This is a genomic window from Flavobacterium sp. B330r, from assembly GCF_056824325.1.
Genome location: NZ_CP124860.1, coordinates 1 through 230,686, shown reverse-complemented (window position 1 = coordinate 230,686; position 230,686 = coordinate 1). Strand labels below are relative to the sequence as shown.

Sequence of the window (230,686 nt, the reverse complement as noted above, 5' to 3'; positions counted from 1 at the left end):
TGCTGTTCAAACCAATTAGTTTAGATAATTCTGTAATAGTAGGTGGTTTTGAATAGTTTGTGCTAACGATATCTTTTGCCTGAAAAAGTTTTTCTTTGTCTTTTTCGCTTAAATCTGTTTTCTTTTCTGTAGAAAGCAGTGCAAAATAATGCGCCAGTAATTCATTCACCTGACTTTTTAAAAATAATAATCTTGTATTGCCAGAATACGTGGTATTGAATATTTTTTGAACGGCCAATTGCATTTCGAGTGTCATAAAAAGCGTTGGGCCTTTTACAAAATGTGCCGATGGATTTACTAATTCAGGCAGTTGTTTTTCAAAGATTTCTCTTTCTTCTTTTGGTAATGTCTGCAGGGTTTTCAGCTTCGCAAAAATGCTGATAGATTGTAAAGGTTTTTCGGGAGCAATTTTATGCGAAAAAGAAACTTTTTGATTTCCAAAGAAAGAAATTGCTAAGCCAGTTGTGTTTGTTAGATATTTTGTTTGATCGTTGTGTTTAATTTCCAATTCTACATTTCCAGAACCATAAAAAGCAAAACCTACTGCATCACCATCAATCTCGCATTGTTGCACAAATTCTTTGTCAGAATTGGATTGTTCGATGAGGACAATGAAATTATTTACTTCTATGATATCGGTGGTCATTTTTAATTAGTCAATTAGAAAATTAGTCAATTAGAAAATTTTTAAATGCTTAAATCTAATCAAATATACAAAACTGACTTTGCTTTAAGTGTTTTTATCTTATAGAGCGTATTAAACAAAAAAATCCGATCTGTTTTCACAAATCGGATTTATTAAATTGAGAATTATATATAACCGTAAAACGGTATATTTTTACAAGTGAATTACTTCGCCGTAAGCATCAGCTACAGCTTCCATAACAGCCTCGCTCATTGTTGGGTGAGGGTGGATAGATTTAAGGATTTCGTGACCTGTAGTTTCTAGTTTACGAGCTACAACTGCTTCAGCAATCATATCTGTAACACCAGCACCAATCATGTGGCATCCTAACCATTCTCCGTATTTAGCATCGAAGATTACTTTTACGAATCCGTCAGCATTTCCAGCAGCTTTTGCTTTTCCAGAAGCGGAGAATGGGAATTTACCAATTTTTAATTCGTAACCTTTTTCTTTTGCTTGTTTTTCTGTTAAACCTACAGAAGCGATTTCTGGAGTTGCGTAAGTACAACCAGGAACGTTTCCGTAATCGATTGGGTCTACGTGTAAACCTTTAATTTTTTCTACACAGTTAATTCCTTCAGCAGAAGCTACGTGAGCTAAAGCTTGACCTGGAGTAACGTCTCCAATTGCGTAGTATCCTGGAATGTTAGTTTCGTTGTAAGCGTTTACTAAGATTTTATCTCTATCAACAGCAATTCCAACTTCTTCTAATCCGATGTTTTCAATGTTTGTTTTGATTCCAACTGCAGAAAGTACGATGTCAGCTTCTAAAACTTCTTCTCCTTTTGCCGTTTTAACAAAAGCTTTAACTCCTGCACCTGTTGTGTCAATGCGCTCAACAGAAGAGTTAGTCATTACTTTAATTCCTGATTTTTTCAAAGAACGCTCAAATTGTTTTGAGATATCTTCGTCTTCTACAGGAACTACGTTTGGCATAAATTCTACGATAGTAACATCTGTTCCCATTGAGTTGTAGAAGTGAGCGAACTCAACTCCAATTGCTCCAGAACCAACAATGATCATAGATTTTGGTTGGGTTGGCAGTGTCATTGCCTGACGGTATCCAATTACTTTTACACCATCTTGAGGTAAGTTTGGCAACTCACGAGAACGAGCACCAGTTGCGATGATAATGTGATCAGCGCTGTATTCTGTAACTTTATTGTCTTTATCAGTAACGTCAAGTTTTTTTCCTGGTTTTAATTTTCCAAAACCTTCGATAACGTCAATTTTGTTCTTTTTCATTAAGAATTGAACACCTTTGCTCATTCCTTCAGCTACACCACGGCTACGTTGAATAACTGCAGGGAAATCTTTATCAAATTCAGAAACTTTCAATCCGTAGTCAGAAGCGTGTTTAAGGTAATCAAAAACTTGAGCAGATTTTAAAAGCGCTTTTGTTGGGATACATCCCCAGTTAAGGCAAACTCCACCTAGATTTTCTTTTTCTACTACAGCAGTTTTAAAGCCTAATTGTGAAGCTCTAATCGCTGTTACATATCCTCCAGGACCACTTCCTAAAACAATAACGTCGTATTTCATTTTTTTTGCTTTTAGTATTAACTATCGAAAATGAAGTTTGTATTTCCGAAACTCATCTTTCGATTTTTTCTTTGTTATTTGTGATTGCGAATTTAAGGATTTATTTTATATGAACACTTGAAATTTTGTTTTTAAAGACATACATTTTGGTCTTTTCACAGAAAGCGAACTAATTGTGAATTGTAAATTGTGAATTATGAAGTGATTTTTAAGATTTAATGATTAGTTCTTAGTAATTAGAGAGAAGTGCCTTAAAAAAAATAAAAAATAAGCCACAGATTATTAGGATTAAAATGATTTTAAAAAATCTGTGTTAATCTGTATAATCTGTGGCTTATAATTATGAGTTATGAATTAATAATTTACCATTCACAATTAAAAACTAAATCTTAACGTGTCCCCAGTTTTCTCCACTGGCGATTCTTCTAATTTGCATTTCGCTTACACCAAATTGTTTGGCAATCATTTTAAGACGTGTTTTTTGTTCAGGTCTTGCAAGGATTTTTTTAATTAACATCACTTTTGTGGTCGTTAATTTTCGTCCGTCAGCTTTTAGATTATGTTCAATTAAGTTCTTTTTTGCCTGAATAACGCGTGGACTTTTACGACTGTGCGCCATCATTTCTTGTTTGGTTGCCCAGCGAAGATTACTCACATCATCGTTTGCTCTGTTGTAATCTAAGTGCAGAACATAAGTTTGATCTTCAGAATCTTTTGGAATAAAATATTGAGCAACTAGTTTGTATAAGAAGAGATATTTATTTACGATTTTATCGTCTTTTTTAACCTTAAAACGGAAAGTTGGATATCCGTCACTTAAACCTCCTTTTAAGATGCGTCCGTTTTCAATATCGTCGGTAAAACTGATTAATCTTCCTCTGTTCGAAATGGCGTATCTTAATTGTAATGAGGCGTTTATTTCTATTTCTTTGAATTTTTCATCAGGATAAAATCTATTTTGTGGCATTGTCTTTTACATTTGATTTCTATACTCTCAAAGATAAAGAATAAACCAAAAATTTTTGCTATCTAACTGATTGTGAAAGGGCAATTTTATGATTTCTATAACGCTAATTTAACGTTTTAAAGCGTTTTTGACAGTTTTTAGTCGGATTTTAATTCACAATTTATGAATATTGCAGTTTTTTAATTTAGGAAAGCAACATCAATTTATAGCTAAATAATTATTAATTTATTGATTGAGCCAATTTTTGAAAGTATGAACTTCCTTTTTACTCATGAAAATTATGTTGGATTGGGTTTGAAGTACATCAGAATCAATCTAAACTCTATAATGTGAAAAAAGGGTTTGACTTTCAATTAAAGTCAAACCCAATTATTTTTAAACTCACATATTTTTTAGAAGGTCTTTTGATTTCCTAATATTGGATTTGAAATAATAAGCTTATCAAAAATCCAGTTTTAAGCAATTTGTTATCTTCTTTAAAAACAAATTAATTACAAGGAGGAGTTCTAAGAACCATATGTACTGTGGTTTCTTTTGGGATGTTGTAATCAGATAGTGTTCTACCGTCTTCAAGTTGTTTTCCTGCAAATATGATTCTTTGGCATTCAACTGGAATTCCTTCTTTATCGAATATTTTAGCCTTAAGATTATCAATAGTGTCTGAACTTTCAATCTCAATTGTTATAATTTTTCCAGTCAAAGTTTTTACAAAAATTTGCATTGAAAACGCATTAAGCGAAAATGCCAAAAATAGAACGATAAAAAGTAATTTTTTTTTCATAGGATTTTTTAAAAATGATTATTTATACCTCAAACGTACTTATTTATTTGTAAGAATACAAGTGGAATTGTTTAGTTATGATAAATTATTTTTTCCCTAATTATAAGAATGAAATGCTTTTTGGTGCTTTAAGTTTTGTAAGATTTTGAAAATTAAGTGCGTAAGTAATTTCTTAAAGCTAATTAGATGCTGAAAATTGCACCATATTTAACTTGAGGAAGATTAAAAATCAATTCTTAATACTAATGATAAAAGGGTTTGACTTTCAATTAAAGTCAAACCCTTTTATTTTTTAATCTTAGACACTTTTTAGAAGTGTCTTTTTTCTATAGGAGAAAAAATATTAATTATTACCTTTCCTTACGAACAACCAGATGTATCGAGCTTTCTTTTTGAATGTTATAATCAGATAATGTTCTTCCATCTTCTAGTTGTCTTCCTGCAAATATAAGCCTTTGGTTATCAGGGAGAATTCCTGTTTTGTCCATTATCTTAAATTTAATGTAATCAATGGTATCAGAGCTTTCTACTTCAAGGGTTATAGTTTCCGTAGAACCAACAACTCTAATGAAAATTTGCATTGAGAATGCACTAACCGAAAAGGTTAAAAAGAAAACGATAAAAAGTAATTTTTTTTTCATAGGATTTTTTAAAAATGATTATTTATTCCTCAAACTTACTTATTTATTTGTAAGAATACAATTAAAATTATGGAGTTATGATAAATTCATTTTTTCCTAAATACAAGAAATATCCGTGTTTTTGGTGTTTAATTTTTTGTAAGATTTTGAAAATTAAGTATGTAAGTAATTTCTTAAAACCTAATTAGCTACTGAAAATTGCGAATCGTACAGGTTTTTATAATAGCCATCTGTTTTATTTAGTAATTCGTGATGTGTGCCTTGTTCGACAATCAGACCTTTATCCATCACCACAATTTTATCGGCATTTACAATTGTTGCGAGTCTGTGTGCAATAATAATCGAAGTTCTTCCTTTTGTAATTGTTTCTGTCGCACGCTGAATCATTTCTTCAGAATACGTATCGATAGAAGAAGTCGCTTCGTCCAAAATCAAAATACTTGGGTTGCTCACATAAGAACGTAAAAAAGCAATAAGCTGACGCTGTCCAGACGAAAGCATAACACCTCGTTCTTTTACATCAAAATCGTAATTATCAGGCAGACTCATAATAAAATCATGAACTCCAATTTTTTTTGCCGCATCAATTACTTTGTCTCTTGTAATTTCTGGATTGTGCAAAGTAATATTATTATAAATCGTATCGGCAAACAAAAACACATCTTGCAAAACAACAGCAATTTGTTTTCTTAAAGAAGCCAAAGTGTAGTTTTCGATATTTTCTCCATCAATGCAGATTGTTCCGCTATTGATTTCGTAAAAACGATTCAATAAATTAATAATAGTAGATTTTCCTGCTCCTGTAGAACCTACAATCGCCACGGTCTGTCCAGCAGAAACTGAAAGATCAATACCTTTTATGACTTCTTCTTCTGTAATATAGCTGAAACGAACGTCTTTGAAATCAATTCTTCCATCAAAAACAGGCGCTTCAATGGTTCCTGTATCTTGAATGTGATCTTGCGTATCAATAATGTCAAAAACACGATTGGCAGCAATCATTCCTAATTGCATCTCGTTAAATTTATCCGCAATTTGTCTCAACGGATTAAACAGCATTCCGATAAACATCGTATACGAAAACAAATCACCAAAAGTCGTAAAATGATCTCCATTCAAAATTCTGAATCCGCCATATACTACGACCAGACCTAAAGTAATAGACGAAATAATATCGGCAATCGGGAAGAAGATGGAGTTGTATAAAATCGTTTTAATCCAAGCAACTCTATGTTTGTTGTTGATTTCTTTAAAGTTTTCAGCTTCAATTTTTTCGCGGTTAAAAAGCTGTACGATTTTCATTCCCGTCACGCGCTCTTGTACAAAAGAGTTCATATTGGCAATCTGCGTTCGAACTTCTTCAAAAGCCACTTGCATTTTACGTTGGAAAATTCTGGTAATGTAAACCAAAATAGGCATTGCAACTACAACTATCCAGGTTAGTTTCCAGTTCATATAAAACATGAAAATAAGTACCACAACCATTTTCATCAAATCGCTTATAATCATAAACAAACCTTGACTGAAAATACGGGCAATCGATTCAATATCCGAAACAGCGCGAGTAACCAGCTGGCCAACTGGAACCAAATCGAAATACTTCATTCTGAAACTCAAAATGTGTTTAAAAAGTTTAGTTCGAATATCTTTTACAATATCTTGTCCGAGCCAGTTGGCCCAATAAACAAAGTAAAATTGAGAGAAGACCTCCATCAGTAAAACTACTCCCATTAAAACGATATACATTAGCAATCCCATTTTATCATGAGTTTTGATGTAGCCATCGACCGTTTCTTTTAGTAAATAGGGGCGAAGTGCAGCGAAGATAGACAGCGAAATGGCAAATATGATTACGCCATAATAACGCCATTTATAAGGTCGTGTGTATTTTAAAATTCGTTTGAATAATCCTGTATCGAATGCTTTTGCTTTCATTTGTTTTTAGGAGCTTTAAGCTATAGGCTTTAGGCCATAAGCTTTTAGCTTTTAGCTGTAAGAAATAAGCCTAAAGCCTATTGCCTAAAGCTTAAAGCTTATAAATAATCGTAATAAATATTGGTCAAATATAAACCATGTGGCGGAACCGAAAATCCCGCTTTTTCCCTGCTTTTGCTGGCAATGATATTTTCAAAATCAGCTAAAGTTATTTTCTTTAAACCAATATTGATCAAAGTGCCCACAATAGCGCGAACCATATTTCTTAAAAAACGATTTGCTGAAATGGTAAAAATCAGTTTTTCGTTTTCTTGTTTCCAGTATGCCTCAAAAATCGTGCAATCAAATGTGTTTACATCAGTGTTAACTTTTGAAAAACATTGAAAATCGGTATGCTTCAGTAGTAACTGTGCCGCTTCATTCATCAAAGCAATATCCAATTTTTGTGTAACATACCAGCTCAATTCCTGTAAAAACGGATTTTTTGCTGTATTGATATGATATTCGTAAGTTCGCTTTGTGGCATCAAATCTACAATGCGCATCATCGTGAACCAGAATAATATTAAAAATCGCAATATCTTTTGGTAAATAAGAATTCAGTTTATGAATTAAAACTGGAATGTCTAAGTTTTTTTCTGTATCAAAATGACCGTACATTTCGCTTGCATGAACACCAGTATCTGTTCTTCCAGCCCCCATAATGCTGATACTTTCGTTTAATAAAACCGAAAAAGCCTTATTTAAAGTTTCTTGAACTGAAGAAGCGTTTGGCTGTATTTGCCAGCCATGATAATGTGTTCCGTTATAAGCGAATTGAATAAAATATCTCATTTTAAGGACAGAGGTTCTGAGGTGCAAAGGTATGAAAAAAGGTTCTAAGATTCTGAGATGCTAAGGTTCTAAGTTTTTTCTATAGGGATGTTATGATGTTTTTGATATTTGTTATTTGCTAATCAAGTTTTAGACGCACCGCAGTGCGTCTCTACAATTTAAATGCTAGGAAAAACTTAGTATCTTAGCACCTCAGAATCTTAGCCTCTTAATAAAAATGACCAAAATTCTTCTCCTTTCCGATACTCACAGTCACATCGATGATACTATTTTAAAATATGTTGCTCAGGCAGACGAAGTTTGGCACGCTGGAGATATTGGAGATTTGGTAGTGACGGATACGATTAAAAAACTAAAACCTTTACGAGCGGTTTACGGAAATATTGACGATGCAAAAGCAAGATTAGAATTTCCGTTAAATAATCGTTTTTCATGTGAAAATGTTTCGGTTTGGATTACTCATATTGGCGGTTATCCCGGAAAATATAATCAGAATGTTAGAGAAGAATTAGCTTTGAATCCGCCTAAATTATTTATCTGTGGACATTCGCATATTTTGAAGGTCATGTTTGATAAAAAGAATAATTTATTGCACATGAATCCAGGCGCGGCAGGAAAAAGTGGTTTTCATAAAGTGAGAACCATGTTGCGTTTTGTAATTGATGATGATAAAATCAAAGATTTGGAAATTATCGAAATAGGAGAGAAGTAATTAATGCGGCAGCGGAATCTGAATCTTTATTTTGGTTCCCTGATTTTCTTTTGAAGTAATTGATAAAGTTCCTTTATATTTTTTGATTCTAGCTCTAATTCTACTTAAACCGAAGCCTTCAGCATCTTTTAATTTTTGTGTTTTAAAACCAATTCCGTCATCGTGAATATAGAGGATAAGTTGGTTATCTTTTTCTGCTAAAGAAAGTTTTGCTTTTTGAGCATTGCTATGCTTGGTAATATTGCTGAACAGTTCACTGACTATGAAATAGATTTTCATCTCAAATTTTTCAACATATCTTCTACTGGTCGGAATAGTGCTTGAAAATTCAAATTTAATTGCAGAGTTTGAGTTTTTCTCGCATAGGTCTTCCAAAGCATAAATTAATCCAAAACGAACCAAAAGCGACGGAACAAGATCGTGAGACATATCGCGTAAAAGTTCATGGACTTCTGATAGAATTGCTTTTGCTTTACGTATTTCTTCCGACTTTACATCGTTTTGAGCTGTAAATGTATTTAAATGTAATCCTGCTGAAGACAATAGCGAATTGATATTGTCATGTAGAAAAGAAGCAATTTTTTTACGCTCTACTTCTTGAGAGTCAATTCCAGAATTGATAATATTGAGAAGGATTTTCTGTTTGGTGTCTTTTCGTTTTATTTTCTGTTTTAGTTTGTTGTTTTGGTATAAAAAGTAAAACAAAAGAAAAATGATGACAGTAAGTATAATGCTTAAACTGACGATTTTTTTATTTCTAAGCTGTTCTGATTTACTAAGATGATTAACGGTTGTTTGGTTGTTTGCCGTTTGTGAAACTTTTGCTGTATCCTTTGATTGTGCGATACTATTTTCTTCAAAAGAAAAAAGTAAAAGAAGAAATAGGAAGAATTTGAAACGAAACATAAAAGCAATCTTTAAGGATTAATCAAATTGTTTTTAAGAGCATATTTTACCAGACCTATTGTGCTTTTTATATTAAGCTTTTTCATGATGTTTTTTCGATGCGTCTCGACAGTATGTGAACTGATAAAAAGTTTTTTGCTAATTTCTGTACCGCTGTATTCTAAGGCAATTAAAATAATGATTTCAATCTCACGCGGACTTAAAATTGGGTTTTCTATAACTGCGTTTTGATTTAATTTGGGATTGTCTCTAAAAGTATTGAAAATTTTCTCTCTAACGCTGTCGCTAAAATATTCCTGCCCTTGATAAACGGCTTCGACGGCTTCAATAATATTTTCTCCTGCGCAATTTTTTAGCAGATAACCCTTTGAGCCTAATTTCATAACTTCTTTAATGATTTTTAGATCATCGTAACTGGATAAAATAATGGCTTTGCAAGGTATTTCTTTTTCATTAAACTCTTTCAGTACCTCTATGCCGTCTTTCTTTGGCATACTGATATCTAGAATTAAAACGTCGGCTTTGTCCTTCATGACATCATCATAAACAGTAGTGCCGTCTAAAGAAGTTCCGACTAATTCAAAATTTGAAACAGTTTGGAGCAGGTTTGAAAGACCATCAATTAATACCTGATGATCGTCTGCAAGATGGATCCTTATTTTTGGTGTCATGATTGTATTTGAATTCGAAAATGCAAATTTATCATGTAAATCACATATCTATAATGCCCTTTAGGTCTGATTTATGATAAAATAAGGCATAAAAAAAACCCGAATAAAAATTCGGGTTCTTCTTCGCACAAATAAACTAAGTTTATAGGTTTACCTCAAACGATCAACAGATTTTACAAGATCTTCATCCTTTTTGATGGCCTTATTAGCTAAAACTAATAACACGATAGCAACAATCGGCATGAACATCCCAATACCTTTCTCAGAGACCTCAGTCCCTCCAGATAAATTTAGTGATCGATATACAAATAATCCTAATAAAATTAAATTTAATATTATATTCAATCTGTTTAGCACAAACTGATTTTGTCTCTTTTTGAATGAAATGATACTGATAATACTAAGCATAGTCGTTAAGCCTAATAAAACAGTATAAAGCTGATCCTGCATAAAAAAGAATGGCTTTCCTGCACTAGTTGTCCAAAGCGGAACAAAAAGCATTAAAATGCCAGTTGCAGCAAAAGCTAGAAATAAATATACAGTCTGAATTCTTTGTATCATGGTCTAAAAATGTTTTACAAAAATATATTTTCTTTTTTTAAAATACTATTGTATGATAAAATTTTATTCGTATTATTGCATCATAATACCGTAAGCACTTCATACTGCGGTCAATTCAAATTAATTATCTACCTATTCTTTTTACAGTATTCCTTAAAATAATTAAATTCATAGAACATTCATGTTTGATATTTCTGCATTAAAAGAAATGAAGCTTTCTGAGCTTCAAGAAATAGCTAAGTTAGCTAAAACAATAAAGATTACTGGTGTCAAAAAAGAGACTTTAATTAGTCAGATTTTAGCACACCAAGAGAGCTCTAATGCGCCAGCTCAAGCTTCTCAAACAGAAGTAGTTTCTGATGCTAAAGAAGATAAACCAAAGCGTGCCAGAATTGCTCCAGCCAAAACAAAAGCAGCAAATACCAAAAATACTCCCGTTTTAGAATTTGATAAAGTAGAGGAAACTGTTCAAAAAAACGATAGTGTAGATACAATTGAGCCAATTGCAGAAACGGCGGCTGTAGAAGCACAGGAAAACAAAGAGCCAGCAGCAAAAAAAGAGCCTAAAGTTGTAAAATTCAGCAAATCGGCATACGAGAAAAAAGTAGCTCTTAAAAAAGAAAAAGAGGCTGTAAATGAAGTTCCTGCAGAGGAAAATGTAGAAGCAGCCCCATCAGAGCCAACTACTTCTGAGCCAACAGCCGAAACAGCTGAAAAAACTCCTCAAACTGCTCCTGTTAAAAAGATCAATCCGAATCAGAATAAAAACCAGAACCAAAATCAAAACCAGAACCAAAATCAAAACCCGAATCAGAATCAAAATCAGAGTGGGAATGGCAATGGAAACGGAAATCACAATAATCAAAATCCTAATCATAAAAATAAAAAGAACAACAATAATTTCAGGGATTCAGATTTTGAATTTGACGGAATTATTGAAAGTGAAGGTGTTCTAGAAATGATGCCTGACGGTTACGGATTTTTACGTTCATCAGATTATAATTATTTAGCTTCTCCAGATGATATTTATTTATCAACTTCACAAATCAGATTATTTGGTTTAAAAACTGGAGATACTGTAAAAGGTGTGGTTCGCCCGCCAAAAGAAGGAGAGAAGTTTTTCCCTTTGGTTCGTGTATTAAAAATTAACGGACACGATCCGCAAGTTGTTCGCGATAGAGTTTCTTTTGAACACTTGACGCCTGTTTTCCCTTCAGAAAAATTCAAACTAGCCGAAAAAGGCAGTTCTATTTCAACCAGAATTATAGATTTGTTTTCACCAATAGGTAAAGGTCAGCGTGGTATGATCGTTGCCCAGCCTAAAACAGGTAAAACAATGCTTCTTAAAGATATTGCAAATGCAATTGCAGCAAACCATCCTGAAGTTTACTTAATTGTTCTTCTGATTGACGAACGTCCTGAGGAGGTTACAGATATGCAGAGAAGTGTTCGTGGAGAAGTTATTGCTTCAACTTTTGATAGAGAGCCACAAGAACACGTAAAAATTGCTAACATTGTATTGGAAAAAGCAAAACGTTTAGTAGAATGCGGTCACGATGTTGTGATTTTATTAGATTCTATTACACGTTTAGCAAGAGCTTACAACACGGTTCAACCAGCATCTGGAAAAGTATTAAGTGGAGGTGTTGATGCCAATGCATTGCAAAAACCAAAACGTTTCTTTGGAGCTGCTAGAAATGTAGAAAACGGTGGTTCTTTAAGTATTATCGCAACTGCATTAACAGAAACGGGTTCTAAAATGGACGAAGTTATCTTCGAAGAATTTAAAGGAACAGGTAACATGGAGCTTCAATTAGATCGTAAAATTGCGAATAAACGTATTTTCCCTGCAATCGATCTTACATCGTCAAGTACACGTCGCGATGACTTATTATTGGACGAAAAAACATTACAAAGAATGTGGATTATGCGTAAATATCTTTCAGATATGAACCCAGTAGAATCTATGGACTTCGTAAACGATCGTTTCAAGAAAACAAAAAACAACGAAGAGTTTTTGATTTCGATGAATGACTAGTTAAAGTTGCTAAGGTTCTGAGATGCTAAGATTCTAAGGTTTTTAACTTTGAGAAAAAAAAGCAAGCCAAAAAATATATAAAACAAAAAAAGGATGAGTAAACTCATCCTTTTTTTTATGACCGTTCCTAAAAGAAACCTTAGAATCTTAGCATCTCAGCACCTTAGTATCTTAAAAAGAACTATTTCTTATCAACTACCGGTCTATTTTCTCTATTAGCTAAATCCCAAGCTACGACAAAAGCCAGTTTTGTTCTTTTAGTTAAAGCGTCGTATTCAATTTTTTGAGGTTCGTCGCCTTTTCCGTGGTAATCTTCGTGAACTCCGTTGAAGAAGAAAACAGCTGGAATACCATGTTTTGCAAAGTTATAGTGGTCAGAGCGCTCATAGAAATGGTTTGGATCTTTTGGATCATTAAATTTAAAATCTAAGTCCATTTTGATATATTTTTCGTTTTGAGCTACAACTGCATTGTGTAAATCAGAAGATAATCTGTCAGCACCAATTACATAAACGTAGTTGTTTGTATTTGAATGCTCAACATCACGACGTCCGATCATGTCGATGTTGATGTCTGCGATTGTATTGGCAATAGGAAATAATGGATTTTCAGAATAATAACGAGATCCGTGTAAACCATGCTCTTCGCCAGTTACATGAAGAAACAAAATAGAGCGTTTTGGACCGTGACCTTGTTTTTTAGCTTTAGCAAAAGCTTTAGCCATTTCGATCACCGCTACAGTTCCAGAACCATCATCATCTGCACCGTTGTAAACTTCGCCGTCTTTGATGCCCACGTGATCGTAATGTGCAGAAATTACCAAAACTTCATTTGGTTTTTCTGTACCTTCAATGTAAGCCCAGATGTTTTCTGAATCTGGAAGGTTTTGATTGCGTTTTGCATTCATAAATGCTGCAGGAACTGGCTGATAGAAGTCCGACGCTCCTTTTGGAAAAGAAATTCCGCTTTTTTTGTATTGCTCGATCATGTAAAGACCTGCTTTTTTCTGTCCTTTAGAACCCGTTTCGCGGCCTTCCATTTCGTCAGAAGCAATAGTGTAAAGCATTTTTTTGAGATCTTTTTCACTGATAGCTTTAACATATTTTGACGGATCCGAATTGTCTTTGGCTGTTGTTGACTGCGCAGTTTTACAAGAATACGCAGTAACAACTAAAAATAAAATGAGTATTTTTTTCATTCTAGTTAGTGTAAATTAATAAATGTGTAAAGAACGTATAAAGTCAGTAAAAATAGGATAAAAAGAGAATTTATTATAAACAATAAAAAGCTTTTTATAAAAGAGACTATTCTTGATTCGCCATAAAAACGGTGGTGTGCAGGATAAAAATAATAGCACATCCAGATGGTTCCTGCAAATGTTGTAATTGATGATATAAAAGACAGCGGACTATCTTCTCCAAAAAGACCAATAACCCTTTCTATGATAAACATGATGAGGAAAATCAGTAAAAGAAAAGAGAAATAATGGAGTGTAAAAATTCCGTGATCGAAATAATACCACCTTTTTTTATTATGAAAAAGCCATAAGAAAAAAGCAAAAAACGGCATGATTATAAATAGAATTTTAGGAAGATTGTGAAAGAACGATTCAACAAATTTTACATAAATTTCTTTTTTGGTGTATTTTTCTGTGACGTGTATTGCTTTTTCAGAAAACCAATAAGAAGAAGCATTTAGCTTCTCACTTTCTTTTCCATATTTTTGAATCGAATCAAGTTCTTTCATCGTTTTAAAATGAAAATACCTTTTGTCTTCCTTTCTGCTTATTCTTAAACTATCAGTAGCTTTAGAAATTTCTTTGTTCAGCGCTTCTTCGCTTTTATCAATTTTTTCACCTACATTATTTGGAAACATTGCAATAAGCAAAAATGTAATAAAACTTATAAAAATGTAAAGTCGAACCGGCGCAAGATAAGACAAACGTTTTCCCGAAAGGTATTCTTTAGTAAGCGTTGAAGGTTTAAAAAGAAGATTTTTTATTGTTTTCCAAAAAGCATTTTCATAGTGTGTTAAATCTTCAAAAAAGTGAATAAATAAATGATGAAAAGTTTTTCGGCTATCGCTATTTTCTTGTCCACAGTTGGGGCAGTATTTCTGCTCCACAACATGCCTGCAATTTAGACAAGTTTTGTCTTCTCTAATTTTGTTATGTGACATTGGTTTATTTTAATTGATTTGTTCTGGTAGTTTTTAGGTATTTGTTTTTTGAAATTATTTTTTCAGGACTTCGTTTAAGAAAAGCTGTAAATGGTCAAAAGATCTTTTTGCAGCCACAGCATTATACGCCGCACCTTTAGAATTATCACTTCCTGCTTCAGGATTAGTAAAAGAGTGGACGGCATTTGCATAATAAATCATTTCCCAGTCTGCTTTGCCATCACGCATTTCCTGTTGGAAAGCAGCGATTTCGTCTTTTGAAACAAACGGATCATCGGCTCCATGACAAATAAGAACTTTCGTAGCAATAGGTTCATTTTTTCTGCTGGCATCTTTTCCTAAACCACCGTGAAAGGAAGCAATACCTTTGACATTCAAATGTCCGCGGGCCGCTTCAAGAACACCGCTTCCTCCAAAGCAATATCCAATAGCTACAATATTATCGGCATTTGCGCCAGATTTTACTAATTCTTTCAAAGCAGCATCAATACGTTTTTGATACGCTTCGAAATTTGTTTTGTAAAAACCAGCCTGTTTTCCTGCCTCGCCAGTATTTTTAGGATAATTTCCTTCGCCATAAATATCAGCGATAAAGACATGATAGCCCAGTTTAGATAATTCTTCTGCGATTCCTTTAGAAGCATTATCAATCCCAAGCCATGCCGGTAAGAGTAAGATTCCTGGATTGTTGCTGCTTTTTTTAGCAGATTTTATAAATAAGCCATTAAGTTGCTGGCTTCCTTCTGTATATTTTACTGGTTTTAATTGCGCATTCATAAGATTTGAGAATAAGATTGCACTGAATAAAATGATTATGGAGTTTTTCATAATTTCTTCAATTTTTAACAAATATCAGAAATATTATGTTACAAAAAAACCTCACAAGTAAATTCTTGTGAGGTTTGTAACCAATACTTTAAAAGAATGGTTTTCTTTTTATAAAGATATGTTTCGTTTAAAAGCACAACCCAATTCCACAATAGAATCGGTCTTGTCAATGCCTGGAATTCCGTCGATTTTTTCGTAAAGAATACGGCGCATATGTTCGTGATTTGTTGCTATTATTTTTATGTAAAGCGTAAAAGAACCTGTTACGTAATAACATTCGGTAATCTCCGGAATTTCTTTAAGAGCCTCAATAATTCTTTCAGAATCAGAATCTTTGTTTAATGTAAGCCCAGTAAAAGAAGCCCAGTCGTAGCCAATTTTCTTTTCCTGAATAATAGGTTTTATCCCAGAAATTACACCTTGTTCAATCATTCTGTTAATACGCTGATGCACCATTGTATTTGATATTTTAAGATTAGTGGCGATAGAAGAAAAGGCCATTCTTCCATCTTTTTCTAATTCTTTGATAATGCTAATATCAAATTCGTCTAATAATTCCATTCAATAAAAATCGTTTAAAAATTGAGTCTTTTGTTATTTATAAAAGTAATTCTTTTTTTTAATAAACAGACACATAATCGCATTTCGAAAAAAATAAATATCTCTTTTTTGAAGTGTCTAAATTGTATTTTTGACTTTTATTTTGTTATATTTAAGTCAAAACATTGTTTTTTTAATGGTTATTAGTTTAATTTTGATATTTTTGTAGAAATAAAAAGCATATTATGATAAGTACAGAAAAAACACTTTCATCAAAATCAGAAGTTTTGATTGAAAAAGAAAACAAATATGGTGCTCATAATTACCACCCGCTTCCTGTAGTTTTAGAGCGCGGAGAAGGCGTATATGTATGGGATGTTGACGGAAAGAAATATTATGATTTTTTATCTGCTTATTCTGCGGTAAATCAAGGTCATTGCCATCCTAAAATTGTAAATGCAATGGTAGAGCAGGCGCAAAAACTAACTTTGACTTCTCGTGCTTTTTACAATGATAAATTAGGAAACTATGAAGAATATGTAACGAAATATTTTGGTTTCGATAAAGTTCTTCCAATGAATACTGGTGCAGAAGCAGTTGAAACTGCTTTGAAAATCTCAAGAAAATGGGCATACGAAGTAAAAGGAATTCCTGAAAATCAGGCACAGATTATTGTGTGTGAGAATAACTTTCACGGAAGAACAACTACAATTATCTCTTTTTCTAATGATGAAACAGCTCGTAAAAACTTCGGACCTTTTACAGATGGTTTTATCAAAATTGAATATGATAATTTGGAAGCGCTTGAAAATGTTTTAAATTCATCTAAAAATATTGCTGGATTCTTGGTTGAGCCAATTCAGGGTGAAGCAGGAGTTTATGTTCCTTCTGAAGGATATTTAGCGAAAGCGAAAGCACTTTGCGAAAAACACAATGTACTTTTTATTGCAGATGAGGTTCAGACAGGAATTGCACGTACAGGAAAATTATTAGCCGTTCACCACGAAAATGTACAGCCTGATGTTTTAATTTTAGGAAAAGCAATTTCTGGCGGTGTTTATCCAGTTTCGGCTGTTTTATGTAATGACGAAATCATGAATGTGATTAAACCAGGACAGCACGGATCTACTTTTGGAGGAAATCCAGTTGCAGCGGCCGTAGCGATTGCAGCTTTGGAAGTGATTAAAGACGAAAAACTAGCTGAAAATGCAGAACGTTTAGGAGTTATTTTAAGAGACGGATTGAATAAAATCGCTGAAAAAAATAACTTGATTACGCTGGTACGCGGAAAAGGACTTTTGAATGCCATCGTAATCAATACAGATGAAGATTCTGATTTGGCTTGGGAAATCTGTCTGAAATTTAGAGATAATGGATTATTGGCAAAACCAACTCACGGAAACAAAATCAGATTGGCACCGCCGTTGGTAATGACCGAAGAGCAAATTAATGAATGTCTTGAGATTATTGAGAAATCTTTGGAGGAGTTTAAAAATTAATTAATTCTCCGTAACTTTAATGATATAAAAAGGCGACTGTAATGAAACAATCGCCTTCTGTTTATAATTACTTAAAATATCAAAAAAAGTAACTATTTCTTATGAGTCAATGTTTTTATAGCATTGACTCATTTTTATTTTAGAATCTCACTTTTTTCAATTCCCATAAGGTTTTAATAAAAGTATCTACATCCTGAGTTGTGTTGTAAAAGGCTAATGAAGGACGAACTGTAGTTTCAACTCCCATTCTGCGTAAAATAGGCTGTGCGCAATGATGTCCGGTTCTTACTGCAACTCCTTCTTTATTCAAAGCCTGTCCAACCTGATCGTTTGAATAGCCTTGCAAGTTAAAAGACAAAACGCTGGCTTTATCTTTGGCAGTTCCTATTAATCTAACACCTGGAATTTCTTTTAAAAGTCGGGTAGCATATTCGAGTAAATAATGCTCGTATTGTCCAATCGCTTCAATCCCTAGTTTTGTTACATAATCAATAGCAGCGCCTAGACCAATTGCATCGGCAATGTTTCCTGTTCCAGCCTCAAAACGATTCGGAGCTTTGTGGTATTTTATTTCCTCAAAAGTGACATCCTGAATCATGTTTCCGCCAGATTGATACGGCTGCATTTCGTTCAATAAATCTTCTTTTCCATACAAAGCGCCAATTCCCGTTGGACCAAATAATTTATGTCCAGAGAAAACCAGCCAATCCGGATTTAAATGCTGAACATCTACTTTCATGTGCGAAACGGATTGTGCACCATCAATTAAAACTTTTGCTCCGGCAGCGTGTGCCATTTCAACTATTTTTTTGGCTGGAGTTACCGTTCCCAATGCATTAGAAACTTGTGTAAAAGCTACTAAACGAGTTCTCGAATTCAGCAGTTTTGCATATTCATCAAACAAAATCTGACCGTCATCATCAACAGGAATCACTCTTAATTTCAAGCCTTTTTTATCAGCAAGACGTTTCCACGGAACGATATTAGCGTGATGCTCCAAATTACTGACAATAATTTCATCACCAGAATTTAAATTCTGATCGCCCCAAGTTGAAGCAACTAGATTTATTCCTTCGGTCGCACCTCGTACAAAAACAATTTCGTTTACCGAACGGGCATTAAAAAAGCTTTTTACTTTTTCGCGCGCAGCTTCGTAAGCATCAGAGGCACGAGCTGCTAATTCGTGTGCCGCGCGGTGAATATTTGAATTTTCATGTTCGTAGAAATAGGCAATTCTGTCAATAACCGATTGCGGTTTCTGTGTCGTTGCGGCGTTGTCAAACCAAACTAGAGGTTTTCCGTTTACGGTTTCTCTCAGAATCGGAAAATCCTTTTTGACCAATTCGGCATTAAAATGATGTCCTTTGAAAAGATTAATTTCTTTACCATCAAAAGAATTTCCGACGGCAATATTGGTACTTTTTCTGTCAAACGCAAAAGGATTCTGGTCTAAAAAATAGTAGGATGTTGCCGTTTCATTTCCGTTTAACGGAAAATCTTCTCGTTTTTTAAATTGTGTATCAACAAAAGTCAAGGCTGCCTGCAATTCAATTTCAAACGAAGAGTTTTCTGTTTGAAACGGAAGATATTGATTGTTGAGCAACAATGGCGAAAAAGCAGATTCTTCATTCAGCTGCGGATTTCCATTATTTAAATTAATATCATGAAAACCAGTATGCGGATCATCCATGTTTAAATCATGATTTTCCTGTACCCCAGAAGAAGTGTTTTTACCCTTTGGATCAAATCCCGCTCCAGCATTTGGCGGTAAAGCAAAAGCTCCCGTGTTTTCGTAATTGGATACGGTAGGAGAAGCGCCAAATCCGCTAAAGGAATGTTGAACTGGCTGCACATTCGACGGAACTGCTAAAGGAATTTGATCTAATGAGCCAATGTTTCCTGTTTGCAAGAACGTTTCTGCAATCTTTGTCGCACGCGGATGCTCGGCTTTATCCGGACTTAACGATATTTCTTTTGGAAATTCATTCGGTAAAGCTTTGAACAACTCGTTTGCCAAATGCTGCAAATCATCGATTTTGGGTAAACCGTTGTTGTTAATATTTGTACTCATGATACTTTCCTATTTCTACATCTTCTAATACAGCTATGGCATCGTCAACCAAAATAGCCAAAGAGCAGTAAAGTGAAACCAGATAAGAAGCAATTGCTTTTTCGTTGATTCCCATAAAACGAACAGATAATCCTGGAGATTGTTCGCCTTGCAATCCCGGCTGAATTAATCCGATAACGCCTTGACGGCTTTCGCCTGTACGCAATAATATGATTTTAGATTTTCCTTTTACAATTGGCAGTTTATCCGAAGGAATAAGCGGAATTCCTCTCCAAGTTAAAAACTGAGATCCAAATAGAGATGTAGTAGGAGGAGGAACGCCACGACGAGTACATTCACGTCCGAAAGCTGCAATTGCAAGTGGATGCAGTAAAAAGAATCCAGGTTCTTTCCAAACCTTAGTAAGCAATTCATCCAAATCATCTGGAGTTGGAGCTCCCGTACGTGTTTTAATGATTTGTGAAGGCACAACATTGCTCAATAAACCATAATCTTTATTATTGATTAATTCGCTTTCCTGACGTTCTTTAATCGTTTCAATTGCCAAGCGAAGTTGTTCTGAAATTTGGTTGTAAGGTTTGCTGTATAAGTCGGAAACACGGGTGTGAACATCAACAATGGTTTGTACAGCTGCGAGATTGTATTCTCTTGGATTATCGATATAATCAACAAAAGTGTTGGGTAAAACTCTTTCGTCACGAGCAGAACAATCTACTTCGATGTGATTGGCATTTTTAACTTTGTTTAAACGAAATACACCCGATTCTACTGGAGTCCAATGTAATAAATGTGTTAGCCATCTTGGTGTTACGGTTCCGATTTGCGGAACGGTACGAGTTGCAATTGCGAGCTGTCTTGCTGCAACATCGCCTAATGCGGTCTGTTGTGGTTTTGTTTCGGCCATTTTTTTTGAGTTTTAATAGGTTTATAATTTATTTTTTGATTCCTTAAAGTTATTTATAAATTTTATTCAAACAGCTCATCTACAGATAAATATCTTTCTCCTGCGTTGTAATTGAATGTTAGGATTGCAGTGTCTTTTGGTGTTTCCTTTTTGTTTTCTGAAATTGTTTTAATTTTTATTTCGTTCTTATGATACACAATAGAATTTGGAAGAATACTGTTAGTAAGCCAGACATTGCCACCAATAATTGAATTTTTACCAACAGTTGTCTGACCGCCAAGGATGGAGCTGTTGGCATAGATTACTACATTATCTTCAATTGTTGGATGTCTTTTTATAAAAGCATCTTCTTTTTTTACACTCAAAGCCCCAAGCGTAACGCCTTGATAAATTTGTACATCATTGCCAATAATTGTGGTTTCGCCAATTACAATTCCCGTTCCGTGATCAATGGCAAAATTATCTCCGACTTGAGCGCCGGGATGAATTTCTATACTAGTTTTTATGTGTGCATATTCAGATATAGTTCTAGCAAGAAGTTTTAGATCCTGTTCCCATAATTGATGTGAAAATCGATAAATCGCAATAGCAAAAAAGCCAGGATAAGAATACAAGACTTCTTCAAAGGATTTTGCGGCTGGATCTTTTGTAAAAATAGTAAGCGCATCATTTATGGCTTTTTTGTGTAAATGCGGAATGGCTTCAAAAAAGATTTCAGTCTGTTGTCTTGAATCACTTTTGGGAGAAAAATCGGTGACTAGTTCATCAAACTGTTTTTCAAGAAGATTGAATTTATATCTTACAGATGCCTCAGTTTCATAGGTCTTTGTTGTATTTGAATACAGCAGAAGGAAGAAATCATCAATAAACTGATGGATAACTTTTTTTTCGGGAAGAATTAATAATTCCTGATGTTGTCGCGCTATTTCGTGATAAAAAGATTTCATAACAATTGGTTTTTGGTTTGTAATTGAAATTCTTACCATAACTGATATCTGAATCAAAACCTTTTAAATAGTATTTGATGACATAATAATCCTCGATGCAAAGCAGCAAAGTGATTATAGGATTACAGTAGGAAAGTGTTTGGGAAATAAAGAGAATCGCTTTTTGGCTCCCATTTTTTTAAAATGGAAATCGCTAAAAAGAAAATAGTGAAGGGATTAACAACAGAAACACATACAACAAAATGTATTGTATGTATAATTTTTAGGAAAAATGTGAGATGATATTTTTTCTGATGTTTTCAAAATGTAGTGCTTTAATTATTTAAATTCTACTAATTCTATAGACAAAGTTATATTTATTATGGTAAAATCCAAATCTTTTTTGAAATTTATTTGATACGTTATGAAATTATTCTGTGATAAATAAAATATTTTGGTTTTAATGTGCTGTTTATTAGTTGTTTGTGTTTTGTTTAAAACAATGAAAAAGGGTCGAAAAACAAGTTTTTAAAACTCATTTTTCGACCCTTGAATACTTTTTAAAATTCAAAAAAGATTTTTTTTTTAAGATTTGAATTATTTCTTAGCAGCAGCGCCAGGAATCAATTCTCCTTTTTGTTTGAATTTGCTGTATTCTACAACTCCTGTTTTATCTGCCCAATCGAAATATTTGGCCGAAAGATCGTTTACAATTCCAGGATTTTGTGCGGCAACGTTTGTTGTTTCGCCACGGTCTGCTTCAAGATCATAAAGTTCCCATTGGTAAGACGGATAAATAGAAACCAATTTCCATTTTCCTTCTCTAACCGCTCTGTTTCCAGCTCTTTCCCAGAATAAAGGAGCGCCACGGTTTACTTCGGATGCATTATCAAATAAAACAGGCAGCAAACTTTTACCAGGAAGCGGATTAGAAGTTACGCCATTTAAGTTTTTAGGATAGTCAATTCCAGCCAATTCGTAGAAAGTAGGAGCAAGGTCAATAATATGTCCAGTTCCTTTATCAATTCTTCCTGCTTTAATTTTTGAAGGATACCAAGCAATAAACGGAGAACTGAATCCGCCTTCGTGCATATTGTTTTTATAATCTTGTAAAGGTGTATTAGAAAGATATGCCCAGTTTTGTTCTTGATAATCAAAAGAACCAGAAGTTCCGATTGGTCCGTCGTTACGAACTAAACCTCTTTTTAATGGATTGTACGTATTAAATCCGCCTTGAGCGCCATTATCTGCAATGAAAATGATTAGAGTGTTTTTATCTTTCTTTAACGCTTTCAGTTTATCCAGAACCTTTCCGACATTTTGATCCATGTTGTCTACCATTGCGGCGTACACTTCCATTTTAGCTTTCCAGAATTGTTTTTCGTCATACGTTAGTTTATCCCATTCTGGAACTTCTGGATCTCTTGGAGCAATAGTCTGGTTAGGAAGCAGAATGCCGTTTTCTCTCAATTTCTGAATTCTTTTTTCTCTTAAAGCATCCCAGCCCTCATCAAATTTGCCTCTGTATTTGGCAATATCAACAGGTTTTGCCTGTAATGGCCAGTGAGGCGCTGTAAATGCTAAGTATAAAAAGAAAGGTTTGTTTTCTTTGTTTTGTTCGTCTAAGAAAGTAACCGCGTTGTTTCCAATTTCATCTGTGAAGTAGTACGAATCGTCTTTTGGATGCAGTTCTTCATTATTGCGGATCATTTTTACTGGATAAGCCGTTTTCCCGAAAGGAAGCGGTTTTGTGTCGAAATAATTTGCTGCACCTTTTAAGATTCCGTAAAACTTATCAAAACCTCTTTGATTTGGCCATTGCGCTTGATCTTCAGAACCTACGTGCCATTTTCCTGACATTAAAGTGCTGTAGCCTCCAGAACGGAAAACTTCACCCAAAGTCAAAGATTCCTTGTTTAAATACCCTTGATAAGCTGGCAAACCTAGATTCACATCAAAATAACCAACTCCAGCTTTGTGCTGATATTGTCCCGTTAATAAAGAAGCTCTCGTAGGCGCACAAATTGAGTTATTGTAAAATTCGCGCAGACGAGTTCCTTCTTTCGCTAAACGATCTAAGTTTGGCGTTTTTATCTCAGAGCCATAATTCCCTAAATCTGAATATCCCATATCATCGACCATAATTAAAATTACGTTGGGTTTAGATGATGCGGTTTGGGCTTCGGTCTTATAAGAACCAATTATTCCTGTCAATAAAACAGAAAATAAAATGTTTATTCTTTTATTCATCTTATTTATAATTTACTGTTAGTGTATTTTTAATTTTATTTCTAACACATAGAGGCATAGATTTTATAGATGTAGTAAGGCGTTTTACTTGTAATAAAGATCATAGCTATGTGTCGAGAAATATATTTCTCTTTTATTTTCTTTTCGAAAGCAAAAAAACTATGTCTCTATGTGTTAAATTAATTTATGTGTTTAAAAAAAGTTATCTCCAAGCCGGAACTTGTTTCAAATTCGGATTCAAATCCAATTCTCTCTGTGGAATAGGAAAATGAACGTGTTTTGGCTGTGCGTTGGTTTTTCCTGCGGCTTTTAATTTTGCTACAAAATAATCTGGGCCTCTTCTTGCCAAATCAAACCAACGCTGATATTCGTAAACCAATTCTTTTCTTCTTTCTTCAAAAACCGCTTCTCTAAACGCGTCTTGACTTAGTGCTGGAGAAGTTGTCGCTAATAATTCAACGCCTGCTCTTGTTCTCACTAGGTCAACTGCTGCATACGCTTCTGGAGTTGGACCTCCGTTTTGTTCGTTTAAAGCTTCTGCATAAATCAGCAATACTTCTGCAAATCGTATAATTGGCGTATTTTTAGAAGATTGCCCTGGCGAAGTCGGCGTCGCGGGATCAAAATATTTGTTGAAATGTGGCGTAACTTTATACGTTTTTCCATCGGTCGGACTTACAAATTCGACTGCAAAAGTGATGTACTTTCTTTTGTCTGTTTCAGCGAAAGCTTCAAAAAGTTTACCTTCCTTGTGCAATGCATCTGCTTGATCTCCTGCAATTCCAGGAACAGAAGTTGGAGCAGCTGTAGAAGCCAGCATGTTTCCGTTCCAGTTGGTTAATCCTTTAAATTGAGCAGAGAAAATATGTTCTTTTCCGTTTTTGGTTGCCACATTAAATACATCAGCATAATTTTCGAACAAATCATAAACTTTGCTGTCAATGATTTCTTTACTTTTTTCGGCTGCTTTCTGCCATTTCTTTTCAGTTAAATATACTTTTGCCAAAATACTTTTTGCAGCGCCAGCAGTTACCCGGCCTTTGTTTTGTTGCACTACAGGAAGCGCTTCGGCATCAATTAGATCGTTTTCAATCTGCGTATAAACATCTGCTTCTGGAGTATTGCTAACATTGATTGCTTCCGGCGTTAAAACTGTTGTTTCGTGTAAAACCAACGGAACATCTCCAAACCATCGTACTAAGTTAAAATATAAAAGCGCTCTTAAGAACTTTGCTTCGTTAATTAAATCTTTGTCTTTCTGTGAATTAAGATTTGGATTCTTCGCGATATTGTCAATTGCCACATTTGCTCTATTGATTCCATCATAACTTTGTCGCCATAATTCAATCATACGGTCGTTTGAAGCATCGTGCGTTAAGTTGGACAAAGCTCTAACATGTGCATTTCTTGCTCTTGGTCCTGCTTCATAATCATCTGTTGCCATTTCGGTCGCAATCTGAATTAAACGATTGTATAGCGTATGTGTCGAACTGTTTATAGCATTATGAATAGCAATAACTGCTGCATCGGCATCTTCGGTGGTTTTATAAAAATTGGTAGACGAAATAAATGCTTTTGGATCTTCGTCTAAAGAATTGCACGCACTCACTAAAAAGAGTACCGCTAAACTGAATATTATATTTTTTTTCATGATAAGTCTTTTAGAATGTTACGATTAATCCGCCTGAGATTGTTTTAGAAGCAGGATAAATTCCAGTATCTGTTCCCGGAGAAATTGTCGTTCCGTTTGTTACTTCAGGATCGTAACCTGTGTATTTTGTCCACGTTAATAAGTTCTCTCCGATAACACGGAATTTTACTGAGGTCAAACTTAATTTCTCTGATATTTTTTTTGGAAGATTATAGCTTAAAGCAATGTTTTTTAATCTCACAAAAGAACCATCTTCAACAAATCGATTAGAAAAAACTGGTGCAGGATCTAATTTTGCTCTTGGCGTTGTATTACTCGGATTTGTTGGTGTCCAAGCATCTAAAGCTGAGGTTGACGCATTTTGCTGTCCGTTGTATAATTCCAGAGCCTGTAGGTTTCCGTTCAGGATTTTATTTCCAACAGAACCATTCACTAAAATGGCCAATTCAAAACCTCGGTAAGTGAAATTATTAGAGAATCCGAAAACAAAATCGGGCTGTGCATCACCAATGCTAGTTCTATCTGCTGCGGTTGTAAACGCTCCGTCTCCGTTAATGTCTTTATACAAGCGATCTCCCGCTTTTGGCGTTGCATTTCCTGTATAAACTCCTTTTGTCGCGACTTCATCTGTCTGTAAAATTCCGTCAGTAACCGCGCCATAGAAAGTTCCTAAAGACTGGCCCACTTTTAAAATATAGTTTCCAAAAGTGTAAAATTCAGCACCATTTCCTAAAGCAATAATTTTGTTTTGGTTAAAGGCAATATTAAAGTTCGATGTCCATGAAAAAGCAGTATTTCCAAGAGAGGCATTAAGCCCAAATTCAATTCCCTGATTACGAACAGATCCAAAATTCTGAAGAGAAGAAGTAAATCCCGTTGTGTACGGAAGCTGAACGTCTAACAATAAATCTTTAGTGGTTTTGCGATAGACATCAATTGTCAAATTCAATTTATCATTAAAGAAGCCAACATCAACTCCAGCATCAAACTGATTGGTTAATTCCCATCCTAAATTGTCGTTTGCAATTCGCGTAGGCGTAAAACCGGTATAAATCTGATCTCCAAAAAGATATTTTACACTTGTCAAAGTAGATAAAGACTGGTATTCTCCAATTTCCTGATTTCCTGTAGCACCCCAGCTTGTTCTGATTTTTAAACTATTGATAACGTCTTTTACAGGATTAAAAAACGATTCGTTACTAATCTGCCAAGCTGCGGCAACAGAAGGGAAATAACCCCATTTATTGTCTTTTCCAAAACGAGAAGAACCATCGGCTCTAATACTTCCTGTTAAGAAATATTTGGAATCATAATTATAATTTACCCTCGATAAAAACGAATTCAGCGCCCAAGTGCTTTCGCCAGAAGTTGGCATTAAAGCCACATTTCCGCTTTGTAAACTGTAGTAAGAAGTAATATCATTTACATATTGCTGCGATCCAGAAGTATTAAATTCTCTGGATGAACTTTGCTGTGTATAACCCGCCAAAGCATTCAAATGGTGTTTTTCGCCAATTATTGTTGTATACGTTAAGGTGTTTTCGTTTAACCAGCTTCTAGAATCGGCAGTTCCAATTTTTCCTTCTCCGTTGGTAATAGAACCTTCATAAATGCTAGATGGGAGATAACTTTTTTCTTTGTTGAAAATCATATCGGTTCCAAAAGAAACTTTCAAAACCAAATTTTTCAAAATATCATATTCGCCGTAAATAGTTCCTAAAATACGATCGGTAATAGATTGATTTTTACGTTCGTTTAACGTTGCGATTGGATTGGCAAAAATATTTTCAAACGGATTTCTTAAAGTATAACTTCCGTCTGGTTCGTAAATCGTTGCCGTTGGAGGCATACTCAATAACGCTGTAACCAAACCGCTCGGAGCCACTTTAGATTTGGTTTCGGCAATTGTTAAGTTCAAACCAAATCTCGCTTTACTGCTTATTTTTGAATTTAAATTAACACGTCCGCTGAAACGTTCAAAACCTGTATTTTTTATAATTCCTTCCTGATTGTAATAGTTTCCAGAAACCGCATATTTGGTCTGATTGTTTCCGCCAGAAACACTTAATTGATGATTTTGTGTCAGTCCTTTTTGGAAAGCCGCATCTTGCCAGTCGGTTCCTTTTCCTAATTGCGCAATTTGTGCATCACTCAGATATTGGTTTGTTCCGCCCGCTGGATTAGAATCGTATAAAGCGGCATTTCTTAATCTCGAAAAACCTTGGGCGTCTAACACATCAACTTTTTTACGAACTGACTGTTGGCCAATTGTAAAATCATAATTTACAGTGGTAGCAGTATTTGAACCTTTTTTGGTTGTGATAATAACAACTCCGTTTGCTCCTCTAGAACCGTAAATGGCTGTTGAAGAAGCGTCTTTTAAAACCGTAATCGATTCGATGTCTGACGGATTTATAGTAGAAAGCGGATTGGTTGGCGTACCGCTCAAAACACCAGAAGTGACTTCTGAATTGTATAATGGAAAGCCGTCGATTACATATAAAGGCTCATTTCCGCCCTGAATCGAACTTCCTCCACGAATACGAATGCTCATACCAGCGCCCGGCTGACCCGAAGTTTGTGTTACGTTAACACCCGCAACAGAACCTTGAAGTGAACTTTCAAGCGTTTTTTGAGTTGCTTTTAAGGACATTTGGGCTACGGTTTCGGCAGCTCCAGTATAATCTTTTTTAGAAGTGCTTCCGTATCCAATAATTACAATTTCATTCAATTCCTTCACATCTTCTTTTAATGAAATCTGAATAAAATCTTTGGTTGCGATATGTTCTGCGGTAACGTAGCCTAAATAGCTTACGATTAAAGTATAAGGAAATTTTTGTCCTGTCTGAAAATAGAATTTTCCGTCTAAATCGGTTACAGAACTATGAGTTGTTCCTTTGATCTGAATAGTTACGCCAGGAATGGGCTGATTGGTAACTTGATCTACAACGGTACCATTTAAGGTTGAATTAATTAAGGGCTGTGTATTTTGTGCTTTAATTCCGATCGAAATTAAGAATACAAAAAGCCACAAAAAGGCATGTAATTGCTTGTTCATTACTTTTTTGGATTTAAATAATAAAGCAGTACGGAAACTTGGTTTTCCAATTTCCGAAGGCTTTCTTTAGTGATAAATGTTCTTTGAGTCTTGCCATTTCTGTTGCCGCAGAAATGGTTTTTACTATGAAAGGATAGGGCAGTGCATTATTTTCATTTTGTAATCTTGTTTAGTTATTATTTTTTTTAGTTAATATGGTTTTGACATAGTTAATCGTTCAATACTTTAGGTATTAATCGTTTGTTGCCAAGATGTAATTTAGTTTGTGATTTTATTTTCGATAAGAAACGAAAACGGAGATTGGATTTTTAACAGCACATGCACATATAACAAAAAGTGTTATGTGTGAATTTTTCAGGAAGAATGTAATGCGATGTGTAAGCTGTTGTTTTCAAAATGTAGTTCTTTATTGTTTAAACTCTACTAATCCTATAGACAAAGTTAATTTTATTATAATGAAAACCAAAAGATTATTTAATTTTTTTGAGGAAAAGTATATTTAAAGAATGCGAAATATATTTTAAATATTTTTAAGTGATTGTAAATTAGTTGTTTAGTGTTTTTGTTTTAAAAAATAAAAATAGATTTAAACTATTTTGTTTATACAGTTTTTACTTGCTTTTTTAAGCTTGATGTTTGAATTATAAAACTAAACCCGACAGGTTTTAAAAACCTGTCGGGTTTGATATAGAATAGTAATGCTATTTTTAAGGTTTAAAAAGCAAAAAAGCGATAATCAATGTTATAAGGATATTAAAAAATTGCGCAGCGAGAAATGCAATTAAAGGTTTTCGGCTATTGTTTTGAAGCAAATCTTTAAAATTGGTTTCCAATCCAATACTTGTAAAAGCCAATGCAAACCAAAGTCCTTGGAGATTTTTTAAACTTTCTTTTAGTTCATCGCGAGTTTCTGGTGCAACAAAAAACGAAAAAACAATAGAAGCTGCAATAAAACCAATGACAAACTTTGGAAAACGCTCCCAAATTACGCCGAGAGTTGGTTTCGTTTTTTGAATTTCAGAAGACTGATTATGAGTGTAGGTCCAATAAATAGAAATGGCAAATGCGGCTATACCCAATAATACATTTTGAGAGAATTTGACAATTGTACTTATTTTTAAAGCTGTTTCGCCAACCAAAGTCCCAGATGCAACGACAGCTCCAGAAGTATCAATACTTCCGCCAAGCCAAGCGCCCGTAACTTCTTCGGGAAAATTAAAATGACGGGCAATGATGGGCATAAAAATCATCATGGGAATTGCAGTTACTAAAACCATCGAAATGACATAAGACAGTTTTTTAGAATCTCCTTTTATAGCGCCCGAAGTTGCAATCGCAGCCGAAACACCGCAGATAGAAACGGCGCTTGAGATCATCATGGTCAATTCGTCGTCGACTTTTAGTTTTTTACATAACCAGAAGGCAAAATACCAAACGGATAAAACTACGATCAAAGCTTGAATTAAACCTAATGATCCCGCTTTTAAAATATCAGAAAAAATAACACTCGTTCCCAATAAAACCAATCCGATTTTGACAAAAAGTTCGGTTGATAAAGTAGAACGAAACCATTCTGGAAGTTGGAAGAAATTTCCAATAATCAATCCGATGACTAAACTGAAAATAACTGCTTCTAGATTTAGCGCTTTTACTTCAGAATTTCCTGCAATGATTATGGCGATTATGGTCAGGATATAGATGATTGGAAATCCGTAAATGAAATTTTTAATTGATTTTCCAACTAAAAAAGTGCCGATTGTTCCGATAGAAATAAAATAAAGGAATTGAAGACTAATTGTTTGAATGTTTTTAATTTCGAAAACATTGTTTATTAAGTCTGTTCCATTTGTCCATTTAAAAACAGGAACTTCTGGCAGAAAAATAAAGAGAGAGATTCCGATAATTAGAAAACCGAGAATAACGACGGTCCAATCTTCGTGGATAGTTAATTTTGTTGAGGTTGACATTGTATGTTTGCTTTCCTGCAAGGTTTCCAAAGCCTTGTAGGTATTAAGTAATTATTCGAGTAGTTCAAACAAACCTACAAGGCTCTGGAAACCTTGCAGGAGTTGAGTATTTGTATTTAAATATTACAAATCGACAAAGTATTTTTGTTTGCCAAAGTCAAATTCGTAATAGGTTAAATTAGGCCAAAGCGGCTTAATTAATCCTTTTTCCCAGTTTTGTAAAGCGGCTTGTAATTCCTTTACTTTTTCAGGATTTTTTTGTGAGAGGTCTGTTTTTTCAAATTTGTCAGAAGCAAGGTTGTAGAGCCATTTTTCATGGGTTCTTCCGCTGATGACTAATTTCCAGTCGCCGCTTCTAATAGCTTTTGCATCGCCCGAACGCCAATATAAATCTTTGTGCGCTACTTTATTTTCATTTACCGTTTTTACTAAATCAACTCCGTCATAAACTCGATCTTTTGGTAAATCAGAACCAATCGCTGATGCAATGGTTGTGAAAATATCTAGAGTGCTTATAGGATTTTTGTAAACAGTATGAGGTTTGACTTTTCCTTTCCACGAAAGTGCAAAAGGAACATTGATTCCGCCTTCAAAATGAGAAAATTTACCGCCTTTTAAAGGTGCATTTGTTGTCGCAAAAGTATAGTCGGCACCACCGTTATCGCTGGCAAAAACAATTAAGGTATTTTCTTCAAGACCTTCCTTTTTGACTTTTTCGCGGATTCTTCCAATTGCATCGTCTAAAGCGCTGATCATGGCAAAATAAACGCGTTTGTTTTCGTCTTTTACATTCGGAAAACGATCGTAATATTTTTTACGAACCTGAAATGGTGTATGTGGCGCATTAAACGGAATATAAAGTAAGAAAGGTTTAGATTTATTTTTATCAATAAAAGCTTCAGCTTCTTCTGCAAATTTTTCTGTTAAATAGGCTTTTTCATCAATGATTGTGCTATCTCGGCGAATCTGTCCAATTCCGACACGACCTTTGCCCCAAATCATTTTATCGGTAAAATCTTTATGATGATGATTGATGATGTCTGGATTATTATCTTCTGGAGCAAATAAGGAGAACGCCTGATAAAAGCCGTAATGATAATCGAAACCACGGTCCAGAGGAAAAAATCCTTTATTATGTCCCAAATGCCATTTTCCAATAATTCCTGTAGCGTAACCTTGTCTTTTGGCTAAGTCGGCAAAAGTGATTTCAGATTTCGGAAGTCCTTGTGTTTCAATTGAAGCATCGTTTGGATATTCGATTTTATCATTTAATCTCCAATTATTAGTATTCACCAAATATTTGAAGGCATAATATTCGAGATTGTTCTTCGGATAGCGATCTCCTGGCTGATATTCATGTCCAAAACGTTCCTGATATCTTCCTGTAATCAAACCCGCACGAGAGGGCGAACAAATTGCGGCCGATGCATATCCGTCGGTAAAAGTTACTCCCGAAGCAGCCAAAGAATCAATCTGTGGAGTAGGAGTCGATTTTCCGCCGTAGAGCGAAATATCATATTTGCCTAAATCATCGGCAAGGAGAATAATGATATTCGTCTTTTTTACTGTTGAATCAGATGGAGCTTTTGAAGCTAAAAAAGCTTTTTTCCCTTCGGCAAGTTTTTGATCTTCTTTGACTAATGTTCCGTCAGTGTTAATAGGCCAGAATAAAAATGCTGCTAGAATGAGAAGCACTAGTAAAATGGGAATTACAATTTTGGTTATTTTTTTATAGGTTGCCATGTATGGTTTTTGGTTGGGTTTGAGTGGAATTGATTTTTTTTGTCATTTCGACGAAGGAGAAATCTTCACGAGTAACTCCTCAACGAATATCCAATCTTTGTAGAGCTTCTTGCGAAGATTTCTCCTTCGTCGAAATGACAATATTATGGTTACGTAATTGTAAAAAGTTTCGAGACTACTTAGAAGCCAATGCAACATCAACTTCACTCTTCAAATCATTGATGCCTTCTTTCTTAAAAACAATTTTTCCATTTTCATACAAGATCAAAGTCGGAAAAACTTTTACTGTTTTTAAATCGGCAATAACTTGCGGACTGTCTTCCAATTCAATTTCTACGATTTTTAAATTGGTTCCGTATTCAGATCTGATGGTTTCTAAAACTGGTTTTACTTTTTTACAAGGCGCGCAGTATTTGGAACCAATATCAACCAAAACCGTTTTGTTGTCGGCAATGATTTTATTGAATTCTGCCAATGACAATTTGCTTTTTAGATTGGAATAAAAAGGTTTTCCGTTTCCGATCCAGTTGGCAATTCCGCCCTCTAAACTATAGGCTTCAGAAAAGCCATTTTTTAATAATTCTTTTTCTAAAGCAACACTTCGACCAGCTCCGATAGAATAAATAAAAACGGGTTTAGTTTTATCTAATTTAGCAACAGATTGCGCGTAGTTTTCTGATTGAAGATTAAAGTTTACAGCGCCTTCAATATGATTCAAGGCAAATTCTTCAGAAGTTCTGGCATCAACAATCTGCGGATTTTTTTGACTTTTTATTTTCGAATAAAATGAATCTAACGACAATGAGCTGTGACTTTCATTTTGCGAAAAAGCAGCAACTGCCCATAAAAAGGCAATTGCTGTTATACTGTTTTTTAAGATTTGATTTTTCATATCTAGAAGTATTAAACTTGTTCTAATACAGGTGATGGAGTTTCTTCGGTAACCGTTTTTGGTTTTAGCGGAAGCGATAATACTCCCTCGGCAAGAGAACTGCCTTCTTTTTTAGATTTAAAAATTGGCCAAAGAAACTGTGCGTACCATTCTTCTTGTTTGTATGATTTTGTTCCGAATGATTTAGGGTATTGACGTGTAATTAACCCTGTTCCGAAAATAACATCCCAGATAAAAAACATGTTCCCGAAGTTTCCTTTAAAATGACCAACGCCATCTCCGCTTGTATCAGCATGGTGCGCGTGATGCGTTGCAGGAGTAGAAATCAGTCTTTCTAAAACCCATGCAATCGGGTGTAATACTTTGTATTTGTAAAAAGGTTTGTCCCATGGAATGCTTGAATGCGCTCCCAAAGTGATGAAACTTTTGATTACTAAAACAAATAAAGCAGGAAGACCTAAACCTAAATAGGTTAAAGTTGCTGTCAAATAAATTTGAGAAAAGAAAAGTGTATAAATAAAGTTTTGTCTAGAAGCCATCGCCATTCCCATATACGGAGCTGAATGGTGTGTTCTATGAAAACGCCATAAAAACGGAACTTGATGATGCAATCTATGATACCAATATTGCGTTAAATCGTCTGCAATGGCAATTAAGAAAAAGCCTCCCCAAAACGGAACCCATGATAATGAGTTTGCTAAGTTTGGCAGTAAATAAGGTAAAGCAGTTAAACTAAAAAAAGCAATTACAGGAGGCAAAAGAAGTTTTGGCGCTAAGAAACAAACGATATCTATTTTGCGTTCTTCGCCAGTCCATTCATCATCGTATAAACCTGCTGCAAATTCGATAACTCCCAAAACAAGCATAAATACTGTTAATCCCCAAGTTCTGATATTGGCAAAAACGGGTTGTGCAAATTCTAAAAACGAAGGCAGTGTAATATGCGATTCACTTACAGCGCCACCCGTTAATTTAAAATAAAGGTAAATTGCCACTACAGGCAATGAATAAATGAAGAAACTTATCGTTAAGTCTCTCGTTAATTTTTCTTTTTGAACTATAGCCATGATTTCTTATTTTAAAAATTGATTTACTACTGCTAATCCGCCAGCCAGAATCGCCAGTGGAACTAAAAACAAGATTATCCCAACGACAATCTTTTTTCCTATAATTTCATAATCTACTCGTTTCATAATTCTTCGTTTTATATCCTGCGAGGTTTTTCAAACCTTGTAAGGATGTTTTTTTTAAGCTTTTAATTTAAACCTACAAGGTTTTTGAAACCTTGCAGGTTCGATAATTAGTTATTGGTTCCTCCAGGTTTAGTTGCTTGTTTGATTAAGTCAGAAACTGTTTTTCCTTTGTCGGCACCAGTATTGTGAATTCTTCTGTTGTAAACATCCTGCCAGTCAATCAACGGATACACATTGTTTTCTTTTGCCTGTTCGTCAAATAATTTTTTAAGTTCAGCTAGTTTTTCAGGATATTTTTTTGCCAGATTATTACGTTCGTTGAAATCTTCGTTTAGGTTATACAGTTCCCAAACATCGGTATCGAAGTTGCTCGGAGCAGGTTTTTCGTTGCTTCCTAAAGATTTTTTCACAGCAAAAGAATCTGGTAAATGTGCTGCAGAAGCTTTCCATCCATCTTTGTAGATTGCTCTGTTTCCAAAAATGTAGTAATACTGTACTTTGTGCAATGATTCGGCTTTCGGATTATCTAAAGAAGCTTGGAAAGAAGATCCTTGAATAATATCTTGTTTGATTCCTTTGATATATTCTGGAGCTTTAATTCCTGCAATAGCCAATGTAGTTGGAAGCAAATCGGTTACGTGGCTGTATTGATTTCTGATTCCGCCTTTATCTTTAATTCCGTTTGGATAAAAAACAATCAACGGATTACGAGTTCCACCTTCTGAATGCGCATCTTGTTTCCAGTTTTTGAAAGGAGCATTGGTTGCTAGCGCCCATCCTAAAGGATAATTGGTATTTAGACCTTTTGCTGTTCCGATTTCTCCAATATTATTTAAATTGCTTTGGAAATTCTCTTCATCTGTTTTTCCTTGAGCAAACAAACTCTGATTGATTGTTCCTTGTAAAGTTCCTTCTTTACTTGCTCCATTATCACCAATTGCTACAAAAATCAAGGTATTATCCAGCTGTCCGCTTTCTTTTAGATAATTTACAACTCGTCCAATTTCATAATCGGTATAGGTTAAGAATCCTGCGTAAACTTCCATGAATCTTGCGTATACTTTCTTTTGGTCTGGAGTTAATTTTTTCCATTCCGTAATTAAAGCGTTACGATCTGGCAGTCCAGCATTTTGAGGAAAGATTCCCAATTTCTTTTGGTTTGCCAATACCTTTTCGCGGTAAACATCCCATCCTTCGTCAAATTTTCCTTTATATGGTTCAACCCATTTTTCAGCAACCTGATGAGGTGCGTGAACAGCTCCTGGCGCATAGTACAAGAAGAACGGTTTTCCTGGTGCTGCTTTTTGTTGTTTTTGGATGTAACTGATGGCTTTGTCTGTAATCAATTCATTCAAATGACGTCCGTCAGGTTTAATATGAACTTGATCTTCTACCAAATCAGGATTGTATTGATCGGTTTGAGAACCTAAGAATCCGTAGAAATGATCGAAACCTTTTCCAGTTGGCCAACGGTCAAACGGACCAGCATCTGAGGCTTCCTCGTCTGGCGTAACGCCATATTTTCCAACAGCAAAAGTGTTGTATCCATTATCGCGAAGAATCTCTGCAATTGTTCCTTTATCAGAAGGAATTCTTCCGTCCCAGCCTGGGAAACCTGCGGATAAAATAGTATGAGAAAATCCACTAACGTGAACTCTTCCTGAGTTTCTACCAGTCAATAAAGCCGCACGGGTAGGGGCGCAAATTGCTGTTGTATGGAAGTTGGTATAACGCAAACCATTATTTGCCAGATTATCAAAAGTAGGAGTGTTGATTAAACCTCCAAAAGTGCTTGAAGCTCCAAATCCAACATCGTCTAAAAGAATCCAAACAATATTCGGAGCGCCTTTTGGAGCCGTTACAGGATCTGGCCAATATTCTTTAGAATCAGCTAAAGTTTTACCAATTGTACCCTTAAATTCTTGTTTGTCCTGTGCAAATCCTAATTGTGCAATTAGGACAGCAGTAATCAAAAGCCCTTTCTTAGAGCCTTTGATTGAAATGCTATTTTTTAAATTTTTCATTTTTTATAGTTTTTTAGTTATATGGTTTTAATTAATATCCAGGATTCTGAGGTAATCCGTCAGGGTTGATATTTCTTTCGCTTTGCGGAATTGGATACAGATTATTTCGTTCTGAAACTGAGTTTTTGGCTGTAACTTTTTTCACTTCAGTAACCAATGTTCCCCATCTTACCAAATCGTACCAGCGTTGTCCTTCTTGAACAAATTCTTTTTTACGCTCTTCTTGAATTGCTGCTCTAAAAGAGGTCTGATTTAATCCAACTAAATCGACAGAAGCATCTGGAGTTGTAATTGGTTTTCCAAAAGCTCTTCTGCGAACTTGATTGATTAATTCGTAAGCTTCTGCAGTTGGTCCGCCTTGTTCATTTATCGCTTCCGCTAAAGACAAAAGGATGTCGGCATAGCGAATAACAGGAAAGTTGATTGCTACGTTTGAAGGTGTCGCCAGATTAGACAAATCCAAGTATTTTTTGAAGATTGGTTTCGGAAAAGTATAAAGTGTTCCCGTTGACGGATTAAGCAATTGTTTGGCATAACTCACATCTCTTCTTTTGTCACCAGGCGCATAAATATCATAAAATAAAGCAACATCTGAGATAATATCTGCTGGTTCTGTTGCGGTAAATCCAGTAAAAGAAGTTGCCTGAAAAGTACTTCCGCTAGAACCATTTCCTGCTTGATTTGGCTCAAATTGAACCGAGAAAATATGCTCTTTTCCGTTCTTTTTTGTTTTAGTGAAAATATCTTGGAAATCTTCAAACAACGCGTATCCATAACCTCCATCAATTACTTCTCTAGATTTTGCAATGGCATTTGGCCAGTCTTTTCTAGTCAGATATACTTTTGCTAAAATCGCTTTTGCAGCTCCCGATGTAGCGCGCCCAGCATCTGCTGTAGTATACGTTTTTGGAAGAGCTTCAGCATCTGTCAAGTCTTTAATAATTTGATTGTACACTTCGTCAACCGTAGAGCGATTGGTTTTTAGATCTCCCAAATTGATAGAAGTCGCTTCGTGCAAAACAATTGGAACACCGCCCCAAAGACGAACTGCTTGAAAGTACAAAAGGGCTCTAATAAATTTGGCTTCATTGATCAATCTGGTTTTGATAATGTCTGAACCTGATACTTTCGGAATATTATCAATAGAAACATTGGCTCTGTTGATTCCGTTATAAATTTGTCTCCAAGCCACTTGAACACGATCTGAAGTAGCATCATGCGTTAAACTGCTCAAAGCTCTAACTTGCGGATTGGTTGCCGAAACTCCTGCAGCAGCATAATCAGAACCCATATCTGTTAAGAAATAAAGGTTTCTACCAAACAAACTCTGCTCGCCTGGATCAAGGCTTAAAGAAGCGTAAACTGCAGTTACACTTGCAGTAGCATCATCTTGCGTGACAAAATAATTGTCTTCGGTTACAAAAGAGGTTGGTGTTACCTCAAGATCAGCGCACGATACTAATAGACCGGCACTTAAAAGGAATGTTATAATTATCTTTTTCATTATATATTTTTTTACTTAGAAAGTTACGTTCAAGCCCGAAATGAATGTTTTGGAGTTTGGATAAGAACCAAAATCAATTCCTGGATATAAGTTGTTTTGTTCGTATGAACTTACCTCTGGATCATAGCCAGTATATTTCGTCCACGTGATGAGGTTTTCTGCTGAGATGTAGATTTTTACACTCTTGGTTCCCAGTTTTTTAGAAACGCTTTTTGGCAACGTGTATCCTAATGTTATTAGTTTTAATCGTAAGAAAGAAGCATCTTCTACGTAGCGCTCAGAAACAATTCCAAGAGGAGAACTAGAGGCTCTCGGGATTTCGTTGCTCGGATTGGTTGGTGTCCAACGGTCATTCAATGTAGACGCGGCATTGGTTCCAAGAGTCGAAATTTCTAACTGCTGATTTAAAGCATTGAAGATTTTTCCGCCGTACGCTCCTTGAAAAGAGAAATTCAAATCAAAATCATTGTATGAAATGGTGTTACTGAAACTTCCAACAAATTTTGGCTGAGAAGTGCCTAGATTTCCTTTGTCAAGAGCTGTAATAACGCCATCTCCGTTGGTATCCACATATTTTCTGTCACCCACTTTTGTGTTCGCTAAACTATTGATTTTTGGCTGTGTATTAACTTCTTCCTGAGTCTGAAAAATTCCATTGGTTTTATATCCCCAGAAACTTCCCAAAGGCAAACCTACTTTAACAATAACAGGCTGTTGCTGTAGCAAAGAACCATTTGGAACTACTGGGAAAAATTCGTTTACACCATTTCCGATCTCAGTAACTTTGTTTCGGTTTAAAGAAAATACGATATTGGAGTTCCAAGCGAAGTTTTCTGTTTTTATATTTTCTGTTGTTAAACCAACCTCAAAACCTTTATTTTCAACTCCTCCAATGTTCTGAAGCACTGTCGCATAACCTGAACTCAACGGCACAGGAACGTTGATTAACAGGTCTTTTGTTTTTTTGTAATATACATCAAAAACAAAATTGATTTTTCGGTCTAATAAGGATAAATCCAAACCAACGTTATACTGATTTGTTTTTTCCCATTTCAAATCTGGATTGGCCAATCGGGTAGGAGCTAAACCGGTGTATAAAGTTCCTCCAAAAGAGTAATTTACAGATCCCATAGAAGCTAACGGAAGATAATTTCCAATTTCTTGGTTTCCTGTTGTTCCCGCTGTAATTCTCAGTTTAGCTTCTGTTACGCCTTTAATGTTATTAGCAAATTCTTCATCTGTAATATTCCATGAAAATCCGGCAGAAGGAAAATAACCCCAAAGTGATTCTGAACCAAATCTAGAAGAACCATCTGCACGCCCAGAAAGCGTAAAGTTGTATTTTCCTTTATAAGAATAATTCACTCTCGCTAACCAAGATTTTAGTACGCTTTCGTAAGCATCACTATAAGGTTTTACAGGTACACCATCTTGAATAGCATTATAAGTATTGGCATCATTAACAAAAGTTTGAGCTCCAGCATTTACAACTTCGCCTTTGGTATATTGAAGCGTATAACCTCCCAAAGCAGAAAATTTATGATTTTCGCCAAAATGAGTGTTGTAATTAAGCGTGTTTTCATTTAAAACAGAACCAACTGACCTTTCACCAATAGAAGCCAAACCTTTTGTTCCTGCTCCTGTAGTAGTGTTTGATGGCGCGTAATAGTTTTGTTTTGTATTTAAAACATCACCGCTAACCGCAACTTTTGCAGTTAATTCTTTATTGAATTTATACTCGCCAAATAAACTGGTTAGGATTCTGTTTAATTTGGTTTCGTTAGTTGTATTATCCAAATCGTTAATTGCGTTCGGAATATAACCATTTACAGAAGTTGCGTAAGGATTGTTAGTTACATTGTAGCTTCCGTCTGCATTTTTAATAGGAACAACAGGAGCTGTTAAGAGCACGCTAACAAGTGGGTTCGGATTTCGTCCTGCTGCCGCACCGCCATTTGTACCAACTCCATTTGCAATTGAGTTAGTATAATTTGCATTTACGCCAAATTTGAATTTCTGAGAATAATTTCTTTCGTAGTTAACTCGAAGTGAAATACGTTTAAAATCAGAACCTAAAACAATACCATCTTGATGAAAATAACCTGCAGAAACCGCATATCTAGATTTTTCATCACCACCAGAAAAAGATAGATTATGACTTTGAACGGGTGCCGCAGTGATAAATGCTGCAGACTGCCAATCGTAATTTCCAGAAGTTTTTAAAGCTTCGATTTGAGATGGAGAAAAGGAAGGTGCTTGACCAATACTTGCCTGAACGTCGTTTCTTAAACTTGCCCATTCGCTGGCATTCATTAGTTTTAGTTTTTTTGAAATATTCTGGAATCCGAAATAGCCTTGGTACGAAATATTATCTTGTCCTTTTGTTCCTTTTTTAGTAGTAATAATTACAACTCCATTTGCACCACGCGAACCATAAATTGCTGTTGCCGATGCATCTTTAAGAACTTCTATCGATTCAATATCAGCAGGGTTAATAGTTGACAGAACATTTACACTTGCTCCGGCATAAGTTACTCCAGCGCCACTATTGCTGTTATCATTATAAATTAAAATTCCATCAACAACATATAGCGGTTCGTTACCAGCAGTAATAGAGTTTCCTCCGCGAATGCGGACACTTGAAGAAGCGCCTGGACGACCAGAACTTTGTGTAACTACAACTCCAGCTACAGCGCCTCTTAAAAGATTATCTGCCGAAGAAGTGACCTGAGATAAATTGGCTTTTGGAACCGATGATACAGAACCTGTAATGTCTTTTCTTTTTTGAGTTCCGTAACCCACAACAACCAATTCGTCTAGCTCTTGGCGTTCTTCTTTAAGGTTAATGATTACTGGATTTTTCTCAACAATTACTTCTATTTTTTTATATCCGATGTAAGTTACAATCAAAGTGTAAGGAAATTTCTGTCCCGTCTGAAAATAAAATTTTCCTTCTGCATCTGTAACAACGCCGTGAGTTGTTCCTTTAATGGTTACAGAAGCGCCGATAATGGGCTGATTTGTAATGTCATCTACAACAGTTCCGTCTAATTTTGATTGTATAAGCGGGGTGGTATTCTGGGCTTGTATTCCTGCCGTTAGGAAGAGTAGAAACAGCAGTATGTGTATGTTTAACTTTTTTTTCATTTCTTTGTGTTGGTTTTAAGTAATTAACAAGACGCCCTGAGCACTGTTTATACAGCACTCTAAAAGTGTTCTTGATTTAGTGATAAATGTTCTTTAAGCCTTGCCATTTCTGTTGCCGCAGAAATGGCTTTTTTTATTTACAGCAACAGGTTTGCAATGTTTTCATTTTAGTTTCTTTTAGTTGTTGGTTATTTAATTTGTTGAATAATAGGTATGATTTCAAGAATCTAATCCAACACAATTGAATGCATCGGAGAGATTTTTGGTTAAAATTCAGTAAATATTTTTGGTGGTGTTTTTTTTGATTTGCTTTGATATGTATTCTAAAGGCAAACAAAATAAAAGTAGATTATTAACAACAGAAACACATATAACAAATAGTGCTATAAGTGTATTTTTTAGGAAGAATGTAACGCGATATGCTTTCTGTTGTTTTCACAATAATAATTTTTATAGTTTGAAATATTATCTTAAACTCTACTAATCCTATAGACAAAGTTAAATTTTATATAATAAAAACCAAAAGTTTGTAAAGTTTTTTTCAAAAAAATATTTGTTTAGTTTATAATCTAAAGAATTGATTCTCTTGAAATGCCTTATTTCAATTGATTTCGTGCTAAATTATTGATTCACAGAAATGTTAAATTTAAAATTAGAAATAAAGTAAAAAATGTAGTATTTATACCCTTTTTTTATAAATATAAGAGTACCTAAGACGTAAAATGGAGCTCTTAAAACGTCTGAAAACCATCTTTATAATATTAATTTATAAAAAAATAATAGAGCACATATTCTTTCTTTGTGTTGCAATTGGTTGTTTTATAAATATTTATTTTTCAATAATTAACGTTTTATTTTAGTAAAATACCTTTTTATCCTTAATATGATATTTGTCATTTTTAGTAAGAATTTAACCCTGTAGTTTTGCTTTGTAATTGAGGAATAGTATTCTCAATCTAAATCAAAGTAATTTTCTATTTATGGGTAATCTATCTCAGTCTCACAGAATTTTATTCCTTAACACACTTGCTTTTACAATTTGTTTTGCTTGTTGGACTTTAAACGGCGTTTTGATTACTTTTTTGGCTGATAAGGGAATATTTAATTTCACTGTTGTAGAAATTGGTTGGCTTTTAGGAATTCCAATTCTTTCAGGCTCTATATTCAGACTTCCAATCGGGATTTTAACGGATAAATATGGAGGGAAAGTTATTTTTTCTGCTTTATTATTACTTTGTTCAATTCCGCTTTTTTTAATGCCATTTGCAGATTCTTTCTGGACTTTTGCCATCCTTAGTTTTTTCTTTGGCTTAGTAGGTACCAGCTTTGCTGTCGGAATAGGTTATACCTCAATTTGGTATCCTAAAGAATGGCAAGGCAGGGCTTTAGGGATTTTCGGAATGGGAAATGCAGGTGCAGCAGTGACTACTTTTATAGCGCCCACTTTATTAAATATTTTATCAGAGGATGATCCTACTAACGGCTGGAAAATGCTTCCTGTTATTTATGGAGTAACATTAGTACTTATAGGAATCCTGTTTATTGTTTTTGCTAAAAACAAAACCAATCAGGTAGTATCAAAAACTATTGGCGAACTAATGTCGCCCCTTAAAAAAGCCAGAGTCTGGAGATTCGGTGCCTATTACTTCTTAGTTTTCGGGTTTTTTGTTGCCTATTCGCAATGGCTTCTTCCAAACTTTGTGAATGTGTACGGTACAAGTTTAGTCTTGGGAGGAATGTTTGCCACAATGTTCAGTTTGCCGTCTGGCGTAATTAGAGCTCTAGGAGGCTATCTGTCAGATAAATTCGGAGCCCGAAAAGTGATGTATTGGGTTTTAGGATCTTCAATTATAATTAGCTTTTTGTTGATGTTTCCAAAGATGGAAATCATTACCGCTGGTCCTGGCGTTATGTCTCTTACCAACGGAACAGTTACAGAAATTACTGCAAATGAAATAATTGTAAACGGGAAAAAACATCAAATCAACAGTAAAAAAGATTTAGAAACTAACAGCGAATCTTCTGTTTTTCCTGTAAAGAAATCATGGCAAGAAATTGTTGTAGAGCAAAATCAGGAGGTTAAAAAGAAAGAATTATTAGCTCATGGCATTACGCAAATTAATTTCAGTGCCAATCTTTGGGTTTATCTCGTTCTGGTAATCCTGATAGGCATTTCTTGGGGAATTGGTAAAGCAGCAGTCTACAAACACATTCCAGAGTATTTTCCAAATGAAGTTGGTGTAGTAGGCGGAATGGTTGGTTTAATAGGCGGTTTAGGAGGGTTTTTAGGTCCCATAATCTTTGGATATCTCCTTACCTATACTGGACTCTGGACCAGTTCATGGATTTTTATATTTCTAGTTTCTGTGCTTTGTCTGGTATGGATGCACCGCACAATCATAAAAGCTATGAGAACAAAATCACCAAATTTTGTAAGACAAATAGAAGATAATCAATAATTTAAATAAAATAAAGATGAAAACTTGGTTAGAAAAATGGAACCCAGAAGATGAAGCATATTGGAATTCTGACGGAAGTAAAATAGCATGGAGAACTTTAATTATAACAACAATTACTTTAACATTATCATTTGCTTCCTGGTTTATGATGAGTGTTATTGCAGTAAAATTGCCTGGTTTAGGATTTAGTTTTTCTAAAGATCAGCTTTTTTGGTTAACTGCAATTCCAGGGTTGGCGGCAGGGTTATTAAGAATTATTCACACCTTTCTGCTTCCAATATTTGGAACTCGTCATATTGTATCTTTTGCGACAGCAATTAAATTAATTCCCGTAATCGGAATTGGTTTTGCAATTATGGATGTAAATACGCCATTTTGGGTTTTTGCAGTTTTAGCATTTACTACAGGTTTTGGTGGAGGAGATTTTTCTTCTTATATGCCAAGTACAAGTTTGTTTTTTCCGCAAAGATTAAAAGGAACTGCTCTTGGGATTCAGGCAGGAATTGGAAACTTTGGAGTTTCTCTCGCACAATTTGTTACGCCTTTAGTAATTAGTGTCGGAATTTTTGGAGCTTCGACAGTATTTACGAGTATTGACCCAAAAGAAACCATAACGGTATTTGAAAATTCATCAGGGCAGAAACAAAAAGAAGTTTTTGCTTCTTTAGACACAGAAGTTCAGGCTCGAATCTTATCTAATGTGAAAAAGAATATTGTAGATTCTGTTAGCACGGCAGTTAATTCTCAAGATAATGCAGTTATTTTTTCGTCACTTCCGCTTAAGGCTAAGGCAAAAGCAATTGCAAACGCTAACCCTAAATTAGCCGAAAAAGTACTGAACAATTTGAGCCCCGAAAATTCGGCTGTTAAAAACAAACCAATTTATCTACAGTCTGCTGCATTTTGGTTTGCGCCATTTTTAATACTTATGGCATTTGTAAGCTGGTTTTATTTGAAAAGTATTCCGATGAAAGCTTCTGTAAAAGAGCAATTAGATATTTTTTCGAATAAACATACTTGGTACTGTACAATTACTTATGTAATGACTTTTGGGACATTTGCCGGTTTGTCTGCAGCATTTCCTCTTATGATTAAATTTTTATATGGCGATTTTCCCAATGCACCAGATCCTTTGGTATATGCATTTTATGGTCCACTAATTGGTTCTGCCAGCAGAATAGCTTTCGGATTTGTGGCCGATAAAGTTGGAGGTGCTATATTAACGACTATAACAGGCTTAGGAATTTTAGCAGGATCAATACTTTTAGTAACACAAGGTCTGGTAGCGCCGACAAGTATGGATCAGTTTCCGCTTTTTGTAACTGTAATTTTAGGAATGTTCTTTTTTACAGGTATTGGAAATGCAGGAACATTTAGACAATATCCAATTATTTTTAAAGAAAATCCGCGTCAGGCAGCGGGAGTTATTGGTTGGACTGCTGCCATTGCTGCTTTTGGACCTTTTATATTCTCTAAGTTAATAGGGAATAATATTTCAGCAAATGGCACTGTAAATCAGTTTTTTATAGGTGTCTGTCTTTTTACCCTTTTAGCTACAGGTATCAACTGGTGGTTCTACAATCGTAAAAATTGCGAAAAACCAAGTTAAATAAGTAATCAATAAATTTTTAGTTAATGATGAATAACAAAACATATAATACCAAAGCTTTACTGGTTGCTTCGGCTGTTTCTATACTTACAGTTGTGTTTGTATTTTATGGTTCGAGAGAATTACAAAATTTTGATGCAGCACTTGTAACATACCTTTTTGGAACGATATTCGCCTTCTTCGGAATCGTTTATAGATATACCGTTTGGCTGCAGCGTCCTCCAACATGGATGTACTTTAAACGAAGTATAAAATTTCTATTTACTGGAAAAGTATTTTCTCATTTATGGTTTTTAGGAAAAGAATCGGTGCAGAATATTGTCGTTCAGAAATTTATTTATCCGAGAAGTAAATATCGCTGGTTTGCGCATTTTTGTATTGCATTAGGTTGTCTGTCAGCTTTTGCCATTACAATACCGCTTACATTTGGATGGATCCATTTTACATTGGCTCCTAATTCTATTTCGATTTACGAAGCACATTTTTTTGGATTTAATATGATGGATTTTGAAATAGGATCGTTTCTTGCATTCTTAATATTTCATGCCTTAAACTGGTCTTCATGGCTTGTAATTATTGGCTCGGTTTATTACTTAAGAAGAAGATTAACCAATCCGGGATTAATTGCAACACAAACTTTTGAAGGCGATTTGCTGCCTCTAATTTTATTGATTGCAATTTCAGTAACGGGTTTATGTCTGACGTATTCCTATCAGTTTATGAAAGGTTTTGCTTATGACTTCTTAGCTGTAATTCATGCCGTAACAGTTATCATGTTTTTGATTTGGATTCCCTTTGGAAAATTCTTCCACATTATTCAGCGTCCGGCACAAATTGGTGCACACATTTACAAACAGGAAGGCATTAAAAAAGGAATGGCCGTTTGTCCGCATACAGGAGAAGAGTTCGCAACAAAACTTCATATTGATGATTTAAAAATCGTGACTAATCAGTTGGGATTTGATTTTACACATGAAGACGGAACTTCTCATCTCGATTTAAGTCCAGAAGGTAAAAGATCACGATTGGCTCAGGCACATTTAAAAGCCAGATCGCAGGGCGGTAAGTTATTTGGGTAATTTTAAAAGTTTCAGGTTTAACGCTTCAAGTTTGTGCGAAACTTCAAACTTCAAATAAAAATATAGTTTCCTGTTTTAGGTTTCCAAGTTGCACAATCTGTGGATAGCTTGAAACCTGAAACTTTAAACAAAAAAACAAAATAAGCATGGCAAAATTACCAGTATCAGCAGAAAAAATCATAGAAGTTTTCGGACCGCATAAAAATTACGCGCCTCTTGACGGTTATGAAGGAAGAGATGAACCAGATGAGGTTGTAAAAACACATTGTTGTTTTTGCGGAATGCAGTGTGGTATTCAATTATTAGTTAAAGAAAATAAGGTGGTTGGTTTTGAACCTTGGATGGAATTTCCTTTTAACGAAGGTCGTTTGTGTCCAAAAGGTGTACAACGTTATCTTCAGAACAATCACCCTGACCGACTTTTACATCCTATACAAAGAGTTGAAGGAAAAGGTTTTGAAAAAATATCATGGGATGATGCAATGGATAAAACTGTTGCGGAAATAAAACGAATTCAGGAAAAATATGGAAAAGATGCTTTTTCAATGCTTTCAGGAGTATCACTGAGTAACGAAAAAAGTTATTTGGTCGGAAAATTTGCGCGCGTAGCCCTTAAAACAAAGAATCTAGATTATAACGGAAGACTTTGTATGGTGAGCGCTGGTGCGGGCAATAAAAAAGCTTTTGGTTTAGATCGTGCTTCAAATAATTATTCAGATCTCGAATATGCCGAAGTAATTATTGTTACAGGAGCAAATATTAGCGAAACTTTTCCAACATTAACACACTGGATTTGGAAAGCAAGAGACCGTGGTGCCAAACTAATTGTAATCGATCCAAGGATGATTCCGTTGGCCAGAACAGCAGACATTCATTTGGATATAAGACCTGGAACAGATTCTGCTTTGTACGGTGCCATGTTGAAATATTTGGTAGACCACGACATGTTAGATCATGATTTTATAGATAATTACACATCAGGTTTTCAGGAAACGATAGACGCTGTGAAAGATTATACATTAGAATGGGCAGAGGAAATAACAGGAATTGATAAAAATAAAATTAGGGAAGCAGCAGAATTATGGGGTAAAGCTAAGACAAGTTTTTTACTTCATGCGCGAGGCATCGAACAGCATTCTAAAGGAGTAGATAATGTGGTGGGGTGTATCAATTTAGTTTTGGCTACAGGAAGAATTGGAAGACCATATTGTGGATATGGAACAATAACCGGACAAGGAAATGGACAGGGTGGAAGGGAACACGGTCATAAATGCGACCAGTTGCCAGGAAATAGAGATATAGAAAATCCAGAACATCGTAAATACATATCTGAAGTTTGGGGTATTGATGAAAAAGATATGCCCGGAAAAGGACTTTCGGCTTATGAAATAATTGATGCTATTCATAGAGGAGAAATCAAAGGTTTACTTTCGATTTGTTTTAATCCATTAGTTTCTCTTCCAAATAATAGTTATGTGCGAGAAGCGCTGGAAAAGTTAGAGTTTTATGTTTGCATCGATTTCTTTTTAAATGAGACTGCCCGCCACGCCGATATTGTTTTGGCAGGCTCTTTACAGGAAGAAGAAGAAGGAACCACAACTTCTGCAGAAGGACGTGTTATAAGAGTTAGACAAGCTGTAACGCCTCCAGGAGAAGCACGAACAGATACTTCGATACTATTAGAAATTGCTAAAAGATTGGGAGAAGAAGATAAATTTACCTATGACAATAGCGAAGCCATTTTTAATGAACTTCGATTGGCCTCGAAAGGAGGTACAGCAGATTATTTCGGAATTTCTTATAAAAAAGTCGAAGATAATATGGGAGTTTTTTGGCCTTGCCCGACAGAAGAGCATCCAGGAACTCCAAGATTATGGGAAGATAAAAAGTTTAAAACTCCAGATGGAAAAGCGCATTTTAACCCAGCGCCCTATAGATTGCCAAGTGAAGTGACAGATAATGCATATCCGATTACTTTGACTACTGGGCGAGTGGTTTCTCAATATTTGAGCGGAACGCAAACCCGTAGAATTGGAAAATTAGTAGATCAATTTCCTGAACCATTCGTAGAAATTCATCCAGAACTGGCAACAAAATACGGAATAAAACAAAGAGAATTAGTGAAGGTATCAACAAGAAGAGGAGAAGGAATTTTTCCAGCAAATATTGTAGAAACAATTAGACAGGATACTGTTTTTGTACCCTATCACTGGCCAGGATTAAAATCAGCAAATCAATTAACTATTGCTACGCTGGATCCTGTTTCTAAAATGCCCGAATTTAAAGTTTGTGCGTGCCAATTAGAACCGCTGGGAACAATGGCCCCGCCTTCTAACGAATCTGATGCGTATGCAAGCGTTTAATCTGTAAAAAAGAACTTATGAATTTAACCAATTTTAATACCAACGAGGAATTTTTTGTAGATATGCAACGCTGCATTGGCTGTAAAGCCTGTGAAATGGCCTGTGCTGAATGTGAAACAAATGGTCAGCAAACTTTGATCAGTGTAAATTATGTTGATCGTGCTGCCACAATTCAAACCACAGTGCAGGTTTGTATGCATTGTGAAGATCCTGTTTGTGCCAATGTTTGTCCTGCAGATGCCATTTCTCAGGACGAATTTGGAGTCGTGCACACTGCCAATACAGAAAGATGTATTGGCTGCTCAAATTGTGTAATGGCCTGTCCTTTTGGTGTTCCAAAAAAAGTCGAAGAATACGATTTGATGATGAAATGTACAATGTGTTACGACAGAACAAGTGTTGGCAAAAAACCAATGTGTGCAACCGTATGTCCAAGTGGGGCTTTGTTTTACGGAACAAGAAATGAAATAGAAGAAATGAGACCCAATAGCACACCAATTAATAATTTCATTTTTGGCAAAGAGAAAGTTAAGACTAAAGTCAACATTATGATGCCAAAAGGAAGTACAGAATTAAGAATTTATTAAATTTCGAGTCATGTCTAAAGAAGATAACTTAAATCAAAACTGGAAAAAAGATTTTCCGATAAAAAAACAAGAATCCACTCAGGTCAGCCGACGCGATTTTGCTAAATTCTTAACGTTTGTTTCTGGCGGATTAATGGTTGGAAGCGGTTTTGTAACTGCAAAAGCATTTTTATTGCCAAAAGAAGAAGTTCAGGGCGAGCATTTTATTTGCAATAAAGAAGATGTTCCTGTAGGTGGTACAAGAGGTTTTGTTTTGGAAGGAAGTACGATTCCGTATATTTTGATTCACTTAGAAAATGGTGAGTTTAAAGCATACGAACAAAAGTGTACACATCTTTCTTGTTCAGTATTCTACAAACCTGGAACTGGAATTATACATTGTCCTTGTCACGAAGGTTCATTTGATGCCATGACGGGAGATGTAATCGCAGGACCACCGCCAAGAGCTTTGCCACAATTAGAAGTAGTTTTTAAAGAAAATGCTGTTTTTGTGAAAGCATTTATTGAGAAAAAGGATAGCTAAAAAAATAAAGATATGAGTAATTTTAGAACAGGTCAGAACAATTCAAACCCAAATAAGTTAAATAACATACTTTCAACACTTATATTTATTTTAATTTTAAACGTCAGTATACAAATATGGCTTTTGTATGCTTCTCTAAATAATGCATTAGATAACAATAAAGAAATTTTAGTACCTGCATTTATCGCTTCGGCAATCCTGTTTCTTATTGGTTTTTCATGGTTGTATTATCTTCCTAAGGGAAATTTCAAAAAAGAAAGAAAATAAAATCCTTAATTTCTTAAAGATATTTTGGTTTTTTCTAAATCAATTAACGGTAAATGCATTAAATTTATATTTTTTAAAAGAATTAAGATTATTAATAATTCAAACTAAGTAAAAGTACTTATATTTGTAATAAGTATTTTTTGCTTTTTAATACATACCGATAATGATTAAAGTTGAAGAAGCCATAGCAATTATTGAAGCGAATAGTACTAAAATGCCTTTGAAAAGTATTCCTGTCAGCAAAGCACTGGGATATGTTTTAGCAGAAAAAGTAATTTCGCCAATCAATATGCCTCCATTCCGCCAATCGGCCATGGATGGATACGCATTTAAGCACGGCATTCGACATCAATATGATATTGTTGGTATTTCGCAAGCTGGAGATCATTCCAATTTCAAATTGAAACCGACAGAAGCTGTTCGTATTTTTACTGGTGCGTATGTTCCTAATGATGCAGATACCGTGGTTATGCAGGAACATGTAATGGCAAGCGAAGATTCAATTTTGATTGCAAAAATGCCAGAACCATTTGCCAATGTAAGAAACAAAGGCGAACAGATAAAAGCAAATGATGTTGTTTTTGAAGCTAATACATTGATTACGCCGGCGGCAATTGGTTTTTTAGCGTGTTTAGGAATTACAGAAATAACAGTTTATAAAAAACCAAAAGTGGCTATTTTAGTCACAGGAAATGAATTAGTAAAACCAGGAAAAAAACTTTCAAAAGGTAAAATTTACGAAAGTAACTCTTTAATGCTTCAAGCTGCACTGCAGACTATTGGAATTAATAAAATTAAAGTTCATACTGTTAAAGACAATTTAAAAGCAACAAAAAAAGCCTTGCAGTCTATTCTGAAAAAGAATGATATTGTGCTTATATCTGGCGGAATTTCTGTTGGGGATTATGATTTTGTAAAAGAAGCTTTGTTGAAAAATGGAGTAGAAGAGCTTTTTTACAAGATCAATCAAAAACCTGGAAAACCAATGTTTTTTGGTTCTAAAAAAGATACTTTGGTTTTTGCGCTTCCTGGAAACCCCGCTTCGTCTCTGACAAATTTTTATATTTATGTCTATCTAGCAGTCAAAAACCGAATGGGATTTTCTAATGCACATTTGTCAAAGATTGTTCGAAAATTAGACAACGACATCGTAAATAACACAGGTAAAACACTTTTTTTAAAAGCATTATATAATGAAACAAGTGTTGAAATTTTAGATGGACAAAGTTCTGCAATGCTAAATTCTTTTGCTGTAGCGAACGGATTAGTAATAGTACCAGAAGATGTTGAAAATATCAAAAAAGGCGAGTCGGTAACGATTCTACCAATTGATTAGAGTTTTTTAGATAGAATAAAGAATAAAGAATAAAGAATAAAGAATAAAGAATAAAGATTTTTGGATAATAAACGAAAAGCGCTATATAAATAAAAACACATAGCAATAAACTTGAAACTTTAAACTTGAAACAAATAAAACAAAATACATGAATCTCCTAACTTCCGAAAATATACTATTATTCAGTTTTGCCTTAATTATAATAGCATTTTTATATTCAAGCGTAGGGCACGGCGGAGCATCGGGATATTTGGCATTGATGAGCATTTTTGCTTTTCCGGTTTCTGTAATGAAACCATCGGCTTTGCTGTTGAATTTGTTTGTTTCGAGTATTTCATTTTTGTTTTATTATAAAAACAATTATTTCAAACCAAAGCTCTTTTACCCGTTTGCGATAGCATCGATTCCAGCGGCGTTTATTGGCGGTTTTATAACCTTAGATAATGCGATTTATAAAATTGTTTTAGGAATTGTATTGGTTTTTGCAGCTTTGAGATTGTTTGGAGTTTTTAATTTTAAAGAAAAAGAAGAAGTAAAAATAAATCTTCCATTTGCTTTGGCAATTGGTTTTGCCATCGGGTTATTATCTGGAATGCTGGGAATTGGCGGTGGAATTATTCTAAGTCCGATTCTATTGTTTTTAGGATGGGCATCAGTAAAAGAATCGGCAGCAATATCGAGTTTATTCATTTTTGTGAATTCATTTGCTGGAATGTTGGGGTTCTTTTTAGGAGGAAAAACGATTCCGTTGGAAAGTTTTTATCTCGTTCCAATTGCTGTAGTAGGAGGAATGTTAGGAGGTTTTTACGGAAGTGGGTCTTTCTCCAACAGAACATTAAAAATGGTATTAGGAACAGTGATTTTAATGGCAAGTGTTAAATTGATTTTTCCTTGAAAATAAAATTGAATTTAACCGCAAAGCATGCAAGGTTTTGTAAAAGCGGTTTTTAAAATAGCAAAGTTCGCAAGCTTTGCGACCTTAATTTAAAAGTTAAATGAATAAAAAACTTAGCGCACTTTGCGGTAAAAAAAACTCATTGCAACTTAAAAACCTGAAACAAAAAAGACCATGGAAACACTAACAGTATTTATTCTTTGCGGAGGAAAAAGCACCAGAATGCAGTCAGAAAAAGGATTGGTTTTGTTTCAGGATAAGCCATTTATAGAGCATATCATTCAGGCGATTTTACCTATTACAGATCAAATTAAGCTCATTACAGGATCAAAAGAATACGATTATTTACCGTATCAAAAAATACAGGATTTAGTAATAGACAAAGGGCCGCTGGGAGGAATTTACACCGCATTATCACATTCTGAAACCGAATTCAATTTGATTTTAAGCTGTGATATTCCGTTAATTTCAACCGAATTATTACAGGAATTAATATCAAAACATACACAAGAAGCTGGAATTACAGTTTTTGCATCCGAAAGTAAAACCCATCCGTTAATCGGGATTTATTCAAAAAATATTGTTCCGGTCATCAAAGAAGCAATTGATTCTAATGAATTAAAAATGATGGATCTGCTAGCCAAACTGCCGCATCAGATTATCAATATAGAAGAAAGTGAAAATTATCATTTGACCAATATCAATTCGGCCGACGAATTAAACGATCTGAATATCAATTTAACTTAAAGACTATGCGAAATTTTAAAACACCAAAATTGACGATTGTAGGCGCAGGTCCAGGCGACGTTGAATTGATTACTATAAAAGCAATCAAAGCTTTAAAAAGTGCCGATGTGGTTTTGTACGATGCTTTGGTAAACGAGGAATTACTGGAATATGCATCAAATGCAGAAATTGTTTTTGTTGGAAAACGTTTAGGCTGTCACGCTTACACACAAGATCAGATTAACGAATTGATTGTTTCTATGGCAAATCGTTATGGACATGTTGTACGTTTAAAAGGCGGCGATCCGTTTGTTTTTGGAAGAGGAAGTGAAGAAATCGAATTTGCAGAAGATTTCGGAATCGAAACGGCTATTGTTCCCGGAATTTCATCTGCTTTAGGAGTTCCAGCTTCTGTCGGAATCAGTTTGACACAGCGTAAAGTTGCCGAAAGTTTCTGGGTTATCACAGGAACGACTTCAGATCATAAATTGTCAAAAGATATTTTGTTAGCATCAAAATCGGCTGCAACCGTGGTTATTTTAATGGGAATGCATAAATTAGACGAAATCATTTCGATTTATCAAGAAAATAGAAATGACGATCTGCCCATTGCGATTATTCAGAATGGAACAAAAAACTCAGAGCAAAAAGTAATTGGAACTATCAATACAATTACTAAATTGGTGGCTGAAAAAAATATATCATCGCCTGCAATTATTGTGATTGGCGAAGTAGTGAGAAATACATCAAGTTGGATTTCGTATTTTCAAGAACACTTTGAAGACGAATTTATTTTTCAGAATTTAAATTTATAAAAATGATCGAGGTTAAATATTTTGGAGCTGTTGCTGAAAAAACAAAATGTGAATTCGAAAAATTATCTTTTTCGGAAGAATTATCATTGCAGCAATTATTACAGGATTTAAACGAAAAATACGAGTTTGAATCGCTGGCTTTCAGTGTTGCTGTAAATCAAAAAATAGTTTCTAAAACTTCAGATTATACTTTACAGGCGAGTGATATTGTAGCATTATTGCCACCATTTGCCGGAGGATAAAACAAGCCATATGAGCGAAACTTCACGATATAACAGACAAATTATTCTTCCTGAAATAGGAGAGGATGGCCAGTACAAATTGCTGAAAGCTCAAGTTCTGGTTATTGGTGCCGGAGGTTTGGGAGCGTCAATTTTACCTTATTTGGCTGGAGCTGGAGTTGGTGAAATCGGAATTGTAGATGACGACGTTATCGAGATTTCGAATCTTCATAGACAGGTAATTTACAAAAGTTCGGCAGTTGGAAAGGGAAAAGCGGCTGAAGCGAAAGCGATGATTTTAGAACTGAATCCGCTTATAAAAGTGAATGTTTTGGCAGAGAAATTATCAGGAAAAAATGCGATTTCTTTATTTGAAAAATACGATATCATTGTTGACGCAACGGACAATATTTCGATTAAATATTTGATTAATGATGCTTGCCTCGTGACCAATAAACCAATGGTCTACGGATCAATTTTTAGATTTCAAGGACAGGTTTCGGTTTTCAATTATCAAAACGGACCAACCTATCGCTGTTTATATCCAGATGAAAATAATAGTGCATTAAATTGTGAAGATGCTGGCGTGATCGGAGTTTCAGTTGGAATCATCGGAATGTTTCAGGCCAATGAAGTCCTAAAAATGATTCTTGGAGTTGGAGAAGTTTTGAGCGGAAAGATTCTGGTTTATAATGTTTTGAAAAATGAGCAGCAGAAATATGATTTCGAAAAAAGCTCAGAACTAGAAATGACTAAAGAAGATTTCGAACAGAAATACAATTCATCTGAAAATCAGGTTGAAGAAATAAAATTTGAGCTTATTTTAGATGAATTAGAAAACAATAAGGTTCTTTTTTTAGATGTTCGAAATGAAGACGAACTGCCCAAAATAAATTTGAAAAACGGCCTTCAGATTCCGTTGGTAAATCTAGAAAACGAAATTAAAAAACTGAATTCAAATCAAACTATTTACGTTTTTTGCCAATCTGGAATCAGAAGTAAAATGGCAGCTGAATTGCTTCAAAAACATCAATTTAAAAATATAAAAAGCATTGCTGGTGGTGCTCTAGCGATGAAACAATCGTTGCACGAAAAAATCAATTCCAATTAATAAATAACGACTACTATGAAAAAAGTCATTTTCGGATTGTTTTTGTTTCTTTGTTTTTCTCAATTTGGTTTTTCACAAACTCACGTTGATGCTACTGGCGAAACAGAGCTTTATGAGGCATATGATAAAGCTGATAAAGAATTGAATAAAGTTTATAATCAGCTGAAAAAGAAATTAGGAACAAAAGATCAGACAGCTTTAGTCGTTTCTCAAAAAGACTGGATAAAGTTTAGAGATTCAAATTGTAAATTTAAATGCTATCCAGAAGGTTACGGTGGTGTTATAGCAAATAAAATGTACGCAGATTGTAGAATGCAGCTTACCATTAGCAGAACAAAGGAATTGAAAAGTTTGATGAATGGCTTTTAAAGTCCTTATTAAAAAACATAAAAATGAGTAAAAATGTATTTGTAGAAGGGCCAATTGCTCCTGAATTTATAGCGGAATCAATCGCTAAACATCAATCAAAACATACGATTGGGGCGCATAATATTTTTCTAGGCCAAGTCCGTGCCGATGTTATTCACGACAATACTGTCGTAGCAATCGATTATTCGGCGTATACAGACATGGCGAATGAAGCTTTGTATGCAATTCGAGAAAAAGCTTTTGCTAAATTCGATTTAACCTGTATGCACATTTACCACAGTTTAGGTGTTGTAAAAGCAGGCGAAATCTGTTTATTTGTTTTTGTTTCGGCAACACGTCGCAAACAAGTTTATGAAGCAACAGAAGCCATTGTAAATTGGATTAAAACCGATGTTCCGATTTTTGGCAAAGAAATGTTTGAAAACGATACATTCACTTGGAAACAAAATACCTAAGAAATTATAATGGTAGATATTACGCATAAAATAAGCACTTTAAGAGTCGCAACAGCAACCGCAATTGTAAAAGTCAGCAAGCAAGAAACAATTGATGCTGTTGTCAACAATTTAGTGCCAAAAGGGAACGTGTTTGAAATGGCAAAAACGGCTGGACTGTTTGCAGTCAAAAACACCCATTTATCCATTCCAGATTGTCATCCGCTTCCAATTGAATTTACTTCTGTAGAATACAATATCGAAGGTCTAGACATTCATATTATTTTCAAAGTAAAAACCGTTTACAAAACGGGAGTTGAGGTTGAAGCCATGCACGGCGCATCAATTGTAGCGCTTACAATGTATGATATGCTAAAACCAATTGACAAGGAAATCGAAATTTCGACTATCAAATTAATTAATAAAGAAGGCGGAAAATCGTCTTTCAAAAATAAATTCCCGAATGTAATTAAAGCGGCAGTTTTCGTTTGTTCCGATTCGATTTTTGCGGGCGAAAAAGAAGATCGTTCTGGAAAAACAATTGTAGAAAAACTGGATTCATACGGAGTTGAAACTTCTCATTACGAAATCATTCCAGATGAATTGGATATTATTCAGGAAAAAACAAAAGCTTTCGCTAAAGATAATCAGCTGGTCATTTTTACAGGCGGAACTGGATTATCTCCAAGAGATGTTACGCCAGAAGCTTTAGAACCATTATTAGAAAGTAGAATTCCAGGAATAGAAGAAGCCATTCGCAGTTACGGTCAGCAGAGAATGCCGTATGCAATGCTTTCTAGAAGTGTTGCGGGAACTTTGGGTAAAAGTCTAGTTTTGGCTTTGCCGGGTTCAACAAATGGCGTAAGAGAATCTATGGATGCTATTTTTCCGCACGTAATGCACGTTTTTCATATTTTAAAAGGAAAAAACCATGACAGCCTCTAACACTATTTTGACGGATGGTTTTGGGCGCAAGCATAATTATTTGCGCATTTCGCTGCTGGAAAAATGCAACCTGCGTTGTACATATTGCATGCCAGCGGATGGAATCGCATTATCTCCAAAAGCCAGTTTAATGACGGCCGATGAGATTTTTGCAATTGCGGAAACTTTCGTGAAAAATGGTGTTGATAAAATAAGATTAACAGGCGGTGAACCTTTGCTGAGAAAGGATTTTCCTGAAATTGTTTCTAAGTTATCAGAACTTGGCATTTCGCTTTCTATGACAACAAACGGAATTTTAGTTGATCGCCATATTGAAGTTTTAAGACAGTTTAAAGTCAAAAAAATCAATTTGAGTTTAGATACTTTGGTTGCTTTTAAATTTGCTTCTATAACGCTTAGAAATCAGTTTGAGAAAGTAATAGATAATCTGCATTTGCTTTTAAATCATGATTTTCAGGTAAAAGTAAATGTCGTTTTGATGAAAGGTTTTAATGATAACGAAATTGTAGATTTTGTAAAACTGACTCAGTTTCTGCCTATTTCGGTTCGGTTTATTGAATTTATGCCTTTTGCTGGAAACGAGTGGGACAGAAGCAAAATGGTTTCACAACAAGAAATTCTATCTTTAGTTGGAACTCAATTTTCTTCAGAAGAAATTCTGAAATTGGAAGACGAAAAAAACTTTACTTCCAGAAATTATAAAATTAAAGGTTTCCAAGGCGATTTCGGAATTATTAGTTCCATAACAAATCCGTTTTGTGACAGCTGCAACCGCATCCGCTTGACGGCAGACGGAAAAATAAAAAACTGCCTTTTCTCTAATTCAGAAACCGATTTGTTAACGGCTTTTAGAAATGGAGAATCTATCGAAAATTTGATTTCAGAATCGATTCAGAATAAAAAGAAAGTCCGGGCGGGAATGGCTACGATGGATGAAATGGACGATCCTGCAAAACATTTTGACAATCGCAGTATGATTGCGATTGGGGGGTAATTAATTGTGAATTGTGAATTGTCTCGCTGAGCGAAGTAGAAGTTTTGACCGCATAGTTTTGTCATTCTGAGGAACGAAGAATCACACTCGTAAATCCACAAAGATTGACAAATTACTGTGAGAAGTTTTTAGTATGATTGCTTCGTCAGTTCGCTATCGCTCGTGTCTTCGTTCCTCAGAATGACAAACTGTATTTACATTGCTAATGAAAATAAAAAAAAGGTTTAACTTTTTTTAAGTTAAACCTTTCTAAATACTATTTTTTCTTTTTAGCTTTTGTCTTTTTCTGAGCTTTCGTTTTCTTTTCGAGTTTCTTAGTTTTCGCTTTTTCTTTTGCTTTTTTAGCCTTTTCTTTTTTCTTTTCGGCTGCTTTTAGTTTTGCTTTTTTCGCTTTTTCTAATTTTTTGATAACAGCTTTAATCGCTTTTTCTCTTTTCTTTTCTTTCTCTTTTTTTGCTTTAAGTTTAGCTTTTAGCTTAGATTTTATGTCGTTTTTCTCCTTACCAATTTTTTCAACAGTGACAATAGGTTTGTTTTCGGCAACGTCATTGGTTTTAATTTCTACAATTTCAGAAACGATAGGTTCTGTTTTTGCAGATGTTGTTGCAGGTTTTTTCACAGTAGCTTTCGGTGCTGTTTTAGAAGCTGCTCTTACAGGAGTTTTTGCTGCAGTTTTGACAGTTGCAGCAGGTGCTTTGGCAGCAGCTGTTCTTGTTGTAGCTGTTTTGGCAGTTGTCGGTTTTACTGCAGTTCTAGTAGTCCTTTTAATTGTTGTTTTAGTTTCTGGCTGTATTTCTGTAGTGCTTTCTACAGCTGTTTCTGCCGGAACATCGGTAGCTTTATCAGCAGAAGATTGTGTTGTTCTTTTTATCATAACTGTATTTTTTATTGAGTAAATAGATTGTAACCAAGTGGTTTTAAAGCTTCTGAAGTGTGACGCTTTAGTGTAAATTCTTAGTTAAGCTAAATATACGCAATTTTTGAATACAGAAATAATAGAACTTATTAATTTTCAACTGTTTCCAAAATTCTAAAATTGCTTTTTGGCGCTTCACAAAGAGAACAGCAATACGTTTCAGGAAGATTTTCAAACAAAAGACCTTTTGGAATTCCCTGAGTTTCGTCTCCGTATTCTGAATTATAAAGCGTTAAGCATTCCTGACATTGGTAAATATCCTGTTGTGGTTTTTCTTTTTTCTGTTGTTTTTTGGTGGTTTCAGATGTTGTATTTCCTAGTTCTTCAAAATATTTTCGGCTTAACTCAATTAAAATAGTTGGTAGTTCGAGCTTATCTATATCTTGTGAATGCACGATATATTCGCGAGTATTTGGATCGAAATTCTTTGCGAACAATACATTATAAGTATCTCTGATTTTTATGGATTCTAAAGCTGTTGGGAGTTCATTTTTTTCGATGACAATGGAAGTAAAATAATGCCCGTCGCGATTGTATTCTGAAATTCCGAAATTCAATCCGTACGTACTAATATCAAATTGATCTAATGTTCTAACTAGAAAAGTTTTTAGATTTAAAGCCCATTCCATGGCAACGGGTAAATGCCAATTTAATTCTAATAGTGAATGGCGGACATTGATGCCGCGTTTTCCTAGGAATTTTTCCCATTCTAGTTTTCGGTCTTTCGGGATTCCTTTTATAATGAAAGATTTCCAAGGCGTGATACAGATTTTTCCAATTTTGCATTCAAAACACAAATCGCACATTTCTTTTAGAAAATCCAAATCGTATAAATTGTTTCTCCAGTACAATCCCAGCCAATATTGATCAATTCCCATTCTGTTCATTCCTTCGTAATACGGAAATGGGTAGAACGGAATATTCAATGGTTTGTCAATTGTTCTATTGTTGGTATCTAAAGCTTCGCTGACCAAACTGAAAAGTAGTTCGATATCAATTGCATCTTCTTCCGAAATTTTTTCGATTTCGTAATAAATCTTAGCCAAATCCCAGCTGTAAATTAAAACAGGATAAACTTCTATTTTTTCCCATTTTGGAAGACGAATGTATAAATACCAATAATCTTCGTGTTCTGAAGCAATGAAATTCAAATGTCCTGTAAACAAAGGAACCAATTGCTGCTTCGGATCGGTTATATTAACTTTTAGTTTTGGCTGTTCTTTAAATTCTTCTAAAACATATAAAAAACGGTTTCCTGTAAGCCAATTTGTATTTCTAAAAATATCAGTCGAAACATAAGAAGAAACAATATTGTTGCCGCTTTTTTGATCGGGATAAACAAAATGATGTTTTCCTAAAGTGGTTTTATCCAAAGATTTAAATCCTTTAGGAAAAATAATATCTTGTCTAGAACCAAACGAAATCGAATCTAGACCTTCTTCCAAAGCGATATTCACAACTTCCCTAAGTTCTCCTGGCGAAATAACGCCTCCTTTTACTATTAATCTTGTTAGTTCCATTTTTGTTTCTTTGTTTCAGGTTTTCTTTGTTTCAGGTTTCAAGTTGCCCTCTCGCGTGTCAGGCTGAGCTGAGTCGAAGCCCACGTTCTAATTGGAGTGCCCCTTCGACTTCGCTCAGGGTGACATTCTGTAATTTCATGTTTAATGTTTTGCGATGTTGATTTAAACGCAAAGGTCACAAAGTTTTTTCGCAAAGTTTTTGAAGGTTTATATTCTGTGCGTAAAATTGTTTTCTATCGAAAAAAGTTCGCTAAGCAATACTTTAAAAATTTTTCCCAAAGCTTTGTGAACTTTGTCTACTTATTAAAAATAAATAAAGTAAACTTTGCGAAACTTTGCGAAAAAACTTTGTGTTCTTTGCGGTAAAATTTATGTTCAAAGTAAAGTAACATTCAACATAAAATGTTAAACCTTGCACTTAGCCAATATTTCCTTTACTTCCGTTTTGCAGCTTCCGCATCCTAAACCTGCTCCTGTATTTTTGCATAAATCCGTAAAATCACTTACACCGCTTTTAATCGTTTCTTCGATGTTTCCAGCTCCAACTTGACTGCACGAACAGACTAGTTTTCCTAAAACTGGTTTTGCGTTTGAACTTCCTCTCAAAAGCGTATTTCGTTTGTCTGATAATTCGATTTTGCTTTCTATCATGGTTTTAAATTCAGCAAACTCGTTTTTATCGCCCATTAAAATCGCTCCAACTAAAAGATCATCTTTTACAATGCATTTTTTGTAATAGCGTTTTTTCAAATCGGCAAAAACAATTTCTTCGTAGGAATCATCATTTTCTGGAATGTTAAGATCACCAATACTGCAAAGATTAATGTCTTCTAATTTTAAAATATTCATTAAAATCGAGCCTTTGTAATAACTGCTAATATCGCCCGCAAGGAAGTTAGCCAGAATATCAGCTTGTTCTTCGGCGGCAGAAGTGATTCCGAATAACTTATTATCAAATTCTGCTATTTCTCCAATCGCAAAAATATCAGGATTTGAAGTTTGTAAATACTGATTTACCTTTACACCGCGTCCGCAGGCTAAACCGCTTTCGCGAGCAATTTCGATATTCGGAATAGTTCCAATCGTGTACACAATTGCATTTGCCGTAATGATTTTTCCGCTCTTTAAAGCAATTTCAATTTCATTCGGATTATCGGTTTCAAAAACAGTACTGACTTCATTATCAAAATAAATCTGAATGTCACGCAATTGTACTTCTTCTGCCAATAATTTGCTTGAAATTAGATCCAATTGACGCTCCATTAAACGTGAAGCACGCTGAACAATTGTAGTTTTTACTTTTTTATGCTTTAAAGCCGCAGCCAATTCTAAACCTAGCAACCCACCGCCAATAATGACAACATGCTGTTCTTCTGGCGGAAGATTGGTATTGTCTAAGTGTTTTTTCAAACGGTCGGCATCTTCTTTTCTTCTAACGGTAAAACGTCCAGGAAGATGAAGCTGTGCATTTTCTGGAATAAACGGGCGGCTTCCTGTTGCTAAAATCAAAGAATCGAAAGTGTGAATTTCGCCCTGACTGTCAACAATTGTTTTTTGTTTTGAGTCTAATTTTTCAATTGCAACGCCGGCTTTCATGGTAATTTTCAGTTTATTGAAAGCTTCGCCATCTTTAACTTTTAAAAGCTGATCCCAACTGAATTCCCCAGTCATATATTCGGGAAGCAAAACACGATTGTAAAACGGATTTACTTCATTGGAAAAAACAATAATTTCATCAGTTGAATTGAATTCGCGATAGTTTTGAATGAATCGGAAAGAAGCCGCTCCAGCACCAACAATGGCAATTTTCTGAAATGGTTTTACGTATTTTTTAATCGAAACGGTTGTGAACTTAAAATCAGGTTCTTTTGAAATTGGATCGACAACGTTGTTCGTTAAATTATTCGTTCTATTCAAATCATTTTCAAGCTGTTTTCCCCAATGCATCGGCAGAAAAACGACCTTTTCTTTGATCGAATCGGTTACTTTTGCTTTTACACGAACTTCTCCGTTTTTGCTTGAAACCACCACAATATCTCCATTTTTAATATCGTTTTTAAAAGCATCAATCGGATTTATTTCTAAAACAGGACTTGGAATATGCGTTAACAAACGAGAGACTTTTCCCGTCTTTGTCATCGTATGCCATTGGTCGCGAATTCTTCCTGTGGTTAAAATAAAGGGGAATTCGTCGTTAGGCTGTACCGAAGTATTTTCGATTGAAACGGGAAGATTAAAAATCGCTTTTCCAGAAGGCGTATAGAATTTTTTATCGGTAAACAATCGTGGAGTTCCCGGATGATTGTAATCTGGAACAGGCCACTGAAAAGTTCCTTCGGTTTTTAAACGATTATAATTTAAAAATGAAATATCAATATTCGTGTTTTTGGTAAGTGCACAATGTTCTTTGTAAACTTCTTCGGCGCTGTTGAAATTGAATCCATTAAAATTCATTTTTTTAGCAAAGCGAATTAAGATTTCAATGTCTGGAAGTGCCTCTCCAGGCGCATTGATTCCTTTTGGTAGATATGAAATACGACGTTCCGAATTGGTCATTGTTCCTTCTTTTTCTAACCAACCCGCAGCAGGCAATAATAAATCGGCAAATTTGGCTGTATCAGCATTATGCGAAATATCTTGAACAACTACGAATTTTGCGTTTTGCAGCGCTTTTTCGGCTCTTCTAGAATCGGGTAAACTCACTAAAGGATTCGTACAAATAATCCAAACGGCTTTCATTTTTCCAGATTCTAAGGCTTCAAACATTTCTGTTGCCGTTAAACCCGGTTTGTCCGAAATCTCGTCAACGCCCCAAAAATCAGCTACTTCTTTACGATGCGTTGGGTTTGCAATGTCTTTGTGTGCAGCCAAAAGTGTTGCCATTCCGCCAACCTCTCTTCCGCCCATTGCGTTGGGCTGACCTGTTAATGAAAATGGCCCAGAACCTGGTTTCCCAACTTGTCCAGTTAACAAAGATAAATTCAGCAATGCCGTATTTTTATCAACGCCAACAGCACTTTGGTTTAATCCCATTGCCCAAAGCGAAATAAAACCTTTTGCTTTTCCTATAATATCGGCGGCAAGTTTAATGTCGTTTACAGAAATTCCGCAAAGTTTAGATGCTTTTTCAAGAGAAGTTCCTAAAACAAGGTCTTTATATTGTTTAAAATTTTCGGCGTGATTTTTTACGAAATCATGATCGACGTGACCTTTTTCGATAATGCGTTTGGCAATGGCATGATATAAAATAATATCTGAACCTGGAATAATCTGCAAATGTAAATTGGCAAAAGCAGCTGTATCGGTTCTTCTAGGATCGATACAAATTATTTTGGTTTTCGGATTTTTCTCTTTGTGTTTTTCTAATCTTCTAAAAAGAATAGGGTGGCACCAAGCAGGATTTGCTCCTGTAATTAAAAAAGTGTCCGCTAACTCAATATCATCATAAGCAATTGGAACAGAGTCTTCTCCAAAAGTTTTTTTATAACCCACAACCGCAGAGCTCATACAAAGTCTGGAGTTGGTGTCTATATTGTTGGTTTTTAGAAACCCTTTTACAAGTTTATTGACTAAATAATATTCCTCAGTTAGACATTGTCCAGAAATATAAAATCCAACACTATCTGGTCCATGTTTTTTTATGATAGAAGAAAAAACTGCAGCAGCTCGGTCAAGAGCCGTATCCCAACTTACGCGTTCCAGCGGATAGGATTTACTTCCTCGCATTTCTGGATACAAAATTCTGTCAGAGGTATCATTAACTACGTAATGCAAGTTCATCCCTTTAGAACACAGCATTCCTTTGTTTACAGGATGATCTTTGTCGCCTTCTACCATTACTCCATTTTTTGCATCGTTGGTCACAATTATACCACAGCCAACGCCACAGTAGGAACAGGTAGTTTTGATCTTCGTAGTTTGCATTAGAGTTCTATTTAGATATACTATTTTTATTGATTGATCTGACTTTAGAAAAGTACTTACGCAAAAATAAGTATTTTTACGTATTAATACGTATTTTTTGGATTTATTTTTTTAATTTTGATGAAAATAAATGAGGAACAACAAATTAGTTTTTAATCGGTTAAAATTTAGGACTCATGAAAGAAGAGCAAACCGTTTGTTATTCCTGCGTCAATGAAAATTGTTTTATCAAGAAACATCTGCATTTAGAACAGATGGCAGGTTATGTTTCTAAAAAACAAAGTATTACTTGTAAAAAAACAGATCAGTTTATTACAGAAGGTGCGCCGTTGCAAGGTCTTTATTTTATTTGTAAAGGAAAAGCTAAAACAGTAAAAACCGGAATTAACGGTCGTGAACAAATCGTTCGTTTAACCGCAAATGGTGACATTATTGGTTTCCGCGGATTTGGAACGAGTAAACGTTATTTAATTGGTGCTTATGCGCTGGAAGATACGGTTCTGTGTAACTTCAGCAACGAAACTATGCAGGAAATTTTACAGCAAGTTCCTGAATTTACCTATGCTTTAATGTTGTTTTATGCCGAAGAATTGAACAAAAGTGAAAACAATATCCGCAAGATTGCACACATGAATGTTCGCGAACGTGTAATTGATTTGTTGCTTTATATTCATCGCAAATTCGGACAAACGAATGGTTTGATTGATATCGAGCTTACGCGAAAAGAAATTGCAGATTTTGCAGGAACTACAGAAGAACAAGCAATACGTATTTTATCAAGCCTTAAAAAAGAAGCATTGATTAAAACGGAAGGAAAACGTGTTGGGATTTTAGAAGTTTCAGAGTTGAGATCTGAAATTAAGGAGCATAAGTATTTTTAAGGTTCTAAGTTGCTAAGATTCTAAGATGCTAAGATTCTAAGATGCTAAGGTTTGTTGCTGTAAAAATTTTGATTTTTTTTGTAGAGACGCACTGCTGTGCGTCTTTACCGCATGCGTCTCTACGTCGAGTGTAATTTATTTTTTTCTTCCCACAAATCGAATTACAGAACCAGTTCCGTTATGGAATAAGCCTTCGTTTAGTTCAATTTCTTTTTCTTCTAATTCAATGATTTCATAATTAGGGAAATCAGCTTTGATTTCTTCGATTGAAAAGAGAGATTCAATGTCTTTTGGTCCGCCAACTTTTTCGTTTTTGGTAACGTATTCTAGGTGCTTTTTACTGAAAGCTTCAAAAATAATAATACCATCTTTTCGTAAAAGTTTGTCAAGTTGTTTATGAATTTCAGATTTTATGGTAGCTGGAAAATGTGCATAGATTAAAGCAATCGCATCAAATTGTCCCTCTTGAAAATCTAAAGTTTCCAATTCGCCAACTTGATAATCAAGTGAGACATTATTGTTTTCTGCCAAACGAAGCGCTTTGTTTCTGCCTTCTTCGCTAATATCAAAAGCGGAAACTTGCCAACCTAATTTTGCAGCAAAAATGGCATTTCTTCCTTCGCCTTCAGCAGGAAAAAGAATAGTGCCTATTTCTAGTTTTTTAATTTGTTCTTTAAGGTAATTGTTGGGTTCTTCGCCATATGCAAATTCTTCGCTTTTATAACGGTCGTCCCAACGCTGAGTCCAAGTGTTGTTCATAGTTTATATATTGAATTTAACGATTAAAGGTTTGTGGTCGCTGTACAAAGTCCAATCTTTATAGGAGCCAACTTCCACGCTTTCTAAAACTTCCATAAAATCATTTGAAGCAAAGCAGTAATCAAGATGATAGGGTTTATTTTCATGACGATACAAATACCAAGTTGGATGTTTTTCTTTGCCTTGAATCTGATTGAAGTATTTGTGATAGGTGCTAAAAATATTCTTTTCGGCCAATTTATTTACAACTGTTGTATGATTTCCTTCTCGACGCGGTTTGTCCCAAATAGAATTGCTGTTGAAATCGCCAATTAGTATGGTATTACTTTCTTTGATTAAATCTTCATAAAAATGAATTGCTTTCCAAATCTGAGTTATATAAGCGCCCTCTTTATCTGCAGGGTTATTAGCCCAAATTGCAAATAAAGTAAAGTCAATTTTTCCGCCTGTTACGGCAATTGGAAGGATGTTTTTGAAAGTTGGATTATGGCATTCTAACAATTGAAATCTATAATCTCCAAACGAAAAAATGCCAATTCCTTTATTAGGATTTGCGCCATACCAAAGAATATCCGAAGGTAATTTTATGCCATCTTGAAATTTGAGTTTTTCAGGACTTTCGCACTCAGAAATTACAGCAATATCAGGATTCAAAGCTTGAATATATTGAGCTTTTTTTCTGAATGCCATGTTGCAATTCCAAGCGATTAGTTTCATTATTTTAATGGATTTAAATTGATTTTACAATCCTGTTTTCTGCTTTTTTTCAATTTCATTTTTCCATTGTTCTCTGTTCGTTACAACAAATTGTTCTTTTAAACCATTTTCGGTTCTTATTAATAATCCGTTGTTGACCATTCCTAAAGTTTTTTCAAATTCTATTAAAGTAACATCCTTTAAATTAATTATACATTCGTGTTTTTGTATAAAATTAAGGATGTTGGTTTGAAAGATTAGTTGATTATCTGTTAAGTATAGATTACCACCAACTGCGATTCCATTTAAGTAATGATTTGCTCTTCCAGAATAGATTATATTTTTTAATTCTTGAAAATTAATTTCTTTATTGTTTATGTGGGCAAACATCTTAAAATAAGATATTATTGTAATAAAAATAAACATAAAGACAGCAGTGAAAAGTATAACATTAAAATTATATTCTCCTTTGTGACTAATATAAAGGGTTAAAAAGATACTTGTGCTTAATCCTAATATTAACGAATATTTTAGTCTTTTCACAGTTTTTTGCTTTCAGATTGATTAATAAAGAAAAGTTTTTGTTGCTAACGAAAGTACAAATTATAGCATAATGTTGCTTTCATAATTTCGTCAAAAAAAATACCCTTTTCCAAAACTGAAAAAGGGTAAGATATACTATGTTTTAAGTAATACTTTTATGAGATTAGCCAACAAATTTTGTTTCGCCACTGTTTACATCAATTTCAGCAAAATTATGTTTTCCGATCACGATAAGCAGTTTGTCTGAATTATAACCAACATATCTAATTTCAGGTTCTCCTTTTTTTGGTTTTCCGCAAACAGAAATTACATTGGTTTGCCATTTCAATTTGCTTCTTTTGTAGGCAGAAATGGTTTGTAAATCGTTCTCAACATAATAAACAATGTTGTTTTTCTTGATTCCTCTTTTTTGCGTTTTGGCAAAATTTATTTCAGAGTTTTTAGAAATTAATGCATCATTGTACTTTTGAGCAATGCCTGTTTGTGTGACAATAAAAGTCACCAATGACAATTTTAGAAATGGTTTCATTAGGATAGAATTGGGGGTTCATAATCGCTTCAAATATAAATAATTAAAACAAATAATGAAGTTTTTGGGGAGGAAAAAAAATCCCTTTTTCCGAAATGGGAAAAAGGGATTTTTTATGAGTTAATTTTAAAGAAAAATTATTTTTTCCAGCTAAAAATTCTTGGATTCACAGAAACCATTAACCATGCCCAATTGTTGGTATGACCGGCATCTCCCGTTTTAATAAATTCCATCGTTTTAGATCCGAACATTTGAGAATAACCTCCTGTAACTGTAATGTCTTTTTTGAAATTATATCCAAAAGTTGCATCAACTTCAGTTCCTAAATAAGAATCCATTTTTTCGTTAAGAGGAACATTCACTACATCCGCTGCAGATAAAAACACGTGCGGAATCAAAGCAAATTGCCACTTGTTTACATTGTAATTCAATTTGATAAAAATATCTTGTAAACCAACATTTTTCAAATGATTTCCAACATAAAAGTAATCCATGTAACCATTAAATCCGTGGTTGGTTCCAAAAATTGGGTTAAAAGATTTAATTACTGTGCTTCCATCATTTGAATCTTTACCTGATAAAAATTCGTAACCTAAACCAGCTTTAAACGAATTAGTGATGCTGTAATTAATGTTTGCGGCAGCATTCCAAGCGCTAACTTGCTGATCGGTACTTTTTCCAGTTTGCCCATACAGCCAAAAACTGGTATCAATTTTATCTTTTTTATAAGTTAAGTAAGGACCAAAAGTTTGCATGTAATCTACCAGAATTTTGCTCTCTGGAGTATTTGGATTACGAGTAAATTCGTAACCTGTATTGAGTACTAAAAAGCTTGCGCCTAATTTTTCGCTAAATTGGTTATGATACCAAGCATATTGCATTGCTTTATAATTGGCCACAGTATAAGGAGTTTGTACAACATTCTCTGCTGTTGAATTGTAAGCACCTCCAAAATCTAATTTTTGAGTTTCGTCATGAAAAGAAACCGTTAACGCATCGTGGCTTTGGCCTTGCTGTGCCCAATCCATTTCACCAAGAATACGCTGATTATCATAAGAAAGAACCTGACGTCCCATTCTGGCACTCCATTTTTCAGTGAAATTATATTGCGCCCAAGCTTCAAAAACAGCGACTCCATTTTTATCAGCAACTGTAGCAGGAGCAACATCTCCCCATGTTCTTGTGTTTTGGAAAGTTAATTTTAAAATTAAATCGTCTTGTTTGAAATTAATGTTTAGACGAGAACGCTGTGAAATTTGAGAAGTTCCTTTTTGTCCTTCTTGTAAAAGTTGCTTGTAACCGTTACGATATTCAAAACGCGGTCTAATTTGAAGATTTACATCTAATTCTTGGGCTTGTATTTCAAAACTTAATCCTACGATAAGTATTAAAATTAGTTTAAGTTTTTTCATAAAATTCTTGTATTTATATCGGAGGTAAATTTATAAGAAAATGCCGTCATAAACTATGATTAAGATCATATTTCTAATTTTTTTTTAATCTAAGTCTAATATGCAGGCTCTAATTTTGCGTTACTTACTTTAACTTCTTTTTTCTTAGATAGTTGTGTAATAGTGTAATGCATCCACACTAAGCAGACCGTTGAAAAGATTAAAATAAAAATCCATGAACTTGACCAGATTCCGGTTGCAGTTAATAAATATCCAAAGATAATTGGTCCAAAGAATCCGCCTAAACCGCCAATCATTCCAACCATTCCGCCTACAACTCCAACTTCATTTGGGAAGTATTCTGGAATATGTTTGTAAACCGCCGCTTTTCCAATTCCCCAAGAAATTCCAATTAGAATTACTAAAATTAAAAACACCCACATATTGGCGTCAAATTTAATAACGGTTACTCCTTTAGCTATCAGTTCTTTTTTAGCTACACTTTGATTATTTGTGACTACAACATCTTGCCAGCTTGTAGAAGTTGGAAAAATAGCATTTTCATTACCATTGGCTGTTTTTTGCGCAATTGGATATTCTTTATCTCCAATTTTTACGGTTTTGTCGCTGATTACGTTTACAACGCCTTTTTTTGCCGCTAAGATTCCAGGGCCAGAAGTTGTAATTTCCATTTTAGGAATCGACAATAAAGCACTCAAAATTACCGAAGAGCCCAAAACCCAATACATTACTTTTCTAGCTCCGAATTTATCAGATAAATAGCCTCCCAAAGCTCTGATTACTCCAGATGGTAAACTAAACATTGTTGCAAACATTCCTCCCATAACCAAACTCGTTTGGTAAACATTCATGAAATTTGGCAATAACCATTGAGAATAAGCTACAAAACAACCGAAAACTAAGAAGTAGTAGGCTCCAAAACGCCAAACTCTTTGTGATTTTAGGGGGGTAAGCATTTGTGAAATAGTTTTACCGTTGCTTTCTATTTTTTTGTTTTGAGCAAAAATTAAAAAAGCAACACCAATTACGACCAATGAAATAGCGTAAATAATCGGAAGAACTTTCCAGCCATTTTGCGGATCATCAATAGAGAAATGGTTTAATAGAGAGGGAGCTAAAAAAGTGGTAATTGCTGCGCCTGCATTTCCCATTCCGAATATTCCCAAAGCGCGTCCTTGCCATTCTTTTGGATACCAGATAGACGTGTAGCCAATTCCGACTGCAAAACTGGTTCCGACCATTCCGAAGAAGAAACTAAGTACGGCAAACATGAAAAAACTGTCGGCGTAGGGAAGGAGGAATAACGGAATTGAGCTTAGAAGGAGTAAAAGCGAAAAAACATACTTTCCGCCAAATTTATCGGTTAAAATTCCAATTGGAAGACGCATGATTGAACCTGTTAAAATTGGAATGCCCAAAAGCCATCCAACTTGTATAACATCCCAATGGAAAATTCCGTTATCGACTAAGAAGGTTACCAGAACCCCGTTTAATGTCCAGCAGGCAAAACACACTGTAAATGCCAGTGTGTTCAAAAATAAAATTTTGTGTGATTGCGATAGTGAGTTTGTATTTTTCATAGCACTTATATTTTTATGTAAAAATAAGTACTATAACTTAGTTAAAACCTGCTAAAACGCAGTTTTTGAAAAATAATTACGTATTTATACGTATTTTTTAAATTAAAGAATACTCAGTCGCTTTGTTTGAAAGCTCCATTAGGTTTTTTACTTTCAGTTTTTTCATTAAGTTGAAACGGTGCACTTCGGCAGTTCTTTTACTGATGTCAAGCGCTTCAGCGATTTCTTTATTTCCTTTTCCCGATAAAAGAAGCGTCAAGATTTCTTTTTCTCTTTTTGTAATCATCATTTCTTCACCCAAGCTTTGCTTAGGTTCTAAAGATGGTGATGAATTAGTAAGTTGACTGATTAAAATGGAAGAAATATCACCGCTGAAATATTTGCCTCCAACAGCAACACTGTGTAATGCTTTTAGGAATTCTTCTTTGCTCGAACCTTTCAGTAAATAACCATCGGCGCCAGCTTTTATCGATTTCAACACATATTCTTCTGATTCATGCATAGAAAGCATGATGATTTTTACGTTGTTATTCTCACTTCTAAGTTTTTCTACTACCTCGATACCAGTTAAGTTAGGCATGCGAATATCTACTATAAGTAAATCTGGTTGCGTTACGGCAACTACTTCCAGAGCATCTGCACCATCGATTGCTTCGCCTACAACCTCAATGTTTGCTTCATTTTCCAGTAAGGATTTGATTCCGTCTCTAACAAAAACATGGTCATCTGCCAGTACTACTCGAATGATATTGCTCATAGTTTACTTAATTTTGATTCTCGATTTTTACGTATATTCATCTAAAAAGAAGATGCTAATATACGTACTTTTTTTAAAAGTAAATTCCAATATTAAAATTTCTAATGTTGGAAATTCTAAATTTCATTGGATGGTCAACTTTCTCAAAGTTTTCTAAACATAAAGTTTGTCATTCTGAGGAACGAAGAATCACACGCGGGATTCTACAAAGATTGACGATTCAGATTGTTATTTTTTTGCACGCAGATTCCGCAGATTTAAGCAGATTTTTTTGTTCTAAAACGGTTAAATGATTTTCAAATATTGTGGATTTAGATTGCGGAGTTTCTAGTGTGATCCTTCGTTCCTCAGGAGAACAAAAAATGCTGGAAAGATCTTGTGTTAAACTTAGATCATCTTTTGAAAAACAACTGCCCGCGATAGGGATAGAAGCAAGCTACCGAAGTAGCGCGGATAGCCCGACAGCATCCCGATAAGAGGGCGAATAAACACAAAGTAATTTTGGCCCTCTTGTCGGGATGGTGGCTCGCCCATAATAATTAGATAATGTGGTAATTTGATAATTAGATAATGTTTTGAAATACTTTATATATTGTGGAATTATCTAATTATCAAATTTTCGAATTGACACATTACCAAATTATTTAAGAATAGGAATATTGAACGTAATTCTCGTTCCTTCGCCTAGAATAGAGTTCATGAAAACACGTCCGTTAATGTATTGGATTCTTTCTTTCATGAATAAAAGTCCCATTCCAGATTCGCTGTTACGTTTTTTGTCAACTGAATTCACGTCGAAACCTTTTCCGTTATCGTCTACGATGATGCTTAAAAGTGTTTCGCTGTGCGAAAGCTGCACAATAATATGTGACGATTCCGCATATTTAATCGCGTTATTGATCGCTTCTTGCGTGAGACGATAAATGTTGATTTCGATTAAGGAATCTAAACGCTGGTCAAAATCGGTTTTGTTGTAAAACAGGATTTCTTTTCCGGTTAGTTTTGAAAGTTCTTGAGTGAGTTTTGCTAAAGAAGAAACGATTCCGTGATCGCTTAATTCTGGTGGCATTAGGTTGAAAGTTGCCGTGCGGACACCTTTTATAATGTCAAGCGAAAGTTTCTTTAAATACTCAATTTTTTGTTCTGATTTTTCTCTATCGTCCAGATTAATGCTTTCTAAACTGAACTTTAAACCGGTAAGCATTTGTCCGATTCCGTCGTGAATTTCTTTGGCGATTCGGTTTTGTTCGTTTTCCTGATTTTCAACGATTTTGCTCGAAATGATCTTTTGCTGATTGATTTTTTCGGTTGTATTTTCAAGGTTTAAGCGTTCTACTTCGCGCTGTGCTTTTTTGCGTTCTGTGATGTTGAAACAAACAATCAAAAGTTCCAGTTCGTCTTTTTTGATCATTACGGGAACCATCGACAAATCAAGCCAGATTTCTTTTTCGTCTTTATTTATAATTTTGATTTCGCCTTGCCAGCCGCTACGCTGTTTTTCGAAAATTAAACGGTCAAAATTAACCTGTTCTTTTTCGTCTTCAGTCAGTACTTCGGAGAATTTTTTGTTAGATGAAAATTTGGTATAATTTAAAAGTTTTGCGAATTTTTCTCCAATATGAATAATCGAGCCATCAGGTGAAATTCGGCAATACAATAAAGTATTTTCCATCGCATAATTGAGCGATTTTAGCTCTTTTACCGAGTTTTCTTTGATTTCGGAGATAATTTCCGTGTCGTATGCGAGTTTTAAAGCTTTCTTTTCAGAAGATAAAAGTTGGGCAATTAACCTTTCGATTTTCTTATTTGTCGGTTTGAAAATGAAGAAGAATTCCAGAAGCAGAACAAGTAATGTAAAACCAAAAATCCAATATTCGATTCGGCGCTGTTCGGTTACTTTTTCATGCGCTTCAAGATCATATTGGGTTACAATCTGATTCATTTTTGAAAGGAAAATGCCTTCGTTTTCCAAAATAATCTGAACCAATTTTTGATTTTCAGAAGCCGATTTTTTCTGTTGTAAATGCAATAGAAAAGAATCTGTAGTTTCTGCAATTTTATTGAAAATCGGATTGATTTCTAGATACAATTTGTTTAGCGTTTCGCTTTTTTCTTTTGGAAAACCTAAACTGTCATTTCCATTTTCAAGTGCATTTTGATTTTTCTTCCAAAGCTCTAGAACTTCTTTTAAATGCGAAGTTTTTTTGGCTGTAGCCGAATCAGAAACGTAATGTAAAATGAGAACTTCTTTTACAATTTTCTGGCTTAGCATTCTTTGTTTACCAGAAAAATTGATAATCTTAGAATCGCTTAACTGCTGATTCAGATTGTATTGTACTAAAAACTGACTTATAATTATAGTTAAGGCAATAGTAAGAAGCGCAAAAAAATACAGACGGCGTAAATTTTTGAAAGTGATTTTTTCTGCAGCTTCCTGATTGCTTTTTTTCATTCGAAGATAATATTTGTCTTTCTATAGGAAAATGGAATTCGCTTTAGCTCATTTCATATCTTTTTTACAATCCTAAAGAAGCTTTTATTAGGTTTAAATTTTCTTCAGAATAATTTATTTTTAAAGCTTCCTGATGTCCTTTGTCCGACATTTTATCCCAGGTTTTCTTGATGATATTTTTTAGCTTTTCTTCATCATGTTTGTGAACAAAAGGTTCTAAGTAAAATTCTAAAAACACCAAACAAATTACATCTTCCAGTAATTGTGTTTCAGCATCTTTTTTAAGTAGTTTTTTTTCAATTAAGAAAGAAACACGATCTATGAAAGTCTGATCGTAACCTGCTTTTTGAAGAATTTCAGCAGTAGTTTTTGCATGGAATTTTTTCAATTCTTCTCTCCATTTCAAATAACCCACGCGATCCATTGGGTAAGATTCTCGGGCAACTTTCCATCGACAGATGTGTTGCGCTTTTGATGCAATCTGAATTTCTTCTGACGCATTCGGTTCAAATTGCATCAGTTTTTTATACATCCTGTTTGAATACAATAATTCTTTTGGATATTCGGTGTTTTGGTCTAATTCGATGTTTGGATCTTGAGCGTTTTCAGCGTCAATCCATTGGCTTGCTTTTTGAAAAGGTGTAGTCATTTTTTGGTTTGATAATAGAATTTCAAAGATACGGAATTAGTAAATAGGTGAAATGTGAAATGTGACTAGTAAAAAGTGAAAAATGAGAATAGACTTTTCAGTACTAAAATTCATATAACATCTTACTTTTAACATACCACAATTTTTCTAATCTACAAATCCAACAAAAACTTCATCTTCAACAATCTTAATCGGATAAGTGGCAATGCTGTATTCTTCGCCGTTTAAATTTGAACCGTCAACAAGAGAAAAAGTCTTTTTATGCATTGGACAAGCGATTTTAGGAATATCATCTGCAGATCCTGTCATTCCTCTTGAAAGCACCATTTCCATTTTGTGCGGACAAGCATTTTGACAAGCGTACCATTCGTTGCGACGCGTAAAATTAAAAATAGCAATTTGTTTGTTTTTGTATTTGATACAGCCTCCTCGGTTACTTGGAAAATCTTCTACTTTACCAGCTTTGAACCAAATTGTTGCATCGTTTGCGTGAACTGTTTCGTATTGATTTAAGATTTCTTCCATTTTGATTGAGTTTTGTGTTCCTGTTTCTTAGCCCTCTTTTTACAATCAAGAGAGATTTGATGGCGCAGTAAAAAAGAGGGTAAGAAGGACAGCAAACGTTAAATGATTTTTTTTTCTTTTTTTTTGGAGCTTTATTGTGTTTTGCCACAAAGACGCTAAGTTTTTTCTTTAAGCTTTTGTAATTTGACTTTGCGTCTTTGCGTCTTTGCGAGATTAAAAAATTTTTTACGACCAAGCTTTTGGCATTTTTTGATCTCTTAACGGAACAAAAGCGATGTTATCGTCTTTCTCGTCTGAGTTCACAAAATGATTGAAGCGTTTTAATAATCTTGGTTTTTCCAGCACTTGTTTCCATTCGCATTCGAAAGTGTTTACTAAAGTCTGCATTTCGGCTTCAAGCGTTTCACAAATTCCTAAACTGTCTTCGATGATTACTTGTTTTAGATAGTCTAAACCTCCGTCCAGTTTTTCTAACCAAGTTGAAGTTCTAATAAGCGGACCAGCAGTGCGTATGTAATACATTAAGAAACGATCCATGTATTTGATTACGGTTTCTTTGTCGATTTTTTCAGCCAATAAAACGGCATGTTTTGGATTCGCGCCACCATTTCCTGCGATGTATAAATTCCATCCGCCTTCAACAGCGATTAATCCGAAATCTTTTCCGCGGGCTTCGGCGCATTCGCGAATGCAGGCAGAAACACCACCTTTTAATTTATGCGGAGAACGAATTCCTTTATATCTGTTTTCTAGCTCGATGGCAAATCCAGCGCTGTCGTCCATTCCGTAACGGCACCAAGCATTTCCAACACAGCTTTTTACAGCACGAAGCGATTTTCCGTAAGCGTGACCGCTTTCAAAACCATTTTCAATTAAGATTTTCCAAATTTTTGGCAAATCACTTAAATGTGCGCCAAATAAGTCGACTCTTTGCGCTCCCGTAATTTTAGTGTACAAATCGAATTGTTTTGCCACTTCTCCAATTACGATTAATTTTTCGGCTGTAATTTCACCTCCCGCAACTCTTGGAACAACAGAATACGTTCCGTTTCTTTGAATATTGGCTAAAAATCTATCGTTTGTATCTTGAGTAGTAACGTGTTTATTTGCCGTATCATTATAAATACTAGAAAAGATAGAAGCGACAACAGGTTTGCAAATTTCACAACCATCACCTTTTCCATGATGATCCAGAACATCATAAAAATTCTCATATTTATTGATTTTTACCAAATCGAATAATTCCTGACGTGTATAACTGAAATGCTCGCAGATAACTTCTTTTACTTCTTTTCCTAAAGACTTTTGAGTGGCTTTTACCAAATCTGAAACCATTGGTTTACAGCCTCCACAACCAGAAGTTGCTTTTGTTGCCTTCACTACATCGGAAAGTGTAGCACAAGATTCGTCTAGAATTTTACAGCAAATAGCACCTTTTGTTACGTTTTCGCAAGAACAGATTACAGCTGTATCTGGCAAATCCATTACACTTCCCAAAGAAGAACCTTCAGAGCCATCGCGAGAACCTAAAATCAAATCTTCTGGATTTTTAGGTAATGCCATTTCGTTAATATAAATCTGAAAAAGTGAATTGTAATCGCTAGAATCTCCAACTAAAATTCCACCTAAAAGCTTTTTAGAATCCTTTGTAACGTTGATTCTTTTATAAACGCCGCTTAATTTATTTTCATAAATAATAGCTGTAACGTCATTATTTTCAACAAAAGGATCACCAAAACTCGCAACTTCAACACCAATTAATTTCAATTGTGTTGACATATCGATGGTTTCTCTCATGGTTTTATCACCATTTAAGATTTGCTCTGCAGCTACATCTGCCATTTCGTAACCTGGAGCAACAAGTCCGTAAATGTTTTGATTGTACAATGCCGCTTCGCCAATTGCAAAAATAGAAGGATCTGATGTTCGCATTTGATTGTCTACCACAATTCCACCTCTTACGCCAACTTCAAGTCCTGAAACTCTGGCCAGCTCGTCGCGAGGCTTAATTCCAGCCGATATAACCAACATGTCTACTTTTAACAATTCGTCGTTTGTAAACATCATTCCTGTTATACTTTCCTTTCCGTCAATATATTGCGTTGCTTTGTTGAGATGAATTCCGATGTTTAATTCTTCTATTTTTGATTGAAGCATATCACTTGCGCCTTGATCCAATTGTCTCGGCATCAAACGCGGAGCAAATTCCACCACATGCGGATTCAATCCTAAATCTCGAACGGCTTTTGCTGCCTCTAATCCTAATAAACCGCCACCTAAAACAGCTGCTTCGGTTGCGCCTTTTTGTTTTATTTTTTTCGCGTAAGCCATAATAGCATCAAGATCTTCGATGGTTCTGTAGACAAAAACACCTTCTTTTTCTACACCTTCAATTGGTGGTACAAAAGCCGAAGAACCTGTTGCTAAAACTAAGTAGTCGTACGTATGTGTTTTGTTTAAGTGTGTATGAATAGTTTTTGCATCACGATTAATATCTGTAATTAGTTCAGATGTATTTAGAATAATGTTGTTTTCAGCATACCATTGGCTTGTTGAAAGGGAGAGATCGTCTGCCGTTTTTCCTCCAAAGTATTCACTTAAGTGAACGCGATCGTAGGCGCGTCTTGGCTCTTCCCCAAATACTGTGATTTGATACTTTTCTTGTCCTGATTTTGCAACAAACTTTTCGCAAAATTTATAACCAACCATGCCGTTTCCAACTACTATTACTCTAATCATGATTTCTTTAATTAAGTATTACTACGCAAATATAAGTATTTATACTTATAAAAATACGTAAACAAAATATTTTTTAAGTGGTAAATAGGTTCGGTTTACTACGTATTTTGTCTTAATCTTTTACGTGGTGCGGGTTTTGAAGAATTTGTTCCTTACTTAGTTTTTTTAAATTTGAAAGGATTCTAAATAAGCGTTTCGAAAAAATATCGTAAATTCATAAGAATTTTACAGATGTTTTATAAAAAGAATATTTTTTAAACTAAGATCTTATGAAAAAATTACTTTCAATATTGTTATTAGCAGCTTTAATAATCGGCTGTAAAACGACTGCAAACAAAGAATCTGGCACAACATCTTCTGTAAGTTCAACAGAAGAAGATTTAAAATATTATTTTAAAGGAACTGGAAATGAGCCATTTTGGGGAATCAAAATGGGGAATGAAGAAATCGTTTTTACATCATTAATTCCTGGCAAGGAAAAAATCACTTTTCCCGCAGTTGATGCAATTAGGACTATGGATGCCAATGTGAAAATGTATAAGATAAGTAATGAAAATACTTCGGCAACAATTACGATTCAGCAATTGGATTGTCAGGATTCTATGTCTGGAGCAATTTCACCTTATAGTGTAAAAGTTGAAATCAAAAATAATTCGGAATTAGAAATAAAGAAGCTCAGCGGTTGCGGAAAATATCTTACCGATTATAGACTTCACGATATTTGGGTTTTGGAAGAATTGAATGGATATAAAGTTTTTGCAACCGATTTTCAAAAGGAATTTCCAAGACTTGAAATTAATTCTGCAGAAAATAGATTCTCTGGCTTTGGAGGCTGTAATTCGATAACGGGACAAATCTTTTTTGAAAAAGATGTTTTGCGTTTTACTAAAGTGATTTCAACTTTAATGGCTTGTCCGCAAGGAAATAAAGAAGGTGAGTTTTTAAAAGCTTTGCAAAGCACAACAACATATTCTATTGGAAATAATCAATTGACTTTGTCGAATCCTTCTGCGAAATTGGCTGTTTTTAAGAAGGTAGATTAGAGTTTTAAAATGTCGTATTGTATCTAAAAAAAAACCTATTCGGCTCTTGTTTATATTAGCAGTAAAATATTTTTGCAGAATAAAACTTACAATATTTATTTTACATGAAAAGGATTTTAATGTTATTAATTGCAATGGTGTTAGTTTGCAGTTGTAAATCGACTAAAGAAACGAAAACAACCAATTCTAGTAGTGAAGGCTTAGTTGAAAAGAAATTACAGCAAACTTGGATTTTGGAAAACTTAAACGGGAAAGTTATTACTGATAAAGATTTTTTAAGTTCTCCAAAAATTGTAATTACGCCATCTGCATTTTCTGGATCGACAGGATGTAATGCTGTAAAGGGTAATTTAGTTTCAAAAGGTGATGGGAAAATTCAATTTTTAAATTTCACAACAGAAACTAAAAAATGTGATGCAAAAAAAGAAGGTGAATTCACGCAGTTGTTAAAAACGACATCTGGTTATTCTATTAAGGATAATAAACTTTTCCTTTCAAACCAATTTGGACTTACAATGTCTTTTAAAAAGGGTTAATTAAAAAAGAAAGGCTTCGATTTATTTCGAAGCCTTTTTTTTTGATAAAATATTGTTACTCAAACAATTCTTTAGGATCTTCTTCATTTTCTGATTCTTCTTCAATAAAATCCAATTCCAAAGCTTTTACGCTTTGAACCGCATTTCCAGCAATACCACGAATTGAACCGTACATTCCTAAAGTATTGTGAACTACTTTTTCGATTTGTTTTTCGCGTTGTTTCCAAATTCTCTGCATTGCTCTTTTTTCAGAATCGAGATCGCTTTGCATTTGCGTAAAACCTTCTACAATTCCTTCAATCTGCAAACGGAATTCGTTGCTTGTAAGGAAATCATATAACATAGACATTTTATCGCCTTTATTTTCCTGCGCCTGAACCGCTTGATTGATCTGAATTAAAGATTGACGCAAGACAGCGCTTAAACCTTTAAATTCTTCATAAGTACAAATCCAGATTCCATCACGCATTCCCATTCGGTCCATTCCTGAAGGCATAACTTCAGTAACCAAAACACCAATATTGGCTCTTTTAGTTCTAATATCATTTTTGAATTTTTCAATCCATGAAGGTTGAAACGCTTTTGTTCTTTTACTTTCGTAATAAATAGAACCGCAATTTTGATGTTCTCTTGTGTTTACAACTTGAAGACAATCGGCGCCGTTTGCACCTTTCTTAATTTCATCAATGCTATCAAGAGGGAAGTTGTTGGCAAGCCATTCTTCAATCGCCAATTCCATTACTTCGCCCTGCAATTGCATTGAGCCTTGTTCCTGCTTGCGTTTCATTTCTTCGGTCAGCTTTTTTTGTTCTTCAAGCTGTTTCTGAAGTTCTTTGAATTTTAATTCGTTTTTATCGTCTTCCTGTTTTCTGATTTTTTCGCGTTCCAGAGTCAATTGAACATTCAATTGTTTTTCGGCTTCGGCCTGAATAGCATCTTTCATTTCCAGTTTTTCGCGCTGTAATTTGGCTATTTCACCTTCCATTTTATTTAATTCCCTGATTTTTTCCGATTTTTCAGAGAGTTCTTTTTCCATCAATAACAAACGATCTTTGTTTTCTTCCTCAAGTTTCGCTTTTAGTTTTTCTGAAATTTCTTTTTCAGCCGTTTTTTTCTCGCGCTCCAAACGTTCAGCAAAAAGTTCGTTTTCCTGTTTTTTCTTCGCTTCAAATTCGGACTTGGCTTTTTCCAATTGTTCGTTTTTAAGCTCTAATTCGCGGTTTTGAACATTTGCTTTTTGCTGGAATTCTTTACGGATGCTGTCTTCCAACTGATGTTTTAAAACATCATTGACATCGATAGGTGTTCCGCAGTTTGGACACTGAATTGAAGATTGCTCGGCCATTTTATATTGAAATTTTATTGTAGAATTTGAATTTGCTAAGATATTTAAAAGTTCTCTTTTTGTGATACGGATTACTGTACTAAATTGTAACGATTTTTTTTATATGGCACGAAGGCGATAAGACGCGAAGTTTTTTTCTACAGATTAAAAAGATTGAATAGGATTTTCTCTCATTTTTTGTCATCCTGACGAAGGAAGGATCACACACGTAACTCGACAAAGATTGGCGATTCTGTTTGCGGAATTTCTTGTGTGATCCTTCCTTCGTCAGGATGACAAACTATACGCTTCTTTCTGCTTAAAAAAACTTAGCTTCTTAGCGCCTTTGCGGCAATAAAAACTCAACCGCAGATCGAGTAATCTCAGATTCATCTTCCTTTGCAGTGATAATTGAAACATTCGTATATAAATTCACTTTTTTCAATTCGATAAAACCAATTTCAGTATCTTGATTGTTTTTGGCAATGTTTGATGGAACAATTGAAATTCCCAATCCGTTTTTGACTAATTGTACAATGGAGTTGATGTTATTGGCTTCGTGAATAATCTTCGGCGTAAAGCCATAAAAAGCGCAAAGTTCTAATAAAACTTCATGATAATGTGGCGCATAATCTTTATTGAAGAAAACAAACGTTTCGTCTTTTAGGTTTGCAATTTCATTTTCTGATTTTATCTGAAAAGAACTTTTATTATAAACCAATGAAAATCCATCTTTAAACCATAAATGTGATTTTATTTTTGCAGAATGAATTGGCGATCTAATTATTCCCATTTCAATTTTTCCTTGCTCTAAAGCATCAATCTGTTTGGTGGTGGAAATCTCGAAAAGTTTGAAATTGACATACGGAAACTGCGCTTTCAGATGTTTGATCAAATCTGAAATGACAGAAGAATAAATCGAACTGATGTAAGCAATTCTAAATTCGCCCGAAATATTCTCTGCAATCTTTTTTGTTTTTGCTGAAATGCGTTCCAGATTCTGAAAAAGCGCTGTTACTTCTTCTTTAAAATATTTTCCAGCTTCGGTAAGTTCTACTTTTTTATTGTTCCTGATGAAAAGTTTTGCCTGAAGTTCGTCTTCCAGTTCTGCTATTTGTCGGCTCAATGGTGGCTGCGAAATAAAGAGTTTTTCTGAGGCTTTGGTGAAATTCAGTTCTTCGGCGACCGCTAAGAAATATTTTAAGTGACGTAATTCCATGATACCTTTAAAGTATTATTAATTGATAAAAATAGTATTTTTAAAGTATTTATGAAAGAGGTAGTTTTGAATAAAATAATTCTCTCGCAGATTTTGCAGATTGGGCAGATTATTAATTTTAGATGAATCATCTTAATCATAATAATATCCCAATCATATAATAGCAAAAAGATTCGCTCAATCTGCTTGATCTGCGAGAGATTAAAAAAACAAAAGGCCATGAAAAAATCAACTATTGAAGAAATCAAAGAACGATTTGACAATGATGTCGAACGATTTTCGAATTTAGAAACTGGACAAGTGGCCACAATTGATGCTACTATTTCTTTAGAATTAATAACAGAAGCCTCAAAGCGAATTGTTCCAAATGCTACATCCATTTTAGATGTTGGCTGTGGAGCCGGAAATTACACGTTAATGATGTTATCTAAAGTGCCAAATTTAAACTGTACTTTGGTCGATTTGAGTTTGCCAATGTTGGATCGCGCTTTTGAAAGAGTTTCGGCAGTAACAAATGGAAAAGTAGAAATCAAACAAGGCGATATTCGTGAAGTAGCTTTAGAAGAAAACAGTTTTGACATTATTTTGGCTGGTGCTGTTTTGCATCATTTGAGAGACGATCAGGATTGGGAAACTACTTTCGTTAAACTATTTAAATTATTAAAACAGGGCGGTTGTTTGATGATTTCTGATTTGATCACGCAAGACACAGAATTATTGAATGAATATACTTGGCAACGTTATGGCGAATATTTAGAAGGAATAGGAGGGGCAGAGTATCGTCAGAAAGTTTTGGATTATATCGAAAAGGAAGATTCGCCAAGATCTATGAATTATCAATTGGATTTAATGAAAAAAGTAGGTTTTTCAAAAGTCGAAATATTGCATAAAAACATGTGTTTCGGAGCTTTTGGAGGAATTAAATAATTGTTTTTTTTTTTGCCACGAATTACACGAATTTTTATTCACAGAGAAAAAATAATTCGTGGCTAACAAAAAAACTATACGTTGACAGGCATTGGATATTTGTTTCTAAGATCGAAAACTAGTTCTGATGGCCCGTTTTGCTGAAGGTAATCTAATTTTTCGATAGCTTCTTTAAGAGTAGGAATATGTCCTTTTGGAACCCACCACATTGCGGTATGAGCTTTTCCGAATTTTTGAAACCACTCTTTTCGGCGTCTTAAAAAGTCGCTGTGAAAAGTTTTGTACATATAATGTTCCAAGGTTTCAATATTTTTCCAAACCGAAACATTGATAATTATCTGTTCATCATGATACGGATTCAGGTTTGTAGCATTATCGCTATCGTCTTTTAATCTCCATACAAAACCTTCACTTTCTTCGGCTAAAGTATTTACAGTGTCTAAATTATCTACAAATTCTTTCATGATCGGGTCGTTAATATCAACTCCTTTCATTTTGGCAATATTAATTTCTGCAAGGTGATAATTGCTCATAAAATAGATGTTTCTGAATTTTAGGCAATTTAACTTTTTTCTGAATAATTATTTTAAGGAAATAAGTTATGTATGTAACAGTTCTTGAACCTGCAAGGTTTTGGAAACCTTGCAGGAAGTGATTTATAGAATCTGTTCTGTTTTGTAAACCTGAATTGGACTTGAAACCAGATTTTCGGTTTTTTTGATGAATTCTTGTAAATAAGATTGATTGTTGTGTAGGTCTAATCCTGGTTGATCTTTCCATTCTTCCCAAAGAATAAAAACATTTTCGGAAGTGTGTAAATCGTAACGAATACACGTAGCTTCTTTTCTAGTTTCAGAAACTAGATTTGTTAGCAGGTTTTGAACTTCATTTAAGTGCTCTGGTTTACTTTTTAAAATTGCTGTAATCGAAATCATAATTATAAGTTTTTAAAAGTTTGCTCTAAATGTTGGGTGTATTGTTTTTTAAAGATAATAATATTTTCTGGTGTTGCGCCTTTTTCTACATCATGAAAATGGAAGCCGTTTATTTTTTCCATTCCGGTGAATTTGTTCATTTTATGGAAACCAAACATTACGCCATCATCAACAGAAGTCTGATCGAAGAATTCTCCTGGAAGTGTAAAAGCGGTTGCAGGTGCATTCCAGCTTGTGGTAAGCATGTATTTGCGTCCGTGTAGAAGTCCGCCCGTTCCGTAATTGATGTCTGGATTTACACGACTTCTTCCGTCACTTTTATAGATTCCGTTGTTGTGTCCTTGTGTAAAAACGTCATCGATATATTTTTTGAAAAGATTCGGAATTTGAAACCACCAAACTGGTGTATGATAGATAATTAAATCTGCCCAAACGAATTTTTCTACTTCTTTTTGAAGATCTATTTCGTCTTCAATGTGAGTTGTTTTTATTTCGTAATCGTTGTTTTTAGAAAGAAATTCAACTGTCCAGTCTTGTACTGTTTTATTGAATTGTCCTCCTGAATGCGCAAATTTTTGCCCGCCGTTAATTATAAATATCTTTTTCATTTTACTTTATGTTGTTATGGATACGTGATGCGTGAGGGATAGGAGCGATATCTCCCGATTTAGAAAAACAAGGCTTTTTAGCCGTAGTTTTTGTTTATCGGGAATTTAGCGTATAGCCCGGCCCTTGGGACACGCCCAAATTCTAAATTATTTAAGTTTTGAGATTTTTTTAAACACATAGAAATATAGGTTTTTCTTTCTTGGAAAAGAGAATGGAAAGAAACTAGTTTCTAACACATAGGTATGTGTGTGTATGTAAGTGAAACGCCTTTGTAGACAAAGTAAAACTATGTTTCTATGTGTTTAAAAAGAGAATTATTTTATTTTAGCAATTGCCTGATTGATAAATTCCAATTCTGAAGCTGATAGATCGAAATTCATTGTTTTGGCGTTTGAAATGGCTTGTTCTGCGTTTCTTGCTCCCGCTAAAACAATTGCAATTCCTTTTTGTAAAGATGTCCAACGTAAAACTAATTGCGATAAGCTTGCTTCTTTTGCATGTGCTAAAGAAGTTAATTCTTCAACTAAAGTTTTTACTTTTTGAAGATCAAACTGATTGAAATAACCGTTTCTATGGTCGTTTTCTTTTAATTTGCTGTCTATGAAATATTTTCCAGTCAATAAACCTCTTTCCATTGGGCTGTAAGCAATGATTCCGATGTTTTCTGCAACTGTAAAAGGAATTAATTCTTCTTCAATTTTACGGTTCAGCATGCTGTAAGCGACTTGGTTTGAAGACACTTGAATTGTTTTTTGTGCTTCCTTAATTTGTGCAACATTGTAATTGCTTACTCCAAAAGCTCTGATTTTTCCTTGCTGAATTAAGCTTTCTGCGGCTTCCATTGTTTCAGAAATTGGTGTTGTTGAATCTGGCCAGTGAATTTGCAATAAGTCAATATAATCGGTTTGAAGGCGTTTTAAGCTTTCTTCAACTTCTTTAATTACGTTTGCTTTTGATGAATATTTGTAAATCGGAACTTTTTTTCCATTATCGTCTGCGTCAAAAAAGAAATCGCCTTTTCCGTTGTTGCTTCCGTCCCAAACCAAACCGAATTTTGTAAGTAACTGAACTTTAGAACGATCTTGACTCTTAATAGCTTCTCCGATCATTTCTTCGCTTAAACCAAATCCGTAAAAAGGAGCGGTGTCAATTGTGGTTACGCCATGATCGATTGAAGCGTGGATAGAATCGATTGAATCTTTCTTTTCTGTTCCGCCCCACATGGTTCCGCCAATCGCAAATGCACCATAAGTAATAGCTGATAATTCAAGTTCTGAGTTGCCTAGTTTTCTATATTCCATGATTGTGATTTTTTGTATTTAAAATTGATGAGGCAAAATTATACTGTTTTTATGATTCTTATTTGGTATATATTTGTCTTTTTTAGGTATATTTGCATCTTCAAATAAAATAGAATTATGAAAAAAGAAAACTTATATGAACCTTTTACGGTTTCTTTTGAAACGCTGAATGAATATCCAGATGTAGGAGATCGTCATAATTTTTTCGAACTGGTTTACATTTTGGAAGGAACAGGAAGACAGTGTATTAATAAGAATATTTTTGAATATGATCCAGGGCATTTGTTTTTGTTAACGCCCGAGGATTGTCATAATTTTACAATTGAAACCGAAACGAAATTTTTCTTTTTAAGGTTTAATGATATTTATTTGAAAAATTCGAGCCTGCAGAATGAAAATATTCAGCGATTAGAATATATTCTTCAAAATGCCAATCATCAGCCAGGCTGTATTTTGAAAAACGATCCTGATAAATGTCTGGTAAAGGTAATGATTGAAGCTATTTGTCGTGAGCATCAGGATAAAGACGTTTACAATCAGGAACTAATTCAGCAATTGGTGAATACGCTGATTATTATTGTGGCAAGAAATATTGCGAAGTATCTTCCGGAACAAATAACTATAAATACTGAGGCTAAAGCGATGGATATTCTGCAATATATTCAGAATAATATTTACTATCCTGAAAAAATTAAAGCGGAATCAATCAGCGATTATTTCGGGATTTCGAATACTTATTTAGGGCGTTATTTTAAAAAACATGCCAGCGAAACGATGCAGCAATACATTATTAATTACAAAACAAAACTGATTGAGCACCGTTTGCAATTCAGTGATAAGCGCATTAACGAAATTGCATATGAGTTTGGTTTTACGGATGAAAGTCACTTCAATAAGTTTTTCAGAAAACAAAAAGGCTATAGTCCGTCTGAGTTTAGAAAGACGATTCGATTGAGTGCTTAATTTTTGTTCGCCGATGACGCGGATTTTGTCGGATTCTATAAAGTTGAATTAATGAATAGAGAAGAAGCGAAAAAAGTTATTGCAGTTTATGAAATGCAGAACTTGTCAAGTGATGAAAAATTTCAAATTTTAAAGGATAATTATTGGTTTTTTGACGATAAAGATGATATTATTGAAGCTATAGCAGATAAAGCGTATCCTAAAATTTCAAATGATCTTATTGATTTAATTAGCGTGACTTCAAAACCAGTACTTAATGAAGAATCTGCAAGGCTAGTAGTCGATTTTATAAAAAGTGGATTTTACTTTGTTAGTAATTCTTATTTGGAGTCTAAATTAATTGAAATGGATCAAAATTTTTCCGATAAGGTAATTGGAGAAGTTGAAAAAGCAGGTTTATGTTCATGTTGTGAATACTATTCTATTGGATATGGTGAAGATGGTTTTTATGATATTTGTCCTGTTTGTTTTTGGGAAAATGGAGGAGAAGGACCAAATCATATGACTTTGGAACAGGCTAAATTGAATTTCGAAAAATTTGGTGCGATCAACAAAGACTCTTTAGGATTTGTAGATAAAAATGGTGCAAAAAAATATTGTAGAAAAGAATAAATCTCCAAAATCTGCGAGAGAAAAAGAAAAAAATCCGTGTAAATCCGCGTTTTCGCAAAGCGAATCAGTTTTATCCACGTACTTTAATCTTCTTTTTCAATAATAAAATCAAAATGCTCGGTTTTACCTGCTCTTAGATTGTGGATTTCCTTTTGGATTAATTCTTCTAAAGAATCAGCTACGATGTTTCTGTCCCAAGATTCATTTTGGAGCTCTATAATCTGTCCAAATTTTCCTTTTGAAGCGGGATCTGTATCGTAAAGCAAATAATCGCCATTTCTTCCTGTAGCAAACGGAATCCATTTTGGGTTAGCGTAATTATTGGTTTGTATTTTTTCGAAATCTATTTCTTGTTCTGGTAAGTCTTCTTCGTCAAATTGCAAATCTTGAATTGAATTCCATTCTTCTGCAATATCTTCAAACGGAATTAAATCATAGCTCCAATTGTTTACTCCAAACTGAAAAACAGCCGTTACTGGGTCATAATCTACATTTTTAACTTTATAAAAATTTACAAGAGCTGGCGGTATAGTAATATCATCTTCAAGCTCCATATGTTTTTGAATGTCTTCTTTAGAAATTCCTTCTGTAAGATTGTAATAATCGTTGTTTGTTGAAACAATTTTATTGATTTCCGAAATCCATTCCTGCCATAAGGGCTCAAATAATTTGAATTCAGGATCAATAGCTGCAGTGATTTTCTTTTCTTTTTCTTCGGAAGCGGAAATGCTCAGAGACGTAATTTTGCCATCTTCTTTATCAAACCAAACACTTATTCCGTTAAGGATAAAGGCACCGCTTCGGTCTCCTTTAAAAAGCTTTACAAGCTGATTTTTGTTGTCTTCGTAGTATTGAAATAATTCTTGTCCGTCAAAAACAAATTCTCCTGCAAAGATGCTTTTTGCGCAATAATCATATTCTCTAACCTCAAATTCAATGGCTAAACTTTCGACTTTGTTTCCTTCTTTAGAAAACGCCATAATACCAAGCTCATCCCAAGTATAGATGTGATTATATTGTTTTTTTAGGTATCTGCAATCTCCTAAAGCTTGTTTTAAAACTGAGATATCAATTGGGAATTCGATGTTTAGGTTATTAATCTGAAAGCCTGTTTTGGATAATTCAAGTTTTGTCATTTTGCTTTTTTGAGGGTTAGATAATCTTTTTGATTACGCGTAATTTATGGGTGTGTTTGTTTAATTCTGGATTGTAGATTCCAGTATGGTCCAAACGGTCAATACGAACTTTTCCACTTGCGTGAATGATGTAATTGTTGTCCATGATGATTCCGACATGGGTAATGTTTCCTTCGTCATTATCAAAGAAAGCTAAATCGCCTGGTTCGCATTCTTCAATAAAGCTTAAAGGATCTCCTTCAAGCGCTTGTTGAGAAGCGTCACGATGAATTTTATAGCCGTTCAATTTATAAACCATTTGAGTAAAACCAGAACAATCAATACCAAAAGGGGTTTTTCCTCCCCATAAATAGGGAGCATTCAAATACATAAAAGCCGTTTTTATTAAAGCGCTTTTAGGTTTGATGCCACTGGTTTTGGTTCCTTCGAAATCGAAGTTTGAAATATTGATTTCGCTGTTGTTTAAAAAAGATAATGAAGCTCCAAGCGGAATTGGAAGCAGGAGATTGCTGGGAGCCGTGATGTAATCTATTAAATCTGCATTTAAAATAATCGACTCTTTGCTCAAAAGATCAAATTGCTCTTTAGTAATTTCCTGATATTGCTTAGAATCTACCCAGCCTTCATAGTCATCAAACTGAATCCTAATTCGAGCCCATTGATTTTTGCGTTCTAAAATTTCGATATGCTCGCCAAACAAAAGCTGTGTGACAATTTCACTTCTGTCGCTGGCTTCAGCTCGAACGGGCACTATGGCTAAATTGCAAATTCCAAACATTTAAGGAAATTTATAAGTTGAAAAATCAGGAGCTGTATTTACTCCTGATTTTTTGTGATATTGTTTTAAGCTCTTTCGATAACAATTGCTGATGCGCCACCGCCGCCGTTGCAAATTGCAGCTGCTCCAGTTTTTGCATTGTTTTGTTCTAAAACATTCAGTAAAGTTACGATTATACGTGCTCCAGAAGCTCCAAGAGGATGTCCTAATGAAACCGCTCCACCGTTTACGTTTACTTTATTGTTATCAAGGTTTAATATTTTTGCATTGGCTAATCCAACAACAGAGAAAGCTTCGTTAAACTCGAAATAATCAACATCTGAGATTGAAATTCCTGCTTTGTCTAAAGCTTTTGGTAATGCTTTTGCTGGACTTGTTGTAAACCATTTTGGTTCTTGTGCAGCATCTGCATAGCCTTTTATGTAAGCTAGAGGTTTTAAACCTAATGCGTTTGCTTTTTCTTCAGACATTAAAACCAAAGCCGCTGCTCCGTCATTAATTGTTGAAGCGTTTGCAGCAGTTACAGTTCCGTCTTTTGTGAAAACTGGTGCTAAAGATGGAATTTTATCTAATTTCACGTTAGTATATTCCTCATCTTTTGAAAATATAACAGGTTCGCCACGTCTTTGCGGTACTTCAACAGGAACAACTTCATTGTCGAATTTTCCAGCGTCCCACGCTTTTGCACTTCTTTCGTAAGATTGAATTGCAAATGCATCTTGTTCTTCACGGCTGATTTTGTATTCAGATGCACATAAATCAGCACAAACTCCCATTGCGTTGTTGTCGTAAGCATCTGTTAAACCATCTTTCTGCATTCCGTCCAACATAGTTGCAGGACCAAATTTGTTTCCGGCACGCATTTGAACGTAGTGAGGAATCAAGCTCATGCTTTCCATTCCGCCCGCAACTACAATTTCAGCATCACCACATGCAATTGCTTGCGCAGCAAACATTACAGCTTTCATTCCAGATGCACATACTTTGTTTACTGTTGTAGCAGCAACTTCTTCAGATAATCCGGCAAACAATGCAGCCTGGCGCGCTGGTGCTTGTCCAACTCCCGCCTGAATTACATTCCCCATGAAAACTTCATCGACTAATTTTGGGTCAAGATTAATTTTTGAAAGCGCTCCTTTTATGGCAGCAGCTCCTAATTTTGGTGCAGGTACACTAGATAACCCGCCCATGAAACTTCCGATAGGTGTTCTAACGGCAGAAACGATAACAACTCTTTTGTTCATTTTCTGTTTAATAATAGTTAGTAAGCAAATTTAATGTTTATTTGAATAAATTCAAATTTTGTATTGAATAGGGTTGATTTTAAATTTAAGGTGAAATTTTTGTTAATTCTATTTGTTTGATTGTTAAGTGGTTTTGAAAAAAGATTAAAAAAAACTAAAAAAACTCAAAAAAAAGCTTGTGAGAAAAGGAATGTTGTTATACATTTGCACTCGCAAAACGGAAGCAATTCCACTAGCAAGGAGAGGTGCCAGAGCGGTAATGGAGCAGATTGCTAATCTGTCGACGGGTAACCGTCGCCAGGGTTCGAGTCCCTGTCTCTCCGCTTAAATTTTGCCTCGGGGTGTAGCGTAGCCCGGTTATCGCGCCTGCTTTGGGAGCAGGAGGCCGCAGGTTCGAATCCTGCCACCCCGACTACAATTGAAATAATGGTCGCATAGCTCAGCTGGATAGAGCACCTGCCTTCTAAGCAGGCGGTCGAAGGTTCGAATCCTTCTGCGATCACAAAAAACCACTCTATTGAGTGGTTTTTTTGTTTTATGTATAGCGTTTTGATTTCTATTCTTAGAAATTTTAAAGTAAAGGTTCCATAGCTCAGCTGGATAGAGCAACGCACTTCTAATGCGTAGGTCGAAGGTTCGAATCCTTCTGGGATCACAAAAGCCACTCCAATCGAGTGGTTTTTTTGTTTTTGATCCTATTTTGTCTATTTTTAGTTGTTGATGATAAAAAACAAAATGACATGAGAATAGCAATACTAGGAGCTCATTTGGTTGGTAAAACAACATTGGCAGAAAAACTATATGAATCTTTTCCTGAATGTGAGTTTTATCCAGAGCCTTATTTTGAATTACAGGAAATGGGTTTTGCTTTTTCTGAAATGCCTACCGCCGATGATTATATGATGCAGCTAGAGCATTCTTTAAAGCAAATTGTAAGAAGTAATAGAAACGCTATTTTTGATCGTTCTCCAATTGATCTTTTAGCTTATGCGCTTGCGGTTGACAATAAACTGAATTTTTCATCAGTATTTACTAAAATTCAAAATGCAATTAAAGAAATTGACATTTTTGTATGGGTTCCTATTGAAGAGCCTGATAGAATTTCTTGTTCAGACTCCAATTTGCCCGAACTGAGATATGAGGTAAATGATCTTCTTGGCGAATTAATTGATGATTTTGAGATAGAAGTAATTAGAGTGAAAGGAAGTTTATCTGAAAGATTAAATCAAATTCAAAATAAAATAGAAGAGTTAAAGGGATAAAATAAATAAAGACCAAACATTCTTGAATGCTTGGTCTTTATTCGTTTGTAAGATTTGTTTTTAATGCAAATCACATTTATCAATAATTGTCAAATTCTTTACGTTTGTAAAAAGTATCATCATTACTTTCAGAAGCAAGGCGCGATTCTTCAGTTGGATAATAAGAATTCAATACTCTTCTTTCGTACTCCCTATCAAAATCATTTTGCCAGTTATATCTGCTTGTTTTTCTAAATGTATCATATCCAATATTGTTGGCCATGACAATTTTAGTGTCTTTATTTATGCTGACAGAACCAATTGGTATAATAATATGGCTGTCTCCATCTTTGTATATAAATTCCCTTCCGTTTTCATTCGCAATTGCATCATGTACTTCATTACGACTGTCTTCTATTAATCCTTTATCTAGATTAACGTCAAGATAAACAACTCGTTGCATATCTTTATTAACCCAAAGATTATCAATTTTTCCTATTGTGCGGTTGTCTCCGTCTACAATTTTCCAACCTCTTACATCCGAATAGTTTGAGGCAACTTTATAATCAGAAAGCTCATCTAATCTGTATAAATTTCTATCTTTATTTTCCATAGTTTCTTAATAATTTGCTGTGCTGTCTACACTAGAATTGTTTTCGATTTCCATTTTGTTTTCATTTCGCACTTGATCATCTCTCAAAAAGACATAATATACAAGTGCTGAGATTAATAGGACTGCTACAATCCACGGCCAAATTGGCTTCTTTTTCTCAATTTTAATTTCTGCCATAACCTTTATTTTTATTATGAATATTTAATTTTATAATAAAGGTACAAATGGAGATTGCGTTTGAAAGTATTTAATTTCAGGTAGAATTTATAGAATTCCCAGCTAGAAAATTGATTTATAATGTTTTGCAAGCTTAATTGCTTCAAACGTAATTTTTGAAATTGGTTTTGTTACTTTAATTAACCCAATGTCTAAGGGAGTTTCTTGTATTCTTAAATTATTTTGAAGTAAATTGCTTGTTCATTTTTAAGTCTCATAACAAACGAAAAATTTTTACTACGCCCCATGAATGAAGAAATAAAATTATACCGAAATTCTAAGAAAACCAGAAACTTACTTTTATATGCTAGCGGAATCAGTATTTTAATAGCGATTATGCTTTTATACGGCATAGGAACTTTTGATGGAGTATTTAAAGTAAAACTTTCGATTGTTTCTGGTGCGATTCTTTTAATAATGCTTGTTTTGATATTTAAAATTCTTGCCAGTATAAAAGATAAATCTCCTTTAATTCATATAGATTCAAATGGTTTTTCTGGAAGAACGACTCCAGTGGCCAAAGCTTTTGGAAGAATAGAGTGGCAAGATGTTACCGATTTGCAATTAAAGAAAGTAGGTGGTGATACTTTAATTGCCGTTACAATTGATAATGTAAACAAGTATTACGGCCGTGCTTCTAAGTTTCTTTGGAAACTGGCTTTTGATGAACAAAATTCGAAATTGAATATAATGTACTCGGCTTCAGAAATTGATATGAATGAAAATGCTCTTTATGACTTGTTTGTAAGTAATTGGAAAAAATAAAATCTTAGAAAAATTATTGTGAAGTGGTGGGGTTTATTATTTTTTTTAATTATTAAAATAGCTTAACTTAGTGTAAATGACATCAAATAACTTCAAATTTACACGTTTAATGCATTTTAAATATTTATCAATATTCCTGATTTTAATATCTTTTAAATCTAATTCTCAAATTGTTGAAGAAAAAAAGAATTTTCGAGCAGCAGATTCTTTATTGAAAGAAAATAGTTTTTCGGTTCATAAAGATAATTACTTTTTGACAGGAATTCCTTTAGATGAGCCTATAACAAGAAACTCTGCAGACGTAAAGTATCAAGTTAGTTTCAAACTAAGATTAAATTCTAAGCCTTTATGGGGTGGATTTTTCCCCTACTTAATGTATACCCAAAAAGCTTTTTGGGATATATATGCGAGCTCTAAGCCTTTCTCAGAAATTAACTTTAATCCGGGAGTTGCGATTGTTCGGCCTTTTTATTTAAAAGGAGGGAGATTAACATACGGGTCGATTTCAGTTGAACACGAGTCAAATGGTAGAGACTCCATTTATTCCCGAACATGGAATATGATCGCTTTTTCATTAAAATCTCAAGTTTCGCCAAGATGGGTTGTTGGAATAAGAGGCTGGATTCCTATTGTTGATAAAGATGATAATCCAGGATTAACGCAATATGTTGGTTATGGAGAAGCCAGTGCGACTTATCAGATAAAACCGGGACGTTGGAGCGCAGATGTTCTCTTTAGGAAAGGCAGTGGGCTTATTAATTACGGATCTCTGCAGACACAGCTTAATTGGCGACCTTATAAAAATGAAAATTACTACGTCACTCTTCAATGGTTTATTGGTTACACGGAAAGTTTAATAGATTATCAGGAACATACTAATATGGTGCGTATAGGTTTTACAATTAAGCCGGAAGGAATGGGCATCTTTTAAATTGCTGTAAATTATTTATTTGAATTTTTTGAGCTGATCAAAACACTGAGAATGGATCGTTTTACCTTGATGGTATTGCTCCAAAGTCATTCCGTACAATTTAATAGAACTATTATATTGGTCATTTTCAATATCTTTTTTTGACTGAAGTGTCTTTTTGCTTTTATTGTTCGTAGAAGACATAATATTGTTGTTAGGATTTATTTGATTTTCTAGATCTTAAATTTATTGAGACGTTAAAAGTTTTATTTTTTCAATAGCTTGTTTGTTTTCATATGCAACTTCTACTAACGCTAGCAAAATATCATTTCTTAATATTGTTTTATTTCTTACGTTTCTAATTAATGACTTAGTGGGAGTAGGCAGTCCTTTTTTGACGATGCAAGCGATAGTAAGGTCAACATAGGTTACAGGTAAATGCTTATCTATAAATTCATAAGCTTTTTTATTGTGAGAATTATCTTCTTTAAAATTGCTATTATTGATTAATTTTGACATATATTTGCTAATTATTAACGGCATGGTTGTTAGTCTGTGTAAATGTAAGAATATTATTATATTTAGTGTTCTTTTTAATGTTAAAAAATATATTTTAACTATATTTTGTTTGAATTTTAATGATGATGTATCACGAGAAACTAAGTAAATTCTTTAGGGATAAAGGATTAAAGCAGAAGGAAGTCGGGGCAATTTTAGGATTTAGCCCTGCAATGATTGGAAGGTATTTACATGGAACAGCTAATATAGGTTCTGAATTTATTCTTAGCTTAAGTAAAAACTTTCCGGATGTAGATTTGAATGATCTTTTTGCTCCCGATGAGCAAAATTTGGTTAATGAAGCTGGAGCAGTTTATGAAAAGCAAACTATTTTAAATGATTTGCAAGAAATAGAAGGTCGAATTCATGATATTAGGCTGCGATTAGCAAACAAAAAGTTTGAGGAATAGTAAATGGTTTCCCAAAAATATCTAACAATTCTAAATTTTACAGTATTAATTTAACCACTCTTTTAGAGTGGTTTTTTGTTGTGAAATACTTGATTTTTAGTTGAATGTATTCTAAGAGGTTAAGTTTTTTTTTATTAAATTTGGTTAGCAATTTCTAGCAGTAACCAATATGGAAAAATTAAAACGACCGGTTTATGTTAAACCAGGAACAGATGATTTTTTTAAAAAGATGCGTTTAGAAGTGAATGAAACGGTCTTAAAAAACTCGTCTTTATATGTATTAAATGTTGTAAAGTCCCTCGGACTTTTAGCAGTATTTTTTTTATTCTATGCCTGTATTTTAATTTTCGGCAACCAGACCCCATTACTATTTCTTTTTTACATTTTGGCTGGTATTACAATGATTGTCTTATTTATAAATGCTTTTCATGATGCTGCACATGGAGCTTTGTTCAAAAAGCCAAAGCATAATGAATGGTTTTTGTATGTTTTAGAACTCTTTGGGAGCAATCATTGGCTCTGGATGCGACGTCATATAAGTTTGCATCATGCTTATCCAAACGTGCCCGATTGGGATGTCGATATCAAACAGAGCGATATTATTAGAATATTCCCAAACAGTCCATTGTTTAATTACCACAAGTATCAGCATATTTACATGTGGTTTATTTATCCTCTTTATAGCTTAAACTGGCTCTATATTAGAGATTTTAAAGACTTTTTTGGTACCAAGGATAATTATGTTAAAAGAGTAGTCGACAAGATTCCGAGACAAGAAGTTTACAGAATGTTTGCGGCCAAGATTATTAATTTAGCTTACTTGCTTTTTGTTCCAATGATGCTTTTAAATCAGCCTTGGTATACCGTTCTTTTCGCTTGGCTGTCTATGCATTTATGCGGAAGTGCAATTGGGGTTGTGGCGCTGGTTTCGACCCACGTTGATGAAGATGCTCATTTTCCGGGTACAGATGAAGACGGAAACCTTTCTGATACTTGGGTGGTACATCAAATGATTGTAACTAAAGATTTTAGTACAGAAAGCAAATTAGCTAATTTTTTATACGGCGGATTTACGCATCACGTGGCACACCATCTTTTCCCAGCGGTTGGGCACACGTACTATCCTTATATTACGCCAATTATAAAACGATATGCAGCAGAATATGATTTGCCTTATACTTCCTATCCATTTTATCATGCCGTTCGTTCTCATTTTAGAATGTTGAAAAACAAAGGGGTAAAAGAAAATATTTTAGTTACAGGAGAGATATAGGTATTAAAAGCTATTTTATAAAAAAAGTCTGGTTCATTATTGAACCAGACTTTTTTTGAATTTGTTCCAGCGGAGCGATACTTTTTTAACGCTTCGCTTATTTTTTATTTGGGATATTTTCCTTTTTAATGTTCAAGTCTTTTAGAAGGTTGTCTTTGATTTCAATATCAAAATTATCTTCTTTAAATACCGTTAGTTTTGATTCGGCAAATTTGTAGACATTAATTTTATTGTTTTTAACATCAATATACAAATCGTACGAATAATTGCTGCAGTCGTGCTGTTTGCATCCCCAAGCGTGCAGTATATTATCTTGTTTCTCAAAAGGAGTTTCGGTATTCCAGTTTGCTACCATTTGATCATAGTCAGTTCCTAATAGTTTTTTTAATCTTGGGGCCAACTTGCTTTTGGTCAAAAACTGAGTTCCGATAACACTTTTATCAGCTAAAGCATATAAAGAATCATTTGGATTTAAAACAATGCTGTCTTCTTTTAACGCTTCTGTTTTTATTGAAGTAGAATCTGTTTTGGGAATACTTTTAAAGCTTTCTTTTTTGCACGAAACAAAGAGTAAACTGCTCAATATAATTGTCGAAATGTATGTGGCTCTGTAATTCATATAACTGATTTTTTTTGAATTAATAATTTAATATACAAAGTCGTAATAATCTAGTTTTCATAAAGATATTAAAAATATTTTTTGTTTTGAAAGTAATTTATGATGGATTTCGGACTCAAAAAACTAATTTTTAGCTTTAAAGAGAAACCTTAAGAATCGATTTTTAATATTTTTTGTTTAATTTCAATTTTTTAAATTATTAGGGAATGAATCACACTTTGAAAATTTTAGTTTTTTTTCTTTTCGGAATTAGCTCTTTACAAGCGCAAAATGAAGCTTATGTATCTTCATCTGAAGCTAAAATCTCAGATACGACTTTTGTAAACCTAAGAGATTATAGCAATGATTTTGTCTATGATATGAAATATGCAACGGAAGATAATTTTCTAAAAACTAAAGTATACGACTGCGCAGAATGCATGCTTCGTTTAAAGACGGTAAAAGCTTTAATTGCGGCCAATAATGATTTTTTGAAGAAAGGATACCGCATTAAATTATTTGACTGCTACAGACCTTTAGATATCCAAAAAAAAATGTGGGAGATTGTGTCGAATCCTACTTATGTTGCAGATCCAAAAAAAGGCTCCATCCACAATAGAGGAGGAGCCGTAGATATTTCTTTGGTTGATATAACAGGAAAAGAAGTGGATATGGGAACTTCTTTTGATTTTTTTGGAATTATGGCCAGTCATAATTTTAAACAGCTTTCAGAAGAGATTCTTTCAAAAAGAACTTATTTAAAAAATACAATGATTAAAAATGGCTTCAATTCATTTGATTCTGAGTGGTGGCATTATAATTTAAAAGCAGGTTTAAAAGATAAAGTTTCCAATCAAAAATGGAAATGCGATTGATTTACTCAACGCATCTAATATTTTGCATGAAATAAGTATTCGGATTGGTAACCTTTCCTGTTAACTCAGATGTTAACTCTCGTTTTACAACATAATCTTCTATGTTGGTCAAGTACTTTATTCGCATAATCGAGATCGGAGATTTTTTTAGTTCCTCGTAATTGTCTTTCATGAACATGAAAATTCCTGTATTTACACGATTATTAAAACCTTTATCATCACGAATTAATGTTCCGCAATTTTCTTGGTTGATATGCATTAAGGTTACAATTTTTCCGTTTTCTAATTGTAAAAAGATTTTTGAATTTTTATCAAAACAGTTTGCCTTAATAAAATCTTTACTTTTTTGAATAGCCTGAAGATTTAAAGTTGGCAATCCGTCGGTTTGTGCTAATGAAAAGAAAATATAATCAAAGTTTCCTCCAAAATATTTTTCGCTCATTAAATACTCATTGGTTACTTTATAGCTTCCAATTGAGTCATTTACATTTACACTGTATTCACATGGTTTTTGTGCAAATGAGGTAATAGTCAATAAAAAAAGAGTTAGTGTAATTAGTTGTTTCATTGTATTAGTTTATTTTGGTGCAAATTAAAACTATTTTGTTAGCTTTTACATCAGTTGTAAAAAAACAATACAAATTACCGCCATTTTTTATTTTCCACTTTTTTCTAATGTTTTCTACCGTCTCGGGGAAATTGCGAGTCGTAATATTCGCCTGCTGATTTGCCAGCTCACTCTTCATTTCATTTTTGTTGTATGAAATAACTTTTTGAATCTCAAATTTTCTTCCTGGAAAATCAATTAAATCTTCAGAAGTGTATAAATGAGAATGTTTATGAAGTTTATCCATTTGAAAAGTGATGCTTACTTCATCAAAACCACCAGATTTCATAATTGCGGCGTTGGGTTCGTAAAGATATTTCTTAGGAAAATCAAAGGACGGATACGAGATTTGATCGCCTAAAACAAACTCAAAAACTTCTGTTTTTTCTTTTAGAATATTAGCAGTTTTTAAAGTTACGTTGCCTGAATAACCTTTATGGATTTCAAAAAGCAGTTCCTTAACTTCGTTTTCGAGCGCTATAATATGAATATTCTTTACATTTTTTAGTTCTGACAATCCCGCTGAAATATCTAATAGCGGTGCTGTTTTAATTAAAATATGATCCGATTTTTCGAAATAAAAATCAAGCAATTCTGGAACATTAGGAAGACAATCTTTCAGCATAAAAACTTTGCCTTTGCTGTCATTTCTTCTTGAAGGATCAATATAAATCCAGTCAAATTTCTGATTGTTTTCTTCTAATAAATGAAGAGAATCGCCAGCATGAAAAGTGCAATTTTCAACTTTTAACTGTTTAAAATTGTGCGATACAATGGCAGATAATTCTTCGTTTATTTCGCAATGGGTTATCGATTTAAATTTTTTCGAAAAATAATAATCATCAACACCAAAACCTCCGGTTAAATCAATTAAAGATTCGCCAGAAATTAAAGAAGCTTTGTAAGCCGCTGTTTTTTCTGAAGAAGTTTGTTCTACTGATATTTTGCTCGGGTAAATTATATTTTCCGTAGCAAACCAAGTCGGCAGTTTTTCTTTGGCCTTTGTTCGGGCTTCAATTTGATTTAAAATTAAAATCCAATCCAACTCTGGAAACGGATTTTTTTGCAACGCCAATTTTGTTACATCTGCACCAGTATTTTGGATTATAAATTCCTGTATTTCTGGATGCAAAATAGAAGTATTCAAAGCTAAATTCTTTCGGTTAATACGGAGACAATTTTATTATTAGGAAAAAATTCTTTTAAAATTACTTTAATCATGGTAAAAACAGGAATTGCTATGATCATGCCTACAATTCCAAACGTAATACCGCTGATTAATATAACCAAGAATATTTCTAATGGGTGCGAATTTACACTTTTTGACGAAATTATGGGCTGGCTAACATTATTGTCAATGGCCTGAACCACTAAAAAGCCAATAATGACATAAATGGTTGTAGGAAGAATTTCTGATTGAAAATCTTTTCCGATCATACTTATCATGGTTAGTAGCCCAGCCAAAGTGGTTCCGATAATTGGGCCCAAATATGGTATTATATTTAAAATGGCACATAAGAAGGCAATTACAAAGGCATTTTTATTTCCAAAGATCAGTAAGACAATTAAGTAAAGAATAAAAACAACAATCAATTGCAATAATAAACCAATGAAATAGCGAGTCAGTAAATGATTTATTTTGGTAATGGAATTTAAGATTTTATCTTCATTAGAGTCTGGTAATATTCTTCTTGCTTGATCTTTAAAGATATCCTGATCTTTAATAAAAAAGAAAGTAATAAAAAATACAGAAACCAATCCCATTCCCATATTGGCCATAAAATTGATTATCGAATTGATGAATCCTGTAAAATAACTGAAATCTAAAACAGAAGTAAGTTTAGAATCTTTTATCACTTTATTCAAATCAATGTGCTGAATATTAAAGTATTCCTCAAGGTGTCTTTCTGCCTCTATAAAATTGGTTTGAAGATGTGCAGTATCTAGCAATGCTAAATTATTGGCTTGCGAAATAATTAAAGGAACAAACAAAAGGATGAAACCTACAATTAGAAATATAAAAAGGATGATGGTGGTGGTGGCCGCCAACGAATTGCTGAATTTTAATTTATTCTTTAAAAATAAAACTAACGGATTCGCAATTAAACATAGTATTAAAGAAATGCACAAATAAACAATAACAGTTTGTATTTCATATAAAAAGTATAAAATGATGCCAATTATTAAGATTGTAGCTAAAGCTCTTAAAATTCCGTTTGAAATAGTTTTTGACGTGATCATGCTTAAAATTTAGATTATAAATATAAGGAAAAGCATTTATATTTCTAATCTTCGGGAGTTCTAAAATAATTGGCAAAAAAAAAGGCGAGATGATTTCATCTCGCCTTTAATTAAGTTTTTTTATTATGGTTGTGCAAAAGAGGCTCTAGCTCCTCCAGTCGTAAAAATAGCTGAAATTCTGTTTTTCTGACCTGTTGAAAACATGTACATTGCTGCGTCATCAACATAATCCATATAGTTCATTGTCATTTCTACAGGTGTTCCAGAACAAGTGCTGTAGTGTGGATATGAAGGAACTCCATAGTTTGCTGTATTATGAGTAGGAGTATCGGCAACAAGATCGCTTCCGCAAGTTGCATCTCCCCAAATGTGACGTAAATTCATCCAGTGGCCCACTTCGTGTGTTGCAGTTCTTCCTAAGTTAAATGGAGCATTTGCAGAACCAGATAATCCGAAGTAACGAGAATCAATTACAACTCCGTCAGTAGAAGAAGCACCGCCAGGAAATTGAGCATATCCTAAAATTCCGCCTCCAATGTTGCAAGACCACATGTTTAATTTTGTAGTTGGAGAAGTTGGAGCAAGTCCACCTTGAGCTGTTTTTTTCATAGCGTCATTTGTTCCCCAAGAAGTTTTAGTTGTAGATTTTCTAATAACCTGATCTAAAACAAAAGTAATTCCGATGTTAGCTTTAACTCCTGAGAATAATGCTGGTACATTATTGTAATCTGAGTTTAAAGCATTAAAATCTTTGTTTAAAACATCAATTTGTGATTGAATTTGTGTGTTTGAAATATTTTCTGCAGTAGTTCTATATAGAACATTTACCACAACTGGAATTTCAATTTTTCCATTTACCAAACGGCCCGTGAAATTTGTACCAGCGTGTTGCACAGTAAAAGTTTCGATTTCATTCATTCTGATTGCCAAAGATGGATCAGCTTTTAATTGCGCTTCTAAAACGTCTTGTGTTGCGCATCCTCTTCTAGAAGCAACACTCGCATCTGGATTAGCAGATTCTGCTGATTGGTCATTTTGACAAGCAAATAGCATTAAGGCTACAAATGTGGTAACAATAACTTTTTTCATAATAATTTGGGTTTTTTGTTATAAAATTGTTGATTAGTTAAATATTGCAGCAATTTTATAACAAAAAAATATTGTAGAAAAATATTACAAAGATTATTTTGTCAGAAATTTTACGAACCCTTACAAATACTGATTCCTACAAAATTTAGGTAAAAAATATTAATAAGTTTTTTCTTTCTTTAATGTTTTTAAAATGTATTTCGTCGTGATTATCTGTCGTTTAACGATAATTTAAAACGATTAAATTGATTTAAAAATGAAATAAAATGACTAGAAAAAGAATTTTTATAAAGAAGTAATCTCATAAAGCGCAATACTGGCAGCCTGAACCACATTCATACTGCTGTTTTTGCCAAACATATTGATATGCACGATTTGATGAGAAAGTTTTAGAAGTTCTTCAGATATTCCGTTGATTTCGCTTCCTATTAAAAGCGCTATTTTTTTATTTTTCGGAATAGAAACTTCTTTTAAAGGTTTGCTATTAGAAGCGATTTCCAGAGAGATAATTTCAAAATCATTATCCAGTAGAAAAGATTGAAGCGCAGTAAAATCTTCAACAACAGAATGTGCTACATGAAGATGCGTGCTTCTAGAAGTTTTATTGATTTTACGAGGCGTCAGCGGAATATCTTTTCCGTAGAAAATAATGTTTTCAACTCCAAAAGCTTCAGAAATTCGGAACAAAGAACCAATATTCTGCTGAAAGTAAATATGATCACAAACTAAAGTAATGGGAAATGTTTTTCTTTCAAATTGATTTTCTTCGTGAGTCAGTTGCATTTTTTTTAGTGAAAAGTGAATGGTAAATAGTGATTAGTAATAAGTGAATAGCGTTGAGAGGTGAGGTTGTTTTTTTAAATTGATGAATTAATAATCACTTGGGACTAGTCACTAATTAGTAAAAATATAATTGATAATGTTTGCGCCCATTTTTAAGGCTTTGTCTCTTACGTTTGCTGGATCATTATGAACTTCTGGATCTTCCCAGCCGTCGCCTAAATCACATTCGTACGTATAAAGTAAAACGAGTTTATTGTCTATAAAAATTCCAAATGCCTGCGGACGCGTTCCGTCGTGTTCGTGAATTTTCGGCAATCCGTTTGGAAAAGGAAAAGGCTTTTGAAAAATAGGATGATTTGCTGGAATTTCGACTAAACTATTATTTGGGAATATCTTTTTGATTTCTTTTCTAATAAATTGATCCATTCCGTAATTGTCATCAATATGCAGAAAACCACCAGCACTTAGATAATTTCTCAAGTTTGTTACGTCGGCATCGCTAAAAACTACATTTCCGTGTCCTGTCATGTGTACAAACGGATACGAAAATAAATCTGGATTGCTTGGTTCTACAGTCGAAGGTTTGTTTTTTATGCGGGTATTAATATTAGCGTTGCAAAAACTAATAAGATTAGGCAAAGAAGTAGGATTTGCATACCAATCGCCACCGCCACTGTATTTAAGCAAAGCAATTTCTTGTGAAAAAGAAGAGATTGAAAAAAGGAATAATAAATAGAATATTTTTTTCATGTAAGTTTTAAATATCTTGTTTTCGCATTTTTTGTCATTTCGACGAAGGAGAAATCACACTAGAAATTCTGCATAGTTTGCCGCCAATCTTTGTGTAATCGAGTGAGATCCTTCGTTCCTCAGGATGACAAACTTTGCGGTTAATTATTCATTAAAAAAAACAACACTATGACAAGCCACAATAGCTGCCGTTTCTGTTCTTAAACGTGTATTTCCTAAAGTTACGGGCTTGTAATTGTTTTCTAATGCCAATGCAATTTCTTTTTCAGAAAAATCACCTTCAGGACCAATTAAGATCGTAACATCTTCTTTGGGTTTTAAAACCTCTTTCAGCGATTTTTTGTCGGTTTCTTCACAATGCGCAATTAACTGTAAACCATTTTGCTTTTGCTTAATAAATTCTTTAAACGAAATCGCTTCATTTAATTTCGGAAGAAATGTTTCGTTGCATTGTTTCATTGCCGAAAGAATGATTTTTTCAAAACGATCTCGATTAATCACTTTTCTTTCAGAACGATCACAGAAAATAGGAGTGATTTCCTGAATTCCAATTTCGGTAGCTTTTTCCAGAAACCATTCAAAACGATCGTTCATTTTAGTTGGAGCAACAACCAAGTGCAAATGAAACTTTGGTTTTTCGGCATTCGTAATGTTAAGGACTTCAACAATACATTTATTGTCTGAAGCCAATGTAATCTGAGTTTCAAACAATAGCCCAGAACCATTTGTCACATGCAGAATATCTGCATCTTTTTTTCTAAGGACTTTTATGATATGACGGCTTTCTTCCTTGTCAAAAGAGAAGCTTTCGGTTGTTTCGTCTATATTCGGATTAAAGAATAATTGCATGATTTAAAATTCGATTCTTGCTTTAGAAACTACAGCAGAAGTTTCAAAACGATTAGATAAGTATTTTTGGTATCCTACAATTCCAATCATTGCAGCATTGTCTGTTGTATATTCAAATTTCGGAATGAAAGTTTTCCATCCGTATTTGCTTTCGGTCTCTTTCAGTGTATTTCTAATTCCTGAATTTGCTGAAACTCCACCGCCAATTGCAATTTGTGTAATTCCGGTTTCTTTTACAGCTAATTTTATTTTATCCATCAAGATTTCGATAATCGTATGCTGAATAGAAGCACAAATATCGTTCAGATTTTCTTCAATAAAATTCGGATTTTGCTGTTTGTTCTTTTGAATGAAATATAAAATAGCTGTTTTTAATCCAGAGAAGCTAAAATCTAATCCTGGAACTTTCGGTTTTGTAAAAGGAAACGCTTTCGGATTTCCTTCTTTTGCATATTTATCAATCAAAGGTCCGCCAGGATAAGGAAGTCCAAGAATTTTAGCGCTTTTGTCAAATGCTTCACCTACAGCGTCGTCTGTGGTTTCTCCGATAATTTCCATATCAAAAAAACTATTCACTTTTACAATCTGAGTATGTCCTCCACTAATGGTTAAAGCTAAAAAAGGAAATTCTGGTTTATCATATCCTTCTTCATCAATAAAATGAGCTAAGATATGAGCATGCATATGATTTACAGCAATTAGCGGCACATTTAAAGCCAATGATAATGATTTGCTGAAGGAAGTCCCCACCAATAAAGAGCCCATTAATCCTGGTCCTTGCGTAAACGCGATTGCGCTTAACTGTTCTTTTTGTACATTTGCTTTACGAAGTGCAGCATCGATCACAGGGACAATATTCTGCTGATGCGCTCGGGAAGCCAATTCAGGAACAACACCTCCGTATTGATTATGAATTAATTGATTGGCAACAACATTTGACAATACTTTGTCGTTATGTAAAACCGCGGCAGCAGTATCATCGCATGAACTTTCGATGGCTAGAATAAAAACCTCTGGATTTTGCATATAAAGGCACAAATTTTGAATTATATTTGACAAATCAAATGATTATATTTCTTTGATTTAAGCAGTGCCCCAAAATTAAAGAATTTTTATCAAAAACAGCCGTACTTTGTCTGTTCAAAATAAATTAAAAGAAAAACTAAAAATAAAGAAGCTATCAAAAGAGTAAAGAAAATAATATCACGAATCCTAATGGGATTGATTTTACTTTTGTTAGCGCTCGCTATCATACTATCTCTTCCTGTCGTTCAGACGCAGATAGCCAACTATGTTACCAACTCATTAAACGAAGATTACAAGGTTAATATTAATGTCGAAAAAACGGCAATTAATATTTTTGGAGGAGTAAAATTGAAGAATGTAACGATTTTAGATCATCATAAAAAAACGATGATTTATTCGGATATCATTACTACCGATATTGCTAGTTTTAGCAGATTGTTGGACGGAGATTTAATTTTTGGAGATTTGCGTTTAACAGGTTTAATTTTTAATCTGAAAACCTACAAAGGCGAAGACGAGAACAACATCAATAAGTTTATACAGGCTTTTGAAGTTGAAAATACTCCTAAGAAAAAATCGACGAAACATTTTTTGCTAACGGCAAAGAATGCTTATATCGAAAAAGGAAGGTTTTCTGTTGTCGATGAAAATAAAACTACACCTCAATTTTTGGATTTTACAAAACTAAATGCCTACATCAGTGAGTTTAAATTGTATGGGCCAGATGTAAATACAAACATTCACCGATTTTCTTTTATGGATCACCGCGGTTTGTATGTTTCTAATTTTGCGGGAAAATTTAGTTATACTAAAAAACAGATTAAAGTTGAAAATCTGGCTATTAAAACCAAAAGATCCTCTATTTATGGTTTAGCCATCTTAAATTATAAGCCGTCAGATTTTCTTGATTTTACAGATAAAGTTCGATTTAATGTTGTGATAGATTCTTCTTCAATTGCAACAAACGATATCCGTTATTTTTATGATGGTTTGGGTAAAAATCAGCATTTTAAACTAAAAACAAAACTAGATGGTCCGTTAAATAATATGACGCTTACAAAGTTAAGATTAAGCGATACAAACGGATCAAAAATTAATGGAACAATCAATTTTAGAAATCTTTTAGGCAGCAAAGAGCAGAAGTTTTCTATGGATGGAAAATTTGATAAACTGCTTTCTAGTTATGATGATTTAGTGATTTTACTTCCAGGAGTTTTAGGCAAAAAACTTCCGATCGAAATGAAGAAAATTGGTAAGTTTAATATTGTTGGAAAAGCAAAAGTAACGACCACAGAACTAGAAACAGCTTTTAAAATTGCTACCGATATTGGAAATGGGCAGGTTGATCTTCATATGAATAATATGGACTTTATTGATCGCGCTTCTTATTCTGGGAATATTATTTTAACGAATTTTGATGTCGGAACTGTTTTAAGCAGAAAAGATATAGGCAGAACTACATTGAATCTTGATGTGGATGGAGTTGGTTTTACTGAGAAATATTTGAATACAGTTATTAAAGGAGATATTGCGAAACTGGATTACAATAAATACACCTACAATAATATAGTAGTAAACGGAAACTTTAAGCTTCCTTATTATAAAGGTCAAATTGCGATAAACGATCCGAACTTGAATTTAAGTTTTGATGGCTTACTGGATTTGAGCAAAAAAGAGAATCGTTATGATTTTCATATCAATGTTGAAAATTCAGATTTGCGAAAACTTAAGTTTGTCAAAGATTCGATTTCGCGTTTTAAAGGAGATGTTGTCGTTCAATTAACTGGAAATTCTATCGAAAATCTGCAAGGAGACATTTTTATTAATGATGCAGAATATGAAAACCCAAAATCGACTTACGTTTTTGATCAGGTGAATTTGAACTCTAGTTTTGATGCTGATCGTTTGAGAACCATCACGATTAGTTCGAATGATGTGGTTGACGGAAAAATTGTGGGTAAATTTAGATTTGATCAATTGGATAAATTGGTTATGAATTCTGTCGGTAGTTTATATACCAATTACAAGCCTTATAAAGTTAGAAAAGGACAGTTTTTACGCTTTAATTTCCGTGTTTACGATAAAGTCGTCGAAATGCTTTATCCGCAAATAAATATTGATTCGTCTACCGTTGTGCGCGGAAAGATTGATTCTGATTTGCAAGAATTTAAATTTCGTTTTAGATCTAAAAAAATTACGGCAGACAAAAACACTTTTGATAATATCCGTATTAATATTGATAATAAGAACCCGCTTTATAATGCATATGTCGAATTAGATAGTATTAAGACGCCTTATTATAAAATACGTGATTTCAATTTGATTAATGTCACATCAAACGATACTCTTTATGTGCGTTCGGAGTTTAAAGGAGGAAATCAGGGCGAAGATTACTTTAATCTAGATTTATACCATACTATAGATAAGAGTAAAAACAATATTGTCGGGATCAAGAAATCTGAAATGAAGTTTAAGGATTATATCTGGTACTTAAATGAAGATGCTGAAAAAGATAATCAGATTATAATTGATCAATTTTTTAAAAACTTCACATTTGATAATATCGTTTTATCTCACGAAAACCAAAAAATTGATTTAAACGGAGTGATAAAAGGATCCGATTATAAAGATCTCGAACTGACTTTTGAAGATGTTGATATTAATAAAATTACACCCGTAAATTCCAAGTTTGTATTTGATGGTAATTTGAATGGAAATGTCAATTATAAACAGAATAAAAATGTTTATCAGCCCACGGCATCCATAAAAATCGATCATCTGGTTATGAATAAGACAGAATTGGGTACGCTTAATTTTGATATTTCTGGAGATGAAAGCTTTAAAAAGTTTACAGTTAATTCATCGATTCAAAATGGTTTTACAGAATCATTTAGGGCAAACGGAACTTTTGCAGTAGAGAATAAAGAAACAGTTATGGACATGAGTCTGAAACTTGAAGGTTTCAATTTGGCTACATTAGGAACTATCGGCGGAGACGTTTTATCGAATGTTCGTGGTTCTGTTTCTGGAAATGCCGCTGTGATTGGGAATTTGAAAAAACCTGAAATCAACGGTCGTTTATATGTAGAAAAAGCAGGAATGACCATTCCGTACCTCAATACAGATTATGAACTTAGCGATCGAACGGTAATTGATTTAACGAATGAGAAATTTTTATTCAGGAATAATCAGTTGACAGATACTAAATACAATACAAAAGGTTTGCTGAACGGAAGTATTGAACATAATAATTTTGGAGATTGGAAATTAGATTTAAATATTACTTCTAAACGATTAGTAGCGCTCGACACAAAAGATAGCGACGATGCGGCCTATTTCGGAACGGCATTTATAAACGGATCGGCCAGCATAAAAGGTCCCGTTGATGCTCTGTTTATTAAGGTAGATGCAAAATCTGAAAAAGGAACCGAGGTTAAGATTCCAATTAATAATACGCAAAGTGTTGGAGAAAGTAGCTGGATTCATTTTGTAACACCAAAAGAAAAATACAATCTCGCCAACGGAATCATAGAAAAAAACAGAGACTATAACGGACTTGAGCTAGAATTTGATTTTGATATTACGCCAGATGCCGAAGTAGAAGTTATTCTAGATCGAAATTCTGGTCATGGTATGAAAGGAAAAGGATACGGATCGCTTTTATTTAAAATTAATACTTTGGGTAAATTTAATATGTGGGGGGATTTCCAGGCATACGAAGGAACTTATAACTTTAAATATGGCGGACTTATCGATAAAAAGTTTACGGTTAAAAAAGGAGGTTCTATTATATGGGAAGGAAACCCGATGCGTGCCCAGCTGAATTTGGAAGCCGTTTATAAAACACAGGCCAATCCAGCAGTGCTTTTAGATAATACTTCTTCATTCAATAAAAAAGTTCCTGTAGAAGTTGTTATTGGGTTGAGAGGAGATTTGGCTAGTCCAGAACCTAATTTTGATATTCAGTTCCCATCGGTAAGTAATGTTTTAAAATCGGAAATACAGTATAAATTGGATGATAAAGATATTCGTCAGACACAAGCACTTTATTTATTGTCAACGGGTTCGTTTATGAGTACCGATGGATTTAGTCAAGGAGATTTTTCTGGAACATTAACAGAAACGGCTTCGAGTTTGCTGGGTGGAATTATCAAATCGGATAATGATAAAGTAAACATCGACTTGAATTATATTGCAGCAGATAGAAGAACAGGACAGGAGGTTGATGGTCAGTTTGTAGCCAATATATCGTCTCAGGTAAATGAACGAATTACAATCAATGGTAAATTGGGAGTTCCTGTTGGAGGTGTAAACGAATCGGCTATTGTTGGAGATATTGAGATTTTGTATCGTGTAAATGAAGACGGTACGATGAATCTTCGCTTATTCAACAAAGAAAATGACATTAATTATATAGGACAAGGAATTGGTTATACGCAAGGAGTCGGTATTTCGTACGAAGTAGATTTTGATACCTTTAGCGAGCTTGTCAATAAGCTGTTTAAAAGCCATAAAATAGAAAAAGCGGTAAAAGGTTCTTCTGCCGATCAAATGCAGGATTCTTATCTAAATCCGGATTATATGAATTTTACAAGTAAAAAAGATTCGGAGAAAAATAAAAAGAAAGCAAAAGAAGACGAGGAGAAAAGAAAGAAAGAAGAAGAAAAGAAGAAAAAGGAACAGTCGCAAACACAAACTCCAAATAATAACAATCAGGGGCTGATTCCAGACAACGATTATTAACACTTTGTTAAAAATAGACATTTATAAAACCATTATTCTCGATAATGGTTTTTTTTGTGCTAAATTTAGGCGCTCTAATAGAATTTTCCAAGTGAGCGGGAAATCCTGATTTTTATAACACTTCATCAGGGTATTGTTAATTTTGACGATTTAATTAAAAAAATACTGTTTTATTATTTTTAATGAAATTTTTTCCTAGAAAAAACTTATTAACGAAAACGTTTGAATTTAACAGATTTTATTAATTTATGATAATCGTAACCCGAAAAGTGCTGAATGTTTGCTAATTTTACACTTTAATACTTAAATAATGCCAAAAACAATAAAAAAAGTAGGTGTTCTTACCTCAGGAGGAGATTCACCTGGAATGAATGCTGCAATACGATCAGTTGTTCGAACTTGCGCATACCATAATATAGAATGCATCGGAATTTATAGAGGGTATCAAGGAATGATTGAAGGAGACTTCAAGGAGATGGGACCACGAAGCGTAAATAATATTGTAAACAAAGGTGGAACGATCTTAAAATCGGCTCGTTCAGTTGAGTTTAGAACCCCTGAAGGTAGAAAGAAGGCACACGAAAACCTAGTTAAGGCTGGTGTAGATGCTTTAGTTGTTATTGGCGGTGATGGTAGTTTTACTGGAGGATTAATTTTTAATTCAGAATTCGATTTCCCAATAATGGGAATTCCTGGTACAATTGACAATGATATTTATGGTACAAGTTTTACTTTAGGGTACGACACGGCTTTAAATACTGTTGTAGACTGTATCGATAAAATTAGAGATACTGCGAGTTCTCATAACCGTCTTTTCTTTGTAGAGGTTATGGGTAGAGATGCGGGTCACATTGCTCTTAACGCTGGTATTGGTGCAGGAGCAGAAGAAATTCTTATTCCTGAAGAAGATTTAGGTTTAGATCGTCTTTTAGATTCACTTCAAAAAAGTAAAGCATCAGGAAAATCATCTAGTATTGTTGTAATTGCTGAAGGAGATAAAATTGGTAAAAACGTATTCGAATTAAAAGATTATGTTGAAGCTAATTTACCAGAATACGATGTACGTGTTTCTGTATTAGGACACATGCAGCGTGGTGGTTCTCCATCTTGCTTTGACCGTGTTTTGGCAAGCCGTTTAGGAGTTAAGGCAGTTGAATCTTTAATTGAAGGAAAATCAAACTATATGGTTGGACTTCGTGAAGATAAAGTGATCTTAACGCCGCTTGAGCAAGCTATTAAAGGTAAATCAGAAATTGATAGAGAATTATTAAGAGTGTCTGACATCATGTCGACATAACCAATATAAAGTTTAAAAAGAGAGAGAAGTTTATTGTGAGGAAATTAGACTTTGAATTAGTGTAATAAAAACAAAAGCAAAAAATTTAGTAAAATGTCAAAAGTAAAATTAGGAATAAACGGATTTGGACGTATCGGAAGAATCGTTTTTAGAGAGTCTTTCAATAGAGATAATGTAGAAGTTGTTGCAATCAATGACTTGTTAGACGTAGACCACTTAGCTTATTTATTAAAATATGATTCAGTTCACGGTCGTTTCAACGGAACTGTAGAAGTTAAAGAAGGAAAACTATATGTAAACGGAAGAAATATCCGTATCACTGCAGAAAGAAATCCTGCTGACTTAAAATGGAACGAAGTTGATGTAGATGTAGTAGCTGAATGTACTGGTATCTTCACAACTATCGAAACTGCAAGCGAGCACTTAAAAGGTGGAGCTAAGAAAGTTATCATTTCTGCTCCTTCTGCTGATGCTCCAATGTTTGTAATGGGAGTAAACCACGAAACTGCAAAAGCTTCTGATTTAGTTGTTTCTAATGCTTCTTGTACTACAAACTGTTTAGCTCCATTAGCTAAAGTTATCCACGATAATTTCGAAATCGTTGAAGGTTTAATGACTACTGTTCACGCAACTACTTCAACTCAAATGACAGCTGACGGACCTTCTAGAAAAGACTGGAGAGGTGGACGTGCTGCTGCAATCAACATCATTCCTTCTTCAACAGGTGCTGCTAAAGCGGTTGGAAAAGTTATCCCATCTTTGAATGGAAAATTAACTGGAATGTCTTTCCGTGTACCTACTGCTGACGTTTCTGTTGTAGATTTAACTGTAAAAGTGGCTAAAGAAACTACTTACGAAGAAATCTTAGCTGTATTGAAAAAAGCTTCAGAAAACGAAATGAAAGGTATCTTAGGATATACTGAGGATGCAGTTGTTTCTCAAGACTTTATTTCAGATAAAAGAACTTCTATCGTTGATGCTGGTGCAGGAATCGGTTTAAATTCGACTTTCTTCAAATTAGTTTCTTGGTATGACAATGAGTACGGATACTCAAGCAAATTAATCGATTTATCTGTACATATTGCAGGTTTAAAATAATAATATATATTTTTGCAAAATCCCGTTACTTTACAATAACGGGATTTTCTTATTTTGTTACTTCTATAATTAATGTAAAAAGCACACTTTTAAATTAAGAATAGAGAAACCTAATTCCAAAAACTAAACAAATGAAATTAATAGTTGACAGTGGATCTACTAAAGCCGATTGGATTGCGATAGATGATAATGGAAAAGTATTATTCACAACACAAACTTTAGGATTAAATCCTGAAATTCTAGACGAGCCAGAAATTATCGAAAGATTAAATGACCGTTTTGATATCTTACAAAATAAAAAAAATGCTACACATTTATTCTTTTACGGTGCCGGATGTGGTACAGATAGAATGAAAGAGTGGTTAAAAAGAATTTTTCAAGAATATTTTTCTAACGCCATTGTAGACGTTCAAGAAGATACTTATGCAGCTGTTTACGCAACAACTCCAAAAGGAGAAGAGGCAATAGTTTCGATCTTAGGAACAGGTTCTAACTGCAGTTATTTTGATGGAAAAGTATTGCATCAAAAAGTACAATCATTAGGATACATTGTTATGGATGATTGTAGTGGTAATGTTTTTGGAAAAGAATTAATTAGAAAATACTATTTTAATAAAATGCCTAAAGAATTGGCTGTTGAACTTGAAAAAGAGTACGACGTTGATCCAGATTTTATTAAAAACAAATTATATAAAGAACCAAACCCGAATGCTTATTTAGCTACTTACGCTAAATTTTTAATTAAGCATAAAGACACTGAGTTCTGTAGAAAAATCATCTTTAAAGGAATGAAGTCTTTCGTTAAGAATTACATCAAACAATTTGATAACTGCAAAGAAGTTCCAGTACATTTTGTTGGTTCTATTGCATTTTACTTGAAAGATGAATTGCAAGAGACATTTAACAAATATGAACTTCAATTGGGTAATGTTTTAAGAAGACCTATTGACGGATTAATTGCTTACCATGTCGCTAATCAATAGTTCTGGTTTTATGGAAATTGCCATTATTGCTCATGATGGAAAAAAAGCTGATTTAATTGATTTCCTAATCAAAAATGAAGCTGTTTTGCATAATGAAAAGATAAGGCTTATTGGTACTGGTACTACGGGAGGAAAAGCAGAAGCTGCGGGATTTAAAACTCAAAGAATGCTATCTGGACCTCTTGGAGGCGATGCGCAAATTGCAGGAAGAGTAGCAGAAGGAATTACGCAGATGGTTTTCTTTTTTAAAGATCCTTTATCAAGCCATCCGCATGAAGCAGATATTAATATGCTAATTCGTGTTTGCGATGTGCATAATGTGCCGCTGGCAACCAATGAAGCAACGGCACAATTATTATTAGATGCTATTGCACAGCGATTATAGAAATTTCTACATTAACATTTTTTGGCAAACAAGCCACTTGAACCGTTTCACGAGCTGGAGCGGTTTTTTCGTTAAAATAAGAACCGTAAACCGTGTTTATTGCTCCAAAGTTATTCATGTCCATGATGAAAATAGTTGACTTCACAACGTTTTCAAACGTCATGTCTGCAGCTTCAAGAATAGCGGCAATGTTTTTCATAACCTGATTTGTCTCATCATTAATGTTGTCCGTAATCAATTCTCCTGACTCAGGATTGATTGCAATTTGTCCAGAAGCATAAAGTGTGTTTCCAGATAATACGGCTTGATTATAAGGCCCGATTGGAGCCGGAGCTTTCTCGGTGAAAATGATCTTTTTCATAATAAAATTTTATTTTGATTCGAAAGTATATTATCTATTTGAAACGCTTCGTTTGTTCCATTTGATATCGCTAAGCATACCAGATTTAATTCCGATGAAGAAGTTCCAGTTAGAATTTGTACCCAAAGGTTGCCAGTTAAAGGCCATTCTCCAGCTTAACAAATCTCTTTCAAAACGGAATTGTGTAAAGGTAACTCCTTTTTGAACAAAATCGTATCCTGTAGAAACCCCAGCTTTCCATTTAGGGGTAAGATCAGTATTAATAGAAATCATAAGAGAGTTTCCAGAAATAGTGCTTTCTCGTTTGATGTTTGAATAGGTTAACGAATAGGCAAGTGTCATGTCCCACGGAACTTTCGAATTGAAGAATTCTGTGATTACATCATCTTTTTCGGGTTCATTGGCAAACTGACTGTTACGGCTGTCATTTAAGTCGGTATTGGTACCAAATAAGTCATCGCTTCGACCTCCGTTTCGCTGACTCTGTGTGTTTTGTTCTTTTTCTTTTCCGCTTCCTTTATTCGAGAATGAATAGTTTACAGTTACGTTTGCACTTGTCATTCTGAATAAACTTCCGCCATTGTCAATGTTGAATTTGTCAATTTTGTTACCACCATTATCAATCGCATAAGGATCTAATGTTGCACCAAAGTTCATATTCATTTTATTGTCAAAAAATTGTGTTCCACCACTAACTAATACAGGCTGCCATCCAAATGTTGATTTTCCGTCAGCATTAAAATTATAGCTTGTGCTAAAGTTTAAGTTGTTTAACAGCATTATTTTTTTAGGTTCTGTTTTTGTGCTGTCTCGATCTCTTACTTTAGCTTCAAAAGTATTGCTCAAAGCAAAACCAACAATGTTTGAATTGTCTTTTCCTGGCGATCCATATATTCCGCTTTCAAATCGCGTATACTCAGAAGTAATTCTACCAGAAGCATCCACTGCATATGTATCGTAATATTTTTCAAAACTAGGAGTATAGGCATAAGTTACACTCGGACGCATTACGTGTCGAATAGATTGGATTCTTTTATCGTCTCCAAAATTAAAAGTTCCGTAAATCGTCGTACCTAAATTGGTGCTGAAATTGTATGTTCTAAACGAGTCAAAACCATTTACAGTTTTGTTAACTGTTTGTCCTTCTGTAGGGTCATAAACTTTTTGAATCGTTTTATTTACCCATGTTTCCTGATAAGTTGTAGAAGCTCCAGCACTAAAATATTTGAAGATTTTAAAGTTCGTGCTTAACGGAATAGTCTGTTGCAACCCTAATTGCGCATCATCAAACATTTGTGGCTTGAAAAACAGAGAATCTTTGGTTTTAAAATAGTTTTTACCGCTTACATTGTACTGTAAGTTGATGTTCTTGATTAATCCCTTTTTAACGCCGTTCTTTCCAACAAAAGGATAAATACGGTCAATACTTCCTTGTAAAGAAGGAAGCGTCATAATAATGTCTTCTGTTTGTGTATTTTGACTATGAGTTGCAGATAGCGCAATACGGGAACCTGGGATCGTATTAAATGTTTTATTATACGAAATAGATGAGCTTAATGTGTTATTTAAGTTCGATCCAATATTGGCTTGGTTGATAGACTGTTTGAAGTACTTACTACTACCCATGTTGACAGAAGCAGAGAAAGTAGAATTAGGGTTCGATTTTGTGTCTTTAGAATGCGACCACTGAATATTGTAGATGCTTTGTTTTGAATAATCAGGATAACCGCGTTCGCTGCTAATTAAATTTTCAAAACGAATGTTCACATTTCCTCGATACTTATACCTTGTGGCATATGCAGATTCAAAACGCATGGCGTAACTTCCGTTGGTATAATAATCACCAAGTACGGTTAAATCGTAATTATCGCTTAAAGCAAAGTAGTAACCTCCATTTTGCAATGAAAATCCACGTGTATTAGAATCGTTGTAACTCGGAATGATAATACCTGATACGCTTTTTTCCTTGCTTAAAGGGAAAAAACCGTAAGGTAATGCAAGTGGAGTAGGAACATCGGCAATTACCATTTGCGTTAAGCCTGCAACAATTTTTTTACCAGGTACAAACTTAATTCTACTCGTTTGGAAATAGTATTCAGGATGGTCAATATCTTGGGCAGTCGTAATACGCGCACCTTTTAAAAAGTATACAGAGTCGTTTTCTTTTTTAGTGACAGAAGCCTTAATGTTTAATTCGCCTTGTTTTGTTCTTGAATTATAAATTAAAGCCTTTTTTGTTTTAAAATTAAAGCGAATAGAATCTGGTTGCACTTCGCTTGATCCCTGTTTAAAGTTAGGATATTGAGTTAGTACTCCAGCAGAATCTTTAATTCTTCCGGCATAAACTTCGTCTTTTTCATAATTAAGAACAATTATACCAGATTTTAATTCGACATCTTTGTAGTATAATTCTGCTTCATTATATAAGGTGATCAGCTTTTTTTTCTGATCAATTTTAGCATAGTCTTTTGCTTTGTATCTTACTTTTCCATCCAAAAAAGTCTTTTTTGGTTTAACTGTATCTAGTTTTATGGTGTCTGTAATGGCAGGATTTTCTTTATCTGTTTGTTTTACAGCAGGTAAAGGCTTTTTTTTGTTTTTTATTTCTTGCGAGTATAAATTACCACAACCTATAGTTAGGAAAAATGATATTAAAACGATATTAAATAAGTTTGTGTGCAAAGGTTTAAATGCTATTTTTGTAAAATTATGGCTTGTTTTTTGACATGTCAAACTTACATATAATTTTTTGGCAAAAATAATCAATTCTAAAAATTATAACAGCTGCATTTTATTAAAATTAACTTTTAGATTTATGAATAGAATTAACAAATTTAAGGTAATATTTACTTTATTTCTAATAATATCGTCCTTTTATGCTCACAGTCAGTCAAATGTGTTTAAGGTAACACTTGACGCGGGGCACGGAGATCATGACTTCGGAGCGGTTTATAGCGGACGAATTGAAAAGAATATTGCTTTAGCTATTGTTTTGAAAGTGGGGAAGATTTTAGAGCTTAATCCTAATGTTAATGTAATTTATACTCGTAAAACAGATGTTTTTATAGATTTAGTTGAAAGAGCTAATATCGCTAACCGTGCAAATTCGAACATTTTTGTTTCTATTCACTGTAATGCAAATAAAAATACGGCTGCCGACGGAACAGAAACTTATGTAATGGGTTTAAGTAAAGTAGCCTCAAACCTTGAAGCGGCGAAAAAAGAGAACTCTGTAATTACATTAGAGAAAGACTACAAGCGTAAATATGAAGGTTTCGATCCTAACTCGCCAGAGTCCATGATTGGTATGACTTTGATGCAGGAAGAATATTTAGATAATAGTATTACACTTGCGACTAAAATCGAGGAAAATTTTGAAAAATTAGGAAAAAAACTTCGTCACGGAGGAGTGAAGCAAGCTCCTTTTATGGTACTTCATAAAGCTTATATGCCAAGAGTTTTGGTTGAAACAGGATTTGTGTCGAACCCAACAGAAGGAAATATCCTGAATTCTGAAGAAGGCCAAGATGATATTGCAAGAGCAATTGCAGAAGCTATTTTAAGTTATAAACGTGAATATTTTGGGACAGGAGCGGAAGCTCCTGAGAGTCGGCCCGTAAGAGATACTACGCCTGCAAAACCAAAAACAACTACTCCAGTTGCGGTAGCGAAAAATGCTCCAAAAGGAACATTTTTTAAAGTACAGCTTATTGCAAGTATCAAAAAAACACCTTTAGAACCTAAAAATTTTAAAGGATTGAAAAATGTAACAATGGTGTACGAAAATAATATTTATAAATATTTCTACGAAGAAACTTCAAGTTACGAAACAGCACAAAAATATCTGCAAGAAGCTAAAGGTAAAGGATATGGCGCTGCATTTTTAGTAGCAACTAAAGATGGAGAAAAAATCAGTATTCAGGACGCGATTAAATAATAAGCGCAAGTTCGAATATTTATATTAATTTTGTACAAACACTTAGAATTTTGAAACTAACAAGAGAAATTAAAACGGCTATTTTAGTCATCGTATCTATTTTATTATTTATCTGGGGATATAGTTTTTTAAAAGGTAGAGATCTTTTTACTAATTATACTGTCTTATACGCTGAATATGATAATGTTGAGGATTTATCTCCATCAGCTCCAGTAACACTAAATGGACTTGCAATTGGTAAAGTAAGTAAAATTACAATTGATGAAGTAACGGGTAAATTACTGGTTGAGCTTCAGCTTAAAACAGATTTCCCAATTACTAAAACCAGTACAGCGGCAATTTATTCTCCAAGTTTAATTGCAGGAAAACAAATTAAAATCATTCCGAATTTTGCTGATAAAGAATTAGCTGAAGACGGACAGAAATTAACTTCTACTGTCGAATTAGGTTTGACAGAGTCATTAGGAGGAAAAATTGAACCAATTCAGCAAAAGCTTGATAAAATGCTTTTGAATATTGATAATTTGGTTACCGGATTAAACAATACTTTAGATAAGAATACTCAAGAAAATCTAAAGAAAACAATTGCCGAATTAAGTCAGACAATGCAACAATTTCATAAAGCGTCTGGAAGTCTTAACAATATCTTGGATACTAATAAAGGACAGATTAATGGAATGGTTACAAACTTCAATAAAATGTCTGGCAACTTCAATAAGATTTCAGATTCATTAAATAAAGCAGATTTAGGTAAAACAGTTCGCAATTTGAACCAAACTTTAGCTAAAGTTGATGTTTTAATGAATAACTTGAATTCTGGAAAAGGTACAGCAGGAAAAATACTTAACGATGAGGCTTTGTATAATAACCTGACTAAAACTTCAAAAGAGCTTGAATTGTTATTGCAAGATCTTCGTCTTTATCCAACTCGTTACGTAAATGTTTCTCTTTTCGGAAAGAAAAATAAACCATACGTAGCACCAACAGAAGAAACAAACTCAACTGATAAAAAATAATTATAAATGAGTTATTTAGATAATATTTTATTCGCAGTACTTCTTATAGTAGGTTTCGGTTTTTTTGCAGCGAGCGTAAAAAAAATCATCCGAAATATTAATTTGGGAGTCGATGTAGATCGAAAAGATAATCCTAAAGCTCGTTGGAAAAACATGGCATTGATTGCTCTTGGGCAATCAAAAATGGTGAGACGCCCTGTTGCAGGAATCCTTCATATTTTTGTATATGTAGGTTTCATAATAATTAATATCGAATTATTAGAGATTATTATTGATGGACTTTTTGGAACACATAGAGTTTTTGCGCCTTATTTAGGTGTAGTCTATGATGTTTTAATTGCTTCATTTGAAATATTGGCGATACTTGTAATTATTGCTGTAGTTACATTTTGGATTAGAAGAAATGTAATTCGTTTGAAGCGTTTTATTAATTCTGATTTGAATGGATTTCCAAAAAGTGATGCCAATTACATTCTGTATTTTGAAACAGTTTTAATGATTCTGTTTTTATTGATGAATGCTTCAGATTTGCATTTGCAGAATGTTCCAGTAGGATATTCTCATTTTCATAAAGCAGGAAGTTATCCAATTAGTCAATTTATAGCGCCAATTTTCAATGGTACGTCTAATGAAGCAGTTGGATTGATGTTTGAAGTTTTCTGGTGGCTACATATTATTGGTATTTTAGTTTTTATGAACTATTTATACTTTTCAAAACACTTGCATATTCTTTTGGCTTTCCCGAATACGTATTTTGCAAACTTAAAACCAGAAGGTCAATTTGATAATTTAGCTTCTGTTACAAAAGAAGTAAAATTAATGATGGATCCAAATGCTGATCCGTTTGCTGCAGCTCCAGTTGATGAGAATGCGCATCCGGCTAAATTTGGTGCGAGCGACGTTCAGGATTTAAACTGGGTTCAGTTGTTAAATGCTTATACATGTACAGAATGCGGACGTTGTACTTCTTCTTGTCCTGCAAACCAAACTGGTAAAAAATTGTCTCCACGTAAAATTATGATGGATACAAGAGATCGTTTAACTGAAGTTGGTAAAAATATTGATGCTAATAAAGGTGTGTTTGTTCCAGATAACAAAACATTATTAAACGATTATATTACTCCAGAAGAATTATGGGCTTGTACTTCTTGTAATGCTTGTGTTGAGGAATGTCCTGTAAATATTAGTCCGTTGTCTATTATTATGGATATGCGTCGTTATTTAGTGATGGAACAAAGTGCTGCTCCAATGTCATTAAACGCAATGATGACTAATATTGAAAATAACGGTGCACCTTGGCAGTATAGCCAACAAGACCGTTTAAATTGGAAAAACGAGAATTAGGATTTATTGTTTAATCGGTTAGTTGTTTAACCGTTTAATCGATTTTAAAATAATATTTCGGTTTTACAGAATTGTCATTTCGCTTTTAGCGATTAAACAATTTCACGATTAACCGATTAAACAAAAGTGAGAGAAATGTCAGAAAATTTAGTAGTACCAACAATGGCAGAAATGCTTGCCGAAGGAAAACAGCCAGAGGTTTTGTTTTGGGTAGGTTGCGCAGGAAGTTTTGATGATAGAGCAAAAAAAATTACTAAAGCATTTGTGCGAATTTTAAATCGTACCAATGTTTCTTTTGCAGTTTTAGGTACAGAAGAGAGTTGTACTGGCGATCCTGCAAAAAGAGCTGGAAATGAATTTTTGTTTCAAATGCAAGCTATGATGAATATCGAGGTTTTGAATGCTTATGAAGCTAAAAAAATCGTTACAGCTTGTCCGCATTGTTTTAATACATTGAAAAATGAATATCCGGAATTAGGTGGTAATTACGAAGTTATTCATCATACAGAATTCTTGAAATCATTAATTGATGATGGAAGATTAACTGTTGAGGGTGGGCAATTTAAAGGTAAAAAAATTACGTTCCACGATCCTTGTTATTTAGGTAGAGCCAATAAAGTTTACGAGGCACCGAGAGATTTAATTCAGAAATTGGACGTTGAATTAGTTGAAATGAAACGTTCTAAAGCAAATGGATTATGCTGTGGAGCAGGTGGAGCACAAATGTTTAAAGATGCTGAACCTGGAAACAAAGAAGTAAATGTTCTTCGTACAGAAGATGCATTAGAAGTAAAACCAGATATTATTGCTGCGGGTTGTCCGTTCTGTAATACAATGTTAACCGATGGTATCAAACATCAGGAAAAAGAAGGACAGGTTAAAGTTCTGGATATTGCTGAGTTAATTGCAAATGCACAGGATTTGTAATCTGAGTTGCTAAGTTACTAAGATGCTAAGATTCTAAGATTGAATCTTAAAAATCTAAAATCAACAATCTAAAATCTAAAATTAAAAATGTATATACCTTTTGAAAATTTACCAGGTGAATCTAGAGTTTGGATTTACCAGTCGAACAGAAAATTTTCTGAGGAAGAGTTTTCTGAAATCGAAACAGATTTAAAAGCTTTTGTAGAACAATGGGCTGCACACGGCACAAGTCTAGAAGCTTCGTTTTTATTAAAATACAACCGATTTATAATATTAGCAGTAAATCAAGATGTACAGGCTGCTACAGGTTGTTCTATTGATAGTTCTGTTGAATTTATTCAAAGTTTAGAGAAAAAGTACAACGTTGATTTATTGGATAAAATGAATGTTACTTTTAAACTTGGAGAACATATTGCACATAAACCATTAATTGATTTCAAGAAAATGGTAAAAGATAAATCAGTTTCTGAGAATACAATTGTTTTCAATAATTTGGTAAACAATATCGAAGAATTTAATGAGTCTTGGGAAGTTCCTGCAGCCGATAGCTGGCATAGCAGATTTTTCTAAGAGAAAATATTGATAATAGAAAAGGCGTAAAATTTATATTTTACGCCTTTCTTTTTTATAGGATTATAAATGTTAATTCATTATTATTGTTTGTGTGAATTCTAAAAGTATAATTTAAATTTTATGAAAGAAGAAATTAAGGTTGTTGCAGGTATTTCGGCTAAATCAAGTTTGAAATGGTTGGTTATAATGATAATCGGAAATTTGTTTACGTTGATCCTTTTTTTAATAATTCTTTTTCAAAATGCTGATTTTGCTGGCGGCGCACACGGAAATGCTTACGCTTTTTTGTCGGGATTATTTTTAAATAATATTTACGGATTTATTTTACTTGCTGGAGCTCCAGTTTTTGCTATTTTGTATTTTTTGATTGCAAATAAAGCAGCGATTCAGCAGATGATTTATCTGACTTGGAAAAATAAAGTATTTGCCAGTTATATAGATTCTAAAGTCGTCTTTCTGGTTGATAAATTAACAGCTTCAAATAATTGGTCGAGTGCGGTTTCTAATAAAGCGTTGTTGAAAATGCAATTTTTAGAAGCAAACAGAAATGACAAAGAAAGTTCTAAAATCAAAAAGAAAGTGATTAATTATTTATTTCAAAAGATAAATCTGGATGATGTTGATTTTAGCAACAAAGATTTAAAATTATCTGAAGTAGTTTCGTTAAAATTAAATCAATTTATTTCTGAAGCTGTTGAACCTTCATTATTGTTTTTTTGGCTGTTATTATTAATTCAAATCGTTTTGTTTGTTGCTGCGCAGTTTTAAAACGGTGTTTTGAAAACAAAAGGTCTAATCTAGCCCCGATGGGAGTGATATCCTTTTATGCCGGTGTTCGGCATAAAAGATATAACGGACAGCGGGAGTGTAGTTCTTTTAACCAATATTGTGCTGCTCCTAAAAATATTTATCAACCAGAGTTAATCTAATTTTGTCAAAAATCTAACAATTTAAACGGTTAATTAAACGCTATTTTTGAGTATTTTCGTAGAATTAAATTTTATACATGAAAATAGCAATTGTCTGTTATCCTACTTTTGGAGGTAGTGGTGTAGTAGCTACTGAGTTAGGTCTCGAATTGGCCAGAAGAGGACACGAAATACATTTTATTACATATAGCCAGCCAGTGAGATTGGCACTTTTGAATCCGAATGTTCATTATCACGAAGTAAACGTTCCGGAATATCCTTTGTTTCATTATCAGCCATACGAATTAGCGTTGTCTAGTAAATTGGTTGATATGGTGAAATTGTACAAAATTGAGCTTCTGCACGTGCATTATGCCATTCCGCATGCTTATGCAGGTTATATGGCAAAACAAATGCTTAAGAACGAAGGGATTAATCTACCAATGATTACAACACTTCACGGTACCGATATTACGCTTGTTGGAAATCATCCTTTTTATAAGCCTGCGGTGACTTTTAGTATTAATAAATCAGATTATGTGACTTCGGTTTCGCAGAGTTTGAAAGATGATACGTTGAAATTGTTCAAAATCAAAAATAAAATTAAGGTGATTCCGAATTTTATTGAATTGGACAAAGTCAAAAAAGATCCAAATGCGCCTTGTCACCGTTATGTAATGGCGAATGAGAATGAGCGTATTATTACTCACATTAGTAACTTTAGAAAAGTAAAACGTATTCCAGATATTATTAAGATTTTCTATAACGTTCAGAAAGAAATTCCAGCTAAATTGATGATGGTTGGTGATGGACCTGAAAAGGAAAAAGCAGAGATTTTATGTCAGGAATTGGGGATTTTAGACAAAGTGATTTTCTTTGGGAATAGCCATGAAATTGATAAAATCTTATGCATGACGGATTTGTTTTTACTGCCTTCAGAAACTGAAAGTTTTGGTTTGGCGGCTTTGGAAGCAATGGCATGTGGTGTTCCGGTAATTTCAAGTAATTCTGGAGGTTTGCCTGAAGTAAATTTTGATGGTTTTTCTGGATACTTAAGCAATGTCGGAAACGTTGAAGAAATGGCACAAAATGCATTGAAGATTTTAAAAGACGATGCGGTTTTAAGTCAGTTTAAGGCAAATGCTCTAGAAGTGGCTAGAAAATTTGACATTAAAAACATTTTGCCTAAATATGAAGCTTTATATCAGAAAGCAGTTGATGATTACAAATTGGAGAAGCACTAATTTAAAAGAATAAGATGAAAAAAGTAATTTCTGTTTTAGCGATTTTTGTTTTGATTTCATGCGGAGTGAAGAAGGCTGGAAGTTCAAATGCGGCATTGTACGAAGTTTTAACAACTCAATCTGATGGCGGTGGAAATATCAAGTTTTTTGAAATTTTGACCGAACCAAATGAGATTAAAATGCTTGAAAACGATCCGCTTTTGGCACATAAGATGAAGGATCCTGATATTCAGGATTACAATTATGTGATTCTAAATATGGGCGAAAAAAACACAAGCGGTTATTCTATTGATGTTGAAAAGGTAGAAGAAACAGATAAAAATATCATTATCACTGTAAAAGAAAATAGTCCAGCAAAAGATGCCATGACTATGCAGGTGATTTCATATCCTTATACGGTGGTGAAAATTCATTCTAAGAAAGAAATTATTATTAAGTAAGTGGTTAGTAAAGAGTGACTAGTAAATAGTTATTAGTTATTAGTGAAGAGTTAGAGGTTTAATATCTGGCTGAGCGGAGTCGAAGCCATTTTTTAGACTAAAGATCTTCAATACAATCTCAAACAAAAAAATAAAAAAAACCTGTCGCTTTTAAACGACAGGTTTCTTCTTACAATTATTTTTTAATTTTAATTTAGAATCTAAATTTAACGCCTAAACCAACGTCAAATCCAAAATTGTCATCATCATAGTAACCTGAACCAATTTCTGGTCTTGCGTCCAATGATAAAGTAAGTGGCACTTCTTTAAATCTATATTCTATACCGATATCTCCAGCTGCAAAAACATAAGTTCCGCTATCGCTGTATCTGTAATTATTGTTGTAGTAATCGTGATCCCAAGCAGCTAGTCCACCACCGACACCAGCGTACCAGTTAAAACCTCCGTCGATGTTCCAAACCCATTGGTAAAGGGCAACTCCTTTTATGGCGTCTACATCACTGCTGTTTCTCCATCCTAAATCAAATTCAAGTCTGTTTTTTTGATTTAATCCTAATTGGTATGATATTTCTCCTCCAAATCCGTTGTTGTCTCCTAGACGTAATCCTAAAGCGTGTTTCGAAATTTCTTGTGATTGAGCCGTAAATGCTAAACCAAGAAGCATAAGGGCAGATAAAAGTATCTTTTTCATAAAAATGGTTAATTAATTTTTTTCAAATGTATTATATCAGTCAAATAGAGAACGTATAATATTTTTGAAAATTGTTATATAATTTTCATTTTTAGAAATTCCGACCGTTAAAATTCTTAAAAAACTGCTTCTGAGGTTTTTATTTAAGGATTATTGAAGAAATGAGCTGAGAAGTGATAAGATCTTCCATTTCTAGAAGATTTTCCTCTTCAGCAAAGTTGCTAGCCTTGTAAGAGAACAGCTTCCAACGTTTCTTATGGTATTCCAGAGCTGTTAAGTTTTCTACCCAATCACCAGAATTGAGGTATAAAGTAGAACCGTGTTTGTTTTCTTTGGTTACGATTTTAGGTTCGTGAATATGTCCGCAGATAACATAATCGTAATTCTTTTCAATGGCTAGATCGGTTGCTGTGGTTTCAAAATCAGAAATAAATTTTACTGCTTTTTTAACGCTCGCTTTTATTTTTTTAGAAAAAGAATAAGGTTCGCGTCCTAATTTAGCCAGACACCAATTGGCAAAACGGTTCATTAAGATTAGATAATCGTAACCTAATCCGCCTAATTTTGCAATCCATTTTGAATGCTGAACCGAGGCGTCAAAAACGTCTCCGTGAAAAATCCAGGCTTTTTTGTCGTCTAATTCTAAAACTAATTTATCAACTAGAGCAAAATTTCCCATGTTCATATCACTGAATTTTCGAAGGATCTCATCGTGATTTCCAGTAATATAGTAAACTTTTGTTCCTTTAGAAGCCATTCCGATAATGCGCTGAATCACTCGTAAATGTGCTTTTGGAAAATACGATTTACGAAACTGCCAAGCATCAATTATATCGCCGTTTAAAACTAAAGTTTTGGGTTTAATGCTTGAAAGATAGTTATTTAGTTCTTTAGCGTGACTTCCGTAAGTTCCTAAATGGACATCAGAAAGAATGACCAATTCGACATTTCTTTTTTTCAATTTTTCTTGATTTGAAGTTTTACAAATGAAAGAAAATTTGTGAAATTTAATTTTATTAAAAGGTTATTAAAAAGAGGGTAATTTTACCAAATTGTGATTTTTATCCCATTTAATGTTTCGTTAATAATACCAGTTTTAAATTTTTTAATTTAATTCATAAAACTTACATTTGCTCAAAACAAAACACAATGGCAGGAAATAGCTTCGGCACACTATATAAAGTAACTACATTTGGAGAATCTCACGGTGAAGCTTTAGGCGGAATTATTGACGGATGTCCTCCAGGAATACAATTAGATTTTGAAGCAATTGAACTAGATATGGCTCGTAGAAAGCCAGGTCAGTCGGCAATTGTTACACAGAGAAAAGAACCAGATGCAGTTCAATTTCTATCAGGAATATTCGAAGGAAAAACGACAGGAACTCCAATCGGTTTCATTATTCCAAACACCAATCAGAAATCAGACGATTACTCTCATATAAAAGATAATTACCGACCAAGCCATGCTGATTATGTTTACGATCAGAAATATGGTTTCCGCGATTATCGTGGTGGTGGAAGAAGTTCTGCAAGAGAAACAGCAAGTAGAGTAGTAGCAGGTGCAATTGCAAAGCAAATGTTGCCAGAAATTAAAATCAATGCTTATGTTTCTTCTGTTGGTCCAATTCACTTAGAAACACCATACCAAGAATTAGATTTTTCTAAAATTGAAAGCAATCCAGTGCGTTGTCCAGATGAGAAATCTGCAGCGACTATGGAAGAATATATTCGTGAGATCCGCAAACAGGGAGACACTGTTGGAGGTGTTGTGAGTTGTGTAATTCAAAATGTTCCAGTTGGTTTAGGAGAACCAGTATTTGATAAACTTCATGCAGAATTAGGAAAAGCAATGCTTTCTATTAATGCAGTAAAAGGTTTTGAGTACGGAAGTGGTTTTTCTGGATCTGAAATGAAAGGAAGCGAACATAACGATTTATACAATCCTGACGGAACTACAAAAACAAATTTATCAGGTGGAATTCAGGGCGGTATAAGCAACGGAATGGATATTTATTTCAGAGTTGCCTTTAAGCCAGTTGCAACTATTATGCAGACTCAAGATTCTTTAGATAATAAAGGAAACATTACACCAATGACAGGAAAAGGACGTCATGATCCGTGTGTAGTGCCTCGCGCAGTGCCAATCGTAGAAGCGATGGCCGCAATTGTTTTGGCTGATTTTTATTTGATCAACAAAACATATTAATAAAAGGTAAGACAGTGAGGGTCTTATTATTTTAATAATTAAAAAATAAATTAATGCAAGAAGTTACAGAAACTAAAAAACAATCATTTCTTTCGGGATTAACAGGGCAAATTATAATTGCGATGGTTCTTGGAGCTATTTTAGGAATTATATTGCACAACACCATTTCGCCAGAATCAGCACAGGCATTTAGCAGTAAAATTAAAATGCTGGCAACCATCTTTATTCGTTTGGTGCAAATGATTATTTCTCCATTGGTTTTTACGACTTTGGTAGTAGGAATTGCGAAATTGGGTGATATTAAAACCGTTGGAAGAATTGGAGGAAAAGCTATTGGGTGGTTTTTTACAGCTTCATTTATTTCTCTTTTAATTGGATTGTTTTACGTAAATATTTTGCAGCCAGGTGTTGGTCTAAAACTAGATCACGTTGATATGGCAGCGGCTTCTGAGGTTACAGGTAAAACACAAAATCTGTCTTTTGATAATTTTGTTGAGCATATCGTGCCAAAAAGTATTGTGGAAGCGATGGCTACAAATGAAATTCTTCAGATTGTAGTTTTCTCTATTTTCTTCGGATTAGCAGCAGCTTCTCTAGGGCCAACAGTAAAACCAATTATTAGTGCTTTTGATAAACTATCGCACATTGTTCTAAAGATGGTAAACTATGTAATGAAGTTTGCTCCAATTGGAGTTTTTGGAGCCATTGCAGGTGTGTTTGCTATTCGAGATGCAGAAGAATTGGTTATTACGTACTTCAAATTTTTCGGTTCGTTTTTAATTGGTATCGGTACGCTTTGGGCAATTTTAATTGTGATCGGATATATTTTCCTAAAAGGAAGAATGACGGAATTGCTAAGACGTATTACAGGGCCTCTAGCAATCGCTTTTGGAACTACAAGTAGTGAAGCCGTATTTCCTAAATTAACAGAAGAATTAGAAGGATTTGGAGTAAAAGATAAAATCGTTTCTTTCATGTTGCCGCTTGGATATTCCTTTAATCTTGACGGAAGTATGATGTACATGACTTTTGCGAGCATCTTTATTGCTCAATTCTATAATGTGCATTTAGATTTAGGAACGCAAATGGCAATGCTTTTAGTTTTAATGCTTACCAGTAAAGGTATTGCAGGTGTGCCACGTGCCAGTTTGGTTGTCGTTGCGGCGACGTGTGGTATGTTTGATATTCCGATTGAAGGAATTGCATTAATTCTTCCAATCGACCATTTCTGCGACATGTTTAGAAGTGCAACAAATGTATTAGGAAATGCATTAGCGACTTCTGTTGTTGGACAATGGGAAAACAATAAAGAATAGTAAAAAAGCTGAGATTTTAATTTTTTTATCTTAGTTGTTGAAAATAATTTTTGAAAAGCTGTATTTTTTTATGAAATACAGCTTTTTTTTATTTTAAAGTGTATATTTGATCAAACTAGCCGATTGATGCCCCAAAAACGGATTTTGTTACTTTTACTCTTGATTCTGAATTGCTTTGCCAATTCGGCAATCGCGCAATCTAATTGTAATCTGGATCCTAAAATTGATAAGACTGTTAAGAAAGCACTTTTAAATTTTAGAGAATCTAATTTCGAAAAATCACTTATCTATTCTAGAGCAGCCTTAAATGCGGCAACAGTACTAAAAGATTACTGTCTTACTGCTCGTTCCTATAATATTATCGCGGCCAACTATAATGAATTGGCAGAGTTTGATAAAGCGATTTTCTTCTACAAAAAAGGGCTGTATTATGCCAATAAAACCGATAACGATTCTATAAAATGTCTTCTCTATAATAATTTAGGGAATATGTATTGTTTCGAAAAGAAACAGTTTGATGAAGGAATCCGTAATTATAAAAAAGCAGTTGCTTATGCTTTGAAAATTAATGATTTGAAAGAGGTGTATTTTACCAATGTCAATATTGCTTGGGCGTATTTTGATATTGGAAACTTCAATCAAGGGCATCTTTTTTTGAAATATGTTAATAGCACGAAATTAAAATATAACGACGGATCGACAGAAGTTATAGTAGATATGCTGAACGGTATTTATGCTAGCCATAAAAATGATTACAAGGCTGCAAATGCCTATTTTTTGAGTGCTATTGAATCTGGAAAAAAATGTCAAGAAAAAACAGATTTGGCACATGCTTATTTAGAATATGCCCATTTCCTAAATAAAATAGATAAGAACAAAGAGGCTTACGAAGCACTTGTTAATCATTATAATCTTTCTGATAATTTATATGATGTTAAAAAACTGAAAAAGGCTTCTCAAGCAGGTTTAAGTCTAGAATTGGATGAATATAGAAGGCAGATTGATAAGGTTGAAGGGGAAAAAGTAGAGCAATCTCAAAGTTTAAGAAAATCAAAAATCATTGTCATTCTTTTTATTTTGATTTCGCTGATTCTTTTAATTTTAATTGTTACACTGATAAAGAATATCAGATACAAGAAAAAACATAATTTAGAGCTTCTTAAAGCGAAAGAAATCGCAGAAGAAGCCTCTTTGCTTAAAACGCAATTTATATCGACTATAAGCCACGAATTGCGCACTCCGCTTTATGGAGTTGTTGGAATTACCAATATGCTGCTCGAAGAACATAAAGAAATTTCGAGAAGCCAGCATTTAAGTTCCTTGAAATTTTCTGCGAGATATCTATTGTCTCTCGTAAATGATATTTTGCAGATCAATAAAATTGAAGAGAACAAAATTGTACTGGAGAATCTGACTTTTAATATTTCTGATGAAATTACGGTAATTAAGAATTCGCTTTCTTTTCTTTCACAGAAGAATAATAATAGTATTTCTATTGATATTGATTCTCATATTCCAGAATATTTGATTGGAGATAAATTGCGCTTGGCTCAGATTTTAATGAATTTGGTCAGCAATGCTTTGAAATTTACCAAAGACGGCCAGGTTGAAATTATAGTAAAACTGAATAAAGTAGAAGGAAAGCTCCATTATTTAGATTTCTTGATAAAAGACAACGGAATCGGAATTGCGGCTGTAGATCAGAATAAGATTTTTGAAAAATTTGTTCAAGTTGGCCGTAAAGACGAAGATTATCAAGGTACAGGATTGGGGCTTAGTATTGTAAAAAGGCTTTTAGGGCTTTTTGGAAGCACTATTACTTTAGACAGTGATTTAGGAAAAGGAACTTCATTTTCGTTTACTATTGCTTTTGAGCATGATTTAGCCAAAACGAAAAGTATTATTGATGAGATTGAAGTTGATTTGACTTCGAGCGAAGTTTACAAAATTCTAGTTGTTGAAGACAATTTGATTAATCAGCTTGTTACCAAAAAGATTATCGAAAAAAATAATTATTCCTGCAAAGTAGTCGATGATGGTTTTGCAGCTCTTAAAGCCTTAGAAAACGATACGTTCGATCTAATTTTAATGGATATTAATATGCCTTTAATGAACGGATTTGAAACCACGAAACGAATACGTCTTCAAGGTATAGAAACTCCAATTGTCGCTTTGACGGCTTTTGACAAAGATGAAATTACAGATGAAGCGATTTCGTCTGGAATGAATGATATTATTATTAAACCTTTTGAACCGGTTAAATTATTTAAAATAATCAATTTCCTTATAAAAGAAAAAAACGCTGTTTAGTACCAGCGTTTTTTGTTTTTCTTAGCGTTTGTTGATTTTCTCGATTTGTGAGCTCCGCCGCTTCTGTTTGAGCTTTTAGGTTTTTCTCCAGCTTCTGGACTTCCAGAATGCCATTGATACGGATGGTCGGCAATCGTTTTTACATCAACTTTTATTAATTTTTGAATGTCTTTCCAATATGGAAGTTCATCTTTTCCGCAGAAAGAAATTGCGATTCCGCCATTTCCTGCACGACCTGTACGGCCAATTCGGTGAACGTACGTTTCTGGAATATTTGGTAAGTCAAAATTGATTACATAAGGCAATTGCTCGATGTCAATTCCTCGTGCAGCAATATCGGTTGCAACCAAAACTCCAACTTCTTTGTTTTTGAAAGCATCTAGAACTCTTTGTCTTGCGTTTTGCGATTTATCTCCGTGAATGGCTTCTGCAGGAATATCTTTTTTGCGAAGCGCTTTTACCACATTATCTGCGCCATGTTTTGTTCTCGAGAAAACAAGTACGTTCGATAAATTTTCTTCTTTAATTAAATTGTATAACAAGTTTCTTTTTTCTGTTTTATCAACAAAATAAATGCGTTGTTCTACATTTTCTGCTGTAGAAGAAACTGGAGAAACTTCAACTTTTTCTGGATCTTGAAGAAACATTTCTGCCAATTCGCGAATTGCAATTGGCATTGTTGCAGAGAAAAGTAACGTTTGTCTGTTTTTAGGAGTCAGTTTTACGATTTTTTTGACATCGTTTATAAAACCCATATCCAGCATTTGATCGGCTTCATCTAGCACTAAAGTGTGTAAATGATTTAAATCAAGAAAACCTTGTTTATGAAGGTCTAATAAACGTCCTGGAGTGGCAACTAAAATATCAACTCCGTTTTTTAAAGTATCTACTTGCGGATTTTGAGAAACTCCTCCGAAAATAGTCAGCTGCGTTAAGTTGGTATATTTTGCATAAGTGTCAAAGCTTTGTCCAATCTGCACTGCTAGTTCGCGAGTAGGCGTAACCACAAGCGCACGAATTACTTTTGCTTTTTTTGATGAACCGACAATTCGGTGTAATTGATGTATGATTGGAATAGCAAATGCTGCCGTTTTTCCTGTTCCTGTCTGTGCACAGCCAATTAAATCACGGCCTTCTAATACAATCGGAATTGATTTTTCCTGAATTGGGGTCGGATTTAAGTAGCCTTCTTCAAATACGGCTTTTTGTATACTTTTTGAAAGTGATAGATCTTCGAATAACATATCTTTGGTATTTAGTATTTCAGTTTTAATAACTAAAATGCTGTGCAAAGATATGTTTATTCGTTCAATCGTTTGTTTGAATTTGCTTTTATTTGGCAAATAGGCCTTATGGCATAGCCCAATAGGGCATTTAAAATCAAGCCGGTTCGATGTTTGCTTTGATAAAATCGGTAATTAAATAACCAATCAATTTGCCGATTAAATTATTGTTTGGAGAATTATCTAAATCTGGCGCTCCTTCGCAGATATGCAGATATGCAGCATGTTTATGTTCGCCAAAGAAAGAAACAAATTGTCTTAGTTCTTCAACAGAGAAACCGCTGATAGTCATGGCGCTACTGGCAATGTTTGGAATTGCATCAAGATCAATTTCAATTCCGAAAGCATCACTTTTAATAAAATCCAAAGCGGTAATCATTTCGCGATTAAAATCTTTTTCTTTTCTAATGTTGACACTGTCGTAAGTATTGTATCGAACGCGGTCTTCCAATTTTTTTATAATATCTAAAACACTTTTTGAAGTATAATTTTCGTGAAGACCAAAAATGAAATATTTCTTTAAGAAACCTTCTTCGTAAGCATATGAAAATCCGTTTCCGCTATGGCGTCCTTCTAAAATTCTAAAATCAGAATGTGCATCAAAATTGATTGCATTTATAGGTTTTCCTTTCGCAAGAGCGGCACCTTTAATATTTCCGTAGGCATTATTGTGGCCTCCACCAATAATAATTGGCGTTTTTCCAGCTTTGATTATAGTAAAGATGATGTGAGAGACTTCTTTGTCTATTTTTTCAACCAGCTGACTTAATTTTGAACGATCGTCAATGTCATTAAAATCTAAGTTTTCCACCTCACGCATTTCGTCACTAACATTAATATGTCCTAAAATAATAATGTTGCTTCCTTTGCAAAAGCGATTGTGCTGAATATTGGCAATGCTTTTTATAGCAGATTGCCATGCAGAAGCGGCTCCAGGCCTTCCGTAATTGGCGCGCACACCAATATCTTCGGGAATTCCTAGAAGCACATATTTAGCTTCACTTTCTTTAATAAAATTAATCTTATCAATTCCTGGCGGAATGACAATCATTTTTTCTCCGAACTTTATTTCACCACTTCTGTGATTTGTGATTTTAGCTAAATCATTTATAGTGAATGGGATTAATTTTTCCATGAAAAAAATTTATTTTCCAAAAATAATATAATTGTAGAAACTTACGTTATTACCTTATATTAATTCTTAAATTTGTTATTAAAGAAAATTATTTAAATATGGAAAACCCAAAGAACAACAATTCAAGTCTAAAGGCGGTAATCGCAGTTTTAGCAGTCCTACTGATCGGTAGCTTAGTGTATATTTTTAAATTATCTTCTGATACAGAGGTGGTTAAGACTGAACTTACAACAACCTTGACTGAGAAAGAATCTGTAATGAAAGATTTACAGGAGTTAAAAGCGACTTATGATGCTGCAATTGCTGAAAACACTTCTATGTCTGACGAATTAATCCAAGAAAGAGACAAAGTTGTGGCTTTGATGGATGATTTGAACAAGTCTAAAGGAGATGTTTCTAAATACAGATCTCAAGTTCAAGCAATGCAGAGTAAAATGAAAACTTTAGTTGCTGAAAACGATGAGTTGAAAAAACAAAATGGTGTTTTAACAACTCAAAGAGATAGTACAATTGTAGTTTTAGGAGAGTCTAAAAAGTATAATGAAGTATTAGTTGGTCAAAACGAAGAGTTAGCTAAAACTGTAGAAAAAGGATCTAAATTATCTGTTTTAAATACTAAAACTTCAGCTTACAAATTGAAAAGCTCTGGAAAACAAATCGAAACTGATAAAGCAAGTCGTGCTGATGTTTTGAAAGTTAGTTTTACAATTGCTGAAAATCAAATTGCAAAATCTGGAGACAAAACGTATTATGTTCAAGTTATCGATGCTAAAAACAATGTTTTAGGCGAAAAGAAAACTGAAAGTTTTGGAGAAAACACATTAACTTATAGCTTTAAAACTACAGTGAAATACGAAAATAAAACTGTACAAGTTAGTGAAGATCTTCCAGGAAAAGATTTTGCTAAAGGAACTTATTTTATTAATGTTTTTGATAATGATGAGTTAGTTTCTAAAACTAGTTTTAGTTTAAGATAAGGAGCCTTAGGGATACAATACCACTTAAGATATTAAAGGTCTGTGATTTTTCACAGGCCTTTTTTTATGGGATAATGTGTGGTGATTTTTTCAATTTAATCTGTATATATCTGCCATAATCTTTTTACATCTGCGTGAAACATTTTGCGCATAGATTTTTTTTTACGCAGATGTAAAAAGATTTTGGTTGATCTAAATTAGATTTTGCAGATTAGATCAAATTATTTTAGTAAGTATGCTTCTTTAACTAGAATCTATTCGTTGGTGGTTGCTTGTAAAAATAGCAATTGATTGCGAAATTGCAATAATGCATTATGTTGTATATCAATCTGATTTTGAAAAGTACCAATATTGCTTTTAGTATAATTTTGATTATTTTTTAATTCCTCATAAACTTTATCAGATAAATCTTTTTCAAAACCTTGTTTATACATATCCAATAAACGTTGAAAAGTTATGTCAGGATAAATAAAATGTTCAGCTCCATTATTATCGTCTATGTATTTTTGCAGAAGAGATTGAACTTCTAAATGAAGTTTTTGTGTGGTTAGAAAAATACCTAACAAATTATTTCTTTCTTCATCAGGTTTTGAGTGAAAAGTTTTCTTATATGTTAACCAAGCAATAAGAAGTCCTGCTATACCTATAAAGATTTCCATATTTGTTTTTGTTCAAATATAGTAAATAAAAAAGCCTCTAATTAAAGAGACTTTCATTTCATATTGTTGCATTTTAAGTTTGTCCTTTGTTTGATGTAAAGTGGGTATCTTACCTTATTTTATTCCATTTCACCCACTGAATTATTTTAAAATTTTTCCTTCTGCGAAAACAGATTCGATAAGATTGCTTCCAAAAGCGTAAGGAATTTGGTAATAAGAGGAAATAGGTTTTGTTAGAATCAGATTGGCTTTTTTGCCTTTTGTGATACTTCCGTGTGTTTCTGAAAGTCCCATTGCGTAGGCGCCGTTTATTGTTGCTGCATTAATCGCTTCTTCTGGCGTCATTTTCATTTTGATGCAAGCTGTTGCTACAACAAAATTCATATTTCCTGATGGAGTAGAGCCAGGGTTGAAATCTGTTGCTAACGCTAAAGGTAAACCTGCTTTTATCATTTCGCGTGCTGGTGTATACGGAATGCTTAAAAAATAAGAACAAGAAGGTAAAGCAACAGGCATTGTTTCGGTGTCTTTTAAGGCTTGAATATCTTCTGGATTCATAATTTCAAGATGATCTACAGAAAGGGCATTAAATTTAACGCCAGCCTGAATTCCGCCAATAGAATTAAATTGATTGACATGGATTTTCGGTTTCAAGCCAAATGCTAAACCTGCTTCCATTATTTTTTCGGTTTCTTCTACAGAAAAATAACCGCTTTCGCAGAAAACATCTACGTAATCAGCAAGCTTGTTTTTGGAAATTTCTGGCAGCATTTCGTTAATCATTTCGTCAAGATAGCCAGCTTTATCGTCTTTGTAATGTAAAGGAAAAGCATGTGCGCCTAGAAATGTCGCTTTGATGGCGATAGGATAGTTTTCTGCCAATTTTTTAATTACACGAAGCATCTTTAATTCTCCATCGACCGTCAAACCGTAACCTGATTTAATTTCTACAGCTCCAGTTCCTAAATGCATTACTTCTTCCAGACGGATTTTAGATTGCTCATAAATTTCTTCTTCAGAAGTTTCGTTTAGTTTTTTAGCCGAATTTAAAATTCCACCACCACGATTGGCTATTTCTTCATAAGAAAGACCATTTATACGATCAACAAATTCCTGCTCGCGATTTCCTGCATAAACAATATGCGTGTGGCTGTCGCACCAAGACGGAAGAACAACTTTTCCAGTTGCATCAATAGTTTTATTAGCTTTGATTTCTGGAAGATTATCCATTGAGCCGAAATCTTCAATTAAATTGTCTTTTAATACCAAAAAAGCATTTTTAATTGTTGGAAGTTTTGCCATTTCCGCACCCGAAACTTTAGTGATAGAAGTTTCGCGAACTTGTAATAACTCTTGTATGTTTATGATTAATGTTGTCATCGTTGATGTTGTTATAAAACACAAAATTCACAAATTTTCACTTATTAATGAATGAAAACTTATGAAATTTGTGTCAGATTGGAATTTGGAATTTTAAAAATTCAATATTATTATCTTTATTCAGAAACGGTAATTTCGAACATTTTGCTCCAGTTTTTACCCGTTACAAAAATAGTTTTAGTTTTAGGATTGTAAGCAATACCGTTTAAAACATCATCTTTTGTAATGTCTGTCATTGTTTTTCTTAAATCAGATAAATTTAAAATGGCTTCAACTGCTCCTGAATTTGGATTTACGACAGCAATAGCATCTTTAAACCATACATTTGCATAGATTTTTCCATTGATCCATTCGATTTCATTAACGGCTTTAATTTTAGATTCTCCCGAATAAACGTTGATATAATCAATCATTTTTTGAGTAGCAGGGTCAACTTTCCAAATTTTTTCAGTTCCATCAGTTTGATAAATGTGTTTTCCGTCATTTGTCATTCCCCAACCTTCAATATCTTTTTCATAATCAAAGGTTTTTTCAAGTTTTAAAGTCTTTGCGTCGTAAATGAAACCTTTTTTGTTTTTGTACGTTAGTTGGAACAATTTATCATTTATAAATGTAATTCCCTCTCCAAAATATTGCTGTTCAAGATCAATTTGTTTGTAAACTTTTCCAGTTTTGTAATCGTATTTTTTTACAAAAGAAGCTCCTTCTTGTCCAGTGCTTTCATATAAAGTGTCTTTATAAAACTCTAAACCTTCTGTAAAAGCTTTTTTGTCGTGAGGAAAAGTATTTACGACTTTATATTTTAATAATTTAGGCTCAATGTCTGAAACGACTTCAATTCTAGCAGTTGCGTCAGAAGAATCTCCGCCAAAATAAACTTTAGCTTTTAGGTATTGGTATCCTAATTTTTGATCTATTAATTCAAATCTAAAATTTGCAGCACCTTTTGTACCTCCAACTCTTTGGTCGTTTACGAAGTAGGCAACGCTGTCAATTTCTTTAGATTTTGGGTTTAAAATTCCAATATTAAGCGCTTCTTTTTGCGTAAGATGAGCCGGAAAAGCAGAATCATCGATAGTAAATAAAGAATTTTCACCTTTATTTTTTTCTCCACATCCAACCAATGTGATTCCTAATAAAATGACAGCTAGGAAGTTATATTTTTTCATAGTTTAAAATTTGAATAAGGCAATATACGACGATATTTTTATTGCTGCAAAGGTCTTGCAAAAATATAAAAAGGTTGTATATTTGCACCGGCAAGTCCTACACGACCAGCTCCTGCAGACTCCCCCAGGATGGGAACATAGCAAGGGTACGTGGTTGAGCGGTGCGATGTAGGTCGCTTGCCATTTTTTTTAGAATTTAATAGTTTTGTAATCTTCCTTTTAGGAGGATTTTTTTATTTTTGACCCTATCTGAAGTTAAATGTTATTGGTTAGAAGTTCAAAATTGACTGCTTTATGTGGTTCAAAATAAACCCAATTCCAAAAACTTATAACTCATAAACCCATAATTTATAACTAAAAAATGAGCAAAGTCGTTTTAATTACCGGAGGATCATCAGGAATTGGAAAATCTATTGGTGAATTTTTACATCAAAAAGGTTTTGTTGTATACGGAACAAGCAGAAATCCTGAGAAAGTTTTAAATTCAGTTTTTCCGTTAGTTGCTTTAGATGTTCGAAATTCTGATTCTATTAAAACAGCGGTAAATAAAATTATCGAAACTTCTGGAAGATTGGATATTGTAATTAATAACGCTGGAGTTGGAATTACAGGACCTTTAGAAGAAATTCCGACAGAAGAAATTCGAAATAATTTTGAGACTAACTTTTTTGGTCCAATTGAAGTTATGAAAGCGGCGTTGCCACAAATGCGTAAGCAAAATTCTGGTCTTATTATTAATATTACTTCGATTGCTGGTTATATGGGACTTCCGTATAGAAGTGTTTATTCTGCATCGAAAGGAGCTTTGGAATTGATTACTGAAGCTTTAAGGATGGAAGTAAAAGCTTTTGGTGTCGAAATCACGAATGTTGCGCCTGGAGATTTTGCAACCAATATTGCTGCCGGACGTTATCATGCGCCTGTTATTAAAGATTCTGCTTACGAAAAGGTTTATGGCGATGTTCTAGCCACAATGAATGATCATGTTGATGCAGGAAGTAATCCAAATGAAATGGCAGAAGCAGTTTATAAAATTATTCAAACTAAAAAACCAAACGTACATTATAAAGTGGGCGCTTTTATGCAGAAGTTTTCAATTGTTTTAAAACGTGCGCTTCCAGATAAAATGTATGAGAAAATGCTTATGAATCATTATAAGTTATAGAAAAATGTAAAAAACACACTTATTTTTAACATATAATTTTAAAATGGTTTTAATTTTAAAATCTTTATTGGTATTGATTTTGTAATTTTGCAGCTAGATTTCTTTAAAAGAATTTATTTGAAAAGAAATTTATAAATACAAACAAACCATTTTTAATTAAACAAATTATGAAATTTTTTATAGACACAGCTAATTTAGCTCAAATTAAAGAAGCACAAGCTTTAGGTGTTTTGGATGGTGTAACAACTAATCCGTCATTAATGGCAAAAGAAGGAATCACTGGAAAAAACAATATCCTTAAGCATTATGTTGACATTTGCAATCTTGTTGATGGTGATGTAAGTGCAGAAGTTAACGCTCTTGACTTTGAAGGTATGGTTAAAGAAGGTGAGGAGTTAGCTGAATTACATGAGCAGATTGTTGTAAAACTTCCTATGACTAAGGAAGGTGTTATGGCAGCAAAATACTTTTCTGATAAAGGAATTAAAACTAACGTAACTCTTGTTTTCTCTGTAGGACAAGCACTTTTGGCTGCAAAAGCTGGAGCAACTTTTGTTTCTCCTTTCGTTGGGCGTTTAGATGATATTTCTACTGATGGATTGAATTTGATTCAAGAAATTAGAGAGGTTTACGATAATTACGGTTACGAAACTCAAATTTTAGCAGCTTCTGTACGTCACACTATGCATATTGTAAACTGTGCTAAAATTGGTGCAGACGTTATGACTGGACCTCTTTCTGCAATTTACGGTTTATTGAAACACCCACTGACAGATATCGGTTTAGCTCAGTTTGTAGCTGACTTTGAAAAAGGAAATAAATAATCCTTAGATACTTACAAAATTAAAATCGTCTTTTTTTCTAACGAGAAGAGACGATTTTTTTTACTTTTATATTGAATCTTAAATAGTTAAATATGAAAGTTATCTTATTTATGTTGTCTTTTTTTGTAGCGAGTTTTTCTATAAACGCTCAAGCCGCTAAAGTTATTACTTCGGTAAATGAAGCGGGCGATGTTGCTACTTATGAGCTAGATTGCTCAGTTAAATTTCAAACTCTCGCCAAAGGTCTTCGATATAATATTACGAGACACGAATTTAAAGGTCCAGAATTAAAAAATTCTTACCGGCTTTTATTGGTAATGGATGGATTTTATTCGAAAACATTAAATAGCGAAATGACGATTTCGGCAATCCTAAGTGATGGAACAAAAATAGAAGCTCGAAAAACTATAGAAGACGACGGCTTTTTTGATGGAGCCTGCACCTTGAAGATAAAAGACCCGCAAGCGCTTTTAAATGCCGATATAGATAAAGTAATTGTTCATGCGGACAAAGATGTGGTTTATCCTTTAACGGTTCAAAATAAGGCTCTTTTTAAGAAGAACTTGAGTAATATTATTAATGCCAAATAAAGTTGCTAAGATTCTGAGATGCTAAGCTTCTAAGTTTTTTTCTTCTTTAAATAAAAAAAATCCAAATTCCAGTTTTAAAATTGGAATTTGGATTTTTATATATTGGAGTTTTTTACTTTTTAGTGTCCTCCACCAGCACTTTCTATGTAGCTAATACCTTGTCTTTTTAAAATTTTAGGACAGTAGAAACCGTAGAATCCTAAATATGCAAAACCAAGTAGCGGTATAATGTAAGAGAAGTGTGTGTATGTGATACCGAAAATTCCGTTTGGATTTGTTGCATCTAAGTCACAGATACTTCCTTGTACCAATGGAATTACTCCACCACCAAGAATCATCATGATTAAGAAAGAAGACGCTTTTCCTGTGTTTTTCCCTAATCCTGCAATCGCTAAATCGAAGATTGAAGGCCACATGATCGATAAGAATAATCCACCAGAGATGAAGAAGAATTTAGCAATTTCTGGATCTGGCCATGCTAATCCTAATGCCATCATAGTTAATCCTGAAATTCCGAAAAGCATTAATGTTTTTCCAGCGTTTTTACCACCAATAAAACTTACTGCAATAAATAGTAAAATCCAGAAAGGGTAGATGTAGAATGAAGAAACATCGTGAGCTGCAAAGATGTTTGCTCCAATGATTACTCCAAATGCCGCAGCAGGAACGATAAATTTAAGTGCCGTATTTACTAGGTTTGAAGTGTTAAATACGTTTACTCCACCATTCCAACGACCAATCATTAAACTTCCCCAGTAAAGCGCAATAAACGGTGCTACAGCGTCTTCTAAGATGTTTCCGAATTCGTGAGTGTGTAATAGAGCAGGTAGATTACTGATGATAGTTACCTCAGTTCCTACATAAATAAAAATTCCTAACATACCCAAGTACAATTGTGGATAGTCAAGAATGTTGAATTTGCTGTGTTTGTCTTTAATTACTGCTTCTTCCTCTTTTACTGGGTCTTCGATTTTTGAGAAATTCATAAATACTGCAACCGCAATAAAAGCAAGACCTAAAATGATGAAAGGCAATTTAATATCTTCTAATGAAAGAGCCGTTTTTTTGTTGTCTCCCATTCCGAATAAAGCGATACCTAATAAAATAGCTCCGATCGTTGTTCCGAAAGAGTTGATTCCTCCCGCAAGAGTTAAACGGTGTGCTCCAGTTTCAGGACTTCCCATTTTAATAGCTAACGGATTTGCAACAATCTGTTGGATAGAGAATCCTAAACCTACTGTGAATAAGGCTGTTAAGAAGAAAGGAAAACTTTGAATTGTAGCTGCTGGAATGAATAGGAATGAACCTACTGCTGATAAAATTAATCCTGCAGATAGTGTTTTTTTGTAGCCGTATTTTTGTAAAACGTCTACTTTTAAAGAAACGATAAAGAATATAATTGATCCAACAAAATATGCAGCGTAGAAAGCCCATGCTACTAATTGAGATTGTACTTGCGATAACGTAAATACTTTTTTGAATACTGGAATTAGGATATCATTGGCTGAACCAACAAAACCCCAAAAGAAGAAGACGATTATCAAAGAGATAAATTGCCCCCATTTGGTTTGCACATTTTCTGAACTCATAATAATAAGGTTAATTTTTTATTTTATTGTTTTTTGAAGACCGTAAATATATTTGTTAGGATTATCAAAAAAAAATAAAAAGGTATAAATAATGTTAAATTTAAACCAACGGCTATGTTTTTTCAACAAAGTGTTAATTTTAACCTACTTAGAAAATGTAATTCGTAATTATATTTTATTCCAATATCTTGTTTTTAACTTCTTTACTGTAGTTTCTGCCTATCGGAATGTTGTAAGATTGTATTTGAACGCGGTTTCCTTCTATAGATTTCACTTTATTTAGTGCAATTACATAAGATTTGTGTATTCTAAGGAAGCGATCTGCGGGCAATTCTTCAGATAAGGATGTAAGAGATTTATGTGTAATGTAGGTTTTATCGGGAGTGACCACTTTTATATATTCTTTCATTCCTTCGACAAATAGAATTTCTTCAATATTAATTTTCATCATTTTTTTATCTACTTTGATAAAAATATGAGAATCTCCTTTTGCCGTTTCGATCTTGATATTGTTTTTGAGATTGTATTCGGTAGTAATTTTGTTGATGCATTTGATGAACCTTGGCAACGGAATTGGTTTTACCAAATAGTCTAATACATCCAAATCATAACTTTCGGCAGCAAATTCTCTAAATGCGGTGGTAATGATAACTTTGGTTTTGTTTTCGATAAGACTAATAAGTTCGAAACCCGTCATCATGGGCATGTTAATATCTAAAAAGACGGCATCAACAGGAGTACTGTTTATAAAATCGAGCGCCTCTAGAGAATTATTGAATGTCGCAACAACTTCAAAATCTGTAAAATTGGTAAAATAATTTTGCAAGACTTTGATAGCTAAAGGCTCATCATCAATTAACACGCATTTAATCTTCATTCTGAGTTGGTATTTGCAATCGGATTATATAGAAATTTAGTTTGGTTTGCTGTTTTAGACTAAAATTGTTTCTGTAAATCAGCTTTAGTCTCTTTTTGGTATTAACCAGACCAATTCCTTTTTTTGGATTATGATTTTGTGAAATTACAAAATTATTTAAGATTTCAAAATCGAGTATTTTGTTGTCTATAACTTTGCAATTGATTTTTATTTTTAAATTTCTGTTGTTTAGTCCGCCGTGTTTAAAAGCATTTTCGACCAAAGAAATAAAGATTAAAGGCGGTACAACAACATCTTCTATATTAGATTCTAGATTTATGGTCACTTCAACATTTTCAAAACGAAGTTTTTCGATTTCGATATAGTTCTGAATATAATCGATTTCTTTTATAAGCGGAACAAATTTGGTTCCTTTTACATCATACAAAACATACTCCATCAAATTAGAAAGTTTGATGATTACATCTGGAACTTTCTTTGATGATTCTAAAGATAAAGCGTACAGATTATTTAATGTATTAAAGAAAAAATGAGGCTGAATCTGATTTTCGAGATACTTTAATTTTATTTTAAATTGGTTTTCTCTTAACGATCTATTTCTTTCTCGCTCTCTTAACCAAGTTAAAGTAAGATACACAGAGGAGGCCATTGCTAGAACATACAATTCTCCTATACAAACAGCAACAATGTGATTGATCTCAAAAGGATGGTATTCGCGATTTGCTTCTGGCCAGATATTTTCTGATATAATATAATATGTCAAGGCCGTTTTGAGCAGATACATTACAAACAAACTTACGAGAAGCAAAAAAGTATACAGGATGTATTTTTGTTTTAGTACATACTTGGGAACTAAAACAAATAAATTTAAATACACTAACGGAATAACTAGTGAGAATTCGATTACATTAGATTTGAATGCATAAGGATAATCATTAAAATAAGCTCCCCATCTTAAAAAGTTTAAAGTAAAATATACTCCCCAAAACCAGATATGATTTTGCAGTTTAATATCAAATTTAACTTTTCGTATTTCTTTCAACTGGTTTTAAGTTATTTGCGTTTTTTTTGGTTTTTCTTAACAATATTGAAATATTGTGCAACTTTAAACAATTAACTGCAAAGAGCCAATTTTTTTGAATAAAATTTTGCAAAAAAAGGATATTTGTGCTTATTTTTTCTATTAGAACGTTTTCGTAAAGCGTATTATTGAATGTTTTATGTCGTTCGTTTAAATTTTATTGCTGTTGGTTTAATTTATTTTTTTTAACAATGCCTTAAGAATAATTTTACATCATAACTAACAAAATAAAATAAACATGAAAAAAATTTTCTTAATCTTTATGATTGTTTTTACGGCGCAAGTTTCGCTTGCACAAGTAAAAAATGTCAAGGGTGTGATTACAGATTCTGATGGTATGCCATTACCTGGAGCTTCTGTTGCTGTACAAGGAGGTCAAAAAGGAACTACTACCGATTTTGACGGATTGTACACTATTGAAGTTCAAAAAGGTCAAAGTTTAGTTTTCACTTATGTAGGACTAGAAACTCAGACTGTTGTTGTAGGAGATGCTTCTACAGTGAATGTGAAGATGGTTCAAGGAGCTTCAAATTCATTAAATGAGGTTGTTGTAACTTCTTTAGGGATAAAGAAAACAAGAAAATCTTTGACTTATGCAGCTCAAGAGCTTAAAGGAGAAGAGTTAACCCGTGTAAAAGATCCAAACCTTATTAATACTGTTGCTGGTAAAATTGCCGGTGTTGCAGTAACAAAAAGTTCATCTGGAGCAGGAGGTTCTACAAAAGTTGTAATTCGTGGTAATTCATCTTTTGTAAACAATCAGCCTTTATATGTAATTGATGGTATTCCTTTGTACAATCAAGGTACAGGACAGCCAAATGGTACTTTTGGTGATTTAGCAGGAGGTAACCGTGACGGTGGTGATATCGTTTCATTGATCAATCCTGATGATTATGAAGGAATGACTGTACTTAAAGGTGCTGCGGCTTCTGTATTATACGGTAGTCAAGGTGCTAATGGTGTAATCTTACTTAATTCTAAAAAAGGAAAAGCTGGAGTTGAATCATTCAATATCAATTCTGTTACAACATTTGATAGTGCAGCTTATTTGCCAGAATTCCAATCAGATTACACATCTGCAGATGGAGATCCAAGATCTTGGGGAGATAAGAAAAAAGTAGAAGGTGATATTAAAGATTTCTTCGAAACAGGAGTTACACAAATTACTTCTATGTCTTTTTCTAAAGCAACTGAAGGAAATTCTACAAGCTTAACGTATGCTAATACAGATGCTTCTGGGATTATACCTGGAAATCATTTGAAGAAAAATAACTTTGGAATTCGTCAAACAAGCAAATTCTTAAATGATAGATTGAGTGTTGCTGTAACAGGAAATTATGTTGCGCAAACAATTAACAATAGACCAACAAATGGTTTATACTTCAACCCAATTAGTGGTGTTTATTCTCATCCAAGAGCTTTTAGCTTAAATGATTTGAAAACGTATGAAGTTTTTGATCCTGTTAGAAACATGAATGTTCAAAATTATCCTGGTTTTGCAGCGGTAAACGAAAGTAATGAAAATCCATACTGGCAGATTAACAGACAAAAATCTGTTGATACAAACAATTTCTTTAACGGAGCAATTGCTTTAGATTATAAAGTTGCTGAGTGGTTTCATTTAGCTTCAAGATATAGCTATAACAGAAGTGAGAGCAATTTCCAAAAAGAAATGTATGCTAGTTCTGCAACTTCTTTAGTACACGCTACAGGAAGATACATCAATGCAAATACAATCGGTACTCAAAATTATGCTGATTTATTAGGTTTATTTAATACAAAAATGGGTGAAAACTTTTCATTCAATGGTACATTCGGAGCAAGTATCAATAATACCAAAGTTACTGGTTTAACTGTAGATTCAGGAATCGGTGGAGGTTTGAATTATGCTAACATCTTTACTTTAGGAAACTTTGTAAATAATAACGGTAACGTTCAAACAGGAGCAGAAAGAGAAGTTCAGTCTGTATTTGCTGCTACAACTTTTGGATACAAAGATTATTTATTCTTAGATCTTGCAGCTAGAAATGACTGGTCGTCTACTTTAGTAAACACTAACGATTCTAGTTTCTTCTATCCATCTGTGGGGGTTACTGGTATTCTTAGCGATATGTTTACATTACCAGAAGTTTTCAACTTTGGAAAAGTTCGTGCTACTTATGCACAAGTTGGTAATGATATTGCTGGTAGTATTACGAGTCCTACATCTACTATCGTTGCAGGAAGTATTGTAAATCCACCAGTTGGACCAATGCCAGGTCAAACATTAAAACCTGAATTAAAATCTGAGGTTGAATTAGGTACAGAATGGAGAATGTTTGATAACAGATTAGGTTTCGAATTTTCTTTCTATGATTCTAAAACTAAAAACCAATTTATTCAAGTTCCTGCTCCAGCTACAAACCCTTTTGGTTATACTAATTATGCTATCAACGCTGGTAGTATTTCTAACAAAGGTTTCGAGCTTGTACTTTATGCAGATATCGTTAGAGGAGAAAAATTCAACTGGGATACTAGAATTAACTATTCACAAAATAAGAGTAGAGTAAATGATATTCCTGCTGAAGAAGGAACAGGAGGTAGAATCATTCTTACTGATCCAGGATCTAACAGCTACAGATATTCATTAATTGAAGGAAGACCATTTGGTGTAATTGAAGGTAAAAACTTGAAAAGAGATGATCAAGGAAGAATCTTAGTTAATGACGACAATACTATTCAAAGAACAGATTGGGAAGAAGTTGGTAATGCTAATCCTGATTTCATGTTAGGATGGTCTAACACTTTTAAATTCGGATCATTTACTGCAAACATCTTAATTGATGGACGTTTTGGTGGAGAAGTTCTTAGTTTAACTCAAGCAATCAACGATTACAATGGAGTATCTAAAGCTACAGGTGATGCTAGAAATGCTGGAGGTGTTAAAATTAACGGTGTAAGAGCGAGCGACGGAACTCCTGTAACTACAATGGATGCATTTGACTACTACAATGGAACAGCAGGTAGAAACGGTGCTTCTGGAGAATATGTTTACAGCGCAACAAATGTAAATGTTAGAGAGGTATCTATTGGTTATACTTTCAAAAAAGATAAATTACCATATGTTCAATCTGCAACTATCTCTTTGATTGCTAGAAACTTATTCTTTCTTTACAAAGATGCACCATTTGATCCAAATGTAGCTTTAAGTACAGGTGAAGGCTTACAAGGTGTTGATGTGTTTGGTTTACCTTCAACAAGAAATATCGGTCTTAATTTAAACTTAACATTCTAATCTTACAATCATGACATTAAATAAATTCAAAAAAACAGCGATATGCTTCTCATTGCTTGCGGCTTTTGGTTGTACAGACAATTTTGAGGAGATCAATAAAAATCCTGAAGGTGCTACTACAGAGCAGTTAGAACAGGATTATAACAATATTAAAAGTTTGTTTAAACCTGCTTTTAGTAGAATATACATATCAGATATTACTTGGCAATATCAAATTCAGCAAAGTTTACAAGCTGATGGATGGTCTGGATATATGATTACACCAGTTCCTTTTGGAGATACTAATAATTACGATTATGCATTAAATCCTGGATGGAATGGTTATGCTTGGGAAAGAGCTTATGTAGATATTATTGCAAATCTTTACAAAGTTGAACAAAGAGCTAAAGGTAAATACGATCAGTTTTATGCTTGGTCATTGATTGTAAAAGTAGTGCAAATGCAACGTATTACAGATATGTACGGACCTGCTGTATATTCTAAATATGGTGCTGAAGGTTCTGCTCTTTACGATTCTCAAAAGGATATTTATCTTCAAATGTTTAAAGATTTAGATTTTGCAGTTACTGAATTAACTAAAAGAATCGATGCTGGTGAATCTTCTACTTTTAAAGGAACAGATTTATCTTCTTACGACGGAGATTATGCACAATGGGTTAAGTATGCAAACTCACTTCGTTTGAGAATGGCAATGAGAATTGTTAAAGTAGATCCTGCATTAGCTAAAACTGAAGCTGAAAAAGCAGTTAATAATTCAATTGGTGTTCTTAAAGTTAATGCTGATGTAATGAAAGTTAAATCTCCTGTAGATCTTAACGTAATTGACGTAATGAGCCACTCTTGGGTTGGTTTATTCATGGGAGCTGATATGCAGTCTATCTTAGGAGGTTATCAAGATCCACGTATTTCTAAATATTGGAATACAGCAGAAATTACTCCTGGTCAGTATGCATCTATCAGAAATGGTGTAACGTATCCTTCTGGAACTACATATGCTAAATTCTCGCAAACAGGACCTAGAACAAAAACTGGAGAAGTTACTTGGATGTCTACTGCAGAGGTTTATTTCCTTAGAGCAGAAGGTGCTTTAAGAGGTTGGAACATGGGCGGAACAGCTCAAGAGTTTTATGAAGCTGGTATTAGAGCATCTTTCGAGCAGAATGGTGCAGAAGGAGCTTCGTCTTACGCTTCTGATAATACGAAAAAACCTCTTGATTATGTAGATCCATTATTCCCAGAAAATAATACTCCAGCAGTTTCTAAAATTACTGTTGCATGGGGAGCTACTAATGAAGAAAATCTGGAGAAAATTATAACTCAAAAATGGATTGCTACATATCCTGATGGACAAGAAGCATGGTCTGAGTTTAGAAGAACAGGTTACCCTAAACTATTCAGAATTAAAAACAATAAAAGCGGTGGCGTAATTAGCACTGAATTAGGAGTTAGAAGACTTCCTTTTGCTCAGTCTGAAGAAGCAAGTAACCCTGCAGGTGTTGCATCTGGAGTAACTGCCCTTGGTGGTCCTGATAACGGAGCTACAAGACTTTGGTGGGATGTTGATGCACCTAACTTCTAAAAAAAAATGGAATATTAAGTTTGGTTAGTAGTATGGTATAGATGGCGAAAGCGATCTATACCATTCTTAAAACCAAAATGGTAATTACTACAAAAAAGAAAAGAAATGAAAAGTGCTTTAGAAATAAAACCTGATATTAGTTACAAAAGCGCGGGAAAATTTGAAGAAACTCGATTTGAGAAAATTCATATTGAAATCTTTAAAGGCTCGATTGATGCTTCTGTAATTGTAGCCCAGGAAATTGCGCAGCTAATTAGGTCTAAGCAGGAGAAAAATAAATCTTGTGTTTTAGGTCTGGCAACAGGTTCTTCTCCTATCAAAGTTTATGAGGAACTAGTGAGAATGCACAGAGAAGAAGGACTTAGTTTTAGCAATGTAATCACCTTTAATTTGGACGAATATTATCCAATGACTAAGGAGAACAATCAGAGCTATCATTATTTCATGCATGAGCATCTTTTTAATCACATTGATATCAAATCTGAAAATATTAATATTCCTGACGGTACAGTAGCAATTGAGGAAATCAATCAATATTGTATCGATTATGAAATGAATATTAAAAATGCAGGTGGACTTGATTTTCAATTGCTTGGAATTGGTAGAACAGGACACGTTGGATTTAACGAGCCAGGTTCGCATATCAATTCAGGAACAAGAATTATTACCTTAGATCACATCACTAGAGTCGATGCTTCATCTGCTTTTAATGGTATCGATAATGTGCCGAAACGTGCCATAACAATGGGGGTTTCAACCATCATGAGGTCAAAACGTATTGTTTTGATGGCTTGGGGGCAAAATAAAGCAGATATTATAAAAAGAACAGTTCAAGGCGATATCAGTTCAGAAATTCCAGCAACATTTTTACAGAATCATCCAAACGCAACTTTTGTTTTAGATCAGTCGGCAGCTTCAGAGTTAACCCGTTTCAAAACGCCTTGGTTAGTTGGAGAATGTCTTTGGACTCCTGAATTAAAAAGTAAAGCGATTGTTTGGTTGTGTCAAAAAACAAAACAATCTATTCTGAAATTGACAGACCGTGATTATAACAATAACGGAATGTCTGATCTTTTGGCTCAAGAAGGTTCTGCTTATGATATGAATATTAATATGTTCAATATTTTGCAGCACACGATTACCGGATGGCCAGGAGGAAAACCAAACACAGATGATTCATTTCGTCCAGAAAGGGCAAATCCGGCAAAAAAGAGAATTATTCTTTTTAGTCCGCACCCAGACGATGATGTAATTTCTATGGGAGGAACATTTTCGAAGTTAATCAAACAAGGACACGATGTTCACGTAGTGTACCAGACCTCTGGAAATATTGCGGTTTCAGATGATGAAGCTTTAAAATTTGCAGAAGTTGCCAGTGATTTTATCGGAAATGAAAAATCAGATATCAATTTCAAATCAGTAATCGAATTTCTAAATAATAAATCTGAAAATCAGATCGATTCTTTAGAAGTAAGAAAATTAAAAGGATTGATTAGAAGAAGAGAATCTTACGGAGCAACAAGATATATTGGACTGAAAGATGAAAATACACACTTTTTAGATCTTCCTTTTTATGAAACGGGGCAAGTTAAAAAGAATCCGTTAGGGCCAGAAGATATTGCTATTGTAAAAAATATTATTTCAAAAATAAAACCACATCAAGTTTTTGCTGCTGGAGATCTTGCCGATCCGCACGGAACACATGAGGTTTGTTTAAATGCCATTTTTGCCGCTTTAAAAGAACTTAAACCAGAACCGTACATGGATGACTGTTGGTTATGGCTGTATAGAGGAGCTTGGCACGAATGGGATATTCACGAAATTGATATGGCAGTTCCATTAAGCCCATCAGAGGTTTTGTTGAAACGCCATGCTATTTTACACCATCAGTCTCAAAAAGACAGGGTGATGTTTCAAGGTAATGACTCTCGTGAATTTTGGGTTAGGGCAGAAGATCGAAATAAAAACACAGCCATCTTATATGATGAATTAGGTTTGGCTGAATATGAAGCGATCGAAGCTTTTAAACGTTTTGATTACTAAAAATTTTTTCCGATTCATTTTAGAATGAATCAAATAGCAAAATTCAGATTGATCTCATAGCAAAGTGAGGTAAAAGCTGAAATCATTCTGAGTTTTGTTTTTTTTATAAATTTAGGATACTTATAAAAAGCTATCCAACCAAAAAAAAGAAAAATGAAATATCTATTTGTACTATTATTTGCAGGTTTAACAGCAGGTGCTCAAGTCCAGAAGGAGCAGCTAAATCTTATGCCTTGGCCTCAGAATGTTGTTATTAATGAAGGTAATTTTAATTTAACTAAAAATTTTAAAGTAAACATTACAGGAAATCCAAACGCTAGAATATTTGGAGGAGTAACTCGTTTTTTGCGCCGCTTAGATGGTAGAACAGGTATATTTTTCGAACAAGGTTTTATTGAAAAACTAAATGAAGTTCCAAATGCAGAATTGCAGATCAATTGCACTAAAAGCGGTAAAATTGGTTTGTACGAAGACGAAAGTTATCATTTAGATATTACTTCTAATAAAATAACGATAAACGCATCAAGCGATTTAGGAGCTTTACATGGTTTAGAGACATTGTTGCAGATGCTTCAAAACAATTCAAAATCTTTTTATTTTCCAGTTTCCAAAATTTCAGATTTCCCAAGATTTACTTGGAGAGGTTTAATGATAGATGTTTCAAGACATTTTCAGCCAATTGACGTAATTAAAAGAAATATTGATGCATTGGCAGCGATGAAAATGAATGTTTTTCACTGGCATTTGGTTGATGATCAAGGTTGGAGAATTGAAATGAAAAAACATCCAAAGTTTACTCAATTAGCTTCGGATGGAATGTATTATACACAAGAGGAAATTAAAAATATCGTAAAATATGCCGATGAGCGCGGTATTTTAATTGTTCCAGAAATAGATGTTCCAGGTCACGGATCTGCAATTTTAACGGCTTATCCAGAAATTGGCAGTAAAGTAATCACGCTGACAGGAGGAACATCCGAAAAAAATATTCAAGGTACAGCAATTGCTACCTATGGAATTGAAAGAAATGCGGGTATTTTTTCGCCAACATTAGATCCTTCAAATCCTAAAACATATCAATTATTAAGTGAAGTTTTTGATGAGGTTTGTCCATTATTTCCAGGCGCTTATTTCCATATTGGAGGAGATGAAAACGAAGGAAAAGATTGGGATGCAAATCCGAAGATTCAAGAATTCAAAAAGAAACATAACTTAAAAACCAACCACGAATTACAAACTTATTTTACCATGCAATTGGCACCGATGTTAAAAAAGCACGGAAAACAATTGATGGGTTGGGAAGAAATCTTGACAAAAGATTTATCTAAAGAAGCTATTGTACATTCTTGGAGAGGTCCAAATGAAGGAATGCCAGCAGGACAATCTTTAGTAGATGCTGTTAAAAAAGGATACAAAACCGTTCTTTCAAATGGCTATTATATCGATCTAATGTACCCAATAGCAAGTCATTATTTAAATGATCCGATGCCAAAAGGAGCTAATTTAACTAGCGATGAAAAAGCAAGAATCTTGGGTGGAGAAGCTACAATGTGGACAGAATTGGCTACACCAACCACGATAGATTCTAGAGTTTGGCCAAGAACAGCTGCTATTGCTGAAAGATTGTGGTCTGCAGAAGATGTAGTGGATGTAGAAAATATGCGCAAACGTTTAGAACAGATCTCTTTCAGATTAGAAGAGTTAGGCATTACGCACATTCGCAACAAAGATGTTATTTTAAGAAATATTGCCAACAATCAAAACATTCAGTCGCTTGAAGAATTTTCTAAAGTTAGCGAGCCTTTAAAAGGATATACTCGTAACAAAGGAGGAACAGAGTACCAGATGTATTCTCCGTTTACCTTGTTTGCAGATGCATGCGGACCAGATGCAAAAGATGCACTTGCGTTTGATGCTGCAGTAAATCAATATTTAGCAAATAAATCGGCTGATAATAAAGCAAAAGTAACAGCATTTTTTAATAAATGGATTACTGTAAATAAAGACTTAACAGCGCTAAGTGCCAATGCGCCATTAGTGCAACCAATTTTGCCTTTGTCAAAAAAATTAAGTGATGCATCACAAGAATTATTGCTTGTATTAGATAATAAATCGACTTTAAAACCAGCAGATTTAAAAAGTCTAATAGAGCAATGCAATACAAAAGATCATGCTGACGTAGAATTGTCAGTTTATGAGAGTTTAAAGAAACTAATATAAATTTTGGTTGAGTTAGTGTTTTAGAGTTACATTAATCAGGCTTTTAATTATCTCTGCCGGAGTTCCACGGTAGAGATAGTTATAGCCAAAATTTCAGAAGTAAGCAGCACTTAACTTAATTCAATAATAAAAATATAAGCCATGAGACTAGTATTAACCTTTAAAACCAAATAGAAGAATAAGAATACCACAAAACATGACAAAAAACGAGAGTATAGATTGATGATTAGTCCCAAATTTATCATTTGTATTTAAGATTAATTTTTAGAATTATAAATAAATATCAATCACTGCTATTTACTAATGATTATGAATGAATCAGTAATAGTAATATTTATCTATAGAATGTAATTTGAGTTTATTTCCAATCGACCGCGGGGTTCCAATCTGCAGTTGAGCGAAACCCAGAAGATTTTAAAAGCTTCTGTGGCCCAATTATTTATTTTCTATTAACTAATATTTATTAACTATGAAACATTATTACAGATTGCTCTTTTTGTTATTGTTTCCCTTACTAGCGTTGGCTCAACCAGCTCACGGAAAAAAAGTAGTGGGGTATTATGCGCAATGGTCTATCTATGCTAGGGATTTTAATGTTCCTAAAATTGATGGAAGTAAAATAACGCATTTAAATTATTCTTTTTATGGCACAACTTATGATCCTGCCCATCCAGAGAATACCAAATTAAAATGTTTAGATACTTATGCTGATTATGAGCATATGGAAGGTGGCATTCCGTGGGATGCTCCAGTAAAAGGAAACTTTTATGATTTAATGAAATTAAAAGAAAAGTATCCGCATTTAAAAATTTTAATTTCTGTTGGAGGCTGGACAAAAGGACAAGATCTTTCTCCAATTGCTGCAAGTCCTGTAGCAAGGGCAGCTTTAGCAGCAGATATGGCAAACTTTATTACTACATATCCGTTTATTGACGGTTTTGATATCGATTGGGAATATCCTCTTTCGGGTGGAACTGACGGTACAGAAATAGTAAATGGTGCGCCTGTTCCTCCGCAAAAATACAGTCCAGACGATAATAAAAATTTAGTGCTTTTATTGAAAGCAATGCGTCAGGCAATGCCAAATAAATTGGTTACCATTGCTGCTGGAAACAATGTTAGAAACGTTGCTAAACAGTATTTAGGGCCAAACAACAGAGCGCAGTATGGCATGAGCGAAGATATTTCGACTTACTGTGATTATATTACCTATTTCGGATATGATTTTGGAGGAAACTGGTATGATAAAACCTGCTATAATGCTCCTTTATATGCAAGTGGGAACACTAATGATCCGTTGTATGGCGCAACGCAATCAGAATCATTAGACGAATTAACCAATCAATATCTAAACGTAATTGGTTTTCCTGCGAATAAATTAATCATGGGATTGCCTTTCTACGGAAAAAAATTCGATAACGTTGCTGCAAATTCGACAAATGGATTATTTGTTTCAGCACCAAGATATATCGTTCCCGGATGTACAAATCCGCAAAACCCAACCGGAACATGGGATGGTTCAGGAGCTTGTGAAAAATCTGGAAGTATCGAAATCTGTGATTTAGTTGGAAATCCAGTTACCAATTCGCATGCTTATTTAGATCCAAATACGATGATGGTAACGCCATCTGCGGCTTCGGCAGGATGGGTACGTTATTTTGATAATACTACAAAAGTTCCTTATTTATATAATGCTACTAGAAAAGAGTTTATTTCTTATGAAGATAAACAGTCAATGGACTTAAAAGTGCAGTATATAAAATCGAAAAACTTAGCAGGAGGTATGATTTGGGAATTATCTCAAGATACCAGAGGTGCAATTCCTAATTCATTATTAAACCAAGTGGATGCTTCTTTCGGCAGTGTTGTTCCAGGAACAGTAAGTATTTCTGGTTCTGTAAAAAACGGATCGACTTTGGTTACCAATGTTACTGTCGAATTGCGTAATGCATCTAATGTCGTTATCCAGACAGTAGTTTCTCAAACAGGAAACTTTGCATTCAATAATTTAACTTCAGGACAAAACTATTCGCTTACAGCATTAAAAGCGAGTTATACCTTTGTTCCAGTATCGTTAAATAATGTAACGGTAAATCAGACGGCAGTTGTAATTAACGGAACACAGCCAACCTATACCGTAAGCGGAACAATTGTAGACGGAAGTGGTCCCGTTTCTGGTGTAACCGTTTCAGCAGTTTCAGGAAGCACAACTTTAACAGCAGTTTCAAATGCAAGTGGCGCTTACAGCGTTGCAGGTTTAACAGCAGGTTTAAACTTCACGGTTACAGCTTCAAAATCTGGATTTTCTTATACTCCAGCTTCAACAGTTTACAATGCAATTGATGCCAACAAGACGTTGAATTTCACTCAAGGCGCAGCAGTTGTAACATACACTGTAAGCGGAACAGTTCTTAACGGAAGTACAGCAGTTTCTGGCGTAACGATTACAGCAGCTTCTACAGCAGGAAATGTTACGGCAACAACTAATTCAACTGGGGCATATTCATTAACTTTAGCTTCTGGCGGAAATTATACTGTAACTGCAGCTTTAACAGGACAGACATTTACACCGGCGTCGACAGTTTATTCTAATTTGAATGCCAATAAAACATTAAACTTTGCTCAGGATGTTGTAACGACTTCAAGTAAAATTAGCGGAACAGTTAAAAACGGAACAACTCCAGTTTCAGGAGCCAAAGTAGAATTGGTTTTACCTTGGACAGATAATGCACATCCGTGGAAAAGTGTTCTGGCAACAACAGATGCACAAGGAAAATACAGTTTTGATAATTCTGTTATAGACGGTTATACAGCCATTACAAGTTTAAAACTAAATACTTGGTCAAACGGAGAAGTTAATTATTATCCAAATAATCTAGCCAACTTTGCAGTTCCTGCAAGTCCAACAACGTACAACTTCAATACAAGTTCAACGGCTAGAGTAGCATTAGCTGCAGCTACAAACTTAATCAGCGGAACGGTGAAAAACGGTTCAACGCCTGTGGCAAATGCAAAAGTAGAAATTGTTTTACCATGGACAGATAACACGCACAACTGGAAAAGCGTTCTGGCAACAACAGATGCATCAGGAAATTACGCTTTTGATGATTCAGTTGTAGCGGGTTATACACAAATTTTAAGTTTGAAATTAAATTCATGGCAAAATGGAGAAGTAGCTTATTATCCAAATAATCTAGCAAACTTTGCTGTTCCAACAGCGCCAACAGTTTATAATTTCAATACACAAACAACGGTTGTAACTAAGCCAGTGGTTGCTATTACAGCACCAACAGCTTCGGCGATTGCTATAAATTTAGGTTCGGCAATTAACTTTGTTGCCAGTGTTGGATTAAGCGCTACAGATGCCACTACAATTTCATCTGTTGTATTTAGTTTAGACGGACAAAGCATAAGCGCTACAAATTCTTCAGGAACTTATACAGCGGTTTGGACACCAGTAGCAAATCAGTTTGGAGTTTCTCATACATTAACTGTTACAGCTACGGCTTCAAACGGAACAACAGATTCAAAAACATATACTTTTACATTAAATTGTTCGGGTGCAAACTGTCCAAATTCATTGCCTGTAATCACTTGGAATTCACCATCAAATACTACGGTATACCAAAGCTCTTTCCAAGTTGTGCCAATTTCAGTTACAGCTGTCGATAGTGACGGATCAGTTTCTGGTGTTACAATTACCATAAATGGAGGCACGTTTAACATGACAGCTGGTACAAATAATACGTACACGTATAATTTTACGCCAACTGCATATCAAGATTATCCAATTGTAATTAAAGCAACCGATAATAAAGCTGCTGTAACGACATTAAACAATACTATTAAAATTGCTACTATAAGCGGTAATAGATTTATACCGCTTCCATCTAAAATTATTTTAGGATACGCGCATTCTTGGGAAAATACTGCTGCTCCATTTTTATATTTCTCTCAAATGGTCGGAAGTAAATTTAACGTAGTGGATTATTCTTTCGTAGAAACCGTTAATCGCGATGGTTATACACCAATATTAACAACAAACGATGCGAGATATTTGACCAATGGTGTTTTCAATAAGCAATTGCTGAAAAACGATATAAAAGCCTTAAGAGATAGCGGAGTTCCTGTTATTGTTTCTATTGGAGGTCAAAATGGTCATGTTGTTTTAGATAATGTAACTCAGAAAAATATTTTTGTTAATGGTCTAAAAGCAATTATCGACGAGTATCAATTTGATGGAGTTGATATTGATTTTGAAGGCGGATCGATGAATTTTAGTGCAGGAGGTTTAAGAGATATTTCTTATGCGGGTATTTCGGCTTATCCAAGATTGAAAAACGTAGTAGATGCTTTCAAAGAATTAAAAGCATACTATGGGCCTGGATTTTTATTGACTGCAGCTCCCGAAACACAATATGTACAAGGAGGATATACTACTTACACAGATACTTTTGGTTCGTTCTTACCAATTATTCAAAACTTACGCAACGAGTTAGATTTGCTAGCGGTACAATTGTATAACACAGGAGGAGAAAACGGATTAGATGGTCAATATTATGGTACGGCTAAGAAATCCAACATGGTTACAGCTTTGACTGATATGATCATAAAAGGGTATAACATTGCTTCAACAGGAATGCGTTTTGATGGACTACCAGCCTCAAAAGTTCTTATTGCATTACCAGCTTGTCCGAGTGCAGCAGGTAGCGGTTATTTAACTCCAACAGAAGGAATTAACGCTCTGGATTATTTAAGAAACGGAACCAATTTCTCAGGAAGAACATACACTATGCAGCCAGGCGGACCTTATCCTTCTTTAAGAGGTTTAATGACTTGGTCTGTAAACTGGGATGCTTCATCTTGTGGTAATTCATCTGAATTGTCTAAAGCGTACGCAGCATATTTTGCATCGCAAGCCACAGCAAAAACATTAGTTCTTGAAGATATTTCAGCAGAAAGTAATACGACTGTTGCCTATTTTAGAAACAATACCTTATCGGTATCTAATGAAACAGAAGACATTGCTCAGGTTGATGTATTCAATACCATAGGACAAACTGTTACAAGTTCTAGAAATATTCAAAACAACAAAGAAGTATTGCTTCATAGTCCAAGTTTTGCTAGTAGACAAATTTTTGTCGTGATCGTAACAGATAAATCTGGACACAAAAAGTCATTGAAAGTAATGAACTTTTTAAACTAAAAAAGAATTAAAAATTTAGAAATAAAAAACGGGACGGTTAAAATTGAGTTTGGTTATTTATGTTTTAATCTATTTTATTTCTAAAAAATGCCACTTTAGGTAATTTGTTATTTGGTTTTTGCCTCAAGATGTGCATTATGAACCTGGTAGTTTTACTGCCAGGTTTTTTTATCCTTAAATATTTCTACTATTTTATGCATCCAAATAAGGATCTAAAACTTCTGCGAGTTTGTTAAGCCAATAAAAACTATCATCAATATTCTTTACTCCAAATTTGATGGTTTCACAATCTCTCATAACACATAATGAAAGTGCATTATTTACTTCTCTAATTATTTTTGCCATTTCTTTACAATCAATTTTATCAGCAAAAAAATCATTTAATCTTGTTTCAACTTCGGTTGAAAAGTTATCTGTAATCATAATCTTATATTTTTAGTAAATATATTAAAATATGACACAAATTTGTGTCGTAATAAAAAATAATTGTTAGGACTTTTGAAATATGGATATTTCAGAAGAAACTTTTATTAAAAATCTTGGAATTCACATTAGACAACTGCGTGAAAAAAAAGGTTTATCTCAACAGGATTTAGCTGATGATTGTGGTATTCCCAGAAACCAGATTGGTAGAATTGAAAGGGCTAAAATAAATACAGGTATAAAAACTCTTATAAGGATTGCAAATGCTTTAGATATTGAACTTGTAGAGTTATTAAGCTTTCATTTAAAGTAATTTATAATAAATCTACTAAATCTGCGAGAAACCCTTTGCTAACTTTGCGCATACCTTCGCGCCTTTGCGGTTAAAAAACTTTCACTATTTTTGAGACCAAATACAATTGTTTCAGAATCCATGCAGAAATTCATTAGCTTAATTGCACTACTCTTTATTTTTACAATAAGTACAGCTCAAAATAAATTCGGAAATCCAGAAGCTGATCCTTTACAAATTCAGAAAACTTACGAGCAATGGTCGGTTTATAATAAAGGAATTATGCTTTCGAGAGATTTCACTGCACTTGATTCCTCTTCAAAAGAAATCTCAAAAGAAGCTTTTTTAGATCAGCTAGCAAACGGAAATTTCATTCCAGTTCGATTGAAATCAGAAGCGAATATGTATGTTTATAAGCTATTCAAAATTCAGCCAAAAACAGATACAAGCATAAAAGCCACCATTAATCAAATTGGTTTTGATGCTTATAAAAATTATAAAATGGAAGGAACCGCTTTTCCGCAATTTTCATTTAAAGATTTAAAAGGAAATCTGGTGACCAACGAATCCATGAAAGGAAAAATCATTGTGATCAAATGCTGGTACATTCACTGTACGCCTTGCATTAGAGAATTTCCTCAGGTAAATAAATTAGTTTCAGAATACAAAGATCGAAACGATATTGTTTTTATGAGTTTAGCCGAAGATTCAACAGAACAATTAAAAACATTTTTAGCTAGAAAACCACTTTCATATTCCGTTATTCCAGACATGAAGGAATATATGAATGAATCGTTGCAATTGAATTCATTCCCAACACATTTTATCATAAACAAAGAAGGAATGATTGCTAAAGTGCTTCCAAATTTTGAGAGTTTAGAAGTGGCGCTTGCTAAAGAAAGTAAGTTATAAGTTTTAATTAATCTCGCAATCCCGATAGCTATCGGGAGCGAAGTCGCAAAGTTTTATGGCAAAGTAACCTCATTTTGTCATTTCTGACAAGATTGCGTGACGATTAAACAGCATTAAACAAAACTCTGCGCCTTAGCGACTCTGCGAGAACCTCTCATCACCAGCATAAAAACCTTAGCACCTTAGTATCTTTGCAACTTAGAACCTTTTTCACTACTTTTGCACGAAATTAATTAAAAAGACATTCATGTTAACAGTCAATAATTTATCAGTTCAATTTGGCAAACGAATTTTGTTTGACGAAGTAAATACCACATTCACTCACGGAAATATTTACGGCGTTATTGGAGCCAACGGTGCTGGAAAATCTACATTTCTTAAAATTATCTCAGGTGATATGGACCCAACTTCGGGACATATTCATTTGGAGCCAGGAAAACGTATGTCGGTTTTAACGCAAAACCATAACTTGTTCGATGAGCATACTGTTTTGGAAACCGTTTTAATGGGAAATAAAGTTCTGTACGCTGTTAAAAAAGAAATGGATGAACTTTATTTAGATTATAATGATAAAAATGCTGACCGAATAGGGGAGTTACAAGTTCAGTTTGAAGAAATGAACGGATGGAATGCCGATTCTGATGCTGCAGCGATGTTATCTAACTTAGGAATCACAGAAGCAGATCATTATACTTTAATGTCTGATATGGAAGGAAAAATGAAAGTACGTGTGCTTTTGGCACAAGCGCTTTTTGGAAATCCTGATGTACTGATTATGGATGAGCCTACCAACGATTTGGATTTCGAGACAATCGCTTGGTTAGAAAACTTCTTGGCAAACTACGAAAACACTGTAATTGTGGTATCTCACGACCGTCACTTTTTGGATGCGGTTTGTACACATATCTCTGATATTGATTTCGGAAAAATCAATCACTACTCAGGAAACTATACGTTCTGGTACGAGTCTAGCCAATTAGCAGCAAAACAACGCGCACAGCAGAACAAAAAAGCAGAAGAGAAGAAACAAGAGTTGGAAGAATTTATTCGTCGTTTTAGTGCAAACGTGGCGAAATCTAAACAAGCAACTTCTCGTAAAAAAATGATTTCGAAATTAAATATTTCTGAAATCAAACCATCTAGCCGTCGTTATCCTGCGATTATTTTCGATCAGGATCGTGAAGCTGGAGATCAGATTTTGAATGTGGAAAACTTGTCTGCTTCTGTAGATGGAGAAGTTTTGTTTAAAGATATTAACCTGAATATGGCGAAAGGCGATAAAATCGTTCTTTTCTCTAAAGATTCACGTGCTACAACAGCTTTCTACGAAATCTTAAACAACGAGCAAAAAGCAGATTCTGGAAACTTCGATTGGGGAATTACAACCAACCAAGCCTATTTGCCAGCTGAAAACCACAAATATTTCGAAAACGACTTAAGTTTAGTTGACTGGTTACGTCAGTACGCTAAAACAGAAGAAGAGCGTGATGAGGTATTTATTAGAGGTTTCTTAGGGAAAATGATTTTCTCTGGAGAAGAAGCTTTAAAAACGTCTAGAGTTTTATCTGGAGGAGAAAAAGTACGTTGTATGCTTTCTAGAATGATGATGGAGCGTGCAAACGTTTTAATGCTTGATGAGCCAACAAACCACTTAGATTTGGAGTCTATTACAGCTTTCAACAACTCGTTGAAAAACTTTAAAGGTTCTGTAATCTTCACAACGCATGACCACGAGTTCGCGCAAACTGTTGGTAACAGAATCGTAGAATTGACACCAAACGGAGTTATCGATCGTTACATGACATTTGACGAATATCTTGATGATGAAAAAATTCAAGAACAAAGAAAAAAGATGTACAATCTTTAATTTTTAAATTCCAATTTGAAAATTCCAAATTCCAATCTTTGATTTTTACAACTTTGTCAAAGTTTAAAACTTTGACGAAGTTCTACACCCATAAAAAAAATCCCAAACTCCAAGTTTAATTTGGAATTTGGGATTTTTTAATTTGTTATTTATCACTTATTTACTGCCGAACATTTTAGCGAAAATCCAGATAATAATCGCAATGATAAAAATTACGATAAAAATCCCGAATCCCATTCCGGCTTTAAAAATGTCTCCAATAACTTCACAGCTTGTAAATGAAAACAGTATTACGAATACCATTAACAATCTTAGTATTTTATTTTGCATGATTCTGATATTTTAAATTGATACTTAAAATTACTTCAGGAATAGGCAAAATGTGTTATAGAATTTTTTGGAAATGTTTTAGGATTTGGATTTTATAATTTTTATTTCTAAAGTGACAAGCCAAATAATTACTGCTATTTCCGCTAGAAAGTAAATAATTCCAAAAATAGAAATGCTTTCATAATTGTGGATTAAAATTCCAAATGTTAGGATGCAATAAAGAATATTAGCTGTATAAATTATTTTTAAAAACGATTTCCAATTTTGCTTGACTAAAGAATAACAACTGATTGAATAAACGAAAAATGTGCATGAAATAATTGAAAGGTATTCGAATATATCTTTAGATAAACCGAAAAAATCATTGAAATTTCTAAGAACAAAAAAGAGTAGAATAGTTGTAAGCAAAGCTCCAAAACCATCTACAAGAAATATGTTTTTAGGTTTTTTTAGAAAATTTTTAAGTATCACTGGACTATAACTTTAAGATATTTGCTAATACCCATATATTTTAGAAAGTTCTCTGCTAAATTCTTTTTCCCAGTATTCTGGTACTTCGAAACTAATTACTTTTGTAATTTTGTGCTGTTTCACATTTTTATTTGGAAGATTTTCAGCAAATGAAACAATTTCATCGAGGTCAACAGGAATTCTTGATAATTTTGCAATTTGTGAACCAATTAAGTCTTGAAGTAAATGAACTGCTCCCTCGTATTTTGAAGGAACATGTACGAATCTGATTCTTTCTTCAAAATTGACAATATATTCTAAGTAGTCTTTAATTAACTTAGTGACATGATGAATTTCATCTAAATCGCCTGGCTCTCCTGGTTTTCCCCAACTTTTTGTGAGTCGATCTAACAAGCCAACAGCTGGTGCTGACATTTTTCTTAATTCTGTAATTTTTTCCCCAATCCATTCGGATGCTTGATCTGATTTTATACTTTCAAATTGCCTTAAATATAATCCTTCTTTTAAATCGTCAAGTTTTCTAAAAAGAGGTTTGTTTAAAAACCTCATAAGTTCAGCTGTTAATCTGTATTCCCAACCCAAAGGTTTATCAATAATAATTCTTTTTACCAGAGGAGGGTATTCGTCAAAATCTTTAAGGATAAAAATTTGTTCTTTTAGTAGAATTTGGTCAGTATTATTTCCTAATGAGGAAGAAATAAATTCCTCATGTTTTTCTCTCCATACAAATAAAATATTAGCCGAATATCTCAATTCATCAGAATCAATAAGTTTATGACAATTTCTACATAACCAAATCGAATTAGTAATTTCTGACCTTGCATAATCAGTCATTTTGCTGTTAAATCTTTTAGAACCAGTTCTTGCTCCAAAAATATGAGCAGCTTCACCAATTTTTATTGATTTTTCAGGGTCTGAATTTGGACCGATTGTGTTTACTCTGCAATCTGGATTAGAACATTTATAACCAGCTCTTTTTGCTAAAGTATCAACTGTGGTTTTATTAAAATCTGGATTCATTAATTAATATTTTTAATTAAAAAATTTAATAGTAAAAGTAAGTTTTTTATTTATGTGGACTTTGAAAAAAAGTTTCATTTATTTCAAAAAACATTTCTCTATTCAACACCCCAACAAATAAAATCAGATTCCGTATATTTGTGCAACCAAACATTACAATCACTTATGAGTCAAAAAGTATTACTTAATTCGAAAGAAGTTACTATCATACTCCATCGTTTGGCTTGTCAGTTAATCGAAAAACATCTTGATTTCTCTGAAACTATTTTAGTGGGAATTCAGCCAAGAGGCGTTTTTTTAGCTGAACGTTTAAAACAAATATTAGAAAACGAATACAAGGTTCCTGAAATTTCTTTAGGATATCTGGACATCACTTTTTTTAGAGATGATTTCCGTCGTACTGATAAACCGCTTGAAGCCAATAAGACCCAAATCAATTTTATAGTCGAAGACAAAAAAGTCATTTTTATCGATGACGTTTTGTTTACAGGAAGAAGCATTCGTTCGGCGTTAACTGCCATTCAATCTTTTGGAAGACCTTCAGAAATTGAATTATTGGTTTTAATAGACAGACGTTTCAGTCGTCATTTACCAATTCAGCCCGATTATAGAGGTCGTCAGGTAGATGCTATTAATGGTGAAAAAGTAATTGTAAGCTGGAAAGAAAATGATGGTGAAGATGTTGTTCACCTAGTGACAAATTAGTTTAATCGGTTAACCGGTTAATTGTTTAATCGGAAAAGCCAATGATTAAACAATTAGAGAATTTAAAAAAGTTGAACCGTTAAATCGGTTAACTGTTTAATCGGAAAGAAAGCGATTAAACGATTAAACAAATAAACAATTAAACAGAAAGATGAAAGAATTAAGCGTAAATCATTTATTAGGAATTAAATATATCAACGAGAATGATATTAACCTGATTTTTGAAACGGCAGATCATTTTAAAGAAGTCATTAATAGACCGATTAAGAAAGTTCCTTCATTACGAGATATTACCATTGCCAATATTTTCTTTGAAAATAGTACCAGAACTAAACTCTCTTTTGAATTAGCACAGAAACGTTTATCTGCTGATGTAATCAGTTTTTCTGCAGCTCAGTCATCGGTTAAAAAAGGAGAGACCTTGATTGATACTGTTAATAATATCCTTTCGATGAAAGTTGATATGGTTGTAATGCGCCACTCCAATCCCGGAGCGGCTTATTTTTTATCTAAAAATGTCAAAGCCAGTATCGTAAACGCCGGAGACGGAGCGCACGAACACCCAACTCAGGCTTTATTAGACAGTTATTCGATCAGAGAAAAATTGGGTGATGTTGCTGGAAAAAAAGTAGTTATTGTAGGCGATATTCTGCATTCGAGAGTAGCCTTATCCAATATATATGCTTTGCAGATGCAAGGCGCAGAAGTAAAAGTTTGTGGACCAAAAACGTTGATTCCGAGATATATCGAATCGCTTGGTGTTACCGTTGAACCGAATTTGCGTAAAGCGCTAGAATGGTGCGATGTTGCGAATATGCTTCGTGTACAAAACGAACGTATGGATGTGAATTTCTTCCCATCGACACGCGAGTACGCACAGCAATATGGGGTTGACAAACCGCTTTTGGATTCGCTAGGAAAAGAAATAGTAATTATGCACCCAGGGCCAATCAATAGAGGAGTAGAAATTACTTCTGAAGTGGCAGATTCTGATCATTCGGTGATCTTGAATCAGGTGGAGAATGGTGTTGCGATTAGAATGGCGGTTATTTATTTGCTGGCTTCTAAGATACAGTAGGTTTTTTTAGTGATTAGTGATTAGTGATTAGTGATTAGTGTTCAGTTTTAGTATTCAGTCTCGGTCTCGGTTTTCAGTTTTGAAATGAGTGTTGCATTGAATGAAGTGTTTTTTTTAACGAAATATGCTTTGCGAATGTGGGCTTCGACTTCGCTCAGCCTGACAAACGTGAAACTTGAAACCTCAAACTTTAAACCTGAAACTTTAAACCTGAAACCTGAAACTTTAAACCTGAAACTTGAAACAACAAAAAAACTTACTAAATTAGCATCATAAAATACAAGCCCCACAAATTATAAAAATGAAAGTAGATCAAAAAGGACATACGGTTACGATTAAAGATACTCAAGGAGACGTAAACGCTTTCTTGGAAAAAGTGACGCAACAGTTTAAAACCTTTGAAAAACAAAATATTATAATCGATTTATCAGCTGATGTAGCAATTACAGAAAAAGATTTGAAAGCTTTTTTACCACTTTCTAAGCTTCATAAAAAAGCAAAAAAATCTTTTGTTATAGTTGCAACCGATCTTGATTTTAATGCTATTTCAGATAAGTTGGCTGTGGTTCCTTCACTTTTGGAAGCGCATGATATTATCGAAATGGAAGAAATCGAAAGAGACCTAGGGTTTTAATTGTAGATTTTAGAGTTCAGATTTTAGATTTTGAATGTTGAAGTCTAAAAAACAATCTAAAATCTAAAATCAACAATCTAAAATGAAGTTAACCATACTTGGCTGTTATGCCGCAACTCCGAGAACACTTACTAATCCGACTTCGCAGGTTCTAGAAATTAAAAACCGATTGTTTTTAATTGATTGTGGAGAGGGAACTCAAGTTCAGCTTCGAAAGAATAAGATTAAATTCTCAAAAATAAATCACATTTTTATTTCCCATCTTCACGGCGATCACTTGTACGGATTAATTGGGACGATTTCTACTTTTTCTCTTTTGGGAAGAACAACCGATTTACATGTTTATGGCCCAAAAGGAATTAAAGAATTAATTCTTCTTCAGTTAAAATTGACGGAATCTTGGACAACTTATTCTTTGTTTTTTCACGAATTAGAATCAAAAGAAAGTGAAGTTATTTTTGAAGATAAAAAGGTTATTGTAAAAACGATTCCGTTAAAGCATCGTGTTTATACCAATGGCTTTCTGTTTCAAGAAAAACCAGATGAAAGAAAACTAGATATTGAAGGGGTTCAGCGTTATGATATTCATGTGGCTTATTATCAGAAAATCAAAAATGGAAGTGATATCACACTTGATGATGGAACTGTAGTCGAAAATAAAAAATTGACTTTTGATCCGCCACCAACAAAAAGTTATGCCTTCTGTTCTGATACGGTTTACAACGAAGAGATCATTCCGATTATAGAGAATACGGATATTTTATATCATGAGTCTACGTTTCTGGAATCTGAAGCAAGACTGGCAGAAAAAACCTTGCATTCTACTGCAAAAGAAGCAGCCAATATTGCATTGAAAGCCAATGTAAAACAATTAATTTTAGGTCATTATTCAACACGTTACGACGGAATTGAGCGTTTTAAAGAAGAAGCCGAAACGGTTTTCCCAAATGTGCTTTTGGGAGATGATGGACGTAGTTTTGAGTTTTAACTAAAAAAGGTTCTAAGGTTCTGAGATGCTGAGGTTCTAAGGGACTAAGTTTGTATGTGGTTGTTTCAGGTTTAACATTTCACGTTTGTCAGGCTGAGCGAAGTCGAAGCCCACGTTTGCAAATCAAGTTCTGTTTATAAAAGCATTTCGACTTCGCTCAGTGTGACAGTCAAATATTCAGATTCTGTCAACCTGAAACCTGAAACCTGAAACAATAATCTAAAATCTAAAATCAACAATCTAATATCATAAGTCATGAACGATTTAAGTAATTATAGAAAATCTTACGAGAAAAGCGAATTATTAGAAAGTACTATTCCCGAAGATCCAATTAATCTTTTTAACCGATGGTTTCATGAGGTGGAAGATTTTGGCGGAAGCGGAGAGGTGAATGCCATGACGGTTTCGACAATTGGATTGGACGGCTTTCCAAAGGCTCGCGTGGTTTTATTGAAGAAATTTTCGGAAGAAGGGTTTATCTTTTATACCAATTACAATTCCGAAAAAGGAAAAGCAATAGAAGCAAACCCAAATGTTTGTCTGTCTTTTTTTTGGCAGGAAGCAGAACGTCAGGTAATCATTAAAGGAATAGCTCAGAAAACATCTGAGATTATTTCAGATAATTATTTTGATTCTCGTCCTGATGGAAGTAAGCTTGGAGCGATTGTTTCGAAGCAAAGTGAAGTGATTCCGTCCAGAACTTTTTTAGAAGAAAACTTAAAAAAACTAGAAACTGAATTTGAAGGAAAAGCAATTCCCAGACCCGAAAATTGGGGTGGTTATATTGTGACTCCATTACAAGTTGAATTTTGGCAGGGAAGACCCAACAGGCTTCATGATAGAATTCGCTACACGAGCCAGTCAGATTTTTCTTGGAAGATTGAAAGGTTATCTTCTTAAAAGTAGTTTTACGTAAGAATTTTATATAATAAATAAAAAAATAAATGCATTTCATCGATTAATTTTGCACTTTAACGGTAAATTGAATACGTTTGGTATACAATAATACGAACGATATTTATTCAAAGATAAATTTAAAGGATTTGCCCCAACATTTACTTTAAACCGCTAAAATGCTGATGATTATGAAAAAGATTATGCGCACCATGTTGTTCATTGCGATTCTTGTCGCAATGAACGCATGTTCTGCTGACTCCGCTGAAGCTGGCTTGGAAACTACTACTCCAACAGAAACACTTGTTGCAAATTACACATACAACGATACCGAAATAGAGACGATGAGATTAATAAACGAATACCGTTTGAGTATTGGTTTAAATTCTCTGGAAAGAATTAATCATATATCTTATAAATGTGAAGAGCATAATAAATATATGATTCAGAATAATGTTGTAGATCATAACGATTTTGTTGCTAGGTCTACTAATATGACTAATGTATTGGGAGCTAAAAGAGTAGGAGAGAATGTTGCCTACAATTATAAAACTCCAGAGGCCGCTGTAAGGGCTTGGCTTGATAGTCCAGGGCACAAAGAAAATATAGTTGGCGATTATACTCATTTTGGGTTATCTGTAACCACAGATGCAGCTACAGGAAAAAAATACTACACTAACATATTTGTGAAGCTTTAAAAATATATTGAACAGGTTGGTTTTTTAGAAGTCGTTGTGATTCATAGAATTGCAACGACTTTTTAAATTAAAAAAAGCTGCCTTTATGGTAGCTTTTTTTGTTTATCTGTTTTTTTAGGTTATAAAGCCGTAATAATAAATTCGCTTCGTCTGTTTGCCTGATGTTCTGCTTCAGTGCATGGAACACCGTCTGCGCATTTATTAACCAGTTCTGTTTCGCCATAGCCTTTTCCTGTTAGTCGGTTAGGCGCTATTCCGTTTTTAATGAGCCACTGGATGGTCGATTTTGCTCGACGGTCAGATAACGCTTCGTTGTACTGGTGCGAAGCTCTGCTGTCTGTGTGCGAGCGGATATCCAGCTTCATGCTTGGATTATCGTTTAAGACAACGAGTATTTTTTCCAGATCAAGCGCCGCTTCGGTTCTAATGTTAGATTTATCCAAATCAAAATAAATCATTTTGATTCCGAAGCATTTTCCCAAATCATCGCCCACAGTAACCTTGCAGGTTGATTTTTCAAGTGCAATCGGAAGATTGGTCTTGCCGCTTGTTTTATCTATGGTTATGGTTACTTCTTTTGTAGCGAATTCAGGTTTTTCTGCTCTTACGAAATAGGTTTTTCCGCATTCAACATCAAAAGTGTACATTCCGGAACCGTCTGCAGCGGCAGAGTTTTTAAGGTTCATCTGATCGTCATACAGAGTGACTTTTGCTCCCGGAAGCGCAAGTCCTGTTTCGGCATCCGATATTATTCCGTATAGCTGTTGGATGCATTTTAGCCTTCTGGTTTCTAAGAACCTGTAGATATCATCAGAACCCTGTCCTCCATCTTTATTGGAAGTGAAAAACCCTCTTCTCGTTTCAGGATCAATAATATACGCAAAGTCATCTTTTGGAGAATTGACATCTGCCCCGACATTCTGAATGTTGCTTACTTTTCCGCTATTGTCAATATTGGCCACAAAAACATCCAATCCTCCGAGACCCGGATGCCCGTCAGACGCAAAATAAATCTCGTTTTCAGAAGTTAAGTAAGGATACGTTTCTTTTCCTTCCGTATTAATCGCGTTTCCGAGATTTTGCGGAGGCCCAAACCCGCCATTTGAATTTATAGTTACTTTATACAGATCAGACTCTCCAAAAGATCCCGGCATATCGGAAGCAAAATACAGCGTTTTTTCGTCTGGGCTCAAAGCCGGATGGCCTGTGCTGTAATTATTGCTGTTGAATGGAAGTTCCGCAATATTAGTCCATTTGCCGTCTTTTCCCAGTTCTGCTTTATAAAGCTTGATTAAAGTGACCCTGCTTTCGTCCTTGCCTTTCTTGCCGTCAATATAGTTGTTTCTGGTAAAATAGACTGTTTTTCCGTCTTTGGTGAAAACAGGAGAAGCTTCGTGAAATTTGGTATTAATAGCCGATTTAAACTTATTTACTTTTGATGTGGTCCCAGTTGCGGGATCCAGATCAGCATTATAAATATTGGTGAAATATTCTCCTGTCCATTTGTGTTTGCGCTGTACAAAATTTCCCGTATCCCGTGCAGATGCAAAGTAGATTTTGCTGTTGTACACAAACGACCCGTAATCGGAGTATTGGCTGTTGATGCCAGCGTCTTCTATCTGGTACCTCCCAGAATTTGCTTTAATCTGGTCGAGATAGTTCATGTCTTCTCTGTAGAGCTTTCCTCTGCTGTCATTTTTTGATACGGCATTGAATTCTTCCAAAAGCCTATTGGCTTTGGCGATATCTCCAGCTGATTTTAAAGATTGTGCGTATCTAAAAAAGTATTCCGGCTCGGGATTTGGATTCATGGCAAATAATTCGCCGTACCATTTTGCCGCGTTCTGGAAATCTGAATTGAAATAATAGGCATTTCCCAGTTTTTTAAACATGTCTTCAGATTTGTAGCCTTTGGCCGCAACTTTTTCATAAGTCTTTATTGCATCGACATAGGCGTAGCTGTCATATTTTTTGTCTGCAGCATTTATTTTTGCCTGCTGGGCATGGCTGCCGAATGAAAAAGCGCCTATGATTGCAGCGAAAAGTAGTGTATAGTTTTTCATGATGCCTTATTTTTAGAAGAAACGAGGGGTTGTCATTTTGCCTTTGTTTGAGAAGAATTCATAGCGCAGGAAGATCTCGTGCGAGCCTGAATTGTAATTGTTCAATTTGGTGGTTTCCCGATCGTAGCCATAGCCCAAATAAAGTCCGTCTGTGATCTGAAACCCAACCATAGCGCTTAAAGAAGCGCTCCATCTGTAGGCCGCACCTATCATAAATTTATCATAGAACATAAAATTCGCAGAGACATCTACCTGCAATGGCGCCCCTTGAACCATTTTGGTCAAAATAGCCGGTTTAAATTTTATATACTGATATTTGTCAAGATCGAATACGTAACCTCCAATTAAGTAGTAATTGATTCTGTCTTTATAAATTGCAACATCATTATCGTCGTAACGGTTTGTTTCAATAAAGTTTGGAACAGACAGACCAATGTATGCTTTGTCAGAATGCCAGTAGACTCCAGCTCCGACATTTGGAGAAAACTTACTATTTAAATCCTGAAACTGAGGGTCGCCCTGATCTGCAGGATTTAATTTGTTTACATCTAAATTGAAGATATTTGCCGTTCCTTTAATACCAAACGAAAGCTTAAAATCTGCAGAGGTCTGAATGGTATAAGACAGATCGACTGAGATGTTGTTTTCATTTGTAGGGCCAATTTTATCATTGACCAATGAAGCTCCAATGCCTAATCTGCTATTGTTTATTGGCGTATTGATTGAGAAGCTGCTTGTCTCTGGCGCTCCATCAAGACCAACCCATTGGGTGCGGTAAAGGCCAAATACGCTAAATACTCCACGGGAACCTGCATAGGCAGGATTTATGGTTATTGTATTGTACATATACTGTGTGTACTGCGCATCTTGTTGTGCATACCCTGAACATGTAACTAACAGAATGACGAAGAAAAATAATTTTGTTCTCATAGTAGATTTTATTAATTTAATAATTACTATTGACTATTTAAATCATTGTTTTTTAATTAATTGTGTTTTAGAATTAATCAAAAAAATATAGATTTTTTAATACGCTGCAAATATTTATTTGCAGCGTATTCTAATTGCTATCTAGATAAATATAAATACCCGTCTAGTTTATGATCTTGAACATTGTTGTTTCCATCTAGAGATTTATACGTAATAATGTAAAAATAGGTTCCAGTTGGTAGTCCGTCAGATTGCTTAACAGTTGTTCTTCCTCGTGAAGTTCCATCAAAAGCATTTGTTGTATTGTTATAATTTGAAGTTTCAAAAACTAGAATTCCCCAGCGATTATATATTTCAACAGTATTGCCTGGATAACAAGTTAGTTCATCAATATTGTCAATTTTGAAGAAATCGTTCATGTTATCACCATTAGGAGAGAAAGCGTTATGCACTAACACATCACCACAAGCTAAGACTTTACAATCATCATTGATTTCCATGTTTAAAACTATGCTTCTTGGACAGTTTTGATCTGCTATTACATATTCAAAAACGTAATTGCCTAATGCTAAACCAAACGGATTAAGAATGCCTCCTTGTAACGCATTGGTATTGTTTCTATCTTGCCAAACTCCTGTTGTAGGGCTTCCTTCAGGAAGTAGGCTACTTAAGTTAACCAATGTTGAATCATCGTTACATGCTGTCGATCTGGTTTCAGTAACACCATTTGGAACTACTATAATAGTAATCGTTGCAGTGTCACAATTTTCAGAACTTAATTTATCGCAGATTCTATAGCTATAAGTATAAGTGCCGGCAGGTGTTAGACTGGATACATTTACGTTTCCAGAATTGTCAATAGTAATGTTTGGATCTGTTTTAGTATTGTTACCTTCTGTAAGAAGTGTAAAGTTTACTAATTCAAGTGATGCGCGAGTTATTCCTTTTACATCATTACTCAATACATTGCCTACTAATCCAAAAGAATTACATCCAATATTATTGAAGTTGTCATCATTCGCTACTACTGGAGTAGGTGGTGCTGGCGGATCAAGAACTACTACTGTTACAATTGCGGTATCACAATTTCCAAAATCGGCTTTTTCGCAGATTTGATAAGTCAAAGTGTATGTACCGCCTGGTGTGTTTGGTGCAACACTTATAGTTCCATCAGGATTAATAGATATTGAACCTTTTGGATCCGAAATAGTTGTGGTTAGTGTTACATCATTTATATTTACTGGGCTACCATTTAATGTATCGTTAGTTAAAACGTTGCCTACAGTAGTTTGCGTTGCACTTGCTGTTATTGGTGCAGGAGTATCATCATTAGCCACTATTGCAAATGTTGGTCTTGCAGTACAATAAGGATCTGCAGGTGGATAACTAATTGTAATAGTCTCACTTGGATTAACAGTGAAAGTTACATTGGTAGTTGGACGTAATTTTTCAAATCCATCTGCTCCTTCAATCCATCTGTTGTTTTCAAAAATCCAGCCTGGCCAATCGATTCCTTTTCCTTGCTCGTCTACAACCGCTCCTGGCCACAATACACGACCGCTTAATGGTAAATTGTTCATTGTTGTTACGACATTGTTGTTGCCGTCTGCCCAAGCAATGGTTACACCATTTACAGGAGTGAAGTTTACTGCTGTTACTACATAATCAATATATGGAACATCATTAACACATATTGAAGTTGCTGTAACGGTCATTACTGGAGCTTCAATTGTAACTGTAACTGTTGCAGTGTCGCAGTTGTCTGTTTGATCAGCTTCGCAAATTTGATATACCATTGTTAATGTTCCTACAGGAGCATTTGGTAGTACATCAACAGAACCATCAGGATTTAACTGTAAAAACTCGTTTGGTGTTACAGTTGTAATAATAACATCAGATGCAGTTATGGCATTTCCTTCTAAAGTATCATTTGGCAATACATTTAATACATTAGTTGTAGTATGGTTTACACCTGCAATTGGACCAGCATTATCATCGTTGGCAACAATATCTTTGTAATCTTTACAGCTTACACCAAAGTCGGCATCTAAATGAACCAAATCTTCTGGAGTTACCGTTACGATATAACCACTGTCTGTTGTTGTTGTACAAACGGTATGCAATTGCAATTTGCTTGTTTTAGCAGTTATGTTTTTTCCAGATATTGATGGAAGAACTTTTACTAAACCAGTTGCTCCTAAAGCAGCAGCCACGGCATCAAAGTTGGCATCTCTAACCAATTTGATTGTATAGTCTCCATAAGGATTTGCTGTCTCTGGACGATCTCTCCAGAATCCTTCGATACCTACTATAACTTCTTCATGATATCCGTTTGGACCATCGATTATTACATTGGCACTTAACGCATTTCCAAAACCTGCGGCATTTAATTCGCCATTGTTTTGTGGGCCAGTATAGCTTCCGTCTCCGTTAAGGTCAATCCATTCCCATTGGCTATAGTCAATAGAACCATTTGAATCTGGAATGTTTTTGGTCACCACTCCATCATTATTGGCATCGTACCATTCATCTTGAATTCCGTTATTGTTAAGATCATACCAAACATAATCTCCAAGAACTGGAAGGTTCGATTTTCCGTATTCAAAGTTATGAACTTGGAAAGCACATTCTTCAAGAGTAGTAAAGAACAAGCTTGAATCAACAGGATATAGTTGATGTGCACTATTTAAATTAGCATCTTGAACTTGTACCAAATAGCTTCCGGCAGGCATTCCTGTAAAACTGTACATTCCATCAGCACCAGTAATACGCATTTGTATTGGACCAGTAGTTGTTCCTTGCGGAATCAATGTCACAGGTACATTTGCAATTGGAGCATTCGTATCTACATTTATGATTTGTCCAGACATTTTAACTCTATAATCTGGCTCTGTAATCACAACTGTTGCAGTTGCTGTACAAGTTTGGTTCTCACCATTTACTACAGAGGTTGCAGTAAGTGTATATGTTCCAGCTGGTAAATTAGTATTTCCAACGACCTCATTATTTTGATTTGTAATCACTACCGTAGCTCCAGGACTGCTAGTAACTGCTATCGAACCGTTGCTTTCTCCTTTACAGCTTACATTGGTAGCTATACCGCTCACAGAAACTTTATTTTCAACTGTAAAAGTTTGTACCAATTCAGTTTTATTTCCTGCACAATCTGTTAGCGTATAAGTTCTAGTTAAAATGTAAGATTCTCCATTACATCCAGTTCCTCCATTGTTAGTGTCGTTTACAGTAATATTTATCGTTCCACTACAGTTATCAGCCGCATCTTTTATGTCTTCTGGGCTTCCTGCTGGAATGTCTGCCGCATTTTGCAGATTAGCAACATCTGCTGGTGCAGTACCTGTTGGAGGTGTTGTATCTCTTACTGTAATAATTTGAGTATAAGAAATTGAATTTCCTCCACAATCACTTGTTGACCAGTTACGAGTTAAGGTATATTCAGTACCGCATTCGTTTTTAATATCGCTTTTTGTTTCGCTGAAAACAATTGGCAAGTCTCCATTGCAATTATCAGAAGCTTCCATATTAAATGGCTCTGGAACTGCATCACAAGAAACTGTAATATCTGAAGGCAATTCGCCAACAAAAGCAGGTTTTGTAGTATCCTGAATTGTAATTGTCTGAGTGAAAGTTTCAGAAGTATTTCCGCAATCGTCTTTTACTGTCCAAGTGTTGGTGTAAGTTCCTGCATTTCCACAGTTTTCAGATGCTACAAACTGTCCGCTTACTTTAGTGATATTAGAAACATCAGTATCGCATAAGTCAGAAGCAATTGGGAATTGAGCCTGAGCAGCAGCAAGTCCTTCTGTATCGCTACACTCTAAAGTTGCGTTTAAAGTGCCAGCTTGAGTAGTCCATGTTGGCGCAGTTGTATCCTGAATTGTAATTATTTGAGTGAAAGTTTCAGAAGTATTTCCGCAATCGTCTTTTACAGTCCAAGTGTTGGTGTAAGTTCCTGCATTTCCGCATCCTTCAGAAGCTGTAAACTGTCCGCTTACTTTAGTGATATTAGAAACATCAGTATCGCATAAGTCAGAAGCAATTGGGAATTGAGCCTGAGCAGCAGCAAGTCCTTCTGTGTCACTGCACTCTAAAGTTGCGTTTAAAGTGCTAGCTTGAGTAGTCCATGTTGGAGCAGTTGTATCCTGAATTGTAATTATCTGAGTGAAAGTTTCAGAAGTATTTCCGCAGTCATCTTTTACAGTCCAAGTGTTGGTATAAGTTCCGGCGTTTCCACAGTTTTCAGATGCTACAAACTGTCCGCTTACTTTAGTAATGTTAGAAACATCAGTATCGCATAAGTCAGAAGCAATTGGGAATTGAGCCTGAGCAGCCGTAAGTCCTTCTGTGTCACTGCACTCTAAAGTTGCGTTTAAAGTGCCAGCTTGAGTAGTCCATGTTGGCGCAGTTGTATCCTGAATTGTAATTATCTGAGTAAAAGTTTCAGAAGTATTTCCGCAATCGTCTTTTACAGTCCAAGTGTTAGTATACGTTCCTGCGTTTCCGCATCCTTCAGAAGCTACAAACTGTCCGCTTACTTTAGTGATATTAGAAACATCACTGTCACAAGTATCATTAGCTATTGGGAATAAAGATTGAGCATTTGCTAAAGCCTGTTCGTCACTGCATTCTATAGTTTTGTCTAAAGATGCGGCTTGAGTTGTCCAAGTTGGAGCAGAATTGTCTTGCACAATTATGGTTTGACTTACAGGAAGAGAAACATTTCCACAAGCATCTTTCGCAGTCCATGTTCTTGTTTTGGTATAAGTTCCAGCACAATTTCCTTCTGTAGTAGTATCTTCATAAGTCAATGAAGAGATCGTTCCACTGTCGTCAGTTGCTGTTGCTTGTGCAAAAACAGGTTCTGCTGGACAATTGATAGTAGAAACTTCAGGTAGTGGATCTATAACTGGTATAACAGAATCTCCATCGATAATAATTACAGTTTTTACGATAGTACATAAGTTAGCATCTTTAACCGTAACATTATAAGTTCCAGCTTTTAGTCCTGTAGCTGTAGCATCTGTCTGAACAGGATTAGTATCCCAAGAGTAAGTGTAAGGACTTGTTCCGCCAGATGGTATAACAGTTGCAGAACCTGTTGTTCCACCTCCACAAGCTACATTAACTTGCGTTGTTGTTGCGCTTAAAGCAGCTTGAGGCTGACCAATTGTTATTTCGCATGTTGTAGTATATCCTAATTTGTCAGTAACTTTTACAGAATGTAAACCTGCTGTTAAAGCAACTGCTTGTGCAGTTGTTTCATCATTATCCCAAAGGTAAGTATACTCTCCGTTACCGCCCACAGCTGTTACCGTCGCTTTACCAGTATTTCCTCCATAACATTTTACAGCGCTATCTTGCGAAATACTACATGAAAGTACATTAGGTTCTGTAATTAAAACAGTACATTCTGTAAAGCAGCCATTTGCATCCGTAACTTTTACGCTATGTGTTCCTGCATTTAAAGCTACTGCTTTAGGTGTATTTTCTCCATTATCCCATAAGTAAGTGTAAGTAGGAGTACCCCCAATTGGAGTTACAGTTGCCTCACCATTGCTTAAACCATTTGAAGTCACTGGTTTATTTTGTACAACAGAGCATGATAAAGCAGCACCTGGCTGTGTTATGGTTACAGAAAGAGGTGCAGTAGAACATCCGTTTGCATCTTTCACGGTTACAGTATAAGTTCCTGCAATAAGTCCGGTTCTGTCTTCAGGATCAGTGGTTCCTGCAAGATCGGCCCAATCGTAAGTATAAGGCGCTACACCTTCAGAAGCTGTTATGTTGATTACCCCTGTTGAAGAGCCAAAACACAATACATAAGTTTGAGAAGTTTTAGCCACGGCTACTGCTGAAGCAGGCTGTGTAATTGTAACGGCAAGAGGCGCTGCAGAACATCCGTTTGCGTCTTTCACGGTTAGGGTGTAAGTTCCTGCAGGCAATGCTGTTCTGTCTTCAGTATCATTAGTTCCCGCAAGATCAGCCCAATCGTAAGTATAAGGCGCTACACCTCCAGAAGCTGTTATGTTAATAGCTCCAGTTGATGATCCAAAGCATAATACGTCGGTTTGTGAAGTTTTAGCCACAGCTACTGCTGAAGCAGGCTGTGTAATTGTAACGGCAAGAGGCGCTGCAGAACATCCGTTTGCGTCTTTAACGGTTACGGTGTAAGTTCCTGCAATAAGTCCGGTTCTGTCTTCAGGATCAGTGGTTCCCGCAAGATCGGCCCAATCGTAAGTATAAGGCGCTACACCTCCAGAAGCTGTTATATTAATAGCTCCAGTTGAAGCTCCAAAACATAATACATCAGTTTGAGATGTTTTGGCAACGGTTACTGCTGAAGCAGGCTGTGTTATAGTAACGGCAAGAGGCGCGGCAGAACATCCGTTTGCATCTTTCACGGTTACAGTATAAGTTCCTGCAGGCAATGCTGTTCTGTCTTCAGTATCATTAGTTCCCGCAAGATCAGCCCAGTCGTAAGTATAAGGCGCTACACCTCCAGAAGCTGTTATATTTATTGCTCCTGTTGAAGCGCCAAAGCACAATACGTCGGTTTGTGAAGTTTTAGCCACAGCTACTGCTGAAGCAGGCTGTGTAATTGTAACGGCAAGAGGCGCTGCAGAACATCCGTTTGCATCTTTCATGGTTACGGTGTAAGTTCCTGCAATAAGTCCAGTTCTGTCTTCAGGATCAGTGGTTCCCGCAAGATCGGCCCAGTCGTAGGTATAAGGCGCTACACCTCCAGAAGCTGTTATGTTGATTGCTCCTGTTGAAGAGCCAAAGCACAATACATCAGTCTGGGAAGTTTTAGCCACAGCTACAGCTGAAGCAGGCTGTGTAATTGTAACGGCAAGAGGTGCGGCAGAACATCCGTTTGCATCTTTCACAGTTACAGTGTAAGTTCCTGCAATAAGTCCAGTTCTGTCTTCAGGATCAGTGATTCCTGCAAGATCAGACCAATCGTACGTATAAGGCGCAACACCTCCAGAAGCTGTTATGTTAATAGCTCCAGTTGAAGAGCCAAAGCACAATACATCAGTCTGAGACGTTTTAGCTACCGCTACTGCTGAAGAAGGCTGTGTAATGGTTACGGCAAGAGGAGCTGCCGAACATCCGTTTGCATCTTTCACAGTTACGGTGTAAGTCCCTGCAGGCAATGCTGTTCTGTCTTCAGGATTATTGGTTCCCGCAATATCAGCCCAGTCGTACGTATAAGGAGCAACCCCTCCAGAAGCTGTTATGTTAATAGCTCCTGTTGAAGCACCAAAGCATAATACATCAGTCTGAGAAGTTTTAGCCACGGCTACTGCTGAAGCAGGCTGTGTAATTGTAACGGCAAGAGGCGCTGCAGAACATCCGTTTGCGTCTTTCACGGTTAGGGTGTAAGTTCCTGCAGGCAATGCTGTTCTATCTTCAGTATCATTAGTTCCCGCAAGATCAGCCCAATCGTAAGTATAAGGCGCTACACCTCCAGAAGCTGTTATGTTAATAGCTCCAGTTGATGATCCAAAGCATAATACGTCGGTTTGTGAAGTTTTAGCCACAGCTACTGCTGAAGCAGGCTGTGTAATTGTAACGGCAAGAGGCGCTGCAGAACATCCGTTTGCGTCTTTTACGGTTACTGTGTATGTTCCGGCAATAAGTCCAGTTCTGTCTTCAGGATCGGTTGTTCCTGTAAGATCTGCCCAGTCATAAGTATAAGGTCCGACACCTCCAGAGGCTGTTATATTAATAGCTCCAGTTGAAGCTCCAAAACATAATACATCAGTTTGAGATGTTTTGGCAACGGTTACTGCTGAAGCAGGCTGTGTTATAGTAACGGCAAGAGGCGCGGCAGAACATCCGTTTGCATCTTTCACGGTTACAGTATAAGTTCCTGCAGGCAATGCTGTTCTGTCTTCAGGATCAGTGGTTCCTGCAAGATCAGCCCAGTCGTAAGTATAAGGTGCTACACCTCCAGATGCTGTTATGTTGATTGCCCCTGTTGAAGAGCCAAAGCACAATACATCAGTTTGGGAAGTTTTAGCCACAGCTACTGCTGAACCTGATTGTGTGATTGTAACGGTAAGAGGCGCAGAAGTACATCCTTTAGAATCTTTTACGGTTACGGTATATGTTCCGGCAATAAGTCCAGTTCTGTCTTCAGGATCAGTTGTTCCTGTAAGATCTGCCCAGTCATAAGTATAAGGCGCTACACCTCCAGAGGCTGTTATATTAATAGCTCCAGTTGAAGCTCCAAAACACAATACATCAGTTTGAGACGTTTTGGCAACGGTTACTGCAGCGGCAGGTTGTGTAATTACAACGCCATTTATATTTGCAGAACATCCATTTGCATCAACAACTTTGATATTGTAAGTTCCAGCAGGTAAACTTTGTAAAGTATTTACGGTTGTTTCTCCGTTAATGTAATACTTAAACGGACCCGTTCCGTTTGTTACATTAATCTGAATTTTACCATCATTACCGCCAAAACAAGTAACATTGCTTGTTGTTCCTAGTGCAACAGTGTAGAATGGTGGCAAAACGATATTAGAAGTTACAAAGTCTCGATTGGCATACCACCAAGTATTGATGGTATTTAAATTTCCATATTGAGGCGAGCTATTATTATTGTCATTAAACCCATTCCATCTATGGCAATTGCTTGGAGGAGTACCATTTGGTGTACAGCCAGTAAGATTTACTTTGGCGTCAAAAGTACCTCCAGTATAAGTAATATTGCTGTCGTCCCAGTAGAATTTTAAAACATATCCAGATGGAGCCGCAGGTCTAACCGTTGTACAGGAGAAACCATATTGATTTTCTTCTACATCATATATCGGGAAATGGAAAGCAGCTTGTCCAAAAGTAACGACTATTGGTATTGAGGTGCCTTGTGCGATAGTGTTTCCTAAACCATCTTTTCCATTCCAAGGAACACTTACGGCATAAGGAGGAGCTCCCGATGCTGTAACTGTTTGGGTAGTTAATACATCTTTTGTGCCTGGAGTATAAATTCCATCTCCACCGTTAAAGTCAAGAAGTATTTCGATAGTTCCGCTTTTAAAAACACTAATGTTTATATTGCTTTCGCCAATACCGCAATTGGTAATTCCGTTAATTTGTATGTTACCGTTATAAGTTCCATTTTTCCATATATTAATATCAGGATCATTTAGGAAGACCTCATATTTTGGACTCATTTGCGTAGCATTCGGTGCATTATAAATACTTTTTTGATCATTAGCTGCATTTCCTGAATTTCCTGGGCCTGTATTATTAAAAGCCACATTGAAATACCAAGGTCTGAAACCAGCACCATTAAAATTGATTTTATTTACAAAACCGTTTTGAGTAACGGCCCCAGTTGTAGAACCGTTATCTGGAGCAAAAACATAAAAAGCGCCATTAAAGTCAGTATCAACATCATCCATAGCAAAAGCCCAGCGTTTTGAGTAAATACGTCCAGGAATTGATTTGTTTGAACTATTGGCAACTGTAATATCGTAATAGTTATAGTAAATTTCAGTACTGCTACCATCAGTTGAGCTCTCAAATTCGATATAGTAATCACCAGCAGGCATGCCATTTGGGTTAAAAACTATAGGAGTATATCCAGCAGAAATAACTCCGTCGATACCATTTGGACCATTTTGAGCTCTTACAAGTTTTTGGGCCTCAGTACCTGATATGTTCGATGAGGTACCATCCAAAGTGTAGTTTGCATATGCTACACTTCCATCAGGTCTTATGATTCTAAATCTAGAATTAATTTCAGTGCCAGTTGGACTTGATCTTCTAGCTCTGCTAAAACCTAAATATACTTTTTCGCTATTTGGGTTTTGAATTCGAATATACAATCGCTGTGCATCTGTCGAACCATATCTACCAAAACTTCCATAAGTGCTATTGTTTATCGCAAGTGAAGCCCTATGATTAATGTCAGGAGTTGTTTGTTTGCTTCCTTCTCCAGCATAAACATTAAGAAACAAAATGCTTAATAGAAAACTTAGAAGGATTTTTATTCTTTTTTCGAAAGTAAAGTTTTTCATATTAAAATGTTTAATATTGATATAATATTTTAACTAACTGAAAACGATTTGCACCTACATAGAGTAGTAAAAAGCACTTAATGTTTTGGGAGTTGTTTTATTTTTCAGATCTAATACTGGCAAAGTAAATCCAATACCTTTTGTCTTTTTTGGGGGAATATAGGTATGAACAATAGTTTGGCTTTTGCTGTCCGGGCAAGTGGTAGAAGTTACTGTGACCGAAGTGCCGTTCCATTGATCGAGTGTAGAAATATCAGCCAAGCTTAGTTTTACATAAAACTCAGCCGTTTCTCCTGGAGAAAGTGTAAGTGTTTTATTCAGGGGAGCATAATTTTTGCTCTCCAGTCTATTGTTCATTAAAACATTGCTTTTTGTAGTACTGCCATCAGGGTTTTCTGGAAAATTTGAAAAGTTCTCAGCAGATAATTGATAAGTATCCGTATTACTTCCAGTATTTTTAACTTGCAGTAAAAACGAAACTTCAAAACCATTGTACTTTTGATAATTCTCTCCGTCAATAGTTATTTCAGAATTACACGAACCAGCTTGCGAAAATGCAACTGAAGTAATTAATAAGCAAAGCAGATTAAAAATGTTTTTGCTAAAGATATTTTTCTTCGAGAAAAAAATAAACTTACAATTGCTTACAAATTTTACTGCTTTTTCAAGAGTAGATTTTGTTTTCATAACTTAAGATTTAGTTTTAAAGTATTTATGAAATTTTAACAGAATCAAAGTTATATTAGAGTTTTTCTAATATTATTTTTTTATCTATAACTAACCTAAAAACTCGTTGAAGTGTTGTTTTTTTGTCAAAAATTGACTCAAAAACGCTTTTTTTTAACTCTAAAAATTGAAATTTTTTCGTACATTTTTTTGATTTATTAGTTGAAAATGGTTTATTTGCAATAGTATAAATAGCTAATAATCAAATATTTAGTTAAAATATTACGAACTGTCACATTATCGACTAAATACTAATTTTATAGATGAAGTACATAAAATGTGATTTTTGGTTTTCTATAATTTTGTAATTGTTAACAGATTGCGAATTGTTTATTCTTGTTAAAATTTCGTTATAATGTTAACAGAAATAAAAAAAGGAGAAGGTTTAAAATTTCTTTTGTAAATTAGAACTTAATTAAAAATAGCCTGCAATTCAGGTTTTTAAATTCTGCTGTTTATGAAAAATCTTATTTTAATTCGTCATGCCAAATCTAGCTGGGAAGCACCATTAAAAGATTTTGATCGTCCGTTAATGAAAAGGGGAATTTTGGACGCGCATGATGTTTCATTAAATATTTCAGAGTATCTACCTAAAACATATATAATGTGGAGCAGTACAGCTGCGAGAGCCTCAGAAACTGCTTTAATTTTTGCGCAAAACATATCTTATCCTTTAGAAAGTATTATTTTTAGAGATGATTTATACACTTTTGATGAAAAACAACTCGAAAAAGTTATTAAATCGTGTGATAATAGTTTTGAAAGCGTTATTCTTTTCGGACATAACGAGGCTATTACAAATTTTGTTAATAAATTTGGGGATGTTTTTATAGAGAATGTTCCAACTTCGGGCTTCGTATCATTGCAATTTGATGCCGACAGTTGGGATACAATCCATAAGGGCAAAACACATAAAACTATTTTCCCCAAAGATTTAAAATAATTACAGTGTACGAACAGAAATATATCGATAGAGAAAAAAGCTGGTTAGCGTTTAATGCAAGAGTACTTCAAGAAGCTGCAGATAATACGGTGCCACTTTTAGACAGACTGCGTTTTGTTGGAATTTTTTCAAACAATTTAGACGAATTTTTTAGAGTTCGATACGCGGCCATTCGGCGATTAAGCCTCTCGGGTATTTCTGGCGAAAAATATTTAGGTGGTATTTCTGCTCATCAATTGATTAAAGATATTACCGAAATCGTAATTCAGCAACAATCTGAAAGTTTACGTATTCTCGGCAATATTGAAGCGGAGCTTGAGTCTGAGAATATTTTTATTATAAATGAAACACAGATTACACCAAAACAAGAGTGTTTCTTAAAAGATTTTTATAACCAAAAATTAAGCCCAGAGTTAGTAACCATCATTTTAAATGATCTAGCCGTTTTCCCTATTCTTAAAGACACTTTAGGCTATCTGGCTGTTCGTTTAGAATTGGCTAATGATGAGGTCCGCTATGCTTTAATAGAAATTCCAAAAACCATCAATAGGTTTGTTGTGCTTCCTTCTGAGGACGAAAAACAATATGTTATTTTAATTGATGATGTTATTCGTTTCAAACTGAAAAACATCTTTAATATATTTGATTATAAGAGTGTTTCTGCCCACATGATCAAAATTACCCGCGATGCACAATTAGATATAGATAGTGATTTGAGTAAAAGTATGCTCGAAAAAATTGCTTCTTCTGTAAAAGACCGTCGTATTGGAGAGCCTGTTCGTTTTATTTACGATAATTTAATTGAAGAAGATACGCTCCAGTTTTTCTTAGATAAAATGAAAATTGTAGAAACAGATAGTATAATTCCAGGAGGAAGATACCATAATCGTCGCGATTATATGAGTTTTCCAAACCTTGGCAGATACGATTTATTATACAAACCAAATGAACCTATGCCAGTTCCTGGTTTAAGTTTAGAAGGTAGTATTTTAGAAAAAATCAGTAAAAAAGACTATTTAGTTCATGCACCCTATCAGTCGTTTTCTTATTTGACCAAATTTTTGCGTGAAGCTGCTTTAGACCCAAAAGTTACAAGCATCAAAATAACCTTATATCGTTTAGCTAAAAATTCGCAAGTAATTAGTTCTCTAATAAATGCGGCTAAAAATGGCAAAAGAGTAGTAGTGCAAATCGAACTTCAGGCACGTTTTGATGAAGCTTCGAATATCTCTTATGCAGAACAAATGCAGACAGAAGGCATTGAACTTATTTTTGGTATTAAAGGATTAAAAGTTCACAGTAAAATTTGTGTAATCGAAAGATTAGAAGAAGGTAAAAACCGCCGTTACGGATTCATTTCAACTGGAAACTTCAACGAATCTACAGCCAAAATCTATACCGACGTAACGCTTTTAACTTGCCATCAAGGAATATTAAAAGACACCTCAAAAATATTTGAGTTTTTCGATATCAATTATAGAGTTCATAGATACAAGCATTTAATTGTTTCTCCTCATTATACAAGGACTAAATTTATAAAACTGATTGATCGTGAAATTCTACATGCTCTTGCGGGTAGAAAAACACACATCAAATTAAAAATGAATAGTTTATCCGATTTTAAAATGATCGATAAATTGTACGAAGCAAGTAATGCAGGAGTAAAAATCCAGCTTCAAGTAAGAGGGATTTGCTCTTTAATTCCAGGAATTCCAGGAATGAGTGAAAACATAGAAGCAATAAGCATTGTAGACAATTACTTGGAGCATTCGAGAGTTTACATTTTCGGAAACGCAGGTTTAACCGAAGTATACATTTCGTCTGCCGATTTTATGACTAGAAACCTTGACGGAAGAGTAGAGGTAACTTGTCCAATTTATGACCTAGAAATTAAGAAAGAATTGATTGATAACTTTAATATTGCGTGGAAAGGAAACGTAAAAGTAAGATATCATTCATACAAATTAGATAATAAATATAAGCCGAAAAATCATCATGCCCCATTTAGAGCACAATTTGAAACCTATAAATATTATCAGAATAAAGTAGCCATATTAGAAGAGGTTCCTCAAAAAGTAAATTAATAATAAATACCAATTTTCAAATCATAAAGTGAGCATGATTAATATTAGGAAGTTTGCAGCGATAGATATCGGTTCGAATGCCATGAGGCTTTTGATCGCTAACGTTGTGGAACAAGAAGGCAAAGAACCGCAGTTTAACAAAAGTTCCCTTGTTCGTGTACCAATTCGTTTAGGACAAGATGCCTTTACAGTTGGAGAAATTTCACCAGAAAATATAGATCGAATGATTGATGCCATGAAAGCATTCAACCTTTTGATGAAAGTACATAAAGTAGAGCGTTATATGGCATTTGCAACTTCTGCAATGCGCGAAGCCTATAATGCCAAAGAAGTGGTGGCTTTAATTAAGAAAAAAGCCGACATTAAAATCGAGATAATCGACGGTAAAAAAGAAGCCGCAATTATTGCTTCTACAGATTTGCATCATTTAATTAAATCGGACGAAACCTATCTTTTTGTGGATGTTGGAGGTGGAAGTACCGAGTTTACCTTATTCTCTGACGGAAAAATGATTACTTCAAGATCTTTCAAAGCGGGAACTGTTCGTTTACTGAATAATATGGTTCATGATTCAGTTTGGGATGAGATCGAAAAATGGATTAAAACCAATACAGCCGATTACGATGAGGTAACACTGATAGGTTCTGGAGGAAACATCAATAAATTGTTTAAAATGTCTGGAAAACAGCAGGAAAAACCGCTTTCGTACATTTATGTTAACTCGCAGTATGCATTTTTAAATTCGTTGACTTACGAACAGAGAATCGCCGAATTAGGTCTGAATTCTGACCGTGCCGACGTAATTATCCATGCCACTCGTATCTATCTGAACGCGATGAAATGGAGTGGTGCACGCCAGATTTATGTGCCTAAAATCGGACTTTCTGATGGTATCGTAAAAGCAATGTACTACGGTAAAATTTAATACTATTTTTTTAATGAATAAAGGCAGACTAGAAGCTTTTAGTGATGGCGTTTTGGCAATCATTATTACGATTATGATTTTGGAAATTAAAGCGCCAGAAGGACATCAATTTGCAGATTTAAAACCGCTTATACCGAAGTTTTTAAGTTATATTTTGAGCTTTATTTATGTTGGGATATATTGGAATAATCACCACTATTTGCTTCATGGATTATTAAGGGTAAACGGAAAAATCTTATGGAGCAATCTGCACTTTTTGTTTTGGCTTTCTTTAATCCCAGTTTCTACCGCTTGGATGGGAGAACATAATTTTGAAAAGGCTGCAATGACAATGTATGGCGTTGTGCTGCTTCTTTCTGCAATCTCCTACATTATTTTGCAATATACCATTATGTGCAGCGAAGGAAAAAATTCTGCTTTAAGAAGAGTACTTAAAAAAGATTATAAAGGAAAAATATCCTTAGTTTTATACGTAATCGGAATTGTTACTGCATTTTACAATCAGTGGATTTCTGGAGCCGCTTACTTTACAGTTGCAATGTTATGGCTTATTCCAGACAAAAGAATCGAGAATATTTTTGCTTCAAATGAATAATTTATGAAATCTGTTTTTCAGTCCATTCAAGATTTCTCTGCTGACGAATTAAGTCTTTTAGACGATTTAATTACATTTCGCACATTGAAAAAAGGGGAACTTTTATTGACTGAAAATCAGGTTTGCAATGAAATAGTTTTTATTGAAAAAGGAATTCTGCGTTCCTTTTTTGTCAATCATAAAGGAGACGAAATTACCAATTGTTTTGCTTTCGAAAATGAGTTTATGGCTTCTTTCGCCAGTTTTATTACCGAAGAAAAAGCAGAGGAAAATATTCAGGCTTTAACCGATACAGAATTGCAAATTCTAGACCGAAAAGCTTTAGAAAAACTCTATCAATCAGGATTCAATTGGCAAGAAACGGGCAGAAAATTAACCGAATTAGAATTTGTAAACCTGCATAAAAGAATGATTTCTTTTCAGAAATTATCTGGAGCACAGCGTTACGAAGAACTTCGCCAGAATCATCAAAAGTATATTCAATTAATTCCGTTGCAATATTTAGCTTCTTATTTAGGAATTACACCAAGACATTTAAGCAGAATTAGAAAAGCTGTTTTATAAACTTTGAATTTTGTTTCACGCAGATTTAAAATGATCTAAGCAGATTTTTTTTATTTCTATTTATTCTGATATTAAAATCTGCGCAAATCTTGACAGTCTTCAAAATCTCCTTTATCTGCAAAATCTGCGTGAAAAAAAAGAATAGGACATTTGTCCAGTAAAATAAAGTATACTAGTAGTATTTTTGATAAAACATTTTCAGATGAAAAAAATACTAATAATAAACGGACACCCAAATGCCGAAAGCTTCAATTTCGGAATAGCCGAATCGTATCAAAAAGGTGCAATTGCTTCTGGTGCGCAAGTAGAAGCCATCACAATTGCCAATTTAAACTTCAATCCAAATCTGAAATTCGGTTATCAAAAACGAACCGATTTAGAACCGGATTTATTGGAATCTTGGGAGAAAATAAAAAGAGCAGATCATCTAGTTTGGATTCATCCCGTTTGGTGGGGCGGGCTTCCAGCGATAACGAAAGGATTTATCGATCGTTTGTTTTTGCCTGGAATGGCTTTTCAATACCGCGAAAATTCAGTTTGGTGGGATAAATTATTAAAAGGCAAAACAGCTCACATCATTACGACCCTAGATCAGCCAAGCTGGTATTATCGTTTCTTTTTTGGAAGACCAAGTGTTAATCAATTAAAAAAATCAACTTTAGAATTCTGCGGTGTAAAACCAGTTAAAGTAAGCTACATCGGAATTATAAAAGGTTCTAAGGAAGAACAAAAAAAAAAATGGCTAGATAAAGTCTACAATTTCGGACTAAAAAATAGATAGTTTTTTATTTGCTGCGACTCGAGCGATAGCGAATGGGCAAAGCAAATTCAATAAATTATTAAACAGTTTTAAGAAAGAAAAAAAATTCGTGAAAATTCGAGAAATTCGTGGCCAACAAAAAAATTAATCCTTCAAATCTAATCCAAATGTTGAACGCAAAAGCTCGATGTTTGGATTGATTTCTAAGAAACGATTATAACGATCCTGGTTGTTGTAAGTTCGTTTCATTTCAGCCTGTTCATTTACAATTACTTCAATAGTAATATCGTGATTGTGTAAATGGCCTTTTAAATGCCCTAATAAAGCGTTCATTTGACTTTCAAATTCTAGTTTTGAACCTTCGTTTGGCAATTCATAAGAAATTGTTGTACCGTTCAAAACAGGATCACTAATCAATAGAATCGATTCCATGATTTTAAGTCCTTTTTGACCTAAGCGTTCCGCATATTTGTTCCAATGAAGACGCATATCGGTTTCGTTAAACTCTTCAGTTGGTAAAACAGAAGATGGTTTAACATACGATTTTGTGCTAGCTTCCAATTCTTTTTTCTTACGGATACTGGCAAGAGAAAAAGCAGAAACTTTAGGAGCGCCGCTTGTATCTGCTTTTGGAACTTCTGGAGTTTGAACTTTTGGAGTTTCAACAGGAATTTGTGCTGTATTTGTAATATTTACAGCAACAGGATTATCATTGCTATTTGAAGTAGCATTGACATTATTTTTTTCTTCCGAACTTGGAGTTTGGGGTTTTACACTTGAAACTTCAACTATAGAATAACCTCCGTTTTTAAAGTAAACGGGTGGAATTATGAATTGCTCAGCTTTTTTTTTTCTCCATCAAAGTTGATAGAGGCCAATTGCATCAAGCATAATTCAACTAAAAGTCGTTGATTCTGACTTAATTTATATTTTAAATCGCAATCATTTGCAATGTCAATTCCTTTTAATAAAAATTCCTGAGAACATTTCTGCGATTGAATGGCATACATTTGCTGCGCTTGTTCTCCGACTTCTAATAAAGCAATAGTCGAAGGCGTTTTACTTACCAATAAATCTCTAAAATGCGAAGCCAAACCAGCAATAAAATGATGCCCGTCAAAACCTTTAGCTAGAATGTCGTTGTAAGCCAATAAAAGCTTCGGAATTTCATTTTCTAAAAGTAAATCGGTAATCGAAATATAAGTTTCGTAATCTAAAACGTTTAGGTTTTCAGTTACAGCCTGACGTGTTAAATTTGTTCCGCAATATGAAACTACACGGTCAAAAATAGACAAAGCATCACGCATTGCACCATCTGCTTTTTGAGCAATAATATGCAGTGCATCATCTTCAAAAACGATTCCTTGACTTTCAGCAACATCTGCCAAATGTTCTTTAGCATCTTTTACTGTAATTCTTTTAAAATCGAAAATCTGACAACGAGATAAAATCGTTGGAAGGATTTTGTGTTTTTCTGTTGTTGCTAAAATGAAAATAGCGTGTTTTGGCGGTTCCTCTAATGTTTTAAGAAAAGCATTAAAAGCTGCCGAAGACAACATGTGGACCTCGTCAATGATATATACTTTGTATTGTCCAGTTTGTGGCGGGATTCGAACCTGATCGATAAGGCTACGAATATCATCAACCGAGTTGTTTGAAGCAGCATCTAGCTCAAAAACGTTAAATGCAAAATCTTCAGTAGGATCGTCATATCCAGGCTGATTTATTTTTCGAGCCAAGATACGGGCGCAGGTAGTTTTACCAACTCCACGTGGTCCTGTAAATAAAAGAGCAGAAGCTAAGTGATTGGTTTCTATAGCATTCAACAAAGTGTTGGTAATGGCTTTTTGCCCCACAACATCCTTAAAGGTCTGCGGGCGATATTTACGTGCCGATACTACAAATTGTTCCATATTCTTTTTTATTCGATAGCAAATATATGACTTTTGTTTCGTTGTTTAAAACCGATTTTAGTTATTTGGCGAAATTCTTTTTCTTCAAAATAACAAAGAGTAAACTCAGAAATAATACGATGTTGACAATCAAAGAAATGATAATATATTGACTGTAAGTTTCCAATTTTGTTTCTGTTTTTTCTTTATCAGAAATTTCTTTTTGAGCATTTTTATAGGCCCGCAACTTTTCTAATTGATAAATCCAATCTTGCAAATTTCGATTTTCAAATTTCAGATCCCAAACATAAAAAGACAGTGATTTTATTTGATCATCTATCTTTTGAGAGATTTTGATTTCTGGAGGAGGGGGCATGGAGTTACTTCCATAAGGTCTAAATCCAGTACTTGGAGAGCAACCACTCACTTCGATAGTGCTGTCGTCATTAAAATTGGCATAAACAATCCAAAGTTGTTTTACAGATGGAATATTAGAACAGTTACCAGAGTATTTTTGAGTAATGAACTGAGAATTGTATTTCCCTTTAAAGAGTTCTATGATTCTAAAAGTATAAATTTCCTTTATTGAATCTACTTTTATAACTTCTCCGTAAAACACAATTTCATATTTTAATCCTATTTCTACCATGCTCTCTCGGTCAATTGGCTTACAATCACAAGAAAAAGCATAATTAGCAATCAATAAAATTGTAAAAAGTAATCGATATTTCAATTTCATAAAAGAAAAATTTTAATACAATAATAATGATTTTTAACTACATTATTTTATATTTAAAAAAGTGCTATTTTCGTGTTAATTAATATAATATATTATAGTATAGCATATGGGAATATTTGATTTTTTATGGAAAAAGAATTCTGGAATTGAAGAGTCTAAATTTAATTCATCTCAGTTTCAACATGAAGTTTGTGCTTTAGCACTAGCTGAACTTGAAGGGAATGGATTAAATCCTGATGCAGCAATATATGAATTAGAAAAATTAGGTTTGAGCAATGAACAAATCAAATATGTTTTAGATAAGGTTAATATATTTCTAGAAAAAGAAAAAGAGAGCAATAATGGGGTTTATGGCAATATAAATGAATTAAAGCCACAAGAAACTGATTTTCAGAAAGCCCTTGATTCGGGAGCTATTTCTGAAATTAAAATCATTCCTAATCCTGATCATGTGAGAGAAAGTACAGATTCTGATCAAGTGGATAAATATATAGGTTTTGGTGCTTATCAAATGGATAGAGGTGACTTCGATAATGCTTTGGAACTTTTTGATAAAGCCCTTGAGCTTGATGAAAAGGCTACTTTAGCTTATGCTAATAAAGGGACTTTGTATGCAAGAAAAAATGATAACGAAAAAGCAATATATTTTTATAACAGAGCATTAGAAATAGAGCCAGATAATCTTCAGATTTTAGAAAATAAAATGGATTTGTTATTCGAAATGATGAGCGAATCTAATGAATCTGAATTTATTGAGACAGTAAAAACTATTCTTAAAAATGATGAAACTAATCCGAATGCTTTAATTTTTGTAATCCAATTTTATTCGAAAAATAATGAAATGGAAAAGGCATTGATTGATTTAAAGAAATTGTTTTCAATATACCACAAAGAGCATGTCGTAATTGATCTTTTACTTAGTACTTTTCATAAACTTTCTAAAGAAAGAGCTTTATCTGAGTTTATGAATTTCAGAAAAGACTTTGATGAGCAGGCAAGATATCAACTTGATTACTGTAGAGGTTTGTATTTAAAAGGATTAGGCGATTTTGACGAAGCTATTACTCAGTTTGAGGAAATAAATAAAATTCATGAGTTTTCATGGAATTATTATCAAATAGCTATCATGAAGAATAGGCAAGATAAAATTCAAGAATGTTTAAGATATCTGAAAACTACTTTTGAATTAGAACCAGGATTAAAAAATGACGCAAAGCAATATCCAGAACTTCAAAATTTGTGGTTAAATCAAGAATTTATAGAGTTAACGAAGTAAAAGATGGTTGGCTTTGAAAATAATAAATGTAATGTGAATAGATCATGAGAAAGTACTTTCTACTATTGTTTTTACTTACAGCATTTGCCGTAAAAGCACAAAGAGCACCTCAAACGAGTCCCGTTTTTCAATTGCGGATCTATGAGATTTTTGAAAGCAATAAAAAAGAATTTCATGAGCGTTTTCGGGATCATGCCATGCGAATTATGAAGAAATACAACTTTAAGATTATTTCGATTTACGAATCAAAATCAGAGAAGAAAACAGAGTTTGTATATTTTCTAGAATGGCCAAATGAAGCCATAATGAAAAAAGCTTGGGAAGATTTTAGAAAAGATAAGGAATGGATTGATATCAAAAAGATGTACACTGAAAAATATGGTGATGTTGTGGGGAATATTGAAGATCGGGTTTTGGCTAAGCTTAATTATTCGCCTAATTGAAGTTTTGGTTATAAAGTTTGGGCAAAGTATGTATTAAGAGATTTATCTTAATTGCTTGTAATTGTTTGATAAAAAGCTAGTTGTGTTTTATGAAATCATAGAAGTTTTGAATTGTAAGATTCAAAACTTTTTTTATTAGCTAATTTTAAGAAATCAATAATATTTAAAAATGTAAGATTATTTTGTAATATGTGATTGATTTATTCGTTAACTTAGAAGATTAATTAATTTTAAAAAAGATATCATTATGAAAATTAAATCGATGTTATTAGGAATGAGTTTTGCTTTTTTATTAGTGGCTTGTGGACCTAAAGATGCAGATATTCAAAAGGAAATTACTGCAAAATTAAGCGAATTACCTGGAGTTTCAGTGACTGTAGAGAAAGGTGTTGCGACTATTTCGGGTACTTGTAAAGATGATGCTTTCAAGCAAAATGCAGAAAGCATTGTGAAAGGAATAAAAGGTGTTAAATCGGTCGTGAACAATTGCGAGATTCCAGCTCCAGAACCTGTAGTTGCGGCTCCTGTAGAAATTAATCCTGATGCAGTTTTAACCACTTCGGTAAATGAGGTAGTAAAAACGTACAGCGGTGTAACGGCAACAGTTAAAGATGGCGTGGTTACACTTACTGGTGATATCAAAAGAAGTCAATTGCAAAATTTGATAAAAAGTGTTCAGGAATTGAAGCCTAAAAAAGTAGAAAACAAATTAACTATTAAATAATTGATGTTATGAGTTTAAAAGATAAATACAAAGAGTTAACAGATCTAGCTTCTAATTTAGGAGTGGCTGATTTGCAAGTAAGAGAACAAGATAATGTGCTGTATGTTGATGGAACGGCAAAATCTGCAGATGATAAAGAAAAACTTTGGGCTGCTTACGGAAAAATAGATCCTGATTTTAGATCGGCAGATGTAGTAATGAATATTGAAGTTTCTGAAGGAGCTTCTACAGAATATACTGTTGTAGGTGGAGATTCTTTATCAAAAATAGGAAAAGCGCATGGTGTTTCATGGCAGACTATTTATGAAGCCAATAAAGACATTATTAAGAACCCAGATATCATACAGCCAGGTTGGAAGTTAAAAATACCAACAGCATAATTTTACTTATGGTGTGTTGCAAAAGTCCATCTCAATGGTGGGCTTTTTTTGTTGTGATTTAATCGAAAAATTTATTCTCATTATGTCACTAAAGAACCTCAGGTTAATATCCTACTTGAAAACATATAAATCTCATCACAATATCTTATAATCATTTGATAATTAATCTCTCTAATTTTAAAAAATGTAAATTACTAAAAGAGAGTATTATGAAAATGAGATCCATTTTATTAGGAATGTGCCTTACTGTTGCTTTGGTTTCCTGTAAATCTAATGATGCTGATATTGAAAAAGCAGTTAATGAAAAAATAAATGATCCTGATATTCAAGTTGCCGTACATGAAGGTGTGGCTACAATTACAGGTATTTGTGACGATGAAATGTTCAAGAAAAATATTGAAAAAAGCGTAAGAGCAACCAAAGGTGTAAAATCTGTTGTCAATACCTGCGAACTTGCCAGAGCTAATCAAGAACCTGCTGCGGCGACTGTTATTATTAATTCAGATACCGATTTGGATAAAGCTGTAAGTAAAGTAGTCGATGCGTACGATGGTGTGAGTGCAACTGTTGTTGGTGGCGTTATTACGCTTTCGGGAGAAATTGCAAAAGATAGATTGCAGCCTTTAATGCAAAGTATTCAGGAATTGCATCCTAAAAAGGTAGACAATAAATTAACTATTAAATAAGGATGTTATGAGTTTGAAAGATAAATACAGAGAAATGATAAATTTAGCATCCGAAATTGGAATTGCTAATTTACAGGTACGAGAACAGGATAATGTGCTTTATATTGATGGTACAGCTAAATCGGCTTCTGATAAAGAAAAACTTTGGAATGCGTACGAAAAAATTGATCCTGAATACAGATCGGCAGATGTTGTAATGAATATTGCTGTTATAGAAGGTACAACAAAAGAATATATTGTAAAAGGAGGAGATTCGTTATCTAAAATTGCTGCAGCCTACGGTATAACATGGAACGACATTTTTGAAGCGAATAAAGATATTATTTCAAATCCTGATTTGATTAAACCAGGTTGGAAATTGAAAATACCAATAGCATGATTTTTTTTAGTTGTAAAGGATCAAATATTCTTATTTTATGTCATTCTTAGAAATTAAAAGGAATTTAGCTTCTAAGAATGACATAGATTATTGAATGTTTTTTGTTTTCAGTTTATTTTTACTTGATTTGGAAGATATTTTCTTTTGAAAACTACCTTCCTCTAATACTTAAATCAAATAAAAATTTTGCTGTTTCCTGATCTGAATCTGCCGAAAAGCCAGCAACATAAACTCCTTTTTTACCCGAAGTCGATTTAATTCCGTATACAACTGCCTCATCCGCTGGGTCTGACTCACCCTCGTATCGATACACATGAACAATTTCAAATTTCTCAGGATTCTTTTTAATCGCGTCTGCATTTCGATTAAAATCGCACGTAAATCCTTTTTCATTCAATTGATCTAAAGCCTTTGAAACAGTTGCGTAATGATACATTCTTTTCATGATAAACTGAATTTAAATTATAGATTTTTAAAGATAACTATTTTAAAATTAAAATGTTATGATAAAATTCATAAAATCTGAAATTTAAAATCGTTATTGTTAGTGCTTAAATCCCTACTTTTGCACCGCAGACCGCCTTATCGTCGTCCCGATTTATCGGGAGGGAGGAAAGTCCGGACACCATAGAGAAGCATAGCGGGTAACGCCCGTCGGTTCCGAAAGGGATTAGGACAAGTGCAGCAGAAAGTATGTACAGGTAATGCTGTAGTGAAACCAGGTAAACTCTATGCGGTGAAATACCAAGTATATCGGCATTTAAGAGCTTCTCGTTCGTTGCCGAAGGGTAGGTAGATTGAGTCCAGCAGTAATGCTGGATCTAGATAAATGATAAGGTATTGTATCATTGCAAAATGAGACAAGAACAGAATCCGGCTTACAGGTCTGCATTTTTTATATATTTGTGAAACTATCTAACTTGTTTTCATGAATACTGCCACTCCAAATTCTTCTTCACAATCCAAAAGAAGCCTTTTTAGAACCATTGTAACCAATCTTACTTTTTGGGTTTTAATTGCTATTATTTCGGGTATTTTACTCGGACATTTTTCTCCATCAAATGGTGTGAAAATGGAATTTCTGGGTAAAAAGTTTATTCAGCTAATTTCTCTTTTTATTGGCCCGATTATTTTCTTGACCATAGTTTTAGGGATTTCGGGAATGGGAAATCTAAAAAAAGTGGGAAGAATTGGCGTAAAAGCTTTAACTTATTTTGAAGTGGTTTCGACTGTTGCATTGGCAATTGGTGTCGCGGTTGCTTATTTGTTTAAACCTGGAAAAATTGATAAATCGAGTTTGACGTTTGGCGATGCAAGTCAGTATACAAACGGAGCTTCCGAACATTTCTCGTGGTTGCAGTTTTTCTTATCCAATTTTACTTTACAGGTTTTACTTGCCGCTATTATCTGCGGAATTGCATTGAATTTTTATCAGAAAAGAGAGCAGGCTATTTTGGTTTTGGAACGATTCTCAAAAGTGGTTTTCTTCGGATTAAAGTATGTAATGTATCTAGCTCCAATTGGTGCCTTTGGCGGAATGGCCTATACAATAGGTAAATTTGGCCTTGCCACTTTGATTCCTTTAGGAAAGCTGATGCTTTGCGTGTATTTGACTATGGCATTATTTGTCTTTTTGGTTCTTGGAAGCATCTTGAGATATTATAAAATAAATATTTTTTCGATTTTAAAATATATCAAAGAAGAACTTTTATTGGTTTTAGGAACTTCGTCATCTGAAGCCGCTTTGCCAAGTATTATGGTGAAACTGGAACGAATGGGTTGCAGTAAATCGGTTGTAGGTTTGGTAATTCCGACAGGCTATTCTTTTAATTTGGACGGAACTTCAATTTACCTTTCGATGTCGGTACTTTTTATTGCACAATTGTATGATGTTCATTTGAGTTTTTTCGAAATCCTGACCGTTATCGGAATTTTAATGATTACTTCTAAAGGTGCAGCAGGTGTAACCGGAAGCGGATTTATTGTTTTAGCATCGACATTAACTGCTTTGCATAAAATTCCCGTTGAAGGTTTAGCCTTTTTATTGGGAGTAGATAAATTTATGAGCGAAGCCAGAGCAATCACCAATTTAATAGGAAATACAGTTGCAACGATAATAATCTCGAAAACAGAAAGAGATTTTACAGAGTTAGATTTGAGTTACAAAGTAACAGAGTGACAAAGTAACAAAGTAATCAGAACTTTGCATCTTTGGCACTTTGTTACTTTGTCACTTAAAATTACGATTCGTCCTTCGTTGTTCGCACCAGACTAATGCCCGACATGAAAAAGACAATTCCTAATATTCCGTAAATAATAAGCGATTTTATATCTCTGGTTTCTCCAGATGTGCCGGCAAAAATAACGGCCGTATAAATAAGTCCTACAATTCCGAGGATTGTAAGCAACCCACCGAAAAATCTTTTTAGGTTCATGATTGTTAGATTTAAAAGTTCTCTAACAAAGTTAAATTTCGATAAGTTAATTGCTGTTATACAATTGCTTATATAAAATTATATGATTTACAGGATGTTATTTTTCTATTTTAAACTCCAGTCCGATATTTCGGACGCTTTCAATCTTGATTTTCGGATCTGAATTAAAATATTTTCTAAGTCTGCTGATAAAAACATCCATGCTTCGTCCAGAGAAATAATCGTCTTTTTTCCAGACCGACATTAAAATCTGATCTCTTTTTAATAACTGATTGTGGTTTAAATACAAGTATTCGATAAGAGAAGCTTCCATTTCTGTAAGCTGCTGCACATGATTTTTATTGTTAAGTGTCAGACGTTCGTTATCAAAAATATACGAACCAATTTCGATTATGTTATTTCCGTCAAGACTTCTCTTTTGTTCGATTCTTTTTAGAATATTCTGCAAACGCAGCACCAGTTCGTCAACTTCAAACGGCTTTACGATATAATCATCTGCGCCAAGTTTTAGACCAATTATTTTATCTTCTTTTAGCTTTCTTGCGGTGAGAAAAATAAATGGAATTTCGGGATTAATGGTAATTATTTTTTCAGCCAATGAAAATCCGTCCATTTTGGGCATCATTACATCAAAAACACAAATATCAAAAGTCTGGTTTTTAAAATAGTCTAAAGCTATTTCGCCGTTTTCGGCCCAGATTACTTCAAATTGATGCAATTCTAGATATTGTTTTAAAATCGCCGCAAAGTCAAAATCGTCTTCGGCTAATAGTAATCTTTTCAAAATAAAGGGATTAAACTTTTAATAAAATAGTAAACTGAGTTCCTTTTCCTAAATCGCTAATAACGTTTACAGAACCCTGATGTGCTTTTACGATTTGGTCAACATAATACAATCCTAAACCTAAACCTTTTGTGTTGTGCAGATTTCCTTGTTCTACTCGGTAAAACTTATCAAAAAGAAACGCTTGCTTGTTTTTGGCAATTCCAATTCCGTCATCTTCAAAACTGATTGAAAATTGTTTTTCGACAATTTTTGTTTTTACTGTAATGGTATTTGATCCATATTTTACAGCATTTTCGAGAACATTTAAGAAAGCAGTTGTCAAATGAAATTTATCCAAAACCAAAATAGTTTTCTCAGTCTGGAAATCGGTTTTAAGATTGATTTTTGGAAAAGTAATTTTAAAATCATTTGTAATAGAAAGAAGAAAATCTTCGGCTTCTATTTTTTCTTTTTGCAGTTCAATTTCATTTTCAGCCAAAGAATTTGCCATAACCTGATCAATCAGATTCTGGAGACGGTTATTCTGGCGCGAAATGGTATTTACAATCGAATTGAAATTTTCATCATTGTCACGAATATTTTTCTGCGCTAAAATCTTTGTCGAAATCCCCAAAGTAGCCAATGGAGTTTTCAGTTCGTGCGTAATATTATTGATGAAATCGGTTTTAACGTCGCTTACTTTTTTCTGTTTAATTAGAGATCTAATCGCAATTACAAACAGACTGATTAAAATGGCAATCGAGAATAAGGAAAGAATCAGAATAAACGTCATTCTTCTTAGAATAATCATTTCCCAATCCGTTACAGAAACGTACATCGAATCTTCTGTCAATAATTTATATTCCTCATTTTCAAAAGTACCGTTTGTTGTTCCAACATAACTTCTTACTAAAAAGGCATGATTTAAAGAAGCCAGATTTCCGTACAATTTATTCTGGATAAAAGGTTTTTCAGAGAAAATAGTATCCGCTTCCTGTTCGTTTTTGTAAAGAATAAATTTGTTTAGAACAACGGCAAAATCGATCTTAAAATCGGGTAAATCTTTCTCAAATTTTCGTTTGATTTTTTGAGTTATGATGTTTTGAGATTGCGCATTCAAAACGCCATTTTTAATGTCCAATTTACTTTTTTTTCCTTTCATGTATTTTTCTGAAAGGCTTTTGTAAAGCACTTCTTTTCTAGAAACCAAAGCCGAATCGATATCGCTATAATTATTGGTAATTTGAGCAATTTCGTTTTTAATCTGTGTATGAAACTGCGCTACTTTATATTCATAAGCCGTCTTTACTAAATAGCATTGTACTGTCATAAGCACAAATAGCGCTACAACAGAAAATCCGATTAATAAATTGATTCTTTGCTTCATATTGGTTGAAATGACGCTTCAAAAATACAGTTTTTAGCCAACAAATAGGAGATTAACCTTGCATTAACCTACGATTAACTTTCAGAACTGGGTTTTCAAAGCATTTTTGCAGCGACACAAAACCAAATTTTATAAAATGATACAAACGAAAAGATTTGAAGGAGCTTTAATTGCTTTCCTTTTTTTTATGAATGGTCACGCAAACGGACTGATTAAAGAAAAGCATTATGAATTGAATATTGCTCCAAAACAAAAGGCTGTTTTAATTTTATTTCCTTGCTTTCCATGCAATATCGAAAACACTAAAAACGAAGCCCAATTTCTTAAAAACTTAAAACAGGAAGGTATAACTACCTTGTTGCTGAATTATAACGTGAAATTGTATTTGTCAGAATCAGAAAAAAAAGAATATTCGTTAGCACTAAATTCAATTTTTGATCGCAATAAAATAGCAAAAGAGAATATTTTTATTGGTGGTTTTTCGAGCGGTGGCAATCTGGCGCTTTTGCTTTCTAATTATCTTATTCAAACCAAAAATGCCATACAGCCCAAAGGTTTAGTTGTGGTCGATTCTCCTTTAGATTTAGAAAGACTTTATGATGGCGCACAAGAGGATGTGAAAAAGAATGTTAGTGAAGAAGCTGTTGAAGAAGGAAATTATTTAATACAACTCTTCAACGATGATCTCGGAAATCCAAAAACTAATATTGAAACCTATAAAAAAATGTCTCCTTATTTGGTTTCAAGTGATTCAAAAGTAAATATAGAATACTTAAAAGATATTAAAATTCGATTGTACTGCGAACCAGATTTAGAATGGTATTGGAAGAACAAAAAAAGAACTTATGAAGAATTGAATGCCTTTCATTTAGAAAAAACATATGATTCATTATTGAATTTAGGAGCACAAAAAGTTGAATTTATAAAGACTTCAAACAGAGGATTTGATGCGAAAGGAAATAAAAAACCTCATTCTTGGAATTTGATAGAAAGGGAGGATCTTATAAAATGGATTCTTAATTAACGAAAAATATCTAATCTAAACCCTATTCAAGAATGAATTACCTGCCATTAAAACTGCTTATTACTATTTTACTTTTTTGTCTTTCATTTATGGCAAACGCTCAGAATGAAACACCAAAAGATTCGATTTCAAATGAATTAAATGAAGTGGTTATCAGTAAGGAGAAAAAAATGTTTACCAATGCAAACGGAAATGTAAAGATTGACGTTGCCAATTCGGTTTACAGTACAATTCCAAATCCGATTGATTTGCTTTCAAAACTGCCATCGGTTCAAATAGGTAGTGATCGTGAAAGTATTTCGATTGTCGGAAAAGGAAATCCGTTAATTTATATAGATGGTCAAAAAGGAACCATAACCGATTTAAACGCTTTATCTGTTGCCGATATTAAAACAGTAGAAATTATTAAAAATCCGTCTTCTAAATACGAAGCCGAAGGCCGTGCTGTAATTTTGATTACTAGAAAAGTAAGTAAAAAAGATAGTTTTAAAACCGAAATTTCTGAAGTGGCTTCTTTTAAAAGAAATTACAATAATTATTTGGGGTTTAATTCTAGCTTTAAAAAAGATAAATTAGAATGGAAAGCCAATTTTAATTACAATCTACGAAATCCGTGGGAAAATCATAGTTTGGAATATGAAATCCCGAAGGCTTCTATAGTCTCCAATTATGATGTGACAGCAAATTCGCGTGTAAAGGAATATGTTTTTGGAGGAGGTGTGTTTTATAAAATAAATGAAGATGATTATTTGTCGGTTAATATAAATGGCAAAATGCGAAATGATACTTTTGATATCAATACTTTCACTTTTAATCAAAATCAGAGTCAGGTAAATAATGTCTTCACTTTTAGCGAAAATTCGAGCGCTAAGAATTTCTTGAATTCATTCATCAATTATTCGAAAAAAATAAAAGCTATTGACACTAAGCTTTTTATTGGTTTTCAGGGTTCCAACTACAATCAGCATTTGTTGAGTTTGGTGAAAAATAATTTTAATGAAACAGATTTTAAATTGTCGCAAAACCGGGATCAGAAATTTAATGTGGATGTTTTTTCTGGAAGGATCGATTTGGAGAAAAAGTTCAAAAATGAAGTGACTCTGGAATACGGCGGATTGTATTTAAAAGCGAAATCAAAATCAAATGCTGACATTTTTGATTTTGAAGAGGGTAAAAGCGAAGTTTCAGATTATGATTTTAAAGAAGAAAACCTCGCCGCCTATGTTCAGTTTTCGGGAAAGCTGAAAAAGATCGATTTTTCATTCGGATTAAGAACAGAAAATACCAATGTGTACTCCAAGTTTAAAGCGCAAGTTTTGCCTTCTATAGATAAAAATTACACCAATCTGTTTCCTAAAGCCGATCTTACAATTCCTATTGACAGCACAAAAAGCATCAATGTAAATTATTCAAAAAGTATTGTGAGGCCTAATTATTCATCTTTAAGTCAAATTGCCACCTATATAAATCCGTATTTTTTATATGGGAGCAGTATAAATTTAGGACCAGCATTTGTAGATGAACTTTCAAGCTCATTTCAGTATCGCGACAAAACTTTAAAACTGAGTTATTATCAGACCAAAGACGTAACTAATCCGAGTTTTGTTTTTAATGAGGAAACCAATGTATTAATGATTACCGACATTAATTTTAAGAGAGAAAGGGGTTTTACGATAGATTTTACACTTCCGTTTACCTATAAATTCTGGACAACAACCAACTCTCTAATTTTTGTAAAAAGTAAGGTTGAAGACGATACGGCACTTTTGCATCCTTCAAAGCCTTATTTGTATTATTACTCAAACAATACATTCAAATTACCAAAAGATTTTAGTTTCGTTTTTTCTTTCTGGGGAACAACCAAACAAAATGATGGGATTTTTGAGCGCAAAGCTAATTTTGTGGTCGATATGTCTTTGGCAAAAACATTTGGTAAAAACTGGAGTTGTACCTTGAATTACAATGATATTTTTAAAGCGACAAGTTACACCGATACTTTTACGGTGAATAATGTCCATTCAAAATTTAAATATTTAGTCGATGCCAACGAAATTTCTATTGCAGTTCGTTATTCTTTCGGAAAAATAAAAGATTCTGAATATAAGCAGAAAAGTGTAAACGAAAGTGAAAATAGAATTAGGTAAAATCCCAAATTTTAAAAATCCCAAATTCCAATTTTCTCAGAAGTGCCGAGATTGGAATTTGGGATTTTACTATTTTAATATTGGTATTTATCTATCCTTCATCTTCTTCAGATTCTTTTTTAGAAGCATCATGTGGTAATTCTTCATCATCATCAGTAGAATTTAGTTCGAAGAAACTAAAAAACGAACCGCCATAACTTTTCTGAAAAGAAAAATTACTCATATGATCCAGTTTGGTGTATTTTGAATGTTCGATAATCATCATTCCGTCGTCTTCCAATAAATCTCTTTCAAAAACGGTTAGAACAATTTTCTCAAAAGTGGCTTGATCCAATCCGTAAGGTGGATCTGCGAAAATTATATCGTAAGTAGTTTTAGAATTTTCTAAGAATTTAAAAACATCACTTTTGGTTGCAGCAATATCAAAATCATATTCTGATGAAACTTGTTTGATAAATTTTACGCATCCAAAATCGCCATCAACAGAAGTAATGGGAGCACTTCCGCGCGAAGCGAATTCATAACTTATATTGCCAGTTCCCGAAAAAAGATCTAAAACCTTTAAACTGTCAAAACTAAAATGATTATTCAAAACATTAAACAATGCTTCTTTACTCATATCAGTCGTTGGTCTTACAGGTAGATTTTTTGGCGGAAAAATTCGGCGTCCTTTGTATTTTCCTGAAATGATTCTCATGATTGAAATAAGATATAATGTTTTTGATTTTGAGCGGTTGTAAAGCTGTTTCTTTCCTTCAGTTTTGAAACATCCATAAAAGAAATATGGCGCACGTATTTGTACGCTATGGCATAAAATGGATCATTTTCTGAAATAGTTCCTAATAATTCTAATTTGAAACTTTCCGGATTCATGCTCATTTGTTCTGCTGTAAATAAAATATAGTAGATAAAATCTTCTGGTGTATTATATTCGAATGAATTAAACAGCAAAAGCTTTTGATTCTGGACTACAATAATTTCAAAATTCTCAGGATTAAAATTGACGATCATTTTCTTATCGTCGTTATTTCTTGAGTTATCCAAAAGTTTTTCGACCAAAATACTGTTAGCGTGTTTATAATCAAAAGACCCCACATTATCGATTAAGAAATTGTTGATATTCACAAACGGAATATAAACCGAGTTCATCTGATAATTCGGAATTTGATCAAAAGTAAAAAAGTCGGTATCAAACACTTTTGTAGTGTATTGCAGATAACTTCCTAAATAATTCTCATCAAACAAAGCAGTCGGAACAAAAGTCGAAAGGTTATTGTTATGAATAACCATTACTTCATCGTAAGTATTTTTTAATTCAGGATTGCTTTTGAAAGCATCATTGAACAGATCTTCAATTCGAGATGTCTTACTGTTAGTATCAAACTTTATTTCCTTAAAAGAAGTGATGATATTATTTAAAGTATCAAAACAGCAATATGAAAATCCAGTCAGTGAAACCTGAATAGAAAGTTTTCTGTAATTTTTTGAAGTAATGTTAGTATTTTGTAATGACATAGTTGATTTACAATTCGTTACCTGTTTTAAATCAAGAAAGAATTTAAGCGACCACAAACTTACAAATTAAAAAGGAACAATTATAATTGCAATTTCAAAAAACAATTTGAATCTGAGTTTAAAACAAGGTTAAGAAAAAGTTTATTTATTTGAAAGTTAATGGGTTATGTGTTTTTGAGCGCGGTTTAACTGTTTTTTGAATATTTAGCATCATTTATATTGAAATTGCTATTGACATTGACATTGACATTGCTATTGCTACTGCTATTGCTATTGCTATTGCCATTGAAATTGATTTTTGTCATTGAAATTGATTTTTGTCATTGCCATTAAAAAAAGCGACCTTTGTATTTCAATATTACTCTATGAATTCTGCACAGTTTTACGGTACTTTACAAAAGCGATTTCCTTTTGCTCCAACATACAAACAGGATATTTTTTTTCAGAAAATTGCAATCTTTCTAACCGAACCCCAAAACGACACGATTTTCGTTTTGAAAGGATATGCGGGAACGGGAAAAACTACCGTTATTTCTACTATCGTTAATAATCTTAGCGAGATCAATAAAAAATATGTTTTGTTAGCACCAACAGGACGTGCGGCAAAAGTAATCGCCAATTATTCGAATAATCCAGCCTTTACGATTCATAAAAAAATATATTTCCCGAAGAAATCTTCTGGAGGAGGAGTGGCTTTTACCAAGCAAGTCAACAAACATAAAAACACCATTTTTATCGTCGATGAGGCCTCGATGATCTCAGACAGTACATTAGATAGCGGCTCGCTTCTAGACGATTTGATTAATTATGTGTATTCTGGAAGTAATTGTAAAATGATTCTTTTGGGAGATACTGCACAGTTGCCTCCAGTAAATTTAGATATTAGTCCGGCGTTAGATATTCAGACTTTGGGCATTCATTATGACAAAGAAATTGAACATATCGAATTGGACGAAGTAATGCGTCAGGAAGAAAGTTCAGGGATTTTATTCAACGCAACAGAATTACGTGAATTGTTGAAAGAAAGTTTTATAACCGAATTTAAATTCAATGTAAAGAAGTTTAAAGACATTGTTCGACTAACAGACGGTTACGATATTCAAGATGCGATTAATACTGCATACAGCAATTATAGCATTGAGGATACTGCTTTTATTGTTCGTTCTAATAAACGTGCCAATCAATACAATGAGCAAATTAGAAGCCGAATTTTATTTAAAGAAAGCGAACTTTCGGTTGGAGATTTTTTGATGGTGGTAAAAAACAATTATTTCTGGCTGAAAGAAACAGACGAAGCTGGATTTATTGCCAACGGAGATATTATTGAAGTTTTAGAACTTTTCGGAATCAAAGAACTGTATGGATTTAAGTTTGCAAAAGTAAAAATAAGAATGGTTGATTATCCAGAGCAGAAGCCCTTTGAGACGGTTTTAATTCTAGATACTCTAACAAGCGAATCACCTTCTTTAACCTATGAAGAATCGAATCGTTTGTATGAAGAAGTGATGAAAGATTATGAAGACGAATCAACCAAATATAAAAGATTTCAAAAGGTAAAAGAAAACGAATATTTCAACGGATTACAGGTTAAATTCTCTTACGCGATAACTTGTCATAAATCGCAAGGTGGACAGTGGAACACTGTTTTTATCGAACAGCCATTTCTTCCAAACGGAATTGATACTGATTATATTAGATGGCTTTATACGGCGATGACACGTGCCAAAAATAAGCTATATTTGATAGGATTTAAAGACGAGAGTTTCGAGGAATAGTTTTTTTAGCCACAGATTAAAAATATTCTCACAGATTTTTTTGCAAAGAAGTATAAACGCTTATTTTTTGTCTCACGCAGATTTTACAGATTTCGCAGATTTTTTGATTAAGTTTCTCAAAGCGCAATCAATTAAATCTGCGAAATCTGCGAGAGAAATTTAAACGCATCCAAAAAAATCTTTTTAATCCTTTTAATCTGTGGCAGTAAAAAAATAAAAATGACAACACTAAACGATTTACATTCGATTTCATCGGCGTTTTCGAATACCGATAAAATGCCAGTTCTCTTTTTAGGACATGGCAGTCCGATGAATGCTATTGAAGAAAATCAGTTTGTGACTGGATTTCGTGATCTGGCAAAAACATTGCCGCAACCCAACGCTATTTTATGTGTTTCGGCGCATTGGTTTACCAAAGGAACAAAGGTTACAGCGATGGAAATGCCGAGAACCATTCATGATTTTGGCGGTTTTCCGCAAGCGCTTTTCGATGTGCAATATCCCGCAAAAGGAAGTCCAGAATTAGCCGTAGAAACACAAAAGATTTTAGATCCCGTACTGGTCGAATTAGACGAACATTGGGGATTGGATCATGGAGCTTGGAGTGTTATCAAACATTTATATCCCAATGCAGATGTTCCTGTAATTCAGCTAAGCATCGATTATACCCAATCTGGACAATATCATTTTGAATTGGCTCAAAAACTACAATCATTACGTTACAAGGGCGTTTTAATTATCGGAAGTGGCAATATTGTGCACAATCTTAGAATGGTCGATTTTAGAAATTTTGACAAAGACAATTACGGTTGCGATTGGGCAATTGAAGCTCGTGAAACTGTAAATAATTATTTGCTCGATGGAAATTTCCAGCCTTTAATAGATTTCGAAAAAATGAATAAAGCCGTGCAATTGGCAGTTCCAACCCCAGAACATTATCTTCCGTTGTTATACACTTTAGGTTTAAAAGATAAAACAGATGAGTTAAGTCTCTTTAATGATAAATTACTAGCAGGTTCTCTGAGTATGACTTCAGTTAAACTGATGTGATATGCTTTGTGTATCTCTGCGAAACCTTTGTGAGTCTCTGTGAAATAGGTTATACCGCAAAGATGCACAAAGATTTACGGGGAGATTCGCAAAGAGATTATTTTTCTTTTTTCAAATTATAGGCATAAAGATATCCATCTGCACTTCCGTAGAAAATAACATCATTGTTAATGAAAGGAGAAGAAACAATTGAACCTAATTTATAAAATTCATCCATCACCTTTTTGTTTTCGGCATAACTAGATAAATCGGCTTGTTTGGCAGCGAAACCAAAATCTAAAAGATTGTTGTTAAGAATACTTGCAGCATATTTAGTTCTATTTTCGGTTGGAATTATATGCGATTCTTTTTCATCAGAAATTAGGTTTAAGTCAAAGAAATTACCCGAAAAATCTCCAAAATAAATCGTATTGCCAGCAATTGCGGGCGAAGAATAAACGTAGCCATTGCCTTTAAAGCGATACTTTTCTTCTCCAGTTTTTGCATCCAATGCCAATAAAGCGTAAGTATCTGATGTTCCCACATAAACGGTATTATCTTTAATAACAGCCGAACTCAAAATCCAAGAGTTTTCGGCATTGTATTTCCAGATTACTTTTCCTGTTTCGGCATCAAGTGCAAATAGATACGGATCTCTTGCACCAAAATAAACAATACCATCAGAAATAGCTGCAGAAGCTTGAATTCCTGTAAAACCTGTTTTTGTTTCAGTCGAGAACTTCCATTTTTCTTTTCCTGTTTTACAATCCAAAGCATAAAAAATACCATCCCATCCGCCAAAATAAACCGTGTTTTTTTCTAAAATAGGAGTGCTATGTATAGCCGCTTTAGTTTGAAAATTCCATTTTGGACTTCCCGTTTTAGCATCAACGGCATAAAGATTCCCGTTACTACTTCCAAAAATCGCCAATGCAGAATTATTGTCTAAATAAATAACAGGAGTCGAAAGATAAAAATCCCACAAATCAGCCATGAGTAAATCGCTAGGTTTCATACCCCACATTCCGATTTCGCTATACCAATGTTCGCCTTTGGTTTTAAAGCGCCAAATTTCTTTTCCTGTTTTGGTATTTAAAGCATAATAATGGCCGTCAAAACTTCCAAAATAAACAGTATCATTATAAAGGCTTGCAGAACTGTGAACGGCTCCGCTGGTTTTAAATTTCCATTTCAGGTTTCCAGATTTTTCATCGACAGCATAAAAATAACCGTCTTCGCTGCCAATATAAACAGTTCCGTTTTGTGCAATTGGAGAAGAAAAGATTTTCCCTTCCGTTTTAAATTTCCATTTTAAATCTTGTAAGGACTGATAATCTTTTCCAGCAAAAATGCGATTTGAAAATGCATTTAAAACATCCGTTTTGTTCTGAGAAAAAGTATTGGAAGTAAAGATTAAAAAGAAATAGAGCAGGAGAGAAGTAAAGTTTCTTTTCATAGTTTTTCTTATAAAAGTAAAAATATTTATAAGATATTAAAATACAATGCTTTGAGGAATATGTTATAAAAATATTTTAGAAAGCTCTTTGTGAATAGTGTATTTGGTTTAATATGGAAATAACGAAAGAACTCTTCAAAGTTTTCCAATCGTTTTTATTTATGTGATATTGGTATAAAAGTTTATAATAAGCACAATTTGTTTAAAAAATAAATTGGTGAGACAATAAAATGTTTCATCTAAATTTGTTTATTTTTGTGTAAGTAATTGTTTGTCAGTTGATTGTTTGGTTTGTGTTTTCTTTTTGAGTAGTTTTTTAAATGCCTTTTGTGATTAACTGGTGATAAATTTAAAAAACGATAAAAGATGTTTACAATTTAAGTTAAAGTGCGGCATCAGCACTATAATCACTGATAAAATTAAGATGAATCCAAACAAAGCATTATGGGAAAAAGGCGATTTTACACGCGTTGCAGAATCTATGAGAGAAAGCGGTGCGGAATTGGTTGCCAAAATTGGAATAAAAGAAAATAGTGACGTTTTAGATCTCGGCTGTGGTGATGGTACTACCGCAATACCTTCGGCAAAATTAGGAGCCAATGTTTTAGGTGTTGATATAGCAAGAAATTTAGTTGAAGCTGGCAATCTTCGAGCAAGAAAAGAAGGATTAGATAATATTGTATTTAAAGAAGGAGACGCAACCGATTTAAATGAATTGAAAAACCAATCTTACGATGTGACGATGAGTGTTTTTGGAGCAATGTTTGCTCCAAAACCTTTTGATGTTGCTAAAGAAATGGTTCGTGTCACACGACCTGGAGGTAAAATTATTATGGGTAATTGGATACCGGGCGATCCAACGTTAATTGCACAAATCTTGAAAATTAGTTCTGAATTTACACCACCGCCTCCTGAGGGTTTTGTAAGTCCAATGCTGTGGGGTATTGAGGATAATGTTATCGAAAGATTCACAAATGCGGGTATTTCTAAAGAAAATATTTCTTTTGAGAGAGATACCTTTACATTTAAAGCAGCATTTCCACCTTCGGAGTGGCTAAATCGATTAAAAAATTACTATGGTCCAACCATGAATGCTTTTGAAGCTGCCGAGCAAAATGGAAAAACTTCAGATTTGTATGCTAAACTTGAAGGATTAGTGAATAGCCAAAACCGAAGTAATGACAAAAATTCTACCTTAATTCCTGCAACTTATCTTCGTGTTACAGTTTTGGCTTAATTTTTTTCTAAATACATAAAACAAGAAGGTTGTTAATAATAATCGATTGTATGGTTTGCTAGTAGACAGAAAATTAAAAGTAATTTTTGCATATTTGCAAACACTTAAAACCGGTGAAAATTAAATCACTAAATTTTGAGTTTTTTTAACTCAGTAAAATATAAGAATGAAAATAATAGCGGTAATTCCAGCCAGATATGCTTCAACTCGTTTTCCTGCCAAATTAATGCAAGATTTGGGAGGCAAAACAATAATTCTAAGAACCTATGAAGCAGCAGTTTCTACAAAATTGTTTGATGATGTTTTTGTAGTAACCGATTCTGATCTGATTTTTGATGAAATTGTTTCTAATGGAGGAAAAGCCATTATGAGCATTAAAGAACATGAATCTGGAAGTGATCGAATTGCAGAAGCCGTTGCAAATCTAGATGTTGATATTGTAGTGAATGTACAAGGTGATGAGCCTTTTACAGAAGCTGGGCCGTTAGAGCAGGTTTTATCGGTTTTTAAAAACGATTCAGATAAAAAGATTGATTTAGCTTCATTAATGCGCGAAATCACAGATGAAGAAGAAATCAATAATCCGAATAATGTAAAAGTGGTGGTAGACCAGTCGCAGTTTGCATTGTATTTTTCAAGATCTGTAATTCCGTATCCGAGAGAGAAAAACGTTGGTGTAAGATACTTTCAGCACATCGGAATTTATGCTTTTAGAAAACAGGCTTTGTTAGACTTTTACAGCCTTCCAATGAAATCTTTAGAAGCTTCCGAGAAGTTGGAGCAGTTAAGGTATTTGGAATTCGGAAAACGCATCAAAATGGTTGAAACGACGCATGTTGGAATTGGAATTGATACGGCTGAGGATTTGGAAAGAGCTCGAGCAATGTTGAGAGATATTTAATTAATATTTATATCCACAAACTTGTCATCCTGAGGAACGAAGGATCACACTCGTAAATCGGCAAAGATTGGAGACATTCTAAACAGAGTTTCTAGTGTGATCCTTCGTTCCTCAGGATGACAAATAAAACAAAAAAAGCTCCAAATTTTTTGGAGCTTTTTTAATATCTAAAACAATCTAAATTACTGGTATAAAGCAGGAAATTTAGAAGGATTTACTTCGTGCATCATATCGTAAATTTTCTCGTAAATATCTTCTGCAGAAGGTTTAGAGAAGTAATCGCCGTCAGTTCCGTATGCTGGTCTATGCGCTTTTGCAGCTAAAGTTTGTGGTTTGCTATCCAAATGTTTGTAAGCATCTTGTTCTTCTAAAATCTGCTGTAAAATGAATGCTGAAGCTCCTCCAGGAACGTCTTCATCAATTACTAAAAGACGGTTTGTTTTAGCAACACTTTTTACGATGTCTTTGTTAATATCGAACGGAAGTAAAGATTGAACATCAATAACTTCACAATCAATTCCTTTTTCTGCCAATTCATTAGCCGCTTGCATAACCAATCTTAAAGTTGATCCGTAAGAAACTAAAGTAATATCAGAACCTTCTCTTAGCGTTTCTACAACTCCAATTGGCGTTTTGAATTCACCAAAATTTAGTGGCGTTTTTTCTTTTAAACGATATCCGTTCAAACATTCAATAACCAAAGCAGGTTCATCACATTCTAACAAAGTGTTGTAGAAACCAGCTGCTTGTGTCATGTCTCTTGGAACCAAAACATGGATTCCGCGAATAGCATTAATGATCATTCCCATTGGAGAACCAGAATGCCAGATTCCTTCCAAACGGTGTCCGCGAGTTCTAATGATTAATGGTGCTTTTTGTTTTCCAACGGTTCTGTATTGTAATGTAGCTAAATCATCACTCATGATCTGAATAGCGTACAATAAATAATCTAAATACTGAATTTCAGCAATCGGGCGCAAGCCTCTCAATGCCATTCCGATTCCCTGACCAATTATAGTCGCTTCACGAATTCCGACATCGGCAACACGAAGTTCTCCGTATTTTTCCTGCATCCCTTCTAAACCTTGGTTTACGTCTCCGATGTTTCCAACATCTTCACCAAAAATTAAAGTTTCGGGATATTTGGCAAATAAAGCATCAAAGTTATCACGAAGAATCATTCTTCCGTCTAAATCTGCTTTTGCATTTTCAGCATATTTAGGAAGAACTTCCTGTACTGAAAATACATTTTTAGATGATTCAGAATGTAAATTACTGCTAAATTTTTCCTGAGTTTCTGCTATAAAATCTGTAATCCAATTTGATAAAAGAACTTTGCTGTTTGGAACTTCGATAAAACGAAGAATCTTTCTAGCATAAACCAATAATTCTTTCTTTAAAGGCGCTTTAATCGCACTTAATTCAGAAATTAATTTCTTGATTCTATCTTTATGGTTAATGCTTGCATCAGCAATTTGTTCTAATAAAGTAAGAAGGTTCTTTTGATCGTCAATAATTGGATTGATAAAGTTATTCCAAGCTTCTTTTTTAGCCTCTAAAACTTCTTTCTTCAATTCGAAATCAATTTCTGCCAATTCTTCTGGAGATGCAATATTAATTGCAATCATCCATAAACGCATTTGACGAATACAGTCAAAGTCTCTTTCCCAAGCCAGTCTCTCTGCATTTTTGTAACGTTCGTGAGAGCCAGAAGTAGAGTGACCTTGTGGCTGTGTTAATTCGTTAACGTGAATTAAAACTGGAATATGTTCTTCACGCGCAATTGCTCCGGCTCTTTCATAAGTAGAAACCAGTTCGGCATAATCCCAGCCTTTCACTCTAAAGATTTCATAGCCTTTAGAATCTTCATCGCGCTGATATCCTTTTAATATTTCTGAAATATTTTCTTTTGTAGTCTGATGTTTTGCATGAACAGAGATTCCGTATTCATCATCCCAAACACTCATTACCATCGGAACTTGTAGCACTCCAGCAGCGTTTATAGTTTCAAAAAACAAACCTTCAGAGGTACTTGCGTTACCAATAGTTCCCCAAGCTACTTCGTTTCCGTTAACAGAAAATTTCTCTTTAATTGTTATTCCACCAACCTCTCTGTAAATTTTTGAAGCTTGTGCCAAACCAAGTAATCTTGGCATTTGTCCTGCTGTTGGAGATATATCTGAACTTGAATTTTTTTGTTTGGTTAAGTCTTTCCAAGAACCGTCTTCGTTTAAACTGTGCGTTACAAAGTGTCCGCCCATTTGTCTTCCGGCAGACATAGGATCAAAAGCTAAATCAGTATGCCCGTATAAACCGGCAAAAAACTGTCTGGCATTCAATTCACCAATAGCCATCATAAAAGTTTGGTCGCGATAGTATCCAGAACGAAAATCTCCGTTTTTAAAAGCTTTTGCCATTGCCAGCTGCGGAACTTCTTTTCCGTCACCGAAAATTCCAAATTTAGCCTTTCCTGTTAATACTTCTTTTCGACCTAAAAGACTACATTCACGGCTTGTTACCGCAATTCTATAGTCATTCAATACCTCAGTTTTGAAGTCTTCAAATGTCAGTGTAGTATTGCTTTTTTCTTTTATCATAATCTTGTAGCGTCATGTTGTTTATGTCGCGAAATTACTTAAAAACAATCAATAATCATAATTCTTTGAACTAAATATAATTTAATTATTTGTATTCAAATCTAAAAACTACGTATTTTATTTATGTTATTTTTATATGAAATTTAATTTTATTGATAATTTCGCAAGTTTTTGTTTAAAATTTATTTGATTAAAACCATTTTCGGGTAAAAAGAGTAACTAACGTTCTTGGCGAAAAAGTGATTATAAATCGTATTTTTTCATTGTATTTAGGCTGTGATATTTCCCACCCATTATTCGAATAAACAGGAAAATAGAGTTCAAAGTAGTCAGGAACCAAGTTTAAACGGACTCCAGAATCGTAAGCAAAGAACTCACTTTTGTGCTTGTTTTTTAAGAAACCAATGTCACCATAAATCTCAACCCAGTTCCATATGGCGTAACTGGCATTCAAAGTTGCCATCCATTGATTAGCGTATGAAGGTTCTAGTTGCGATTTGAAACCTCCTTCAGCGATAACATACTGCTGGCTAAAAAAACCTGTGCTTTCTGATCTTCCGAATAAATTATAATCAAATAAATAATCTGTCGGACGGTCTAAGCCAAAACTAAAATAATCTGAATTTGTTGTGTTGTACAAGAAAGTTCCAACGTATAGTCTTAAATTTAGCTTTTTGTTATTTTCAAATAGTCTTCTGTATTCAACTTCTCCAGAAGCTTTTCCAAAACCGCTAGAAAATTGCAAATCAGTCATAAAATTAAAATGATCAATTAATTCTGTTTTCGTATTAGAATAGCGGGCATTAAAGATCGAATAGTTTGGTTTTGAGTTATCTGTAATATACGTGCTTGCTTCACGATTTACAATAACCTGACGAGCTAAAAACAGCTGTTTTCTATTATCTCTAAAATCTTTTTCTCGAATACGAAACTGCACCATCGGATTTAACCTTAAATAAGTTGCATCTGGGGCGTAATGATAATAATTCTGACTTATAGAATATCGAACATTATATAAGGTGCTGTTTCTATAATATTGATTCCATGAAAAAGCAGACGAACCTGAAACTGTTCCTGCTTTTATAGAATACGCCGGATTAATGTCAAAATTAAAAGGTTTGTCTAAAATGGTTTTATTATGAAAACGAATTCCTGGCGTTATACCATCATAATAATTGTAGTTTAAGGTCGGAATGTATAAAATCTGATTATAGTCTGGGTCTTCTAAATCTTTAGCAAAATTAAATTTAACAGGACGGTTGAGCGCAACATGTTTTAGAGATTTCCAATTGTTTCTTTGGTTGTATTCCGGAACTTCATTATCATAATTAATGACAATTTTTTCTGCATTTTTACGGCTAAACTCATAAACAGAGTCTTTTTTAGTAGGCTCAATCCATTCTTTAAAAACGACTTCTTTCTTTTTAATTCCGTAAATCGGAATAGGAGCGTAGATGCCAGTTTTATTTTTAACCGAAAATGTAATACTATCTGCAGTTCTCGAAACGTTTGAAAATTTATAATCGATAATATCTCGAGAATCGATAATGGTTTTAAAGAACCAATCAATATTTTTTGGGCTTTTTTGGGTTAAGATTTTCTCAAAATCATAACGATTCGATTGTCCGAATTGGTTGAGATTGTAAAATTCTCTGACGCTTTTAGGAACAATATCATGATTCAGATAATCATCTAAATAACTCAAGCTCAAACCAGCACGATATTTACTGGCAATTTGCTCGTTAAATTTTATTAAGGTGTTTTTTGGATCGCCAAGTGGCTGATCCAAGTTTTTACGGGCCATTAGCATATAGTAATAGCTATACTGCTCGTTAAAAGTCAGATTCGTGATATTGTAGCTTTTAAAGAGCTTCATGTTTGAAAGTCTTCCTAGCATTTTTTCCTCCTTATGATGTTCTTCCATGTACTTCATCATGGCATAAATCTGGATTCCGTCATAAATCCAATTGTCTTTTCTAGGATCTAAGCGAAGACTGTTTTTGAGATAATTGTTTAGAAAAGTCTTTAAAAACTGAATTTCAAATATAAAATCATCCTGAAACGGACTGATAAAAGAAGGCAGCTGATTTAAACCATAAAAAGGATTTCTGTCGTAATCGATCTGAGAAACGGTTATTTTTTCATGCGGATATTTGCCAATAAACTTTTCAGCATAAGAAACCACACGATTAATGATAATAGCTTTCTGGATTTCGTCTATTTTTTTATTTTTTAAATTGGTTTCAACCAGTAGAGAACCATTATCATATGTTCTAAAGCTATTTTGTTTTTCGATATAAAGACTAAAATCGGTTCTGTTTCTGCCAGAGAAAGAATAAATATTGTAGCCCTGATTGCTGGTATCTTTAGAAACCGAATTTAAATCGGTAGTAATAGAGTATGGATTCGGGATTTTAATTTCAACTTCATAATCGCTCACCGCATTGGCAATATCATCCAGATTGAAATTGTTATACTTTACAAAAAGGCCATTTTCAAAACGGGCAGGACTTATAAACCAGTTTTTAAGAGCCATACCGCCATTTTGATCAAAACCAAAATGTGTGAATTTATCGTTTGGTATTTTTACAATATAATTAAGATGTAAAACGATTTTTTCGTTAGGAAGCAGTTTGCGATTCAGCTTAACCGTAATATAGTCAGGATCCTGATTGCTTCTTTCCCATTCCAGAGCCGAAAAATTAGTTTCTGTTAGGTTTATAATTGTCGTTTTTCCTCTGTCGGCAGCCTTTGCCAAATGAAAACCTCTGTAAAATTCATCAGAAAAACGTTTTGCAAGAGGCGTGTTTTTATCCGCAAAAGCGTTATTCCAATCGTTCAAAACAATCAAAGCCAAAGTATCATTTGTAGTATTATGATACGTAAGATCTTGTTTTATGTTTAGTGTTTTAAGTTCGAGATTTACCGCCACTTCCATCTTAGATTGATGTTGTGCAGTTAGTTTTATCGAAAATGATAAAGCTAAAACGAGGCAAATAATTTTATAAAGTGCTTTCAAATAGTGGCTTAAAAATTATCAGACATACTTAAATTACGGACATATTGCGGTTTCGGATTTTTGTAAAAATAGTATAAAAAAAGCTGTTTAAAAAAACAGCTTTCAATTTTTACGATACTTTACGTAATTTAACGATAAATAGTATGATGTTCACAGCGAAATGTGATCTCACACATGAAAATTAAATTTAGAAATTCGGACTTAAATCGTATTTTTTGTAGAATTTATCCAATGCTTCCACAACTTCATCTTCAGTGTCTACAATTTTAAATAAATTCAAATCTTCTGGGCTTACAGTATGCATTTTTTCAACCAAAACAGTTTTAACCCATTCGATTAAGCCAGACCAGAACTCAACTCCAACCAAAATAATCGGAAATTTTCCAATTTTCTTAGTTTGAATCAAAGTGATAGCTTCAAACATTTCGTCTAAAGTTCCAAAACCACCTGGCATCACCACAAAACCTTGCGAATATTTTACGAACATTACTTTTCTCACAAAGAAATAGTCGAAATTCAGGTTTTTGTCATGATCAATATAAGGATTAAAATGCTGCTCAAACGGAAGTTCGATATTTAAACCAACCGAAATTCCTCCGCCCAAATGCGCGCCTTTATTTCCAGCTTCCATAATTCCGGGACCACCTCCTGTAATCACACCGTAACCTGCTTTACTGATTTTATAAGCAATTTTTTCAGCCAATTGATAGTACTTATCCTCTGGTTTTGTTCTCGCCGATCCAAAAATAGAAACACAAGGACCAATACGTCCCATTGCTTCGTAACCATTTACAAACTCAGACATAATCTTAAAAATTGCCCAGCTGTCATTGGTTTTAATTTCATTCCACGTTCTTTGTTTCAAACGATCCTGAATTACTTTATCTTCATCATTATCAAAATCTTCTAATCTCATTTTAGGTATTTTAATTTATTATTTTATTTATGTTTTTGTCCCTGTAATTGTCATCCTGATCATAGTCGGAAGAAGGAGCCGTTTCCCGCTGTCAGCTATATTCCCGATAAACAAAAACTACGGCTAAAAAGCCTTGTTTTTCTAAATCGGGAGATGCCGCTCCCATCAGGGCTAGGGCAGTTGGTCTCATATAAACCATTTGGCTTAATTGAAACATATTTTCTTTAAAAAGCTTGAGTTTTTCAGAAAAAGCGGACACTAAATTAACGCTTTTTTCTAGAATTGTTATAAAAAAGAGTAATTATAATCCAAAAGTAATGCTTGGATAATGAATATGCCTAAGGTTTTGGTTCACTATCAGATGATTATAGTTTTTGGATTGTTTAGATAATATATCTGCTACTTTTTAGTTCTTGAGTTCCAAATTTCAGGGGTTCTGCTAGTATGAAAGATTGAGAAAATCTCCACTAAATTTAATTGTTCGTTAATTGAATAATGAATTATAAACGGAAATTTTTTGACTATCATGCAACGAATATTTTTATAACGAATAGCACAAATATGTGGTTGAGTTTTTAATGAGTTAATTTGAGTTTTAACTTGCTTATGAAAACGAAGCCCCAAATTTTCTAACTGGTTATTATACCATTTAACTATTTGTGTTAGATCATTTAAAGCATCCTGATCTATTTTAATATTGTACATTTCAAAAATTATTGAATTGGTAAATCGGAAACATCATCCCAGTCAAGCATTCGTTCAGGAGACGCTTTGCTTTTTTTAATTCTGCTTAAAACTATTTTTTGATGTTCTTCAGGGATTTCAATATTATCATCTTTCCAAATCACCTCATTGAGTTTTAATTTTTCAGCAGGTGATAATTGTTTTACAACTTTCATCAATTCTTTAAAATCTAAATCTACTTTCAAACTTAAACTGTTCATAAAAATAATATTTATAATAATGATACTAAGTTAGTTCTTTTTTCAAAAACTTAGCCGTATAACTCTTTTTATTCTGAGCCACTTCTTCTGGGGTTCCTTTGGCAACCAATTGTCCGCCACCTTTTCCACCTTCTGGACCAATATCGATAATATAATCGGCAAGTTTGATTACGTCCATATTATGTTCGATCACCAGAATAGTATTTCCTTTATCAACCAGTTTATTGATTACTTCCATCAAAACGCGAATGTCTTCAAAGTGTAATCCTGTTGTTGGTTCGTCTAGAATATAAAATGTATTTCCAGTATCTTTTTTAGATAATTCTCCCGCTAATTTAATACGTTGCGCTTCACCACCCGAAAGCGTTGTACTTTGTTGCCCAAGTGTAATATAACCTAAACCAACATCTTGAATTGTCTTGATTTTTCTATAAATCTTCGGAATATTTTCAAAAAATGGAACAGCTTCATCAACCGTCATATCCAAAACATCAGAAATAGATTTTCCTTTGTATCTAATTTCTAAAGTTTCTCTGTTGAAACGTTTTCCCTGACACGTTTCGCATTCTACGTAAACGTCTGGTAAAAAGTTCATTTCGATTGTTCTTACACCAGAACCTTCGCAGGTTTCGCAACGTCCACCTTTTACGTTAAAACTAAAACGTCCCGCTTTATAACCACGAATCATACTTTCAGAAGTCATTGTAAACAAATTTCTGATTTCAGTGAAAACCTCTGTATAAGTCGCCGGATTCGAACGTGGTGTTCTTCCAATCGGACTTTGGTCAATATCAATTACTTTATCAATATGTTCCAGACCTTCAATCTTTTTGTAAGGCTGTGGTTTCTTTACTCCATTAAAATAATACGCATTTAAAATTGGATACAGCGTCTCATTAATTAAAGTCGATTTACCGCTTCCTGAAACTCCTGTAACGCAGGTTAATTGCCCTAACGGAATTTCTATCGAAACGTTTTTAAGATTGTTTCCTGTTGCACCGGTTAGTTTCAAGAATTTGCCATTGCCTTTTCTTCTTTTCTTCGGAATCTCAAATTTCATTTTACCATTCAAATATTGAGCGGTTATAGTATCCGAAGCTAAAGTTTCTTTTGGAGTTCCAATACTGATGATTTCTCCTCCATATTTACCTGCTTTTGGTCCAATATCAATTACATAATCTGCTGTTTCGATCATGTCCTTGTCATGTTCAACCACAATAACCGAGTTTCCGATATCGCGTAATTGTTCCAAAGAATGAATCAACTTTTCGTTATCTCTTTGGTGCAAACCAATACTTGGTTCATCCAAAATATAAAGAACTCCAACCAACTGAGAACCAATTTGTGTTGCCAGACGAATACGCTGCGCTTCCCCGCCCGAAAGCGATTTTGAACTTCGGCTTAAAGCCAAATAATTCAAACCAACATTCATTAAAAAGTTCAAACGGTCTTTAATTTCTTTTACCACTTCAGATGCAATTAAAAGCTGTTTATCTGTCAAATGGCTATTTAAATCTTGAAACCAAGCTGTTAAATCTGAAATATCCATATCACATAATTCGGTGATATTTTTTTCGTTTACCCTAAAAAATAAAGCTTCTTTTTTAAGACGTGAACCGTCGCAAACAGGACAGTTAATTTCGTCCATAAAATCTTTTGCCCAACGTTTTATGCTGGTTGTAGCGCTTTCGTCATATTGATTTTTGATGAAATTAGAAATTCCTTCAAAGTCAATTTTATATTCTCTCGTTACGCCAAGATCTTTTGAATTGATCGAAAATTTATCTTTTCCGCCATACAAAATCATTTGCATTGCTTCTTCAGGAATTTTCTCAATTGCATCGGTAATTTTAAATCCGAATTTTTCTCCAATGGTTTCCAATTGTTTGAAAATCCAAGACGATTTGTATTCGCCAAGCGGAGCAAAACCACCAGCTTTTATCGATAATTTCGGATTTGGAATAATCTTCTTAACATTGATTTCGTGTACCGTTCCCAATCCGTTGCAATGTGGACAAGCTCCTTTTGGAGAGTTGAACGAAAATAAATTTGGTTCTGGATTCTGATACGATATTCCTGTTGAAGGACACATTAAATTTCTACTGAAATAACGCACTTCATTAGAATCTTGATCTAAAATCATCAAGACATCTTCACCGTGATGCATCGCTGTATTGATGCTTTCAGATAATCTTTTTTGTGTATCTGGATTATCTTCAATCACCATTCTGTCTACAACAATCTCAATATCGTGTGTTTTGTAACGATCCAATTTCATTCCCGCAACAAGATCTTGAACTTCTCCGTTTACACGAACTTTCAAGAATCCTTGTTTGGTTATTTGTTGGAATAATTCCGCATAATGACCTTTTCTAGCTTTAATAACCGGAGCAAGAATATTGATGCGTTTTCCATTATAATCCTGAATAATCAGATCTTTAATCTGCTCATCAGAATACGAAACCATTTTTTCGCCAGTGTTATAACTGTAGGCATCTGCGCCACGCGCATATAACAGCCTTAAGAAATCGTAAATTTCAGTGATAGTCCCAACTGTAGAACGCGGACTTTTACTAGTTGTTTTTTGTTCAATCGCGATTACAGGCGAAAGTCCGTCGATTTTATCAACGTCTGGACGCTCTAATCCGCCAAGAAATTGCCTCGCGTAGGCAGAAAAAGTTTCAACGTAACGACGCTGTCCTTCGGCATAAATCGTATCAAAAGCCAAAGAAGATTTTCCCGAACCTGATAAACCTGTAATTACAACCAGTTTTTCACGCGGAATAGATATATCGATATTTTTTAGATTGTGAACTCTTGCACCAAGAACTTCAATAGTATTGTCTTTATCTAACATAATTTTGAGCAAAACGCAAAGTTACCACTTTGATTTGTTCTTTTAGTGCTCGATAGCAAAACTTTATGTTACAATTAGTAACAAAATAAAAGTAGTTTCTTATAGTTTTATTTTTTGCTGGAAAACATTTTAATATTGGGTGAATAAAAATTTTTAACGTATCCGATGTTAAGGCTATTCAATTGTCATAGAACGAAGTTTTGTTCTATATGCTTCAAGTGCTATCGATTTTGAAATGAATCCGTGATATTTTCCATCTCTTAAAACAGGAAGAAAAGCAGATTTTGAGGTTTCAAATTTGCGCATTACAATTTCCATGCTGTCGAGTGTAGAAATTGTGGCAGAAGGTGCTTTCATTACATCTCTAATGAAAGTATATTTTACACGATAAGAGTTAAATATAATTTCGCGAATATCATTAAAATGAACCACTCCAACCAGATCTTTATCATTGTTTACAACCGCAAAAACAACTTGATTAGAGTGTGAAATCAGGTCTACTAATTTACTTAGGTTTTCGTCTGGATGAACGGTTAGGTAATCGCACTGAATGATCGTGTCAATTTCTAAAGTGGATAGAATATTAGAATCTTTATTACTTGTAAAAGCATGTCCTTTTTTAGCTAATCCTTTTACGTCAAGCGAATATTTTTCGTAACGCTTAGAAATAGCAAAACTGATTGAAGAGACAATCATAAGCGGAATCATTAATCCGTAACCTCCTGTAATTTCTGCGATTAAGAAAATAGCCGTAAGCGGAGCATGAAATAAACCGCTCAAAATTCCGGCCATTCCGACCATTGTAAAATTACTGATAGGAAGTTTAGATAAGCCAATCATCGTAACCAATTTAGAAAAGAAATAGCCTAAATATGATCCTAGAAAAAGAGAAGGAGCAAAGTTTCCTCCATTTCCACCGCTTCCAAGAGTTAGTCCCGAAGCAAAAACTTTAACCATTGCTGTTGCCCCAACAAATAAAAGTAAAACCCATTGATTGTTTCTGAAATCTGCAAACAAAGTATTATCTAATAAAAGTCCCGGATCTGCATCAGATAATGTTTTAATACTTTCGTAACCTTCACCAAATAGTGTTGGAAAAATAAAAATTAGTAACGCTAATAACGATGAACCAATCAAAGCTTTTTTGTATGGATTAATTTGCTGTTTGGCAAAATAATGCTCTACTTTCTGGAAATTTCTAGAGTAATAAATAGCGACCAATCCCGTAAGAACGCCTAAGAGAACATAGAATGGAATATTATGATAATCGAATGTTTCTTGTTTTTTGAAGCTTAATAAAATGCTTTCGTCCAGAACAATCGCAGAAACCAATGCGCCTGTCGCAGCAGAAATCATAATTGGCGTAAAGGCAGAAATACTAACATCTACCAATAAAACTTCGATCGCAAAAAGAACTCCGGCTATTGGTGCGTTAAATGCGGCAGCAATTCCGGCCGCAACGCCACAGCCAATTAACAATGTCCTGTCTTTGTATTGTAACTTATAGTTTTGGGCAAAATTAGAGCCAAAAGCGGCTCCTGTTATCACAATCGGACTCTCTAAACCAGCAGAACCTCCTAAACCAACCGTTAACGAACTAGTAACAATCTGGGCATACATCTGCTTTTTCGGAATAATACTGGCTTTTTTGGCAACCGCATAAAGTATTTGTGAAGTTCCTTTCTGAATACTTCCGTTAAGAACTTTATTTACAACAAAAACCGTTAGTGTAATACCAATAATAGGCAAAATACTATTGATGAAACTCAATTTTAGAATCCCGTTGATGTAAGTTGCAAAAGAAAAAACGCTGTGTGCAAATGTTTTAAGAACAATTACCGCAAACGCGCACGAGATTCCTGTTAATACACTGGATAAAAAAAGAAATTGTTTTGGTGTCATTAAAGATTGAGCCAAAGCAATTATACTTTCAAGTCGTCTGAAATATTTTTTTATCATTATGTTTTAAAAATTATCGATCTTACAAAATTAGATTTTAATCTTGTTTAAAAAAAATAAAATCAAGAATCACTTTAAAAACCAACCGCTGTGTCGTCTCCTCTAAAATCTGCTCCTCCTTCTAATCTATTGTCAGGTAAGACCAAAATGGCATCTACTTTTCCGATAATTGGAGTTGGCTTTTCGTTGATAATGTAACTCTTAGCTTTTAGTTTTTCTATAGTTTTCGTTTCAAAAGTATTAGGTTCGAAAGTGATTAAATCGGGTAGCCATTGATGATGAAAACGTGGAGCATTTACCGCTTCCTGCATGCTTAATTTGTATTCGTAAACATTTAAAATCGTTTGCAAAACAGAAGTAATAATGGTAGAACCACCTGGAGTTCCCACAACCATAAAAAGTTTTCCGTCTTTTTCTACAATTGTTGGGGTCATAGAGCTTAACATGCGTTTTTGCGGTGCAATGCTGTTGGCTTCATTTCCAACCAAACCAAACATATTTGGAGATCCAGGTTTGGCACTAAAATCATCCATTTCATTATTCAAAAAGAAACCTAATTCGTCACAGTAATATTTAGAACCATAACCATCATTTAAAGTGGTTGTAGCTGCAATTGCGTTTCCGAATTGGTCTACAATAGAGTAATGTGTAGTTTCTGTGCTTTCGGCATAATTTACTTTTCCTTCTTTAATTTCGGTAGACAAAGTTGCTTTTTCAGGATTAAAACTTGCCATTCTTTCGCGCAGATAGTTTGCGTCTAACAATTCTTTCATCGGAATTTTTACAAAATCAGGATCGCCTAAAAAGTAACTTCTGTCTGCATAGGCTCTTCTTTCGGCTTCAACAATAACCTGAATAGCGTCGGGAGAATTATGTCCCATTTTTGCTAAATCGTAAGGCTCAAGCATTTTTAAGATTTGCGCCAGACAAATTCCGCCACTGCTTGGAGGAGACATTGAGATGATTTTCAAATCTTTATAAGTAAACTGAAGCGGCTTTCTCCATTTTGCCTCATATTTGGCTAAATCTTGCATCGTGATAATACCGCCTTTTTTCTGAAGATAATTGACTAAGATTTTTGCAGTTTCGCCTTTGTAGAATTCATTTCTTCCTTTTTTCTGAATTCTTTTTAAAGTTTTGGCTAAAGCTAAGTATTTGATCGTGTCATTTTCTTTGAAATTGCCTGATACAAGTGAATTTTCGCCGTTAATTTTTACAATGCTTTCATGATAATCTTTTATACTTTTCTCTTGCTTTTTGGTTACTACAACACCTCTTTCTGCTAAAGCGATAACAGGCTCTAGAATTTTAGAAATAGGCATTGTTCCATATTTTTTATGTACGGCAAAAACGCCTGCAATAGTTCCAGGAACACCAATAGCAAGAGCTGTTTGTGTGCTTTTTCCTTTTATAACATTTCCTTCACTATCCAAAAACATATCTTTTGTGGCAGCAAGTGGTGCTTTTTCTCGATAATCCAACGAACCCACTTCACCATTTGCTTTTCTGTAAACCATAAATCCGCCACCGCCTATATTTCCTGCAAACGGAAAAGCAACTGCAAGAGCCAATTCTGTCCCGACCATCGCATCAAAAGCATTTCCTCCTTTTTTCATAATGTCGGCACCAATTTTTGAAGCTTCTTCACGAGCAGAAACGACCATTGCTTTTGTAACAACCAATCCTGTTGGTTTTGGAAGAGCTTCTTGTGCGTTGCTGCTATTTAAATATAAAAGGGCGATTAAAAGTGTAATTTTTTTCATGTGCAATAAAATTAAATTGGGCTAGAGAGAAAGGAGTTTTTCTTTGGCTTTTACTCTCATTTCTTCAAAGAAAAGGGTAAATTCTTCTTCAAATTCATCATAAAACGCAATAAGTTCTTCAACAGCAAATTGCATTTGAGAAATGTTTTTCGACCTTCTGTCCATTTGCGTCAAAATATGCTGAATTCCTTCTGTTGTACGATAACTTACCAACCAGTTTCTTTCGATCATGTATGGCATTAAACCTTGTGTTTTTTCGGTTAAAATCTCGTAATTATCATGCAAAGAATGATAAAATCGTTTTACAAAAAGTTCCAATTCCTCATCCGAATATTTTGTCCAGTTTTTGGCCAAAAAATGATCATAAACAATATCGACAATTACGCCGGCATAATGATGGTATCTGTCATGAAGACGTTTGGTGCTGGTTCTAAAAATATCGTGAGAATCGGTATAGGTATCTATGAATCGGTGCAGTAAAATTCCTTTTTGCACATCTTCAGGAAAATGTTCAAATTGTTTTCCGCGAATTCCGTCAGCCATAAAATTCCCTATTTTAATCAGATCATTTTCTCCAGAAAGGTATATGTGGGCTAAGAAATTCATTTTTTTGAAAGTTGCCAAGAACCTTAGAGACTAAGATTCTGAGTTATTTTAGTAAATGTATAAAAACTTTTTTAAATCATTTTGTTATAAAAATAACGAGAAATAAGTAGTTTCTTATAGATTAAATTTAAATTCTTAGAGACTTAGCGCCTTAGTAACTCGGTAACTTTTTTATATTTGTAAAAAAATAACCCTAACTCACAAAAATGACTCTAATAAAATCTATTTCTGGAATCCGTGGAACGATCGGAGGAAAAGTGGGAGACAATCTAACTCCTGTTGATGCAGTGAAATTTGCCTCGGCGTACGGAACTTTCTTAAAAAATAATATTGCTAAAGATAAATTGACAGTTGTAATTGGCCGCGACGCAAGAATTTCTGGACCAATGATTCATAATTTAGTAGTGAATACTTTAATTGGTTTAGGAATCGATGTTATCGATCTTGGACTTTCTACAACGCCAACTGTTGAAGTGGCGGTTCCTTTAGAAAAGGCTGACGGAGGAATTATTTTAACAGCATCTCACAATCCAAAACAATGGAATGCTTTGAAATTATTAAATGCAAAAGGAGAATTTTTAAGTGGCGCTGACGGTGCAAAAATTCTTGAAATTGCTGAAGCTGAAGCTTTCGACTTTTCTGATGTGGATAGTTTAGGTGAAGTTATTTCTAATGATGCGTATATGGATATTCATATCGATGAAGTTTTAAACTTGCCATTGGTTGATATTGAAGTGGTTAAAGAGGCTAAATTTAAAGTGGTTGTAGATGGTGTAAATTCATCTGGAGGAATCATCATTCCGAAATTGCTAAAATTAATGGGCGTTGAAGTGGTAGAATTATACTGCGAACCAAACGGACATTTTCCTCATAACCCAGAACCATTAAAAGAACATTTAACTGATATTTCTGAGCTTGTTGTAAAAGAAAAAGCTGATTTTGGTATCGTAGTAGATCCAGATGTTGATCGTTTGGCTTTTATTAGCGAAGACGGAGAAATGTTTGGAGAAGAATATACATTAGTGGCTTGTGCAGATTATGTTTTGAGCAAAACTCCAGGAAATACCGTTTCTAATATGTCATCTTCTCGCGCTTTAAGAGATGTTACTAAAGCACACGGCGGAAGCTACGAAGCAAGTGCAGTAGGAGAGGTGAATGTAGTTGAATTAATGAAGAAAAATAACGCAATAATTGGTGGTGAAGGTAACGGTGGAATCATCTATCCTGAATTGCACTACGGACGTGATAGTCTGGTAGGAGTTGCTTTGTTTTTAACGCATTTAGCAAACAAAAAAATGCCAGTTTCTGCTTTGAGAGCTTCTTATCCAGAATACTACATGAGTAAAAATAAAATCGAATTGACACCGCAAATAGATGTTGATGCGATTTTATCTCAAATGACAGAAAAATATAAAAACGAAGATATCTCGACAATTGACGGTGTAAAAATTGATTTTGCTACAGAATGGGTTCATTTAAGAAAATCAAACACAGAGCCAATTATTCGTATTTATACTGAAGCGCCTTCTCAAGATGCTGCAGATAAATTAGCACTTCGAATTATTGATGAAATTAAAGTAATTGCTGGAATCTAAGATTTTAGGTTTATTACATAAAAAAGCCTCTTTTGAAACTTTCGAAAGAGGCTTTTTCTATTTTGGATTATTCAATACGGTGTTTCCATCTTTTGTGCGTCCACAAATAAAATTCTGGCGCTTCTAGAATCTGTTTTTCGACTTCTTTTAAATACATCTCTGTAATTTTAAAGTTTTCAAAATCTTTCGGATTATCTGCAAGAGGAATAAATGTAGCTTCATAATACCCTCTTCTAACTTTTTTAACTTCTACAAATAGAACTGCCAAATCATATTTTTTTGCTAATGTTTCGGCGCCTGTGTGCACAGGAACTTCAACTCCCATAAATTTCATCGAATGAAAAATCCTTTCCATTTTTGGCGATTGGTCGCTTGCTAAACCATACAGACTTAAAACACCTTCACGTTGGTTCTTTGCCATTGTTGGAATTGCTTTTCGGGTTTCGATCATCTCGGTATTGTATTTAGAACGGATTTTTCGAACCAATTTATCAAAATATGGATTAGCCAGTTTCTTATAAACAGCAACTCCTTGAAATCCAAGTTTGGGATTAATTGTTAAAAGCCATTCATAACTTGCATAATGCGAAGCCACAAGAATCACGCTTTTTCCTCTTTTAGCATAATCACGAACCAGATCAATATTAGTGACATGAAATCTTCTTTCCATTTCTTCAGGAGACATGCTCATGGTTTTAATCATTTCCAAAAACATATCGCACATATGCTTGTAGAATTTCTTTTCTATAACTTTTCTCTCGGCATCGCTCAAATGAGGTAAAGTAAGCGCAAGATTTTCGCGAACCACTTTTTTACGATATCCAATAACTCTATAAACCAAAAAACAGACAAAATCTGAAAATAGGTAAAATATAGGAAAAGGAAGTATAGAGATAAGCCAAAGTAATGGGTAGGCTAAAATATAGACAAGAAACTGCATGTAATTTTTTTGGCAAAGATAAATTAAAAATGATTATCGACTGCTATTTTGCATTCTTGCTAACTTATCTTTAAGAATGATTATATTTACAAATCATAATTCACAATACTTATTACTTATGAATATTATTTTAATAGCGATTATCATTGCGAACGTTGTTATTAGTTACAAAGGTTTTAACGATCTTTATTTTTTTAGAAAATACGAATTTCATGTCGGAAGCATTCGTTCAGGAGAACAAATTAGAATGCTGTCTTCTGGTTTTTTGCATGTAGACATGATGCATTTGATTTTTAATATGCTGACTTTGTATTTCTTTGCTCCTGTAGTTTTAAACTGGCTTGGTAATTTCTCTTTTATATTGGTTTATTTTGGGAGTTTAATTTTTGGAAGTCTTCTAACCATGCTATTTCATAAGAATGATTATAGCTATCGTGCCGTTGGTGCTTCTGGCGCTGTCACGGGAGTTTTATATTCCGCAATACTATTGCAGCCCGACATGATGCTCGGAATATTTTTTGTGATTCCGATGCCGGCTTATATTTTCGGAATTGTGTATTTATTATACTCTATTTACGGAATGAAAGCCAAAAATGACAATATTGGCCACACAGCACACTTTGGAGGTGCTATAGGAGGATATTTGATTACTTTGATCAAAATGCCATCACTTCTTACAGACCATACCCTAATGGTTATTCTTCTTGCGATTCCGATTTTGATACTTTTTGGAATGGCAAAATTGGGAAAATTGTAATGCTGGCATAACTTTTGAAATGTCTTTTTTAAATATTAAAATTTAACAAAAATGAAAAAACTAGTATTATTTTTAACAATCATGTTTATGACTATGTCTTACGGCCAAGAAATCAAACAAGTACCACTAATTAATGTTAATGGAGAAGGAAAAGTAAAAGTAGCACCTGATCAGGTTTGTATTTCAGCTTCGGTTGAAACAAAAGGGAATAATGCTAAAGACGTTAAAAAACAAAATGACGAAAAGATGGATGCTGTTTTAAAATTCATTAAAAAAATGAATATCCCAACAGCAGATTTCAAAACAAAACAAGTAGCTCTTAATCCGCAGTACGATTATGAGAAAAAGAAAACTTCTTATAATGCTACACAAACAGTAGAAATCGTAGTGAAAGATTTAGCTAAATACGATGAGTTAATGGAAGGTTTGGTTCAGCAAGGAATTAATAGAATCGACAAAGTTTCTTTTGAAACCTCTAAATTAGCACAATACGAGTCTGAAGCTAGAAAATTAGCGATGAAAGATGCTAAAACAAAAGCGGAAGAATATGTGTCTGTTTTAGGACAAAAAGTGGGTAAAGCTTTTACAATTTCAGACAACTCTCAAATCTATCGTCCACAGCCAATGTATGCTGCGGCTATGAGAATGAAAGAAGCAGACTCAATGGGAGCTTCAAACGAAACTCTTGCAATTGGCGAAATCGAAATTACAGCAAATGTTAGCGTAAGTTTTGTTTTAGACTAAACATTTATAAAATACCAATAATAAAAAATCCAAATTCCAATTCAAACTGGGATTTGGTTTTTTCATTTTATTCGGTTAGGATTGGAATTTGGAATTTGGAATTTGAGTATTAGAATTTAAACCACCTTTATCGGAAGTGTAAACTGAAATGTACTTCCTTTCCCTTGTTCGCTTTCTACCCAAATTGTTCCTTGATGAATGCTTACAAACTCTTTACAAAGCAATAATCCGAGTCCGCTGCCGAGTTCGTTTTCCGTTCCTTTTTGTAGAACCTTTCCGTTAATTTTGAATAATTTTCTTTGATGTAGTCCGGAACTCCGATTCCGTTATCTGTAATAGAAATTTCTACTTTTTGATTTGTTTGCACTAGTTTGACTTTAATGTCACCGTTCTTGTCTGTAAATTTAATTGCATTGCTTAGTAAATTTCGCAAGATGGTACTAATCATGTTTTTATCAACTTCTGCTTCAACAAGGTAAGCCGATTCAAACGCGATGTTGATGTTTTTATTTAAAGCCACATTTCGGCTTAGTTCTATATTCTCCTCAATCAAGGCATTTAAAAGCACATTTTTAGGATTAAAGGCAATCATTCCAGTTTGTACTCTAGACCAATCTAAAAGGTTCTCAAGTAGTTTATAAATGTTCTTATTCGAGTCGTGCAGGAGCTCTGAAATTTCTTTAATTTCTTCTCGACTGTATTGTTCGATATTCTCCAATAAAATTTCAGAAAGAAAACAGAAGACCCTAAAGGCCCCCTTAAATCGTGAGAAATAATAGAAAAGAACTGATTCTTATCGTTTAAAAGCTTTTTAATTTTATGATCCTGCTTTTCTTTTACCAAAAGTAAAAAGCCTACAATGCCAATTAAAGTCAATAAAAAATAGGCAAATGCTGTATAAGCTATCGAAGGTGTCATTGGAAATAATAAGATCTTGAGGAGATAAATATCTATGAACAATTCGTATTACAATTAGAATTTCAAATGCCATGTAACACAAAACATAAAAAGTCTTAAAAAAGCTTTTTTCCTTTTCTGTAAAATAAGTAATGGTTGGCAATAAATAGATGAAAAATATGCAAATACCACCAATTATGACACGAGTATTCATCGATGCGTCAAAAATCGTGGAAATATTAAAGAATACTATGGATGCTGCCGTAATGGCTATTTGAAAACGATAATGCTTTTTTGCATGCGTTTTAATAAGTGAAAGCATAGCCATCGTCTCAAAGCAACAAGCGCCAAGAATCATAGAATTGGCAATGTTAATAGACGCAAATCAGGAATAATATTTCGCAAAAGCGCCATTACCCAAGCAAGTGTAAGTATTAATTTGCCCAAGCCAAACCATTTTAAGTTTTTCTTATCGCTAGTGGCATATGAAAATGAAAAACTAAAAATAAGAATGCAGGTAAACAGATTGCCCCAAAAGTAAAGTAGAAATATTGTTTTTGGATCTACCGGTAAGAGTTCAAACATTAGAGGGATTTTGTTTTTAGAAATCGATTTAACAAATATACAAATAAAGTAAACATTCAAGCTAGAGATGACGCGACAAGCGCAGTGTTCTAGAACATTTAACAATTTGTTTTCCTTCTAATGTGCTACAAGATTAAACTGTTTTTAAAAATTAACAGCAGTTTATTTTTAAATTAATTTGTGGCATTTTGAAATAACAAACATTCGCTGGAAAATCTTATACTTTAAAAATAGGCAATAGTTTTTACAGTTTTGTGTTATAGATTTAGAAATAACTTTTTTTCAATTTTTTTGGATGTGTTTTTTTGAGAATTATCAAAAAAGATAAAATAGAAAGAACGAATTAATTTACATATAGAATGATTTCTTAGCTTTGTATTAAGTACCACAAAATTCTTTGTTATGCCACTAATTGAACAATCAGAATATAATTCCCCTTCTATTATGCATCGCAACAGGCATGTTTCTACCATTTATGCTGCACTGATTAAGAAATTTGAAGTGCCCGAATATACAAGAGAAAAGCATGAATTGAATGACGGAGATTTTATCAATATCGATTATATTTTAAATGGCTCAAAAAAGGCCGTTATTTTATGCCACGGTTTAGAAGGCGATTCGCGCAGAACCTATAATAACAGCTGTGCGGCCTATTTTAAGCAGAAAGGTTTTTCGGTTTTTGCTTGGAATAATCGTACTTGTGGCGGAGAAATGAATCGTCTTCCAAAGCTGTATCATCACGGTGCAGTTGATGATTTGGACGAAGTGGTTCAGTTTGCTTTGAAAAAAGGATTTGAAGATATTTATCTGATAGGATATTCAATGGGAGGCGTTCAGCTT

Annotated in this window: 190 protein-coding genes, 4 tRNA genes, 2 other RNA genes and 2 pseudogenes (1 of these 198 cut by a window edge); 95 read left to right on the top strand and 103 right to left on the bottom strand. The window is 34.2% G+C overall.

What is annotated here, in order from left to right:
- From QLQ95_RS00990 to truA, 7 genes are all read right to left on the bottom strand, one after another.
- A protein-coding gene (locus QLQ95_RS00990; protein ID WP_320492098.1) for an AraC family transcriptional regulator crosses the window boundary here: on the bottom strand, positions 1 to 646 show its 5' portion. The gene continues 233 nt to the left of window position 1, outside the view; 646 of the gene's 879 nt are visible here — the first part of the coding sequence; its start codon is at positions 644 to 646; the stop codon falls past the left edge of the window.
- A gap of 192 nt (positions 647 to 838) precedes the next feature.
- Complete coding sequence (lpdA, locus tag QLQ95_RS00985; protein ID WP_073416603.1) at positions 839 to 2,227, bottom strand: dihydrolipoyl dehydrogenase; 1,389 nt, start codon at positions 2,225 to 2,227, stop codon at positions 839 to 841.
- A gap of 382 nt (positions 2,228 to 2,609) precedes the next feature.
- Positions 2,610 to 3,194 carry an NUMOD4 domain-containing protein gene (locus QLQ95_RS00980; protein ID WP_095928832.1) on the bottom strand — a complete coding sequence of 195 codons (585 nt, stop codon included), beginning with the start codon at positions 3,192 to 3,194 and terminating at the stop codon, positions 2,610 to 2,612.
- Between the two features lie 487 nt (positions 3,195 to 3,681).
- A complete protein-coding gene (locus QLQ95_RS00975; protein ID WP_320492097.1) occupies positions 3,682 to 3,975 on the bottom strand; it encodes a ubiquitin-like protein in 294 nt (97 codons plus the stop codon).
- 350 nt (positions 3,976 to 4,325) lie between these two features.
- Positions 4,326 to 4,616 (bottom strand): ubiquitin-like protein, encoded by a 291-nt coding sequence (locus tag QLQ95_RS00970; protein WP_320492096.1) that lies wholly within the window; start codon positions 4,614 to 4,616, stop codon positions 4,326 to 4,328.
- Between the two features lie 180 nt (positions 4,617 to 4,796).
- The gene (locus QLQ95_RS00965) at positions 4,797 to 6,551 is read right to left on the bottom strand and encodes an ABC transporter ATP-binding protein (RefSeq protein ID WP_320492095.1); all 1,755 of its coding nucleotides are present in this window, start codon (positions 6,549 to 6,551) and stop codon (positions 4,797 to 4,799) included.
- A gap of 98 nt (positions 6,552 to 6,649) precedes the next feature.
- Positions 6,650 to 7,384 carry a tRNA pseudouridine(38-40) synthase TruA gene (truA, locus tag QLQ95_RS00960; protein WP_482502232.1) on the bottom strand — a complete coding sequence of 245 codons (735 nt, stop codon included), beginning with the start codon at positions 7,382 to 7,384 and terminating at the stop codon, positions 6,650 to 6,652.
- A gap of 217 nt (positions 7,385 to 7,601) precedes the next feature.
- Here truA and QLQ95_RS00955 point away from each other — a divergent pair, with 217 nt between their 5' ends.
- Entirely contained in the window at positions 7,602 to 8,096 is a 495-nt protein-coding gene (locus QLQ95_RS00955; protein ID WP_248727597.1) for a metallophosphoesterase family protein, read from the top strand.
- Here QLQ95_RS00955 and QLQ95_RS00950 read toward each other — a convergent pair whose 3' ends face one another.
- From QLQ95_RS00950 to QLQ95_RS00940, 3 genes are all read right to left on the bottom strand, one after another.
- Positions 8,097 to 9,002 (bottom strand): sensor histidine kinase, encoded by a 906-nt coding sequence (locus tag QLQ95_RS00950; protein ID WP_428238124.1) that lies wholly within the window; start codon positions 9,000 to 9,002, stop codon positions 8,097 to 8,099. It abuts the gene before it with no gap.
- A gap of 11 nt (positions 9,003 to 9,013) precedes the next feature.
- Entirely contained in the window at positions 9,014 to 9,673 is a 660-nt protein-coding gene (locus QLQ95_RS00945) for a response regulator (RefSeq protein ID WP_428238123.1), read from the bottom strand.
- Between the two features lie 150 nt (positions 9,674 to 9,823).
- Positions 9,824 to 10,234, bottom strand: a complete 411-nt coding sequence (locus QLQ95_RS00940; protein WP_008468670.1) for a DUF4293 domain-containing protein — start codon at positions 10,232 to 10,234, stop codon at positions 9,824 to 9,826.
- Positions 10,235 to 10,415: 181 nt separating this feature from the next.
- On the opposite strand from QLQ95_RS00940, the gene rho reads away from it, so the two are divergent.
- The gene (rho, locus tag QLQ95_RS00935) at positions 10,416 to 12,272 is read left to right on the top strand and encodes a transcription termination factor Rho (RefSeq protein ID WP_095928826.1); all 1,857 of its coding nucleotides are present in this window, start codon (positions 10,416 to 10,418) and stop codon (positions 12,270 to 12,272) included.
- A 181-nt stretch (positions 12,273 to 12,453) separates the two neighbouring features.
- Here the strand turns inward: rho and QLQ95_RS00930 are convergent, their stop codons facing one another.
- The 4 genes from QLQ95_RS00930 to QLQ95_RS00915 form a co-directional block, all read right to left on the bottom strand.
- Positions 12,454 to 13,470 (bottom strand): M28 family peptidase, encoded by a 1,017-nt coding sequence (locus QLQ95_RS00930; RefSeq protein ID WP_095928825.1) that lies wholly within the window; start codon positions 13,468 to 13,470, stop codon positions 12,454 to 12,456.
- Between the two features lie 5 nt (positions 13,471 to 13,475).
- Positions 13,476 to 14,450, bottom strand: a complete 975-nt coding sequence (locus QLQ95_RS00925; protein ID WP_095928824.1) for a DUF3667 domain-containing protein — start codon at positions 14,448 to 14,450, stop codon at positions 13,476 to 13,478.
- 54 nt (positions 14,451 to 14,504) lie between these two features.
- Positions 14,505 to 15,278: a dienelactone hydrolase family protein gene (locus tag QLQ95_RS00920; RefSeq protein ID WP_095929092.1), complete on the bottom strand. Its 774-nt coding sequence runs from the start codon at positions 15,276 to 15,278 to the stop codon at positions 14,505 to 14,507.
- A 108-nt stretch (positions 15,279 to 15,386) separates the two neighbouring features.
- On the bottom strand, positions 15,387 to 15,839 hold the full coding sequence (locus QLQ95_RS00915) for an Lrp/AsnC family transcriptional regulator (RefSeq protein ID WP_095928823.1): 453 nt from the start codon (positions 15,837 to 15,839) through the stop codon (positions 15,387 to 15,389).
- Between the two features lie 224 nt (positions 15,840 to 16,063).
- Here QLQ95_RS00915 and rocD point away from each other — a divergent pair, with 224 nt between their 5' ends.
- A complete protein-coding gene (gene rocD / locus QLQ95_RS00910) occupies positions 16,064 to 17,317 on the top strand; it encodes an ornithine--oxo-acid transaminase (protein ID WP_482502229.1) in 1,254 nt (417 codons plus the stop codon).
- 139 nt (positions 17,318 to 17,456) lie between these two features.
- Here rocD and QLQ95_RS00905 read toward each other — a convergent pair whose 3' ends face one another.
- The 13 genes from QLQ95_RS00905 to QLQ95_RS00845 form a co-directional block, all read right to left on the bottom strand.
- A complete protein-coding gene (locus QLQ95_RS00905; RefSeq protein WP_482502228.1) occupies positions 17,457 to 19,388 on the bottom strand; it encodes a family 2A encapsulin nanocompartment cargo protein cysteine desulfurase in 1,932 nt (643 codons plus the stop codon).
- Positions 19,372 to 20,292 (bottom strand): family 2A encapsulin nanocompartment shell protein, encoded by a 921-nt coding sequence (locus tag QLQ95_RS00900; RefSeq protein WP_095928820.1) that lies wholly within the window; start codon positions 20,290 to 20,292, stop codon positions 19,372 to 19,374. The genes QLQ95_RS00905 and QLQ95_RS00900 overlap by 17 nt, the downstream gene beginning before the upstream one ends.
- A 62-nt stretch (positions 20,293 to 20,354) precedes the next feature.
- Complete coding sequence (locus QLQ95_RS00895) at positions 20,355 to 21,239, bottom strand: serine O-acetyltransferase (RefSeq protein WP_482502226.1); 885 nt, start codon at positions 21,237 to 21,239, stop codon at positions 20,355 to 20,357.
- Between the two features lie 576 nt (positions 21,240 to 21,815).
- The gene (locus QLQ95_RS00890) at positions 21,816 to 23,468 is read right to left on the bottom strand and encodes an arylsulfatase (RefSeq protein WP_482502224.1); all 1,653 of its coding nucleotides are present in this window, start codon (positions 23,466 to 23,468) and stop codon (positions 21,816 to 21,818) included.
- 202 nt (positions 23,469 to 23,670) lie between these two features.
- Entirely contained in the window at positions 23,671 to 25,119 is a 1,449-nt protein-coding gene (locus QLQ95_RS00885; RefSeq protein WP_482502222.1) for a RagB/SusD family nutrient uptake outer membrane protein, read from the bottom strand.
- A 10-nt stretch (positions 25,120 to 25,129) separates the two neighbouring features.
- A complete protein-coding gene (locus QLQ95_RS00880) occupies positions 25,130 to 28,177 on the bottom strand; it encodes a SusC/RagA family TonB-linked outer membrane protein (protein WP_095930435.1) in 3,048 nt (1,015 codons plus the stop codon).
- A gap of 707 nt (positions 28,178 to 28,884) precedes the next feature.
- Entirely contained in the window at positions 28,885 to 30,144 is a 1,260-nt protein-coding gene (locus QLQ95_RS00875; protein WP_095930553.1) for a YeiH family protein, read from the bottom strand.
- A gap of 123 nt (positions 30,145 to 30,267) precedes the next feature.
- A complete protein-coding gene (locus QLQ95_RS00870) occupies positions 30,268 to 31,887 on the bottom strand; it encodes a sulfatase-like hydrolase/transferase (RefSeq protein ID WP_095930436.1) in 1,620 nt (539 codons plus the stop codon).
- A 175-nt stretch (positions 31,888 to 32,062) separates the two neighbouring features.
- Entirely contained in the window at positions 32,063 to 32,779 is a 717-nt protein-coding gene (locus tag QLQ95_RS00865; RefSeq protein WP_095930437.1) for a thioredoxin domain-containing protein, read from the bottom strand.
- 11 nt (positions 32,780 to 32,790) lie between these two features.
- A complete protein-coding gene (locus QLQ95_RS00860; protein WP_095930438.1) occupies positions 32,791 to 33,846 on the bottom strand; it encodes a sterol desaturase family protein in 1,056 nt (351 codons plus the stop codon).
- Between the two features lie 233 nt (positions 33,847 to 34,079).
- Positions 34,080 to 35,996, bottom strand: coding sequence for an arylsulfatase (locus QLQ95_RS00855; protein WP_482502219.1), 1,917 nt, complete (start codon positions 35,994 to 35,996; stop codon positions 34,080 to 34,082).
- A 31-nt stretch (positions 35,997 to 36,027) separates the two neighbouring features.
- Complete coding sequence (locus QLQ95_RS00850) at positions 36,028 to 37,500, bottom strand: RagB/SusD family nutrient uptake outer membrane protein (protein ID WP_095930440.1); 1,473 nt, start codon at positions 37,498 to 37,500, stop codon at positions 36,028 to 36,030.
- A gap of 15 nt (positions 37,501 to 37,515) precedes the next feature.
- Positions 37,516 to 40,647 (bottom strand): SusC/RagA family TonB-linked outer membrane protein, encoded by a 3,132-nt coding sequence (locus QLQ95_RS00845; RefSeq protein WP_482502217.1) that lies wholly within the window; start codon positions 40,645 to 40,647, stop codon positions 37,516 to 37,518.
- A gap of 980 nt (positions 40,648 to 41,627) precedes the next feature.
- On the opposite strand from QLQ95_RS00845, the gene QLQ95_RS00840 reads away from it, so the two are divergent.
- From QLQ95_RS00840 to moaA, 17 genes are all read left to right on the top strand, one after another.
- Entirely contained in the window at positions 41,628 to 43,106 is a 1,479-nt protein-coding gene (locus QLQ95_RS00840) for an MFS transporter (RefSeq protein WP_095930442.1), read from the top strand.
- 16 nt (positions 43,107 to 43,122) lie between these two features.
- The gene (locus tag QLQ95_RS00835) at positions 43,123 to 44,715 is read left to right on the top strand and encodes a magnesium transporter MgtE N-terminal domain-containing protein (RefSeq protein WP_095930443.1); all 1,593 of its coding nucleotides are present in this window, start codon (positions 43,123 to 43,125) and stop codon (positions 44,713 to 44,715) included.
- A gap of 29 nt (positions 44,716 to 44,744) precedes the next feature.
- Positions 44,745 to 45,794, top strand: a complete 1,050-nt coding sequence (locus QLQ95_RS00830; RefSeq protein WP_095930554.1) for an MFS transporter — start codon at positions 44,745 to 44,747, stop codon at positions 45,792 to 45,794.
- A gap of 146 nt (positions 45,795 to 45,940) precedes the next feature.
- Positions 45,941 to 48,157 (top strand): molybdopterin oxidoreductase family protein, encoded by a 2,217-nt coding sequence (locus QLQ95_RS00825; RefSeq protein ID WP_095930444.1) that lies wholly within the window; start codon positions 45,941 to 45,943, stop codon positions 48,155 to 48,157.
- 17 nt (positions 48,158 to 48,174) lie between these two features.
- Entirely contained in the window at positions 48,175 to 48,744 is a 570-nt protein-coding gene (locus QLQ95_RS00820) for a 4Fe-4S dicluster domain-containing protein (RefSeq protein WP_428237335.1), read from the top strand.
- 10 nt (positions 48,745 to 48,754) lie between these two features.
- Entirely contained in the window at positions 48,755 to 49,267 is a 513-nt protein-coding gene (locus QLQ95_RS00815; protein WP_427874633.1) for a Rieske (2Fe-2S) protein, read from the top strand.
- A gap of 12 nt (positions 49,268 to 49,279) precedes the next feature.
- Positions 49,280 to 49,534, top strand: a complete 255-nt coding sequence (locus QLQ95_RS00810; RefSeq protein WP_428237336.1) for a DUF6755 family protein — start codon at positions 49,280 to 49,282, stop codon at positions 49,532 to 49,534.
- A 163-nt stretch (positions 49,535 to 49,697) separates the two neighbouring features.
- On the top strand, positions 49,698 to 50,870 hold the full coding sequence (locus QLQ95_RS00805; RefSeq protein ID WP_428237337.1) for a molybdopterin molybdotransferase MoeA: 1,173 nt from the start codon (positions 49,698 to 49,700) through the stop codon (positions 50,868 to 50,870).
- A gap of 148 nt (positions 50,871 to 51,018) precedes the next feature.
- Positions 51,019 to 51,765 carry a sulfite exporter TauE/SafE family protein gene (locus QLQ95_RS00800; protein WP_482502214.1) on the top strand — a complete coding sequence of 249 codons (747 nt, stop codon included), beginning with the start codon at positions 51,019 to 51,021 and terminating at the stop codon, positions 51,763 to 51,765.
- A gap of 174 nt (positions 51,766 to 51,939) precedes the next feature.
- Positions 51,940 to 52,512: a molybdenum cofactor guanylyltransferase gene (locus QLQ95_RS00795; protein ID WP_320492072.1), complete on the top strand. Its 573-nt coding sequence runs from the start codon at positions 51,940 to 51,942 to the stop codon at positions 52,510 to 52,512.
- Between the two features lie 5 nt (positions 52,513 to 52,517).
- Entirely contained in the window at positions 52,518 to 53,306 is a 789-nt protein-coding gene (gene cobA / locus QLQ95_RS00790) for a uroporphyrinogen-III C-methyltransferase (RefSeq protein WP_482502213.1), read from the top strand.
- 2 nt (positions 53,307 to 53,308) lie between these two features.
- Positions 53,309 to 53,548: a MoaD/ThiS family protein gene (locus QLQ95_RS00785; RefSeq protein ID WP_320492070.1), complete on the top strand. Its 240-nt coding sequence runs from the start codon at positions 53,309 to 53,311 to the stop codon at positions 53,546 to 53,548.
- Positions 53,549 to 53,558: 10 nt separating this feature from the next.
- Positions 53,559 to 54,638 (top strand): HesA/MoeB/ThiF family protein, encoded by a 1,080-nt coding sequence (locus tag QLQ95_RS00780; protein ID WP_320492069.1) that lies wholly within the window; start codon positions 53,559 to 53,561, stop codon positions 54,636 to 54,638.
- A 15-nt stretch (positions 54,639 to 54,653) separates the two neighbouring features.
- Positions 54,654 to 55,007: a lysozyme inhibitor LprI family protein gene (locus tag QLQ95_RS00775; RefSeq protein ID WP_320492068.1), complete on the top strand. Its 354-nt coding sequence runs from the start codon at positions 54,654 to 54,656 to the stop codon at positions 55,005 to 55,007.
- A 23-nt stretch (positions 55,008 to 55,030) separates the two neighbouring features.
- Complete coding sequence (locus QLQ95_RS00770; RefSeq protein ID WP_035648088.1) at positions 55,031 to 55,462, top strand: molybdenum cofactor biosynthesis protein MoaE; 432 nt, start codon at positions 55,031 to 55,033, stop codon at positions 55,460 to 55,462.
- Between the two features lie 9 nt (positions 55,463 to 55,471).
- Entirely contained in the window at positions 55,472 to 56,386 is a 915-nt protein-coding gene (moaCB, locus tag QLQ95_RS00765) for a bifunctional molybdenum cofactor biosynthesis protein MoaC/MoaB (RefSeq protein ID WP_482502210.1), read from the top strand.
- A complete protein-coding gene (gene moaA, locus QLQ95_RS00760; RefSeq protein WP_482502208.1) occupies positions 56,373 to 57,380 on the top strand; it encodes a GTP 3',8-cyclase MoaA in 1,008 nt (335 codons plus the stop codon). The genes moaCB and moaA overlap by 14 nt, the downstream gene beginning before the upstream one ends.
- 256 nt (positions 57,381 to 57,636) lie before the next feature.
- Here moaA and QLQ95_RS00755 read toward each other — a convergent pair whose 3' ends face one another.
- From QLQ95_RS00755 to QLQ95_RS00745, 3 genes are all read right to left on the bottom strand, one after another.
- A complete protein-coding gene (locus QLQ95_RS00755) occupies positions 57,637 to 58,254 on the bottom strand; it encodes a hypothetical protein (RefSeq protein ID WP_320492065.1) in 618 nt (205 codons plus the stop codon).
- Positions 58,255 to 58,385: 131 nt separating this feature from the next.
- On the bottom strand, positions 58,386 to 59,816 hold the full coding sequence (locus QLQ95_RS00750) for a rubredoxin (RefSeq protein ID WP_482502205.1): 1,431 nt from the start codon (positions 59,814 to 59,816) through the stop codon (positions 58,386 to 58,388).
- A gap of 405 nt (positions 59,817 to 60,221) precedes the next feature.
- Complete coding sequence (locus QLQ95_RS00745; protein ID WP_482502203.1) at positions 60,222 to 63,740, bottom strand: molybdopterin-dependent oxidoreductase; 3,519 nt, start codon at positions 63,738 to 63,740, stop codon at positions 60,222 to 60,224.
- Positions 63,741 to 63,916: 176 nt separating this feature from the next.
- On the opposite strand from QLQ95_RS00745, the gene QLQ95_RS00740 reads away from it, so the two are divergent.
- Positions 63,917 to 64,621, top strand: a complete 705-nt coding sequence (locus QLQ95_RS00740; RefSeq protein WP_482502201.1) for a Crp/Fnr family transcriptional regulator — start codon at positions 63,917 to 63,919, stop codon at positions 64,619 to 64,621.
- Positions 64,622 to 64,756: 135 nt separating this feature from the next.
- On the opposite strand, the gene QLQ95_RS00735 is transcribed toward QLQ95_RS00740, so the two are convergent.
- From QLQ95_RS00735 to nirB, 11 genes are all read right to left on the bottom strand, one after another.
- Complete coding sequence (locus tag QLQ95_RS00735; protein WP_482502200.1) at positions 64,757 to 65,380, bottom strand: class I SAM-dependent methyltransferase; 624 nt, start codon at positions 65,378 to 65,380, stop codon at positions 64,757 to 64,759.
- Between the two features lie 3 nt (positions 65,381 to 65,383).
- Positions 65,384 to 66,097 (bottom strand): exonuclease/endonuclease/phosphatase family protein, encoded by a 714-nt coding sequence (locus QLQ95_RS00730; RefSeq protein WP_482502198.1) that lies wholly within the window; start codon positions 66,095 to 66,097, stop codon positions 65,384 to 65,386.
- Positions 66,098 to 66,121: 24 nt separating this feature from the next.
- Positions 66,122 to 66,619: a GRAM domain-containing protein gene (locus QLQ95_RS00725; RefSeq protein WP_482502197.1), complete on the bottom strand. Its 498-nt coding sequence runs from the start codon at positions 66,617 to 66,619 to the stop codon at positions 66,122 to 66,124.
- 163 nt (positions 66,620 to 66,782) lie between these two features.
- Complete coding sequence (locus QLQ95_RS00720; protein WP_095930462.1) at positions 66,783 to 67,148, bottom strand: hypothetical protein; 366 nt, start codon at positions 67,146 to 67,148, stop codon at positions 66,783 to 66,785.
- Positions 67,149 to 67,285: 137 nt separating this feature from the next.
- Positions 67,286 to 68,560 carry an alginate export family protein gene (locus QLQ95_RS00715; protein WP_482502195.1) on the bottom strand — a complete coding sequence of 425 codons (1,275 nt, stop codon included), beginning with the start codon at positions 68,558 to 68,560 and terminating at the stop codon, positions 67,286 to 67,288.
- A 95-nt stretch (positions 68,561 to 68,655) separates the two neighbouring features.
- Complete coding sequence (locus tag QLQ95_RS00710) at positions 68,656 to 70,140, bottom strand: MFS transporter (protein ID WP_320492058.1); 1,485 nt, start codon at positions 70,138 to 70,140, stop codon at positions 68,656 to 68,658.
- Positions 70,141 to 70,237: 97 nt separating this feature from the next.
- Positions 70,238 to 70,897 carry a response regulator gene (locus QLQ95_RS00705; protein ID WP_482502193.1) on the bottom strand — a complete coding sequence of 220 codons (660 nt, stop codon included), beginning with the start codon at positions 70,895 to 70,897 and terminating at the stop codon, positions 70,238 to 70,240.
- Between the two features lie 640 nt (positions 70,898 to 71,537).
- Positions 71,538 to 73,349 (bottom strand): ATP-binding protein, encoded by a 1,812-nt coding sequence (locus QLQ95_RS00700; RefSeq protein ID WP_482502191.1) that lies wholly within the window; start codon positions 73,347 to 73,349, stop codon positions 71,538 to 71,540.
- Between the two features lie 64 nt (positions 73,350 to 73,413).
- Positions 73,414 to 73,998: a DUF4202 domain-containing protein gene (locus QLQ95_RS00695; protein ID WP_320492055.1), complete on the bottom strand. Its 585-nt coding sequence runs from the start codon at positions 73,996 to 73,998 to the stop codon at positions 73,414 to 73,416.
- A gap of 147 nt (positions 73,999 to 74,145) precedes the next feature.
- Positions 74,146 to 74,523, bottom strand: coding sequence for a nitrite reductase small subunit NirD (gene nirD / locus QLQ95_RS00690; protein ID WP_320492054.1), 378 nt, complete (start codon positions 74,521 to 74,523; stop codon positions 74,146 to 74,148).
- Positions 74,524 to 74,748: 225 nt separating this feature from the next.
- Positions 74,749 to 77,262 carry a nitrite reductase large subunit NirB gene (gene nirB, locus QLQ95_RS00685; RefSeq protein WP_320492053.1) on the bottom strand — a complete coding sequence of 838 codons (2,514 nt, stop codon included), beginning with the start codon at positions 77,260 to 77,262 and terminating at the stop codon, positions 74,749 to 74,751.
- Between the two features lie 269 nt (positions 77,263 to 77,531).
- On the opposite strand from nirB, the gene QLQ95_RS00680 reads away from it, so the two are divergent.
- Together QLQ95_RS00680 and QLQ95_RS00675 are read left to right on the top strand one after the other, a co-directional pair.
- Positions 77,532 to 78,305, top strand: coding sequence for an META domain-containing protein (locus QLQ95_RS00680; protein ID WP_482502189.1), 774 nt, complete (start codon positions 77,532 to 77,534; stop codon positions 78,303 to 78,305).
- A 104-nt stretch (positions 78,306 to 78,409) separates the two neighbouring features.
- Complete coding sequence (locus QLQ95_RS00675; protein WP_428237355.1) at positions 78,410 to 78,841, top strand: META domain-containing protein; 432 nt, start codon at positions 78,410 to 78,412, stop codon at positions 78,839 to 78,841.
- Between the two features lie 55 nt (positions 78,842 to 78,896).
- Here QLQ95_RS00675 and QLQ95_RS00670 read toward each other — a convergent pair whose 3' ends face one another.
- Together QLQ95_RS00670 and QLQ95_RS00665 are read right to left on the bottom strand one after the other, a co-directional pair.
- A complete protein-coding gene (locus QLQ95_RS00670; RefSeq protein WP_428237356.1) occupies positions 78,897 to 80,186 on the bottom strand; it encodes a DUF2130 domain-containing protein in 1,290 nt (429 codons plus the stop codon).
- 316 nt (positions 80,187 to 80,502) lie between these two features.
- Entirely contained in the window at positions 80,503 to 81,384 is an 882-nt protein-coding gene (locus QLQ95_RS00665; RefSeq protein ID WP_428237357.1) for a LysR family transcriptional regulator, read from the bottom strand.
- Between the two features lie 219 nt (positions 81,385 to 81,603).
- On the opposite strand from QLQ95_RS00665, the gene QLQ95_RS00660 reads away from it, so the two are divergent.
- Positions 81,604 to 82,311: a class I SAM-dependent methyltransferase gene (locus tag QLQ95_RS00660; protein ID WP_428237358.1), complete on the top strand. Its 708-nt coding sequence runs from the start codon at positions 81,604 to 81,606 to the stop codon at positions 82,309 to 82,311.
- A 74-nt stretch (positions 82,312 to 82,385) separates the two neighbouring features.
- Here the strand turns inward: QLQ95_RS00660 and QLQ95_RS00655 are convergent, their stop codons facing one another.
- From QLQ95_RS00655 to QLQ95_RS00640, 4 genes are all read right to left on the bottom strand, one after another.
- Positions 82,386 to 82,844 carry a DUF3291 domain-containing protein gene (locus QLQ95_RS00655; RefSeq protein WP_482502186.1) on the bottom strand — a complete coding sequence of 153 codons (459 nt, stop codon included), beginning with the start codon at positions 82,842 to 82,844 and terminating at the stop codon, positions 82,386 to 82,388.
- Positions 82,845 to 82,967: 123 nt separating this feature from the next.
- Entirely contained in the window at positions 82,968 to 83,246 is a 279-nt protein-coding gene (locus QLQ95_RS00650; RefSeq protein ID WP_320492044.1) for a putative quinol monooxygenase, read from the bottom strand.
- A 2-nt stretch (positions 83,247 to 83,248) separates the two neighbouring features.
- Positions 83,249 to 83,854: an NAD(P)H-dependent oxidoreductase gene (locus QLQ95_RS00645; protein WP_320492043.1), complete on the bottom strand. Its 606-nt coding sequence runs from the start codon at positions 83,852 to 83,854 to the stop codon at positions 83,249 to 83,251.
- A 315-nt stretch (positions 83,855 to 84,169) separates the two neighbouring features.
- Entirely contained in the window at positions 84,170 to 85,156 is a 987-nt protein-coding gene (locus QLQ95_RS00640) for an aldo/keto reductase (RefSeq protein ID WP_320492042.1), read from the bottom strand.
- A 117-nt stretch (positions 85,157 to 85,273) separates the two neighbouring features.
- On the opposite strand from QLQ95_RS00640, the gene QLQ95_RS00635 reads away from it, so the two are divergent.
- Both QLQ95_RS00635 and QLQ95_RS00630 read left to right on the top strand, forming a co-directional pair.
- Positions 85,274 to 86,119: an AraC family transcriptional regulator gene (locus QLQ95_RS00635; RefSeq protein ID WP_482502183.1), complete on the top strand. Its 846-nt coding sequence runs from the start codon at positions 85,274 to 85,276 to the stop codon at positions 86,117 to 86,119.
- A 51-nt stretch (positions 86,120 to 86,170) separates the two neighbouring features.
- Positions 86,171 to 86,731, top strand: coding sequence for a CPCC family cysteine-rich protein (locus tag QLQ95_RS00630; RefSeq protein WP_482502181.1), 561 nt, complete (start codon positions 86,171 to 86,173; stop codon positions 86,729 to 86,731).
- A gap of 83 nt (positions 86,732 to 86,814) precedes the next feature.
- On the opposite strand, the gene QLQ95_RS00625 is transcribed toward QLQ95_RS00630, so the two are convergent.
- From QLQ95_RS00625 to QLQ95_RS00615, 3 genes are all read right to left on the bottom strand, one after another.
- A complete protein-coding gene (locus QLQ95_RS00625) occupies positions 86,815 to 87,867 on the bottom strand; it encodes an SMI1/KNR4 family protein (protein ID WP_482502179.1) in 1,053 nt (350 codons plus the stop codon).
- Positions 87,868 to 87,883: 16 nt separating this feature from the next.
- Positions 87,884 to 88,645 (bottom strand): C40 family peptidase, encoded by a 762-nt coding sequence (locus QLQ95_RS00620; protein WP_320492037.1) that lies wholly within the window; start codon positions 88,643 to 88,645, stop codon positions 87,884 to 87,886.
- 65 nt (positions 88,646 to 88,710) lie between these two features.
- Positions 88,711 to 89,889, bottom strand: coding sequence for an acetyl-CoA C-acyltransferase (locus tag QLQ95_RS00615; protein ID WP_320492036.1), 1,179 nt, complete (start codon positions 89,887 to 89,889; stop codon positions 88,711 to 88,713).
- A gap of 239 nt (positions 89,890 to 90,128) precedes the next feature.
- Between QLQ95_RS00615 and QLQ95_RS00610 the strand changes: the two genes are divergently transcribed.
- From QLQ95_RS00610 to QLQ95_RS00590, 5 genes are all read left to right on the top strand, one after another.
- Positions 90,129 to 90,212, top strand: a tRNA-Ser gene (locus QLQ95_RS00610).
- Between the two features lie 14 nt (positions 90,213 to 90,226).
- Positions 90,227 to 90,301 (top strand) — tRNA-Pro (locus QLQ95_RS00605).
- 16 nt (positions 90,302 to 90,317) lie between these two features.
- Positions 90,318 to 90,391 (top strand) — tRNA-Arg (locus QLQ95_RS00600).
- A gap of 79 nt (positions 90,392 to 90,470) precedes the next feature.
- Positions 90,471 to 90,544: transfer RNA gene (locus tag QLQ95_RS00595), tRNA-Arg, on the top strand.
- Between the two features lie 85 nt (positions 90,545 to 90,629).
- Positions 90,630 to 91,151, top strand: coding sequence for an ATP/GTP-binding protein (locus QLQ95_RS00590; protein WP_320492034.1), 522 nt, complete (start codon positions 90,630 to 90,632; stop codon positions 91,149 to 91,151).
- 79 nt (positions 91,152 to 91,230) lie between these two features.
- Here the strand turns inward: QLQ95_RS00590 and QLQ95_RS00585 are convergent, their stop codons facing one another.
- Together QLQ95_RS00585 and QLQ95_RS00580 are read right to left on the bottom strand one after the other, a co-directional pair.
- Complete coding sequence (locus tag QLQ95_RS00585; RefSeq protein WP_320492033.1) at positions 91,231 to 91,743, bottom strand: PRC-barrel domain-containing protein; 513 nt, start codon at positions 91,741 to 91,743, stop codon at positions 91,231 to 91,233.
- Between the two features lie 6 nt (positions 91,744 to 91,749).
- Complete coding sequence (locus QLQ95_RS00580; protein WP_172426921.1) at positions 91,750 to 91,920, bottom strand: hypothetical protein; 171 nt, start codon at positions 91,918 to 91,920, stop codon at positions 91,750 to 91,752.
- Positions 91,921 to 92,205: 285 nt separating this feature from the next.
- Here QLQ95_RS00580 and QLQ95_RS00575 point away from each other — a divergent pair, with 285 nt between their 5' ends.
- Together QLQ95_RS00575 and QLQ95_RS00570 are read left to right on the top strand one after the other, a co-directional pair.
- Complete coding sequence (locus QLQ95_RS00575) at positions 92,206 to 92,724, top strand: STM3941 family protein (RefSeq protein WP_482502176.1); 519 nt, start codon at positions 92,206 to 92,208, stop codon at positions 92,722 to 92,724.
- 76 nt (positions 92,725 to 92,800) lie between these two features.
- Positions 92,801 to 93,655, top strand: a complete 855-nt coding sequence (locus QLQ95_RS00570) for a phospholipase A (RefSeq protein ID WP_482502174.1) — start codon at positions 92,801 to 92,803, stop codon at positions 93,653 to 93,655.
- Between the two features lie 15 nt (positions 93,656 to 93,670).
- On the opposite strand, the gene QLQ95_RS00565 is transcribed toward QLQ95_RS00570, so the two are convergent.
- Together QLQ95_RS00565 and QLQ95_RS00560 are read right to left on the bottom strand one after the other, a co-directional pair.
- Positions 93,671 to 93,838 carry a hypothetical protein gene (locus tag QLQ95_RS00565; RefSeq protein ID WP_482502172.1) on the bottom strand — a complete coding sequence of 56 codons (168 nt, stop codon included), beginning with the start codon at positions 93,836 to 93,838 and terminating at the stop codon, positions 93,671 to 93,673.
- A 42-nt stretch (positions 93,839 to 93,880) separates the two neighbouring features.
- Positions 93,881 to 94,153, bottom strand: coding sequence for a hypothetical protein (locus tag QLQ95_RS00560; RefSeq protein ID WP_320492030.1), 273 nt, complete (start codon positions 94,151 to 94,153; stop codon positions 93,881 to 93,883).
- Between the two features lie 119 nt (positions 94,154 to 94,272).
- Here QLQ95_RS00560 and QLQ95_RS00555 point away from each other — a divergent pair, with 119 nt between their 5' ends.
- Both QLQ95_RS00555 and QLQ95_RS00550 read left to right on the top strand, forming a co-directional pair.
- Entirely contained in the window at positions 94,273 to 94,602 is a 330-nt protein-coding gene (locus QLQ95_RS00555; protein ID WP_320492029.1) for a helix-turn-helix domain-containing protein, read from the top strand.
- 169 nt (positions 94,603 to 94,771) lie between these two features.
- Positions 94,772 to 95,875: a fatty acid desaturase family protein gene (locus tag QLQ95_RS00550; protein ID WP_482502169.1), complete on the top strand. Its 1,104-nt coding sequence runs from the start codon at positions 94,772 to 94,774 to the stop codon at positions 95,873 to 95,875.
- A 97-nt stretch (positions 95,876 to 95,972) separates the two neighbouring features.
- Here the strand turns inward: QLQ95_RS00550 and QLQ95_RS00545 are convergent, their stop codons facing one another.
- Positions 95,973 to 96,494, bottom strand: coding sequence for a hypothetical protein (locus tag QLQ95_RS00545; RefSeq protein WP_482502167.1), 522 nt, complete (start codon positions 96,492 to 96,494; stop codon positions 95,973 to 95,975).
- Positions 96,495 to 96,700: 206 nt separating this feature from the next.
- Between QLQ95_RS00545 and QLQ95_RS00540 the strand changes: the two genes are divergently transcribed.
- Positions 96,701 to 97,348 carry a M15 family metallopeptidase gene (locus tag QLQ95_RS00540; protein WP_095930489.1) on the top strand — a complete coding sequence of 216 codons (648 nt, stop codon included), beginning with the start codon at positions 96,701 to 96,703 and terminating at the stop codon, positions 97,346 to 97,348.
- Position 97,349: 1 nt separating this feature from the next.
- Here QLQ95_RS00540 and QLQ95_RS00535 read toward each other — a convergent pair whose 3' ends face one another.
- The 8 genes from QLQ95_RS00535 to tsaD form a co-directional block, all read right to left on the bottom strand.
- Positions 97,350 to 97,916, bottom strand: coding sequence for a hypothetical protein (locus tag QLQ95_RS00535; RefSeq protein ID WP_095930490.1), 567 nt, complete (start codon positions 97,914 to 97,916; stop codon positions 97,350 to 97,352).
- Between the two features lie 4 nt (positions 97,917 to 97,920).
- Entirely contained in the window at positions 97,921 to 99,102 is a 1,182-nt protein-coding gene (locus QLQ95_RS00530) for a THUMP-like domain-containing protein (RefSeq protein ID WP_482502164.1), read from the bottom strand.
- Between the two features lie 2 nt (positions 99,103 to 99,104).
- Positions 99,105 to 100,196, bottom strand: a complete 1,092-nt coding sequence (locus QLQ95_RS00525; protein ID WP_095930492.1) for an AI-2E family transporter — start codon at positions 100,194 to 100,196, stop codon at positions 99,105 to 99,107.
- A gap of 123 nt (positions 100,197 to 100,319) precedes the next feature.
- Complete coding sequence (locus tag QLQ95_RS00520; protein ID WP_482502162.1) at positions 100,320 to 101,285, bottom strand: zinc metalloprotease; 966 nt, start codon at positions 101,283 to 101,285, stop codon at positions 100,320 to 100,322.
- A gap of 285 nt (positions 101,286 to 101,570) precedes the next feature.
- Positions 101,571 to 102,068 (bottom strand): TrmH family RNA methyltransferase, encoded by a 498-nt coding sequence (locus tag QLQ95_RS00515; RefSeq protein WP_095930494.1) that lies wholly within the window; start codon positions 102,066 to 102,068, stop codon positions 101,571 to 101,573.
- Between the two features lie 111 nt (positions 102,069 to 102,179).
- Complete coding sequence (locus QLQ95_RS00510; RefSeq protein WP_095930495.1) at positions 102,180 to 102,818, bottom strand: DUF4159 domain-containing protein; 639 nt, start codon at positions 102,816 to 102,818, stop codon at positions 102,180 to 102,182.
- 144 nt (positions 102,819 to 102,962) lie between these two features.
- A complete protein-coding gene (locus QLQ95_RS00505; protein WP_482502160.1) occupies positions 102,963 to 103,667 on the bottom strand; it encodes a 16S rRNA (uracil(1498)-N(3))-methyltransferase in 705 nt (234 codons plus the stop codon).
- Between the two features lie 3 nt (positions 103,668 to 103,670).
- Positions 103,671 to 104,693, bottom strand: a complete 1,023-nt coding sequence (gene tsaD / locus QLQ95_RS00500; protein ID WP_129745714.1) for a tRNA (adenosine(37)-N6)-threonylcarbamoyltransferase complex transferase subunit TsaD — start codon at positions 104,691 to 104,693, stop codon at positions 103,671 to 103,673.
- Positions 104,694 to 104,882: 189 nt separating this feature from the next.
- Here tsaD and QLQ95_RS00495 point away from each other — a divergent pair, with 189 nt between their 5' ends.
- The 5 genes from QLQ95_RS00495 to QLQ95_RS00475 all read left to right on the top strand — a co-directional run bounded on the left by QLQ95_RS00495 (position 104,883) and on the right by QLQ95_RS00475 (position 113,199).
- A complete protein-coding gene (locus QLQ95_RS00495) occupies positions 104,883 to 109,436 on the top strand; it encodes a translocation/assembly module TamB domain-containing protein (protein WP_320492022.1) in 4,554 nt (1,517 codons plus the stop codon).
- A gap of 310 nt (positions 109,437 to 109,746) precedes the next feature.
- On the top strand, positions 109,747 to 110,733 hold the full coding sequence (pfkA, locus tag QLQ95_RS00490; protein WP_095930499.1) for a 6-phosphofructokinase: 987 nt from the start codon (positions 109,747 to 109,749) through the stop codon (positions 110,731 to 110,733).
- Between the two features lie 93 nt (positions 110,734 to 110,826).
- Positions 110,827 to 111,831 carry a type I glyceraldehyde-3-phosphate dehydrogenase gene (gap, locus tag QLQ95_RS00485; RefSeq protein WP_012026555.1) on the top strand — a complete coding sequence of 335 codons (1,005 nt, stop codon included), beginning with the start codon at positions 110,827 to 110,829 and terminating at the stop codon, positions 111,829 to 111,831.
- A 131-nt stretch (positions 111,832 to 111,962) separates the two neighbouring features.
- A complete protein-coding gene (locus tag QLQ95_RS00480; RefSeq protein ID WP_095930500.1) occupies positions 111,963 to 112,814 on the top strand; it encodes an N-acetylglucosamine kinase in 852 nt (283 codons plus the stop codon).
- A 10-nt stretch (positions 112,815 to 112,824) separates the two neighbouring features.
- A complete protein-coding gene (locus tag QLQ95_RS00475) occupies positions 112,825 to 113,199 on the top strand; it encodes a methylglyoxal synthase (RefSeq protein WP_095930559.1) in 375 nt (124 codons plus the stop codon).
- Here the strand turns inward: QLQ95_RS00475 and QLQ95_RS00470 are convergent.
- Entirely contained in the window at positions 113,180 to 113,560 is a 381-nt protein-coding gene (locus QLQ95_RS00470; RefSeq protein WP_248727521.1) for a RidA family protein, read from the bottom strand. The genes QLQ95_RS00475 and QLQ95_RS00470 overlap by 20 nt on opposite strands.
- Positions 113,561 to 113,590: 30 nt before the next feature.
- Entirely contained in the window at positions 113,591 to 116,293 is a 2,703-nt protein-coding gene (locus tag QLQ95_RS00465) for a putative LPS assembly protein LptD (RefSeq protein ID WP_172426924.1), read from the bottom strand.
- A gap of 82 nt (positions 116,294 to 116,375) precedes the next feature.
- On the opposite strand from QLQ95_RS00465, the gene QLQ95_RS00460 reads away from it, so the two are divergent.
- The 8 genes from QLQ95_RS00460 (at position 116,376) to QLQ95_RS00425 (ending at position 123,949) form a co-directional block, all read left to right on the top strand.
- Positions 116,376 to 117,497: an N-acetylmuramoyl-L-alanine amidase family protein gene (locus tag QLQ95_RS00460; RefSeq protein ID WP_482502158.1), complete on the top strand. Its 1,122-nt coding sequence runs from the start codon at positions 116,376 to 116,378 to the stop codon at positions 117,495 to 117,497.
- Positions 117,498 to 117,547: 50 nt separating this feature from the next.
- Positions 117,548 to 118,513, top strand: coding sequence for an MlaD family protein (locus QLQ95_RS00455; protein ID WP_250836738.1), 966 nt, complete (start codon positions 117,548 to 117,550; stop codon positions 118,511 to 118,513).
- A 6-nt stretch (positions 118,514 to 118,519) separates the two neighbouring features.
- Positions 118,520 to 119,857 carry a 4Fe-4S dicluster domain-containing protein gene (locus QLQ95_RS00450; RefSeq protein ID WP_482502156.1) on the top strand — a complete coding sequence of 446 codons (1,338 nt, stop codon included), beginning with the start codon at positions 118,520 to 118,522 and terminating at the stop codon, positions 119,855 to 119,857.
- Between the two features lie 135 nt (positions 119,858 to 119,992).
- Complete coding sequence (locus QLQ95_RS00445) at positions 119,993 to 120,784, top strand: (Fe-S)-binding protein (protein WP_095930505.1); 792 nt, start codon at positions 119,993 to 119,995, stop codon at positions 120,782 to 120,784.
- A gap of 87 nt (positions 120,785 to 120,871) precedes the next feature.
- On the top strand, positions 120,872 to 121,354 hold the full coding sequence (locus QLQ95_RS00440) for a hypothetical protein (RefSeq protein WP_057116491.1): 483 nt from the start codon (positions 120,872 to 120,874) through the stop codon (positions 121,352 to 121,354).
- Positions 121,355 to 121,477: 123 nt separating this feature from the next.
- Entirely contained in the window at positions 121,478 to 122,125 is a 648-nt protein-coding gene (locus QLQ95_RS00435; protein ID WP_482502153.1) for a hypothetical protein, read from the top strand.
- 238 nt (positions 122,126 to 122,363) lie between these two features.
- The gene (gene bshA, locus QLQ95_RS00430) at positions 122,364 to 123,509 is read left to right on the top strand and encodes an N-acetyl-alpha-D-glucosaminyl L-malate synthase BshA (RefSeq protein ID WP_095930507.1); all 1,146 of its coding nucleotides are present in this window, start codon (positions 122,364 to 122,366) and stop codon (positions 123,507 to 123,509) included.
- 14 nt (positions 123,510 to 123,523) lie between these two features.
- Entirely contained in the window at positions 123,524 to 123,949 is a 426-nt protein-coding gene (locus tag QLQ95_RS00425) for a protease complex subunit PrcB family protein (RefSeq protein ID WP_428237118.1), read from the top strand.
- 193 nt (positions 123,950 to 124,142) lie between these two features.
- On the opposite strand, the gene QLQ95_RS00420 is transcribed toward QLQ95_RS00425, so the two are convergent.
- Positions 124,143 to 124,640 (bottom strand): hypothetical protein, encoded by a 498-nt coding sequence (locus tag QLQ95_RS00420; RefSeq protein ID WP_095930509.1) that lies wholly within the window; start codon positions 124,638 to 124,640, stop codon positions 124,143 to 124,145.
- A gap of 139 nt (positions 124,641 to 124,779) precedes the next feature.
- Positions 124,780 to 125,601, bottom strand: coding sequence for a UDP-2,3-diacylglucosamine diphosphatase (locus tag QLQ95_RS00415; protein ID WP_095930510.1), 822 nt, complete (start codon positions 125,599 to 125,601; stop codon positions 124,780 to 124,782).
- 188 nt (positions 125,602 to 125,789) lie between these two features.
- Between QLQ95_RS00415 and aroC the strand changes: the two genes are divergently transcribed.
- From aroC to QLQ95_RS00400, 3 genes are all read left to right on the top strand, one after another.
- Positions 125,790 to 126,848, top strand: a complete 1,059-nt coding sequence (gene aroC, locus QLQ95_RS00410) for a chorismate synthase (RefSeq protein ID WP_250836731.1) — start codon at positions 125,790 to 125,792, stop codon at positions 126,846 to 126,848.
- 53 nt (positions 126,849 to 126,901) lie between these two features.
- Complete coding sequence (locus tag QLQ95_RS00405) at positions 126,902 to 128,164, top strand: dicarboxylate/amino acid:cation symporter (protein WP_095930512.1); 1,263 nt, start codon at positions 126,902 to 126,904, stop codon at positions 128,162 to 128,164.
- A 144-nt stretch (positions 128,165 to 128,308) separates the two neighbouring features.
- A complete protein-coding gene (locus tag QLQ95_RS00400; RefSeq protein ID WP_250836729.1) occupies positions 128,309 to 130,474 on the top strand; it encodes a response regulator in 2,166 nt (721 codons plus the stop codon).
- Here the strand turns inward: QLQ95_RS00400 and QLQ95_RS00395 are convergent.
- Both QLQ95_RS00395 and QLQ95_RS00390 read right to left on the bottom strand, forming a co-directional pair.
- Positions 130,471 to 131,718, bottom strand: a complete 1,248-nt coding sequence (locus tag QLQ95_RS00395; protein WP_095930561.1) for a DEAD/DEAH box helicase — start codon at positions 131,716 to 131,718, stop codon at positions 130,471 to 130,473. The two genes, QLQ95_RS00400 and QLQ95_RS00395, sit on opposite strands and share 4 nt — an antisense overlap.
- 136 nt (positions 131,719 to 131,854) lie before the next feature.
- Positions 131,855 to 132,892: a formimidoylglutamase gene (locus QLQ95_RS00390; protein ID WP_428237121.1), complete on the bottom strand. Its 1,038-nt coding sequence runs from the start codon at positions 132,890 to 132,892 to the stop codon at positions 131,855 to 131,857.
- A gap of 98 nt (positions 132,893 to 132,990) precedes the next feature.
- On the opposite strand from QLQ95_RS00390, the gene QLQ95_RS00385 reads away from it, so the two are divergent.
- Positions 132,991 to 133,869, top strand: coding sequence for a hypothetical protein (locus tag QLQ95_RS00385; RefSeq protein ID WP_095930515.1), 879 nt, complete (start codon positions 132,991 to 132,993; stop codon positions 133,867 to 133,869).
- A gap of 254 nt (positions 133,870 to 134,123) precedes the next feature.
- On the opposite strand, the gene QLQ95_RS00380 is transcribed toward QLQ95_RS00385, so the two are convergent.
- The 3 genes from QLQ95_RS00380 to QLQ95_RS00370 form a co-directional block, all read right to left on the bottom strand.
- The gene (locus tag QLQ95_RS00380) at positions 134,124 to 134,528 is read right to left on the bottom strand and encodes a hypothetical protein (RefSeq protein ID WP_095930516.1); all 405 of its coding nucleotides are present in this window, start codon (positions 134,526 to 134,528) and stop codon (positions 134,124 to 134,126) included.
- Positions 134,529 to 134,669: 141 nt separating this feature from the next.
- The gene (hutI, locus tag QLQ95_RS00375) at positions 134,670 to 135,908 is read right to left on the bottom strand and encodes an imidazolonepropionase (RefSeq protein ID WP_095930517.1); all 1,239 of its coding nucleotides are present in this window, start codon (positions 135,906 to 135,908) and stop codon (positions 134,670 to 134,672) included.
- Positions 135,909 to 136,024: 116 nt separating this feature from the next.
- Positions 136,025 to 137,077 carry a glutaminyl-peptide cyclotransferase gene (locus QLQ95_RS00370; protein WP_095930518.1) on the bottom strand — a complete coding sequence of 351 codons (1,053 nt, stop codon included), beginning with the start codon at positions 137,075 to 137,077 and terminating at the stop codon, positions 136,025 to 136,027.
- Positions 137,078 to 137,165: 88 nt separating this feature from the next.
- On the opposite strand from QLQ95_RS00370, the gene ffs reads away from it, so the two are divergent.
- The 4 genes from ffs to QLQ95_RS00350 all read left to right on the top strand — a co-directional run bounded on the left by ffs (position 137,166) and on the right by QLQ95_RS00350 (position 139,656).
- An RNA gene (gene ffs, locus QLQ95_RS00365) (signal recognition particle sRNA small type) lies at positions 137,166 to 137,263 on the top strand.
- 175 nt (positions 137,264 to 137,438) lie between these two features.
- Positions 137,439 to 138,242 carry an SDR family oxidoreductase gene (locus QLQ95_RS00360; RefSeq protein WP_320492011.1) on the top strand — a complete coding sequence of 268 codons (804 nt, stop codon included), beginning with the start codon at positions 137,439 to 137,441 and terminating at the stop codon, positions 138,240 to 138,242.
- Positions 138,243 to 138,409: 167 nt separating this feature from the next.
- Complete coding sequence (fsa, locus tag QLQ95_RS00355; RefSeq protein WP_198856298.1) at positions 138,410 to 139,066, top strand: fructose-6-phosphate aldolase; 657 nt, start codon at positions 138,410 to 138,412, stop codon at positions 139,064 to 139,066.
- A gap of 92 nt (positions 139,067 to 139,158) precedes the next feature.
- Positions 139,159 to 139,656 carry a hypothetical protein gene (locus QLQ95_RS00350; protein WP_095930521.1) on the top strand — a complete coding sequence of 166 codons (498 nt, stop codon included), beginning with the start codon at positions 139,159 to 139,161 and terminating at the stop codon, positions 139,654 to 139,656.
- Between the two features lie 119 nt (positions 139,657 to 139,775).
- Here QLQ95_RS00350 and QLQ95_RS00345 read toward each other — a convergent pair whose 3' ends face one another.
- The 3 genes from QLQ95_RS00345 to QLQ95_RS00335 form a co-directional block, all read right to left on the bottom strand.
- Positions 139,776 to 141,245: an MFS transporter gene (locus QLQ95_RS00345; RefSeq protein ID WP_482502148.1), complete on the bottom strand. Its 1,470-nt coding sequence runs from the start codon at positions 141,243 to 141,245 to the stop codon at positions 139,776 to 139,778.
- Between the two features lie 175 nt (positions 141,246 to 141,420).
- A complete protein-coding gene (locus tag QLQ95_RS00340) occupies positions 141,421 to 142,122 on the bottom strand; it encodes a LytR/AlgR family response regulator transcription factor (protein WP_095930523.1) in 702 nt (233 codons plus the stop codon).
- Positions 142,112 to 143,164, bottom strand: coding sequence for a sensor histidine kinase (locus QLQ95_RS00335; RefSeq protein WP_320492010.1), 1,053 nt, complete (start codon positions 143,162 to 143,164; stop codon positions 142,112 to 142,114). The genes QLQ95_RS00340 and QLQ95_RS00335 overlap by 11 nt, the downstream gene beginning before the upstream one ends.
- Positions 143,165 to 143,441: 277 nt before the next feature.
- Here QLQ95_RS00335 and QLQ95_RS00330 point away from each other — a divergent pair, with 277 nt between their 5' ends.
- From QLQ95_RS00330 to chiA, 5 genes are all read left to right on the top strand, one after another.
- Positions 143,442 to 146,477, top strand: coding sequence for a SusC/RagA family TonB-linked outer membrane protein (locus QLQ95_RS00330; RefSeq protein WP_428237125.1), 3,036 nt, complete (start codon positions 143,442 to 143,444; stop codon positions 146,475 to 146,477).
- Positions 146,478 to 146,487: 10 nt separating this feature from the next.
- The gene (locus QLQ95_RS00325; RefSeq protein WP_095930526.1) at positions 146,488 to 148,056 is read left to right on the top strand and encodes a RagB/SusD family nutrient uptake outer membrane protein; all 1,569 of its coding nucleotides are present in this window, start codon (positions 146,488 to 146,490) and stop codon (positions 148,054 to 148,056) included.
- Positions 148,057 to 148,161: 105 nt separating this feature from the next.
- Entirely contained in the window at positions 148,162 to 150,099 is a 1,938-nt protein-coding gene (nagB, locus tag QLQ95_RS00320) for a glucosamine-6-phosphate deaminase (RefSeq protein ID WP_095930527.1), read from the top strand.
- Positions 150,100 to 150,252: 153 nt separating this feature from the next.
- The gene (locus QLQ95_RS00315) at positions 150,253 to 152,319 is read left to right on the top strand and encodes a beta-N-acetylhexosaminidase (RefSeq protein WP_095930528.1); all 2,067 of its coding nucleotides are present in this window, start codon (positions 150,253 to 150,255) and stop codon (positions 152,317 to 152,319) included.
- A gap of 469 nt (positions 152,320 to 152,788) precedes the next feature.
- Positions 152,789 to 157,525: a T9SS-translocated chitinase ChiA gene (chiA, locus tag QLQ95_RS00310; RefSeq protein WP_482502144.1), complete on the top strand. Its 4,737-nt coding sequence runs from the start codon at positions 152,789 to 152,791 to the stop codon at positions 157,523 to 157,525.
- A gap of 192 nt (positions 157,526 to 157,717) precedes the next feature.
- On the opposite strand, the gene QLQ95_RS00305 is transcribed toward chiA, so the two are convergent.
- A complete protein-coding gene (locus QLQ95_RS00305) occupies positions 157,718 to 157,948 on the bottom strand; it encodes a hypothetical protein (protein WP_482502142.1) in 231 nt (76 codons plus the stop codon).
- Between the two features lie 82 nt (positions 157,949 to 158,030).
- Here QLQ95_RS00305 and QLQ95_RS00300 point away from each other — a divergent pair, with 82 nt between their 5' ends.
- The 3 genes from QLQ95_RS00300 to QLQ95_RS00290 all read left to right on the top strand — a co-directional run bounded on the left by QLQ95_RS00300 (position 158,031) and on the right by QLQ95_RS00290 (position 161,019).
- A complete protein-coding gene (locus QLQ95_RS00300; protein ID WP_482502140.1) occupies positions 158,031 to 158,261 on the top strand; it encodes a helix-turn-helix domain-containing protein in 231 nt (76 codons plus the stop codon).
- Positions 158,262 to 158,351: 90 nt separating this feature from the next.
- Complete coding sequence (locus QLQ95_RS00295) at positions 158,352 to 159,152, top strand: TlpA family protein disulfide reductase (protein WP_482502138.1); 801 nt, start codon at positions 158,352 to 158,354, stop codon at positions 159,150 to 159,152.
- Between the two features lie 247 nt (positions 159,153 to 159,399).
- A complete protein-coding gene (locus tag QLQ95_RS00290; protein WP_482502136.1) occupies positions 159,400 to 161,019 on the top strand; it encodes an ABC-F family ATP-binding cassette domain-containing protein in 1,620 nt (539 codons plus the stop codon).
- 156 nt (positions 161,020 to 161,175) lie between these two features.
- On the opposite strand, the gene QLQ95_RS00285 is transcribed toward QLQ95_RS00290, so the two are convergent.
- Complete coding sequence (locus QLQ95_RS00285) at positions 161,176 to 161,349, bottom strand: hypothetical protein (protein WP_008468862.1); 174 nt, start codon at positions 161,347 to 161,349, stop codon at positions 161,176 to 161,178.
- A 495-nt stretch (positions 161,350 to 161,844) separates the two neighbouring features.
- Positions 161,845 to 162,840 carry a hypothetical protein gene (locus QLQ95_RS00280; protein ID WP_095930534.1) on the bottom strand — a complete coding sequence of 332 codons (996 nt, stop codon included), beginning with the start codon at positions 162,838 to 162,840 and terminating at the stop codon, positions 161,845 to 161,847.
- 165 nt (positions 162,841 to 163,005) lie between these two features.
- Between QLQ95_RS00280 and pyrR the strand changes: the two genes are divergently transcribed.
- The 6 genes from pyrR to QLQ95_RS00250 all read left to right on the top strand — a co-directional run bounded on the left by pyrR (position 163,006) and on the right by QLQ95_RS00250 (position 167,837).
- Complete coding sequence (pyrR, locus tag QLQ95_RS00275) at positions 163,006 to 163,545, top strand: bifunctional pyr operon transcriptional regulator/uracil phosphoribosyltransferase PyrR (RefSeq protein ID WP_008468864.1); 540 nt, start codon at positions 163,006 to 163,008, stop codon at positions 163,543 to 163,545.
- Positions 163,546 to 163,696: 151 nt separating this feature from the next.
- Positions 163,697 to 164,623, top strand: coding sequence for an aspartate carbamoyltransferase catalytic subunit (locus QLQ95_RS00270; protein ID WP_029273654.1), 927 nt, complete (start codon positions 163,697 to 163,699; stop codon positions 164,621 to 164,623).
- A gap of 301 nt (positions 164,624 to 164,924) precedes the next feature.
- Positions 164,925 to 165,257, top strand: coding sequence for a ribonuclease Z (locus tag QLQ95_RS00265; RefSeq protein WP_427874565.1), 333 nt, complete (start codon positions 164,925 to 164,927; stop codon positions 165,255 to 165,257).
- A gap of 82 nt (positions 165,258 to 165,339) precedes the next feature.
- Positions 165,340 to 166,245, top strand: coding sequence for a ribonuclease Z (locus QLQ95_RS00260; protein WP_095930536.1), 906 nt, complete (start codon positions 165,340 to 165,342; stop codon positions 166,243 to 166,245).
- A 255-nt stretch (positions 166,246 to 166,500) separates the two neighbouring features.
- A complete protein-coding gene (gene pdxH, locus QLQ95_RS00255) occupies positions 166,501 to 167,145 on the top strand; it encodes a pyridoxamine 5'-phosphate oxidase (protein WP_095930537.1) in 645 nt (214 codons plus the stop codon).
- Positions 167,146 to 167,318: 173 nt separating this feature from the next.
- Positions 167,319 to 167,837, top strand: coding sequence for a CAP domain-containing protein (locus QLQ95_RS00250; protein WP_428238024.1), 519 nt, complete (start codon positions 167,319 to 167,321; stop codon positions 167,835 to 167,837).
- Positions 167,838 to 167,956: 119 nt separating this feature from the next.
- On the opposite strand, the gene QLQ95_RS00245 is transcribed toward QLQ95_RS00250, so the two are convergent.
- The 4 genes from QLQ95_RS00245 to QLQ95_RS00230 form a co-directional block, all read right to left on the bottom strand.
- Positions 167,957 to 169,900 (bottom strand): OmpA family protein, encoded by a 1,944-nt coding sequence (locus QLQ95_RS00245; protein WP_482502134.1) that lies wholly within the window; start codon positions 169,898 to 169,900, stop codon positions 167,957 to 167,959.
- Between the two features lie 12 nt (positions 169,901 to 169,912).
- Positions 169,913 to 170,830: a PorP/SprF family type IX secretion system membrane protein gene (locus tag QLQ95_RS00240; protein ID WP_482502133.1), complete on the bottom strand. Its 918-nt coding sequence runs from the start codon at positions 170,828 to 170,830 to the stop codon at positions 169,913 to 169,915.
- Between the two features lie 137 nt (positions 170,831 to 170,967).
- Positions 170,968 to 180,882: a T9SS type B sorting domain-containing protein gene (locus QLQ95_RS00235; protein ID WP_482502131.1), complete on the bottom strand. Its 9,915-nt coding sequence runs from the start codon at positions 180,880 to 180,882 to the stop codon at positions 170,968 to 170,970.
- A 54-nt stretch (positions 180,883 to 180,936) separates the two neighbouring features.
- Complete coding sequence (locus QLQ95_RS00230; RefSeq protein ID WP_482502130.1) at positions 180,937 to 181,569, bottom strand: hypothetical protein; 633 nt, start codon at positions 181,567 to 181,569, stop codon at positions 180,937 to 180,939.
- Positions 181,570 to 182,065: 496 nt separating this feature from the next.
- Here QLQ95_RS00230 and QLQ95_RS00225 point away from each other — a divergent pair, with 496 nt between their 5' ends.
- The 6 genes from QLQ95_RS00225 (at position 182,066) to QLQ95_RS00200 (ending at position 187,500) form a co-directional block, all read left to right on the top strand.
- Complete coding sequence (locus tag QLQ95_RS00225) at positions 182,066 to 182,551, top strand: SixA phosphatase family protein (RefSeq protein ID WP_095930542.1); 486 nt, start codon at positions 182,066 to 182,068, stop codon at positions 182,549 to 182,551.
- Positions 182,552 to 182,556: 5 nt separating this feature from the next.
- Entirely contained in the window at positions 182,557 to 184,635 is a 2,079-nt protein-coding gene (gene ppk1 / locus QLQ95_RS00220; protein WP_172426925.1) for a polyphosphate kinase 1, read from the top strand.
- 34 nt (positions 184,636 to 184,669) lie between these two features.
- Positions 184,670 to 185,560 carry a Ppx/GppA phosphatase family protein gene (locus QLQ95_RS00215; protein WP_095930544.1) on the top strand — a complete coding sequence of 297 codons (891 nt, stop codon included), beginning with the start codon at positions 184,670 to 184,672 and terminating at the stop codon, positions 185,558 to 185,560.
- Positions 185,561 to 185,573: 13 nt separating this feature from the next.
- Positions 185,574 to 186,155, top strand: a complete 582-nt coding sequence (locus QLQ95_RS00210) for a TMEM175 family protein (RefSeq protein ID WP_095930545.1) — start codon at positions 185,574 to 185,576, stop codon at positions 186,153 to 186,155.
- Positions 186,156 to 186,158: 3 nt separating this feature from the next.
- The gene (locus QLQ95_RS00205; RefSeq protein WP_095930546.1) at positions 186,159 to 186,719 is read left to right on the top strand and encodes a Crp/Fnr family transcriptional regulator; all 561 of its coding nucleotides are present in this window, start codon (positions 186,159 to 186,161) and stop codon (positions 186,717 to 186,719) included.
- Positions 186,720 to 186,921: 202 nt separating this feature from the next.
- The gene (locus QLQ95_RS00200) at positions 186,922 to 187,500 is read left to right on the top strand and encodes an NAD(P)H-dependent oxidoreductase (RefSeq protein WP_095930547.1); all 579 of its coding nucleotides are present in this window, start codon (positions 186,922 to 186,924) and stop codon (positions 187,498 to 187,500) included.
- A gap of 123 nt (positions 187,501 to 187,623) precedes the next feature.
- Here the strand turns inward: QLQ95_RS00200 and QLQ95_RS00195 are convergent, their stop codons facing one another.
- The 3 genes from QLQ95_RS00195 to QLQ95_RS00185 all read right to left on the bottom strand — a co-directional run bounded on the left by QLQ95_RS00195 (position 187,624) and on the right by QLQ95_RS00185 (position 190,110).
- On the bottom strand, positions 187,624 to 188,040 hold the full coding sequence (locus QLQ95_RS00195; RefSeq protein ID WP_095930548.1) for a DNA polymerase III subunit gamma/tau: 417 nt from the start codon (positions 188,038 to 188,040) through the stop codon (positions 187,624 to 187,626).
- A gap of 266 nt (positions 188,041 to 188,306) precedes the next feature.
- The gene (gene dnaX, locus QLQ95_RS00190; RefSeq protein WP_320491939.1) at positions 188,307 to 189,392 is read right to left on the bottom strand and encodes a DNA polymerase III subunit gamma/tau; all 1,086 of its coding nucleotides are present in this window, start codon (positions 189,390 to 189,392) and stop codon (positions 188,307 to 188,309) included.
- 61 nt (positions 189,393 to 189,453) lie between these two features.
- On the bottom strand, positions 189,454 to 190,110 hold the full coding sequence (locus QLQ95_RS00185; protein WP_482502125.1) for a hypothetical protein: 657 nt from the start codon (positions 190,108 to 190,110) through the stop codon (positions 189,454 to 189,456).
- A gap of 106 nt (positions 190,111 to 190,216) precedes the next feature.
- Here QLQ95_RS00185 and QLQ95_RS00180 point away from each other — a divergent pair, with 106 nt between their 5' ends.
- The 6 genes from QLQ95_RS00180 (at position 190,217) to QLQ95_RS00155 (ending at position 193,998) form a co-directional block, all read left to right on the top strand.
- Positions 190,217 to 191,386 (top strand): tetratricopeptide repeat protein, encoded by a 1,170-nt coding sequence (locus tag QLQ95_RS00180; protein ID WP_482502123.1) that lies wholly within the window; start codon positions 190,217 to 190,219, stop codon positions 191,384 to 191,386.
- A gap of 44 nt (positions 191,387 to 191,430) precedes the next feature.
- The gene (locus QLQ95_RS00175; RefSeq protein ID WP_482502121.1) at positions 191,431 to 191,829 is read left to right on the top strand and encodes an NIPSNAP family protein; all 399 of its coding nucleotides are present in this window, start codon (positions 191,431 to 191,433) and stop codon (positions 191,827 to 191,829) included.
- A 247-nt stretch (positions 191,830 to 192,076) separates the two neighbouring features.
- Positions 192,077 to 192,553, top strand: a complete 477-nt coding sequence (locus QLQ95_RS00170) for a BON domain-containing protein (RefSeq protein ID WP_320491944.1) — start codon at positions 192,077 to 192,079, stop codon at positions 192,551 to 192,553.
- Between the two features lie 8 nt (positions 192,554 to 192,561).
- A complete protein-coding gene (locus QLQ95_RS00165; RefSeq protein ID WP_095931541.1) occupies positions 192,562 to 192,933 on the top strand; it encodes a LysM peptidoglycan-binding domain-containing protein in 372 nt (123 codons plus the stop codon).
- A gap of 209 nt (positions 192,934 to 193,142) precedes the next feature.
- Positions 193,143 to 193,619 (top strand): BON domain-containing protein, encoded by a 477-nt coding sequence (locus tag QLQ95_RS00160; protein WP_428239316.1) that lies wholly within the window; start codon positions 193,143 to 193,145, stop codon positions 193,617 to 193,619.
- A gap of 7 nt (positions 193,620 to 193,626) precedes the next feature.
- Positions 193,627 to 193,998: a LysM peptidoglycan-binding domain-containing protein gene (locus QLQ95_RS00155; RefSeq protein ID WP_428239315.1), complete on the top strand. Its 372-nt coding sequence runs from the start codon at positions 193,627 to 193,629 to the stop codon at positions 193,996 to 193,998.
- 151 nt (positions 193,999 to 194,149) lie between these two features.
- Here QLQ95_RS00155 and QLQ95_RS00150 read toward each other — a convergent pair whose 3' ends face one another.
- A complete protein-coding gene (locus QLQ95_RS00150) occupies positions 194,150 to 194,443 on the bottom strand; it encodes an SH3 domain-containing protein (protein WP_008467915.1) in 294 nt (97 codons plus the stop codon).
- A gap of 124 nt (positions 194,444 to 194,567) precedes the next feature.
- Between QLQ95_RS00150 and rnpB the strand changes: the two genes are divergently transcribed.
- Positions 194,568 to 194,895: RNase P RNA component class A (gene rnpB / locus QLQ95_RS00145), an RNA gene on the top strand.
- 31 nt (positions 194,896 to 194,926) lie between these two features.
- A complete protein-coding gene (locus QLQ95_RS00140) occupies positions 194,927 to 196,177 on the top strand; it encodes a cation:dicarboxylate symporter family transporter (RefSeq protein WP_428239314.1) in 1,251 nt (416 codons plus the stop codon).
- A gap of 61 nt (positions 196,178 to 196,238) precedes the next feature.
- Here the strand turns inward: QLQ95_RS00140 and QLQ95_RS00135 are convergent, their stop codons facing one another.
- The 3 genes from QLQ95_RS00135 to QLQ95_RS00125 all read right to left on the bottom strand — a co-directional run bounded on the left by QLQ95_RS00135 (position 196,239) and on the right by QLQ95_RS00125 (position 198,586).
- Positions 196,239 to 196,433, bottom strand: a complete 195-nt coding sequence (locus QLQ95_RS00135) for a hypothetical protein (RefSeq protein WP_008467912.1) — start codon at positions 196,431 to 196,433, stop codon at positions 196,239 to 196,241.
- Positions 196,434 to 196,530: 97 nt separating this feature from the next.
- Positions 196,531 to 197,217, bottom strand: a complete 687-nt coding sequence (locus tag QLQ95_RS00130) for a response regulator transcription factor (RefSeq protein WP_095931545.1) — start codon at positions 197,215 to 197,217, stop codon at positions 196,531 to 196,533.
- 10 nt (positions 197,218 to 197,227) lie between these two features.
- Positions 197,228 to 198,586 (bottom strand): sensor histidine kinase, encoded by a 1,359-nt coding sequence (locus QLQ95_RS00125; RefSeq protein ID WP_482502118.1) that lies wholly within the window; start codon positions 198,584 to 198,586, stop codon positions 197,228 to 197,230.
- Between the two features lie 136 nt (positions 198,587 to 198,722).
- Here QLQ95_RS00125 and QLQ95_RS00120 point away from each other — a divergent pair, with 136 nt between their 5' ends.
- The gene (locus tag QLQ95_RS00120; protein ID WP_320491949.1) at positions 198,723 to 199,610 is read left to right on the top strand and encodes a hypothetical protein; all 888 of its coding nucleotides are present in this window, start codon (positions 198,723 to 198,725) and stop codon (positions 199,608 to 199,610) included.
- 32 nt (positions 199,611 to 199,642) lie between these two features.
- A complete protein-coding gene (locus QLQ95_RS00115; RefSeq protein WP_482502116.1) occupies positions 199,643 to 201,754 on the top strand; it encodes a TonB-dependent receptor domain-containing protein in 2,112 nt (703 codons plus the stop codon).
- Between the two features lie 91 nt (positions 201,755 to 201,845).
- Here the strand turns inward: QLQ95_RS00115 and QLQ95_RS00110 are convergent, their stop codons facing one another.
- Both QLQ95_RS00110 and QLQ95_RS00105 read right to left on the bottom strand, forming a co-directional pair.
- Entirely contained in the window at positions 201,846 to 202,451 is a 606-nt protein-coding gene (locus QLQ95_RS00110; RefSeq protein ID WP_095931549.1) for an RsmD family RNA methyltransferase, read from the bottom strand.
- Positions 202,448 to 203,269, bottom strand: coding sequence for a DUF3822 family protein (locus QLQ95_RS00105; RefSeq protein WP_320491953.1), 822 nt, complete (start codon positions 203,267 to 203,269; stop codon positions 202,448 to 202,450). Before QLQ95_RS00105 ends, QLQ95_RS00110 begins: the two co-directional genes overlap by 4 nt.
- 365 nt (positions 203,270 to 203,634) lie before the next feature.
- Here QLQ95_RS00105 and QLQ95_RS00100 point away from each other — a divergent pair, with 365 nt between their 5' ends.
- Together QLQ95_RS00100 and ygiD are read left to right on the top strand one after the other, a co-directional pair.
- Positions 203,635 to 205,044 (top strand): ATP-dependent DNA helicase, encoded by a 1,410-nt coding sequence (locus QLQ95_RS00100; protein ID WP_320491954.1) that lies wholly within the window; start codon positions 203,635 to 203,637, stop codon positions 205,042 to 205,044.
- A 219-nt stretch (positions 205,045 to 205,263) separates the two neighbouring features.
- Positions 205,264 to 206,094, top strand: a complete 831-nt coding sequence (gene ygiD / locus QLQ95_RS00095; RefSeq protein WP_482502114.1) for a 4,5-DOPA-extradiol-dioxygenase — start codon at positions 205,264 to 205,266, stop codon at positions 206,092 to 206,094.
- Positions 206,095 to 206,191: 97 nt separating this feature from the next.
- Here ygiD and QLQ95_RS00090 read toward each other — a convergent pair whose 3' ends face one another.
- On the bottom strand, positions 206,192 to 207,529 hold the full coding sequence (locus QLQ95_RS00090; protein WP_482502112.1) for an outer membrane protein assembly factor BamB family protein: 1,338 nt from the start codon (positions 207,527 to 207,529) through the stop codon (positions 206,192 to 206,194).
- A gap of 424 nt (positions 207,530 to 207,953) precedes the next feature.
- Between QLQ95_RS00090 and QLQ95_RS00085 the strand changes: the two genes are divergently transcribed.
- On the top strand, positions 207,954 to 208,766 hold the full coding sequence (locus tag QLQ95_RS00085; protein WP_428239307.1) for a class I SAM-dependent methyltransferase: 813 nt from the start codon (positions 207,954 to 207,956) through the stop codon (positions 208,764 to 208,766).
- Between the two features lie 166 nt (positions 208,767 to 208,932).
- Positions 208,933 to 209,667, top strand: a complete 735-nt coding sequence (gene kdsB, locus QLQ95_RS00080) for a 3-deoxy-manno-octulosonate cytidylyltransferase (RefSeq protein ID WP_428239306.1) — start codon at positions 208,933 to 208,935, stop codon at positions 209,665 to 209,667.
- Positions 209,668 to 209,849: 182 nt separating this feature from the next.
- Here the strand turns inward: kdsB and QLQ95_RS00075 are convergent, their stop codons facing one another.
- The 9 genes from QLQ95_RS00075 to QLQ95_RS00035 all read right to left on the bottom strand — a co-directional run bounded on the left by QLQ95_RS00075 (position 209,850) and on the right by QLQ95_RS00035 (position 224,328).
- Entirely contained in the window at positions 209,850 to 212,264 is a 2,415-nt protein-coding gene (locus QLQ95_RS00075) for an alpha-ketoacid dehydrogenase subunit alpha/beta (RefSeq protein WP_428239305.1), read from the bottom strand.
- A gap of 190 nt (positions 212,265 to 212,454) precedes the next feature.
- Positions 212,455 to 215,202, bottom strand: coding sequence for a gluzincin family metallopeptidase (locus QLQ95_RS00070; protein WP_428239304.1), 2,748 nt, complete (start codon positions 215,200 to 215,202; stop codon positions 212,455 to 212,457).
- Positions 215,203 to 215,470: 268 nt separating this feature from the next.
- Positions 215,471 to 216,199 carry an LOG family protein gene (locus QLQ95_RS00065; protein ID WP_095931557.1) on the bottom strand — a complete coding sequence of 243 codons (729 nt, stop codon included), beginning with the start codon at positions 216,197 to 216,199 and terminating at the stop codon, positions 215,471 to 215,473.
- 399 nt (positions 216,200 to 216,598) lie between these two features.
- Positions 216,599 to 216,904, bottom strand: coding sequence for a type II toxin-antitoxin system RelE/ParE family toxin (locus QLQ95_RS00060; protein ID WP_414655666.1), 306 nt, complete (start codon positions 216,902 to 216,904; stop codon positions 216,599 to 216,601).
- A gap of 8 nt (positions 216,905 to 216,912) precedes the next feature.
- Positions 216,913 to 217,143 carry an addiction module protein gene (locus tag QLQ95_RS00055; RefSeq protein WP_320491960.1) on the bottom strand — a complete coding sequence of 77 codons (231 nt, stop codon included), beginning with the start codon at positions 217,141 to 217,143 and terminating at the stop codon, positions 216,913 to 216,915.
- A gap of 25 nt (positions 217,144 to 217,168) precedes the next feature.
- The gene (uvrA, locus tag QLQ95_RS00050; RefSeq protein ID WP_320491961.1) at positions 217,169 to 220,000 is read right to left on the bottom strand and encodes an excinuclease ABC subunit UvrA; all 2,832 of its coding nucleotides are present in this window, start codon (positions 219,998 to 220,000) and stop codon (positions 217,169 to 217,171) included.
- A gap of 174 nt (positions 220,001 to 220,174) precedes the next feature.
- Positions 220,175 to 221,959 (bottom strand): chloride channel protein, encoded by a 1,785-nt coding sequence (locus QLQ95_RS00045; protein WP_482502104.1) that lies wholly within the window; start codon positions 221,957 to 221,959, stop codon positions 220,175 to 220,177.
- A gap of 74 nt (positions 221,960 to 222,033) precedes the next feature.
- On the bottom strand, positions 222,034 to 223,722 hold the full coding sequence (gene ggt / locus QLQ95_RS00040) for a gamma-glutamyltransferase (protein WP_095931562.1): 1,689 nt from the start codon (positions 223,720 to 223,722) through the stop codon (positions 222,034 to 222,036).
- 21 nt (positions 223,723 to 223,743) lie between these two features.
- Positions 223,744 to 224,328 carry an acyl carrier protein phosphodiesterase gene (locus tag QLQ95_RS00035; RefSeq protein ID WP_482502102.1) on the bottom strand — a complete coding sequence of 195 codons (585 nt, stop codon included), beginning with the start codon at positions 224,326 to 224,328 and terminating at the stop codon, positions 223,744 to 223,746.
- 206 nt (positions 224,329 to 224,534) lie between these two features.
- Between QLQ95_RS00035 and glmM the strand changes: the two genes are divergently transcribed.
- The gene (glmM, locus tag QLQ95_RS00030) at positions 224,535 to 225,923 is read left to right on the top strand and encodes a phosphoglucosamine mutase (protein WP_095931563.1); all 1,389 of its coding nucleotides are present in this window, start codon (positions 224,535 to 224,537) and stop codon (positions 225,921 to 225,923) included.
- 67 nt (positions 225,924 to 225,990) lie between these two features.
- Here glmM and QLQ95_RS00025 read toward each other — a convergent pair whose 3' ends face one another.
- A complete protein-coding gene (locus QLQ95_RS00025) occupies positions 225,991 to 226,863 on the bottom strand; it encodes a lysophospholipid acyltransferase family protein (RefSeq protein ID WP_320491964.1) in 873 nt (290 codons plus the stop codon).
- 118 nt (positions 226,864 to 226,981) lie between these two features.
- Here QLQ95_RS00025 and QLQ95_RS00020 point away from each other — a divergent pair, with 118 nt between their 5' ends.
- Positions 226,982 to 227,620 carry a rhomboid family intramembrane serine protease gene (locus tag QLQ95_RS00020; protein ID WP_095931565.1) on the top strand — a complete coding sequence of 213 codons (639 nt, stop codon included), beginning with the start codon at positions 226,982 to 226,984 and terminating at the stop codon, positions 227,618 to 227,620.
- Between the two features lie 51 nt (positions 227,621 to 227,671).
- The gene (locus QLQ95_RS00015; protein ID WP_095931566.1) at positions 227,672 to 228,364 is read left to right on the top strand and encodes an SIMPL domain-containing protein; all 693 of its coding nucleotides are present in this window, start codon (positions 227,672 to 227,674) and stop codon (positions 228,362 to 228,364) included.
- Positions 228,365 to 228,480: 116 nt separating this feature from the next.
- Here QLQ95_RS00015 and QLQ95_RS00010 read toward each other — a convergent pair.
- Positions 228,481 to 228,812, bottom strand: a pseudogene (locus QLQ95_RS00010) (sensor histidine kinase).
- Between the two features lie 1,436 nt (positions 228,813 to 230,248).
- Between QLQ95_RS00010 and QLQ95_RS00005 the strand changes: the two are divergent.
- Positions 230,249 to 230,668 (top strand): annotated as a pseudogene (locus QLQ95_RS00005) (alpha/beta fold hydrolase); the annotation flags it as partial.
- Between the last annotated feature and the right edge of the window lie 18 nt (positions 230,669 to 230,686).

Bases quoted from the DNA above. Each gene is read 5' to 3' on its own strand.
- lpdA (WP_073416603.1), bottom strand. From the start codon at position 2,227: ATGAAATACGACGTTATTGTTTTAGGAAGTGGTCCTGGAGGATATGTA.
- QLQ95_RS00980 (WP_095928832.1), bottom strand. From the start codon at position 3,194: ATGCCACAAAATAGATTTTATCCTGATGAAAAATTCAAAGAAATAGAA.
- QLQ95_RS00975 (WP_320492097.1), bottom strand. From the start codon at position 3,975: ATGAAAAAAAAATTACTTTTTATCGTTCTATTTTTGGCATTTTCGCTT.
- QLQ95_RS00970 (WP_320492096.1), bottom strand. From the start codon at position 4,616: ATGAAAAAAAAATTACTTTTTATCGTTTTCTTTTTAACCTTTTCGGTT.
- QLQ95_RS00965 (WP_320492095.1), bottom strand. From the start codon at position 6,551: ATGAAAGCAAAAGCATTCGATACAGGATTATTCAAACGAATTTTAAAA.
- truA (WP_482502232.1), bottom strand. From the start codon at position 7,384: ATGAGATATTTTATTCAATTCGCTTATAACGGAACACATTATCATGGC.
- QLQ95_RS00955 (WP_248727597.1), top strand. From the start codon at position 7,602: ATGACCAAAATTCTTCTCCTTTCCGATACTCACAGTCACATCGATGAT.
- QLQ95_RS00950 (WP_428238124.1), bottom strand. From the start codon at position 9,002: ATGTTTCGTTTCAAATTCTTCCTATTTCTTCTTTTACTTTTTTCTTTT.
- QLQ95_RS00945 (WP_428238123.1), bottom strand. From the start codon at position 9,673: ATGACACCAAAAATAAGGATCCATCTTGCAGACGATCATCAGGTATTA.
- QLQ95_RS00940 (WP_008468670.1), bottom strand. From the start codon at position 10,234: ATGATACAAAGAATTCAGACTGTATATTTATTTCTAGCTTTTGCTGCA.
- rho (WP_095928826.1), top strand. From the start codon at position 10,416: ATGTTTGATATTTCTGCATTAAAAGAAATGAAGCTTTCTGAGCTTCAA.
- QLQ95_RS00930 (WP_095928825.1), bottom strand. From the start codon at position 13,470: ATGAAAAAAATACTCATTTTATTTTTAGTTGTTACTGCGTATTCTTGT.
- QLQ95_RS00925 (WP_095928824.1), bottom strand. From the start codon at position 14,450: ATGTCACATAACAAAATTAGAGAAGACAAAACTTGTCTAAATTGCAGG.
- QLQ95_RS00920 (WP_095929092.1), bottom strand. From the start codon at position 15,278: ATGAAAAACTCCATAATCATTTTATTCAGTGCAATCTTATTCTCAAAT.
- QLQ95_RS00915 (WP_095928823.1), bottom strand. From the start codon at position 15,839: ATGGAATTATTAGACGAATTTGATATTAGCATTATCAAAGAATTAGAA.
- rocD (WP_482502229.1), top strand. From the start codon at position 16,064: ATGATAAGTACAGAAAAAACACTTTCATCAAAATCAGAAGTTTTGATT.
- QLQ95_RS00905 (WP_482502228.1), bottom strand. From the start codon at position 19,388: ATGAGTACAAATATTAACAACAACGGTTTACCCAAAATCGATGATTTG.
- QLQ95_RS00900 (WP_095928820.1), bottom strand. From the start codon at position 20,292: ATGGCCGAAACAAAACCACAACAGACCGCATTAGGCGATGTTGCAGCA.
- QLQ95_RS00895 (WP_482502226.1), bottom strand. From the start codon at position 21,239: ATGAAATCTTTTTATCACGAAATAGCGCGACAACATCAGGAATTATTA.
- QLQ95_RS00890 (WP_482502224.1), bottom strand. From the start codon at position 23,468: ATGAATAAAAGAATAAACATTTTATTTTCTGTTTTATTGACAGGAATA.
- QLQ95_RS00885 (WP_482502222.1), bottom strand. From the start codon at position 25,119: ATGAAAAAAAATATAATATTCAGTTTAGCGGTACTCTTTTTAGTGAGT.
- QLQ95_RS00880 (WP_095930435.1), bottom strand. From the start codon at position 28,177: ATGAACAAGCAATTACATGCCTTTTTGTGGCTTTTTGTATTCTTAATT.
- QLQ95_RS00875 (WP_095930553.1), bottom strand. From the start codon at position 30,144: ATGTCAACCTCAACAAAATTAACTATCCACGAAGATTGGACCGTCGTT.
- QLQ95_RS00870 (WP_095930436.1), bottom strand. From the start codon at position 31,887: ATGGCAACCTATAAAAAAATAACCAAAATTGTAATTCCCATTTTACTA.
- QLQ95_RS00865 (WP_095930437.1), bottom strand. From the start codon at position 32,779: ATGAAAAATCAAATCTTAAAAAACAGTATAACAGCAATTGCCTTTTTA.
- QLQ95_RS00860 (WP_095930438.1), bottom strand. From the start codon at position 33,846: ATGGCTATAGTTCAAAAAGAAAAATTAACGAGAGACTTAACGATAAGT.
- QLQ95_RS00855 (WP_482502219.1), bottom strand. From the start codon at position 35,996: ATGAAAAATTTAAAAAATAGCATTTCAATCAAAGGCTCTAAGAAAGGG.
- QLQ95_RS00850 (WP_095930440.1), bottom strand. From the start codon at position 37,500: ATGAAAAAGATAATTATAACATTCCTTTTAAGTGCCGGTCTATTAGTA.
- QLQ95_RS00845 (WP_482502217.1), bottom strand. From the start codon at position 40,647: ATGAAAAAAAAGTTAAACATACACATACTGCTGTTTCTACTCTTCCTA.
- QLQ95_RS00840 (WP_095930442.1), top strand. From the start codon at position 41,628: ATGGGTAATCTATCTCAGTCTCACAGAATTTTATTCCTTAACACACTT.
- QLQ95_RS00835 (WP_095930443.1), top strand. From the start codon at position 43,123: ATGAAAACTTGGTTAGAAAAATGGAACCCAGAAGATGAAGCATATTGG.
- QLQ95_RS00830 (WP_095930554.1), top strand. From the start codon at position 44,745: ATGAATAACAAAACATATAATACCAAAGCTTTACTGGTTGCTTCGGCT.
- QLQ95_RS00825 (WP_095930444.1), top strand. From the start codon at position 45,941: ATGGCAAAATTACCAGTATCAGCAGAAAAAATCATAGAAGTTTTCGGA.
- QLQ95_RS00820 (WP_428237335.1), top strand. From the start codon at position 48,175: ATGAATTTAACCAATTTTAATACCAACGAGGAATTTTTTGTAGATATG.
- QLQ95_RS00815 (WP_427874633.1), top strand. From the start codon at position 48,755: ATGTCTAAAGAAGATAACTTAAATCAAAACTGGAAAAAAGATTTTCCG.
- QLQ95_RS00810 (WP_428237336.1), top strand. From the start codon at position 49,280: ATGAGTAATTTTAGAACAGGTCAGAACAATTCAAACCCAAATAAGTTA.
- QLQ95_RS00805 (WP_428237337.1), top strand. From the start codon at position 49,698: ATGATTAAAGTTGAAGAAGCCATAGCAATTATTGAAGCGAATAGTACT.
- QLQ95_RS00800 (WP_482502214.1), top strand. From the start codon at position 51,019: ATGAATCTCCTAACTTCCGAAAATATACTATTATTCAGTTTTGCCTTA.
- QLQ95_RS00795 (WP_320492072.1), top strand. From the start codon at position 51,940: ATGGAAACACTAACAGTATTTATTCTTTGCGGAGGAAAAAGCACCAGA.
- cobA (WP_482502213.1), top strand. From the start codon at position 52,518: ATGCGAAATTTTAAAACACCAAAATTGACGATTGTAGGCGCAGGTCCA.
- QLQ95_RS00785 (WP_320492070.1), top strand. From the start codon at position 53,309: ATGATCGAGGTTAAATATTTTGGAGCTGTTGCTGAAAAAACAAAATGT.
- QLQ95_RS00780 (WP_320492069.1), top strand. From the start codon at position 53,559: ATGAGCGAAACTTCACGATATAACAGACAAATTATTCTTCCTGAAATA.
- QLQ95_RS00775 (WP_320492068.1), top strand. From the start codon at position 54,654: ATGAAAAAAGTCATTTTCGGATTGTTTTTGTTTCTTTGTTTTTCTCAA.
- QLQ95_RS00770 (WP_035648088.1), top strand. From the start codon at position 55,031: ATGAGTAAAAATGTATTTGTAGAAGGGCCAATTGCTCCTGAATTTATA.
- moaCB (WP_482502210.1), top strand. From the start codon at position 55,472: ATGGTAGATATTACGCATAAAATAAGCACTTTAAGAGTCGCAACAGCA.
- moaA (WP_482502208.1), top strand. From the start codon at position 56,373: ATGACAGCCTCTAACACTATTTTGACGGATGGTTTTGGGCGCAAGCAT.
- QLQ95_RS00755 (WP_320492065.1), bottom strand. From the start codon at position 58,254: ATGATAAAAAGAACAACACAATCTTCTGCTGATAAAGCTACCGATGTT.
- QLQ95_RS00750 (WP_482502205.1), bottom strand. From the start codon at position 59,816: ATGGAACTAACAAGATTAATAGTAAAAGGAGGCGTTATTTCGCCAGGA.
- QLQ95_RS00745 (WP_482502203.1), bottom strand. From the start codon at position 63,740: ATGCAAACTACGAAGATCAAAACTACCTGTTCCTACTGTGGCGTTGGC.
- QLQ95_RS00740 (WP_482502201.1), top strand. From the start codon at position 63,917: ATGAAAGAAGAGCAAACCGTTTGTTATTCCTGCGTCAATGAAAATTGT.
- QLQ95_RS00735 (WP_482502200.1), bottom strand. From the start codon at position 65,380: ATGAACAACACTTGGACTCAGCGTTGGGACGACCGTTATAAAAGCGAA.
- QLQ95_RS00730 (WP_482502198.1), bottom strand. From the start codon at position 66,097: ATGAAACTAATCGCTTGGAATTGCAACATGGCATTCAGAAAAAAAGCT.
- QLQ95_RS00720 (WP_095930462.1), bottom strand. From the start codon at position 67,148: ATGAAACCATTTCTAAAATTGTCATTGGTGACTTTTATTGTCACACAA.
- QLQ95_RS00715 (WP_482502195.1), bottom strand. From the start codon at position 68,560: ATGAAAAAACTTAAACTAATTTTAATACTTATCGTAGGATTAAGTTTT.
- QLQ95_RS00710 (WP_320492058.1), bottom strand. From the start codon at position 70,140: ATGAAAAATACAAACTCACTATCGCAATCACACAAAATTTTATTTTTG.
- QLQ95_RS00705 (WP_482502193.1), bottom strand. From the start codon at position 70,897: ATGAGCAATATCATTCGAGTAGTACTGGCAGATGACCATGTTTTTGTT.
- QLQ95_RS00700 (WP_482502191.1), bottom strand. From the start codon at position 73,349: ATGAAAAAAAGCAATCAGGAAGCTGCAGAAAAAATCACTTTCAAAAAT.
- QLQ95_RS00695 (WP_320492055.1), bottom strand. From the start codon at position 73,998: ATGACTACACCTTTTCAAAAAGCAAGCCAATGGATTGACGCTGAAAAC.
- nirD (WP_320492054.1), bottom strand. From the start codon at position 74,523: ATGGAAGAAATCTTAAATCAATACGAAACAGTTCACGCAAACGATGCA.
- nirB (WP_320492053.1), bottom strand. From the start codon at position 77,262: ATGATTAGAGTAATAGTAGTTGGAAACGGCATGGTTGGTTATAAATTT.
- QLQ95_RS00680 (WP_482502189.1), top strand. From the start codon at position 77,532: ATGAAAAAATTACTTTCAATATTGTTATTAGCAGCTTTAATAATCGGC.
- QLQ95_RS00675 (WP_428237355.1), top strand. From the start codon at position 78,410: ATGAAAAGGATTTTAATGTTATTAATTGCAATGGTGTTAGTTTGCAGT.
- QLQ95_RS00670 (WP_428237356.1), bottom strand. From the start codon at position 80,186: ATGGCCGAGCAATCTTCAATTCAGTGTCCAAACTGCGGAACACCTATC.
- QLQ95_RS00665 (WP_428237357.1), bottom strand. From the start codon at position 81,384: ATGGAATTACGTCACTTAAAATATTTCTTAGCGGTCGCCGAAGAACTG.
- QLQ95_RS00660 (WP_428237358.1), top strand. From the start codon at position 81,604: ATGAAAAAATCAACTATTGAAGAAATCAAAGAACGATTTGACAATGAT.
- QLQ95_RS00655 (WP_482502186.1), bottom strand. From the start codon at position 82,844: ATGAGCAATTATCACCTTGCAGAAATTAATATTGCCAAAATGAAAGGA.
- QLQ95_RS00650 (WP_320492044.1), bottom strand. From the start codon at position 83,246: ATGATTTCGATTACAGCAATTTTAAAAAGTAAACCAGAGCACTTAAAT.
- QLQ95_RS00645 (WP_320492043.1), bottom strand. From the start codon at position 83,854: ATGAAAAAGATATTTATAATTAACGGCGGGCAAAAATTTGCGCATTCA.
- QLQ95_RS00640 (WP_320492042.1), bottom strand. From the start codon at position 85,156: ATGGAATATAGAAAACTAGGCAACTCAGAACTTGAATTATCAGCTATT.
- QLQ95_RS00635 (WP_482502183.1), top strand. From the start codon at position 85,274: ATGAAAAAAGAAAACTTATATGAACCTTTTACGGTTTCTTTTGAAACG.
- QLQ95_RS00630 (WP_482502181.1), top strand. From the start codon at position 86,171: ATGAATAGAGAAGAAGCGAAAAAAGTTATTGCAGTTTATGAAATGCAG.
- QLQ95_RS00625 (WP_482502179.1), bottom strand. From the start codon at position 87,867: ATGACAAAACTTGAATTATCCAAAACAGGCTTTCAGATTAATAACCTA.
- QLQ95_RS00620 (WP_320492037.1), bottom strand. From the start codon at position 88,645: ATGTTTGGAATTTGCAATTTAGCCATAGTGCCCGTTCGAGCTGAAGCC.
- QLQ95_RS00615 (WP_320492036.1), bottom strand. From the start codon at position 89,889: ATGAACAAAAGAGTTGTTATCGTTTCTGCCGTTAGAACACCTATCGGA.
- QLQ95_RS00590 (WP_320492034.1), top strand. From the start codon at position 90,630: ATGAGAATAGCAATACTAGGAGCTCATTTGGTTGGTAAAACAACATTG.
- QLQ95_RS00585 (WP_320492033.1), bottom strand. From the start codon at position 91,743: ATGGAAAATAAAGATAGAAATTTATACAGATTAGATGAGCTTTCTGAT.
- QLQ95_RS00580 (WP_172426921.1), bottom strand. From the start codon at position 91,920: ATGGCAGAAATTAAAATTGAGAAAAAGAAGCCAATTTGGCCGTGGATT.
- QLQ95_RS00575 (WP_482502176.1), top strand. From the start codon at position 92,206: ATGAATGAAGAAATAAAATTATACCGAAATTCTAAGAAAACCAGAAAC.
- QLQ95_RS00570 (WP_482502174.1), top strand. From the start codon at position 92,801: ATGACATCAAATAACTTCAAATTTACACGTTTAATGCATTTTAAATAT.
- QLQ95_RS00565 (WP_482502172.1), bottom strand. From the start codon at position 93,838: ATGTCTTCTACGAACAATAAAAGCAAAAAGACACTTCAGTCAAAAAAA.
- QLQ95_RS00560 (WP_320492030.1), bottom strand. From the start codon at position 94,153: ATGTCAAAATTAATCAATAATAGCAATTTTAAAGAAGATAATTCTCAC.
- QLQ95_RS00555 (WP_320492029.1), top strand. From the start codon at position 94,273: ATGATGATGTATCACGAGAAACTAAGTAAATTCTTTAGGGATAAAGGA.
- QLQ95_RS00550 (WP_482502169.1), top strand. From the start codon at position 94,772: ATGGAAAAATTAAAACGACCGGTTTATGTTAAACCAGGAACAGATGAT.
- QLQ95_RS00545 (WP_482502167.1), bottom strand. From the start codon at position 96,494: ATGAATTACAGAGCCACATACATTTCGACAATTATATTGAGCAGTTTA.
- QLQ95_RS00540 (WP_095930489.1), top strand. From the start codon at position 96,701: ATGAATCACACTTTGAAAATTTTAGTTTTTTTTCTTTTCGGAATTAGC.
- QLQ95_RS00535 (WP_095930490.1), bottom strand. From the start codon at position 97,916: ATGAAACAACTAATTACACTAACTCTTTTTTTATTGACTATTACCTCA.
- QLQ95_RS00525 (WP_095930492.1), bottom strand. From the start codon at position 100,196: ATGATCACGTCAAAAACTATTTCAAACGGAATTTTAAGAGCTTTAGCT.
- QLQ95_RS00520 (WP_482502162.1), bottom strand. From the start codon at position 101,285: ATGAAAAAAGTTATTGTTACCACATTTGTAGCCTTAATGCTATTTGCT.
- QLQ95_RS00515 (WP_095930494.1), bottom strand. From the start codon at position 102,068: ATGCAACTGACTCACGAAGAAAATCAATTTGAAAGAAAAACATTTCCC.
- QLQ95_RS00510 (WP_095930495.1), bottom strand. From the start codon at position 102,818: ATGAAAAAAATATTCTATTTATTATTCCTTTTTTCAATCTCTTCTTTT.
- QLQ95_RS00505 (WP_482502160.1), bottom strand. From the start codon at position 103,667: ATGCAATTATTCTTTAATCCGAATATAGACGAAACAACCGAAAGCTTC.
- tsaD (WP_129745714.1), bottom strand. From the start codon at position 104,693: ATGCAAAATCCAGAGGTTTTTATTCTAGCCATCGAAAGTTCATGCGAT.
- QLQ95_RS00495 (WP_320492022.1), top strand. From the start codon at position 104,883: ATGGGATTGATTTTACTTTTGTTAGCGCTCGCTATCATACTATCTCTT.
- pfkA (WP_095930499.1), top strand. From the start codon at position 109,747: ATGCCAAAAACAATAAAAAAAGTAGGTGTTCTTACCTCAGGAGGAGAT.
- gap (WP_012026555.1), top strand. From the start codon at position 110,827: ATGTCAAAAGTAAAATTAGGAATAAACGGATTTGGACGTATCGGAAGA.
- QLQ95_RS00480 (WP_095930500.1), top strand. From the start codon at position 111,963: ATGAAATTAATAGTTGACAGTGGATCTACTAAAGCCGATTGGATTGCG.
- QLQ95_RS00475 (WP_095930559.1), top strand. From the start codon at position 112,825: ATGGAAATTGCCATTATTGCTCATGATGGAAAAAAAGCTGATTTAATT.
- QLQ95_RS00470 (WP_248727521.1), bottom strand. From the start codon at position 113,560: ATGAAAAAGATCATTTTCACCGAGAAAGCTCCGGCTCCAATCGGGCCT.
- QLQ95_RS00460 (WP_482502158.1), top strand. From the start codon at position 116,376: ATGAATAGAATTAACAAATTTAAGGTAATATTTACTTTATTTCTAATA.
- QLQ95_RS00450 (WP_482502156.1), top strand. From the start codon at position 118,520: ATGAGTTATTTAGATAATATTTTATTCGCAGTACTTCTTATAGTAGGT.
- QLQ95_RS00445 (WP_095930505.1), top strand. From the start codon at position 119,993: ATGTCAGAAAATTTAGTAGTACCAACAATGGCAGAAATGCTTGCCGAA.
- QLQ95_RS00440 (WP_057116491.1), top strand. From the start codon at position 120,872: ATGTATATACCTTTTGAAAATTTACCAGGTGAATCTAGAGTTTGGATT.
- QLQ95_RS00435 (WP_482502153.1), top strand. From the start codon at position 121,478: ATGAAAGAAGAAATTAAGGTTGTTGCAGGTATTTCGGCTAAATCAAGT.
- bshA (WP_095930507.1), top strand. From the start codon at position 122,364: ATGAAAATAGCAATTGTCTGTTATCCTACTTTTGGAGGTAGTGGTGTA.
- QLQ95_RS00425 (WP_428237118.1), top strand. From the start codon at position 123,524: ATGAAAAAAGTAATTTCTGTTTTAGCGATTTTTGTTTTGATTTCATGC.
- QLQ95_RS00420 (WP_095930509.1), bottom strand. From the start codon at position 124,640: ATGAAAAAGATACTTTTATCTGCCCTTATGCTTCTTGGTTTAGCATTT.
- aroC (WP_250836731.1), top strand. From the start codon at position 125,790: ATGGCAGGAAATAGCTTCGGCACACTATATAAAGTAACTACATTTGGA.
- QLQ95_RS00405 (WP_095930512.1), top strand. From the start codon at position 126,902: ATGCAAGAAGTTACAGAAACTAAAAAACAATCATTTCTTTCGGGATTA.
- QLQ95_RS00395 (WP_095930561.1), bottom strand. From the start codon at position 131,718: ATGTTATTCGAAGATCTATCACTTTCAAAAAGTATACAAAAAGCCGTA.
- QLQ95_RS00390 (WP_428237121.1), bottom strand. From the start codon at position 132,892: ATGGAAAAATTAATCCCATTCACTATAAATGATTTAGCTAAAATCACA.
- QLQ95_RS00385 (WP_095930515.1), top strand. From the start codon at position 132,991: ATGGAAAACCCAAAGAACAACAATTCAAGTCTAAAGGCGGTAATCGCA.
- QLQ95_RS00380 (WP_095930516.1), bottom strand. From the start codon at position 134,528: ATGGAAATCTTTATAGGTATAGCAGGACTTCTTATTGCTTGGTTAACA.
- hutI (WP_095930517.1), bottom strand. From the start codon at position 135,908: ATGACAACATTAATCATAAACATACAAGAGTTATTACAAGTTCGCGAA.
- QLQ95_RS00370 (WP_095930518.1), bottom strand. From the start codon at position 137,077: ATGAAAAAATATAACTTCCTAGCTGTCATTTTATTAGGAATCACATTG.
- QLQ95_RS00360 (WP_320492011.1), top strand. From the start codon at position 137,439: ATGAGCAAAGTCGTTTTAATTACCGGAGGATCATCAGGAATTGGAAAA.
- fsa (WP_198856298.1), top strand. From the start codon at position 138,410: ATGAAATTTTTTATAGACACAGCTAATTTAGCTCAAATTAAAGAAGCA.
- QLQ95_RS00350 (WP_095930521.1), top strand. From the start codon at position 139,159: ATGAAAGTTATCTTATTTATGTTGTCTTTTTTTGTAGCGAGTTTTTCT.
- QLQ95_RS00345 (WP_482502148.1), bottom strand. From the start codon at position 141,245: ATGAGTTCAGAAAATGTGCAAACCAAATGGGGGCAATTTATCTCTTTG.
- QLQ95_RS00340 (WP_095930523.1), bottom strand. From the start codon at position 142,122: ATGAAGATTAAATGCGTGTTAATTGATGATGAGCCTTTAGCTATCAAA.
- QLQ95_RS00330 (WP_428237125.1), top strand. From the start codon at position 143,442: ATGAAAAAAATTTTCTTAATCTTTATGATTGTTTTTACGGCGCAAGTT.
- QLQ95_RS00325 (WP_095930526.1), top strand. From the start codon at position 146,488: ATGACATTAAATAAATTCAAAAAAACAGCGATATGCTTCTCATTGCTT.
- nagB (WP_095930527.1), top strand. From the start codon at position 148,162: ATGAAAAGTGCTTTAGAAATAAAACCTGATATTAGTTACAAAAGCGCG.
- QLQ95_RS00315 (WP_095930528.1), top strand. From the start codon at position 150,253: ATGAAATATCTATTTGTACTATTATTTGCAGGTTTAACAGCAGGTGCT.
- chiA (WP_482502144.1), top strand. From the start codon at position 152,789: ATGAAACATTATTACAGATTGCTCTTTTTGTTATTGTTTCCCTTACTA.
- QLQ95_RS00305 (WP_482502142.1), bottom strand. From the start codon at position 157,948: ATGATTACAGATAACTTTTCAACCGAAGTTGAAACAAGATTAAATGAT.
- QLQ95_RS00300 (WP_482502140.1), top strand. From the start codon at position 158,031: ATGGATATTTCAGAAGAAACTTTTATTAAAAATCTTGGAATTCACATT.
- QLQ95_RS00290 (WP_482502136.1), top strand. From the start codon at position 159,400: ATGTTAACAGTCAATAATTTATCAGTTCAATTTGGCAAACGAATTTTG.
- QLQ95_RS00285 (WP_008468862.1), bottom strand. From the start codon at position 161,349: ATGCAAAATAAAATACTAAGATTGTTAATGGTATTCGTAATACTGTTT.
- QLQ95_RS00280 (WP_095930534.1), bottom strand. From the start codon at position 162,840: ATGAATCCAGATTTTAATAAAACCACAGTTGATACTTTAGCAAAAAGA.
- pyrR (WP_008468864.1), top strand. From the start codon at position 163,006: ATGAGTCAAAAAGTATTACTTAATTCGAAAGAAGTTACTATCATACTC.
- QLQ95_RS00270 (WP_029273654.1), top strand. From the start codon at position 163,697: ATGAAAGAATTAAGCGTAAATCATTTATTAGGAATTAAATATATCAAC.
- QLQ95_RS00265 (WP_427874565.1), top strand. From the start codon at position 164,925: ATGAAAGTAGATCAAAAAGGACATACGGTTACGATTAAAGATACTCAA.
- QLQ95_RS00260 (WP_095930536.1), top strand. From the start codon at position 165,340: ATGAAGTTAACCATACTTGGCTGTTATGCCGCAACTCCGAGAACACTT.
- pdxH (WP_095930537.1), top strand. From the start codon at position 166,501: ATGAACGATTTAAGTAATTATAGAAAATCTTACGAGAAAAGCGAATTA.
- QLQ95_RS00250 (WP_428238024.1), top strand. From the start codon at position 167,319: ATGCTGATGATTATGAAAAAGATTATGCGCACCATGTTGTTCATTGCG.
- QLQ95_RS00245 (WP_482502134.1), bottom strand. From the start codon at position 169,900: ATGAAAAACTATACACTACTTTTCGCTGCAATCATAGGCGCTTTTTCA.
- QLQ95_RS00240 (WP_482502133.1), bottom strand. From the start codon at position 170,830: ATGAGAACAAAATTATTTTTCTTCGTCATTCTGTTAGTTACATGTTCA.
- QLQ95_RS00235 (WP_482502131.1), bottom strand. From the start codon at position 180,882: ATGAAAAACTTTACTTTCGAAAAAAGAATAAAAATCCTTCTAAGTTTT.
- QLQ95_RS00230 (WP_482502130.1), bottom strand. From the start codon at position 181,569: ATGAAAACAAAATCTACTCTTGAAAAAGCAGTAAAATTTGTAAGCAAT.
- QLQ95_RS00225 (WP_095930542.1), top strand. From the start codon at position 182,066: ATGAAAAATCTTATTTTAATTCGTCATGCCAAATCTAGCTGGGAAGCA.
- QLQ95_RS00215 (WP_095930544.1), top strand. From the start codon at position 184,670: ATGATTAATATTAGGAAGTTTGCAGCGATAGATATCGGTTCGAATGCC.
- QLQ95_RS00210 (WP_095930545.1), top strand. From the start codon at position 185,574: ATGAATAAAGGCAGACTAGAAGCTTTTAGTGATGGCGTTTTGGCAATC.
- QLQ95_RS00205 (WP_095930546.1), top strand. From the start codon at position 186,159: ATGAAATCTGTTTTTCAGTCCATTCAAGATTTCTCTGCTGACGAATTA.
- QLQ95_RS00200 (WP_095930547.1), top strand. From the start codon at position 186,922: ATGAAAAAAATACTAATAATAAACGGACACCCAAATGCCGAAAGCTTC.
- dnaX (WP_320491939.1), bottom strand. From the start codon at position 189,392: ATGGAACAATTTGTAGTATCGGCACGTAAATATCGCCCGCAGACCTTT.
- QLQ95_RS00185 (WP_482502125.1), bottom strand. From the start codon at position 190,110: ATGAAATTGAAATATCGATTACTTTTTACAATTTTATTGATTGCTAAT.
- QLQ95_RS00180 (WP_482502123.1), top strand. From the start codon at position 190,217: ATGGGAATATTTGATTTTTTATGGAAAAAGAATTCTGGAATTGAAGAG.
- QLQ95_RS00175 (WP_482502121.1), top strand. From the start codon at position 191,431: ATGAGAAAGTACTTTCTACTATTGTTTTTACTTACAGCATTTGCCGTA.
- QLQ95_RS00170 (WP_320491944.1), top strand. From the start codon at position 192,077: ATGAAAATTAAATCGATGTTATTAGGAATGAGTTTTGCTTTTTTATTA.
- QLQ95_RS00165 (WP_095931541.1), top strand. From the start codon at position 192,562: ATGAGTTTAAAAGATAAATACAAAGAGTTAACAGATCTAGCTTCTAAT.
- QLQ95_RS00160 (WP_428239316.1), top strand. From the start codon at position 193,143: ATGAAAATGAGATCCATTTTATTAGGAATGTGCCTTACTGTTGCTTTG.
- QLQ95_RS00155 (WP_428239315.1), top strand. From the start codon at position 193,627: ATGAGTTTGAAAGATAAATACAGAGAAATGATAAATTTAGCATCCGAA.
- QLQ95_RS00150 (WP_008467915.1), bottom strand. From the start codon at position 194,443: ATGAAAAGAATGTATCATTACGCAACTGTTTCAAAGGCTTTAGATCAA.
- QLQ95_RS00140 (WP_428239314.1), top strand. From the start codon at position 194,927: ATGAATACTGCCACTCCAAATTCTTCTTCACAATCCAAAAGAAGCCTT.
- QLQ95_RS00135 (WP_008467912.1), bottom strand. From the start codon at position 196,433: ATGAACCTAAAAAGATTTTTCGGTGGGTTGCTTACAATCCTCGGAATT.
- QLQ95_RS00125 (WP_482502118.1), bottom strand. From the start codon at position 198,586: ATGAAGCAAAGAATCAATTTATTAATCGGATTTTCTGTTGTAGCGCTA.
- QLQ95_RS00120 (WP_320491949.1), top strand. From the start codon at position 198,723: ATGATACAAACGAAAAGATTTGAAGGAGCTTTAATTGCTTTCCTTTTT.
- QLQ95_RS00115 (WP_482502116.1), top strand. From the start codon at position 199,643: ATGAATTACCTGCCATTAAAACTGCTTATTACTATTTTACTTTTTTGT.
- QLQ95_RS00110 (WP_095931549.1), bottom strand. From the start codon at position 202,451: ATGAGAATCATTTCAGGAAAATACAAAGGACGCCGAATTTTTCCGCCA.
- QLQ95_RS00105 (WP_320491953.1), bottom strand. From the start codon at position 203,269: ATGTCATTACAAAATACTAACATTACTTCAAAAAATTACAGAAAACTT.
- QLQ95_RS00100 (WP_320491954.1), top strand. From the start codon at position 203,635: ATGAATTCTGCACAGTTTTACGGTACTTTACAAAAGCGATTTCCTTTT.
- ygiD (WP_482502114.1), top strand. From the start codon at position 205,264: ATGACAACACTAAACGATTTACATTCGATTTCATCGGCGTTTTCGAAT.
- QLQ95_RS00090 (WP_482502112.1), bottom strand. From the start codon at position 207,529: ATGAAAAGAAACTTTACTTCTCTCCTGCTCTATTTCTTTTTAATCTTT.
- QLQ95_RS00085 (WP_428239307.1), top strand. From the start codon at position 207,954: ATGAATCCAAACAAAGCATTATGGGAAAAAGGCGATTTTACACGCGTT.
- kdsB (WP_428239306.1), top strand. From the start codon at position 208,933: ATGAAAATAATAGCGGTAATTCCAGCCAGATATGCTTCAACTCGTTTT.
- QLQ95_RS00075 (WP_428239305.1), bottom strand. From the start codon at position 212,264: ATGATAAAAGAAAAAAGCAATACTACACTGACATTTGAAGACTTCAAA.
- QLQ95_RS00070 (WP_428239304.1), bottom strand. From the start codon at position 215,202: ATGGAAGTGGCGGTAAATCTCGAACTTAAAACACTAAACATAAAACAA.
- QLQ95_RS00065 (WP_095931557.1), bottom strand. From the start codon at position 216,199: ATGAGATTAGAAGATTTTGATAATGATGAAGATAAAGTAATTCAGGAT.
- QLQ95_RS00060 (WP_414655666.1), bottom strand. From the start codon at position 216,904: ATGTACAATATTAAAATAGATCAGGATGCTTTAAATGATCTAACACAA.
- QLQ95_RS00055 (WP_320491960.1), bottom strand. From the start codon at position 217,143: ATGAACAGTTTAAGTTTGAAAGTAGATTTAGATTTTAAAGAATTGATG.
- uvrA (WP_320491961.1), bottom strand. From the start codon at position 220,000: ATGTTAGATAAAGACAATACTATTGAAGTTCTTGGTGCAAGAGTTCAC.
- QLQ95_RS00045 (WP_482502104.1), bottom strand. From the start codon at position 221,959: ATGATAAAAAAATATTTCAGACGACTTGAAAGTATAATTGCTTTGGCT.
- ggt (WP_095931562.1), bottom strand. From the start codon at position 223,722: ATGAAAAAAATTACACTTTTAATCGCCCTTTTATATTTAAATAGCAGC.
- QLQ95_RS00035 (WP_482502102.1), bottom strand. From the start codon at position 224,328: ATGAATTTCTTAGCCCACATATACCTTTCTGGAGAAAATGATCTGATT.
- glmM (WP_095931563.1), top strand. From the start codon at position 224,535: ATGACTCTAATAAAATCTATTTCTGGAATCCGTGGAACGATCGGAGGA.
- QLQ95_RS00025 (WP_320491964.1), bottom strand. From the start codon at position 226,863: ATGCAGTTTCTTGTCTATATTTTAGCCTACCCATTACTTTGGCTTATC.
- QLQ95_RS00020 (WP_095931565.1), top strand. From the start codon at position 226,982: ATGAATATTATTTTAATAGCGATTATCATTGCGAACGTTGTTATTAGT.
- QLQ95_RS00015 (WP_095931566.1), top strand. From the start codon at position 227,672: ATGAAAAAACTAGTATTATTTTTAACAATCATGTTTATGACTATGTCT.